Source organism: Peribacillus alkalitolerans, assembly GCF_010882125.1.
Lineage (GTDB): Bacteria > Bacillota > Bacilli > Bacillales > DSM-1321 > Bacillus_BN > Bacillus_BN alkalitolerans.
This window is the reverse complement of record NZ_JAAGVZ010000001.1, coordinates 1-230,686: the sequence shown is the minus strand read 5'-3', so window position 1 is coordinate 230,686 and position 230,686 is coordinate 1. Positions and strand designations below refer to the sequence as shown.

Annotated in this window: 230 protein-coding genes, 1 tRNA gene, 1 other RNA gene, 5 pseudogenes and 3 riboswitches; of the genes and pseudogenes, 169 read left to right on the top strand and 68 right to left on the bottom strand. The window is 38.2% G+C overall.

Annotation, left to right across the window (positions count from 1 at the left end; genetic code table 11):
- The first annotated feature begins 72 nt into the window (after window positions 1-72).
- Window positions 73-225 carry a YpzG family protein gene (locus G3O09_RS01160; RefSeq protein ID WP_163099223.1) on the top strand — a complete coding sequence of 51 codons (153 nt, stop codon included), beginning with the start codon at window positions 73-75 and terminating at the stop codon, window positions 223-225.
- A gap of 172 nt (window positions 226-397) precedes the next feature.
- On the opposite strand, the gene G3O09_RS01155 is transcribed toward G3O09_RS01160, so the two are convergent.
- The 4 genes from G3O09_RS01155 to G3O09_RS01140 all read right to left on the bottom strand — a co-directional run bounded on the left by G3O09_RS01155 (window position 398) and on the right by G3O09_RS01140 (window position 4,576).
- Entirely contained in the window at window positions 398-997 is a 600-nt protein-coding gene (locus tag G3O09_RS01155) for a response regulator transcription factor (RefSeq protein ID WP_163099221.1), read from the bottom strand.
- A complete protein-coding gene (locus tag G3O09_RS01150; protein WP_163099219.1) occupies window positions 994-2,130 on the bottom strand; it encodes a sensor histidine kinase in 1,137 nt (378 codons plus the stop codon). The genes G3O09_RS01155 and G3O09_RS01150 overlap by 4 nt, the downstream gene beginning before the upstream one ends.
- A 176-nt stretch (window positions 2,131-2,306) precedes the next feature.
- A complete protein-coding gene (gene desA / locus G3O09_RS01145; RefSeq protein WP_163099217.1) occupies window positions 2,307-3,338 on the bottom strand; it encodes a Delta(5) desaturase DesA in 1,032 nt (343 codons plus the stop codon).
- Window positions 3,339-3,679: 341 nt separating this feature from the next.
- The gene (locus G3O09_RS01140) at window positions 3,680-4,576 is read right to left on the bottom strand and encodes a DUF899 family protein (protein WP_163099215.1); all 897 of its coding nucleotides are present in this window, start codon (window positions 4,574-4,576) and stop codon (window positions 3,680-3,682) included.
- A gap of 164 nt (window positions 4,577-4,740) precedes the next feature.
- On the opposite strand from G3O09_RS01140, the gene G3O09_RS01135 reads away from it, so the two are divergent.
- The 3 genes from G3O09_RS01135 to G3O09_RS01125 all read left to right on the top strand — a co-directional run bounded on the left by G3O09_RS01135 (window position 4,741) and on the right by G3O09_RS01125 (window position 8,713).
- On the top strand, window positions 4,741-6,462 hold the full coding sequence (locus G3O09_RS01135; RefSeq protein WP_163099213.1) for a methyl-accepting chemotaxis protein: 1,722 nt from the start codon (window positions 4,741-4,743) through the stop codon (window positions 6,460-6,462).
- 444 nt (window positions 6,463-6,906) lie between these two features.
- Window positions 6,907-8,166: a DUF2157 domain-containing protein gene (locus G3O09_RS01130; protein WP_240338309.1), complete on the top strand. Its 1,260-nt coding sequence runs from the start codon at window positions 6,907-6,909 to the stop codon at window positions 8,164-8,166.
- Window positions 8,144-8,713 carry a GDYXXLXY domain-containing protein gene (locus tag G3O09_RS01125; RefSeq protein ID WP_163099209.1) on the top strand — a complete coding sequence of 190 codons (570 nt, stop codon included), beginning with the start codon at window positions 8,144-8,146 and terminating at the stop codon, window positions 8,711-8,713. The genes G3O09_RS01130 and G3O09_RS01125 overlap by 23 nt, the downstream gene beginning before the upstream one ends.
- 65 nt (window positions 8,714-8,778) lie before the next feature.
- On the opposite strand, the gene G3O09_RS01120 is transcribed toward G3O09_RS01125, so the two are convergent.
- A complete protein-coding gene (locus G3O09_RS01120; protein WP_163099207.1) occupies window positions 8,779-10,122 on the bottom strand; it encodes a PepSY-associated TM helix domain-containing protein in 1,344 nt (447 codons plus the stop codon).
- Between the two features lie 212 nt (window positions 10,123-10,334).
- Here G3O09_RS01120 and G3O09_RS01115 point away from each other — a divergent pair, with 212 nt between their 5' ends.
- Window positions 10,335-11,441 (top strand): AI-2E family transporter, encoded by a 1,107-nt coding sequence (locus G3O09_RS01115; RefSeq protein ID WP_163099205.1) that lies wholly within the window; start codon window positions 10,335-10,337, stop codon window positions 11,439-11,441.
- Between the two features lie 156 nt (window positions 11,442-11,597).
- Window positions 11,598-13,046 (top strand): sensor histidine kinase, encoded by a 1,449-nt coding sequence (locus G3O09_RS01110; RefSeq protein WP_163099203.1) that lies wholly within the window; start codon window positions 11,598-11,600, stop codon window positions 13,044-13,046.
- A 91-nt stretch (window positions 13,047-13,137) separates the two neighbouring features.
- On the opposite strand, the gene G3O09_RS01105 is transcribed toward G3O09_RS01110, so the two are convergent.
- Together G3O09_RS01105 and G3O09_RS01100 are read right to left on the bottom strand one after the other, a co-directional pair.
- Window positions 13,138-13,506, bottom strand: coding sequence for a VOC family protein (locus G3O09_RS01105; RefSeq protein WP_163099201.1), 369 nt, complete (start codon window positions 13,504-13,506; stop codon window positions 13,138-13,140).
- Window positions 13,507-13,585: 79 nt separating this feature from the next.
- Entirely contained in the window at window positions 13,586-13,942 is a 357-nt protein-coding gene (locus tag G3O09_RS01100) for a YunG family protein (protein ID WP_163099199.1), read from the bottom strand.
- 140 nt (window positions 13,943-14,082) lie between these two features.
- Here G3O09_RS01100 and G3O09_RS01095 point away from each other — a divergent pair, with 140 nt between their 5' ends.
- From G3O09_RS01095 to G3O09_RS01035, 13 genes and pseudogenes are all read left to right on the top strand, one after another.
- On the top strand, window positions 14,083-15,018 hold the full coding sequence (locus G3O09_RS01095; RefSeq protein WP_163099197.1) for an MBL fold metallo-hydrolase: 936 nt from the start codon (window positions 14,083-14,085) through the stop codon (window positions 15,016-15,018).
- Between the two features lies 1 nt (window position 15,019).
- Window positions 15,020-15,223: an acyltransferase family protein gene (locus tag G3O09_RS22845; protein WP_163099195.1), complete on the top strand. Its 204-nt coding sequence runs from the start codon at window positions 15,020-15,022 to the stop codon at window positions 15,221-15,223.
- Window positions 15,224-15,241: 18 nt separating this feature from the next.
- A pseudogene (locus tag G3O09_RS01085) lies at window positions 15,242-16,165 on the top strand (acyltransferase family protein); the annotation flags it as partial.
- On the top strand, window positions 16,134-16,631 hold the full coding sequence (locus G3O09_RS01080; RefSeq protein ID WP_163099193.1) for a GNAT family N-acetyltransferase: 498 nt from the start codon (window positions 16,134-16,136) through the stop codon (window positions 16,629-16,631). The pseudogene G3O09_RS01085 and the gene G3O09_RS01080, both read left to right, overlap by 32 nt.
- A gap of 281 nt (window positions 16,632-16,912) precedes the next feature.
- On the top strand, window positions 16,913-18,904 hold the full coding sequence (locus tag G3O09_RS01075; protein ID WP_163099191.1) for a methyl-accepting chemotaxis protein: 1,992 nt from the start codon (window positions 16,913-16,915) through the stop codon (window positions 18,902-18,904).
- A 248-nt stretch (window positions 18,905-19,152) separates the two neighbouring features.
- The gene (locus tag G3O09_RS01070) at window positions 19,153-19,506 is read left to right on the top strand and encodes an STAS domain-containing protein (RefSeq protein WP_163099189.1); all 354 of its coding nucleotides are present in this window, start codon (window positions 19,153-19,155) and stop codon (window positions 19,504-19,506) included.
- Between the two features lie 18 nt (window positions 19,507-19,524).
- A complete protein-coding gene (locus tag G3O09_RS01065; protein ID WP_163099187.1) occupies window positions 19,525-19,926 on the top strand; it encodes an anti-sigma regulatory factor in 402 nt (133 codons plus the stop codon).
- A gap of 261 nt (window positions 19,927-20,187) precedes the next feature.
- Window positions 20,188-20,367: a hypothetical protein gene (locus tag G3O09_RS01060; protein ID WP_163099185.1), complete on the top strand. Its 180-nt coding sequence runs from the start codon at window positions 20,188-20,190 to the stop codon at window positions 20,365-20,367.
- A gap of 19 nt (window positions 20,368-20,386) precedes the next feature.
- The gene (locus G3O09_RS01055; RefSeq protein WP_240338290.1) at window positions 20,387-21,340 is read left to right on the top strand and encodes an efflux RND transporter periplasmic adaptor subunit; all 954 of its coding nucleotides are present in this window, start codon (window positions 20,387-20,389) and stop codon (window positions 21,338-21,340) included.
- A gap of 4 nt (window positions 21,341-21,344) precedes the next feature.
- A complete protein-coding gene (locus G3O09_RS01050; RefSeq protein ID WP_163099183.1) occupies window positions 21,345-22,070 on the top strand; it encodes an ABC transporter ATP-binding protein in 726 nt (241 codons plus the stop codon).
- A complete protein-coding gene (locus G3O09_RS01045) occupies window positions 22,033-23,202 on the top strand; it encodes an ABC transporter permease (protein ID WP_163099182.1) in 1,170 nt (389 codons plus the stop codon). The genes G3O09_RS01050 and G3O09_RS01045 overlap by 38 nt, the downstream gene beginning before the upstream one ends.
- 64 nt (window positions 23,203-23,266) lie before the next feature.
- Window positions 23,267-23,947, top strand: a complete 681-nt coding sequence (locus G3O09_RS01040; RefSeq protein WP_163099180.1) for a response regulator transcription factor — start codon at window positions 23,267-23,269, stop codon at window positions 23,945-23,947.
- A complete protein-coding gene (locus G3O09_RS01035; RefSeq protein ID WP_163099178.1) occupies window positions 23,920-25,158 on the top strand; it encodes a sensor histidine kinase in 1,239 nt (412 codons plus the stop codon). Before G3O09_RS01040 ends, G3O09_RS01035 begins: the two co-directional genes overlap by 28 nt.
- Before the next feature lie 84 nt (window positions 25,159-25,242).
- Here the strand turns inward: G3O09_RS01035 and G3O09_RS01030 are convergent, their stop codons facing one another.
- Window positions 25,243-25,494: a hypothetical protein gene (locus G3O09_RS01030; protein WP_163099177.1), complete on the bottom strand. Its 252-nt coding sequence runs from the start codon at window positions 25,492-25,494 to the stop codon at window positions 25,243-25,245.
- 79 nt (window positions 25,495-25,573) lie between these two features.
- Between G3O09_RS01030 and G3O09_RS01025 the strand changes: the two genes are divergently transcribed.
- From G3O09_RS01025 to G3O09_RS00995, 7 genes are all read left to right on the top strand, one after another.
- Window positions 25,574-25,804, top strand: a complete 231-nt coding sequence (locus G3O09_RS01025; RefSeq protein ID WP_163099175.1) for a DUF2198 family protein — start codon at window positions 25,574-25,576, stop codon at window positions 25,802-25,804.
- A 215-nt stretch (window positions 25,805-26,019) separates the two neighbouring features.
- Window positions 26,020-27,999 (top strand): excinuclease ABC subunit UvrB, encoded by a 1,980-nt coding sequence (uvrB, locus tag G3O09_RS01020; RefSeq protein ID WP_163099173.1) that lies wholly within the window; start codon window positions 26,020-26,022, stop codon window positions 27,997-27,999.
- A 7-nt stretch (window positions 28,000-28,006) separates the two neighbouring features.
- Window positions 28,007-30,880 (top strand): excinuclease ABC subunit UvrA, encoded by a 2,874-nt coding sequence (gene uvrA / locus G3O09_RS01015; protein WP_163099171.1) that lies wholly within the window; start codon window positions 28,007-28,009, stop codon window positions 30,878-30,880.
- A 170-nt stretch (window positions 30,881-31,050) separates the two neighbouring features.
- Window positions 31,051-31,344, top strand: coding sequence for an RNA polymerase alpha subunit C-terminal domain-containing protein (locus G3O09_RS01010; protein ID WP_163099169.1), 294 nt, complete (start codon window positions 31,051-31,053; stop codon window positions 31,342-31,344).
- Window positions 31,345-31,884: 540 nt separating this feature from the next.
- Complete coding sequence (locus G3O09_RS01005) at window positions 31,885-32,196, top strand: magnetosome magnetite crystal formation protein family (RefSeq protein ID WP_163099167.1); 312 nt, start codon at window positions 31,885-31,887, stop codon at window positions 32,194-32,196.
- 15 nt (window positions 32,197-32,211) lie between these two features.
- Window positions 32,212-33,318, top strand: coding sequence for a DUF4097 family beta strand repeat-containing protein (locus G3O09_RS01000; protein ID WP_163099165.1), 1,107 nt, complete (start codon window positions 32,212-32,214; stop codon window positions 33,316-33,318).
- A gap of 24 nt (window positions 33,319-33,342) precedes the next feature.
- Window positions 33,343-33,543, top strand: coding sequence for a PspC domain-containing protein (locus G3O09_RS00995; protein WP_163099163.1), 201 nt, complete (start codon window positions 33,343-33,345; stop codon window positions 33,541-33,543).
- Between the two features lie 44 nt (window positions 33,544-33,587).
- Here the strand turns inward: G3O09_RS00995 and G3O09_RS00990 are convergent, their stop codons facing one another.
- The 4 genes from G3O09_RS00990 to nagA all read right to left on the bottom strand — a co-directional run bounded on the left by G3O09_RS00990 (window position 33,588) and on the right by nagA (window position 37,059).
- Window positions 33,588-34,310 carry an N-acetylmuramoyl-L-alanine amidase gene (locus tag G3O09_RS00990; protein WP_163099161.1) on the bottom strand — a complete coding sequence of 241 codons (723 nt, stop codon included), beginning with the start codon at window positions 34,308-34,310 and terminating at the stop codon, window positions 33,588-33,590.
- A 90-nt stretch (window positions 34,311-34,400) separates the two neighbouring features.
- Window positions 34,401-35,126, bottom strand: coding sequence for a GntR family transcriptional regulator (locus tag G3O09_RS00985; protein ID WP_163099159.1), 726 nt, complete (start codon window positions 35,124-35,126; stop codon window positions 34,401-34,403).
- Between the two features lie 17 nt (window positions 35,127-35,143).
- Complete coding sequence (gene nagB / locus G3O09_RS00980) at window positions 35,144-35,875, bottom strand: glucosamine-6-phosphate deaminase (RefSeq protein WP_338048395.1); 732 nt, start codon at window positions 35,873-35,875, stop codon at window positions 35,144-35,146.
- Window positions 35,876-35,892: 17 nt separating this feature from the next.
- On the bottom strand, window positions 35,893-37,059 hold the full coding sequence (gene nagA, locus G3O09_RS00975; RefSeq protein ID WP_163099157.1) for an N-acetylglucosamine-6-phosphate deacetylase: 1,167 nt from the start codon (window positions 37,057-37,059) through the stop codon (window positions 35,893-35,895).
- Between the two features lie 236 nt (window positions 37,060-37,295).
- Here nagA and hprK point away from each other — a divergent pair, with 236 nt between their 5' ends.
- From hprK to G3O09_RS00950, 5 genes are read left to right on the top strand one after another with little or no spacing between them, the layout of a single operon-like run.
- On the top strand, window positions 37,296-38,231 hold the full coding sequence (gene hprK, locus G3O09_RS00970; protein ID WP_163099155.1) for an HPr(Ser) kinase/phosphatase: 936 nt from the start codon (window positions 37,296-37,298) through the stop codon (window positions 38,229-38,231).
- A 26-nt stretch (window positions 38,232-38,257) separates the two neighbouring features.
- Window positions 38,258-39,070 (top strand): prolipoprotein diacylglyceryl transferase, encoded by an 813-nt coding sequence (gene lgt / locus G3O09_RS00965; protein WP_163099153.1) that lies wholly within the window; start codon window positions 38,258-38,260, stop codon window positions 39,068-39,070.
- A gap of 21 nt (window positions 39,071-39,091) precedes the next feature.
- The gene (locus G3O09_RS00960; RefSeq protein ID WP_163099151.1) at window positions 39,092-40,039 is read left to right on the top strand and encodes a nucleoside recognition domain-containing protein; all 948 of its coding nucleotides are present in this window, start codon (window positions 39,092-39,094) and stop codon (window positions 40,037-40,039) included.
- A complete protein-coding gene (gene ppaX / locus G3O09_RS00955; protein WP_163099150.1) occupies window positions 40,029-40,682 on the top strand; it encodes a pyrophosphatase PpaX in 654 nt (217 codons plus the stop codon). Before G3O09_RS00960 ends, ppaX begins: the two co-directional genes overlap by 11 nt.
- A 26-nt stretch (window positions 40,683-40,708) precedes the next feature.
- On the top strand, window positions 40,709-41,266 hold the full coding sequence (locus tag G3O09_RS00950) for an acyltransferase (RefSeq protein WP_163099148.1): 558 nt from the start codon (window positions 40,709-40,711) through the stop codon (window positions 41,264-41,266).
- A gap of 64 nt (window positions 41,267-41,330) precedes the next feature.
- Here G3O09_RS00950 and G3O09_RS00945 read toward each other — a convergent pair whose 3' ends face one another.
- From G3O09_RS00945 to G3O09_RS00935, 3 genes are all read right to left on the bottom strand, one after another.
- Complete coding sequence (locus G3O09_RS00945) at window positions 41,331-41,474, bottom strand: YwzD family small protein (protein ID WP_163099146.1); 144 nt, start codon at window positions 41,472-41,474, stop codon at window positions 41,331-41,333.
- 106 nt (window positions 41,475-41,580) lie between these two features.
- The gene (locus tag G3O09_RS00940) at window positions 41,581-42,195 is read right to left on the bottom strand and encodes a class D sortase (RefSeq protein WP_163099144.1); all 615 of its coding nucleotides are present in this window, start codon (window positions 42,193-42,195) and stop codon (window positions 41,581-41,583) included.
- 2 nt (window positions 42,196-42,197) lie between these two features.
- Window positions 42,198-43,196, bottom strand: a complete 999-nt coding sequence (locus G3O09_RS00935) for a processed acidic surface protein (RefSeq protein WP_163099142.1) — start codon at window positions 43,194-43,196, stop codon at window positions 42,198-42,200.
- 399 nt (window positions 43,197-43,595) lie between these two features.
- Here G3O09_RS00935 and G3O09_RS00930 point away from each other — a divergent pair, with 399 nt between their 5' ends.
- From G3O09_RS00930 to G3O09_RS00860, 15 genes are all read left to right on the top strand, one after another.
- Window positions 43,596-44,777: an ATP phosphoribosyltransferase regulatory subunit gene (locus G3O09_RS00930; protein ID WP_163099140.1), complete on the top strand. Its 1,182-nt coding sequence runs from the start codon at window positions 43,596-43,598 to the stop codon at window positions 44,775-44,777.
- Complete coding sequence (gene hisG, locus G3O09_RS00925) at window positions 44,774-45,403, top strand: ATP phosphoribosyltransferase (RefSeq protein WP_163099138.1); 630 nt, start codon at window positions 44,774-44,776, stop codon at window positions 45,401-45,403. The genes G3O09_RS00930 and hisG overlap by 4 nt, the downstream gene beginning before the upstream one ends.
- Before the next feature lie 13 nt (window positions 45,404-45,416).
- A complete protein-coding gene (gene hisD, locus G3O09_RS00920) occupies window positions 45,417-46,679 on the top strand; it encodes a histidinol dehydrogenase (protein ID WP_163099136.1) in 1,263 nt (420 codons plus the stop codon).
- A 155-nt stretch (window positions 46,680-46,834) separates the two neighbouring features.
- The gene (gene hisB / locus G3O09_RS00915; protein ID WP_163099134.1) at window positions 46,835-47,422 is read left to right on the top strand and encodes an imidazoleglycerol-phosphate dehydratase HisB; all 588 of its coding nucleotides are present in this window, start codon (window positions 46,835-46,837) and stop codon (window positions 47,420-47,422) included.
- Between the two features lie 12 nt (window positions 47,423-47,434).
- Complete coding sequence (gene hisH, locus G3O09_RS00910) at window positions 47,435-48,058, top strand: imidazole glycerol phosphate synthase subunit HisH (protein WP_163099679.1); 624 nt, start codon at window positions 47,435-47,437, stop codon at window positions 48,056-48,058.
- A gap of 124 nt (window positions 48,059-48,182) precedes the next feature.
- Window positions 48,183-48,929 carry a 1-(5-phosphoribosyl)-5-[(5-phosphoribosylamino)methylideneamino]imidazole-4-carboxamide isomerase gene (hisA, locus tag G3O09_RS00905; RefSeq protein WP_163099132.1) on the top strand — a complete coding sequence of 249 codons (747 nt, stop codon included), beginning with the start codon at window positions 48,183-48,185 and terminating at the stop codon, window positions 48,927-48,929.
- Window positions 48,926-49,684: an imidazole glycerol phosphate synthase subunit HisF gene (gene hisF, locus G3O09_RS00900; protein WP_163099130.1), complete on the top strand. Its 759-nt coding sequence runs from the start codon at window positions 48,926-48,928 to the stop codon at window positions 49,682-49,684. Before hisA ends, hisF begins: the two co-directional genes overlap by 4 nt.
- Window positions 49,681-50,307 (top strand): bifunctional phosphoribosyl-AMP cyclohydrolase/phosphoribosyl-ATP diphosphatase HisIE, encoded by a 627-nt coding sequence (gene hisIE, locus G3O09_RS00895; RefSeq protein WP_163099128.1) that lies wholly within the window; start codon window positions 49,681-49,683, stop codon window positions 50,305-50,307. Before hisF ends, hisIE begins: the two co-directional genes overlap by 4 nt.
- Window positions 50,308-50,853: 546 nt before the next feature.
- Entirely contained in the window at window positions 50,854-52,350 is a 1,497-nt protein-coding gene (locus tag G3O09_RS00890; protein WP_163099126.1) for a tetratricopeptide repeat protein, read from the top strand.
- 106 nt (window positions 52,351-52,456) lie between these two features.
- On the top strand, window positions 52,457-53,407 hold the full coding sequence (gene trxB / locus G3O09_RS00885; RefSeq protein WP_163099124.1) for a thioredoxin-disulfide reductase: 951 nt from the start codon (window positions 52,457-52,459) through the stop codon (window positions 53,405-53,407).
- Window positions 53,408-54,129: 722 nt separating this feature from the next.
- On the top strand, window positions 54,130-54,588 hold the full coding sequence (locus G3O09_RS00880; protein WP_163099122.1) for an NUDIX hydrolase: 459 nt from the start codon (window positions 54,130-54,132) through the stop codon (window positions 54,586-54,588).
- Between the two features lie 32 nt (window positions 54,589-54,620).
- The gene (gene rapZ, locus G3O09_RS00875; RefSeq protein WP_163099120.1) at window positions 54,621-55,517 is read left to right on the top strand and encodes an RNase adapter RapZ; all 897 of its coding nucleotides are present in this window, start codon (window positions 54,621-54,623) and stop codon (window positions 55,515-55,517) included.
- Window positions 55,510-56,502, top strand: coding sequence for a gluconeogenesis factor YvcK family protein (locus G3O09_RS00870; protein WP_163099118.1), 993 nt, complete (start codon window positions 55,510-55,512; stop codon window positions 56,500-56,502). Before rapZ ends, G3O09_RS00870 begins: the two co-directional genes overlap by 8 nt.
- Window positions 56,503-56,543: 41 nt before the next feature.
- A complete protein-coding gene (whiA, locus tag G3O09_RS00865; RefSeq protein WP_163099115.1) occupies window positions 56,544-57,491 on the top strand; it encodes a DNA-binding protein WhiA in 948 nt (315 codons plus the stop codon).
- Window positions 57,492-57,549: 58 nt separating this feature from the next.
- Window positions 57,550-57,807 carry an HPr family phosphocarrier protein gene (locus G3O09_RS00860; RefSeq protein WP_163099113.1) on the top strand — a complete coding sequence of 86 codons (258 nt, stop codon included), beginning with the start codon at window positions 57,550-57,552 and terminating at the stop codon, window positions 57,805-57,807.
- Between the two features lie 44 nt (window positions 57,808-57,851).
- On the opposite strand, the gene clpP is transcribed toward G3O09_RS00860, so the two are convergent.
- Window positions 57,852-58,460 carry an ATP-dependent Clp endopeptidase proteolytic subunit ClpP gene (gene clpP / locus G3O09_RS00855; RefSeq protein ID WP_163099111.1) on the bottom strand — a complete coding sequence of 203 codons (609 nt, stop codon included), beginning with the start codon at window positions 58,458-58,460 and terminating at the stop codon, window positions 57,852-57,854.
- A 278-nt stretch (window positions 58,461-58,738) separates the two neighbouring features.
- On the opposite strand from clpP, the gene G3O09_RS00850 reads away from it, so the two are divergent.
- From G3O09_RS00850 to G3O09_RS00760, 19 genes are all read left to right on the top strand, one after another.
- A tRNA-Arg gene (locus G3O09_RS00850) sits at window positions 58,739-58,810 on the top strand.
- 413 nt (window positions 58,811-59,223) lie between these two features.
- Window positions 59,224-60,558, top strand: a complete 1,335-nt coding sequence (gene rpoN / locus G3O09_RS00845; protein WP_163099109.1) for an RNA polymerase factor sigma-54 — start codon at window positions 59,224-59,226, stop codon at window positions 60,556-60,558.
- An 11-nt stretch (window positions 60,559-60,569) separates the two neighbouring features.
- Complete coding sequence (locus tag G3O09_RS00840; protein WP_163099107.1) at window positions 60,570-60,809, top strand: glutaredoxin family protein; 240 nt, start codon at window positions 60,570-60,572, stop codon at window positions 60,807-60,809.
- Between the two features lie 145 nt (window positions 60,810-60,954).
- Entirely contained in the window at window positions 60,955-61,977 is a 1,023-nt protein-coding gene (locus tag G3O09_RS00835) for a sugar-binding transcriptional regulator (RefSeq protein WP_163099105.1), read from the top strand.
- Window positions 61,978-62,041: 64 nt separating this feature from the next.
- A complete protein-coding gene (gap, locus tag G3O09_RS00830; protein ID WP_163099103.1) occupies window positions 62,042-63,049 on the top strand; it encodes a type I glyceraldehyde-3-phosphate dehydrogenase in 1,008 nt (335 codons plus the stop codon).
- Window positions 63,050-63,222: 173 nt separating this feature from the next.
- Window positions 63,223-64,404: a phosphoglycerate kinase gene (locus G3O09_RS00825; RefSeq protein WP_163099101.1), complete on the top strand. Its 1,182-nt coding sequence runs from the start codon at window positions 63,223-63,225 to the stop codon at window positions 64,402-64,404.
- Between the two features lie 73 nt (window positions 64,405-64,477).
- A complete protein-coding gene (gene tpiA / locus G3O09_RS00820) occupies window positions 64,478-65,239 on the top strand; it encodes a triose-phosphate isomerase (RefSeq protein ID WP_163099099.1) in 762 nt (253 codons plus the stop codon).
- Window positions 65,232-66,770, top strand: a complete 1,539-nt coding sequence (gene gpmI / locus G3O09_RS00815; protein WP_163099097.1) for a 2,3-bisphosphoglycerate-independent phosphoglycerate mutase — start codon at window positions 65,232-65,234, stop codon at window positions 66,768-66,770. Before tpiA ends, gpmI begins: the two co-directional genes overlap by 8 nt.
- 26 nt (window positions 66,771-66,796) lie before the next feature.
- Entirely contained in the window at window positions 66,797-68,092 is a 1,296-nt protein-coding gene (eno, locus tag G3O09_RS00810) for a phosphopyruvate hydratase (protein WP_163099095.1), read from the top strand.
- A gap of 398 nt (window positions 68,093-68,490) precedes the next feature.
- Window positions 68,491-69,639, top strand: a complete 1,149-nt coding sequence (locus G3O09_RS00805; protein ID WP_163099093.1) for an exo-beta-N-acetylmuramidase NamZ family protein — start codon at window positions 68,491-68,493, stop codon at window positions 69,637-69,639.
- A gap of 169 nt (window positions 69,640-69,808) precedes the next feature.
- Window positions 69,809-70,666 (top strand): MurR/RpiR family transcriptional regulator, encoded by an 858-nt coding sequence (locus G3O09_RS00800; RefSeq protein ID WP_163099091.1) that lies wholly within the window; start codon window positions 69,809-69,811, stop codon window positions 70,664-70,666.
- 12 nt (window positions 70,667-70,678) lie between these two features.
- Window positions 70,679-71,740: a serine hydrolase domain-containing protein gene (locus G3O09_RS00795; RefSeq protein ID WP_240338289.1), complete on the top strand. Its 1,062-nt coding sequence runs from the start codon at window positions 70,679-70,681 to the stop codon at window positions 71,738-71,740.
- Window positions 71,741-71,828: 88 nt separating this feature from the next.
- Window positions 71,829-73,097 (top strand): ABC transporter substrate-binding protein, encoded by a 1,269-nt coding sequence (locus G3O09_RS00790; protein WP_163099089.1) that lies wholly within the window; start codon window positions 71,829-71,831, stop codon window positions 73,095-73,097.
- 72 nt (window positions 73,098-73,169) lie between these two features.
- The gene (locus tag G3O09_RS00785; RefSeq protein WP_163099087.1) at window positions 73,170-74,147 is read left to right on the top strand and encodes a carbohydrate ABC transporter permease; all 978 of its coding nucleotides are present in this window, start codon (window positions 73,170-73,172) and stop codon (window positions 74,145-74,147) included.
- A 13-nt stretch (window positions 74,148-74,160) separates the two neighbouring features.
- A complete protein-coding gene (locus G3O09_RS00780; RefSeq protein ID WP_163099085.1) occupies window positions 74,161-74,997 on the top strand; it encodes a carbohydrate ABC transporter permease in 837 nt (278 codons plus the stop codon).
- 21 nt (window positions 74,998-75,018) lie between these two features.
- A complete protein-coding gene (murQ, locus tag G3O09_RS00775; protein WP_163099083.1) occupies window positions 75,019-75,918 on the top strand; it encodes an N-acetylmuramic acid 6-phosphate etherase in 900 nt (299 codons plus the stop codon).
- A gap of 300 nt (window positions 75,919-76,218) precedes the next feature.
- A riboswitch (Lysine riboswitch) is annotated at window positions 76,219-76,400 on the top strand.
- A 112-nt stretch (window positions 76,401-76,512) separates the two neighbouring features.
- Entirely contained in the window at window positions 76,513-77,349 is an 837-nt protein-coding gene (locus G3O09_RS00770) for a transporter substrate-binding domain-containing protein (protein WP_163099081.1), read from the top strand.
- 64 nt (window positions 77,350-77,413) lie between these two features.
- Entirely contained in the window at window positions 77,414-78,184 is a 771-nt protein-coding gene (locus tag G3O09_RS00765; RefSeq protein ID WP_163099079.1) for an amino acid ABC transporter permease, read from the top strand.
- A 19-nt stretch (window positions 78,185-78,203) separates the two neighbouring features.
- Window positions 78,204-78,941, top strand: coding sequence for an amino acid ABC transporter ATP-binding protein (locus G3O09_RS00760; protein ID WP_163099077.1), 738 nt, complete (start codon window positions 78,204-78,206; stop codon window positions 78,939-78,941).
- Window positions 78,942-78,968: 27 nt separating this feature from the next.
- Here the strand turns inward: G3O09_RS00760 and G3O09_RS00755 are convergent, their stop codons facing one another.
- Window positions 78,969-79,508 (bottom strand): hypothetical protein, encoded by a 540-nt coding sequence (locus tag G3O09_RS00755; RefSeq protein WP_163099074.1) that lies wholly within the window; start codon window positions 79,506-79,508, stop codon window positions 78,969-78,971.
- Between the two features lie 182 nt (window positions 79,509-79,690).
- Between G3O09_RS00755 and secG the strand changes: the two genes are divergently transcribed.
- From secG to qoxD, 9 genes are all read left to right on the top strand, one after another.
- Window positions 79,691-79,921 carry a preprotein translocase subunit SecG gene (secG, locus tag G3O09_RS00750; RefSeq protein WP_163099073.1) on the top strand — a complete coding sequence of 77 codons (231 nt, stop codon included), beginning with the start codon at window positions 79,691-79,693 and terminating at the stop codon, window positions 79,919-79,921.
- Window positions 79,922-80,470: 549 nt separating this feature from the next.
- Window positions 80,471-81,217 carry an alpha/beta hydrolase gene (locus G3O09_RS00745; RefSeq protein ID WP_163099071.1) on the top strand — a complete coding sequence of 249 codons (747 nt, stop codon included), beginning with the start codon at window positions 80,471-80,473 and terminating at the stop codon, window positions 81,215-81,217.
- 57 nt (window positions 81,218-81,274) lie between these two features.
- A complete protein-coding gene (gene rnr, locus G3O09_RS00740) occupies window positions 81,275-83,671 on the top strand; it encodes a ribonuclease R (RefSeq protein ID WP_420850318.1) in 2,397 nt (798 codons plus the stop codon).
- Between the two features lie 82 nt (window positions 83,672-83,753).
- Window positions 83,754-84,221 (top strand): SsrA-binding protein SmpB, encoded by a 468-nt coding sequence (gene smpB, locus G3O09_RS00735; protein WP_163099067.1) that lies wholly within the window; start codon window positions 83,754-83,756, stop codon window positions 84,219-84,221.
- Window positions 84,222-84,365: 144 nt separating this feature from the next.
- Window positions 84,366-84,727: a transfer-messenger RNA gene (gene ssrA / locus G3O09_RS00730) on the top strand.
- 591 nt (window positions 84,728-85,318) lie between these two features.
- Window positions 85,319-86,251: a cytochrome aa3 quinol oxidase subunit II gene (gene qoxA, locus G3O09_RS00725; RefSeq protein WP_163099065.1), complete on the top strand. Its 933-nt coding sequence runs from the start codon at window positions 85,319-85,321 to the stop codon at window positions 86,249-86,251.
- A 74-nt stretch (window positions 86,252-86,325) separates the two neighbouring features.
- Entirely contained in the window at window positions 86,326-88,269 is a 1,944-nt protein-coding gene (gene qoxB / locus G3O09_RS00720) for a cytochrome aa3 quinol oxidase subunit I (protein ID WP_163099063.1), read from the top strand.
- Window positions 88,270-88,272: 3 nt separating this feature from the next.
- Entirely contained in the window at window positions 88,273-88,869 is a 597-nt protein-coding gene (gene qoxC, locus G3O09_RS00715) for a cytochrome aa3 quinol oxidase subunit III (RefSeq protein ID WP_163099061.1), read from the top strand.
- Window positions 88,870-88,871: 2 nt separating this feature from the next.
- Window positions 88,872-89,153 carry a cytochrome aa3 quinol oxidase subunit IV gene (gene qoxD / locus G3O09_RS00710; protein ID WP_163099059.1) on the top strand — a complete coding sequence of 94 codons (282 nt, stop codon included), beginning with the start codon at window positions 88,872-88,874 and terminating at the stop codon, window positions 89,151-89,153.
- 36 nt (window positions 89,154-89,189) lie between these two features.
- Here the strand turns inward: qoxD and G3O09_RS00705 are convergent, their stop codons facing one another.
- Window positions 89,190-89,417, bottom strand: coding sequence for a hypothetical protein (locus G3O09_RS00705; protein WP_163099057.1), 228 nt, complete (start codon window positions 89,415-89,417; stop codon window positions 89,190-89,192).
- A gap of 442 nt (window positions 89,418-89,859) precedes the next feature.
- Between G3O09_RS00705 and G3O09_RS00700 the strand changes: the two genes are divergently transcribed.
- Both G3O09_RS00700 and G3O09_RS22675 read left to right on the top strand, forming a co-directional pair.
- The gene (locus G3O09_RS00700; protein ID WP_163099055.1) at window positions 89,860-91,116 is read left to right on the top strand and encodes a helix-turn-helix domain-containing protein; all 1,257 of its coding nucleotides are present in this window, start codon (window positions 89,860-89,862) and stop codon (window positions 91,114-91,116) included.
- A gap of 152 nt (window positions 91,117-91,268) precedes the next feature.
- Entirely contained in the window at window positions 91,269-95,387 is a 4,119-nt protein-coding gene (locus tag G3O09_RS22675; protein ID WP_163099053.1) for a S8 family serine peptidase, read from the top strand.
- A gap of 229 nt (window positions 95,388-95,616) precedes the next feature.
- On the opposite strand, the gene G3O09_RS00690 is transcribed toward G3O09_RS22675, so the two are convergent.
- The 3 genes from G3O09_RS00690 to G3O09_RS00680 all read right to left on the bottom strand — a co-directional run bounded on the left by G3O09_RS00690 (window position 95,617) and on the right by G3O09_RS00680 (window position 99,343).
- Window positions 95,617-96,888, bottom strand: coding sequence for a cation:dicarboxylate symporter family transporter (locus G3O09_RS00690; RefSeq protein WP_163099051.1), 1,272 nt, complete (start codon window positions 96,886-96,888; stop codon window positions 95,617-95,619).
- Window positions 96,889-97,181: 293 nt separating this feature from the next.
- Window positions 97,182-98,063, bottom strand: a complete 882-nt coding sequence (locus tag G3O09_RS00685; protein WP_163099676.1) for a response regulator — start codon at window positions 98,061-98,063, stop codon at window positions 97,182-97,184.
- Between the two features lie 2 nt (window positions 98,064-98,065).
- Window positions 98,066-99,343, bottom strand: a complete 1,278-nt coding sequence (locus G3O09_RS00680; RefSeq protein WP_163099049.1) for a sensor histidine kinase — start codon at window positions 99,341-99,343, stop codon at window positions 98,066-98,068.
- A 219-nt stretch (window positions 99,344-99,562) separates the two neighbouring features.
- Here G3O09_RS00680 and G3O09_RS00675 point away from each other — a divergent pair, with 219 nt between their 5' ends.
- On the top strand, window positions 99,563-100,954 hold the full coding sequence (locus G3O09_RS00675) for a branched-chain amino acid transporter BcaP (RefSeq protein ID WP_163099047.1): 1,392 nt from the start codon (window positions 99,563-99,565) through the stop codon (window positions 100,952-100,954).
- 532 nt (window positions 100,955-101,486) lie between these two features.
- On the opposite strand, the gene G3O09_RS00670 is transcribed toward G3O09_RS00675, so the two are convergent.
- From G3O09_RS00670 to G3O09_RS00660, 3 genes are all read right to left on the bottom strand, one after another.
- A complete protein-coding gene (locus tag G3O09_RS00670; RefSeq protein WP_163099045.1) occupies window positions 101,487-102,101 on the bottom strand; it encodes a TasA family protein in 615 nt (204 codons plus the stop codon).
- A gap of 87 nt (window positions 102,102-102,188) precedes the next feature.
- Window positions 102,189-102,749 carry a signal peptidase I SipW gene (gene sipW / locus G3O09_RS00665; RefSeq protein ID WP_163099043.1) on the bottom strand — a complete coding sequence of 187 codons (561 nt, stop codon included), beginning with the start codon at window positions 102,747-102,749 and terminating at the stop codon, window positions 102,189-102,191.
- On the bottom strand, window positions 102,712-103,332 hold the full coding sequence (locus tag G3O09_RS00660) for a DUF4047 domain-containing protein (RefSeq protein WP_163099041.1): 621 nt from the start codon (window positions 103,330-103,332) through the stop codon (window positions 102,712-102,714). Before G3O09_RS00660 ends, sipW begins: the two co-directional genes overlap by 38 nt.
- Before the next feature lie 229 nt (window positions 103,333-103,561).
- Here G3O09_RS00660 and G3O09_RS00655 point away from each other — a divergent pair, with 229 nt between their 5' ends.
- The gene (locus G3O09_RS00655; RefSeq protein ID WP_275898284.1) at window positions 103,562-105,298 is read left to right on the top strand and encodes a M4 family metallopeptidase; all 1,737 of its coding nucleotides are present in this window, start codon (window positions 103,562-103,564) and stop codon (window positions 105,296-105,298) included.
- 215 nt (window positions 105,299-105,513) lie between these two features.
- Complete coding sequence (locus tag G3O09_RS00650; protein ID WP_163099039.1) at window positions 105,514-106,773, top strand: helix-turn-helix domain-containing protein; 1,260 nt, start codon at window positions 105,514-105,516, stop codon at window positions 106,771-106,773.
- Between the two features lie 352 nt (window positions 106,774-107,125).
- Here the strand turns inward: G3O09_RS00650 and G3O09_RS00645 are convergent, their stop codons facing one another.
- The gene (locus G3O09_RS00645; RefSeq protein ID WP_163099037.1) at window positions 107,126-107,974 is read right to left on the bottom strand and encodes an alpha/beta hydrolase; all 849 of its coding nucleotides are present in this window, start codon (window positions 107,972-107,974) and stop codon (window positions 107,126-107,128) included.
- A gap of 355 nt (window positions 107,975-108,329) precedes the next feature.
- Between G3O09_RS00645 and G3O09_RS00640 the strand changes: the two genes are divergently transcribed.
- Window positions 108,330-109,277, top strand: a complete 948-nt coding sequence (locus G3O09_RS00640) for an NERD domain-containing protein (RefSeq protein ID WP_163099034.1) — start codon at window positions 108,330-108,332, stop codon at window positions 109,275-109,277.
- A 66-nt stretch (window positions 109,278-109,343) separates the two neighbouring features.
- Here G3O09_RS00640 and G3O09_RS00635 read toward each other — a convergent pair whose 3' ends face one another.
- Window positions 109,344-111,077 (bottom strand): ABC transporter ATP-binding protein, encoded by a 1,734-nt coding sequence (locus G3O09_RS00635; protein ID WP_163099032.1) that lies wholly within the window; start codon window positions 111,075-111,077, stop codon window positions 109,344-109,346.
- A 221-nt stretch (window positions 111,078-111,298) separates the two neighbouring features.
- On the opposite strand from G3O09_RS00635, the pseudogene G3O09_RS00630 reads away from it, so the two are divergent.
- Both G3O09_RS00630 and G3O09_RS00625 read left to right on the top strand, forming a co-directional pair.
- Window positions 111,299-111,610, top strand: a pseudogene (locus G3O09_RS00630) (efflux RND transporter permease subunit); the annotation flags it as partial.
- A 316-nt stretch (window positions 111,611-111,926) separates the two neighbouring features.
- Window positions 111,927-113,174: an MFS transporter gene (locus G3O09_RS00625; protein WP_163099674.1), complete on the top strand. Its 1,248-nt coding sequence runs from the start codon at window positions 111,927-111,929 to the stop codon at window positions 113,172-113,174.
- Between the two features lie 542 nt (window positions 113,175-113,716).
- On the opposite strand, the pseudogene G3O09_RS22840 reads toward G3O09_RS00625, so the two are convergent.
- The 5 genes and pseudogenes from G3O09_RS22840 to G3O09_RS00605 form a co-directional block, all read right to left on the bottom strand.
- Window positions 113,717-114,010: pseudogene (locus tag G3O09_RS22840) on the bottom strand (phosphatase PAP2 family protein); the annotation flags it as partial.
- 21 nt (window positions 114,011-114,031) lie between these two features.
- The gene (locus tag G3O09_RS22835; RefSeq protein WP_338048394.1) at window positions 114,032-114,244 is read right to left on the bottom strand and encodes a phosphatase PAP2 family protein; all 213 of its coding nucleotides are present in this window, start codon (window positions 114,242-114,244) and stop codon (window positions 114,032-114,034) included.
- Window positions 114,245-114,265: 21 nt separating this feature from the next.
- A complete protein-coding gene (locus G3O09_RS00615; protein WP_163099030.1) occupies window positions 114,266-115,057 on the bottom strand; it encodes an alpha/beta fold hydrolase in 792 nt (263 codons plus the stop codon).
- A 141-nt stretch (window positions 115,058-115,198) separates the two neighbouring features.
- The gene (locus G3O09_RS00610; RefSeq protein WP_205439578.1) at window positions 115,199-115,561 is read right to left on the bottom strand and encodes a hypothetical protein; all 363 of its coding nucleotides are present in this window, start codon (window positions 115,559-115,561) and stop codon (window positions 115,199-115,201) included.
- Between the two features lie 153 nt (window positions 115,562-115,714).
- Window positions 115,715-115,951: a hypothetical protein gene (locus tag G3O09_RS00605; protein ID WP_163099028.1), complete on the bottom strand. Its 237-nt coding sequence runs from the start codon at window positions 115,949-115,951 to the stop codon at window positions 115,715-115,717.
- 355 nt (window positions 115,952-116,306) lie between these two features.
- Here G3O09_RS00605 and G3O09_RS00600 point away from each other — a divergent pair, with 355 nt between their 5' ends.
- From G3O09_RS00600 to G3O09_RS00575, 6 genes are all read left to right on the top strand, one after another.
- Window positions 116,307-117,302, top strand: coding sequence for a TAXI family TRAP transporter solute-binding subunit (locus G3O09_RS00600; RefSeq protein WP_163099026.1), 996 nt, complete (start codon window positions 116,307-116,309; stop codon window positions 117,300-117,302).
- Window positions 117,303-117,446: 144 nt separating this feature from the next.
- Window positions 117,447-117,974: a DUF1850 domain-containing protein gene (locus G3O09_RS00595; RefSeq protein WP_163099024.1), complete on the top strand. Its 528-nt coding sequence runs from the start codon at window positions 117,447-117,449 to the stop codon at window positions 117,972-117,974.
- On the top strand, window positions 117,964-119,922 hold the full coding sequence (locus G3O09_RS00590) for a TRAP transporter permease (protein ID WP_163099022.1): 1,959 nt from the start codon (window positions 117,964-117,966) through the stop codon (window positions 119,920-119,922). The genes G3O09_RS00595 and G3O09_RS00590 overlap by 11 nt, the downstream gene beginning before the upstream one ends.
- Before the next feature lie 196 nt (window positions 119,923-120,118).
- Window positions 120,119-120,382 (top strand): hypothetical protein, encoded by a 264-nt coding sequence (locus tag G3O09_RS00585; protein ID WP_163099020.1) that lies wholly within the window; start codon window positions 120,119-120,121, stop codon window positions 120,380-120,382.
- A gap of 156 nt (window positions 120,383-120,538) precedes the next feature.
- Window positions 120,539-120,955, top strand: a complete 417-nt coding sequence (locus G3O09_RS00580; RefSeq protein WP_163099018.1) for an RrF2 family transcriptional regulator — start codon at window positions 120,539-120,541, stop codon at window positions 120,953-120,955.
- A gap of 118 nt (window positions 120,956-121,073) precedes the next feature.
- On the top strand, window positions 121,074-121,784 hold the full coding sequence (locus G3O09_RS00575; RefSeq protein WP_163099016.1) for a nitroreductase family protein: 711 nt from the start codon (window positions 121,074-121,076) through the stop codon (window positions 121,782-121,784).
- Between the two features lie 43 nt (window positions 121,785-121,827).
- Here G3O09_RS00575 and G3O09_RS00570 read toward each other — a convergent pair whose 3' ends face one another.
- On the bottom strand, window positions 121,828-122,370 hold the full coding sequence (locus G3O09_RS00570; protein ID WP_163099013.1) for a flavodoxin family protein: 543 nt from the start codon (window positions 122,368-122,370) through the stop codon (window positions 121,828-121,830).
- Window positions 122,371-122,931: 561 nt separating this feature from the next.
- Here G3O09_RS00570 and G3O09_RS00565 point away from each other — a divergent pair.
- From G3O09_RS00565 to gnd, 4 genes are all read left to right on the top strand, one after another.
- Window positions 122,932-123,558, top strand: coding sequence for a TetR/AcrR family transcriptional regulator (locus G3O09_RS00565; protein WP_163099012.1), 627 nt, complete (start codon window positions 122,932-122,934; stop codon window positions 123,556-123,558).
- An 84-nt stretch (window positions 123,559-123,642) separates the two neighbouring features.
- On the top strand, window positions 123,643-123,822 hold the full coding sequence (locus tag G3O09_RS00560; protein WP_163099010.1) for an aspartyl-phosphate phosphatase Spo0E family protein: 180 nt from the start codon (window positions 123,643-123,645) through the stop codon (window positions 123,820-123,822).
- A 237-nt stretch (window positions 123,823-124,059) separates the two neighbouring features.
- A complete protein-coding gene (hxlR, locus tag G3O09_RS00555) occupies window positions 124,060-124,425 on the top strand; it encodes a transcriptional activator HxlR (protein ID WP_163099008.1) in 366 nt (121 codons plus the stop codon).
- Window positions 124,426-124,597: 172 nt separating this feature from the next.
- Window positions 124,598-125,491, top strand: a complete 894-nt coding sequence (gnd, locus tag G3O09_RS00550; protein WP_163099006.1) for a phosphogluconate dehydrogenase (NAD(+)-dependent, decarboxylating) — start codon at window positions 124,598-124,600, stop codon at window positions 125,489-125,491.
- 83 nt (window positions 125,492-125,574) lie between these two features.
- On the opposite strand, the gene G3O09_RS22085 is transcribed toward gnd, so the two are convergent.
- The gene (locus G3O09_RS22085) at window positions 125,575-125,745 is read right to left on the bottom strand and encodes a hypothetical protein (RefSeq protein ID WP_205439577.1); all 171 of its coding nucleotides are present in this window, start codon (window positions 125,743-125,745) and stop codon (window positions 125,575-125,577) included.
- A gap of 358 nt (window positions 125,746-126,103) precedes the next feature.
- Here G3O09_RS22085 and G3O09_RS00545 point away from each other — a divergent pair, with 358 nt between their 5' ends.
- The 6 genes from G3O09_RS00545 (at window position 126,104) to G3O09_RS00520 (ending at window position 131,537) form a co-directional block, all read left to right on the top strand.
- Entirely contained in the window at window positions 126,104-126,988 is an 885-nt protein-coding gene (locus G3O09_RS00545) for a carbon-nitrogen hydrolase family protein (protein WP_163099004.1), read from the top strand.
- Window positions 126,989-127,002: 14 nt separating this feature from the next.
- Window positions 127,003-127,668, top strand: a complete 666-nt coding sequence (locus tag G3O09_RS00540) for a GNAT family N-acetyltransferase (protein ID WP_163099002.1) — start codon at window positions 127,003-127,005, stop codon at window positions 127,666-127,668.
- Window positions 127,669-127,687: 19 nt separating this feature from the next.
- A complete protein-coding gene (locus tag G3O09_RS00535; RefSeq protein ID WP_163099000.1) occupies window positions 127,688-128,359 on the top strand; it encodes a GNAT family N-acetyltransferase in 672 nt (223 codons plus the stop codon).
- A gap of 230 nt (window positions 128,360-128,589) precedes the next feature.
- A complete protein-coding gene (locus tag G3O09_RS00530) occupies window positions 128,590-129,801 on the top strand; it encodes a BtrH N-terminal domain-containing protein (RefSeq protein ID WP_163098999.1) in 1,212 nt (403 codons plus the stop codon).
- 214 nt (window positions 129,802-130,015) lie between these two features.
- Window positions 130,016-130,426, top strand: coding sequence for a DUF1761 domain-containing protein (locus G3O09_RS00525; protein WP_163098997.1), 411 nt, complete (start codon window positions 130,016-130,018; stop codon window positions 130,424-130,426).
- 187 nt (window positions 130,427-130,613) lie between these two features.
- A complete protein-coding gene (locus G3O09_RS00520) occupies window positions 130,614-131,537 on the top strand; it encodes a cation diffusion facilitator family transporter (protein WP_163098995.1) in 924 nt (307 codons plus the stop codon).
- On the opposite strand, the gene G3O09_RS00515 is transcribed toward G3O09_RS00520, so the two are convergent.
- Window positions 131,534-131,857, bottom strand: coding sequence for an ArsR/SmtB family transcription factor (locus tag G3O09_RS00515; protein ID WP_163098993.1), 324 nt, complete (start codon window positions 131,855-131,857; stop codon window positions 131,534-131,536). The two genes, G3O09_RS00520 and G3O09_RS00515, sit on opposite strands and share 4 nt — an antisense overlap.
- A 113-nt stretch (window positions 131,858-131,970) precedes the next feature.
- Window positions 131,971-132,378 (bottom strand): VOC family protein, encoded by a 408-nt coding sequence (locus G3O09_RS00510; protein WP_163098991.1) that lies wholly within the window; start codon window positions 132,376-132,378, stop codon window positions 131,971-131,973.
- 457 nt (window positions 132,379-132,835) lie between these two features.
- Here G3O09_RS00510 and G3O09_RS00505 point away from each other — a divergent pair, with 457 nt between their 5' ends.
- The 3 genes from G3O09_RS00505 to G3O09_RS00495 all read left to right on the top strand — a co-directional run bounded on the left by G3O09_RS00505 (window position 132,836) and on the right by G3O09_RS00495 (window position 136,263).
- Entirely contained in the window at window positions 132,836-133,807 is a 972-nt protein-coding gene (locus G3O09_RS00505) for a nuclease-related domain-containing protein (protein ID WP_163098989.1), read from the top strand.
- A 163-nt stretch (window positions 133,808-133,970) separates the two neighbouring features.
- On the top strand, window positions 133,971-135,596 hold the full coding sequence (locus tag G3O09_RS00500; RefSeq protein ID WP_163098988.1) for a PQQ-binding-like beta-propeller repeat protein: 1,626 nt from the start codon (window positions 133,971-133,973) through the stop codon (window positions 135,594-135,596).
- Window positions 135,597-135,642: 46 nt separating this feature from the next.
- Complete coding sequence (locus G3O09_RS00495; protein WP_163098986.1) at window positions 135,643-136,263, top strand: NUDIX hydrolase; 621 nt, start codon at window positions 135,643-135,645, stop codon at window positions 136,261-136,263.
- A 171-nt stretch (window positions 136,264-136,434) separates the two neighbouring features.
- On the opposite strand, the gene G3O09_RS00490 is transcribed toward G3O09_RS00495, so the two are convergent.
- Window positions 136,435-137,391, bottom strand: coding sequence for a bile acid:sodium symporter family protein (locus G3O09_RS00490; RefSeq protein ID WP_163098984.1), 957 nt, complete (start codon window positions 137,389-137,391; stop codon window positions 136,435-136,437).
- A gap of 106 nt (window positions 137,392-137,497) precedes the next feature.
- Between G3O09_RS00490 and G3O09_RS00485 the strand changes: the two genes are divergently transcribed.
- The gene (locus tag G3O09_RS00485; RefSeq protein ID WP_163098982.1) at window positions 137,498-137,875 is read left to right on the top strand and encodes a hypothetical protein; all 378 of its coding nucleotides are present in this window, start codon (window positions 137,498-137,500) and stop codon (window positions 137,873-137,875) included.
- 41 nt (window positions 137,876-137,916) lie between these two features.
- Here G3O09_RS00485 and G3O09_RS00480 read toward each other — a convergent pair whose 3' ends face one another.
- Complete coding sequence (locus G3O09_RS00480; protein WP_163098797.1) at window positions 137,917-138,132, bottom strand: hypothetical protein; 216 nt, start codon at window positions 138,130-138,132, stop codon at window positions 137,917-137,919.
- A 142-nt stretch (window positions 138,133-138,274) separates the two neighbouring features.
- On the opposite strand from G3O09_RS00480, the gene G3O09_RS00475 reads away from it, so the two are divergent.
- Window positions 138,275-138,595: a YciI family protein gene (locus G3O09_RS00475; protein ID WP_163098980.1), complete on the top strand. Its 321-nt coding sequence runs from the start codon at window positions 138,275-138,277 to the stop codon at window positions 138,593-138,595.
- Between the two features lie 3 nt (window positions 138,596-138,598).
- On the opposite strand, the gene G3O09_RS00470 is transcribed toward G3O09_RS00475, so the two are convergent.
- On the bottom strand, window positions 138,599-139,084 hold the full coding sequence (locus G3O09_RS00470) for a DinB family protein (RefSeq protein WP_163098978.1): 486 nt from the start codon (window positions 139,082-139,084) through the stop codon (window positions 138,599-138,601).
- 262 nt (window positions 139,085-139,346) lie between these two features.
- Between G3O09_RS00470 and G3O09_RS00465 the strand changes: the two genes are divergently transcribed.
- From G3O09_RS00465 to yhfH, 3 genes are all read left to right on the top strand, one after another.
- Window positions 139,347-139,493, top strand: a complete 147-nt coding sequence (locus G3O09_RS00465; RefSeq protein WP_163098976.1) for a YycC family protein — start codon at window positions 139,347-139,349, stop codon at window positions 139,491-139,493.
- Between the two features lie 117 nt (window positions 139,494-139,610).
- A complete protein-coding gene (locus tag G3O09_RS00460) occupies window positions 139,611-140,951 on the top strand; it encodes a DEAD/DEAH box helicase (protein ID WP_240338288.1) in 1,341 nt (446 codons plus the stop codon).
- Between the two features lie 224 nt (window positions 140,952-141,175).
- Window positions 141,176-141,307 (top strand): protein YhfH, encoded by a 132-nt coding sequence (gene yhfH / locus G3O09_RS00455; RefSeq protein WP_108670614.1) that lies wholly within the window; start codon window positions 141,176-141,178, stop codon window positions 141,305-141,307.
- 58 nt (window positions 141,308-141,365) lie between these two features.
- Here yhfH and G3O09_RS00450 read toward each other — a convergent pair whose 3' ends face one another.
- Window positions 141,366-141,554, bottom strand: a complete 189-nt coding sequence (locus G3O09_RS00450) for a hypothetical protein (protein WP_163098974.1) — start codon at window positions 141,552-141,554, stop codon at window positions 141,366-141,368.
- 300 nt (window positions 141,555-141,854) lie between these two features.
- Here G3O09_RS00450 and G3O09_RS00445 point away from each other — a divergent pair, with 300 nt between their 5' ends.
- The 4 genes from G3O09_RS00445 to G3O09_RS00430 all read left to right on the top strand — a co-directional run bounded on the left by G3O09_RS00445 (window position 141,855) and on the right by G3O09_RS00430 (window position 147,324).
- The gene (locus G3O09_RS00445; protein WP_163098972.1) at window positions 141,855-142,733 is read left to right on the top strand and encodes an NAD-dependent epimerase/dehydratase family protein; all 879 of its coding nucleotides are present in this window, start codon (window positions 141,855-141,857) and stop codon (window positions 142,731-142,733) included.
- A gap of 316 nt (window positions 142,734-143,049) precedes the next feature.
- Window positions 143,050-144,549 (top strand): N-acetylmuramoyl-L-alanine amidase family protein, encoded by a 1,500-nt coding sequence (locus G3O09_RS00440; RefSeq protein WP_163098970.1) that lies wholly within the window; start codon window positions 143,050-143,052, stop codon window positions 144,547-144,549.
- 414 nt (window positions 144,550-144,963) lie between these two features.
- Complete coding sequence (locus tag G3O09_RS00435) at window positions 144,964-146,130, top strand: FtsW/RodA/SpoVE family cell cycle protein (RefSeq protein ID WP_163098968.1); 1,167 nt, start codon at window positions 144,964-144,966, stop codon at window positions 146,128-146,130.
- Window positions 146,131-146,337: 207 nt separating this feature from the next.
- Window positions 146,338-147,324 (top strand): Gfo/Idh/MocA family protein, encoded by a 987-nt coding sequence (locus tag G3O09_RS00430; protein ID WP_163098966.1) that lies wholly within the window; start codon window positions 146,338-146,340, stop codon window positions 147,322-147,324.
- A gap of 71 nt (window positions 147,325-147,395) precedes the next feature.
- Here the strand turns inward: G3O09_RS00430 and G3O09_RS00425 are convergent, their stop codons facing one another.
- Window positions 147,396-148,394 carry an ABC transporter substrate-binding protein gene (locus G3O09_RS00425; RefSeq protein WP_163098964.1) on the bottom strand — a complete coding sequence of 333 codons (999 nt, stop codon included), beginning with the start codon at window positions 148,392-148,394 and terminating at the stop codon, window positions 147,396-147,398.
- A 199-nt stretch (window positions 148,395-148,593) separates the two neighbouring features.
- Between G3O09_RS00425 and G3O09_RS00420 the strand changes: the two genes are divergently transcribed.
- From G3O09_RS00420 to G3O09_RS00400, 5 genes are read left to right on the top strand one after another with little or no spacing between them, the layout of a single operon-like run.
- Entirely contained in the window at window positions 148,594-149,598 is a 1,005-nt protein-coding gene (locus tag G3O09_RS00420) for a FecCD family ABC transporter permease (RefSeq protein WP_163098962.1), read from the top strand.
- Complete coding sequence (locus G3O09_RS00415; RefSeq protein ID WP_163098960.1) at window positions 149,595-150,653, top strand: FecCD family ABC transporter permease; 1,059 nt, start codon at window positions 149,595-149,597, stop codon at window positions 150,651-150,653. The genes G3O09_RS00420 and G3O09_RS00415 overlap by 4 nt, the downstream gene beginning before the upstream one ends.
- 20 nt (window positions 150,654-150,673) lie before the next feature.
- Window positions 150,674-151,492, top strand: a complete 819-nt coding sequence (locus G3O09_RS00410; protein ID WP_163098958.1) for an ABC transporter ATP-binding protein — start codon at window positions 150,674-150,676, stop codon at window positions 151,490-151,492.
- The gene (locus G3O09_RS00405; protein ID WP_163098957.1) at window positions 151,489-152,259 is read left to right on the top strand and encodes an IucA/IucC family C-terminal-domain containing protein; all 771 of its coding nucleotides are present in this window, start codon (window positions 151,489-151,491) and stop codon (window positions 152,257-152,259) included. Before G3O09_RS00410 ends, G3O09_RS00405 begins: the two co-directional genes overlap by 4 nt.
- A gap of 11 nt (window positions 152,260-152,270) precedes the next feature.
- The gene (locus tag G3O09_RS00400; protein WP_163098955.1) at window positions 152,271-152,519 is read left to right on the top strand and encodes a DUF2573 family protein; all 249 of its coding nucleotides are present in this window, start codon (window positions 152,271-152,273) and stop codon (window positions 152,517-152,519) included.
- A gap of 320 nt (window positions 152,520-152,839) precedes the next feature.
- Here G3O09_RS00400 and G3O09_RS22670 read toward each other — a convergent pair whose 3' ends face one another.
- Window positions 152,840-152,962, bottom strand: a complete 123-nt coding sequence (locus G3O09_RS22670) for a hypothetical protein (protein WP_275898292.1) — start codon at window positions 152,960-152,962, stop codon at window positions 152,840-152,842.
- Between the two features lie 561 nt (window positions 152,963-153,523).
- Between G3O09_RS22670 and G3O09_RS00395 the strand changes: the two genes are divergently transcribed.
- Window positions 153,524-154,441 carry a proline dehydrogenase family protein gene (locus tag G3O09_RS00395; RefSeq protein WP_163098953.1) on the top strand — a complete coding sequence of 306 codons (918 nt, stop codon included), beginning with the start codon at window positions 153,524-153,526 and terminating at the stop codon, window positions 154,439-154,441.
- Window positions 154,442-154,796: 355 nt separating this feature from the next.
- On the opposite strand, the gene G3O09_RS00390 is transcribed toward G3O09_RS00395, so the two are convergent.
- Window positions 154,797-154,928 (bottom strand): YuzL family protein, encoded by a 132-nt coding sequence (locus G3O09_RS00390; protein ID WP_163098951.1) that lies wholly within the window; start codon window positions 154,926-154,928, stop codon window positions 154,797-154,799.
- Window positions 154,929-155,128: 200 nt separating this feature from the next.
- Here G3O09_RS00390 and G3O09_RS00385 point away from each other — a divergent pair, with 200 nt between their 5' ends.
- From G3O09_RS00385 to G3O09_RS22255, 14 genes and pseudogenes are all read left to right on the top strand, one after another.
- Window positions 155,129-157,513, top strand: a complete 2,385-nt coding sequence (locus G3O09_RS00385; RefSeq protein WP_163098949.1) for a 3-hydroxyacyl-CoA dehydrogenase/enoyl-CoA hydratase family protein — start codon at window positions 155,129-155,131, stop codon at window positions 157,511-157,513.
- A 106-nt stretch (window positions 157,514-157,619) separates the two neighbouring features.
- A complete protein-coding gene (locus G3O09_RS00380; RefSeq protein WP_163098946.1) occupies window positions 157,620-158,798 on the top strand; it encodes an acetyl-CoA C-acetyltransferase in 1,179 nt (392 codons plus the stop codon).
- 61 nt (window positions 158,799-158,859) lie between these two features.
- Window positions 158,860-160,644, top strand: a complete 1,785-nt coding sequence (locus G3O09_RS00375; protein ID WP_163098945.1) for an acyl-CoA dehydrogenase family protein — start codon at window positions 158,860-158,862, stop codon at window positions 160,642-160,644.
- Between the two features lie 192 nt (window positions 160,645-160,836).
- On the top strand, window positions 160,837-161,196 hold the full coding sequence (locus G3O09_RS00370) for an arsenate reductase family protein (RefSeq protein WP_163098943.1): 360 nt from the start codon (window positions 160,837-160,839) through the stop codon (window positions 161,194-161,196).
- 227 nt (window positions 161,197-161,423) lie between these two features.
- A complete protein-coding gene (gene gcvH / locus G3O09_RS00365; protein ID WP_163098941.1) occupies window positions 161,424-161,807 on the top strand; it encodes a glycine cleavage system protein GcvH in 384 nt (127 codons plus the stop codon).
- Window positions 161,808-162,305: 498 nt separating this feature from the next.
- Window positions 162,306-162,662 (top strand): toprim domain-containing protein, encoded by a 357-nt coding sequence (locus tag G3O09_RS00360; RefSeq protein ID WP_163098939.1) that lies wholly within the window; start codon window positions 162,306-162,308, stop codon window positions 162,660-162,662.
- A gap of 12 nt (window positions 162,663-162,674) precedes the next feature.
- Entirely contained in the window at window positions 162,675-162,983 is a 309-nt protein-coding gene (locus tag G3O09_RS00355) for a thioredoxin family protein (RefSeq protein ID WP_163098937.1), read from the top strand.
- A gap of 435 nt (window positions 162,984-163,418) precedes the next feature.
- Window positions 163,419-164,672 (top strand): MFS transporter, encoded by a 1,254-nt coding sequence (locus tag G3O09_RS00350; RefSeq protein WP_163098935.1) that lies wholly within the window; start codon window positions 163,419-163,421, stop codon window positions 164,670-164,672.
- Window positions 164,673-164,861: 189 nt separating this feature from the next.
- Entirely contained in the window at window positions 164,862-165,197 is a 336-nt protein-coding gene (locus G3O09_RS00345) for a hypothetical protein (protein ID WP_163098933.1), read from the top strand.
- Window positions 165,198-165,304: 107 nt separating this feature from the next.
- A riboswitch (SAM riboswitch) is annotated at window positions 165,305-165,408 on the top strand.
- 131 nt (window positions 165,409-165,539) lie between these two features.
- Window positions 165,540-166,850 carry an O-acetylhomoserine aminocarboxypropyltransferase/cysteine synthase family protein gene (locus tag G3O09_RS00340; protein WP_163098927.1) on the top strand — a complete coding sequence of 437 codons (1,311 nt, stop codon included), beginning with the start codon at window positions 165,540-165,542 and terminating at the stop codon, window positions 166,848-166,850.
- 114 nt (window positions 166,851-166,964) lie between these two features.
- Window positions 166,965-167,082, top strand: a riboswitch (SAM riboswitch).
- A 144-nt stretch (window positions 167,083-167,226) separates the two neighbouring features.
- A complete protein-coding gene (locus G3O09_RS00335) occupies window positions 167,227-168,261 on the top strand; it encodes a methionine ABC transporter ATP-binding protein (protein ID WP_163098925.1) in 1,035 nt (344 codons plus the stop codon).
- Window positions 168,254-168,922 (top strand): methionine ABC transporter permease, encoded by a 669-nt coding sequence (locus G3O09_RS00330; RefSeq protein ID WP_163098923.1) that lies wholly within the window; start codon window positions 168,254-168,256, stop codon window positions 168,920-168,922. Before G3O09_RS00335 ends, G3O09_RS00330 begins: the two co-directional genes overlap by 8 nt.
- 36 nt (window positions 168,923-168,958) lie before the next feature.
- A complete protein-coding gene (locus tag G3O09_RS00325; RefSeq protein WP_163098921.1) occupies window positions 168,959-169,798 on the top strand; it encodes a MetQ/NlpA family ABC transporter substrate-binding protein in 840 nt (279 codons plus the stop codon).
- Window positions 169,799-169,887: 89 nt separating this feature from the next.
- Window positions 169,888-170,054, top strand: a pseudogene (locus G3O09_RS22255) (carboxymuconolactone decarboxylase family protein); the annotation flags it as partial.
- Between the two features lie 37 nt (window positions 170,055-170,091).
- On the opposite strand, the gene G3O09_RS00320 reads toward G3O09_RS22255, so the two are convergent.
- Window positions 170,092-171,954, bottom strand: coding sequence for a beta/alpha barrel domain-containing protein (locus G3O09_RS00320; protein WP_163098920.1), 1,863 nt, complete (start codon window positions 171,952-171,954; stop codon window positions 170,092-170,094).
- A gap of 191 nt (window positions 171,955-172,145) precedes the next feature.
- Here G3O09_RS00320 and G3O09_RS23040 point away from each other — a divergent pair, with 191 nt between their 5' ends.
- The 13 genes from G3O09_RS23040 (at window position 172,146) to yunB (ending at window position 184,515) form a co-directional block, all read left to right on the top strand.
- A complete protein-coding gene (locus tag G3O09_RS23040) occupies window positions 172,146-172,298 on the top strand; it encodes a YuzK family famiily protein (RefSeq protein ID WP_476742321.1) in 153 nt (50 codons plus the stop codon).
- A 646-nt stretch (window positions 172,299-172,944) separates the two neighbouring features.
- Window positions 172,945-173,730: a Fe-S cluster assembly ATPase SufC gene (sufC, locus tag G3O09_RS00315; RefSeq protein WP_163098918.1), complete on the top strand. Its 786-nt coding sequence runs from the start codon at window positions 172,945-172,947 to the stop codon at window positions 173,728-173,730.
- A gap of 17 nt (window positions 173,731-173,747) precedes the next feature.
- The gene (gene sufD, locus G3O09_RS00310; protein WP_163098916.1) at window positions 173,748-175,058 is read left to right on the top strand and encodes a Fe-S cluster assembly protein SufD; all 1,311 of its coding nucleotides are present in this window, start codon (window positions 173,748-173,750) and stop codon (window positions 175,056-175,058) included.
- Window positions 175,058-176,287, top strand: coding sequence for a cysteine desulfurase (locus tag G3O09_RS00305; protein WP_163098914.1), 1,230 nt, complete (start codon window positions 175,058-175,060; stop codon window positions 176,285-176,287). Before sufD ends, G3O09_RS00305 begins: the two co-directional genes overlap by 1 nt.
- Entirely contained in the window at window positions 176,277-176,708 is a 432-nt protein-coding gene (sufU, locus tag G3O09_RS00300; RefSeq protein WP_163098912.1) for a Fe-S cluster assembly sulfur transfer protein SufU, read from the top strand. The genes G3O09_RS00305 and sufU overlap by 11 nt, the downstream gene beginning before the upstream one ends.
- Before the next feature lie 78 nt (window positions 176,709-176,786).
- Window positions 176,787-178,184 (top strand): Fe-S cluster assembly protein SufB, encoded by a 1,398-nt coding sequence (gene sufB, locus G3O09_RS00295; protein WP_163098911.1) that lies wholly within the window; start codon window positions 176,787-176,789, stop codon window positions 178,182-178,184.
- Window positions 178,185-178,314: 130 nt separating this feature from the next.
- The gene (pgaC, locus tag G3O09_RS00290) at window positions 178,315-179,550 is read left to right on the top strand and encodes a poly-beta-1,6-N-acetyl-D-glucosamine synthase (protein ID WP_240338287.1); all 1,236 of its coding nucleotides are present in this window, start codon (window positions 178,315-178,317) and stop codon (window positions 179,548-179,550) included.
- A gap of 23 nt (window positions 179,551-179,573) precedes the next feature.
- Entirely contained in the window at window positions 179,574-179,954 is a 381-nt protein-coding gene (gene pgaD, locus G3O09_RS22915; RefSeq protein ID WP_420850305.1) for a poly-beta-1,6-N-acetyl-D-glucosamine biosynthesis protein PgaD, read from the top strand.
- A gap of 266 nt (window positions 179,955-180,220) precedes the next feature.
- Complete coding sequence (locus tag G3O09_RS00280) at window positions 180,221-181,069, top strand: DUF72 domain-containing protein (RefSeq protein WP_163098905.1); 849 nt, start codon at window positions 180,221-180,223, stop codon at window positions 181,067-181,069.
- Between the two features lie 34 nt (window positions 181,070-181,103).
- Complete coding sequence (locus G3O09_RS00275) at window positions 181,104-181,931, top strand: sulfite exporter TauE/SafE family protein (protein WP_163098903.1); 828 nt, start codon at window positions 181,104-181,106, stop codon at window positions 181,929-181,931.
- Between the two features lie 83 nt (window positions 181,932-182,014).
- Window positions 182,015-182,314 carry a YunC family protein gene (locus G3O09_RS00270; RefSeq protein WP_163098901.1) on the top strand — a complete coding sequence of 100 codons (300 nt, stop codon included), beginning with the start codon at window positions 182,015-182,017 and terminating at the stop codon, window positions 182,312-182,314.
- A 247-nt stretch (window positions 182,315-182,561) separates the two neighbouring features.
- Window positions 182,562-183,668, top strand: coding sequence for an HD-GYP domain-containing protein (locus G3O09_RS00265; protein WP_163098899.1), 1,107 nt, complete (start codon window positions 182,562-182,564; stop codon window positions 183,666-183,668).
- Between the two features lie 70 nt (window positions 183,669-183,738).
- Window positions 183,739-184,515: a sporulation protein YunB gene (gene yunB, locus G3O09_RS00260; RefSeq protein WP_163098897.1), complete on the top strand. Its 777-nt coding sequence runs from the start codon at window positions 183,739-183,741 to the stop codon at window positions 184,513-184,515.
- Window positions 184,516-184,962: 447 nt separating this feature from the next.
- Here yunB and G3O09_RS00255 read toward each other — a convergent pair whose 3' ends face one another.
- The gene (locus tag G3O09_RS00255) at window positions 184,963-185,907 is read right to left on the bottom strand and encodes a M23 family metallopeptidase (RefSeq protein ID WP_240338306.1); all 945 of its coding nucleotides are present in this window, start codon (window positions 185,905-185,907) and stop codon (window positions 184,963-184,965) included.
- Window positions 185,908-186,409: 502 nt separating this feature from the next.
- On the opposite strand from G3O09_RS00255, the gene lipA reads away from it, so the two are divergent.
- Window positions 186,410-187,324, top strand: coding sequence for a lipoyl synthase (gene lipA, locus G3O09_RS00250; RefSeq protein ID WP_163098895.1), 915 nt, complete (start codon window positions 186,410-186,412; stop codon window positions 187,322-187,324).
- A gap of 66 nt (window positions 187,325-187,390) precedes the next feature.
- Here lipA and G3O09_RS00245 read toward each other — a convergent pair whose 3' ends face one another.
- Together G3O09_RS00245 and G3O09_RS00240 are read right to left on the bottom strand one after the other, a co-directional pair.
- Entirely contained in the window at window positions 187,391-188,134 is a 744-nt protein-coding gene (locus G3O09_RS00245; protein WP_163098893.1) for a sulfite exporter TauE/SafE family protein, read from the bottom strand.
- 219 nt (window positions 188,135-188,353) lie between these two features.
- Window positions 188,354-188,980 carry a YhcN/YlaJ family sporulation lipoprotein gene (locus G3O09_RS00240; protein ID WP_163098892.1) on the bottom strand — a complete coding sequence of 209 codons (627 nt, stop codon included), beginning with the start codon at window positions 188,978-188,980 and terminating at the stop codon, window positions 188,354-188,356.
- A gap of 115 nt (window positions 188,981-189,095) precedes the next feature.
- Here G3O09_RS00240 and G3O09_RS00235 point away from each other — a divergent pair, with 115 nt between their 5' ends.
- Window positions 189,096-189,371 (top strand): YutD family protein, encoded by a 276-nt coding sequence (locus G3O09_RS00235; RefSeq protein ID WP_163098890.1) that lies wholly within the window; start codon window positions 189,096-189,098, stop codon window positions 189,369-189,371.
- A 273-nt stretch (window positions 189,372-189,644) separates the two neighbouring features.
- Here G3O09_RS00235 and G3O09_RS00230 read toward each other — a convergent pair whose 3' ends face one another.
- Both G3O09_RS00230 and G3O09_RS00225 read right to left on the bottom strand, forming a co-directional pair.
- Entirely contained in the window at window positions 189,645-189,926 is a 282-nt protein-coding gene (locus G3O09_RS00230) for a cytosolic protein (protein ID WP_163098888.1), read from the bottom strand.
- Between the two features lie 65 nt (window positions 189,927-189,991).
- Complete coding sequence (locus G3O09_RS00225; RefSeq protein ID WP_163098886.1) at window positions 189,992-190,258, bottom strand: DUF3055 domain-containing protein; 267 nt, start codon at window positions 190,256-190,258, stop codon at window positions 189,992-189,994.
- 232 nt (window positions 190,259-190,490) lie between these two features.
- Between G3O09_RS00225 and G3O09_RS00220 the strand changes: the two genes are divergently transcribed.
- The 3 genes from G3O09_RS00220 to G3O09_RS00210 all read left to right on the top strand — a co-directional run bounded on the left by G3O09_RS00220 (window position 190,491) and on the right by G3O09_RS00210 (window position 193,376).
- Window positions 190,491-191,798, top strand: coding sequence for an EAL domain-containing protein (locus G3O09_RS00220; protein WP_163098884.1), 1,308 nt, complete (start codon window positions 190,491-190,493; stop codon window positions 191,796-191,798).
- 21 nt (window positions 191,799-191,819) lie between these two features.
- Window positions 191,820-192,260, top strand: a complete 441-nt coding sequence (locus tag G3O09_RS00215) for a DUF86 domain-containing protein (protein ID WP_163098882.1) — start codon at window positions 191,820-191,822, stop codon at window positions 192,258-192,260.
- 351 nt (window positions 192,261-192,611) lie between these two features.
- Window positions 192,612-193,376 carry a TIGR01457 family HAD-type hydrolase gene (locus G3O09_RS00210; RefSeq protein ID WP_163098881.1) on the top strand — a complete coding sequence of 255 codons (765 nt, stop codon included), beginning with the start codon at window positions 192,612-192,614 and terminating at the stop codon, window positions 193,374-193,376.
- A gap of 129 nt (window positions 193,377-193,505) precedes the next feature.
- Here G3O09_RS00210 and G3O09_RS00205 read toward each other — a convergent pair whose 3' ends face one another.
- Entirely contained in the window at window positions 193,506-194,003 is a 498-nt protein-coding gene (locus G3O09_RS00205; RefSeq protein ID WP_163098879.1) for a phosphatidylglycerophosphatase A family protein, read from the bottom strand.
- A 213-nt stretch (window positions 194,004-194,216) separates the two neighbouring features.
- Between G3O09_RS00205 and yutH the strand changes: the two genes are divergently transcribed.
- From yutH to thrB, 5 genes are all read left to right on the top strand, one after another.
- On the top strand, window positions 194,217-195,218 hold the full coding sequence (gene yutH / locus G3O09_RS00200) for a spore coat putative kinase YutH (RefSeq protein ID WP_163098877.1): 1,002 nt from the start codon (window positions 194,217-194,219) through the stop codon (window positions 195,216-195,218).
- An 89-nt stretch (window positions 195,219-195,307) separates the two neighbouring features.
- On the top strand, window positions 195,308-196,279 hold the full coding sequence (locus tag G3O09_RS00195; protein WP_163098875.1) for a 2-hydroxyacid dehydrogenase: 972 nt from the start codon (window positions 195,308-195,310) through the stop codon (window positions 196,277-196,279).
- 309 nt (window positions 196,280-196,588) lie between these two features.
- A complete protein-coding gene (locus G3O09_RS00190; protein WP_163098873.1) occupies window positions 196,589-197,887 on the top strand; it encodes a homoserine dehydrogenase in 1,299 nt (432 codons plus the stop codon).
- The gene (gene thrC, locus G3O09_RS00185; RefSeq protein ID WP_163098871.1) at window positions 197,884-198,945 is read left to right on the top strand and encodes a threonine synthase; all 1,062 of its coding nucleotides are present in this window, start codon (window positions 197,884-197,886) and stop codon (window positions 198,943-198,945) included. The genes G3O09_RS00190 and thrC overlap by 4 nt, the downstream gene beginning before the upstream one ends.
- Window positions 198,942-199,862, top strand: coding sequence for a homoserine kinase (thrB, locus tag G3O09_RS00180; RefSeq protein ID WP_163098869.1), 921 nt, complete (start codon window positions 198,942-198,944; stop codon window positions 199,860-199,862). Before thrC ends, thrB begins: the two co-directional genes overlap by 4 nt.
- A gap of 48 nt (window positions 199,863-199,910) precedes the next feature.
- Here thrB and G3O09_RS00175 read toward each other — a convergent pair whose 3' ends face one another.
- Window positions 199,911-200,147: a NifU family protein gene (locus tag G3O09_RS00175; protein ID WP_163098867.1), complete on the bottom strand. Its 237-nt coding sequence runs from the start codon at window positions 200,145-200,147 to the stop codon at window positions 199,911-199,913.
- 131 nt (window positions 200,148-200,278) lie between these two features.
- On the opposite strand from G3O09_RS00175, the gene G3O09_RS00170 reads away from it, so the two are divergent.
- A complete protein-coding gene (locus tag G3O09_RS00170) occupies window positions 200,279-200,602 on the top strand; it encodes a YuzD family protein (protein ID WP_163098865.1) in 324 nt (107 codons plus the stop codon).
- Between the two features lie 640 nt (window positions 200,603-201,242).
- On the opposite strand, the gene G3O09_RS00165 is transcribed toward G3O09_RS00170, so the two are convergent.
- Entirely contained in the window at window positions 201,243-202,310 is a 1,068-nt protein-coding gene (locus G3O09_RS00165) for an NAD(P)/FAD-dependent oxidoreductase (protein ID WP_163098863.1), read from the bottom strand.
- Window positions 202,311-202,662: 352 nt separating this feature from the next.
- Here G3O09_RS00165 and G3O09_RS00160 point away from each other — a divergent pair, with 352 nt between their 5' ends.
- A complete protein-coding gene (locus G3O09_RS00160) occupies window positions 202,663-202,899 on the top strand; it encodes a YuzB family protein (RefSeq protein WP_205439584.1) in 237 nt (78 codons plus the stop codon).
- Window positions 202,900-202,950: 51 nt separating this feature from the next.
- Here G3O09_RS00160 and G3O09_RS00155 read toward each other — a convergent pair whose 3' ends face one another.
- On the bottom strand, window positions 202,951-203,643 hold the full coding sequence (locus G3O09_RS00155; RefSeq protein ID WP_163098859.1) for a DUF2225 domain-containing protein: 693 nt from the start codon (window positions 203,641-203,643) through the stop codon (window positions 202,951-202,953).
- 209 nt (window positions 203,644-203,852) lie between these two features.
- Here G3O09_RS00155 and G3O09_RS00150 point away from each other — a divergent pair, with 209 nt between their 5' ends.
- A complete protein-coding gene (locus G3O09_RS00150) occupies window positions 203,853-204,215 on the top strand; it encodes a HesB/IscA family protein (protein ID WP_163098857.1) in 363 nt (120 codons plus the stop codon).
- 164 nt (window positions 204,216-204,379) lie between these two features.
- On the opposite strand, the gene G3O09_RS00145 is transcribed toward G3O09_RS00150, so the two are convergent.
- Window positions 204,380-205,375, bottom strand: coding sequence for an NAD(P)/FAD-dependent oxidoreductase (locus G3O09_RS00145; protein ID WP_163098855.1), 996 nt, complete (start codon window positions 205,373-205,375; stop codon window positions 204,380-204,382).
- Window positions 205,376-205,824: 449 nt separating this feature from the next.
- Between G3O09_RS00145 and G3O09_RS00140 the strand changes: the two genes are divergently transcribed.
- From G3O09_RS00140 to G3O09_RS00120, 5 genes and pseudogenes are all read left to right on the top strand, one after another.
- On the top strand, window positions 205,825-207,045 hold the full coding sequence (locus tag G3O09_RS00140) for an NAD(P)/FAD-dependent oxidoreductase (RefSeq protein WP_163098853.1): 1,221 nt from the start codon (window positions 205,825-205,827) through the stop codon (window positions 207,043-207,045).
- A gap of 131 nt (window positions 207,046-207,176) precedes the next feature.
- Window positions 207,177-207,522, top strand: a pseudogene (locus tag G3O09_RS00135) (NUDIX domain-containing protein); the annotation flags it as partial.
- Window positions 207,523-207,810: 288 nt separating this feature from the next.
- On the top strand, window positions 207,811-207,939 hold the full coding sequence (locus G3O09_RS00130; RefSeq protein WP_163098849.1) for a YuiA family protein: 129 nt from the start codon (window positions 207,811-207,813) through the stop codon (window positions 207,937-207,939).
- 200 nt (window positions 207,940-208,139) lie between these two features.
- Window positions 208,140-208,463, top strand: a complete 324-nt coding sequence (locus G3O09_RS00125) for a YuiB family protein (RefSeq protein WP_163098847.1) — start codon at window positions 208,140-208,142, stop codon at window positions 208,461-208,463.
- 176 nt (window positions 208,464-208,639) lie between these two features.
- A complete protein-coding gene (locus tag G3O09_RS00120; protein WP_163098845.1) occupies window positions 208,640-209,335 on the top strand; it encodes a 3D domain-containing protein in 696 nt (231 codons plus the stop codon).
- A 64-nt stretch (window positions 209,336-209,399) separates the two neighbouring features.
- Here G3O09_RS00120 and G3O09_RS00115 read toward each other — a convergent pair whose 3' ends face one another.
- Entirely contained in the window at window positions 209,400-210,188 is a 789-nt protein-coding gene (locus G3O09_RS00115; protein ID WP_163098844.1) for a cobalamin-binding protein, read from the bottom strand.
- A 12-nt stretch (window positions 210,189-210,200) separates the two neighbouring features.
- The gene (locus tag G3O09_RS00110) at window positions 210,201-210,683 is read right to left on the bottom strand and encodes a divergent PAP2 family protein (RefSeq protein WP_163098842.1); all 483 of its coding nucleotides are present in this window, start codon (window positions 210,681-210,683) and stop codon (window positions 210,201-210,203) included.
- A gap of 235 nt (window positions 210,684-210,918) precedes the next feature.
- Here G3O09_RS00110 and G3O09_RS00105 point away from each other — a divergent pair, with 235 nt between their 5' ends.
- From G3O09_RS00105 to G3O09_RS00095, 3 genes are all read left to right on the top strand, one after another.
- A complete protein-coding gene (locus G3O09_RS00105) occupies window positions 210,919-212,415 on the top strand; it encodes a leucyl aminopeptidase (RefSeq protein WP_163098840.1) in 1,497 nt (498 codons plus the stop codon).
- Window positions 212,416-213,020: 605 nt separating this feature from the next.
- Entirely contained in the window at window positions 213,021-213,632 is a 612-nt protein-coding gene (locus tag G3O09_RS00100; protein WP_163098838.1) for a DedA family protein, read from the top strand.
- 16 nt (window positions 213,633-213,648) lie between these two features.
- Complete coding sequence (locus G3O09_RS00095; RefSeq protein ID WP_163098836.1) at window positions 213,649-214,035, top strand: hotdog fold thioesterase; 387 nt, start codon at window positions 213,649-213,651, stop codon at window positions 214,033-214,035.
- A gap of 362 nt (window positions 214,036-214,397) precedes the next feature.
- Here G3O09_RS00095 and mnhG read toward each other — a convergent pair whose 3' ends face one another.
- From mnhG to G3O09_RS00060, 7 genes are read right to left on the bottom strand one after another with little or no spacing between them, the layout of a single operon-like run.
- The gene (mnhG, locus tag G3O09_RS00090; protein ID WP_163098835.1) at window positions 214,398-214,760 is read right to left on the bottom strand and encodes a monovalent cation/H(+) antiporter subunit G; all 363 of its coding nucleotides are present in this window, start codon (window positions 214,758-214,760) and stop codon (window positions 214,398-214,400) included.
- Window positions 214,744-215,028 carry a Na(+)/H(+) antiporter subunit F1 gene (locus tag G3O09_RS00085; RefSeq protein ID WP_163098833.1) on the bottom strand — a complete coding sequence of 95 codons (285 nt, stop codon included), beginning with the start codon at window positions 215,026-215,028 and terminating at the stop codon, window positions 214,744-214,746. Before G3O09_RS00085 ends, mnhG begins: the two co-directional genes overlap by 17 nt.
- Entirely contained in the window at window positions 215,028-215,504 is a 477-nt protein-coding gene (locus tag G3O09_RS00080; protein WP_163098831.1) for a Na+/H+ antiporter subunit E, read from the bottom strand. The genes G3O09_RS00085 and G3O09_RS00080 overlap by 1 nt, the downstream gene beginning before the upstream one ends.
- Before the next feature lie 5 nt (window positions 215,505-215,509).
- Window positions 215,510-216,988: a Na+/H+ antiporter subunit D gene (locus G3O09_RS00075; protein ID WP_163098829.1), complete on the bottom strand. Its 1,479-nt coding sequence runs from the start codon at window positions 216,986-216,988 to the stop codon at window positions 215,510-215,512.
- Window positions 216,981-217,322 (bottom strand): Na(+)/H(+) antiporter subunit C, encoded by a 342-nt coding sequence (locus G3O09_RS00070; protein ID WP_163098827.1) that lies wholly within the window; start codon window positions 217,320-217,322, stop codon window positions 216,981-216,983. Before G3O09_RS00070 ends, G3O09_RS00075 begins: the two co-directional genes overlap by 8 nt.
- Window positions 217,322-217,747: a Na(+)/H(+) antiporter subunit B gene (locus tag G3O09_RS00065; RefSeq protein WP_163098825.1), complete on the bottom strand. Its 426-nt coding sequence runs from the start codon at window positions 217,745-217,747 to the stop codon at window positions 217,322-217,324. The genes G3O09_RS00070 and G3O09_RS00065 overlap by 1 nt, the downstream gene beginning before the upstream one ends.
- Window positions 217,744-220,146, bottom strand: a complete 2,403-nt coding sequence (locus G3O09_RS00060) for a Na+/H+ antiporter subunit A (protein WP_163098824.1) — start codon at window positions 220,144-220,146, stop codon at window positions 217,744-217,746. The genes G3O09_RS00065 and G3O09_RS00060 overlap by 4 nt, the downstream gene beginning before the upstream one ends.
- Before the next feature lie 330 nt (window positions 220,147-220,476).
- Between G3O09_RS00060 and G3O09_RS00055 the strand changes: the two genes are divergently transcribed.
- Complete coding sequence (locus G3O09_RS00055) at window positions 220,477-220,734, top strand: hypothetical protein (protein WP_163098822.1); 258 nt, start codon at window positions 220,477-220,479, stop codon at window positions 220,732-220,734.
- Window positions 220,735-220,783: 49 nt separating this feature from the next.
- Here G3O09_RS00055 and G3O09_RS00050 read toward each other — a convergent pair whose 3' ends face one another.
- The 4 genes from G3O09_RS00050 to G3O09_RS00035 are packed head-to-tail and all read right to left on the bottom strand — an operon-like array spanning window position 220,784 to window position 224,684.
- Entirely contained in the window at window positions 220,784-221,374 is a 591-nt protein-coding gene (locus tag G3O09_RS00050; protein WP_163098820.1) for a hypothetical protein, read from the bottom strand.
- A 10-nt stretch (window positions 221,375-221,384) separates the two neighbouring features.
- Window positions 221,385-222,506 (bottom strand): LolA family protein, encoded by a 1,122-nt coding sequence (locus G3O09_RS00045; protein ID WP_163098818.1) that lies wholly within the window; start codon window positions 222,504-222,506, stop codon window positions 221,385-221,387.
- Between the two features lies 1 nt (window position 222,507).
- Window positions 222,508-223,980 carry a sensor histidine kinase gene (locus G3O09_RS00040; protein WP_163098816.1) on the bottom strand — a complete coding sequence of 491 codons (1,473 nt, stop codon included), beginning with the start codon at window positions 223,978-223,980 and terminating at the stop codon, window positions 222,508-222,510.
- Entirely contained in the window at window positions 223,977-224,684 is a 708-nt protein-coding gene (locus G3O09_RS00035; RefSeq protein ID WP_163098814.1) for a response regulator transcription factor, read from the bottom strand. Before G3O09_RS00035 ends, G3O09_RS00040 begins: the two co-directional genes overlap by 4 nt.
- Before the next feature lie 210 nt (window positions 224,685-224,894).
- Between G3O09_RS00035 and G3O09_RS00030 the strand changes: the two genes are divergently transcribed.
- Window positions 224,895-225,452, top strand: a complete 558-nt coding sequence (locus tag G3O09_RS00030; protein WP_163098812.1) for a DUF5366 family protein — start codon at window positions 224,895-224,897, stop codon at window positions 225,450-225,452.
- Between the two features lie 14 nt (window positions 225,453-225,466).
- Window positions 225,467-225,910, top strand: a complete 444-nt coding sequence (locus G3O09_RS00025) for a GNAT family N-acetyltransferase (protein ID WP_163098810.1) — start codon at window positions 225,467-225,469, stop codon at window positions 225,908-225,910.
- A 44-nt stretch (window positions 225,911-225,954) separates the two neighbouring features.
- Here G3O09_RS00025 and G3O09_RS00020 read toward each other — a convergent pair whose 3' ends face one another.
- Window positions 225,955-227,808, bottom strand: a complete 1,854-nt coding sequence (locus tag G3O09_RS00020; RefSeq protein ID WP_163098809.1) for a transglycosylase domain-containing protein — start codon at window positions 227,806-227,808, stop codon at window positions 225,955-225,957.
- Window positions 227,809-228,054: 246 nt separating this feature from the next.
- On the opposite strand from G3O09_RS00020, the gene kapD reads away from it, so the two are divergent.
- Entirely contained in the window at window positions 228,055-228,678 is a 624-nt protein-coding gene (gene kapD / locus G3O09_RS00015; protein ID WP_163098807.1) for a 3'-5' exonuclease KapD, read from the top strand.
- A 47-nt stretch (window positions 228,679-228,725) separates the two neighbouring features.
- On the opposite strand, the gene kapB is transcribed toward kapD, so the two are convergent.
- Window positions 228,726-229,112: a kinase-associated lipoprotein KapB gene (gene kapB, locus G3O09_RS00010; RefSeq protein WP_163098805.1), complete on the bottom strand. Its 387-nt coding sequence runs from the start codon at window positions 229,110-229,112 to the stop codon at window positions 228,726-228,728.
- Between the two features lie 145 nt (window positions 229,113-229,257).
- Between kapB and G3O09_RS00005 the strand changes: the two genes are divergently transcribed.
- Window positions 229,258-229,998: a peptidylprolyl isomerase gene (locus tag G3O09_RS00005; protein ID WP_163098803.1), complete on the top strand. Its 741-nt coding sequence runs from the start codon at window positions 229,258-229,260 to the stop codon at window positions 229,996-229,998.
- The last annotated feature ends 688 nt before the right edge of the window (window positions 229,999-230,686 follow it).

Here is a 230,686-nt window from a genome sequence, read left to right as displayed (position 1 = left end):
TACTTATAATGATATTCTTTGGGGATATCAAGTTCCCAGCTTATCCAATACAATCTATGAGGTGACACGAATATGAGCTATAAAGATCATTTAGATCCACATTCTCAACGGTTTCACCATAATTGGACAAGACCTAAGCGTTCAAAATCTCAAGTAAATGGGCATACTGAAATGTCGATAAAAAACATTATACTCAAGAGTAATGCAAAGGCTCACAGATGGTAAAGGATATCTGAGAAACAAGAAAGAAGACGCTTTTTGGGCGTCTTCTTTTCTAAATGGTAATATCCAATATTGGTTCGGTAATAAATGACCTCAATTCGGTAATATCCCAGTCACGTTCGGTAATAAGTACCCGACGTTCGGTAATATCCCAAAATTCAGCAACCAATTAATTCTATTTAAACCAACCTTTTTCCTTAATCCTGGTGATTGCTTCAATCCGGTTGCCAACTTCAAGTTTATCTAAAATCGTGGAGATATAATTTCGGACCGTTCCGGTTTTTATACTGAGCTCGTCTGCAATTTCTTTTGTGTTTTTTCCATCCGCTACGAGAACTAGCACTTCTTTTTCACGTTCTGTGAGAGGATTTTCTTCCGCATACACATCGTCGACTAATTCTGGGGCATAGATTCGTTTACCAGCCATGACGCTTCGAATGGAGCTGGCTAATTCTTCGCTTGGGCTATCCTTTAATAAATAAGCATTTACACCCGCTTTTAGTGCTCGTTGGAAGTAACCAGAGCGGGCAAAGGTAGTTAAGATGATGACTTTGCATCCTAACCCTTGGATTTCTTCCGCAGCATCAAGACCAGTCTTGATTGGCATTTCTATATCCATGATACAAATATCTGGCTTTAAGCGATGGACAAGAGAGACGGCTTCTTCACCGTTGCCTGCCTTTCCAACCACTTCCATGTCATCTTCCAAACTGAGTAGTGAACCTAGTGCGCCCAACAACATACGTTGGTCTTCAGCTATGACAATTCGAATCATACAAGCTCCTCCCGTTCCATCTGTTTAACGACATTTGGTACACTTATTATTAAAGTAACCCCGTCCTGACAAACTATTTCCAGTGATCCGTTGACGAATTCAAGCCTTTCTCTCATTCCAAGCAAACCGTTCCCTCTGCAAAAATCTGCTTCTTTAACATTGTCGGAACCGTTATCTTGAACGGTCACAACCGTTTCATTTATGGACTGTTCAATTTGAATTTCGCATGTAGATGCTCCACTGTGTTTGACGACATTGGTAACAGCTTCCTTCAAACACATGCTCAATATATTCTCTGTGAGGATAGGAACGTTATTTAATGAAATTTGCTCTGGACCGATATACTTGATTTGTGCAGCTTTCAAGATTTGTCTGACTAAGACAAGTTCCTCCTTCAAAGTAATGCCCCGCATTTGAGATACCATTTTCCTCACTTCATTCAAAGCAGTTCTAGCCGTTTGTTGTACGTCTTTCAGTTCAAACCGGGCTTGATCAGGATCTTTTTGTATCAGTTTACTAGCCAAATCACTTTTTAAACCGATCAGTGATAGCTTTTGACCGAGTGTGTCATGAAGATCACGGGCAATTCTTTGACGTTCCTCTAGCTTTACTAATTCAGAAATTCGTTTGTTGGCATCCTCCAGCTTTTCTTCCAGCTGCCCCATTTCATTTCGATTACGGATGTTGAAGGGGAGGAGGATGACGCTTATACAAATGATGATGATAAATGGTAATTGTTTTAGAAAAACTTCTTGGTTCAACACGATGGTAAAGTTAATCGCCACGGTTGTGCTGATTAGATGAACGATGTATAAGATAAGAAAAGCAATACGGTCTTTTATATTTCCTATGAGGTAGGCTATAAAGAAAGCGAAGTACACGTAGCTGAAAAAGCTCGTCATCGTAAAGGAGATGCTTATCAAGATACAGGTCCATATATAAACGGACCACCTTTTAGAGATAAAGGCAAATCGATAGGTAATAAAAAATAGAATGGTAAGTAAGCTACCGATGATGATTTCTTTAGGTGAAGACGATTGAAACAAAAAATAAAACGGCAAGATGCTTAAAACTGCCCATATATAAGGGGAGATGCCAGTGTTCTTTTTGAAGAGAATAAGCCTTTTAAACATAATGGAGACCTCTTTTTGTCTTTCACGAGAAAGTTATTAATTGGTAAAAAGGAGGAGTAGGAGTTTGACTACGCCTCTATCTTTGCATGAAGGCCCGCCAATAGGCGAGCCTTCTAATGTTTGTAAGGTTATCTTATCATAAAGAAACACTTGGATTCTTGTCAGAACATTTTAAGTTAAACGGATGATTTAGGTGAACTGAATTGGTCTTTATTTTGGAAAGCTTTTAGTTCCTTAAACCCAATAAACTTCTTCCCTTGTTCATCCCACAGATGCATCTTTAAAGATTGTAAGCTAGTTGATATCGTAAGCGTTTGAGCGTGCTGTAATGGTTCGCTATTATTATGAACTTCTTCCAGCTTATAATTTGGGACTCTTGGACTTAAATGATGGACATGGTGAAAACCTATGTTTCCTGTCATCCATTGAAGGATTTTTGGAAGCTTGTAGTAGGAGCTTCCTTCTACGGCAGCTCTCACGTACTCCCATTCATCATCGTGTTCAAAATACGTGTCTTCAAATTGATGTTGAACATAAAACAACCAGATTCCTGCAATTCCAGAAATTAAAAAGATTGGACCTTGTACTAAAAGGAATGCTTCCCAACCAACTGCCCAACACATCAAACCAATTAAAGCAACGATAGAAACGTTAGTGATATATGTGTTAATGCGCTCTTTACGTCTAGCGCCTTTTCGATTGAATCTATTTAGGATTAAGAAAATGTAAATCGGACCTAAAACGAACATGACAAACGGATTACGATACAAACGATAAGCAAATTTTGTCATAGTAGAAGCTTCCATATATTCATCTATAGTCATAATCCAGATATCGCCAGTTCCGCGTTTATCTAAATTACTGCTAGTGGCATGGTGGACAGAATGGCTGTGTGCCCATTGATCATAAGGGAACACAGTCAATACTCCAGTGATTGTTCCAACAATTTTATTCGCACGGCGGCTTTTAAAGAAAGAGTGGTGGCAACAGTCATGGAAAATGATGAAAATTCTAGTGAGTAGCCCAGCATTGATTACTGCCAAAGCAATTGTTAACCAATAAGAAATGGAAAGACTTTTATACGCAAGGAACCAAATAAGTAGAAATGGTCCAATCGTATTGACGATTTGCCAAATGCTGCTCTTGATTTCCGGTTTTTCATATGGTGCTGTGAGTTTGCGCAGGTTTTTTGTATCCTGATTAGTCATATTTTAGTTTTCCCTTCCTCATACTTCATAGTTTATTACCTCCTATTATAAGTAAGTGAAAAGAAGCGTGGTAGTCATACGTGTCATGTCCAAACCATGATAAATGTCATATATGGGATAGATAGTGTAACTGGATTAGAATTGGCCCTTGATTATTTTGGCATTTAAGGGAAGTTTTATAACGGAAATTTATAATTAGTTTTAGTTCTTCTAGTCTTATGACCTGGTGAAAAGTTAATCAAACGTTTGATTAACTTTTGATGAAAGAGGCTATACACAAGGGTTTTAAAGGATTCTTATCACAAAAAAACAGCCGGTTTTCCGACTGTTTAATAAAAGATTTATTTACTTTCAAACAAATGAAACTTCATGCCGAATGGATCTGCTATCATGACACTTTTATCTGAATATACCTTTGTAATGGTACATCCATTTTCTAATAGTAGGGTCTTAGCCGAATCAATATGAGTAACTGAAAACTCGAAGTGAGTGTTGTTATCAGAACTTTTTTCTAGGTAGAAGTTGGTGCCACTCATTGAAAACTTTGTTTCGTTTTCAAAGGATTGTTCAAGCTTAAAGCCTAATATATCTCGATAAAAAGGGATTGCCTTTTCATATTCCCTCACACCGATTGCGATATTGTTGGTGATTTGAAACGGAGATCGATCATGAATCTTTCTTTTCACTTCTACATTTTCACTCGTTGAAGGTAGTAAATCGAACAAATGCCACGTGACACAATAATCATCACCAGGTCCAAATGGTGCTTGGGCATGAAGGGTGATGTGTCCATCTTCATCTTTATGAAAAGTAGAGACACCAGGATAGTATTGCTTTCCTTTTTGAAAGCCCATGTCAGTAGTAAATGTACTGTCTTTTACTGAAATCATGGGAAACTTCCATTGACGTTCGGCTGCCAAATCTCCTTGAACATCTGGTGTATCTGGGGAAGCTAATACAAAGCTAGCTTGATCGATTAAATGATGATATACCCCATTGAATCCGTCCGTCCACATTGTGCAGTAGGAACAACCTTTCCCCATATTATGAATGATGATTAATTGATCTTTTTCTCCAAATAAATCGTGTAAGGTAACTTGTTGATTAGAGGATGTAACAAATTCATAGTTTTGGATGGGTCTTTTTTGTTTAGAAGATCTAAGTTTGGCAAGTTGCTTCTTTTTGTCAAGTATTTCATGTTCGAGCTCTTCAATTTGAGTTAAAAGGGTGTTTTTCATCAGCTTTCCAACTCCTCAAAATAAAATCGTTACACCCTAGAATTCAGTAAAAGAATTAACAATCCTTTCCTTTTTTGACTATTCTCTAAAATAAAAATAGTTTATGATGTAAAAGTGACTATTTTACTAGAATAATGCATTTATTTTGAAGAAGAGGTAGAAATATGAAGAAAAGCATTAAGTTAAAAATGTTATTGGTTTTTTCTGCTCTTATTTTACTATCAGGACTTTTGATCAGTTTCCTTGCTTATCAGTCATCTGCTCAATTAGTAGTAGAATCGGTTAGCAATCAAGCCGAACAAATCGCAAAACAAGCTGTAAAGAAAATTGATGTCGAAAAGTATAAGGAAATAACGCCTCAGTCAGGTGAGAATGAATATTACCATGAGCTTCGCCAGCAATTGAATGAAATTAGAGAAACAAATGGACTATTGTATTTATATACGATGCAAAGAACTAAAACGGATCAAGGTTACGACTATCAATATATAGTAGATGGAATGCCGAAAGATTCCGAGGATGCTTCTAAGCTTGGTGAAAAAGAAAAAATGGATGAGTTTCCAATATTGAAGGAAACCTTTGAAACAGGTAAAGCTGCCATAGGAGAATTAAGCTATGATGAGCAGTACGGGGCGGTAGTTTCTGCATATATCCCTATCAAATCCAAGAGCGGAGAAGCGTTAGGAGTGGTAGGGGCAGATTTTGATGCTACTAAAATCTATGAAACCATGCAAAAGAGCAAGCTCAAAATGATTATAGTTACTGCGATAATTTTATTGATTAGTATCCTAACCATCGTTGGTTTCACACGATACATAGTGAACCCTCTGCAAATTCTGACGAAACAGGTTGAATTGGTTGGTAGAGGGGATTTGTCCACTTCTTTTGAAAGCAAACGGACGGATGAAATCGGAAAATTATCCCTTGCTTTTAATGGAATGGTCACTGATTTAAAACAGGTCATCCAGGGAATTAATCATAATACGATGGAGGTCCAAATCACCACTGCGGAATTGTTGGCCCAGGCAATTGAAACAAAAGCAGCAAGCCATCAAATAGCGGCGACTATGGAACAGATGGCAATTGGCTCAACCACTCAATTTAGAAGTTTAGAGGAAAGTGTTTGTGTCATGGAAGGAATGGCTGAAGGGATCAATCACATTGCACAGTCGTCTTCTACTGTATCGGAGTTTTCTACAAGGACACTACAGGAAGCAGAACAAGGAAACGAGAAGTTAGAAAAGGTCATTGAACAAATGAAGACCATCAGTGAATCCGTCAATCAGTCTTCTTCTTTCATTAAAGTTCTAGAAACCCATTCAAATGAAATTGCCACGATTATTAATATCATTCGTGAAATTTCAGCACAAACAAATTTACTTGCCTTAAATGCGGCCATTGAAGCGGCAAGGGCGGGGGAGCATGGAAAAGGCTTTGCAGTGGTAGCGGATGAGGTTCGAAAACTAGCAGAGCAGTCCGAACGATCAACTGAAAGCATTCAACATCTTATTGAAAAAATCCATGATGATACAAGTGTTACGGTAAAATCGATGGATACAGTAACAAGAGATGTTGAAAAGGGTATTTCTTTTGTAGAAGAAACAGGGGAGGCTTTCCATACCATCTTGGATGCCATTCAAGGCGTTGTTCATCAAATGCAAGAAGTAACGGCTACATCTGAAGAAATGTCGGCTTCTACTGAAGAGATAACAGCATCTTCACTTGAGACAGCTAATATTGCAGAGAAAGCGGTAACTAGCACGAACGAGACGGTTGAAGTCACGAAAGAACAGGATCACCTCGTATCGGATATGTCTGATTCGATTGAAAAATTGTCACGTATGGCGAACGAGTTAAAAGAATTAACAAATAAGTTTACGCTTTAAAATGTAGGCTCTGTTAAAGCTTATTGTTGATTTATCCACTATGTTGATTGGAGTGGAAGGCGCTCGACTCCTGCGGGAGCAGCGGGACAGGTGAGACCCCACAGGTGCAGAGCGCCGAGGAGGCTCACCGCCCGCCCCGCGGAAAGCGAGTGCCTGGAACGGAAATCAACATCTACGTTTAACAGAGCCAAAATGAAAAAGGAGCAAGGACCGAAAAGGGCTTGCTCCTTTTTCGATAATTACTTTTTATGACATTATTCAGGCATGGATTGAAATAAAGGACAATAAAGTATGGAAAGCGGATGTGATGCTGTATATGCTTAAATTGGATGTTTTTGTATAATTTAACATATACAGAAACAAAGTTTGTATTTAGAATAGTTCTGTTGTATTAGGTGTATTGTAGGGATTTTATAAACAAAGAGGGTGTTCAATTTGAAGCGAGTGGTAACGCGATCAGCCTACGAGTTCCTTAAACGAGAATTCAATGATTTAGAAAGTGCAGGTCATTTAGATAAAGGCCAATCAGACAGATTGATTGATTTGTATGAAGCACCAAAAGAAGTCCCTACTAAACAAAGTCTGAACTCCATACAAATCCTATTCTTGATAGGTGGCATTTTGATTGGGTTAGGCATTTTAAGCTTTGTGGCGAGTAATTGGTCAGAGTTAACGAAAATGACTAAGTTTATCATCCTTTTAGGTACTTTGATTACCTTTTATCTTGCTGCTAGAAGGTTAGAGACGAAACATCCGGTTTTATCAAAAGCTTTGTATTACGTAGGAGCATTCGCCTACGGTGCGGAAATATTTTATATTGGACAATTATTTCATCTTGGTGGAAACTGGGAAGATGCTTTCTTAATGTGGGGGATAGGTATTTTACCATTAGCTTTTTATTTAGAAGACCAAAAGCTAAAGTTTGTCTCTTTAGCTTTCATCTATATTTATATCCATAATAAATTTATTTGGACAGATGATCTGACTGCATATGTAATGCTAGTTATTTTCCCAATCATGTTCGCATTTGGTCATTTTGTGATGAAAAGGTCATTGCCTTTATTTTGGGTCAATATCTTATCGGTTTATATTTTCATACAAGCACAATTTGCCATTAAACCTATAGAGGTTGAGGGTTTTCCATATGTATTTTTATTACTATTACCCGTACTTTTTTATATTGGGCATAAGTATCTAGATCGATCAAAGCCGTTATTTGTAATCAATCTAATTATGACGCTTCAGTTCTTTGTAATGGCGTTTAACTATTTTAATATAGAGAAATTCCTAATTGTATTATTATTTTATTTTATTATTGGAATGACTTTCGTTTATATTCAACATCAAGACTATAAAGTAGAAATAAAAGCAATTGGGATGGTGCTGCATTTCGTCACTGCTGTTACACTTTCTTTCCCTTATTGGTGGGAGGATGTTTCAGCTGAGAATGCATGGATGCTTTCACTTGGATTCTCCATTTTGTATCTTATCTATGCTCTTAGTTTAGTAAGGCGGGAGAATTTATTCGGGGTAACTATTGTTTGTGTATTCATCTTCCGTTTTTATGTAGATTTATCACTTGCTTTCATGAACAAATCGATTGCTTTTCTTATTGGTGGGATTCTCCTGCTTGCATTAGGATATTGGTTTGAAAAGACTCGTCGGAAGGAGATGACAAAGAATGAAGAAACTATCAAGGAATAAATTCTTTATCTTTGCATTAGCCTTTCCAATCATTTTGTTATTGAGTATGCTGGTCAAGCCGCTTACAGCGACTTATTTAGGGGAATCAATTAAGTTGCAAACCATACCATATGACCCTAGAGATTTGTTTTACGGTGATTATGTAGACTTGAATTTTGAAATAGAAGAAGTACCTTTAGACATCATCTACGAGCCACTTTTAAAGAAATTGGACATTCACGGGGATAGTTCAAAACCCTATCAAGATGTGAAGGTATTCATAGAACTGAAGGAAGACAAAGCTACAGGGATTTTCAAAGCATGGCGGGTTGTAGAAACCAAGCCAAAATCAGGAGTATACATCAAAGGAGTCATGAGCCCTTATGTGGACTGGACTGCTGATAAAGGGTATAAAAAAGTGAACATCAATATCCCTATAGAACGTTATTACCTAGAAGAAAATACAGGTAAACAACTTGAAAAAGAATCAAGTCAGGGTCGTTTAATAGCTACAGTAAAAGTTTATAAGGGATACCCAATTCTACAAAGTGTAGAGGTTAACAAGTAAAGTGGAAAAAGGTGATTAAATTCGTCCTAAAAGACGTTTTAATCACCTTTTTTTGTTCAGTCAACTTAAGCAAACCATTCTCTTAATCTTGGGATTCGCTTTATCAAAACAAAGTCAATGATAAGGACTGCCAGTAAAGATATGCCTACTAAAGGAAGTAAAATTCCGAGTAAAATCGTAATGGCAATTAATGTTTTGGACATTTTAAATTGGTTCGAAAGCGTTGGTGCTCCTAGTTTTCCGGTTGGTCTACGCTTCCACCACATGATGAAACCGCTCCAAACGATCAGGACTAACCCTAAGCAAGTCAACAATCCAAGAAATTGATTGAAAGGACCAAAATAACGTCCTTCATGTAGGGCGATTCCAACCTCAATTACTTTTGCCATCCAGCCATAATCATCAAAGCGAAGGTCAGCTAATACTTTTCCGCTGTATTGATCGATGTGTAGAGTAGCTTGGTCTTTTGGAAAAGTAGGGAAGACGGATACTGTATAAACACCTGTCTCATCTCCAGGTAGATAAATATTATAGCCAGGATGGACATTCCGCTTTTCTGCTATCTCTACAACACTATTTAGGAAAATACCATTTGTTCCATTTATGTTGGATTTAGGCAGTGGCATATTTTCGGCAGCCCACGGCACGGTTCCAACAGATTTAGTAGGGACATAGGACTCGGGTACTTCATCCCAAAGTGCATTCGGATACCCTGATTGTGTAGATGTTGCCACTTGGTTAATTTTATCACCCATGAAGCCTGCCCATGGAAGTCCAGTTAAAATTAGTAGGATGATGAATAAGGACAGCCAAAAACCTAAGAAAACATGTAAATCACGGTAAAAAGTACGTTTTCCTTGCTTTAATCTTATATTAAAGAAGCCATTCCAGTTTTTGTCCCTAGGGAACCAGAGGTAAAGACCTGTGACTAAAAGAATAATAGCCCAGCAGGCTGCCAATTCTACGATTCTATCACCAATAGTGCCTACCATTAGCTCACCATGGAGCTTTTTAACGAACTCCATAAACATGGAATCATCCTTTAAATCCCCCATGATTTTTCCATTATAGGGATTTATGAATATGGTCATGTTTTCACCCTTATGATCAATTCCAACCTCTGTAGAGCGTGTAGGAGAATCAGCAGGACGGACCCGTGTGATAGGAGAATCCGGATACTGTTCTTGTACCTTTATGACTTGTTCGTTAGCTGACAATGGATTTCCTTGCTGCTTCACCTCATATAAATCCTTGTACATTATTTCTTGAATTTGAGGCTTATACAGATAAATGGCACCAGTAACTGCAAGCATAATAAGAATTGGTGCAAAAATCACTCCAGCATAAAAATGCCATCTCCAAATGGCACGGTAAAGATGTTTTTTTGACGATTGATCATTCTCTTTCATAAAACAATCCTCCAACTAGTTAAATAAGTTCAAACATTATAATAATTATCGATTGTGTGAAACGAATGAAGGATCTGTGAAGTAAGTGAGTAGTTAAACAAAAATAATTTCAATAGTAATAAGAAATGAATACAGATACAATAGAACTACTGATTGAACTCGTTATGAAACGAAGCATTTAGGGTAATGAATGTATAGTGAGGTGAGAAGTTATGCCAAATTCAAAGCTTTTTCGTATTGGATATGGGATTATTATCCTATTAGTGATTATTTATCTTTCAACTAAAGTAAATTTTATCTTTAGACCACTTCAGGTATTCTTTACAACTTTATTTTTCCCGTTCCTAATTTCTGGTGTCCTTTATTATTTATTCAGACCTGTTGTCTTTTATCTTCATAAAAGAAAGGTGCCAAAAGTTTTATCTATCCTATTAATTTACTCATTGTTTATTGGGCTTTTAACTCTTGGAGTATTTATGATTGGCCCTGAGCTGCAACAGCAGTTTAATAGCTTGATCAACAATTTCCCTCTATTGACGGAAACATTCAAGGAGAAGGTCATTTCACTGCAACAGAATGAGTGGCTTTCAAGGTTCGAGAAAAATCAGTATGTAACCATCGAGAACATATCCAATTATGTGAGGGATTACTTTAATTCAAATGTAGCGGATTTTGGAAAAAAGATTTCTGGTATTTTGGGAGTCGTTACTAGCATCATTACCATCATCGTAACGGTTCCTTTCATCGTCTTTTATTTATTGAAAGATAGTGAAGGAGCGTCGAATAATGTTTTGAAATACCTTCCATACTTTCAAGCGAAGGAAGCTCGAAAAATATTCAAGGATATGGATAGTGCATTAAGCTCCTATATTCAAGGGCAGGCAGTGGTTTGTTTCTTGGTCGGAGTGATGATGTACATTGGCTACCTAGTCATAGGAATAGAATATTCGCTGATTTTGGCGTTTGTGGCCATGTTTACAAATGTGATTCCATTCATCGGTCCGTTCATTGCGATCGTACCCGCATTAATTATCGGATTTATCGATTCTCCTTTCATGGCACTTAAGGTTATGCTTGTAGCTGTAATTGTCCAACAGATTGATGGCAACATAACTTCTCCGTATATCATGGGGAAGAGATTGGATATCCATCCTTTGACAATTATCCTTATATTGTTGGTGGCAGGAAGCCTAGGTGGTTTACTTGGTATGATTCTTGCGGTACCGTTCTACGCGGTAATGAAGGTAATCATCAGTCATGCTTATAGATTATACAGATTAAATAAAGATCAAAAAGAAGAGATTATTAAGTTAGATTAATATGGAGAAGGAGTAAGAATCGTTTCTTACTCCTTTTCTTTTGCAAAAATACCCTCTGGATTTCAAATGCTGTATATAAAATACGCATTTCAATAGATATATATTAAAATGAGAAGAGAAGCGGTATTATGTTCGAATGGATTATGGAGGAATAGAATGATCGTAGGGTTATTTGTTATCATGATTGGTTTGATACCCATTGTGTTAGCCATAAGTAGTCGTAAAATATTAACGGGATCGGAGCTTTCTTTAAGCTTATTGTTATATATGGTGTGCATCTCAGTATGGCAAGCGGATATTGGAGTATTGTACTTTGGTGAGTTCCTTGAGGAATCAATCATTCTACTATTATTTAAATTGATGCGAAGCGGAACGATATTTGCCATCCCAGTGTTTTTCTATATAGCATTAATCAGTGTACAAAACAGCCCATGGGTGAATGAAGTAAGCTCACCTTTTGCAAAGTATTTGTTAAGAATATTTTCTAAGAAGTCCTTTTACTTTATTGTGATCTGGAGCATTTTTGTTTTCTTATTGATTTGGACACCAATGGGGATTGAAGGAATAATATCTAGAAAAATAGAGACCCTGGGAATTCATTTTTATTTTCCCGAATATGGGCCTTATCATTGGATTTATGCGATACATATGTGTAGTTTTTTAGTTCTCATTTTTTTAATCTTTATGGTTTCTAAGAAAATCCCTAACCCAAACATAAAAGAATTTTTAGGGAAATTCTCATTATTTTCTCTGTTTTTATTTATTACGGGCGTGCTTAATTTTTATCCGAAAACAGGCGCACTCGTCAGTAGTTTAGGTGTGATTTTTTTCTCTATTTCTATCATCATTGCCTTCATACGAATGAATTTGGATATGATGATTCGATACAACCTACTAGTGGAAAGGCAGAAGAAGTTAGATTATGTGGGGAATTTAGCCGGGAGCTTGATTCATGAAGTGTTAAATACAGCCCAAGTGATTAAAGGGTTTAATTCAGTCCTATCCTCTTCACCAACACTTACTGAAGAAGATAGAGAAAAAACAGTCATTATCAGGAAAGCGACCGACCAAATTGAAGAGTTATCCCATAATTATAGGAAATTTATACAATCTTCCAAGATAGACTTCAAAGTAGAGGACCTGAACGAGATTATTCAAGAATCCATTGATTTTTCGAAGGAGTTTTTGAAAGAGAACGATGTAGAAATTATTTTTGATAAAAGATATAGCTCTGTAAAAGCTTTCGTCAACAAAACCTATTTAAAACAAGTATTCATCAACCTTATTAAGAACGGAGCTCAATCTATTCAAAAGCATTCTTCGAAACGAAACATCATGATAGACATGCATATTAACGATGAAGGAATACTAATAGAAATCATTGATACGGGTATTGGTATACCAAAGCTAGAGTGGGAGAGTGTGTTTGATCCCTTTATTTCCAATAAAGAAGGTGGAACGGGGATGGGGCTACCATTTGTGAAAAAAATCATCTTTGAGCATAGAGGTGATGTAACGATAAAGGAAAGCACTTATCAGGGTACTCACTTCTGTATCCAATTCCCTCAATATAAATTTAGTAATATCAACCAAGACTCGAATTAACTGAAAAGAAAACTCTCCCAATGGCTACGAAAAATAACTACAGTGTAAAGAGCATCAATTATATTCGATGCTCTTTTTCTATACAGAAATGTTAATTTTTAATTTCAGTAAACGCCCATAGATGTCCATCTGGATCAGCCAATTCAAATTCAATGTCTCCCCACGGTCTGGTAACTGGTCCAGTAATCTTTTCACCTGGTTGTTGATGGTCAACAGGCTCCAGCCCTTGATCGATGACATGTTGGAACACTTGGGAAACATTATGAACCGCAACGTGTAAATTGGTCAGGCCAGGATTCGAAACGTCGCTAGGATGAAGCATGATTTCAATGCCTCCAAGCTGGAACCAAAACATTCCTTCATAACCTCTTACAAATTCAAAACCTACTTTTTCATACCAATTTTTTGATAGGTTTGTATCCTTACAAAAAAGTACAATGTGATGGATTCCCTGGAACAAAATAAACCCTCCAATTCAGATGTGTCTGGCCCTATCATTTTATCATAGTGTGTCTATATAAATCAGAATAATCTAAAAATTATATTTTCCCTTTTAATTGTTTTACCCTATCCTTTAAGTAATCGTACTGCATTTGATTTGTGTCTGAAAAGGCTTCTATTCTACCTGAAGGGTAGTCCTGATAGTCGATTGCACTAGTGAATTGAGAAGCTGTAAAGTCATAGCGTTTTCCATTGATTTTATTATAATAGTGCCAGCCTTCAGGAGTCTGTGTTTTTAATATTTCTCCGCCTAATAAATCATTAATCACTAATGAAGTTACACCACATTGTCCTTTTGCAGGATTACCCTTTGTCCATTTCGTACTGGAATCGATCGACCAAGCTAGAGATAAGATATTCGTTATTTCGATTATGTTTTGATTAATTAAGTTCATAAAAATATTCCTTTCTATTTAACTCTTTCTATTTAACTCTTTCTATTTAGTATAATTAATTTAAAGGAAAATTTTAACATAGTGCTAATCGTTTAATCTTTATGGTGGCAAAAAAGTTTGGGTTATAGGAGAGATTGTTCATGAAAAGAATTCATTTCGAATCGAAGCACTTTGAATTGTTTGAAGTGAAAAAAGGTGTATATGTAGCATTGGTAACCTCATCTGGTGGTGGATTTGCCAATGCTGGCCTAATTGATTTAGGTGACCAAATAGTTATTTTTGATACCTTTAATACTCCACAGGCAGCAGAAGATTTAAGAAAAGCTGCACAGGGTGTGATTGGTAAACCTATATCTTACGTTGTTAATAGTCACTGGCATGGCGATCATATCCGTGGAAACCAAGTGTTCCATGATTGCTCAATCTTAGCCACTAAAAAGACAAAAGAACTAATGGATGGAATGCATCCAGTTAGATTTCAACAACAAAAAGATAGCATAGAGGATTTGAGAGCGCACATTTCTCAAAAAGAACTTGAGATGGAGAAGGATCAAAATCCGGAAACCAAAGAAAAAATGAGGGACTATGTCTTACAGCTTAAAGAAATCGAACAAACTCTCCCTACTCTAAACTACCAATCTCCAACGCACACATTTGAAAGTTCATATGTAATTGAAGGAACAGAAAAATCCATTGAACTGATTAGTCTTGTTGGCGGGCATACTGCATGTGATATCGTCTTGTACATTCGCCAGGATAAAATCATCTTTACAGGAGACTTATTGACAGTGGAGAATCATCCTTTTCTACGTGATGGAAATCCAAAGAACTGGGTCGCTATCCTTGAAAAGATTCAAGAATTGGATATAGAGTTGGCTATACCTGGTCATGGTTATGTAGGTTCGAAACAAGATATCAATATCCTTCATCAATATTTACTTTCCTTGATGAAAAAGCATGAAGTTGAATCGAATGCTATACCTGACGCGTACTCCAATTGGAAAATGCCAGAACTATATCAATCAAATTTAGAGTTCATTAAGAAGAATAGCTTTGAAAATTCAGTTAGGAAATAACATGAAAAAAAATATGGAATCGAGACTTTATTATTTAGATTGGTTGCGTGTGATTGCAACCTTAGTTGTATTTATTTATCACGTGGTCATGTTTTTTAATCCATTTCCGTGGCATGTGAAAAACGTAGGGTTAGACGAGACATATATGTTTTTATTTACGATGGTCACAAGCTTGTGGATCATGCCGTTATTTTTCTTGATATAGGGAGCAAGTACATATTTTGCCTTACATAGATATTCACCAACTCAACTCGCGAAGGACCGCCTAGTAAGTTTAGGAATTCCGTTATTACTTGGAGTGTTTGTCCTATCTCCACCACAAGTGTATATCGAACGGGTGACTTTAGGACAGTTTACTGGATCATTTTTTCAATTCCTTCCCCATTACTTTGAAGGTCCTTATTTAGATATAGGGGGACCAGGGAATTTTGCATTTGTGGGCCTTCATTTGTGGTATGTGTTTTTCTTGTTGATTTTTACATATCTAACATTACCAATTTTCAAAAGAATGCAAGCAAGAGGAATCGCATCATCTTCTTCATTTTTCGGTTTCGGGATCTTACTATTTATCTCGTATCTATTATTATTTGTTGAAACCGTTGGATTAGGAGGATGGGACCTTCTGTACTATTTGTTTGTGTTCCTTGCTGGCTTCATATTTATTTCGAATCCTTCTTTTATGGGACAAATTAGGTCACTTTTCCCTGTTTTTCTAAGTACGGGATTAGTGATTGCCGGATTATATGGATTCATTTCCTTCAGGGAAGGGCCTTCGTGGTTAGAGTTAAAACCAGTCATTACGGCAGTTCGAATGCTAGGGAGCTGGTTTCTCATTTTTACGTTACTTGGGTTATTTATGATGAAATTCAATGGGAAAACAGCTAAACTTCAATTCGGTTCGAAATATGCGCTACCTTTCTATATTCTTCATCAGCCCATTATTGTAGGGATAGGTTATTTTCTAAGGTCGGTGGAGTTATCTATACCATTGAAGTTTTTGCTATTGATGGTTTCATCCTTCATTTGTATTTCATTACTTCTTTGGAGTATTGAGAAAATAGCCATTCTTCGACTTCCTTTTGGATTTAAATCAAATAAAGAGAAGAGGTTTAATGATGGAAAACATTACGAAACAAAAATCGGTTAATCTTGTAAATTATGAAGTTAAATATAAAGAAGAATTACTATCCTTTGAACTTCCCGATGAACAAGCCAAGTTTACGGGAATGCCTGCAGTTATGCTTCAAGATGATCAACTAAACAAAACGAAGTTTCCTGTAGTCATTGAGTCGGGAGGAGAAGCGGTAGGCTTTTTTATACTAAATATAGGAGAGAGGGTCAATGAGTATAGTGATAATCCTAAAGCATTGTTACTCTCTGCTTTTTCCATCAACGAAAGGCATCAAGGGAAAGGGTATGCAAAACAAGGATTGCTGCAATTAAAGGATTATATTAAGGAGCATTTTCCTAAATGCAACGAGGTAGTCCTTGGCGTTAACCATAAAAACATAGGTGCCCAGCAAGTCTATTTAAAAACAGGGTTCGTAGATAAGGGATACCGGAAAATAGGGAGGTTGGGGGAACAGTTCATCCTTCATTTACAGGTACATTAACCTATAAGTCTCGTAAATATGAAAAAAGGTGCTAATTGTGCGTCTTTTTTTTATTTCAACTATTATTTTAATAAACTAAAATCATGTGAAATACTGCCAAAAAACCATAAAAAAACTACATTGAAATAGTATAGGTTACGGATATCTGCTAATTGTAAAAAATTTCAACTATATAGTTCTATTTACCTTCCGATATTACTACTAAAGTAATATTTTTAATAGGAGGAATTGTTGGAAAATTTTATGCACTCATTATTTATTTAGTAGAAGGGGTCGTCCGTATGAAGAAACGTAAAAAAAAGGTCAAAAGTTTTATGAAAACTACGATTAAGAGAAAGTTGATATTATTATTTTTATTCATTTTACTTATTCCACCAACAATCGTAGGGTATATGTCGTATGACAGTGCTAAAAGAGAGATTCACGATAAAATCCAGCAATCTGCTAAAGAAAACGTGGAAGTATTGGATGAGCTTCTTACCTCACGTATTGAAACGCGCACAAACGATGTAGATTACTTTGCGAAAAGGATGAGTGCTGCATCTTATACACAAGCAAACCGAGCCCGACTAATAAACTTGCTTTCAGAGTATAAAGCACTAAATTCGGAAGTACTGAATGTATACATAGGAACAAAAGATGGCGAAATGATCATCGATCCATCCGTGGAACTTCCAGAAGGTTTCGATCCAAGAGAACGTCCATGGTATAAGCAGGCAGTGGAGAATGATGGTAAAACCATTATTACAGATCCGTATGTGGATGCTTCCACTGGTAACATCGGTATTACTATCGCTAGACTATCTGCTGATAACTCTGGTGTTTTCGGTATTGACCTAGAGTTGGATATGCTTAGTAAACTAGCGAAAAGTATCAAAATAGGAGACAAGGGCTATCCATTTATTTTGAGTGCAACTGGTCAATATTTGATTCACCCAACCGAAAAAGCTGGTGAAGAGGCGAAAGAAAGCTGGAGAAAAACGATTCTTTCTCAAAAAAGCGGGGATATATCCTATCAGCTAAAAGGTGTGGCAAAAGAACTTACTTTTACAACGAATGAGTTGACAGGCTGGAAGATTGCCGGCACGATGAATTCCGAAGAAATATCCGATGCTGTAAAACCAATCATAGTTGTTTCTATCATTACAATTGTAATTTCATTGGCGATTTGTGCAATTATTTCTTATTTAATCATTAGATCAATTATTCGACCATTGAATCAATTGAATGTGGTTACAGAAAGAATTCGCGAAGGTGATTTAACCCAACAATATGAAGGACCAGAGCATGATGAAATTGGAAAACTAGGACAAAGCTTTAATGGTATGGTCATTGCATTGCGTGAACTGATCCAAAATGTTGGAGACAAGTCAAACCAGTTGGCTTCTGCATCCGAACAGTTGATGGCAAGCTCTGATGAAAATAATAGAGCCACTGAGCAAGTAGCGAATTCTATCCAGGAGGTCGCATCATCGACGGATGTTCAAACTACCATGGTAAAAGAAAGTACCGGAGTGGTTCATGAAATGAGCTCTGAAATCCAGCAAATCATGAATAGTTCCATGACTGTTTCATCAACAGCAGGACAAGCAACTGAGGCAGTCCTTCAAGGTGAAGAGGCAATCAACCAATCCATTCAGCAAATGAACAATATCCATTCAAATGTGAATGAGCTAGGAAAGGTCGTTCACAATTTAGGGGAGCGTTCGGCTGAAATTAGCCAAATCGTTGATGTTATTGGAAGCATTGCAGCCCAAACGAACTTGCTTGCATTAAACGCAGCTATCGAAGCGGCTAGAGCAGGAGAGCATGGAAAAGGATTTGCCGTTGTAGCAGGAGAAGTTCGTAAGCTGGCGGAACAAAGCTCCAATTCTACAGAAACGATCCGTCAACTGATTTCTTCGATTCAAGAAGATACACACCAAGCGGTTGAATCTATGGAAAAAGGGTCTGCTGAAGTTCAAAAGGGGATTGAAATCGTTAACTTTGCAGGCAGTTCGTTCAAGGAAATTGGACAATTTGTCAATACTGTCACTTCTCAAATACAAGAAGTATCTTCTTCCATTCAAGTGATGGGTGAGGGCATTGATAAGGTAGTGGAGATTGTTAGGGAAATTGAACACTCTGCACTTCATACAAACGAGCAAAGCCAGGATGTTTCTGCCGCAACTGAAGAGCAATTAGCATCAATGCAAGAAATTGCGGCGTCCTCAGCGGCGTTAGCGGATATGGCTGAAGAGCTGCAAGACTCGATTAAGAAGTTTGTATTATAACAATGAAGCAGTCAGGCTGTGCGGCCTGACTGTTTTTTATTACCAATATATTGATAAATTGAATCCATAAAAGTACATCACCTCTATCGATTTCCAGTGATGAGAAATTGGGTAATTACTAGAAAAATTGAGAGTATCCTAAAAAATTGGTATAATATGATTTATTAATTGATTAAAGAAGTAAAGTTTGAAGAAGAAATTAATGGTGTACGATATATATAAATTATAGGATTGCAGGAGGAAGTTCGTTGGAAATTCCTATTCTTAAGCTTAATAACCTATTGTTAATATCCATTCAAGTAGAACTGGATGATAAGACAGCTCTTGAATTACAGGAAAGCTTGCTGCAAAAAATTCATGAAACCGGTGCAGGTGGAGTAGTTTTAGATCTTACTTCATTAGATATGATTGATTCCTTCATTGCAAAAATTCTAGGTGACCTTGTTTCTATGGCTGAATTGATGGGAGCTAAAGTTGTTATTACTGGAATACAACCGGCTGTTGCCATTACGTTAATTGAACTAGGTATTGATCTAAATGGTGGGCATACTGCAATAGATTTGGAAAAAGGAATCGAAATACTAGAAAAAATCATATCCTAATAGGTGATAAGGAGACCCATGTCAAATCGTGTAGTTGTTAATATAAATAATGAATGGGACATTGTACTCGCCCGTCAAAAGGGTAGAGAAGAAGCTAAACGCTTGAATTTCAGTGTTGTTGACCAAGCGAGAATCACTACAGCAATCTCCGAACTTGCAAGGAATATTTACTTATACGCTTTACCAGGAAAAATCATCATTGAAGAATTAATTGAACATAGCAAACATGGATTGAAAATCCATGCTATCGATGAAGGCCCTGGCATTTCGGATGTGCGTAAAGTATTAGAAGACGGATATTCCACTTCTGGTGGCCTAGGAGCAGGTGTTCCAGGAGCGAAAAGGCTATTTGATGTATTCTCAATCGAATCCAAAGTTGGAGTCGGAACAGAAATCATCGGAATAAAGTGGAAGAAATGATTTCTTAAAAAACTAGATTAATATTTTACCCATGCCATCTTTCGTTTAGGAAGATGGTTTTTTATTTTTGAAGTAAAAATAATCCCAACTTTATCAACTTTAATCCCGACATTTATCGATATTTTCCCAACTTCGACAAATATATTCCCGACTATGACCATCGTATTCCCAACTTGTCGAATTCCTTCAAAATATTATTAAGCCAATTTTAAGAATCGTCCTCCATAATCACCATTACAAACTGAAAGGAGAGAAAAAAATATGGAACAAAAATTATTTAAAACATTCATGGTGGTCCAGTTACTTCTTAATCTAGTCATCCTCGGAGGAATAGGTTATTTAATTACCAAGCAGAATCAACGCCCAACCATGATGGAACGTGGCAATTTTCCTATGATGAACCAAGATGGCAGCTTTACAAATCCAAATGGTAATGAATAAGAAAAGGAGAGTAGTAGATATGAAAAAGTGGATCATAACAGGCATTATTTTAGTTATAACAAGCGCAGGAGCTTTTTTCTTCTTTTCAAACAAGCCACAGGAAATCATGGCTCAATCCCCAACCGCATCAGCGGAGCAAGGAAAGCTGGACGTACAAGTAAGTGGATCTGGAAATGTCGCTTCTGTTCATAATGAAGATTTGTTTGTAGATGAGAACAAAACGATAGATGAAGTGCTGGTAGTGGAAAATCAGGCAATAAAGAAGGGGGACGAGCTTTTCACCTTTACCGATGATAGTGATCCTGTCACGGCACCATTCGCTGGGATAGTCACTTCGATAGCGGTTGAGGAGGATGATAAGGTAGGCGAGGAAAAAGCTTTGGCCCATATTACGAATTACAACATCTTAGAGACTGTCATCTCAGTGGATGAGGTAGATGTCCCGAAGATAAAGGTAGGTCAAACCGTATCGCTTACTGCAAGCGCTTTCCCAGAGGAGAGATTCGCTGGTAAAGTAACTGGAATTGCTAAGGAAGGGACAGTGGAAAATGGCTCATCAACCTTTGATGTCACTATTTCAATTAATGATAGTAAGAGCCTTAAGCCTGGGATGACAACCGAAGCTAGCATCCTTGTAGAAAGCAAGGGAAATGTCATCAAAGTGCCTATTGAAGCTGTCAGAAAACAAGGAGACCAAAAATTCGTCTTAGTTCAAACTGCTGCAGCTACCGAACAGGGACAGGCGACTTGGACAAGGAAGGAAATTAAAACTGGACTTGCTAATGATACATATGTTGAGGTGACTTCTGGTCTTCAGGCTGGTGAACTGGTACAACTCCCTGCCTTAGTTTCTGGTTCTAATAATGGACAGATGAGCACCATGATGATGCCGAACGGAATGGGAGGTTTTGGCGGCGGCCAAGGCTTTGTTGGTCAAAGACAAGGTCAGGGTATGCCAAGTGAAAGGAGATAATGACATGACTTCTGAAATTCTATCACTACAAAATATATCGAGAACGTATTCATTAGCTGGAGAAACGGTAACGGCTTTGGATAATGTGTCACTTACAGTCAATGAAGGGGATTTTATTTCCATCATTGGTCCATCAGGGTCAGGGAAATCAACATTAATGAATATTATTGGCTGTCTAGACCGACCAAGCTCTGGATCCTATTGGCTACAAGGCACTAATGTAGAGACGATGCAAGATTCAGAGTTAGCCACTATTCGTAATGAAAAAATAGGATTCATTTTTCAGAATTTCAACCTATTAAATCGTCTAACTACTCTTGAAAATGTAGAGCTACCCCTTATGTACCGAGGCATGAATTACGGAGCAAGATTGAGCTTGGCCTTGGAGAGTTTGGAAAGGGTAGGACTAGGAAATAGAGCGAACCATTATCCAAACCAACTTTCAGGAGGACAACAGCAACGGGTCGCAATTGCAAGAGCATTATCAGGGAATCCACCGTTATTACTTGCCGATGAGCCCACCGGAGCACTGGATAGTAAAACCAGCAATGATATTATGAATATCTTGCTTGAGTTGAATCAGAAAGGTCATACCATCATTGTGATTACCCATGATATGGATGTGGCAAGAAAAGCTAAGCGGATTGTACAAATACATGATGGCCAAATTTCTGAGAAAGGGGGAGAAATCCATGAAAATCCTTCTTCTGTTGAAGTTGGCATTTCGTAGTATGCAAGGCAATAAGTTAAGGTCCTTTTTAACCATGCTTGGGATCATTATTGGCGTAGCTTCAGTCATTATCTTAATTTCAATAGGACAGGGTTCTGGGCAACAAGTAGAATCACAGATTAATCAGCTCGGAACAAACTTAATCACTTTAAATGTTTTCGATACAGAAAATGGAGGATTAACAGAAGAGGAAGTTATGGAATTCCAAGAAATAGAAGGGGTGGAACAATCATCACCTTCTGTTTCTGGACGAGTTTTTGTAAAGAAGGATAAGACGACAGGTCAAGTGTCTGTTACAGGTACGAATGAGGCTTACAAAGAAATCCGAGACCTAGATATGCAAGAAGGAAGATTCATCACAGACATTGACCTGGAATATAACCAAAAAGTGGCTGTGCTAGGAAGTGAGACAGCAATGACTTACTTTGGGGCATCAAGTCCAGTCGGAGAGAAGATTCAAATTCAGGGTGTTTCTTACAAAGTCATTGGTGTCTTGGCCTCAAAAGGGACCTCACTAGGACAAAGTGGGGATGATGTCATCATCTTACCTCTAGGAACGGCTCAGCGATTAATAGGTAGTGAAGGTGTATCCACTGTCTTACTTCAGGCTAAATCCGAAAATGAAATGGCTGCTGTAAAAATGTTTGCGCAGGTTCTGATGAGCCTTTTATATCCAGGTGAAGATGATAGTTATAGTGTCACTACCCAGCAGGATTTGATGGAAACTGTAGGATCCGTGACAGAAACGATGACTTTGATGCTCGCGGGGATTGCGGGGATTTCCCTTCTAGTCGGAGGGATTGGTATCATGAATATTATGCTTGTATCCGTTTCTGAACGAACAAAAGAAATAGGCATTCGAAAAGCGATTGGTGCGAAACGAATCGATATTTTATGGCAATTTTTAATCGAGGCAGTCTCTTTAAGTGCGTGTGGTGGAGTGTTAGGTGTATTGATTGGAGTAGGAGGCTCAAAGCTTTTATCACTAACTGCTGGCATGACGGTAGAGTATTCCATTCCCGTCATGGCAATGGCTTTCTTATTTTCACTTATAGTGGGAGTGATTTTTGGTGTCATTCCTGCGAATAAAGCATCCAAACTCCACCCGATTCAAGCATTGAGATTTGAGTAAGCACTTGCGCATCATTGAACTGTAAATTTACAATGGTTTTGAAGAGAGTTGAGGAGGAGTTTCTATGAAGATATTAGTTGTGGAAGATAATATAGAATTGCTTCATTCCATCAGGGATATTTTATCGGTTCACTTTACGGTGGACATAGCATCAGATGGAGATGAAGGCCTTTTCCTTGCTCTTCAAAACATTTATGATGCGATTGTGCTGGATGTCATGTTACCAGGGATAAACGGTTTTGAAATCATTCAGCGTATGAGAGCTGAAAAGGTAGGGACGCCTGTATTGTTCCTCACTGCGAAAGATTCCTTAGAAGACCGGGTAAAAGGCCTGGATTTTGGAGCGGATGATTATTTAGTAAAACCCTTCCAAGCTCCTGAATTAGAAGCAAGGCTTCGTGCTATGTTAAGAAGAAGCGGTAGCTTGACGACGAAACAGACACTTTGTTTCGAGGGGATAGAGTTGCACGGAAGGGAAAAAGAAATCACTATAAATGGTGTGAAACTAAAATTAACCTTAAAACAGTATGACTTATTGGAGTTTTTCATACAGAATGTTGGGACAATCTTAACGAAGGAACAAATATACGATCGGATTTGGGGCTTTGACTCCGACACTTCAGTAGCCGTTGTGGAAGTATTCACTCACCATCTCCGTAAAAAGCTGGAGCCTTTCGGATATGATAAATACTTGCAGACAGTGAGGGGAATAGGCTATTGTTTCAAAAAACACGATTCCGTTTGACCATCCTGAATTCAATCATCTTAATATTAATAATCGGAGTCCTATCAACGGTCGTTTATTCCTATTTAAAGGCACTGTTATATTCGGATTTAGACGAAGACCTCAAACGGATGATGGTACGTTTTGAAGAAGTGGCCCAAAGCGGATATATCCCACTGGATCCCGCATTGGGAAAACCGGCATTTGTACGAGATCCCCGAATCACGATGCTGCTTTGGGATGAGAATAACAAAGTCATAGATTGGAACGATAGTAATAGTCTATTTGCCAATAATAGTAATAAGTTTTTGCCGGAGAAAATCGGTAAATTAGAAGAGAAGTCAGCTGAAGGATATTATTTTCGAAGTATAGCGAATACTTTTCAAACACCAATGGGAGAGGTTAAAGTCCAGTTGTTACGGAATGTAAATACTGAACAGGAGCTTCTGGATCGACTCCAATTAATCTTGACCATCGGAACCATCATCGGAGGATTTGTCTCCATTGCGGCAGGTTTTTATTTAGCGGATAAAGCATTTATTCCCATAAAAGAAGCATGGGGCAAGCAACAGCAATTTGTATCGGACGCATCGCATGAATTAAGGACACCCCTTGCAGTCATTCAGTCTAAATCTGAATTATTGTTAAGGGCTCCAGATTCTACAATTGAAGAAAAGGCATCAGAAATATCTGTCATAATAAGGGAATGTAGAAGACTGACAAGATTGGTCAGTAACTTATTGCTGCTTACAAGGTCGGATTCGAATGAAATCCAAATTGAACGAAAAGATTTTTCTTTAACCGAACTTCTCCAAGAAGTTATAGAGAACTATTCGGAGATTGCTTTGTATCAAGGTAAGCAGATGGAGCTGAATACAGAGGAACAGGTGACTGTGACGGGTGACAAAGAAAAAATCCATCAACTAATAGTGATCTTGCTCGATAATGCCATGAAGTTTACTAATGAGGGTGGACGGATTGATGTTCTATGTCGCAATCTTGGGAATTCCGTAGAATTACTTGTAAAGGACAATGGAATTGGAATTGAAAAAGATATATTGCCAAAAATTTTCGATCGCTTTTTCCAAGGGGAACAATCAAGGACAACGTCAGAAGGAGCAGGCTTAGGGCTTTCCATTGCCAAATGGATTATTGACCAGCATCAGGCAAAAATCAATGTGGATAGCGTAGTAGGGAAAGGAACTGCGATAAAAATTATCTTTCCGAAATAATAGGAGACTGACTCTTAAATCTTTTTTTAGGAGCCAGTCTCTATTTATTTTATAGGAAAAACATGATTTGGTAATTTCGATGTACTATTCGGTAATAAATAGGAACAATTTGGTAATAAATAGCCTTAATTCGGTAATATCCGAAGCTCTTTCGGTAATATCTGAAGATTTAGTGTCAACGCCTAAAATCAAATCCCTATCGATTTGCAGAAAGGCTTCATCCTGGGGCTTAATTAGGTTGAAACTGATCACCACATCCGAGTAACCTTCATGGACCGGGAGAAGTTCCGTCAAAGGTTGTAAAACTTCCATATTGGCTATATAGTTAGTAATCATAGACCATGCCTCCAAGTACTGTTCGATATATATATAAGTTTTAATAAACTTCATTTTTCAGCTGGAAGGAGTAACAAACGTGATTCAAATTATTTCTGCACTCATTTTACCTGCCCTGCTTGTCCTTCTATTTACCAGAGTCACATATAACCATTTTGTTGGATTGGCCTTAACTGTTGCTTTAATCGCAGCTTCCGTTTATAAAGGCTATACAAACAGCTGGCACCTAATCATTATCGATGCCTTTTCTCTTACCTTTGGTTTGTGGTTATCCAATCGTTTAGTAAGGAAAACGGTAAAAAGCGCATAAAGAATATGTCAAAACTGGACACCTGATTAAAGGTGTCTTTTTCTTTATTAAGAAGGATTAAAAAATATCGAATGAATGTTCGCTTTTTGTTGGTTTGTTTTATCCTATTTGTGGTAGAATGTAAGTATTGAAAACTAATATTCGTACTGAATTCAGCCTGTCTCAACTATCTGTGTAAAGTAAGTTACATGACTTATTGTTAGGAGGCTTTCTTAGTGAAAGATGTGTTCCAGCTTGTTTCAAAATATTCTCCACAAGGCGATCAGCCAGGAGCGATAAAAAATCTTGTCGAAGGAATCAAGCAAGGTAAGAAACACCAAACTTTGCTGGGTGCGACAGGTACAGGGAAAACATTCACCGTATCAAATGTTATTAAGGAAATTAACAAACCAACCCTTGTCATTGCTCATAACAAGACATTGGCTGGTCAGTTGTATAGCGAGTTCAAGGAGTTCTTTCCAAATAACGCAGTAGAATACTTTGTAAGCTACTACGATTACTTTCAACCTGAAGCCTATGTACCATCAACGGATACATTTATTGAAAAAGATTCTAGTGTAAACGATGAAATAGATAAACTACGACATTCTGCCACATCATCCTTATTTGAACGGAAAGATGTCGTCATCATTGCGAGCGTTTCCTGCATATATGGATTAGGTTCTCCTGAAGAGTATCGGGAAATGGTCGTTTCTCTCCGGACTGGCATGGAGTTGGAACGTAATCAGTTGTTACATAAGCTGGTAGATATCCAATATGAAAGAAATGATATTGACTTTAAACGTGGAACGTTCCGTGTTCGCGGAGACGTAGTGGAAATCTTCCCAGCTTCCCGTGACGAGCATTGTATGAGGGTCGAGTTCTTTGGTGATGAAATCGACCGGATACGGGAAGTGGACGCACTCACTGGGGAGATCATCGGTGAACGAGATCATGTAGCGATTTTCCCTGCATCCCACTTCGTAACCCGTGAAGAAAAGATGAAGGTCGCCATTGGAAACATAGAAAACGAATTGGAAGAGCGTTTAAAAGGTTTACGTGAAAACAATAAGCTTTTAGAAGCACAAAGACTTGAGCAAAGAACACGATATGACCTTGAAATGATGAATGAAATGGGCTTTTGTTCTGGTATTGAAAACTACTCGAGACACTTGACGCTAAGACCTGCTGGCTCCACTCCGTACACATTGATGGATTACTTCCCAGAGGATTTTTTACTCGTTGTTGATGAATCACACGTAACACTTCCGCAAGTTCGAGGAATGTTCAATGGAGACCAAGCAAGAAAGCAGGTTCTGGTTGACCATGGATTCCGTCTTCCTTCAGCGTTGGATAATAGACCTTTACGTTTTGAGGAATTTGAGAGTAAAGTCAGTCAGGCCATTTTCGTTTCTGCTACTCCTGGTCCATACGAACTTGAGCATACACCGGAGATGATTGAGCAAATCATTCGTCCAACCGGCCTTCTAGATCCGACCATCGATGTGCGTCCAATTGAAGGGCAGATAGATGATTTGATCGGTGAAATTCAAGATCGTATCAAGGTAAATGAGCGTGTCTTGGTTACCACGTTGACGAAAAAAATGTCCGAGGATTTAACGGACTATTTGAAGGAAATTGGCATCAAAGTCCAATATTTACACTCCGAAATCAAGACGCTTGAACGGATTGAAATTATCCGTGACCTACGTATGGGCAAATATGACGTCCTAATAGGAATTAACCTATTGAGGGAAGGACTTGATATCCCAGAAGTTTCTTTGGTCACAATCTTAGATGCAGATAAAGAAGGCTTCTTAAGATCTGAACGTTCACTGATCCAAACGATTGGACGCGCTGCCCGTAATGCGAATGGTCATGTCATCATGTATGCTGATAAAATCACCAACTCGATGGAACTAGCAATAGGTGAAACAAAGCGCCGTCGTGCGATCCAGGAAGAATACAATCTAAAGCATGGCATTACCCCACAAACGATTCAAAAGGAAATTCGCGATACCATCAGGGCTACACATGCTGCAGAGGAGAAGGAAGAATATACTCCAACTGCAAAACTGAACAAGATGACGAAGAAAGAAAGAGACAAATTAATCGAACAAATGGAAAAGGAAATGAAGGAAGCGGCCAAGGCGTTGAATTTCGAACGTGCCGCAGAGCTTCGTGACCTTATTTTAGAGTTGAAATCGGAGGGGTGACGAAACAATGGCAATGGATAAGATTATTGTAAAAGGTGCAAGGGTTCATAATTTGAAAAACATTGACGTCACGATTCCGAGAGACAAATTAGTCGTGTTGACTGGATTATCGGGATCTGGGAAGTCCTCCTTGGCCTTTGATACGATTTATGCAGAAGGGCAACGACGATATGTCGAATCGCTATCTGCCTATGCTCGTCAGTTTTTAGGTCAAATGGATAAGCCAGATGTAGATGCAATTGAGGGATTATCGCCTGCCATTTCGATTGACCAAAAAACAACAAGCCGAAATCCACGTTCTACAGTTGGAACAGTGACAGAAATTTATGATTACCTTCGTTTGTTATTTGCTAGAATTGGGAGGCCAACCTGCCCGATTCATAATATCGAGATTTCCTCTCAAACAATTGAGCAAATGGTGGATCGCATTCTAGAATACCCAGAAAGAACCAAGCTGCAAGTATTGGCTCCAGTAGTGTCTGGTCGAAAAGGGACTCATGTCAAAGTTATTGAAGAAATAAAGAAACAAGGCTATGTCCGTGTACGTGTGAACGGAGAAATCCATGACCTTAGTGATGAGCTCGAGCTGGAGAAAAACAAGAAGCATTCGATTGAAGTCATCATCGACCGCATTGTCATAAAAGATGGAATCCAGGCAAGGCTAGCAGATTCACTGGAAAGCGCGCTTAAATTAGGCGATGGCAAAGTGATCATCGATGTCATTGGGGAAGAGGAACTGTTATTCAGTGAACATCACGCCTGCCCATTATGTGGGTTTTCTGTAACAGAATTAGAGCCTAGGATGTTCTCTTTTAACAGCCCGTTTGGAGCGTGTCCTGATTGTGATGGTTTAGGTTCTAAATTAGAGGTCGACAAGGATTTGGTGATCCCGAATCCGGGGCTTTCGTTAGAAAAGGGTGCGATAGCCCCTTGGGAACCGACTAGTTCTCAATACTATCCTCAATTACTGAAATCAGTAGCTAACCATTATGGTGTAGATATGGATATTCCAATAGAAGATTTACCTTCCGCAGAACTGGATAAAATCTTATATGGTTCCAAGGGAGATAAGATTTATTTCCGTTATGAAAATGATTTTGGGCAAATCCGTGAAAATTACATTGAATTTGAAGGTGTCATCGGTAACGTTGAAAGAAGATATAAAGAGACTAGCTCGGACTATATTCGTGAGCAAATGGAGAAGTATATGGCACAGCACCCTTGTCCAGGGTGTAAAGGTTTCCGTCTTAAACAGGAGAGTTTATCCGTACTGATCCAAGGTCTTCATATCGGGAACACAACAGCTTTTTCCATTGAAGAAGCTAACGAATTTTTCCAACACTTGGACCTGACTGAAAAAGAACAGAAAATCGCAAAGTTAATATTGCGTGAAATCCAAGAAAGACTCGGTTTCTTAGCCAATGTAGGGCTCGAGTACTTAACGTTGAGCAGAGCTGCGGGGACGTTATCTGGTGGAGAAGCCCAGCGTATCCGGTTAGCGACCCAGATTGGTTCAAGGCTTACAGGTGTCCTTTATATACTGGATGAGCCATCGATTGGTCTACATCAACGGGATAACGACCGTTTGATAGATACGCTCAAAAACATGAGAGATATCGGTAATACTTTGATTGTTGTTGAGCATGATGAGGATACAATGATCGCTGCAGATTACTTGATCGATGTAGGACCAGGGGCTGGTGTTCATGGAGGGACGATTGTATCTGCAGGTACTCCTGAAGAGGTTATGGAAGATCCTAACTCCCTTACAGGACAATATTTATCAGGTAGGAAATTCATTCCGTTGCCGATTGAGAGAAGAAAACCTGATGGACGCTTCATAGAAATTAAAGGCGCTTCTGAAAATAACCTCAAGAATGCGTCAGTGAAATTCCCCTTAGGAACGTTTATCTCAGTGACGGGTGTTTCTGGGTCCGGTAAAAGTACATTGATCAATGAAATTCTACACAAAGCGTTAGCGCAAAAGCTTCATGGGGCAAAAACAAAGCCAGGGGAGCATAAGGAAATCAAAGGAATTGAACAATTAGACAAGGTCATCGACATTGATCAATCACCAATTGGTCGAACTCCTCGATCAAATCCTGCGACTTACACAGGTGTTTTTGATGATATCCGTGATGTATTCGCTTCTACGAATGAAGCGAAGGTACGAGGATACAAGAAAGGCCGCTTTAGCTTCAATGTGAAAGGTGGACGTTGCGAAGCTTGCCGTGGAGATGGAATTATCAAGATTGAAATGCATTTCCTACCTGATGTGTATGTTCCTTGTGAAGTTTGCCATGGAAAACGTTATAACCGGGAAACGTTGGAAGTGAAATACAAAGGGAAAAACATTTCAGATATCTTAGATATGACAGTAGAAGATGCAGTGGAGTTTTTCGAGAACATTCCTAAGATTCACCGAAAGCTACAGACAATTTTTGATGTGGGTTTAAAATATATCAAGCTAGGCCAACCGGCCACCACCTTATCTGGTGGGGAGGCGCAACGTGTTAAGCTTGCAGCGGAGCTTCACCGTCGTTCCACAGGTCGATCCCTGTATATTCTCGATGAGCCGACGACAGGCTTGCACGTGGATGATATTGCCAGACTATTGATCGTTCTTCAGCGACTTGTGGAAAATGGTGATACTGTTCTTGTCATCGAACACAACCTGGATGTCATCAAAGCGGCCGATTATCTTGTGGATTTAGGACCTGAAGGTGGAGACAAAGGGGGAACCATCCTTGCTACAGGTACACCTGAGGAAATTGTAAAGGTAGAAGCTTCCCATACTGGACGTTACTTAAAGCCAATTTTAGAGCGTGACCGTATCCGCATGGAGAAGTTTATAGAAGAAAAAGAACACGAGCGAGTATAATAACCTTCAAAGACCTGCATTCTAGAGTGAATGTTTCCTTTTTTGTAGAGAAACATAGTAATTCATAAATTAATCAGCAGACCAAATCCATAAGATTTGGTCTTTTCTATATCAATGAATATTTACTTTTAATCTGAAAATTAATTTAAAAGCAAAGGAGAAATTTTAATATGACAACTTCTGAAAAAAAATTAAGAATTTGCAGCAAAGGACACAAATTTTATAAAAGCACTGATTGTCCAACTTGTCCCACTTGTGAACAAGAACGCAAACCCGATAATGGATTTCTGTCACTATTATCGGCCCCTGCAAGACGTGCTTTGGAACACAATGGAATAGCCTCTTTGCAAATACTATCAACATATACTGAAAAAGAAATTTTGCAATTTCACGGTATGGGACCAGCTTCTTTACCTAAACTTAGGTCTGCTTTGATGGAAAATGGATTATCTTTTAAAAATTAATTACAAAATTTCTTATAGATATAGGAATGTATTAATGATGTTATCTGATTAATTTTGCAGGTAAAGGATATTTTAATTAGTGCATCAACATTAAAAACCAACGCTCAGAGCAGAATCCTGAGCGTTGGTTTTTGTAAATGAGGGTATGATCTCAATTGCATAATATAGTTTTATTTAAAATGTTATTTCTGCTCATTCTCGGAACTACTTACTTCTAATGCAGGTCTTTTTCGCTTTTTCATTCGTATATATGTTAAATAGCCTATTACTCTCTAAATAAGCCTGGTGTTACATTGACGTGAATTGCTAATACCCTCCAAGACTCGACATCTACGCTGTTAATCAAACGTTTGATTAATTCTTCCCGGAGTAGTGTATTTCCAAGGAAATATCGTTTTTTCTTTTGAGAATGTTGTCAGAAGCATTTGTCGAAAAAAGAAGTTCCCATTTATCGGCAGTTGACTGATATTATGAAACTTTTATCCTTATGACGCGTAAATATTGTGAGAAACGAAAGAGGGAAAAAGGGGAGTTTAAAGGATGGAAACAAATAAAGTATTAGCTTCATTAAATTATTTCAGTGTGTTTTTTGCACCTTTTTTATTGCCAATAATCGTGTATTTTGTATCGGATGATCACTTCGTAAAAAATCATGCCAAGTCAGCTTTCTTATCGCATATCATCCCGCTTGTATTCATTCCGTTAGCTATCGTTGCGGGATTTGCTGATTTCACTGTAGGTTCTGGTTTTCCTATTTTAATGATGATTTCGTTAGTGCTTTCAGGTCTTGCTTCTTTCATCATTTTCATCTGGAATATCGTTCGTGGTATTAAGATTTTAGCAAACCATTAGAAGGGGTGGAGTCTTATGGTAGAAGTGAAAAAGAAGATATTAGAATTGGTTCAACAAGGAAAGATTTCTACAGAAGAGGCTTTGAAACTATTAGAAGAACTTGATCAGGCAGAAAAGGTGAAAGCCGAAAAGGAAAAAGAGGTAGTGACTAGTCTTTCCACTGTAGTAATCGATGCAGGTGAAAAAACTGAAGAAACTGCACACAAGAAAACACATTCCTTAAAAGAAAAATTATTCGATGCAGTCCATACGGTGTTAGACAAGGTAAAAGAGCTTGATTTAGACTTCAAACTTGGTCAGTCAGTGGAAGTATCCCATATCTTTCAGCATGGGGATGCGAGTTTTGAAGATATCGATATTGATATTGCTAATGGAAAGTTGGAGTTGATTCCATGGGACCAAAGTGATGTCCGGGTAGAATGCCAAGCGAAAGTTTATCGAACGAATGAAGTCAATGAAGCGAGAAAACTTCTTCTAGAAGGAACTACTTTCACTATTGAAAATAATCGTCTTGAATTGAATACCAAACAAAAATGGATGAAATTTGATGCAAAGGTATTCGTGCCTATTCAAGAATATAATAAAGTCCGAATCCGTCTTTTCAATGGTGCCATTTCAGCTGGGAATTTGAAGGTTCAATCCCTAAATGCGAAAACAGCGAATGGGAAAATTCTCATTTCAAATGCAGCTGCTGAATTGGGGGAATTCGAAACAGCAAATGGGAATATCGAATTAAGCTCCGGTTCCTTCAAAAAGCTTGAAGTTGAAACCATCAATGGTGCTATTTCAGCAGAAGGTACTTCCGTTTACGCTGACTTACAAACATTTAATGGGAATATTAAATTGAAGCTTCATAATAAAGCAGCTCAGTCGATAGTAGCGAAGGCCGTTACAGGTAGTGTCGACTTGCTCATTCCAAATGAAGCCGCAGTCGAAGGGGAGTTGAAGTCCAATTTGGGTGGTTTTAACCTGGACCTTTCGGGAATACAAATAGTAGAAGAAAAAAATGAAGTTGCCCAAAAAACATTGAAATTCAAAATGATTGAATCGGCTTTTCATAAGCTTCAAATTGTTGCAGATACGAAGACTGGATCGATTACGGTCAAACGAAATAATGAGTAAAATAGTCTAAGAGAGGTGTTCCATGTGTCAAAGAAACTGACCCGTTCAAAAAATAATCGCAAATTAGCTGGAGTTATTGGAGGACTCTCTGAATATCTTGGTTTGAACAGTACAGTATTGCGTGTCCTATTTGCAGTAGCCCTAATTACTTCGGGAGTATTCCCAATACTGATTCTTTATGGGCTGCTAGTATTTATTTTGCCCAATAGCAGTGAATCATTTTAAACTATCAAGACCACTCTTGCTTGTAGAGTGGTTTTTTATGTAGTCTAACTTTCTTTTACTACTATTGCTTCATAGCCAGCCTTTTTCAGTTGCTCAGCCAATTTGTCAGCAGTATCCTTGTTCTGGAATGCTCCCAATTGGACTTTATATAATGAAGTTGAGGTTTTATTTATAGGTAGGGCTTTTGGTGTTGAAGTAGTAGGTTTAGATTGTTTTTTCTTCAATTTATAATACTGAGCAACGCCCTTTACAATCGCTTCTGCACAGGTCTTTTGATAATAATTACTTCTAAGAAGCTTAATTTCTTCTATATTTGTCATGAATCCACACTCAACTAAAATAGCGGTCATATAAGTTTCACGCAAAACATGAAAGTTGGCTGTTTTAATTCCTCGATTTTCTAATCCAGTGGCTACTATGAGATTTTGATGCACTTTTTGAGCTAATGACATAGCTTCCTTTGGTTGACTAGTGTAAACGAAAGTCTCGATACCTTCAGCCGTACTCCATCCACCACTCCCATAAGCATTTGCATGGATAGAAATAAAAAGATCCGCTTTTATAGAATTTGCTTTATTCGTCCGTGTTTGAAGTGGGACATCATCTTGATCTGAATGAGTAAAGATAACCTCCACGCCTTCGTATTGAGAAAGCAAGTCCCTTCCATAAAGAGCGACTTTTCGATTGAATTCGTATTCCTTCATTCCATCGGGAGAACGTTTCCCTTGCGTTTCGAATCCATGGCCTGCGTCCAGTACAATTTTCATCTATGATCACCTCTATTGGATAGAATCAATATTATTATATGATCAAAAGGTGAAAATGGGGCGGGCCCCCTGGTTAGATAATAATTGATTTCAATACCTGGTTACTTGATGATTGAAACGGTATCGATCTCCTCTATATGCAGTTCGAACATATTCAAAAGGAGTACCGGTTTGTAAGTATGCCGTTCTAATAATCTGTAAAATGGGTGAACCTACTTCAATATTTAGATACTCTGCCAATCGATTATCAGCTAGGATGGCTTCAATATCTTGTTTGGCTTCTTGGATTTGGAGTCCTTTTTGTGTTTGCAAAAATTCATAGAGTGACCCGTATGCATCCTCTTTTTTCATATCTCCAAAGAGATGAGCGGGAAGGTAGGCTGTTTCAAATGCCATGGGAACATCGTCTGCCAGTCTGATTCGTTCAATTTGATATATTTCTTCATTTGTTCCTAATGCCAATTGTGCGGCTAGTTGGGGAGTAGCTGCTTTTTTCTCAAAGTTTATCAAAATGCTATTTGGAGTCATGCCTCGCTTAACCATTTCTTCTGAAAAACTAGTAAGTCCTTGTAGGACCTGTTCAAATTTTTGTTCTTTCACAAATGTTCCTAACCCTTTTTTCTTAAAAAGGATTCCTTCTTGGACTAAGTTGGAAAGTGCTTGGCGAACGGTCATCCTGCTTACTTCAAACTGTTCGGTAAGCTCGCGCTCTGAAGGGATGGCTTCATTAACCTTCCATTTACCCTGCTCGATTTGCTGCTTCATCCATTCCTCTAGCTGGTAATAGATCGGCACAGGAGATTGCTTATTGATCATTGAGATTCATCCTTTCTTCAAACTAAGGAAAGTGCGTCTTTATCAGCAATTAGGGTGACTGAAGGATGGTTCTTTAATGCTGATGCTGGGAAATCAATCGAGACTTCTCCTGTTAGCAATCTTTTAACAGCCTCTGCTTTCGAATCTCCTGAGGCAAGCAAAAGAATTTCCTTGCTATTTAAAATAGTTCCGATTCCCATCGTGATAGCCTGTTTAGGGACCTCGTCTAGAGATTTAAAGAAACGGGCATTGGCTGTCCTTGTACTGTCTGTAAGCTCTACAATATGTGTACGTTCATGGAAGCTTGTGCCTGGTTCATTGAATCCAATATGACCATTATGTCCGATCCCTAAAATCTGTAGGTCAATACCGCCTAATACTTGAATTAGATCCTCATATCTAAAGCCTTCCATTTCCAAGTTTACAGCAGTTCCATCCGGTATATGAGTGTTACTTTCTATAATATTGATGTGGGAAAAAAGCATATTTTTCATGAAAGTGTGATAACTGTTTTTATGGCTTTTAGATATACCGATATATTCGTCTAAATTGACCGTCCTAACATCTGTAAAGGAAAGGTCATTCTTCTTATAGCTTTGGATTAATTGTTTGTATAAACCCACTGGCGTACTCCCCGTTGCCAATCCCAATACTGCTGTTGGATTTTGGTTTATGATTTCAGTAATTTTCTTACAAGCAAGTACGCTTAATTCTTCATAATCATTGGCCTTAATGATCTGTATTGCCATCCCATTCCCTCGCTTCATTAGAGTGGTTGATGATAAACGATTTTCCCTCTGCAAATGGTCATCACTATTTCTAATTGTTCATTTAATACAACCAAGTCAGCATCCTTACCTTGAGCAATGCTTCCTTTTCTATCAAAAATTCCAATTTGCTTTGCAGGGTTGACGGTTGCCAGTTTGATGACGTCTTCTAGTGGAAGGTCAGTAACGGAATGTACCATCCGGATACAATCAATCATACTGACGATGCTTCCAGCTAAAGTACCATCGCCTAATGAGGCTTTATTTTGGTTAACCAGAACGGCTTGCCCACCAAGTTCGTATTGGCCATTTTCTAATCCCTTCGCCCTCATGGAATCTGTGATTAGAACTACACGATCGATTCCCTTGGTTTGTAAGACGAGATTAATTAATTCAGGGCGAAAATGAATCCCGTCGCAAATTAATTCAACAGTAAGCTCATTCCTTAGCAACCCGGCGCCAACTACACCAGGTTCACGATGATGGAGGCCGCTCATGCCATTGAAAAAATGGGTAACGTGGCATGCACCCGCTTCAATTGCTAGAACTACTTCATCATAGGTTGCATCTGAATGGCCCACCGAAACAATAACATCATTTTGTGAAAGCTCCCGAATGATTGGGAGGGCTCCTTCCATTTCAGGTGCAAGAGTTATAAGTTTAATACTATTTCCTGAAGACTCCTGCCATTTCCTGAATAAGGCAAGATCCGCCTTCTTAATATGAGTATCAGGCTGTGCGCCACGTTTGGAAGGGTTGATAAAAGGGCCTTCCAAATGGACCCCAACAATTTCAGCTCCATCGTAAACGGTATTTGAAAATACGTTAATGACTTTCAATGCTTTTTCAATATTTTCTGGGCTTTGTGTCATCGTTGTTGGCAAGAAACTAGTAGTACCTTCACTTGGTAAGAAAGAGCTCATGGCTTTTAGAGAGTTTTCCGAGCTATCCATGGCATCCGCTCCGGCAGCACCGTGTATGTGAATGTCAATAAATCCAGGAACAATTTTTACACCAGCAGGCAAAGAAATTTCTTCAACAGGACTAAAATCTAATTCTTCTTGGGATACAGCCAACAACTTTCCATTTTGCATATATAAAAATCCATTGGATATGACTCCTTGTTCTGTATAGATGTCTGCGTGCTTAAGTACAGAGATGGACATTAGGATTCCTCCTTTTTTTATAGTGTATCAATTTTGTTAGCTAGATGTCTAGACCAGTGATGGGGATGTAAAAAATTTCATGGATTCGTGATGGTAGAAACGATTGATGTCCAAATGTAATTAAAAACTTGGCCATGTTAATGATCACTTTAAAATGGCCAGTAATAGCAGTTTTATTTACTCCTTAAATAATGATACTATTAATGTACTATAGAAGTTTCATAAGGGGGATGAAAATGCCAAAAGTTCAGACTAAGGATTTGATGGAGAAGTTTGACCTGGAGTTAGTCAGTGGTGAAGAGGGAATTAATCGTTCCATTACTACAAGTGATATTAACCGTCCGGGCATTGAAATGGCTGGATTTTTTGAGTATTATCCTGCTGAACGTATTCAATTGATAGGGAAGACCGAGCTGTCCTTCTTCAATACTTTGACCAAAACAGAACAAAGGCACAGGATGGAAATGCTATGTACAGACATCACACCGGGAATCATTGTAACAAGAGGATTTGAAGTCCCAGAAGAGTTAATAGAGTTTTCCGAACGTGAATCAGTACCTGTCCTCCGTTCAAATATGCAAACAACCCGTTTTACAAGCAGGGTGACCAATTATTTAGAGAGTAAGCTTGCCCCAACAACTGCAGTACATGGTGTATTGGTAGATATTTCTGGTGTGGGTGTGCTTATTACCGGTAAGAGTGGCGTTGGTAAAAGTGAAACGGCATTAGAGCTTGTGAAAAGAGGTCATCGTCTTGTCGCTGATGATTGTGTGGAAATTCGTCAAGAAGACCAGGATACACTGATTGGTACCGCTCCTGAACTCATTGAACATCTTCTAGAGATTCGTGGACTTGGTATCATCAATGTGATGACCTTGTTTGGAGCAGGAGCTGTTCGAAGTAATAAACGAATCTCCTTAATTATCAATTTGGAATTATGGGAGAAAAATAAACAATATGACCGTCTTGGCCTTGAGGATGAAACCCAAAGGATCATCGATACGGATATTACAAAGTTGACTGTTCCAGTACGACCAGGTCGAAACTTGGCTGTCATTATCGAAGTGGCATCGATGAACTTCCGATTAAAACGGATGGGCATGAATGCGGCACAGCAATTTTCCAGCAAGCTGTCTGAAGTGATTGAAGAAGGGGATCATGAGGATCTTTAATAAACTAAGAAAGAGGTAAATAGAAGATGGAGAGCGAGATTCGACCATTAAATCCGATTGCACTCGACCTAGGACCATTACAAATTCATTGGTATGGAATCATCATCACAGTTGGGATCGTCTTAGCTTTGATTCTAGCGATGAGGGAATCGGAAAGAAGAGGACTTCAAAAAGAAACTTTTTTAGACCTAATACTTTATGCAGTGCCGATTGCTATTTTATCAGCCCGCATCTATTACGTGATTTTCCAATGGGACTATTATTCTCAAAATCCTGGTGACATCATTAAAATATGGAACGGCGGAATTGCCATACATGGCGCATTAATTGGTTCTGTCATTACAGCAATCGTCTTCGCTAAGAAGAGAAACATTTCTTTCTGGAAGCTTGCGGATATTGCGGCTCCAAGCATTTTATTGGGGCAGGCAATTGGTCGCTGGGGGAATTTCATGAATCAAGAAGCGCACGGAGGAGAAGTAAGCCGTGCATTTTTGGAAAACCTAATGCTTCCTGATTGGATCATCAATCAAATGTATATCGAAGGGGTTTATTATCATCCAACCTTTTTATACGAATCGTTATGGAATTTCGCAGGTGTCATAATCCTGATCTTATTGCGTAGGGTGAATTTACGTAGAGGTGAATTGTTCCTAGGTTACGTTATCTGGTATTCCATCGGACGTTATTTTGTAGAAGGTTTACGAACAGATAGTTTGATGTTGACGGATACGCTGCGAATAGCGCAGGTAATATCTATAGTCCTGATTGTCATTGCAGTAGGATTAATCACAATCAGACGTTTGAAAGGCTATTCTAAAGAGGGATATCTAGAATCCTAGAGGGCAAGGAGAGGAAGCAGAATGAACAAGAGCACATTGAAAAACGGGCTTGCCTCTGGATTGAAGACAACATGGACGTTAGGGAAGATTATCTTTCCCATCACATTTATTGTGACAGTCTTGAAACATACACCTATATTAGATTGGATTGTGACATTCATAGCTCCATTAATGAAGCTGATTGGATTGTCAGGTGAAGCGGCCATTCCGTTAGTAGTGGGCAATTTTCTGAACTTATATGCTGGGATTGGGGCGATCCTATCCCTTGACTTAACGGTAAAGGAAGTTTTTATACTTGCCGTTATGCTTTCGTTTTCTCATAACATACTCGTCGAAACTAGTGTGGCCTTGAAGGTCGGAGTAAAGTTGTGGGTCATTCTGGCTGTCCGTTTGGGATTGGCATTGGTATCCGCCTTTGTGATTAACCTCGTGTGGAATGGCGGCGGAGAGATTGCCCAATATGGTTTTGTAAGTAAGAAAACTGAAGTGGTAGAAGGTATTATCCCTATCATATTAGAGGGTCTTGAAAAAGCATCGTACGGAATTTTACAACTCGCACTAATCGTCATTCCTTTAATGGTCATCATTCAAGTGATTCGAGACTTGAAATGGATGGAGCTATTTTCAAGAAAAATGGCTCCTGTTACGAAGATGCTTGGGATGAAAGAAAATGCGTCCCCTACTCTAGTGACTGGATTGGTAATTGGATTGGCTTATGGAGCAGGAGTCATGATCCAAGCAGTTAAAGAAGACGGAGTCAGTAAAAAGGATGCGACATTGGCATTCATTTTCTTGGTTGCGTGCCATGCTGTTGTGGAGGACACGCTGATTTTCCTACCATTAGGCATCCCTATCCTTCCGTTATTCTTGATCCGTATCATAACCGCCTTTGTTTTAACGATGATCGTTGCCTATGTATGGAATCGAGCAGAATTGGCGAAAAGAGAGGAAATCACCTATGAAGCATAACATCACGACGTTATTATTTGATTTAGACGGAACACTGATCAATACCAATGACTTGATTATCGCTTCCTTTATGGAAACCCTTAATCATTATTATCCTGAAAAATATAAAAAAGAAGATATATTGCCTTTCATTGGTCCACCTCTTCGTGACAGTTTTTATTCTGTCGATCCTGAAAGAATGGAAGAAATGATCCTTCGATATCGAGAACACAATTTGAAAAATCATGATTTATTAGTGACGGAGTTTGAAGGAGTCTATGAAACAGTGGAGGCTCTTCATAAGGCGGGCTTTAAGCTTGCGATTGTTTCTACTAAAATCCATAATACAGTCTTAAGAGGATTGAAGCATTGTAGGCTCGATACATTTTTTGATGTAGTTATAGGACTGGATGATGTAGAAAAAGCAAAGCCAGATCCTGAACCACTTTTTAAGGCTATGAAGCTACTTGGTTCTAATCCAGAAGAAACGATGATGGTTGGTGACAATCATCATGATGTCGTAGCAGGACAAAATGCAGGGACCCTTTCAGTTGGAGTAGCTTGGACAATGAAAGGGCGAGAGTATCTGGAAGAATATAACCCAGACTATATGCTTAATCACATGAGTGACTTGCTAGAAATTTTAAAAGTGGAAGTAAAGTGATTATTGAATAAAGTGCGGTGAATGCATTGAGAAGAACGACTCGATTTCCGGTAGAAGGGGCCAATTCACTTTGGCATGTATACAAGACCGTTCCATTCTGGAAAGTGGTCAAAAATTTCGCTGTTATTCAGCTTGCCCGTTATACGCCGGTATTAGGGATGAAAAATTGGCTGTATCGCACATTTTTGGGAATGAAGGTCGGTGACCAAACCTCGTTCGCCTTAATGGTCATGCTTGACGTGATGTTCCCGGAAAAAATATCAGTGGGTCGTAATACAGTGATTGGTTATAATACGACAATCTTAGCTCACGAATATTTAATAAAGGAATATCGTTTAGGGGAAGTTGAAATCGGAAGTGAAGTCATGATCGGTGCAAATTCCACGATTTTACCCGGTGTGAAAATCGGGGATGGCAGCATTGTTTCTGCAGGAACACTTGTCCATAAAGATGTGCCTGCCGGAGCATTTGTGGGAGGAAATCCGATGAGGATCATTTATTCAGCAGAGCAGTTGAAAGAACGTTGGAAAGACGATCCGATTTATCAATCATCGTTCAAAAAATCGCCGATTGATGAGTCATAAGTAAAAGGTGATACATTCTTAAAGACTGAAAGAAGGGCTTGCCTCGGTATAGAGAGCAAGCCCTTTAATTTGTATCCAATATCGAACTCAAATTTGCTTTCAATGTGGAGATTATTTCATCCAAAGTAATATCGTCCTTTGTAGTAGAAATATCGTAAGTGTTTTTTAGGATTTCAAAAAATTTCTCTTGTTGTTGGTTTGCCGACATTAACTACACCTCATCCTTATTATTTTTAACTACCTCCCTAATTCCCGACAAAACAGAAGTTTAAACATAAAAAAATGGGAAATGGGGTCTGACCCCACTTCCCATTTTATTGTTTTGAGTTAAGCTCAGCGACAAGTACGTAACGCTGAGGAGCACTGCCGATAAAATTAAAAGGATAGCAAGTAGTTACGGTTAAAGTGGCTTTAGGCTTCGGAACAATTACGGTTCGATCATCCTTATCCACAATCCTTACTCGCTTTACTTTATACGTGAAAGTCCCCGCAGAAGTCTTCACCACTAGAGAATCACCTTTTCCTACCTCACCGAGACGTCTGAATACTGTATCGCGATGACCTGATAACACCGAGTTATCAATTTCTCCAGGAAGAACAGATTGGGCGAAGTGCCCAACTCCTTTTTCGAGTTCATCTTCATCTGTTCCGTGATAGATTGGTAGAGATTCGTCTAGCTTAGGGATGTACAGCTCCCCCATCATCTCTCCTATTTGAGGTCTCACTGAATAAAGTGGTTCATCCTTTTTCTTTGAGGTGGTACCCTCAGTTTTATTCTCTACAGTTTCAGTTTCTGCCTTTACATGCTTGTCCCACTGATAAATGCCGTAGCCCATCAATAGCTTATAAGCGCTTGTTGTAGAAAAATAGATTCCACCCACGGCCAAGAGTACTGCACTTAATACGAGGATGAGTCTTTTTTTAGGCATATTTATTTAATTGCCTTTGCTCTACGTACCAATAGTCCTGCAGCTGCCATTAATGCCAAACCGAACATCAATGTAATGCTATAGTTTCCTGCCGTTTCAGGCATTTTAGCACCCTTAACAGTTTTAGCGCTTTTTTGCACCTGGGCAACTTGTGCAGTGACATTTTGGATTTGTTCACCAGTTTCAGTAATGATTTCTGATCCTAGCATATCCGGTGTGAAAAGAGCATCTAACAGAAGATTGCCGTTTGTATCATAGATTTCAACAAATAGGCTTGCTCCATTTGGATCTTGAATCTCCATTAGTGCTGCCATGGAAATAGGCGTCTTTACTCCGTCCTTTTCTAAATAGAATTGGAAGTCTAATTGTAGTAAAGCATTGATTTGATCAAAGATAGACATTAATTCAGCAATCTGATCTGGAGTTAGCTCAGTTGCTGTCTCAAAATCCTCAAGCCCTACCATTTGTTCAGACAAGGCATCCATTTGCTCAAAAATTGTTGGGTCAGCTTCAATTACCTTCCCGATGTGTTCGAATAATCTAGTTAGCTCTTCTTCTGTCATACCCATTTCAGAGAAAATGTCTTCCATGTCAGAAAACATGTCTTCATCAATTTCTCCGAATCCTTGTTCAATCAAGATGAATTCTTCTACGTCAGAAACAAAATGGAAATGATCTTCAATTTTGTCCGATTCTTCGATTTCGCCATACTCGACTAGAAGTGCTCTTAGTTCATCGTATGTCATATCGTAATCAATCAAAAGCGTATTCAAGCTATCCTCAGTCAGTGGCTCTCCAAGGAACTCAATCAATTCTTCTGTAGACTCGAAATCTTCTGTTGAAAGGCCGTAAGCTGCTAAATATTCTTCCAATTCTTCAACAGTCATTGGAATCGATTCAACATACTCTGTAAGTTCAACTTCGTTAACAGCAGCGAATGCTGAGAGATTAAATAAAAATACTAATAATGATGCAATAATAATAGCAAAAGTGCGTTTCAAATACTCTTCCCCCTATATAAAAATTTCAACACACAAAATTGAGTATACGACCGTCTACATCAAAGTGAAATAAAAACTTATTTGGTAAATACAGACAGGGTTATGTCTCCTTCCCTTTAGGGGTATGAAGATACCATCAGAATGATCCTGGAACCATATATGCCGAGCTTTATATATTCAGAATGTAAACGATTGTTTGTTTTTCTTGACGATAAAACAATAGAGGAGTACACTTACTTTAACTTCACTTTGTTACCATATTAGCGAACTAAAGGATTTTGATAATTCATCATTTCATCGGAAATTAATACTGTGATGAGGCTGCTCGGATTAAGTAGAAGATAAACAATCGTCTCATCGGAATTGCTCCCACTGTTTTTGTCATAAAGGAGGGCCAATGTGTCAAAGTTATTTATGTTTGAGAAACCATTAGGAATGAGGGATACACTTCCTCTTGTATATGAAACAAAGCAAACTGTACGTAATCTGATGCAAAAAACAATACAAAATTGGGGATATCAATTTTTAGAAACACCCGCTCTTGAATATTACGAAACGGTGGGGCAGGCTTCAGCCATTCTGGATCAACAGCTATTCAAGCTCTTGGACCAACAAGGTCATACATTGGTTATGCGACCTGATATGACAGCTCCAATCGCTAGGGTTGCTGCTACTAAATTAAGGCAGCAAGCGCCTATTCGACTAGCCTATTTGGCAAATGTGTACCGGGCTCAGCAACGGGAGGGTGGACGTCCAGCGGAATTCGAGCAAATTGGGGTAGAATGCATCGGGTCATCTTCCATCTCAACAGATGCTGAACTAATCGCACTATTAGTGGAATCTCTCAAAAATGCCGGCTTAGAGGAATTCCAGATATCATTAGGTCATATTGGAATTGTCCAAAACGTTTTTATGAAGGTGCTAGGAACAAAAGAGAGAGCCGCTATTTGTCGTAAATTTTTATATGAGAAAAATTATGTGGGCTATCGTGAACATGTGAAATCCCTCCGGCTATCATCCATTGATAAAAGGTACCTTCTTCAATTGTTGGACTTACGTGGAGGTAAAGAGGTCTTAGAAATCGTTTCTGAAATGGTTGAGGAAAATAGGTTGGATAGTAAAGCCCTTCAAGAATTGGTCGATTTATGGCGAGGCTTGATAGATTTCGGAGTAGAACAATATGTCACTTTTGATTTAACGCTAATCAGCCACATGAGCTACTATACAGGAATCCTTTTTGAAGTGTATGCCAACCAAATTGGATTCCCACTCGGAAGTGGTGGTCGATACGATAACTTCTTAGAAAAGTTTGAGTGGAAAACACCAGCAACAGGATTTGCGATCCGGATTGACCGATTAATGGAGGCGTTGGGGGAACCGTCATCCTCTGAATCATTCCATTGCTTGCTTTTCAGTCCAGAGAGAAGGAAGGAAGCGATCGAAAAGGCGAAAAGAATGCGGGGAGAAGGATTGAGGGTTGTCCTTCAAGAAATTGGTGGAATAGAAGATTTGGACTTGTTCGCATCCCATTTTAAAGAAGTGGAATATTTACTCGGCAGTAGAAAGGAGACTGAATCGTGACCTCTTATTTAACTATTGCCATGCCGAAGGGGAGGATTTTTGAAGAAGCCGTCGGAATGTTGAAGACTGCAGGCTTTAATTTACCTCCTGAATTTGATGAATCGAGGAAACTGATTTTAGAGGTTGAAGAAGAAAATCTTCGTTTTATCCTTTCCAAGCCAATGGATGTCACGACCTATGTAGAACAGGGTGTGGCGGATATCGGAATCGCCGGAAAAGATGTGATGCTTGAGGAAGAACGGGATGTGTACGAACTATTGGATTTGAAAATAAGTCATTGCTATTTGGCTGTAGCGGGTTTGCCTAATACGAAGATGAGCGATGTCGCACCAAAAGTCGCGAGCAAATATCCAAATGTGGCATCGACTTACTTCAGAGAACAGGGAGAGCAAGTGGAGATTATTAAATTGAACGGATCCATCGAGCTTGCACCTCTCATAGGATTGGCTGAAAGAATAGTAGACATTGTTTCTTCAGGACGGACTTTAAAAGAAAACGGACTAGTGGAGTATGCAAAAATTGCAGATATTACCTCACGTTTAATTGCTAATCCTGTCAGCTATCGAATAAAGGAAACAAGAATTTCTGAAATCGTGAATCGGCTAACTAGAGTGATTGAAGGGTAGAGGAGGAGCAGGATTGAAAATAGAAAAGTTGACAGAAAACCTTTCCTTAACAAGGACGGTCGATGCTGGTACTGAACAACAGCGAAAAGCGGTTCAAGAGATAATAAGGGAAGTCAAAGAGACAGGAGACAAAGCGCTTCGAATATACACTGAACAATTCGATAAAGTTCAATTGCAGAATTTCCGAGTATCAGAGGAGGAATTTTTTCAAGCTTTTGAAAGGATCGAACAAAAATATGTCTCTATTATCGAAGAGGCTGCTGCTAATATTGCTTCGTTTCACAGCAAACAACGAAGAAATTCCTGGATGTCTACTGATGAAAATGGGAGCGTCCTAGGGCAAAAGATCACTCCATTAGATTCAGTTGGAGTGTATGTGCCAGGGGGAACGGCGGCTTATCCATCTTCGGTCCTGATGAATGTACTCCCTGCGAAAGTGGCTGGCGTGGAACGGATTGTCATGGTTTCTCCTCCAGGGGAGAATGGGGAATTAAGTGATGCGGTACTTATTGCGGCAAAGGTGGCTGGAGTTTCGGAGATTTATAAGGTAGGTGGAGCTCAAGGGGTGGCAGCCTTAGCTTATGGGACCGAGACGATCCAACCTGTAGATAAAATTGTCGGGCCAGGAAATATTTATGTTGCGTTGGCAAAGAGGGAGGTGTTTGGTGACGTTGATATTGATATGATTGCTGGCCCTAGTGAAATTGCAGTATTGGCGGATGAAGCAGCTATCCCTTCTGAAGTAGCAGCTGATCTGTTATCCCAGGCAGAACACGATGCTCTCGCTTGTAGCATCCTTGTGACGGATTCGATGGAACTGGCAGAAGGGGTTTCACAAGAGGTTGAAAGACAGCTCGAAAACTTGCCTCGAAAGAACATAGCGGAGCAATCGATTCGTAATTACGGAAGGATTATCGTCGCTGATTCGATGGTTGAAGCCATTAAGGCGATTAATCAACTTGCACCAGAGCATTTAGAAATCATTACAAAAGACCCTATGTCGCTATTAGGGAAAATCCGGCATGCTGGGGCCATTTTTTTAGGAAGATATAGCTCCGAACCGGTCGGCGATTATTTTGCGGGACCGAATCATGTCCTGCCGACCAATGGGACGGCGAGGTTCTCAAGTCCATTAAACGTGGACGACTTTCAAAAGAAATCGAGCATCATTATGTACAGCGAGGAAGCCTTTAACCAAAATCGAGAAAAAATTGCTGCATTTGCCCGCTTGGAGGGACTAGAAGCCCATGCCAGAGCAATTGAGGCTCGCCCTTAATGATATCTGAGCTTTTCCGTGAAGATTGAAATCAATGTGAATAATGGGTGGGTCTGAATTCTTTCAGAAAGGCAAAATCCTCTGAAAAAAAGAGGATGAGTTAGACAATAAAATTGTGGATGGGGGCCTTACCCCATAACATAGGAGGGGTTTCGATGGAGAGAGTGGCTCGGGTAGAGCGTAGTACGTTTGAGACACAGATCAAGGTGGAGTTGGACATTGACGGTGAAGGTAAGTCCGAGATTCATACAGCAGTTCCTTTTATGTCCCATATGCTGGATTTATTTACGAAGCATGGCCATTTTAATTTAATGGTGGACGCGCAAGGGGATGTTGAGGTCGATGATCACCATACGACAGAGGACATTGGCATTTGCTTAGGGCAGGCAATCTTACAAGCTCTTGGAGATAAAAAAGGGATCAAACGCTACGGTAACTCCTTTGTGCCAATGGATGAAGCGCTCGCTCAAGTGGTGGTGGACTTAAGCAACCGTCCACATTTGGAATTAAGAGCCCAATTTCCGTCACAAAAGGTAGGAACCTTTGATACGGAACTAGTCCATGAATTCCTTTGGAAGCTTGCGTTAGAAGCTCGCATGAACCTGCATGTCATCGTCCACTATGGTCAAAACACGCATCATATCATTGAAGCCATTTTTAAGGCATTAGCAAGGGCGTTGGATGAAGCGACCACAATAGACCCACGGGTAAAAGGCATTCCATCGACTAAAGGGATGCTATAAGGAGTGACAACATTGATTGGGATTGTCGATTACGGCATGGGAAATTTATTTAGTGTTAACAAAGCACTTGAAAGGCTTGGAGTGGATTCATTCATTTCGGATGAACCTGAAAAGTTACTAGAAGCCAGTGCTCTTATTGTCCCTGGAGTTGGCTCTTTTAAAGATGCAATGTTTTTACTGAATGAAAAAAGATTGGATGAAATGATTAAGAAGTTTGCAACCAGTCAAAAGCCCCTATTAGGGATTTGTTTGGGGATGCAGCTTTTATTCGAGGAAAGTGAAGAAAATGGACTTACAACCGGACTTCAGCTTCTTCCAGGGAAAGTGGTACGTTTTTCTGGAAACACATCTGAAGGGATGGCCTATAAAGTTCCTCACATGGGATGGAACAACTTAGTCTTCCATCAAGAATCTCCTTTATTAAAGGGCATGAATGACGATCATGTCTATTTTGTCCATTCGTACTATGCAGCACTACCTGATAAGGACGTGTTAATCGCTAGCGCCGATTATCATGTTCAAGTACCAGCAATCGTAGGGAGAGGGAATGTTTTAGGTATGCAGTTCCATCCTGAAAAAAGTGGAGAAGCCGGCATGCAATTATTGAGAAACTTTTTGCACTTTAAGAAAGTATAAATTTGCAGCAAAGAAGTAAGTCGACGTAGTGTCCAATTTTAGGAATAAAGTATAAGTGCAACTAGGCATACGCCGGCGCTTAGGCTTGGCGATGGCCAAGTTTTCTAACAAATGAGGTGAAAAAATGTCAGGTCCATTTACGATTTATCCAGCCATCGATATGAGGGGAGGGAAATGTGTCCGTCTTATCCAAGGTGACTATAATCAAGAAACGATATACGGAGATTCACCGTTCAGCATGGCAGAAGTGTTTGCTGGCGAAGGGGCAAAATGGATTCACATGGTCGATTTAGATGGAGCAAAAGAAGGTAAACGGATTAATGATTCCTTCGTCTTGGAAGCAGCACAAAAATTGAAAGCCAATATACAAATTGGTGGAGGTATTAGAACGGAGCAAGATATTGTGCACTATCTTGAAAAGGGTGTGGCAAGGGTAATCCTCGGCAGTGTGGCCATTTCTGATCCTGATTTTACGAAAAAAATGTTAAGTAAATATACCACCAAAATAGCGATAGGTTTAGACGCAAAGGATGGAATGGTAGCTACTCACGGATGGCTTCAAACCTCATCTGTATCAGCGATTGAACTTGGAAAGCAACTTGCCGAATATGGAGCAGACACTTTTATTTTCACAGACATTTCCACTGATGGGATGCTTTCAGGGCCGAATGTGGATGCTACTCATCAATTGGCTTTGGCTACAGGAAAAGAAGTCATCGCTTCTGGTGGAATCAGCAGTTTAGAAGACTTACAGTCGCTTCAAAAAAACGGTAATATCGCTGGAGCCATTATCGGTAAAGCTATCTATACAAATCGTTTCACCGTGAGAGAAGCACTGACAACAGTGAGGGATTTCGAGGTGGGAAAATGATAGCGAAACGGATTATTCCTTGTTTAGATGTAAAGGAAGGAAGAGTAGTAAAGGGGATTCAGTTTCTGGGATTACGCGATGCAGGTGACCCAGTTGAACTCGCTTCGTTTTATGACCAAGAAGGAGCGGATGAGTTGGTGTTCCTTGATATCTCGGCTTCTTCAGAAGGAAGAAAAACGATGGTTGAAGTAGTCAAGCAAGTGGCGTCTACACTTGCGATTCCTTTTACAGTTGGTGGAGGCATTAACTCGTTGGATGATATGAAGAAAATCCTCCGCGCTGGCGCTGATAAAGTATCTCTAAATACGGCAGCACTTTTAAATCCAGAGATCATTACAGACGGAGCGAACTATTACGGCTCTCAATGTATTGTAGTGGCGATTGATGCAAAATTTGATCCGGAAATTGGTTCGTGGAGAGTATATACACATGGTGGAAGGAACGCGACCCAATGGGAAGTCATCGCTTGGGCAAAGGAAGCGGTGGCTCGAGGAGCAGGGGAAATCTTGTTGACTAGCATGGATTGTGATGGAGAAAAGTCTGGTTTCGATGTCAGATTGACGAAAGCTGTGAGTGAAGCAGTTTCAGTCCCGGTTATTGCATCAGGTGGAGCAGGTAGTGGACGGGATTTCTTGGATGCTTTCAATGAAGGTTTAGCAGACGCAGCATTGGCAGCTTCGATTTTTCATTACAAAGAAACGAAGGTTGGAGAAGTAAAGAAGTATTTAAAGGAAAACGGGGTGAACGTCCGATGAATATGAAGGAGATTAAATATGATGAAAAAGGTCTTATTCCTGCAATTGTCCAAGATGCCACAACGAAAGAAGTGCTGACCCTCGCTTATATGAATGAAGAGTCCCTCCAGAAATCCATTGAAACTGGAGAGACTTGGTTTTATAGTCGTTCGAGACAAGAGCTTTGGCATAAGGGGGGGACGAGTGGGAACACACAGCAAATTGTGTCAATGGAATTGGATTGTGACAAGGATGCTATTGTAGTTGGCGTTATACCCAATGGTCCAGCATGCCATAATGGAACGGCCAGTTGCTTTACGGAAGCTATTTATACTGGGGATGGAGAGCAAGTAGATGTTACTTTTTTAAATCGTTTGGAACAGTTAATTTCAGAACGTGAAAAAGAGCGGCCAGAAGGTTCTTACACGACATACCTTTTTGAAAAAGGTGTCGATAAGATTTTGAAAAAGGTAGGAGAAGAAGCGGCAGAAGTGATTATCGCTGCCAAAAATCGTGATCAAGAAGAATTAAAATGGGAAACAGCTGATTTGTTTTATCACGTGATGGTGCTGCTTCGCGAACAAGGTTTACCCTTGCAAGAGGTAATGGAAGTGCTTAAAAAAAGACATGATGGAACACAATGAACCAGGACAAATAATGATCCTGGTTCATTTATTTTAGAGGGTATGTTATTCGTTACTTTTAGATGGGATGACCTTATTAAAGGAAAATCCATGATGGGCCATATGTTATTTTCAGGATTTCTCCTAAAAAAGGAATCGGCGTTTACATTTTGAATGAAATGAAGAACTTTTCACTAAATTCATTACTCCAAATTGCATTTTCATCATCATTTTTGTCCTGAATTCTGGATCCAACAGTTATTAAGTTGCTTTTTTAGAAGGGTCCAAACACCTTTTATCGAAACTGGAAAAATATATTCGAACGAAGAAAAATAAAATCGAAACCGCCTAAATACAATCGATAATCCCCAAATATCGATTTTTCGACAAATCCTCCCACACCACAAAAACCCTTAATTAATAAAATGAAAAAGGAATAGATTGAGCATTGCTTCATCCAGACAAGGAACTTTGATATTTCCCATAGTAAGCACAATTTCCCACATATCTTGTTAAACTAAAATATGGTATAATACGAGGGTTAATCAACTTGAACTGGAGGATTACATGGGTAAAGACTCTAATACAAGCCAACAGGCAAAAATCCTATCCTTCCATCCAACGGGAGAATATTATTTTACTAAAGGTTTAAAAGCGTACTATAGACGCGATTTATATAAAGCAAAGAAATACTTGGAGCGAGCGTTAGAGCTTGAACCAATTGAACCAATGATTACATGCCAACTAGCTATCGTGTGTACCGACTTAGGGGAGTATAGCTATTCTAATACACTTTTACAATCCATCATTGAAGACCTAGATCCATATATGACTGAATGTCATTATTTTTTGGCGAACAATTATGCTCATCTGGGAATGTTTAAGGAAGCCTTTAAACATGCGAATGAGTATTTAGATCATGAAGAGGACGGAGAATTCAGTGCTGACGCTGAAGATCTTCTTGATTTAATAACATTCGAAACGGATGAAACCGAAGAAAGCCTGATTGAACAGGATGGATTGATTTTTCAACAAGAAAGAGCAAGAGAGTACTTGGAGGCAGGTAACTTCTTGAAGGCAATCGATGTTTTAAAGGAGACCATAACAGAATATCCGGATTTTTGGTCTGCATACAATAATCTGGCCTTAGCGTATTTTTATCTGGGAGAGCAAGAAAAGGCCTTTAAAACATTAGAGGATGTCTTAGAAAAAAGTCCTGGGAATCTTCATGCTCTATGTAACCTGGTGGTGTTCTATTATTATGAACAGAATGGGGCGAAAGTGGAGGAGTATACGGATATTTTAGAGAAAATCCGTCCTATGCTTTCAGAACAACAATTCAAATTAGGTGCTACATTTGCATTGGTTGGAAAATACGATGCAGCCTATAAATGGTTGAAACAGCTTTATAAAAAAGGGTTTGAGGGTGACGGTACGTTCTATTACTGGCTATCGAGCGCGGCCTATCATTTAGGACACGAGACGACTGCGAAAAAAGCATGGAAGCGAGTCATTGAACTGAATCCAGAAAAAGAAGGCATGGAGCCTTGGGGAGAGCTTAATATAGCAGTCAATGGGTTTGAACATCATGTTCCTTCCATATTAAAAAGGCTTGAAAGTGAATTCCAGGAAGAACGCCTTTTTGCTATATTTCTTTTAAAACATTCCATGCAAAGAGATAAAGTGGTGGACCAATTAACCTTTGGAAAGCACTTTAGCGATTTGGAAAAAGAGTATGCAGCTTTCGTTTTGCAAAAGAAAAAGAAAGAAACTGGTACTCCAATCGATTTTTCAGATCAAACAGCTGAGTTATTATATCGTCATCATAGTCCAGTTGGGTTATTGGAAGCCGGCCTTTATTTAATGTGGTTTTCTGTCTTTGTCGAAGCGATGAAGCACAACATAAAATTAAGCAATCCTGCTGGCTGGGCCGCTGCGATTGAATATGGTTGGCATAGACTCCGTAACGAAAAGAAAAGTCAACGTGAAGTAGCGGAAAAGTACTATATCTCATCTACGACTCTGCAGAAATACATGAAATTAGTAAATTCTCTCCTTCATTGAGCAGATTCTTGGACGAAAAATAGGTTGTTATATAGGATAGTGAGTAGGTAATACTAAAGTCTATATTGGAACAGTGTTTTCGTATTTATTTGAAGGAGTGAATATCATGACTGAAGAACAAATTTATGATGTTGTCATTATTGGTGCTGGTCCTGCTGGTATGACAGCTGCTGTATATACATCCCGTGCTAATTTAACAACACTTATGCTTGAGCGTGGAGTGCCTGGTGGCCAAATGGCTAACACAGAAGAAGTGGAAAATTATCCGGGATTTGACCATATTCTTGGACCAGAGCTTTCAACAAAAATGTTTGACCATGCTAAAAAGTTCGGTGCTGAATATGCATATGGCGATGTGAAAGAAATCATCGATGGTGAAGAATATAAAGTAATCAAAGCTGGATCCAAGGAATACAAGGCTCGTTCCATTATTATTTCTGCGGGAGCTGAGTATAAAAAAATTGGAGTGCCAGGTGAGAAAGAGCTTGGCGGTCGCGGTGTATCTTATTGTGCGGTTTGTGATGGCGCATTCTTTAGAAACAAAGAACTTTTCGTCATCGGTGGAGGAGACTCTGCAGTTGAAGAGGGAGTGTACTTGACTCGTTTTGCATCGAAAGTGACAATTGTTCACCGTCGTGATGAGCTTCGTGCACAAAAAATCCTTCAACAACGCGCTTTCGATAATGAAAAAGTCGATTTCATCTGGAACACAACGCTTAAACAAATCAATGAAAAAGACGGTAAAGTAGGCAGTGTAACACTTGTTTCTACTGAAAATAGAGAAGAACGTGAATTACCTGCTGATGGAGTATTCATTTATATCGGGATGCTTCCATTAACAAAGCCATTTGAATCATTAGGCATCACGAATGAAAATGGCTATATTGTGACTAACGATCAAATGGAAACAAAAGTGGATGGGATTTTCGCAGCTGGTGATATTCGTGAAAAGACTCTTCGCCAAATTGTTACTGCAACTGGTGATGGAAGTATTGCCGCTCAAAATGCACAGCATTATGTGGAAGAGCTAAAAGAGAAGATGAAGGCAAAAGCATAATTAAGTTGTAATAGTAAGTATAACTTTTGGAAGTTAGAGTGGTGTCTAGCTACAGCGTCCAGCGACTAGTGTGCTTCGGCCTCCTCCTTACGATAAGTCAACATCGAATCACTATCGTTCTTCGTGTTTCCTTTATCTCATGCGGAGTCCTCCAGCCCATACGTCGCTAATCGGGACGCTTCCGCTTTTCTGTTTACAAAAAGTAATTCTCTTTTAATTCTGTTGTAACAACCATGCAACAAAAGTAGGGTATTATTGGAATAGAAATTGACCCCCTTTTAAATTTATAAATCCTTTTTTAGCACAGGATCTAATGCCTGTGCTACTTTTTTTGCTCTTTTCGCATAGATAGTTGTAGATTGCCACTTATTTCTCAAGGACTGATGCGAGATGCCCTTAAAGAGAAATGTAAATACATACTCAAGTAATCTTTCCTACCAGTTCAATCACCAAACTAGCAGATTCAACACAGGCTTTAACTATCTGAGTTGATTGTAGCGGAAATCAACGGACTACCTTTATAGTCTAAAGCGGTAAATTGGTAGAGTGGTCCAAAAAATACAAACCTTAGTTCGTTGTGGGAGTTTTTTAAACATAGTATAATGAAATGAATGCGTTTTCCCCTTTAGGGTGTACATAGGGAAGAGGCTTAAACGATAAATCAATGTTATTGATTATAGAACAGCCTGTTTGAAAAAAATGGGCATATAGAGGTGAAATTTGTGCAACGTGTCACGAATTGCGTTCTGATGAAAGATGATGAGGTTTTATTATTGAAAAAGCCTCGCCGTGGTTGGTGGGTAGCCCCAGGTGGAAAGATGGAGCCAGGGGAATCAGTCAAAGATGCTTGCATTCGCGAATTCCGTGAAGAGACGGGCATTTACTTGAAAAATCCAAAGATTAAAGGGATTTTTACCTTTATTATGAAAGATGGAGACCAAGTGCTTTCCGAATGGATGATGTTCACTTTTTTTGCTGATGAGTCGGACGGATTGAACTTGGAGGAGTGCGAAGAAGGGGAGCTTGAGTGGAAGCCTGTCTCCGAAATTAAAAATTTACCAATGGCTGAAGGTGACACTCATATACTAGAATATATGGTTCATGGAAACGGCATAATTTATGGTACGTTTACTTATACAACAGATTTTAACTTACTGTCATATAGATTGGATCCAAATTAACACAATGATATTCAAGATTGGGGGAGTGCGAAGTGAGTACGGGATCAGTTAATGATACGAAATTGGTTATTATCACGGGAATGTCTGGGGCAGGAAAGACTGTGGCGGTACAAAGCTTTGAGGACTTGGGGTATTTCTGCGTAGATAACTTACCACCAACCTTGTTGCCTAAATTCTTAGAGTTAATGAAGGAATCAGGCAATAAAATGAACAAAGTAGCACTGGTAATGGATTTAAGAGGAAGAGAGTTCTTTGATTCATTATTCAAGGCACTGGATGATTTGGCAGAAACATCTTGGATGACTCCACAGATTTTCTTCTTAGATGCGGATGATTCCGCTCTTGTTCGTAGATATAAGGAAACACGCCGTACTCATCCCCTAGCTCCATCAGGTTTGCCGCTTGAAGGTATTCAATTGGAAAGGAAATTACTTGAGGACTTAAAGGGCCGTGCGCAATTAATCTACAATACTGCAAATATGAAGCCTAGGGAACTACGCGAAAAAATTCTTACTGAATTTTCATCCAATAAGCAGCCAGTATTCACAGTCAATGTAGTTTCGTTCGGTTTTAAACATGGTTTGCCGATTGATGCAGACTTAGTTTTTGATGTAAGGTTCTTACCCAATCCACATTATATAGAGCATATGCGACCTAAGACTGGACTTGATGAAGATGTAGCAAAATATGTTCTAAAATGGAATGAAACGAATAAATTTCTCGAAAAGGTTACAGAGCTTTTAAGCTTTATGCTTCCTCATTATAAGCGTGAAGGCAAGGCTCAGCTAGTAATTGCGATTGGATGTACCGGTGGACAACACCGTTCGGTTGCATTGGCGGAATATATTGCGAATCACTTTAGTGGCGACTACGATACGAAGGTGACCCACCGTGATATCGAGAAGAGGAAGGAAGCCCAAAATGGGTAAAAAAATCTCCCTACCCAAGATCGTCATTATAGGCGGTGGTACGGGATTACCTGTCCTATTGCGCGGACTAAAGCTTTTTCCAGTGGATATTACTGCCATTGTAACCGTGGCAGACGATGGAGGAAGCTCTGGTAGACTAAGGAATGAAATGGATATCCCCCCGCCAGGAGATGTTCGGAATGTATTGGCGGCATTGTCAGATGTTGAACCCCTGATTGAGCAAATGTTTCAGCATCGTTTTGCAAAAACAAATGAACTGTCTGGCCACTCATTGGGGAATTTGATTTTAGCAGCCATGACCTCCATTACAGGAGACTTTGTCCATGCCATTCAAGAAATGAGCAAGGTTTTAAATGTTAGAGGGAAGGTTTTACCCGCAGCCAATCAAAGTGTTGTTCTACATGCAGAACTAGAAGATGGTTCATTTATTTCAGGGGAATCGAAAATTCCGTACTCCGGGAAAAAAATAAAGCGGGTATTTTTGACTCCTGATAATATAAAACCATTATCTGAAACCATCAATGCGATTAGGGAAGCTGACTTAATTGTGATCGGACCTGGAAGCTTATATACAAGCATACTCCCAAACCTGCTTGTGCCTGGAGTTGGGGAAGAGGTGTGCAAAGCGAAAGCTAAAAAGGTCTACATTTGTAACATTATGACGCAGGCAGGGGAAACGCTAGATTATTCAGCCAGTGACCATGTCAAGGCAATATATGATCATATGGATTGCTCATTTATGAACACGATTTTGGTCAATAACGAAGATATACCTTCTGATATTCAGCTGCGATACAAAGAAGAATTTGCAAAGCCTGTTCACTTTGACATCGAGCGTTTAAGGGAAATGGGTCTCAATGTTTTACAGGATGAAATCGTTTCCCATGAAGGAACGTACATCCGTCATGATACAAAAAAAGTGGCATCTATATTATATGAACTACTAATCAATGAAACCGAAACGAAAATCTATCGTAAACAATAAGTGTGTATAGCAAGGTTCGTTTTGTGAAGTGAGGTGAGAGTATGTCTTTTGCATCGGAAATGAAAAAAGAATTAACTACGCTAGACATTAAGGATTGTTGTACGAAAGCAGAACTGGCGGCTATGATACGAATGAACGGCTCTCTCTCTTTTTCTAATAGAAAGCTAATCATCGATGTGCAAACAGAAAATGCTGCAATTGCCAGAAGGATTTATACTTTATTAAAGAGGAACTATGAGGTTTCAGTCGAGTTATTAGTACGTAAAAAGATGAAGCTCAAGAAAAACAATATTTATATTGTCCGCTTGGCTGAAAAGGCACAGGAGCTCTTGATGGACCTGAAGATACTGGGTGAAGGATTCACAATCATCCATGATATATCTCAAGAAATCATCCACAAAAAGTGCTGTAAGCGTTCTTATTTACGTGGGGCTTTTCTGGCTGGTGGTTCCATTAATAACCCGGAAACTTCATCTTACCATTTTGAGATTTTCTCCTTATATAAGGAACATAATGATGCACTCTGTGAGTTGATGAATACGTTCGACCTAAAATCAAAGACACTTGAACGGAAGAAAGGGTTTATCACTTATTTAAAAGAGGCAGAAAAAATCGCGGAATTCCTACGGATTGTCGGTGCTCATAATTCTCTTATGCGTTTTGAGGATGTCCGGATAGTACGTGATATGCGGAATTCAGTCAATAGGTTAGTAAACTGTGAAACCGCCAACCTAAACAAAACAATCGGTGCGTCATTACGTCAAGTGGAGAACATCCGCTTTATTGATAAAACCGTAGGGTTAGGCATTTTACCAGATAAATTAAGAGAAATTGCAGAATTACGGGTGCAGTACCAAGATGTGACCTTGAAAGAGCTTGGGGAGATGGTAGCTGGAGGTGCCGTAAGTAAATCGGGCATCAATCATCGACTTAGAAAGATCGATGAAATTGCAGAAAAACTTCGAGCAGGCGAACCAATCAAAGCGTAGATTTAGATAAAAACAACAATTTATGCGAAAGAGTCAAAAAAAAGAGGGGGAAACGAATATGGAACAAAAACAAGTCCAAGTACGTTTGAAAACTGGATTACAAGCTAGGCCAGCTGCTATGTTCGTCCAGGAAGCGAATCGTTTTTCATCCGATGTATTCCTAGAAAAGGACGGCAAAAAGGTCAATGCCAAAAGTATCATGGGCCTTATGAGCCTGGCAGTAAGCAATGGAGCTGTCATTACGTTAAGTGCAGAAGGCAAAGATGAACAAGATGCTGTCGAGGCGTTGTCTACTTTTATAGAGCAAGAGATTTAATATGAAGAAATCCCACCTTATGTGAAGGTGGGATTTCTTATGTATTATTTATTTTCTTTATTATTTTCTAAGGCGTTACGGCTAATGACTTGGTCGATTAATCCGTATTCTAAAGCTTTATCAGCTGTCATGAAGTTGTCGCGTTCTGTGTCACGCTCGATGACTTCAAGTGGTTGGCCAGTGCGTTCTGCCAAGATTTTATTAAGCTTATCACGTAAGAATAGGATACGACGAGCAGCGATTTCGATTTCTGTTGCTTGACCTTGAGCTCCACCAAGTGGTTGGTGGATCATAACTTCACTGTTTGGAAGAGAAAATCGTTTTCCTTTTTCACCAGCTGCTAATAGGAAAGCACCCATTGATGCAGCCATACCGATACAAACCGTAGAAACTTTAGGTTTGATGTATTGCATAGTATCATAAATCGCCATACCTGAAGTGATGCTACCACCAGGGCTGTTAATGTATAAAGTGATATCTTTTTCTGGATTTTCCGCTTCTAAGAATAATAACTGAGCAACAATAGAGTTCGACACGTTATCATCGATAGCACTACCAAGCATGATAATACGGTCTTTTAAAAGACGGGAATAAATGTCATAAGCACGTTCCCCGCGATTTGTTTGTTCAATAACTGTAGGAATCAAGTTCATGCTAATTTCCTCCTTAAGAATAGAGAATAGGTATTTGCATTCCTAGCTTAGGAATAACTTATGTACTTGTAATGATACACCTTTGGTCAATTTAGGTCAAACAAAAGGAACTAGCATTTAAAATTTTCGTTCGACAACTTTTTAAGTATAAAACTTTTAAAATCCTTTAACCATCTTACCCAAGTTGGAAGGATTTAAACCTTAAGAACGTATTGCAATCACAGTCATTCTGAAATATAATTAACACCGGACCAACTGAATAGGTTTGTCTTTTACATGCCCTCGTGGTGCAACGGATAGCACGTAAGATTCCGGTTCTTGAAATGGGGGTTCGATTCCCTCCGAGGGCGTCCTTAGAGCCTTTCGCTTATTGATAAGCGGAAGGTTTTTATTTCACTAAAGAACTTTTTTAGGTTCTTTTATTCTAGCCTGTTGATTGCAGCGAGAGGCACTCGCTTTCCGCAGGCGGTTCGGGAGCCTCCTCGGCGCCTTGCGCCTGTGGGGTCTCCCTTGTCCCGCTTATCCCGCAGGAGTCTCGCGCCTTCCGCTCCTATCAACACAGTGCAAAATCAACAATGAGCTTTCCAAAGCCTATATCTAAATTGGCAGCATAGGAAAAGTGGATGTAGAGGGCCAATTTTTAAGACAATGCAACTATCTTGAATTCTTCTCTCTAAACTCATCCAACCTATAGTTATTTCACTAAACAAAATTCTTCATGATAAAATAGAAAGCGTTTTCAGTATAGGGAGGGGGATGTTTCATGAATTTCAATCAAGGTTTGTTCCAGCAACAATCTTTAAAGCTATCCATGACTCAGGAGCTTTCACAGGCTATTGCCCTCCTCCAATACTCTTCACAGGAGTTAGCTTCTTTTCTTGAGTCTAAATCTCTGGAAAACCCGTTAATCTCGGTTGATAGTAGCTCGAAGCACGACAAAGATTTAGACTTTTCAGCCTCATTTAATAGAAAAAAGAAACCAAGTACCAATCAAGATGCGAAATATTGGATTGAGCAAATCAGTGAAGAACAGCCATCTTTAGATCGTCATCTTCTCTCACAAATACCCCCTTCCTTATCGAAGGAGGACGTGCATATCTTACGTAAGCTCATTCAGCAATTAGACGAAAATGGGTATTTAAGAGTATCTAAACAAGAGTTATCAGATATCATTTCTGTCCCTATAGAATCAATAGAAACAAATCTTAAGGTTTTACAAAGTATGGATCCTGTTGGGGTAGGAGCCTATAATCTCCAAGAATGCTTATTACTCCAGGCAAAAAAGATTCGTTCCTGTAGTGAGCTTGCCATCATCATTTTGGAGCGGCATTTTCTACCGCTTGCTGAAAAGAAGTGGAAAGAGCTAGCGAAGGAACTCGGCATTTCGTTAATAGAAATTCAACAAGTGTTCGATTTTATCCAAACCTTGAATCCTAGACCTTGTTCAGCGTTTTATCACGAAAAGTCATCCTATATTGTGCCGGATGTGGTGGTTGAATGGAAAGACCAGCAGTTTTCCATTTATCATTCTGACTTATCCATCCCATCCTTCTCATTAAATGAAGGCTATTACGCTGAATTGAAAAAGAAACAGGACGCTACCGTCCATCAATTCCTGCAAGAAAAGTGGCAAGAGTATCAGTGGATTGCTAAAGGGATTCAGCAAAGGAAAGAGACCATTCTTCGTGTTGTTACATCCATCTCAGAGAAGCAACCCGAAGCTATGATAAAAGGTCTTTCCTTTTTGAAGCCTATGACCATGAAGGATATCGCCGATCAATTGGAAGTCCACGAATCTACTGTTAGCCGTGCAGTGAAGGAAAAATATATATTGGCTCCGTTCGGAACGGTTGAAATGCGGTCATTTTTCTCAAGTAATTTACAATCAACCGATTTCGAAGATGTATCTGCAGAGCAGGCAAAAAGGGAAATCGAAAATTTAATTAAAAATGAGAATAAGCAAAAACCTTTGTCTGACCAAGATATTGCTGATACATTAAAAACCGAGCATGGAATTGTGCTTTCAAGAAGAACGGTTGCAAAATATCGCGACCAACTGGGAATTCAATCTTCCTCAAAAAGGAAAAGATACGAATAGGATGATGATCAGTGGAAAAGGTCCTTGTTTTATATACGAGAACTCAGTGTCCGTTATGTATAAAAGCAAAAAGCATACTAGAAGGTGTTAAAGAGAAAACAGGCACACCATTTGTGGAAATTGACATATACTCTAATGACGAACTACTTGAGCGATTTGGCTTGATGATTCCAGTGGTGGAATGGAATGGGGAAATCATTCAATATGGTCAAATAGACGCTGATTTAGTTGAGGCATTTGTGAATTTATAAACCTTTTATGCTTTTTCCTTGTAAAAAAAAATTACCCTTGATACAATGTTTATGAAACAAGGGTAATTTTTTTTACTCCTAGTGGGACATAATATGTCTTATAGGGACAAAAAATGTCCAACTGAATTGAAGGAGAAAATAGCCCATGAGATCTTTACTTGAGGTTCAAAAAAAATTATTACCAGATTTACTTTCTGTCATGCAAAAAAGATATGACATCTTGCGCTACATTCGTTTTATGCAACCTGTAGGACGCAGAAGCTTATCGAGTAGTTTGAATTTGACAGAAAGAGTTCTCAGAAGTGAAGTTGAGTTCTTAAAGGTACAAAATTTACTTGAATTTCACACATCTGGCATGAAACTTTCTAATGAGGGAGAAGAAGTGCTGGAAAAATTGGAGAGAGTAATGCGTGAAGTATCGGGTATAGACAATGTGGAGAGGAAATTGGCTCAGCATTTGAATGTGAAAGAAGCCATAATCATCTCTGGTGATTCTGATCAATCTCCATGGGTGAAAAATGAACTCGGTAGAGCGTGTGCGTTAAGAATGAAAGATGAAATTTCAGGGCAAAATATCATCGCTGTTACCGGCGGCTCTACAATGGCTGCTATCGCTGATATGTTAACGCCAAAGCCTGGGACACATGAAATTTTGTTTGTGCCAGCCCGTGGAGGTTTAGGTGAAAACGTTCAAAACCAAGCCAATACCATCGCGGCTAAAATGGCAGAAAAAATGGATGCTCAATATAAACTTTTATACATCCCTGACCAAGTAAGTCATGAAGCCTATCAGTCTTTTATGAATGAACCTTCGATCAAAGAAGTCATGAATTTGATTGAATCTGCTGATATTGTCCTGCACGGAATAGGAGACGCCATCACAATGGCAAATAGACGAAATACTTCCGAAGATACCCTTACCAAATTGGAAGCTGAAAAAGTCGTTGGAGAAGCTTTTGGGTATTATTTTAATGAAAATGGGGATGTAGTACACAGGGTTCAGACGGTAGGGATTCAACTGGATGACTTATTGCAATCCAAACATATTTTTGCGGTTGCGGGAGGAGCGTCCAAAGCAAAGGCGATTCGGTCATACATGAAAAGCGCCCCGGCAAATACGGTCCTCATAACGGATGAGGCAGCGGCTATCGAGATATTAAAGGGATAGTTCCCTTTCATATAGTTCTATACTAAATATATATTTTTTCTTATAAACAAGGAGGAGTTTTAATATGGCAGTAAAAGTTGGTATTAACGGATTTGGACGTATCGGACGTAACGTATTTCGTGCAGCACTAAATAATCCAAACGTGGAGATTGTTGCAATCAATGACTTAACAGATGCTAATATGCTAGCTCATCTTTTACAATATGATACAGTTCATGGTTCATTAAAAGAAAAAGTGAAAGTTGATGGAGAATATCTAGTAGTGGCTGGTCACAAAGTAAAGGTATTGGCTGAACGTGATCCTGCTCAATTAGGTTGGGGAGACCTAGGAGTAGAAGTGGTAGTTGAATCAACAGGACGTTTTACTAAGCGTGAAGATGCTGCCAAACACCTTGAAGCTGGTGCGAAGAAAGTCATCATCTCAGCTCCTGCATCTAATGAAGACATCACAATTGTAATGGGTGTTAACGAAGATAAATACGATGCTGCAAACCACCATGTATTATCGAACGCTTCTTGTACAACAAACTGTTTAGCACCATTTGCAAAAGTATTAAATGATAAGTTCGGAATCAAGCGTGGAATGATGACAACTGTTCACTCGTATACAAACGATCAACAAATTCTTGACCTTCCACATAAAGACTACCGTCGTGCTCGTGCAGCAGCTGAAAACATCATTCCAACTTCAACTGGTGCTGCAAAGGCTGTTGCACTAGTATTGCCTGAATTAAAAGGTAAGTTAAATGGTATGGCTATGCGTGTTCCAACTCCGAACGTATCCGTAGTGGATCTGGTAGCTGAACTTGAGAAAGAAGTGACTGTTGAAGAAGTAAATGCCGCATTCCAAGCAGCTGCTGAAGGAGATCTAAAAGGCATCCTTGAGTTCAATGAGCTACCATTAGTATCTAGCGATTACAATGGAAACACTCATTCATCTTCTATCGACGCTCTTTCAACAATGGTAATGGAAGGAAACATGGTAAAAGTACTTTCTTGGTATGACAACGAAACAGGATATTCTAACCGTGTTGTAGACCTTGTTGACTACATTGCGAAAAAAGGATTTTAATAAATACCCGTTTTCTTTATAATGGAAAAGGGATTAAGGGGAAGGGGCGATTACCCCTTCCTTTTTTGACGGAAATAAGGAAACGCTCTTCATTTAAAATCGTTCCCTTGATACAGTTCCAATCCTTTAATGAAATGTATTGCCCTTTACTAGATTAAGGAGGTCATTAGGAAATGAACAAACAATCAATTAAAGACATCGAGGTTAAAGGAAAACGCGTATTTTGCCGTGTGGATTTTAACGTACCTATGCAAAACGGACAGGTGTCCGATGACACAAGGATCCGTGCTGCTCTGCCAACGATCCAATATCTTGTAGAACAAGGTGCTAAAGTCCTTTTAGCTAGCCATTTAGGACGTCCAAAAGGACAAGTAAATGAGGATATGAGATTGACTGCTGTTGCAGTACGTTTAAGTGAGTTGCTTGGTAAATCTGTCGAGAAAACGGATGAAGCATACGGAGAAGCTGTTGAGGGGAAAATTAATTCCATGCAGGAAGGCGATGTATTATTACTAGAAAATGTTCGTTTCTATCCTGGGGAAGAGAAAAATGACGATGAACTAGCTAAGTCATTTGCTAACTTAGCGGATGTTTTTGTCAATGATGCGTTTGGTGCAGCACACCGTGCACATGCTTCCACAGAAGGAATCGCAAAATATATCCCAGCCGTTTCCGGTTTCTTAATGCAAAAAGAATTGGATGTTTTAGGCAAGGCACTTTCTAATCCAGATCGTCCATTTACTGCTATCATCGGTGGAGCAAAGGTAAAAGATAAGATTGGAGTCATTGAAAACTTGCTTGAAAAAGTGGACCACTTAATCATCGGTGGAGGATTGGCATACACCTTCATTAAAGCGCAGGGGTACGAAATTGGTCGATCGTTGCTAGAAGAAGATAAAATTGAACTGGCAAAAACGTTTATAGAAAAGGCAAAGGAAAAAGGCGTACAATTCCATATGCCAATTGATGCGATAGTAGCAAATGAGTTCTCTCCTGATGCTGAAGCGAGGGTCGTAGATATCGATTCCATTCCTTCTGATTGGCAGGCTCTGGATATCGGTCCAAAAACGGGAGAGCTTTATGCTGATATCATCAAAAATTCTAAGCTAGTAATTTGGAATGGACCTATGGGAGTATTCGAATTCGATAAGTTCGCTGAAGGGACAAAAGCAGTAGCTCAAGCGCTAGCTGATTCTGATGCTTATAGTGTAATTGGCGGTGGCGATTCTGCAGCTGCGGTTGAAAAATTCAATCTTGCAGATAAGATGTCTCACATTTCTACTGGTGGTGGAGCATCACTTGAGTTCATGGAAGGTAAAGCGCTGCCAGGTGTTGTCGCATTAAACGATAAATAAATAGCGGTTGTTTTCTTAGATGGGGTAAGTGCTTGCCTCACGATCAATCTTCATTTCGGAAAGGATGGGAAGCATGCGTAAACCGATCATTGCTGGAAATTGGAAAATGCATAAAACAATAGGTGAAGCAAAAAGCTTTTTGGAAGAGGTAGTCAAGCTAGTTCCTTCTAAAGATAAGATGGAATCTGTCATTTGTGCACCTGCTTTATTTCTTGAACAGTTAGTCCAAGGTTCTCAAAATTCTGACGTTGAAATCGGCGCACAGAACATGCATTTTGAAGAAAGCGGTGCTTTTACTGGGGAAGTGAGTCCTGTAGCATTAGCAGACATCGGAGTGAAATATGTTATTTTAGGGCATTCTGAGCGAAGAGAAATGTTTAATGAAACAGACGAATCAGTCAATAAGAAAGTATTGGCTGCCTTCAAACATGGTTTGACACCAATCGTGTGCTGTGGAGAAACACTGGAGCAGCGTGAAAGTGGAAAGACAAATGACTTAGTTGGAGATCAAATCAAAAAGGCTCTGCAAGGTCTTGATTCTGATCAAGTTAAACAAACGGTCATTGCTTATGAGCCAATTTGGGCGATTGGTACTGGCAAATCTTCTACAGCTGATGACGCCAATGAAGTTTGTGCACATATCCGTTCAGTCGTTGCAGGGCAATTTTCCGAAGATGTAGCGGGTGCAGTCCGTATTCAGTATGGTGGAAGTGTGAAGCCTTCTAACATTAAGGAATATATGGCACAACCTGATATTGACGGTGCATTGGTTGGCGGTGCCAGTCTAGAAGCTTCGTCTTTCTTACAGTTATTGGAGGCAGGGCAGAATGAGTAAAGCACCCATTGCATTAATCATCCTAGACGGTTTCGCATTACGTGGAACTACAGAAGGAAATGCGGTAGCTCAAGCGAAAAAACCTAACTTTGACCGATTATGGAATGAATTTCCCCATGCCACGTTAACGGCTAGTGGAGAAGCGGTAGGCTTACCAGAAGGACAAATGGGCAATTCCGAAGTCGGACATTTGAATATTGGAGCGGGCCGAATCGTTTATCAAAGCCTAACACGCGTAAATAAGGCGATTCGTGAGGGTGAATTTGAAAAAAATGAAACCATTACTTCTGCACTAGACCACGTGAAAAAGAACGGCAAGAATTTGCATATTTTTGGTCTATTATCTAATGGTGGGGTACATAGCCATATCGAACATTTATATGCTTTGTTAAAGCTGGCAGCTGATAACGGAGTGGATAAAGTCTATGTTCACGCCATCTTAGATGGACGTGACGTAGGTCCTCAAACTGCACAAGGATTCATTGAAGAGGCAGAAGCGAAAATGAAAGACCTTGGCGTTGGGAAAATCGCCACAGTATCTGGACGTTACTATAGCATGGACCGTGATCAACGTTGGGAACGTGTTGAAAAATCGTATCGATCTATGGTCTATGGAGAGGGTCCAGTATATTCATCGGCACTTGAATGTGTCGAAGACTCTTACCGACATGGAATTTTTGATGAATTTGTCATTCCATCTGTTATAACAGACGAAGAAGGACAACCGATCTCTACGATTCAAGACGATGATGCTGTTATTTTCTATAATTTTAGACCTGACAGAGCAATCCAAATTTCTAATACTTTTACAAACGAAGATTTCCGTTCTTTTGATCGAGGACCGGAGTATCCTAAAAATTTATTCTTCGTTTGTTTGACTCATTTTTCAGAAACAGTGAAGGGTTTTGTTGCATTCAAGCCGACAAACCTAGATAATACTCTTGGTGAGGTTTTAGCGCAGAATAATAAAACTCAACTAAGAATCGCTGAAACAGAGAAATATCCACACGTTACATTCTTTATGAGTGGAGGTCGTGAGAAGGAATTCCCTGGTGAACAGCGCATACTTATCAATTCACCAAAAGTCGCAACCTATGACCTGAAGCCTGAAATGAGCGCATATGAGGTGACGGATGCACTACTTAATCAGATAGCAGCTGATAAGTTTGATGCGATTATCCTCAACTATGCAAACCCTGATATGGTAGGGCATTCTGGTATGCTTGAACCTACCATTAAAGCGGTTGAAACTGTCGATGAGTGCTTAGGAAAAGTGATTGATGCCATCCTTGCAAAAGGTGGTCAAGCGATCATTACAGCCGATCATGGAAATGCGGATGAGGTTGTTACTTTAGAGGGTACTCCAATGACTGCTCATACGACAAATCCAGTCCCTGTCATTGTGACAAATAAACAGGTGACCTTGCGCCAAGATGGGATTCTAGGTGACCTTGCACCAACTATGCTTGAACTTTTAAAGTTAGATAAACCTGCCGAGATGACAGGGAATTCATTAATTCAAAAAAACTAATATCCATTAAAGGAGAGATTTTTGATATGCCATACATTTCTTACGCTTATGCTCGTGAAATTTTAGATTCTCGTGGAAACCCAACTATTGAAGTAGAAGTAATGACTGAATCAGGTTACTTCGGACGTGCACTAGTTCCTTCTGGTGCTTCGACTGGTGAACACGAAGCGGTAGAACTTCGCGATGGCGACAAATCCCGTTACCTTGGAAAAGGTGTTCAAAAAGCGGTTGATAATGTAAACAATATCATTTCAGAAGCAATCATCGGCATGGATGTTACGGATCAAGTTGGTATCGACCGTACAATGATCGAACTTGATGGCACTGAAAATAAAGGTAAATTAGGAGCGAACGCAATCCTAGGTGTTTCAATGGCAGTAGCACATGCTGCAGCTGATTCTGTTGGTCTTCCTTTATACCGTTACCTAGGTGGATTCAACGCTAAGCAGCTTCCAACTCCAATGATGAACATCATCAATGGTGGTTCTCATGCAGATAATAACGTGGACTTCCAAGAGTTCATGATCTTACCTACAGGAGCTCCATCTTTTAAAGAAGCAATCCGTATGGGTGCTGAAGTATTCCATAGCTTGAAAAAAGTATTAAGCGGAAAAGGCTTAAATACTGCAGTTGGTGACGAAGGTGGTTTCGCTCCAAATCTTGGTTCTAACCGTGAAGCTCTTGAAGTAATCATTGAAGCAATTAAAAACGCTGGTTATGAAGCTGGAAAAGACATCTTCCTTGGTATGGACGTTGCTTCTTCTGAGTTCTATAACAAAGAAACAGGCAAATACGACCTTGCTGGAGAAGGACGCACTGGCTTATCTTCAGAAGATATGGTTAACTTCTACGAAGAGCTTGTTAACGAATTCCCAATCATCTCTATTGAAGATGGTTTAGACGAAAACGACTGGGAAGGCCACAAGTTACTAACTGAGCGTATCGGTAACAAAGTCCAACTTGTTGGTGATGACCTATTCGTTACAAACACTAAAAAGCTAGCTCAAGGTATCGAGCAAGGCGTTGGAAACTCCATTTTAATCAAAGTTAACCAAATCGGTACTTTGACTGAAACATTTGATGCAATCGAAATGGCTAAGCGTGCAGGCTACACTGCAGTTGTTTCCCACCGTTCTGGTGAAACAGAAGACGCTACAATCGCTGACATCGCAGTTGCTACAAATGCTGGTCAAATCAAAACAGGATCGCTTTCCCGTACTGACCGTATCGCGAAATACAACCAATTGCTGCGTATTGAAGACGAGCTTGGTGATTTAGCTGTTTACGATGGGATGAAATCTTTCTATAACTTGAAGAAGTAATTTCTCTTTCTAAACCTGCTCCCTGACGAGGGAGCAGGTTTTTTTCGGTTGAAATAAGAAGTCTTTTAATAGCACGCATTAGAAATAGTATTAGGATCTAAAGGGAAAAAGGTAAATAAATACACTAAAATGTTTCTTGTAAAGTTTGTCATTTTTTAAGAATGATTTCATGGATATTAGAAAAATTTTCAAGCTTATTCTCTTAAAAACCTTTTCTCCAGACAAGTAACCAGTAGAAAACAACACTTTTTTTATAATGGACAAAACGTGGAACAAAATTGTGAAACAATAAAATTCGGGGCGTGACAGGCACCCTCCGATGTCTTGATTAATTATAAACTGAATGTTAAGATAATTCAGATTAAAGAGATGAATCTCAATAAAGGATGTGGAGATGAATGAGACTTGGCTTGGAAAATTTTTTAGATTATCTCATTCAGGAGTACAAAGGTAAACGGATCGGACTTGTGACGAATATGACGGGGGTAAACCATCATTTGGTTCCGTCTATCGATTTGTTTTATCAGCATCCTGATATCAACTTGACTGCCCTATTCGGTCCTGAGCATGGGCTACGAGGGGATGCGAAGGAAGGGGTAAAGGTAGGAAATGATATCGATGTAAAAACCGGTCTTCCAGTCTTTAGCTTATACGGTGAAACTAGGATTCCTTCCAAAGAGATGCTGGATACAATCGATGTGATGTTTATTGATTTACAGGATATTGGTTCCCGGTACTACACCTTTATCTACACGATGGCTAATGTGATGGAAGCGTGCGGCAAGTATGGGAAGGAATTTGTCGTGCTCGATCGACCGAACCCAATCAATGGTATTGATGTGGAAGGGAATTTAGTGGAGGAAGGGTTCACTTCTTTTGTCGGTCAGTATCCAATCCCAAATCGCCATGGATTGACCATAGGAGAATTAGCGATTTTGTTTCAACAAGAGTTTCATATTGCATGTGATTTAAGAGTAATTGAGATGACAGGATGGTCAAGGGAGAAGTATTTTGATGAAACAGATTTGTTTTGGGTTCAGCCTACCCCAAATACGACAACGATGGACATGATGCTACTGTATCCCGGTACCTGCCTTGTGGAAGGCACAACGCTATCTGAAGGAAGAGGAACCACTCGGCCCTTTGAATTTATTGGTGCGCCTTTTATAGATGGATATGAACTAGCCAAAAGGATAAACGAAAAAAATATTTCTTCCATTCTCGCTCGTCCTGTTTCGTTTGTTCCAACCTATCAAAAGCATATCAATGTCCGGTGTGAGGGTGTCCAGCTTCATATTACAGAACGGAGGAAGCTAGATTCCTACAAGACTGGTTTGAAAGTGATTGAAACAATCGCTGAACTCTATCCAAATAATTTTCAATTTCGGGAACCAAATGAAGAAGGCTTAGATTTCTTTCATTTGCTTACAGGAACCGATCGCCTGAAAAATATTATTTTAAATGGGACAGTCGATCAGTATTTAGAAGAATGCAAGGAAACCGCTCTCAAGTTCAGAGAGAAAGTGAAAAACTATCATCTTTACTAGTAAAGTGTTAAATTTTGAGTTATTTGGTACAAAAGTTCGAATTTTTTAAAAATATTTGACACAAAATTTCAGGCTCTCTATGATAAGGATAACCGGTATTATTTTCTAAATTATCAGAAATTATTGAATGCGATTACAATTAATGCTTCCATAAAAGGACTGAATTGATATGATCAATGGCGGGCTCTCCCTTATTAGAGAAACCATTTCAGGTATTAATCCATCAGAGCAAAAAGCGGCAAAATACATTTTGGAAAACCCACAAGAAGTCATTAGGCTTTCGGTACAAGAGCTTGCAAAACGGAGTGATTCAAGTTCATCAGCGATTATTAGACTCTGCAAAAATTTAGGCGTGGATGGCTTTCGTGAATTGAAGCTCCGGATAGCTGGGGATTTGCAGACTGCTGCAAATGGAGGAGAAGAATTTAAAGAGGTTCAACCGAATGATGATATTCCTACGCTTATTGAAACGATTACTAATAATAGCATGTACTCCTTGAAGGAAACCGCAAAAGTATTAGATACCCACAAAATAGAACAGGCTGTGGATGCCTTGTATAAGGCAAATCGCATTGATTTTTATGCTGCGGGGGCATCTTTGCTTGCAGCGCTTGACGGCCTGCATAAATTTATGAGAATAAACAAGCATTGTACGGCGTATATGGATTCCCATATGCAACTAACTTCTTCTGTGACCTTGAGTGAAAGAGATGTTGCCGTAGGAATTTCCTATTCAGGCGAGACGGTTCACGTTATTGAGGCAATCAAAAATGCAAAGAAAAACGGGGCTTTGACAATCGGTATTACAAAATACGGATATAGTCGGCTTGCCAAAGAGGTAGATATCCAACTGGAAACGATATCCTCTGAATCGGATATGCGTAGCGCGGCTACTTCCTCAAGAATTGTACAACTGAATGTCATTGATATTTTATTTATTGGTGCAGCCGGAAAGAATTATGACAGCTCCATTGAGTATTTAAGAAAATCAAGAAATGCCATTCAACAAAGTTACCGGGGGAAATAAGGAGGGGGAAGAGTGGAACTGAAACAGGAACGAGTTAATAGGCTGCAGGATTATATCCAAGGGTGCATTGACACCAAGGAGATGCCCGGTGCAGCATTGGCAATTGTCACAAAAGATAAGCTGCTTTTTCAGAAGGCATTCGGAAATGCACATTCTGAGAAAAAGCTCCCCATAAGTACAGAGACCATCTTTGACTTAGCTTCATTGACTAAGGTATGTGCCACACTACCTGCGATTCTTCATCTAATCGAAACTGGAAGTCTTGATCTAAATGATCGAATTTCCCGTTTTCTACCTTTTTTCGCTCAACATGAGATTACGATCAAGCATTTGTTAACCCATTCTAGTGGGCTACCTGCGTCCCTAAATTTCCATCGAAAAAATTACAGTCTAGAAGAAGCAGTTCATGATATTTCTAATTTGTTTAAGTCATTAGAACCTCAGGAGAAGGTCATCTATAGCGATTTAAATTACATAATATTAGGCTTTCTTGTAGAAAAAATTTCCTCTATGAATCTCTCAGAATATGCACGTAAACATATTTTTGAACCTCTTGAAATGATAGATACCTATTTTAATCCCGCAGCAAAGCTGAAAAAGAGAATCGCAGCAACTGAATACCGCGAGCACCTACAAGACTTCCAATGGGGGTCGGTTCACGATGAAAATGCCACTGCCTTCGGTGGAATTAGTGGACATGCGGGGCTTTTCTCTACATTAGGAGATTTAACGAAATATGCCCAATGTTTATTGAATAAGGGGACCTATAAAGGGAAAGAAATTTTTTCCCCTTTTACATTAGAAGCCTCCTTCAGGAATTATACGGAGAATCTCGGAATCTATCGCGGATTGGGCTGGCAGCTGGTCGATAATGATTTATCTCCTGTTGGGCATATTTTTCCTCAGGATAGTATTGGCCATACAGGATTTACAGGTACATCCTTTTGGTTCAATTCAAGGCTTGGTTTTGCTGTCATTCTTCTCACTAATAGAGTCCACTATGGGCGTGAAACAGATATCATTCGTTTTCGGAAAATCGTGCATTCCTTAATTACAATGGCACTGGAAGTGTAAGTGAAAGTTTTTTTGACTTGAAAGGGGTGATGGATTTAGGGGAGGTTATTGAAATCTAATAATGGATTAATAACAAGGGGGAATGGTGATGAAAAAATGGTTGGCACTGATTCTTGTTGCGTTGATGATCATTGGATCTTTAGCGGGATGCTCTAGCAAGTCGTCAGCGGATAAAAAAGATGGAAAGACCGTAACGGTATGGAGCTGGCGCAGCCAAGATAAAGAGATTTGGGAAAAAGTACAAAAAGCTCTTAATGAAGCGGGAAAAGATATCACGATCAAATTCCGTGGCGTCACACCTACCCAGTATGACGCAACACTTCAAACGGCTATGAATGGCGGAAAAGGACCGGATATCTTAACCCTACGGGCCGGCGCTGGTATCACCAAGTATTCGGATGCTAAACAAATCGTAGCCTTGGATGAGATTGCCGGCTTAAAAGATTTCTCTGAAGGTATCGTATCACAAGTAAATTCGGATGGAAAAACTTTTGCAGTACCATTCGCCGTGCAAACTTCTCAATTCTTCTATAATAAAGATATTTTTACGAAATATAACCTTTCTGAGCCAAAGACTTGGGATGAGTTAATCAAAACAATGGAAACGTTAAAATCCAATGGTGTTACTCCAATGGCCGTTTCCGGTCGTGAAGGCTGGGCGCTGAACCTAATTGCTGACTCTGTAGGGGCAACATCGTTAGGGGATGATTGGGTAAAAGGATTAATAGAAGGTAAAAACAAATTTAGTGATCCGCAATTTGTCGATGTTTTAACCCGTATCAATGACTTGAAAAAATATTTCCAAGATGGATATTCAGCATCAAGCTATCAGGATATGCAAACCTTGTTCACGCAAGAGCAAGCTGCAATCATTTTGGATGGTATCTGGTCCGTTGGAACATATAAGGAACAAAACCCTAATATGAAAATTGGAAGCTTCATGGCACCATCCGTAAATGCTGGAGAGGAATCTCATATTTATGCGTTTGTTGATGGAGGATATGGTTTGAATGCAAAAGCCAATAACAAAGACTTAGCCTTGGAAGTACTTTCGTATACAGCAACGAAGGATTATGGACAGCTTTACACGGATACATTCGGAGAAATCTCCGCCTATCCTGGAGTTAAGGCAGCAAATGCTTCTGAGTCGTTGACACAAGCAATGGATCGTTTTGAAAACAATTCGATCAATCAGCTTTTCCGTATCCGTTCACCATTTGATTATGGAGATCCTGCTGTCGGAACACTTCTTTCAGCAGGTATGCAATCCATGTTTGCAGGAAAGCAAACACCTCAGCAATTGGCAGATCAGGTTCAAAAGGATCTATCTAAGTGGTATAAACCATTCAAAAAATAACAATGAAAACGAGGCTGGCCCTACCTGGGTCAACCTCGTATTTTTAATCGGACAATGGAAGGAGGAAACGGAGTGTCAAATCCAATCGAACTGCAGGCGAAGCAGGTACCTATAGAGACTGTAAAAAAGCCAGGTCTTGGTTTAAGGATTAAAAAATATTCTTTTTTATTAATGCTATTACCAGCTCTCGTTTTATATGGACTCTTTATTTTGTACCCATTTCTCAGCAGTATCATTATGAGTTTCTTTGAGTGGAGCGGAATTGGTCCGATGGATCAATGGGTTGGTTTCGGTAATTATGTTAAATGGCTTACCGAAGAACCCTTTTCCACAATGTTTTATCGTGCTCTAGGACATAATGCCATAGTGTTTGTCATTAATATCATTTTCAGTATTTTCTTTGGGATGTTTATTTCTTACTTGCTTTCTCAAAAAATTAAAGGCGCTGGAATATATAAAACTCTATTTTTCATGCCGCACACTTTTTCTTTGGCAGTTGTAGCCTTTTTATGGGGATTAATGCTGAACCCGCAATGGGGAGTAATTAATCGGTTATTGAAAACAATCGGCCTTGACCAATTAGCACTTCCGTGGCTTGGCGACGAGCACACTGCACTGCCAGTCATCATTTTAATCGGGTTATGGCATAGCTTAGGCTTCCCGATACTTGTATTTTTAGCTGCGATGATAAGTATTCCAAAGTCTTTGATTGAAGCAGCAGTTGTGGATGGAGCCTCTTCTTTTAAAATTTTTACAAAAATTGTTTTTCCTCTCTTGCTCCCACCAATGCTTACTATAGCTGTTTTAACCTTCATCGGCAGCTTTGGAACATTTGAGCTAATATTCTTGCTAGAAGGCTCTGAGGCAGGTCCGTTTTATTCCACGGACGTTTTAGGGACGTTATTTTATAGGACAGCATTCGGGGGAATGGGAAGTACGGCTACCGGAATGGGATTAGGTGCTTCCTTGGCTACGATGATGTTCATCATTGTTATTCCTATATCATTAATTGCCGTTTATCTTCAGAAAAAATTCGACGTGAAGTATTAGGGGTGTAGACTATATGAATATTTTATCGAGGAAAATCAAATTTAATTGGATTATCGTCCACCTATTTCTCATTGCATATTCCTTGACGGTTGTATATCCGGCAATTCTCGTTATCTTTAACTCTTTCAAAACAACACAGGAGATTTTTTCTGCGCCATATGGATTGCCTAAATCCTTTTCCTTCGTCAATTATATTAACGCCTGGAATGAAGCAAATTTCGGTGTTTATTTTAAAAACAGCGTATTTGTTACGTTAGTATCTGTTTTTCTCGTTTTGTTACTAGCCTCTCTTGCGGCATATGTACTTGCACGTTTCAAATTTAAGGGGAGCTTCGTAATTTATTTCATCTTTCTGCTAGGGTTAATGCTCCCAATCCGTTTGGCTATCATCCCCTTGTATATATTGGTTCGTGATTTAGGATTGCTAGATACCTATACAGGGTTAATTCTCGTTTATGTAGCCAGTGGACTATCCTTTTCTATCTTTATTCTATATACCTTCTTCAAAAGCATTCCGGAAGAAATGGTGGAGGCGGCTAAAATAGAAGGGGCTAATTCATTTCAAATCTACTATAAAATTATGCTGCCATTGGTACGTCCGGCGCTGTCGACAGTGGCCATCTTTAACTTTATGTCCTTCTGGAATGATTTCTTCTTTCCGTATATCTTGATTAAAGAAGAGAGTTTATACACTGTTCCAGTAGGGATTACGAGTTTTTTTGGGGAATATACAACGGATTGGAGTCTTTTGTTTGCTGGATTAGCACTATCTATTATTCCAGTCGTCATTGTATTCTTTGTGATGTCTAAACAGTTCATTGAAGGACTGACAGCTGGGGCTATTAAATAATAGGTCTGGAGGGTGTATATTATGGAACTAATTGAACATCTAGCAACTGAAAGAAGAAACAGGGAAACCAAATATATTGATCGACAATCTATAGAAGAGATTCTTTATTCCATTAATAAGCATGATGAAATGGTGGCAACAAAGGTAAAAGAAGAAATTCCATCGATTTCGAAAGCGGTGGATGTGATAGTTGAAAGTTTCAAAAAAGGCGGAAGGTTATTCTATGTAGGTGCTGGTACGAGTGGTCGACTAGGGATTCTTGATGCAGCGGAATGTCCACCGACGTACGGTACAAATTCAGAACTTATACAGGGGTTAATTGCAGGTGGCTATACTGCTATTTTGAAAGCAGTAGAAGGTGCCGAGGATGATGAGGAATTGGGCAGAGAAGATTTGAAGCAAAAACAGGTTGGTTCAACCGATACCGTAATCGGAATTGCCGCGAGTGGTCGTACACCCTATGTAATTGGGGCACTTAAGGAAGCGCGCGAAAGAGGGGCTAAAACGGTTGCTTTTTCCTGTAACAAATTAGCATTAATGAACCAATATGCTGATATACACATTGGCGTGGAAGTAGGACCAGAGGTCATAATGGGTTCGACTAGGATGAAAGCAGGGACTGCACAAAAGCTTGTACTAAATATGCTGACTACAGCCTCCATGATTAAATTGGGCAAGGTGTATGAAAATCTTATGGTGGATGTCCAGCCTACAAATCTTAAACTGATTCACCGTGCAAAACGAATAATTTCCTTGGCTACCAACTGTAATCGTGAAGAAGCAGAAGATCTTTTTGTTCGTTCAGGAGGGCATTTAAAAGCAGCCATAGTTATGCACAAATTTGGATGTGACAAAACAACTGCAGAGCAAAAATTAAACGCTGTAAATGGATTTTTATTTGAAGCAATAAGAAGAGATTAGGGCGATTCTCTTGAAATAACCAATCCCAATACGAAGAACGGATCCAAATTTATTTTGGATTCTTTTTTTGTACTTTTAGAAAGTATAAATTGGCAGCAAAGAAGTAAGTCGGCGTCGTGGTCAATTTTAGGAATAAAGTATAAGTGCAACTATGCAATCGCCAGCGCTTAGGCTTGGCGCTAGCCAAGTTTTCTAATGAATTTAGATATTTTAATATAATAAAAACTATTATACTAGGTTGACATAATTAATAGGTTGTTGTAGCCTATTAAATATAACTTAATATGACCTCACTTTTATCAGTGAGGTAGAGGCGCGATATTTAACAGTCTTTAGTGGAGTTCGAGAAGCTATGATGCTAGAGAGAAGGAAATGTCGCCGAAGTTAGTAATATTCTCAGTATTACTTGCTGGGTCTGTAGTTAAGAACTGCAGGACTGTCTCAATAAACATCCCGGTTTATTGAGTTGAGCTATCTCATTTTGGGAAAAGAAGAGGACTTTAGGGCAACTACGTACACTACGACCTGAGTTTATCTCAGGTCGTTTTTTTTATTTCATTTTATGTAATTATTTAATAAAAGGAGAGTACTAATATGAGAAAACAATTTTCTTTCATTATGGTTTTAATCATTTCAGCTATGATTCTATTAGCTGGATGTGGAAAAAGTAGCGACTCCGGCTCAGGATCAACAGAAGGTGATACATTTAAGGTAGGTCTTGAAGCGGGTTATGCCCCATTTAACTGGACTCAAAATGATGATTCCAATGGCGGTGTGAAAATCGAAGGCAGTTCGGAATATGCTGGCGGTTATGACATAGAAGTAGCAAAAAAAATCGCAGATGGATTAGGAAAGAAATTAGTCATTGTTAAAACAGAATGGGATGGTCTTGTACCGGCATTGACTTCAGGGAAAATCGATGCGATCATCGCAGGGATGTCCCCTACTGCAGAACGAAAAGAAACGATAGACTTCTCGGACAACTATTACAAATCAAACCTTGTTATGGTTGTGAAAAAAGGTGGAAAATATGAAGGTGCAACTTCCATCCAAGATTTCAAGGGAGCAAAAGTTACAGCACAATTGAATACCTTCCACTATACAGTGATTGATCAAATTGAAGGCGTAAAGAAAGCTACTGCTATGGACAACTTCCCAGCAATGCGAGTTGCGCTTGAATCAGGAATGATAGATGGGTATGTTTCAGAGCGGCCTGAAGCAGTAAGTGCTTCAGCAGCCAATGAAAATTACGCAATGGTTGAATTTACAGATGGATTCCAAACATCTGAAGATGATACAGCTATTGCTGTTGGCCTTAAAAAAGACAGTGAGTTAACAGACACAATCAATGAAATTCTAAAAGGGATTTCAGAAGAAGATCGTACTAGCATCATGGATGAGGCAATTAAAAACCAACCTGCAGCAGAATAAAAATCATGTGAGACCGGCTGTAGCAACTTACAGTCGGTCTTATTATTAAAGGAGGAGAAAGAGGATGAGCTTCGAGTGGGTAGTGAAAATTATTTCAGAGAATTGGCCTATGTTCCTTCGAGGAGCAGGTTTAACACTTCTTATAGCACTTATAGGTACCCTCATTGGGGCAATTATTGGTTTATTGGCAGGGGTAATTCGAACGATTCCAGAACCTGAAAGAGGTCCCAAAAAAGTAGTTCTTAAAGTAATAAACTTCATTCTTTCCATATATATAGAATTTTTCCGTGGAACCCCGATGATTGTACAAGCGATGGTTATTTATTATGGTTCCGCTTTAGCATTCGGTATCGATATGAATGTTTTGTTTGCCGCAATCCTTGTAGTTTCGATCAATACAGGAGCTTATATGGCGGAAATTGTTCGTGGTGGCATTGAATCGATTGACAAAGGACAGTTTGAAGCTGCCCATGCGATTGGCATGACCCATTTTCAAACGATGTTTACTGTCGTTTTACCACAAGTCATTCGCAATATCTTACCTGCAACGGGCAATCAGTTTGTTATTAACATCAAAGATACTTCAGTTCTAAATGTTATTTCAGTAACAGAATTATATTTCCTGACAAAGTCAGTTGCAGGAAACAATTTCAGATATTTTGAATCATTTTTTGTCGCCTGTATGATTTATTTCGTCATGACCTTTATGGTGACAAGAATTCTACGTTATTTCGAACGAAAATTAGACGGTCCTGATAACTTTACAGTGATTGGAAATCAAGAACAGCAATACACGACGGTTCATACAACAAACCTTAAGAGTGAACACCAATAAGGGAGAAGGAGGAGATCACGTGGAAAAAGTCATAGATATTCAACATTTGAGCAAATCCTTTGGAACAAATGAAGTGCTAAAAGACATTGATTTTTCAGTGGAAAAAGGAGAAGTAGTAAGCATTATCGGTTCTTCTGGATCTGGTAAGTCGACTCTTTTACGTTGTATTAACCTGCTGGAAAAACCATCAGGCGGCCAAATCATCTATAAAGGTGAAAATATCTTAGATGACAAACATGATATTCCCACATACCGTAGAAAGTTAGGAATGGTATTCCAACAATTTAATCTGTTCAATAATCACAATGTATTAAACAATTGTGTGGTAGGACAAGTGAAGGTCTTGAAACGCACAAAGGATGAAGCTGAAAAGGTAGCTATGAAATACTTGAAGACTGTTGGTATGGACAAATATATAAACGCAAAACCAAAGCAATTATCAGGTGGCCAAAAACAACGTGTGGCAATCGCCAGGGCACTATCCATGGAACCGGATGTGATGTTATTTGATGAACCAACATCTGCCCTTGATCCAGAAATGGTTGGTGAGGTCCTGAAAGTAATGAAGGAGCTTGCAGAATCAGGTTTAACGATGATGATTGTAACCCATGAAATGGAATTTGCAAAAGAAGTATCGGACCGAGTGGTATTTATGGACAAAGGGGTTATCGCTGAGGAAGGTAGTCCTGAGCAAATTTTTAACCATCCGACTCAAGAGCGAACTAAGGAATTCTTAAAACGAACCCTAAAGGCCTAAAAGTGAGGGATTTCCCTCACCTTTTTCTTACCTATTTCGATATTCACGAATCATTTCAAGCTGGAATTTTTCAAGGAAGACGCCAATCAGCATGCTCATAATCAAAAATGGATAGTATCGATGTATAGCAAGAAACAGTGAATTATAGCTCCAGAATGAATCGATAAAGCTGCCTATCTGTAAGCTGGAAATAAAGATTAAGATATGCGTCGTAAGCCAAACAATCGATAGGGTAGTTGTCCCAAATCTACTTAAAGCCGCAATGGCTGCAATAATGGCTGTAAATAAAGCCAAGGTTGTAATATTAGAAGGAAGCCATATACTAGAGCGACTAGTTTCTTCTGTCGTTTTTAAAAATAGATTACCCAGAAATAAGATACTGCTTAAATAGGAAAAGAATATAACCGATCTTTGAGGACGATATTTAGACAGGAATAGCAAAAGGCTTGAAATAACCAATAGAATTCCTTCAAGTATGTTCATATCTACGAAAATAAGAGCTATAGCCCCTAAAACGGCTAGTATGATATTCAATCCATCTATTTGTCGGATGATATTCATGAACATAAATGATTTCACTCCTTTTCCAACTTTTTCAATATTATACCCTATTCTCTTGAAGGAAGTCCTTCTGTAGCAAAAGAAACTATTAATAACGTAATAAGCGCGAAGGAAAACAAGCATTGTGGAATAATGGATATTATGGTACATTTAAAATAATTGCTTACAGGATCAGGAGGTGGAACTGCATGCATACATTTTTAGTAGTTCTTCTTGTATTAGTTAGTATCGGACTTATCGTTTGTGTATTGCTTCAATCTGGTAAAAGTGCTGGATTATCTGGCGCGATCTCAGGTGGCGCTGAACAGCTATTTGGGAAACAAAAAGCTCGTGGCATCGATTTAGTTCTACACAGAATCACCATTGTTCTGTCTGTATTATTCTTTGTATTAACAATCGCTGTTGCGTTCTTCGCATAATAGCTTATCAGTAAAGCATAAAACCCGGCTAAATGCCGGGTTTTTATATTACATAGTAAAAATTTTTTGAACTTAGAGCAGTGTCTAGTACGACGTTTAGGACGTACTATTGCCGACAATGCCACAGGACTTGGCGGTTCTTAGCTGACGTTCTCTATTTCCGGGGCGCTTCCGCTTTTCTGATTGTCTAGCTGCAGGTGCTATCGGCGACGCACAGGATGTGCTAGTGCCGACGTCGCCACAGGACGTGGCGATTTTAGTCGGCCTCGAGGTCATAAGCCAATCCGTCCGGAAGGTGCAAACCAACCTTCCAGCCGGCTTGTCTTATGCTTGACTTCCACAGGATGTGGTGATGTCAGCGTTCGCCACAGGACGTGGCGGTTCTTTAGCTGACGTTCCTTCATTAAAGCGCCTTCCGCTTTTCTGTTAATCAAACGTTTGATTAACTTTTATAAAGGCCTCAAATTTCACATTCTGAAAGAAAATGGGTCATAATAATACTATACAATCTCAACTAGAAGGACCAGATTTAAAGGAGTAGAAGAAGATATGAAAATCAAAATGCCACAACCATTCACTTTCGAGGGTGGGAAAAGAGCAGTATTGTTGTTACATGGATTTACAGGGAATTCTGCTGATGTTAGGATGCTGGGGCGGTTTTTAGAATCAAAGGGGTATACATGTCACGCTCCTCAGTATAAAGGCCATGGTGTCCCACCAGAAGAACTCGTACATTCGGGACCAAACAATTGGTGGAAGGACGTCATGATGGCGTACGACTTTTTGAAAAGCAAAGGGCATAAAGAAATTGCGGTAGCAGGACTTTCACTTGGCGGCGTATTTTCATTGAAATTAGGTTACACTGTACCTATAAAGGGTATCGTACCAATGTGTGCGCCTATGTATATTAAAAGTGAAGAAGTGATGTACGAAGGAGTATTGGAGTACGCAAGAGAATATAAAAGAAGAGAGGGCAAATCTCCAGAACAAGTAGAACAGGAGATGGAGCAATTCTCTAAAACACCAATGAATACTTTAAAGGCACTTCAAGAACTCATTGCCGATGTCAGGAACCATGTTGATGAGATCTATGCCCCGACATTTGTCGTACAGGCAAGACATGACGCTATGATCAATACGGATAGCGCAAACATCATTTACAATGAAGTTCAATCAGATTTGAAGGAAATAAAATGGTTCGAAGAATCAGGTCACGTCATCACACTCGATAAAGAGCGTGAACAATTGCATGAAGACGTTTATCAATTCTTAGAAAAGTTGGACTGGGAGGAATAATTCATTCCTGCCCTTAGCATATATCCTCTAGAGGAGGGATTTTATTTGGATGAAAATATGAAACTCCATATGGATAGGCTTCTTGAATATATGAAAAAAGAAGCTTACAAACCTATGTCAGTACAAGAGCTAGAAGAGGCATTGCACATCGAAGATTCTGCTGACTTTAAAGACTTTGTGAAGGCACTTGTGAAAATGGAAGAAAAGGGACTTGTCATTCGAACAAGAAGCAATCGCTACGGTCTTCCAGAAAAGTTAAATTTAATTAGAGGAAAATTGTCTGCCCATGCAAAGGGGTTTGCTTTTGTGTTATCGGAAGAACCAGGAATGGATGATATTTTCATTCCACCTGGAGATATGAAGAATGCGATGCATGGTGATATTGTTCTTGTTCGTGTTTCTTCGGAAAGCTCAGGCTCAAGACGTGAGGGAACCATTGAAAAAATTATTGAGCGCGGACTGACTGAACTAGTGGGAACTTATGTTGAAAGTAAGAATTTCGGCTTTGTCGTCCCGGATGATAAAAAGGTCGTAAATGATATTTTTATTCCTAAAGCTGCCTCCATGGGTGCTGTTGAAGGACATAAGGTTGTAGTAAAACTAACGGCTTATCCGGATGGAAGAGTAAGTGCAGAAGGAGAAGTTGTCCAAATTCTTGGTCATAAGAATGATCCTGGTGTAGACATTCTTTCCGTTATCCACCAGCATGGTTTACCGCTTGAATTTCCTGATGAAGTCATTGAACAAGCGCAGAATGTACCAGATTCCATTAATGAGGATGATATTGGGGACAGACGAGATCTTCGTGACGAAGTAATCGTGACGATTGATGGAGCAGACGCCAAGGACCTTGATGATGCTGTTACGGTGACCAAGCTTGATAACGGTCATTATAAACTAGGCGTACATATAGCAGATGTCACCCATTATGTGAAGGAAGGCTCACCAATCGATCAAGAAGCGTATGAACGCGGCACAAGTGTCTATTTGGTTGACCGAGTCATCCCGATGATTCCCCATCGCTTATCAAATGGAATTTGCTCTTTGAATCCAAAGGTAAATCGTTTTACCCTGTCATGCGATATGGAAATTGATGAAACGGGAACAGTCGTTAAACATGAAATTTTCCAAAGTGTCATTAAAACGACTGAACGAATGACTTATTCAGACGTCAATAAAATATTGGTTGATCAAGATGAAGAACTTCGAAGCAGATATGAGCCACTAGTTCCAATGTTTGAAGAAATGGAGAAGCTCGCAGCAATCCTTCGTTCAAAGAGAATGGAGCGCGGTGCCATCGATTTTGATTTTAAAGAATCGAAGGTTTTAGTAAACGAAGATGGAGAGCCAACGGATGTCGTATTGCGAGAACGTTCCGTAGCAGAGAAATTAATTGAGGAATTCATGCTAGTTGCCAATGAAACGGTTGCAGAGCATTTCCATTGGATGGATGTTCCTTTCATTTATCGTATCCATGAAGACCCAAAGGAAGAAAAACTGCAAAGATTCTTTGAATTCATCACAAACTTTGGCTATGTGGTCAAAGGGAAAGCAAACGATGTCCATCCAAGGGCATTACAGGAAATCGTAGAGGCTGTAGAAGGAAAACCAGAGGAGACGGTCATTTCCACGGTATTGTTACGTTCCATGCAACAAGCTAAATATTATCCAGAAAGCCTAGGGCATTTTGGACTTTCAACTGAGTTTTACACTCATTTCACTTCTCCAATCCGTCGTTATCCTGACTTAATCGTTCATCGATTGATTCGGACTTACTTGATCGAAGGAAAAGTGGATGAACAGACAAGAGCAAAATGGAATGCATTATTGCCTGATATTGCGGATCATACATCCAAAAGAGAAAGACGTGCTGTCGATGCTGAGCGTGAGACGGACGATTTGAAAAAGGCAGAGTATATGCTGGACAAAATTGGTCAAGAGTACGATGGTGTCATTAGCTCTGTTACAAACTTTGGGATGTTCGTCGAATTGGAAAACACGATTGAAGGTTTAATCCATGTAAGTGCCATGAATGATGATTATTATCGATTTGATGAGCGCCATTTGGCAATGATAGGCGAACGGACTGCAAAGGTATTCCGCATTGGTGATGAAATAACGGTCAGAGTCACGAACGTCAATAAAGACGAGCGTGCCATTGATTTTGAAGTAGCTGGGATGAAGAACAATCGCCGACGCGAAACGAATGAAACCCGTGTTTTTAAAACAAGATCGGGTGACAGGCAAGGTCGTGGCGGTCCAAAGAGCAACGATAGAGACGGTAAAGGTCAAGGTCAAGGACAAGGACAAGGACAAGGACGAGGTCAAGGTCAAGGTCGTCGAAAAGAGGACTCTAATGGAGGGAGCTCATCCGATCGTAAACCAAGAAAGAAGAAAAAGTTCTTTGAAAATGCACCAGCCGCTAAACGTAAGAAAAAGCCGAAGAGAAGATAATGTAAAAAAGAGAGCCTGAGTATTACACATTCAGGCTCTCATGCTATCATAGAGAGACAATCAGTTTAGGGGAGTTGGTCATATGCCGAAAGGAGAAGGCAAACAAGTCGCACAAAACAAAAAAGCCTATCATGACTTTTTTATTGAAGAAACATACGAAGCTGGTATCGTTCTGCAAGGTACAGAAATCAAGTCCATAAGAAAAGGAAAAGCTAATTTAAAGGACTCGTATGCTAGAATCCATAATGGAGAATTATATCTTTACAATATGCACGTCAGCCCGTACGAGCAAGGCAATCGCTATAATCATGATCCTCTACGTACAAGGAAGCTATTATTGCATCGCAGGGAAATCAATAAATTGATTGGTGAAACGAAAGAGGAAGGATATACACTTGTTCCTTTAAAGATGTACCTGAAAAATGGATTTGCCAAGGTTTTAATAGGTCTAGGAAAAGGTAAAAAACAATATGACAAACGTGAGGATTTAAAGAAAAAAGAAGCCAAACGTGAAATCGAACGTGCCTTCCGTGATCGTCAGAAAATCTAAGTCATTGCCATTCCTTACATTCACTTACAGGAAGTTACAATTGCATCTTATGTTAGATGTGATATAATGATTCTTGTAGATGACAACTGAATATGCACAGCACTTTGCTTGCTATTCATCATCCTATCGCTCCATTCTTATCATGGGGACGTTACGGATTCGACAGGGATAGTTCGAGCTTAGGTTGCGAGTCGAGGGGATCGGCCTCGTTAAAACGTCAAAGCCTATAACTGGCAAACAAAACAACAACTTCGCTTTCGCTGCTTAATAACAGTTGATTGCGGTTCCTCCCTCCATTGCCCATGTGGTAGGGTAAGGGACTCACTCTAAGTGGGCTACGCCGGATTCCACCGTCTGAGGATGAAGGAAGAGAACAACCAGACTAGCTGCTCCGAAGCCTGTCGATAGGCATAAGAGTTAGCGAAATGCTAATATGTCGACTACACTCGTAGAAGCTTAAGTGGCGATGTTTCTGGACGTGGGTTCGACTCCCACCGTCTCCACCATACATAAATTTGGTGGTAAAATACTTAAATATGACTTAAAACATTAAGATGTCAAAGGTAGATCTTTATTGATCTACCTTTTTTGTCATTTTATCCTCAGCTCATTGAAGATTAAGGTTATATGACTGAAAATGGGAAAAGTCTTTCTTCAAAAGATGATAATAGTACTGATCTTGCTGCCTTAGAAGAGTGGTACGAATGGTTAACTTAAGGAACTTCTTCAAGATATACTAATAGGCAAAAAAGGTCCCCATTATGGGGACCTTTTTATCTTCTTATCGGTGCCCAGCCAACCCAATGACATAAAACCTATTTAAATACTAGAAAGAGATCTTGTTCAGATACGTTATATCTTGCTTATTTATTAGTAAAAATTTCAAAATAATTCCTTCGTGAAATTGTCACACCTCAACTTTTGAACTCATGTTAACATTATGTTTATACTGGAAACTCTTGAGGGTATCTTTATTTTAAATTGTGATTTGGTGCACAAATGTATTAGTTTGTGAAAAAATACACATATATTTTATTTCTTGTATAAATGAGCATGTACTTATATTGAAAAATCAAGTAAAGACAGGGGGAACCTCAATGAAAATGAAATGGGCTTTATTAGTAGTAACTCTTGCAATTTCTGCTGTATTAACAGGTTGTGAACGATTACTTGTCTTAGATCCAAAAGGACCACAAGCAGAAAGACAAGCAAGTGACATCATGTTATCGATTGGAATCATGTCTGTCATTGTTGTTGTTGTTTTTGCTCTTCTAGTGCTCATGTTAGTAAAATATCGTGCTTCAAAACAAAGCCATGATTATGAACCTCCACATATAGAAGGGAATCTTTGGGTAGAAGTCATTTGTGTGGGAATTCCAGTATTAATTGTTGCTTATCTTTCATTTGTATCTGTTCAAAGTAATTATATTGTTGAGGCTAGACCGAAAGGTTACGAGGATAAAGAACCATTAGTTGTATATGCATCATCTTCTAATTGGAAGTGGCACTTTAGTTATCCAGAAGAAAATATTGAAACGGTTAACTACTTGTATATTCCTACTGATCGTGCACTTGAATTTAGACTTTATTCAAAAGGACCAATCACAAGCTTTTGGATTCCGCAGCTCGGAGGACAAAAATACGCAATGAGTGATATGGTTACGACATTACATTTAGCTGCAGATGTTCCAGGCGAATATATGGGACGGAATGCAAATTTTAGCGGTAAAGGGTTCGCAGAAAATACCTTCAATGTTACAGCCATGCCTGATGATGAATTTAATGAGTGGATAAAAGAAGTAAAGGATACTGCAAAGCCGCTTACGAAAAAGAAGTATGAAGAATTATTAGAACCTGGACATCTGGGGCAGATGACTTTTACTAGTACACATTTAGGCTTCTCGCCACCACCTGAAGGTCATGAAAATCATAAGTCATCTGAAAATGATGTCGATTCAGAAGAGAAGAAATCAGATCAAAGTGACAAAGAATCTACCGATGGGAACTCTGACCATAGCCACCATCATTAAGAATTAACTGATAAAGGCTCAAACCATTATATCTGCTTAACAAGGAATAAACTGTTAGAAGGGAGTCAAAAAGTATGGATTTCTTTAATCGATTTGCAATACCTCATCCAAGTGTTGCGATTTATGCATCGATGGTCGCCATAGGTCTTACTGTAATCGCAGTAATTGCAGGGTTAACCTATTTTAAAAAGTGGGGCTACTTATGGCGCGAATGGTTAACAACGGTTGATCACAAACGCATTGGGATTATGTATTTAATATCTTCTTTGCTAATGCTTTTCCGCGGTGGGGTAGATGCCGTTATGATGCGCGCCCAACTTGCTGCTCCAGATAACAAATTACTAGATGCTCAGCATTACAATGAAATATTCACAACGCATGGTGTCGTTATGATTTTATTTATGGCCATGCCATTTATAATGTTCTTTATGAACTTAGTGATTCCATTGCAAATTGGAGCTCGTGATGTCGCATTTCCTAGATTGAATGCATTAAGTTTTTGGTTATTTTTTATGGGTGCGATGTTATTTAATATTTCTTTCGTCATTGGTGGTTCACCAGATGCCGGTTGGACTTCCTATTTCCCGCTTGCCGGTAACGAATTTAGCGAATCGGTAGGAAACAACTATTATATGATTGCCATTCAGATTGCCGGTATTGGGACATTAATGACAGGGATTAACTTTATTACAACCATTCTTAAAATGAGAGCACCTGGTATGACATTAATGAAAATGCCGATGTTCACCTGGTCTTCTTTTATCGCTAATGTGATCATTGTTTTTGCATTTCCTGTTTTAGCGGTATTACTCGCAATGGGAACTTTGGACCGACAATTTGGAACAAACTTCTTTACATTAGATAATGGCGGCATGGATATGCTTTGGGCGAACGTTTTCTGGGTTTGGGGACATCCTGAAGTATATATCTTAATCTTGCCAGCGTTTGGTCTTTATAGTGAGATTATCTCAACCTTTGCCCGTCGTAACCTCTATGGCTATAAATCTATGGTAGGTTCGATGGTCTTAATCTCTTTTCTTTCATTTATAGTTTGGGCCCACCATTTCTTTACAATGGGTCAAGGAGCTCTAACAAATAGCATTTTCTCCATTACAACGATGGCGATTGCTGTACCGACAGGGGTAAAGATTTTTAACTGGTTGCTCACACTTAGAAAAGGGAAAATAGTTTTTACTACACCGATGCTCTATTCAATGCTATTTATACCGCTTTTCACATTAGGTGGGGTAACCGGAGTAATGCTTGCAATGTCAGCTGCTGACTATCAATATCATAATACGATGTTCTTAGTCGCACATTTCCATAATGTTATTATTCCTGGTGTGGTATTTGCGATGCTCGCTGGTCTCACATACTATTGGCCAAAAATGTTTGGTTTTATGTTAAATGAAAGAATTGGAAAATGGACTGCTTGGCTTCTTTCTATTGGATTTATATTGGCATTCATGCCTATGTATATTACGGGTCTGGATGGTCAGGCGCGTCGAATGTATACGTATTCTGAGTCTACTGGATTTGGTCCATTGAATATGGTTTCGTTTATTGGAGCTATGATTATGGCAATCGGATTTGTATTAATTGTGTACAATATCTATTACAGCACACGTTACGCTTCAAGAGATATTGGAAATGATCCTTGGGATGCGAGAACACTAGAATGGGCTACGCATTCACCTGTACCAGAGTATAACTTTGCAATTGTTCCACAAGTTCAGTCAACTGAACCCTTCTGGGACGCAAAGAAAAAAGGTCATGTTTTATTTAAAGGTGAATATGAAAAAATTCACATGCCGAACAATAGTGGTATTCCGTTTATTATGAGTTGTATTTTCTTTGTATGGGGATTTTCATTTATTTTCAGTTTGTGGATTCCTGTAATCCTAACAACGATAGGGATTTTTATATGTATGGCACTTCGTTCATTTGAAAATGATCACGGCCGATATATCTCAGTTGAAGAAATCGAAGAAACTGAAACAAGATTGCGAGGTGCTTAAAAAGTGAAAATAGATCACTCGCTACCACTTGAATATAGTACGGAAGAAAATCGCTTAAAGATTTTAGGGTTCTGGATTTTCCTTGGTGCAGAAATTATGCTATTTGCAACACTTTTTGCTTCTTATTTCACTTTAGCGGATCGTACAGGAAGTGGACCAACTGGAGCGGAGATTTTCCAAATTACTCCGGTGTTAATAGAGACCATCTTGCTATTAACAAGTAGCTTTACAGTGGGGCTTGGAATTCATGCCATGCGAATTGGCAAAGTAAAAGCCATGATAGGCTTCTATACAGTTACACTGCTTCTCGGTTTAGGATTTTTAGGCGTTGAAATTTTTGAATTTGTAACGTATGTTCATGAAGGGGCAGGCATACAAACTAGTGCCTTCACATCCATTTTATTAACAACACTAGGAACACATGGAGCGCACGTTACACTCGGTTTATTTTGGGGATTATTTATCATCCTGCAAGTGAAAAAACGTGGGTTGACTCCTCAAACAACTAATAAAGCATTCATTTTCTCCCTTTACTGGCATTTCTTAGATGTAGTCTGGATCTTCATCTTCAGCTTCATTTATTTGAAAGGAATGATGTAAAAATGAGAGAATTATTCCCTCTTAAACAAGTTATGGGCTTCGTATTTTCATTGATGTTAACCGCAGTAGCACTTGTGGTGTACTTCTTTGACATGTCGTTTTCAACAGGCATGACTATATTGCTGCTAACAGCATTCCTTCAAGCAGGGCTTCAACTAGTTGTGTTTATGCATGCTGGTGAAACAGAGGATAAAGGGGCTATCTATACAAATATTTACTATGGATTAGCTATAGCGCTAGTAACCATTTTCGGTACATTGCTAGCTCTAGTTTGGGATATGTAATCAAAAAAATAAAGGGGTGCCTACAGTGGCGCTCCTTTATTTTTTGATTGGAATACCTTTTTCCGTTTTGTTTAACATTTCTTCAGTAGCTACAAAAAATACGCCTATCAAAAAGATAAAAACAGCACCTACAACGGTTCCGATGCCAATCGGAGCTAAATATTCGTAATCGCTTACCCAAAAACTGAGTGAAAAAATCATCACTCCAATGGAGAGTACCAATAGACCAACAGTTTTCACTGCATTTAATAATTTAGATTCCATATTCACGATCCCTCCTTCTATAAAATATATTATTCAATTTGTTCACATAATTGTCAAAACTTTTTTCACAGAACTGTCAAAACTTTTCGTTGATTTTTTGTGTTTTGTGAAGTTTCCTTAATTGTTGTATTTGAAATAGGGTTAACAGTTTAACTAACGAGATCGAATCCAATGGTAGGAATGTACTACGCTGACTACCGTATCATATGACCATATAGAAAAAGGTCAAAGAGATCTGGCTAACCTATATTACGAACGGAGGCGTTTCTTCATGTAGAAGAAGTGCCCTTTTTGAAGTGTAGATTAGTCAAAAATCGTAATTATTATCAAAGATAATAATGTTAGAAATTAACTGTGAATGTGGGAAAAACCGCTCATGTGTTACAAAATCGAGTTATGGCATATTAAGATAAATGGAGAATATTAGGGCCAGGTGAAAAAAATGAATGCTGCTTTATTTCAAGAAATTCTAAAATATATGGAAATGAAAAAGTGGAATAAGACAGAGGTTTCAAAAAGATCCGGTATTCATATTAGTGAGATTAGTCGCATTCTTAATCATAAGCAACCCCTTTCTTTGCAAAATTTAGATGCGATTACAAATGCTTTCGGGCTATCAGAAGGTACTCTTTATTCATACTATGTGGAAGACTGTTTAATCGAAGGAAAACGAATTGACAAGCGCAGATGTATACAGTTCTTGTATAAGTGTGCAGCTGATGGCCATGAGAATCATTATAGTGACTTAATTAATTTAATGTTGGAAGAAAATTCAAAAACAATTAGAAAGAAAAACTTATCGTATATCTTTTCTGTTGCAGAAGAGCTTTTTCAAGTAGGAAAAGGAGAGCGAGCACTTCCCCTTTATGAAGTGGTTATTGAAAATGAATCAGATCGCTTTTCAGAGGAAGTGGCTATAAGCTATTTCAGGAGATTTTTTATTGTAAGAATGACAGACAAAGGGCAGCATGCGCTTTCTCATGTATTAGATCATTTAGCATACATGCCAATTGAGACTAGGAAAGAAGCATATATGTGGATCATGGCAGATTACTACCGGAGAGAAGAATGGAAGCAAGTGCTGAATTACGCTGAAAAATTGAAACAATTGGCAACAGAAGGGGATTATTATGGACGGGCTTTAATGTATAAGAGTTTTGCTTTGGCAAGATTAGGAGCTTCTCTTGAGGAAGTATTAGATCTAATTGAGCAATACGCACAAGTAAATGAATTTTTTGCAGATATATCTGTTGGAAATCGCTATGTTGCCCTATTGGATTTAGGACAAGTAGAATATGCGGATGAATATCTCTCCTGGCTGGAAAATAGGGACGATATGTATGTTGGGTTGCCGAGAATATTGGAGACATACATTCAATTAAATCGATTAGATGATGTAAATAGATTGATTAAAAGGTTCAAACATGTCATTGAAGATATGGCGAAAAGTAAGGAACCATGGCTAAAAGGAAAAATGTATTTGGATTATTGCTATGCATATGCTTTGTTTCAATGTAAATGCAATCAATTTGAAGAAGGATTGAATGAACTATTAGAAGTGGCGGATTCATCGAATAGAATTGGAAATGTAGCAAGGTTAAAAAAATGTTTATTAGCCTTTTGGAAATATAGATTCCATGCAACGCTTCAACATGAAGTGAAATATACTCAATTATTAAGTACAGGAAACAATCATTAACTATTGATAAAGTGAAGGGTGAGAGCTAAAAAGAGCTCTCATTTTTTTTTTTTTTTTGATTTGATAGAATTTTTCAAAAATAATATTCCGTCAAATCTAAATATAATGAGGGAGCAATAGTGATAAAGAAAAGAAGGGAAGGGAAGAGAAGAATGAATCATAGAATTACAAAAGGTTTAACAACATTAACATTAAGTACAGGGCTTTTATTTAGTTCATTCGCACAAACTCCCATCAATCAGGTTGTTTCTGCAAAAACCATTTCGCAAATTGAGCAAGTCCTGTCAAATTTGACTCCTGAACAGCGACAAGCGTTAAATCAATTGCAAACAAGTGACAGTGGAGGACTTCAATTATCGCCAAATACAAATCTTGAAAGCGAAGAGAGCATTTCTGTCATTGTAGAATTTAAGGACAAGCCTGCAAAAACAGCGGTAGCAGAAGCTGCAGTTAATGGGAAGCAGCTGTTGCTAAACGATGCGAAACAAAAAGCAGATGCAGCGCATGAAACATTCAAATCAGATTTGCAGGAAATATATAAAGAGGATTTAAAGAAGAAAAAAAATATCTATAACGTAAAAAGATTATACAAAAATGCATTTAATGGTGTTGCGATTGAACTACCTGCCAACAAAGTAAAAGCATTGCTTCAATCCAATTCAGTAAAAGCCATATGGAGCAATGAAGAAGTACATGTTGAACCTCCTGTTCAGAAAGGTGCTTCCTCTAACGAGAATAAAGAGACAGGAATGCTGACATATCCTGGAGTAGATAAATTACATGCAGAAGGGCTTACTGGAGAAGGGATAAAGGTAGGGGTAATAGATACTGGCATTGACTATAACCATCCAGATTTAAAGGATGCGTATAAAGGCGGATACGATTTTGTCGATAACGATAATGACCCAATGGAAACAACATATGATGATTGGGAAAAATCGGGATATGCAGAAATCAATCCTTTGACCGGTGCCTATTATTACACTCAACATGGAACTCATGTTGCTGGCATTATTGCGGGCCAAGGTGAAAATAATACGGATTATGCTGTGACGGGAGTAGCGCCGGAAGCGGATATTTATGCGTATCGTGTATTAGGAGAATATGGAACCGGTACAACAGAAGCCATTTTAGCTGCGATCGATAAATCTGTGGAGGATGGGATGGATGTAATCAATCTTTCTTTGGGAAGAGCCTACAATGATCCTCTTTATGTTACAAGCATGGCATTAAATAATGCGGTGCTGGCAGGAGTAACAGCGGTTGTTTCTGCTGGAAACAGCGGTGACAGGTTGTATACACTAGGATCCCCGGGTGCGGCTGCATTAGCGATTACAGTAGGGGCGAGCGATACATCAGAAACAATTGCAACGGCAAAAGGTTCATTAGATGATGTATCCGCAGATTTAAAACTGCTGGCAAAGGGCTTGGAAGATAGAGTAGAAGAGTTAAAGGGCCAGAGTCTTTCAATTGTTTACGTTGGAATAGGGTCTGCTAATAACTATAACAATAAAGATGTTAACGAAAAGGTTGTCTTAGTCGATAGAGGGATTCTCTCATTGGATGCTAAGATCAAAGAAGCGAAAAAACACGGTGCAAAAGCAGTATTGATGATGAATAACATTCCCGGAGAAGGATATATCCCATCGTATTTAGGAGAGGGCTACGGCTTTGTTCCAACATTTTCTCTATCCTATGAACACGGTACTGCATTGAAACAAAAAGTGACAGACAAAGCGACAATATCATTTGATGATATTGGACAAGTGATGACAGAAGGGAACAAGCTTGCTTCCTTTAGTTCACGTGGACCGGCTCGTACGACTTACGATATTAAGCCGGAGGTAACAGCACCGGGAGTATCCGTCTTCTCTACTGTACCTTCGTATATGCACGGGGCAGATCAAATCGGAAACTATCAATATGCATATGAAAGACTATCAGGAACATCTATGGCAAGTCCTAATGTGGCTGGAGTAGCGGCATTATTATTACAATCGAACCCGGATTTTACTCCGGAACAAGTGAAGCAAGTATTGATGAACACCGCAGATCCGTTAAACGGAGAATACAGCGTTTATGAAGTAGGAGCAGGTGTAGTGGATCCGTATGAAGCGGTTCATTCCCAAGCGCGGATTGAAGTTGTAGATGAAACGCAAGGTAAGGTAGATAAAAAAGGTGATTACGTTTCGGTTAAAGATAAAACAGGGGCGATCAGCTTCGGTACATTTGCACCGAATGGAACCAATGTGTCTGATCAACGTTCTCTTATCGTCTATAACAATAGTAAACAAGCAAAAACATTTGACGTGAAAGTCGAGTTTCAAGTGTTGGAAGGACGATTCCAAAACGATTATAGAACTTCAAAAGATGCAGATGCTAACGGTGTTCAAATTTTAACAGATAAGACAGTAAACGTTAGTGGAAATGCGCAAAAGAAAACGGCGGTTTCGATCTCTGTTCCAAAAACAGCAGCGCTAGGAACGTATGAAGGCTATATTACGTATACGAACCAAGCAAATCCGGAAGAAACATACCAAGTGCCTTTTGCTATCCGCACAACTGAAGAGGGAATTGAATCAGTAGATATGGTCAATAAGGCAATTACAACAACTGGTGATTACCGATATACTACGATGGCGGCGGCTTCTGATGCGATCATGAGATTAAAGTCCCATATGCGTACGATTGATGTGTTTCTGATAGATGGAAAAACAAACAAAGAAATCGGATTCGTCGGAACTCTTGATGGAATTCTAATGAATGAAAAGGTAGATCTTTCTTTCAAACAAGTTTTTAAGGGACTGTACTATCCGTTTACAGGAAATTCAGAAAATCCTATCGCTTACAACCAACAACTGGCAAAAGAAGGATCATACAGATTGAAATTTGTAGGCACGAATGATGGAGGAAAAACATTCTCTAAAGAAACGCCTATTTATATTGAAAGCATCGCTCCAAAAATCGATCTGAATCTAAAATCAGATGTGTATGAATATAAGCCGGAAGAAAAAACAGTGAGAGTGACTGGTTCTATATTTGATAAAGAAATTGATGATATGAAAGCGGCAGGATTTAATTTTACCCAAGGAAATAACAAAATGTTTTATCAAGACCAGCTTGGCGGCCGTGAAGTACAAATTCCTGTAAATGAAGATGGCACATTCTCCGTCGATATTCCGATGAATCAAACGAGACCGATGCAGCTTTGGTTTTATGGCACAGATGCTGCGACCAATAAAACATGGAAAGAAAGCAGAATGATCTACTTCATCCGTGAGGGAGAGTTGTATGCCAATATGAAGGCAGAAAAAACAGCGGCAAAAATGGGAGAGACAGCCCAAACTACATTGACCCTAAATAATGTAAACAATGTAAAAGAAGCCGTGTATTCACTCTCATATAATGCTACACTTGCGGAACAACCGATTGTGACGCCACACAGCAGCGTCAGCAAGTCAGTGGATGTGAAAGTAGAGGACGTAGCAGACGGTGGAACTTATAGAAAACTGACGATTACAGCAACAACGAAGGAAGGAGTGCCAGGCTTGTCCGGTGACCTCTCTCTAGTGGATGTAGCATTTAAGATGAAGGACGACAACTATACGATAGCTCCTCTGTTTTATGCTAGATATATGAAAGCTTCTTACACAGATACGAATAATGTAAAGAAGGAAGCGTTAAGTGCAAATCCAATGATCTTTTTGGAACCGACATATTCGTTGGCTCGTGGGGCATATGATGCAGAGGCATTTATGATGCCAGATGGAACACCAAGACCGAATGATTACATGAAGGTGGGTGTCACAGTAAAGGCAACGGGCGTTGACGGAAAGGTGTATAATGGAAGTCCTAGACTTGGTTCGGACATAGGTTATGAAATTCCATTACCGTTAACAGATGAAGAATTCCAATTCGAGCTTAATGTGCCGGGCCACTTTACAGTGCACAATACATTTACGATTGGATTCATTGATGGCGGAAAAGTAACTAACCAAAACAAATATCTGCCGAATAAACCAGCGATAGGCGGAGATGTTAATAAAGATGATGTCATTGATGTAATGGATGCAGTTTACATCCAAGAAACGTGGGGAACAAGTGACCGCGATGGGGATATTAATTATGACGGCACTGTAGATGCACAGGATATGGCATTTGTACAAAGGAACTATTTAATGCAAAATCCGACAGTAGAAAACGCTCCAAAATCGAAAGAGAATTACAAAGGCAAAACATTGGAGAAGATTCTGCAAGAGCTTGGTCTCTAATTAATTTTATAAAATAATCTTTGCTAGATCAGAGTGTTTAAGGGATTCGTTCCCTTAAGCACTCTTTTTTAACTTTAAAAACTTTTATCTCTTCTAGGATAATTATCTTACTTACCTATTATCTCAATTAAGTGAGCAGCCTCTTAATATTAGTTTAGTAGTGCTAGAAAACAAAAGAGAAGGCCTACCACTTTTCGGTAGGCCTTCTCAGTTATTAGATTTTTGTTACTTATGCAGCTTTTTGAATGGAAGTGATGTATTCTTTACCTTTCTTTGTATCGAATCGTCCTTCCCACTTAGACATAACGATTGCCGCCAAAGAATTACCGATTACATTAACAACGGTACGAGCCATATCAAGTAATCTATCAATACCAGCAATAAATGCTAGTCCTTCTAGTGGAATACCTACAGTTCCTAGAGTCGCTAATAGAACGACGAATGAAACTCCCGGAACACCAGCAATACCTTTAGATGTAACCATTAATACTAACATTAAAGAAATTTGTTGAGAAATACTTAAATCGATTCCGTACATTTGAGCAATGAAAATTGCTGCTAATGCTTGATAAAGTGTAGAACCATCTAAGTTAAATGAATAGCCGGTTGGGATAACGAATGAAACCACGTCTTTCGGACATCCGTATTTCTCCATTTTTTGCATTACTTTTGGCAATACACTTTCTGAACTTGCTGTAGAATAAGCAAGGATGATTTCGTCCTTTAAAATCTTAACGATATGAAGTAAGCTGGTTCCGCACATCTTCGCGATCCCACCTAATATCACAACAACAAAGAAGAGCATTGTCGCATAAACGCAAATTACTAATTTTCCAAGTGGAATTAAGGATTCTACACCAAATTTTGAAACCGTAACTCCTATCAAGGCAAAAACACCAAATGGTGCAAATCTCATTACTTGATTGGTCACCCAGAACATGGCATCGGCAGTACCTTGGAAGAATGCTAAAACAGGCTTTCCTTTTTCACCGATTGCAGCAATTCCTAATCCGAACATGACGGAAAAGAAGATGATTGCAAGCATGTCCCCATTCATTAAAGATTCGAAGATATTTTTCGGAATAATATTGACAAAAGTATCGGCAAAACTATGACTTGTTGCTTGTTCGGATGTGTCAACATAGCTTTGAATATCGCCTTTAGCCAGCTTTGACATATCCACTCCAACGCCTGGTTTAAACAAGTTGGCAGCAAATAAACCTACAATAATCGCAATCGTTGTAACAATTTCAAAGTAAAGAATCGTTTTACCGCCGAGTTTACCCAGCTTTTTCATATCCCCAGTACCAGCAACCCCAAGGATTAACGTTGAAACAACAATTGGAATGACAATCATTTTAATCAATCGAATAAAGATGTCTCCGATTGGCTGTAAATATGTTGCTACAGCAGGATTTCCATAAAAAATGGCTCCGACTATTATCCCTAAAACCAATCCGACAATAATTTGGTAAGCTAAGCTAAACTTAAGTTTTTTCATCGAATTTCCTCCCCATTTTTCTTAATGTAAACGCTTACTAATTTTTGAAAATTGTAAAAGTAAAATGTAAAATTTATTATATGGGGAGACTACTGAATCCTACATAATCCGACATGAAGTGAATTAGAATCCGTCTTATTGCTTATTAGCAAATAAAGAAATCTTTGTTAATACTGGCAATGTGCCTAGTTGCGCTTATTATAGCTTCGTCTTCGCGAATGTCACTTGAAGTTAATCCAAAGCTGTCACAAAAAAAAACCCCTTCACTCTCAAAAGATCTGGGGAAGTTAGTGCTATGAAGTTGAAGTGTATTTTTCTAATGAATCAAAATACAAGACTTGGAGAAATTTTTTTATATTTATTTTTACTTTCGTGGTTTCATTGCTTTCCTGATCCAATTCTTTCATGCGTACCCTTATTTCTTGAAAATCGAAATAACGAGGTGCATAGTATTCGAATTTTGGATTTGTATAATCAATAGTTCCTAGTGAAGCTAAGTTGTTCATTGCTGCCATAATTGCCCGACGGATGCGCTGCTCAATTGATTTAATTTCCTTTTTTATATCTTTATCTGAATCAGAAATAACCTCATATAATTCCTTAAGAGGGGGCAATAGTGATGAGGAATCTTGGCGATTTATTAGAAACTCCATCATCAATACCATATCTCCACTTCCTGGTTCTCCGATAATTCCCATATCATTTAATATAGAATAGACGATTTCTTTCACGCTTTTTTGTTTTGGCGTTAACTTGGTTTGTTCCACGGACGCCAAAGATTCTCGAATCGTCATTAAAGATTGTCTCAGACGGAATTGTTCTGCCGTCTTTTTTAAAATACTTTGTACTTCTAACCTATTGATAGGTTTATGAATAAAAAATTCAATACCTTTTTCATAGGCTTCACCTACCATATCTTTATTTACCACTTGAGAAATCATGATGAACTGTCCTTCAAATCCTTTTATCCTCAATTGTTCGATAGTTTCAATTCCGTCCAGTTTAGGCATGAAAAAGTCGATTAGAACAACATCTGGACGTAAAGAAAGGATGAGAGGAAGTGAATCGACTCCAGATTCTGCTTCACCGATAACCGTTCCAAGATTTCCATCTGATATGATTTTCTCTAGCATTCTTCTGCTAGCTGAATCGTCGTCAACAATAAAATATCTCAGCTTCATCCACCTCTTTTTCTTATGGTATCAGTAGGGATTTTAAGACGAAATGTAGTACCTTCTGTTTGAGATTCTACTTCAATTTGGCCATGAAGTGTATGAACGATTTCATGAACATGTGATAAACCTATCCCTGTTGCAGCAACCCCATGATCATTGTATTTTGTTGTATAGCCAGGTTCAAAGATGATTGATATATCCTCTTCGGGAATCCCAATCCCCGTATCATTGATAATAAATATAATAAACTCTAATTCCTCGAAGATTTCGATATCGATGTTTCCTTTTTCAGAAATGGCTTCCACAGCATTAGCGGTCAGATTATTTAATAATGCAAGTAATTGGATATGTTGGTGCGTATAAAAATCTATCGACATGTTCAGATTAAATGAGATTTTTTTCTTTAACATTTCACTATACTTTTTATTAGCGGTAACCACAAATCCTAACACATCAGAGAGAAAAAGATCCTCATTACTTTTTTGTATCGTGATTTTCGACAGACCTGAAAGAATCCGCTGTGAATCTTTTTTCACTTCGTGTATTTCTTGAGCAATGAGTAATGCTTGCATGCCTAATTCGTCAAGGTTGCTCTTTTTTAATTTTCGATATAAATCATGGCTTGATGCCGTGATTTGTTCTATATGATTCATGGATTTTTGAAGGTAAAGGGATTCTGAATATAATTCCGATCCAACCTCGAGCATTTCTTGCATCCGTTTCTTTTGTTCCGAAACAGTAATTGTACTATATAGTCCAACAACAAAATAACTACGGAATATGGCTACCACACTTAACAAAGCCCATTCTCGAGGTCCTAAGTTCTCATGAATTAAAAACCAGTAGCGCATCAGATGCTCTATGCCGTTCACTAAAAACTCTATCCCTGCAGCCAATAAACCAAGTAGAAGCGGAAAAGTCTTGTATTTCTCTATATTAATAAAGCCAAGCCCTATACCATACAGGAAGTAAAATAGAAAGGCGGGTAAATGATTCTTTATGCTATCCAAGATAGGGATGGGATCAAATATCATATCTCCCAGAATACGAAAGCAAAAGACTAGCATACCGGTGAAGAATCCTGTTTTTGCGAATGAAGCAGGAGGCTGGATAAGAACAATTAGAAAAAAAATAACACTCCCTAAACCAAACCGGAAATACTCGCCGTTGAATGGAATTACTTTGATTTCACTTGCAAGCTCAGTTAATAGAGCAGTAAAAATTAAAGTAATCCATTTAGATTTATGAATTAATTTGAAAAATGAATTGGAAGAAAGCATTTTTTCTCCTTTGGATATTAGAAGAATTTTTTAATACAGATAAGGAATCCTATTAGAAGCAGAATTGGAATAATAATGTCATCATATCAATAATTTGGCTTTGGGAAAAATTATCATTCATAAATTACCTTTACAAATAAATAGTATATGTTTAGAATAAATCTATTATTTCGACAAAACAAGACATTATTCGACAAACGAGAGATTCTGGAGGTTTAAATGGATTTACTACGGAAGAAACAAGTAGGGAATGAATTATCTAATAATTCACTCAAAAGAGTTTTGGGAGCAGTTGATTTAACCATGTTAGGTGTAGGTGCGATTATTGGAACTGGTGTTTTTGTTCTGACTGGAGTAGCAGCAGCCAAGTACGCTGGACCAGCACTAATCCTATCATTCATTATTGCAGGTTTAGCATGTGTATTCGCTGCACTTTGTTATTCTGAATTTGCTTCCATGATTCCTCAATCAGGGAGTGCATATACTTATAGCTACGTTGCCTTTGGAGAATTATTTGCTTGGATTCTCGGATGGGACTTAGTTCTAGAGTATGGACTAGCTTCTTCTGCAGTAGCGAGTGGTTGGTCAGGATATTTTCAAAGTTTATTATCAGGATTTGGTTTGCATTTGCCAACTGCATTAACTAGTGCATTTAATCCAGATAAGGGAACTTTTATAGATTTACCAGCTGTCATCATTGTACTATTGGTTACTATGCTACTTTCTAGGGGAGTAAAGGAATCAGCAAAGTTTAATACGGTCATGGTTATTATTAAGGTGGCTGTTGTTCTTCTTTTCATTGTTATTGGTGTATGGTATGTTGAGCCAACAAATTGGCAACCGTTTATGCCATTTGGATTCTCGGGGGTAGTAACAGGTGCTGCTGTAGTTGTATTTGCTTATTTTGGTTTTGACGCCGTTTCTACCGCAGCAGAAGAAGTAAAAGATCCTCAGCGGAATCTTCCAATCGGGATCATATCAGCATTGGCTATTTGTACGGTTTTATATATTATCGTATCTTTAATCCTTACAGGGATTGTGCCGTTTGACATGTTAAATGTAAAAGACCCAGTAGCATTTGCGTTACAGTTCATTGGGCAAGATTGGGCAGCAGGATTTATCTCCCTTGGTGCAATTGTTGGGATTACCACTGTTCTTATTGTAATGATGTTTGGACAAACACGCCTATTTTACGCAATAAGCAGGGATGGGCTACTTCCAAAAGCATTGTCTTCTGTTCATCCGAAGACTCAAGTCCCTCTGAAAAGTACTTGGGTAACAGGAATATTAGTTGCCATTTTTGCAGGTTTTGTGCCTCTTGATAGATTAGCTGAGTTAACAAGTATTGGTACACTATTTGCGTTTGCAACTGTTTCACTAGGTGTTGCAGTTCTGCGTAAAACCCACCCAGATTTAAAACGTGGATTTAAAACTCCTTGGGTACCATTAATTCCTATATTAGCAGTTCTATTCTGTGGGTACCTTATGATGCAACTTTCATCCTTTACATGGATGGGATTCCTTGTTTGGTTAACAATTGGTCTAGTCATTTATTTTGCTTATGGATATAAAAACAGCAAATTAAATCTAAGTAAACAAGCGAATAAATAGAGTTTATTCAACCCTGATACGGAATTTCCTTTAAAAGGAGATTCCCTATTAGGGTTATTTTTTGTCCATTCATTATTGAGCTTCAAATTAGGCTTCTATGGATAATACCTCAAAATATTTAATAGATCTCATTAATGGATAAATTTTTTATTAGATTTTGGGTTAGAATTGTTGAAAAATCGATATTTGGGGATTTTCGATTGTATTTTGGCCATTTCGATTGTATTTTTCATGGTTTCGAAGGTATTTTTCCAGTTTCGATAAAAGATATCGAGTCCCTTCTAGATAATATACAGGATATTAGGTTTCAAGGCTGAAAGGAGGATGGAAATGCATAATGGAGTATTAAATGGAGCTTTATTTCACATAAATGCTAGTTTTGATTCCTTTTTTGGGGACTTTGCCTAAAAATTACTTCTATAATAAAGCGTCATGCTCCCCAGTACGAATTTTTTCTAGCCTAAAACTAAAAGAGAAGATGTGTCAGCACTCTTCTGCAAGAGGCAACACATCTTCTTTCTACTATTATATGTTAGTTATTATTTGCATCCAAATCATCATAATACGTTCCAGGTGTTTGCTCTGCGTTAAATGTCCAATCTACACGAAGTTTATCGCCTTGGAATTGGTTTTGATCTTCTTTATTATCGACAAACTCGAATAATACAAACATTTTTTCTTTTTGCCCAGCAGGGATGCCATCAGGTCTTGTTGTGTTGCCTACAAATTCATCAATAGCAGTTAAGTCAGGCTTCTGTTCTTTTAAATCATATAGTGTAGTCTCGACAATAGGGACGGTAGCACTGCTTGTATTATACATAATGGTGACTTTAATATGCTTTGCAAAGTCATCGGTATTATCGCCTTTTCCATCTTCAACCGTGTATTTTGTATCCAGTAATACTTTGTAGATATCCAATGTACCGTTGTTTTCTAAAGTGAATTCACGATAAATTTCATCCCCTGGTTTAAGGTTGTCGATGTTAATTACAGCATTAGGGTTAACCGCCAAATCTAGTGTTCCTGCTGCAAACGTATTGTTCGTTTGTACCGAGTCGCTAAAGTAGGCGAACGTTCCTCCACTCATTAAAGATAATCCTAATGCAGCCGTCATGACACCTTTACTTACCGCCTTTGTAAAACTCATTCCTTCATCCCCCATTCAAAATATGTAAGAAAATATATTAAACTCTTATGTATTCTTTTATACATAGGAGGCTTAACCAAATTTGAATCATGATAATTGAGACTTTTTTGCTTCTAAGTCTTTTGCTGCCCCTATAATTGAGCGCAATGCTGAAAGGAACAATAGTAAACCAGGTATGAATAATAATAGGGCAGAGCCTAATTTAGAATTAGCAATATTCATTGCATACCCTACGTATGGAATCGTAAAGTTAGCATACTTCCCAACGATGTCTTGTGATTGAACCGTCCATAAATCTGGACCATCATTATTATCACCCTTCGTTTTATAGGAAACCTTTTCATTTTCTTTATACACTTCAATGATTCTATGAGTTATTAACTTTTGATCCTTTTGAAAGGTGATGATATCTCCTTTTTGATAAGAAGTAGCTTCTCCACCCAATTTAATAGTAATGATTGAACCTGTTTGGAAAGTGGGTTCCATCGATCCTGATAAAACAGCCTTTATTTGGTGATCTAAGATTGTTGGCTCCCCTCCCGAAATTCTCGAGGCCAAAACTATCATTGCTAATAAACAGACCACAATTAGGAAGGAACCACCTAGCAATCTATAGGTTACCTTCAATATTTTTTTCTTCTTCTTCATGCTTTATCGCTCCCTCAACTAAATCTCCTGATGCTGATTCCTCATCCTGTGTTTTTTGTTTCTCTAGTGCTTTTTCTTCAAGTTCCTTGATTTTGGAACTGATTGTAGAAAGGATGTTGGATAGATGTTGCATATCAATCGTTGCCTGTACTTCCTTCACAAGCCTATCAACGTTTTTATAACCTTCATGCACATAATCATACGCTTGATTTCCAGCGGCTTTCTGAGAGTAGGAATCTAGTTCTAAATGAATGCTTTCTAATTCTTTTAATAGGTGAGACAAATCTTGTTCAATGTGAGTGATTGCAATCTGTTTTTCCTGTAATTCTTGTAGTGAGGCATCTGGTGAAATGGGTGTGATCGATTCATGTTTGTTATGCATCGATATTGAAATAGTCTTTGCTTTATTTTCTAGAAGTTTAATCGTTGAAGGAAAAACAAAAGCAGCTGACATTTCGATGGTTTCTAAGGATGCTTGTCTAGAAAATGAAGCTTCTGTTTCTCCTACTAATTGAACTCCTGTATAAAAAGAAATACAGCATATACAGGGAAGGATGATAGCTTTATGAAATGCAGCCTTCAAAACATTGCCTCCTTTCAAGACCGCTTTATAGCCTTCATTATCTCTGAATAATCGGGAAATTGTTATTGGGTTATTTTTACCCAGAATCCTAGTAGTTTTTTGTCGGATTGCCTCGGAATGGGGGAGAGGGTGTATAAATTGGGCCATTTATTAACCCAATTGACCATATTCGTAAATTTCTTAATAATTCAAATTGTTACAACTCCACATTTTATGAAGAGGTGAGTCTATGAAAAAGAAAAACCAGAAGAAAATGAAGGCGAAAGTAGTCATTCCAACGGTTTTAGCACTATCTGTTGCATTTGGAGGACTAGCATTTCCAACGACCCAGACGAAGGCATCCGAAGCATCAATTCTATTTCAAGCACAGGGATTAAGTAAGGAAGAGGTTGTAAAAGCGTACCTTCAGTCAAAAGTAGCTGATGTAGGATTAAAGATGGCTACAAATATCGGAGATCAATTTAAAGTGGTAAGTGAGCTTCAGGATAGTACAACGAATACATATCATGTACGTACTATCGAGCAGTATATGGGCATTCCGATTTATGGTTCTGGCCAAGCTGTTGCTTTGGATCAAAATAATAATGTTTACGCATCCTTTGGGGCGGTAACACAAAAATTAGCTCGAACCATCATTCCAACGGAAGCATCGATTTCTGAAGAAGATGCTATCGCAACAGCCAAAGATGGGGTTGTATCCCAAATCGGTACAGTTAAGCATTATGATGGTATTGACTCTGAATTGACCATTTACCCTTATGAAGGAAAAAACTACTTAACTTATTTAGTAAAGGTATCCACTTCCGTACCAGCGCCTGGATACTTCCATTACTTTGTAGATGCTACAACAGGAGAAGTAATTGATAGTTTCAATGCTGTTCATGAAGCGGATTTACCTCAAGTCACTCCGATTTCAGGGAGAGGACTCGATGCTTTAGGAAAACTACAAAACTTTATTGCAGTAAAAGATGCTGCATCTGGTACTAACTATTTGCATGGTGCAGCTATTGCAGGAGGTACAACCACAAATCCTAATATAGTACCAGTCCATACTTACGAAGCAAGACGCATGGGAGAAACTGGCTTCATCCTGCTTTCGGGACTTTTAGGTTTCACAGGATTTGAGGTGGAAACTAAAACGAATTTCTTTGCTGACCCTGCTGCTGTATCTGCACATACCAATTCGGTAAAGGTCAACAATTATTATCAAAGCATTCACAAGCGTAACAGCTTAGATGGCACTGGTATGCCATTAATCAGTACGGTTCATATCGGTTCCAAATGGAATAATGCTGCTTGGAATGGAAAGCAAATGCTTTACGGAGATGGGGATGGAGTGACCTTCAGTTCATTAGCTGGAGGCTTGGATGTAGCGGGTCATGAAATGACGCATGGTGTCATTTCAAAAACAGCTAACCTAACGTACCAGGATGAGTCTGGTGCAATCAATGAATCGCTTGCCGATATCTTTGGGGCATTGGCTGAAATGCATGCAAATGGAACTACTAGCCCTTCAGAGTGGGAGATGGGTGAAGATATTTTCACTCCATATAAAGCTGGGGATGGAGGATTACGTTCTCTAAGCGATCCTGGCTCTAAAGCACTTAGTACAGCTTATCTTCCATCAGGTCGATATCCAGATCATTATGATGGTCGCTACTTAGGCACTTTAGATAAAGGTGGCGTTCACATTAACAGTAGTATTAACAATAAAGCAGCCTACCTAATTTCTGAAGGAGGCACACATTACGGAGTGACAGTTACAGGAATTACTCGACAAAAAACTGAAAAAATTTACTATCGAGCACTTACTCTTTACCTAACTCCTTCATCCGGCTTTAAAGAAATGCGTCAGGCTGCAATTCAAGCTGCTAGAGACCTTTATCCGGATAAAAACGGTGCACCATCAAAAGAAACAAAAGCAGTAATGGATGCTTATGATGCAGTAGGTGTTCCTGCACAATAACTTAGGAACAAACCATGAAGGATTCGTCTTTCATGGTTTTTTTATTGTAGTTCCTTGTTTCTTATGGACTATTTGACCATAAAGTTTGTAGGAAGGAAGTTTCGAATTGAGAAAATGTGAAGGAAGTCCTGACAAAAATAAAGAATTAGGACTAACAATATTGCATTCGGATAGTTGATTTAAATTAGATTGTCTTATGTTAAGGAGAGACATACATGTTAGAAGGAGAAATCATAAAATATTACCGTAAAAAAGCAGGTCTATCACAAGAACAATTGGGAAAGGACATATGTACAGCGACCCATGTAAGTAAAATTGAACGAGGTCAGACGAAGTATTCAGCAGAAATTATTACATTGTTTTCTAAGCGTCTTGAAATCGACATCCAGAAAGAAATTGAATCGTTCCAAAATATTGAGCAAAAACTCCATCAATGGCATAACGCAATCATTATGCAAAGAATGAAAGAAATAGAAAAGAAGAAACAGGAGATAGATACCTTCTTCAAAAAGAATTCTTCCAATAACCATGCAGGTCTTTATAAACTACTACTATCCAGATATTATTTATTACATCAGAATTCTGATAAAGCTCTTAAACTGATCAATCAAATTGAAAACCAAAATCTTATTTTGTCTCCATACGATAAAAATCTACATTTGCATGTCTTAGGGTTAGTCTATTTACAAAAATGTAATAACTTCGAATCACAAAATCGTATTAAAGCCATTGAAACACTAAAAAGAGTGAATGACAAAGAATACGGTAATGAAGAGATTTACTATCATTTAGCTATTGGATATCATTGGATTGAATCCACAATAAATGCATATATCAATGCAGAAAAAGCCCTTGAATATTTTAAGAGAACAAATAATTTTTCCAGAGCAATCCAAGCAGAATCCGTTATACTTGTACAAAAAGAAAGCGCGACCGAAGCTGACTTTGAGGAAAAGGTTGAACGATACCTACAATTAATCGATGACAGCCAATCACTTGGTAAAACAGAAATTACAGCCATGCTTATTCATAACTTAGGATTTGCATACTACAAAAGAAAAGACTACTCCAGTGCTCATGATTATTACCGACAGGCTTTAAACATGGCAAATAAACAGTCTTCTATATATCTTAATCGCTTATTTAATTATTTAGATAATTGTATAGAGGGAGAGTTATTTACTCGTAAGAAACTATTGAAGCGGGTTTCTGAAGGTTTTTCAATTGCAAGAGATCTCGATAATCCACTATACAAGCATTTATTTAAACTATTGATCTTACAAGTGGAGGACCAAATAAAACAATACTTTATCTATTTGGAAGACAAAGCCTTTCCATTTTTAAAGGCAAATAACACGATGACATTGATTAATAAGTATGGAAGACAATTGTACAATCATTATGTTAAAACAAAGCAATTCGAAAAGGCTATGAAGATTGGTGATATTTTTGTCAATAAGACTACTCATCAGTAATGTGACTGGAAAGATCGCCGGAGTTAGTTCAGGCGATCTTTTTTAAGGCTCTTTTCGTTTAGATTGTTGTTATTAGACGATATAGTTTGTCCGTTGATTGCAGCGAGAGGCACTTGCTTTCCGCGGGGAGGGTGGGAGCCTCCTCGGCGTTACCACCTGTGGAGTCTCCCACTTCCCTCTTTTTTCCGCAGGACATTGAATAAGCTTCCTCGATTAAACACCGCACAAAGGAAATGCGAATGCATTTTCGAGGAGCGATTGCCCTCCACTACAATCAACTCTGAAAGTTAAAGTTAATTTACATTAAAACCAATATACTTTAAGAAAACAGCCTTTTTTTAAGTAATTCAAATTAATCCCTTCCGGCTTTAATAATAAGGTGTGCTACCTTTTTAGGATTAGACTGTGCTGTTGAAAAGTGGTCACCATGACCTTGGATTAATCGGTAAATTCCTAAGCGACTAGATAAATGGGGGTGCCAGCCAAATTCACCAGGAGGAGTAGCCGTATCCTCCAAGAGATTAATGTAGCTCTTAGGAATCTTAAGCTGAAAAAATTTTTTTAGGTTTAATTTTTCACCGAAAGGCTTTGCTGGTTCAGGGGTAATTTGTTTATAGAGATACTGTGCTAGTGTATGGTCTGCTAAATTAACAAAAATATCTCTGAAAAATGGAAACGGAAGTAGAATAGTATTATCAGAAGACTGGTTAGCTAAACCTAAAAAAAATTGCTGTATTGACGAAGGGAACTGGTCTGCTAGGCTTTCGCCATCATTAATGACAAAGGCATTCCAAAATACTAACCTCCTTATTCGCTCTGGAATTCTTTCAGCTACTTTCTGTATAACTGAACCGCCAAAGCTGTGACCGACAAGAATGATATTCGTTAAATCGTGTACATGAATATAGTCAACAACAGATTTTGTGATGATTGAGTGTGTCACGTTTTTGTTTTTATCTTGACCATGTCCAGGTAAATCTGGAGTGTAGACTATATGCCCTAAATTTCGTAATTCTTCAGAAATCCCTCTCCAAAAGCTTGAGTCTGCCCATGAACCATGGACAAGCACGAAGGTCAAAGGTGGTTGATGCCAATCAAAATCTCTATTAATATACCCTTCCTGTACGAAAATAGCTTCGTACCCATTTCCCCAACTAGAATTGTAATTAGTTTTGTAAGAATCTATAAGAAAATTGTGCATAAATTCACCATCTTTATATTTATTCTAAGGAGTAATCAAATACCAATCTATTCAAATAATAAGAATTTGTGCAAGTATCACAGTTTAACCTCTTAAATACATGCAAGGGGTTTAACGCTAATAATTTAAGGAGGTTTTGTTTAGAATTATTGAAAGTGGATTCTGTTTTAGGAGAGTTCGCTGATAAAATAGGAATAAAGCTAATATCATCATTATTTCGCTATAAAAAAATATAATTAGCTATTATTTCGAATCTTTAGCTATTAAAAATGAAATTCCAATGATAATTAGCATTTAGCAGGAGAATCACACGATGCAGGAGAAATTATTTTTATCTTAAAAGGAGGGATAAAGTTTGATAATTAAAAATCGTAACAAGTCGGATCTATTGCAGAAACTCGAAGCACTATTAAGGAGGCTACCTAATGATCATACTAAAATACCGATAATAAAGAAGGATTATGCCAAAAGCTTAGCGGGCTACAAAGGCGAAAGGTCCATTGACTATCCACTAAGTTTTCTTCCCCAACATAAATACTCCATATTGCATGATCTCCGCTTATTCGACGGCTCCCATTACTTTCAAATTGATACACTGATAGTTTCTTCTTCTTTCGTAACTATCATTGAGGTGAAAAACATTTCAGGAACACTAGTATTTGATCAAACCTTCAATCAGTTAATTCGAATTAATGAAAATAGGGAAGAAGCTTTCCCAAATCCAATTATTCAGGTGAAAAGGCATGTGGAGCAGCTAGAAAAGTGGAGGATTGCATCAAATATCCAGTCATTTCCTATTGAACCGCTTGTGGTCATTGGTAATGAGCGGGCAGTCATAAAAGCTTCAAATAAATCAGTATCTCAAATCGTTCTTCCACAGGGGCTTCTAACTAAAAGAATAATGAAGTTTGAAGAAAAGCATAAGGTTGAAGAAAATTCCTCTTTTAATCAAGCTCTCTTAATTGAAAAGCTACTATGTGACCACATTAAATTATCCCCTGACATTCTACAAAGATATCAAATTCCCATTACAGATCTTCAAAAAGGTGTTCAATGTTCACACTGTTCCATTTATTCTATGAGAAGAATTCATGGGGGATGGGTTTGCGAACATTGTTCTTTTACCTCGAAAAATGCTCACCTACAAGCATTAAAGGATTATTCACTCTTAATAAGTAGTGAGATTACGAATCTACAAGCCCGAGACTTTCTACATATTAATTCTATTCATACAACCAAACGAATATTAAATTCAAAGAAAAGTAAGGGGTATAAGAAAGGGAAATCGTATTTCCTGGATTAGGATTAATCCCATTAAAAAAAGAGTAAGTCCATTTAATAGACTTGCTCTTTTGTATGTTGAATAATTCTATGCCAATTGTTGCTCAGCAAATGTTCGATATAACTCATGGGAATGTATCAACTCATGATGTTTTCCAATTCCGGTTATAGCTCCTTTTTCAATGAAGATGATTTTATCTGCATCAACGATGGTAGATAAACGATGGGCAATGACAAATGTCGTACGGCCTTCCATAAGCCTTGTTAATGCTTGCTGTACTACACCTTCTGATTGGCTGTCGAGGCTTGCTGTGGCTTCATCCATCATGAGTATTTTTGGATCACGTAAGAATGCACGGGCAATAGCGATTCTTTGTCTTTGTCCGCCAGAAAGCTTTACTCCTCTTTCACCAACCTCAGTGTCCAACCCATGGGAGAATGCTTGAATAAATTCATCAGCATATGCCATTTTAGCAACTTGCCAAAGCTGTTCATCTGTTATGTCCTCTACATTCTTCAGGCCATAGCATAGATTTTCGCGTATTGTACCTGCCATCATGGCGCTTTCTTGAGATACGTAGCCAATTTGACTACGCCAGGACTCCATTGATAAGTCTTTTATCGGAGTATTTCCAATCCGAATTTCTCCTGAAGTAGGCTCATAAAACCGTTCAAGCAATCCAAACATGGTGGTTTTTCCACCACCACTCGGACCAGCAAAAGCAATCATTTCTCCTGGGCTTGCTTCAAACGTAATATTTTGAAGTAAAGGTTCTTCCTCACTGTATGCAAATGACACATCTTGCACACGGATAGGTTGGTTTGTAATGTCCAATTCTATCCCCTCTTGTCCTTCTTCCAAATTCATACCTAAAATCTCTATGATGCGTTCTGTTGCTCCTTTAGCTTTTTGAAGCTGTGTAAAGAACATGGCGAACGATGTAATGGGAAAAATGATTTGGAAAAGGTAGAGCAAAAAGGCCACGAGCGACCCCGTCGACATCGTTCCGTTGGCAACACGCATTCCTCCATACCCAATGATCAAAACAATAACAACCATGATGACAAGGTACATGATAGGACCGATGTAAGCAAAAATCCTTGCTTCCTTCAAACCAAAGCCAAGTAGATTTTCAATCCCCTTTAACCCGTTAACTTCCTCATTTTCCTCGGCGGTTGAGGATTTCATAAGGCGAATTTCACTAAGAGTTTGTTGGATATTACCTGTAAAGGAGGCTGTCTCATCCTGTAAGTTACGGGATATTTTCGCCATCTTCCTTCCAAGTGGAACCATAATGGCTAATGTTATGGGAACCGAGGTTAACATCAGAAGTGTCATTTTCCAATCCATGATAAACAAGATGGTAATTGCGCCAATTATTGAAATGATGCCGGTAATGAATTGCGGAAAGTGAGTCGAGATTAGCTCTTTTACTACACTTGTATCGTTTACGAGTCGACTAACCGTTTCCCCACTGGATTGCTTATCAAAATAGTTTACAGGTAAACGGATTAATTTTAGCCACATTCTTTCCCTAAGGCTTGCTACAATCCTTTGACCGACGAGGCTTAATAAATAAATAGATAACCCGCTGATTATCGCTTGGATAATGAAGGCTGCACCAATGCTGAGCATGAGTGGAAGGCTTAATGCTTCAACAGAGAAACCATCCACTAAATTCTTCGTTAAAAAAGGAACAACTAGTCCAGCAAGAGTTGTAAGTAAACTTGCTGATAATCCTATGACTAAAGCGGTTTTTGGAATATTAGTTGACAGAATTAATGAGAAAAATGGTTTTAATCCGCCTTGTGATTCGTTCATATAAATTGGCTCCTATCTAAAATCTAACTTTATTTCTGAATTAATCTAGTTTTTAAAATGTAAGATTACTAAAAAAGATCCCCATACCTAACAATAACACCATGAAAATTAAAAGGAAAATTCTATTAGGTAGACTTATATAGTTATAAGCCCCAAGCCGTATGTAAAGACACTACCGGAGGCCAATCCCTTCAAATAAGTAAAATTATAAAATTAACTTGACGAATGCGATTGTGTTGACAGACCGGATTACGAAAAATCGTGAAGATAGAGGATTAACGATACGGGAATGATTGATTGAAGCGGGTAAAACCCTACGTCTAATATTAATGACTGCATTGGCTACAATTGCTGCCTTGTTGCCGATTGCATTTACAACTTCTTCTGGAACATTCATATCAAAAGGATTGTCCTTGACTGTCATTGGAGGTTTGGCATCCCCGACATTACTAACATTAGTGCTTATCCCTGTATTATATGAATTGTTTTTCTTTAGAAAAAGTAAAAAGGAACGCCTAAATAAGGCTGCATAATGAAATAGAGGAGTAGGAGTATTAGTGGAGTTTACTCCTGCTCCTTTAAAAAGTCTTGATATTTATTCCATAACGGATTAATCTTTAAGTAACCAAAAATGAAAAGGGTGAATTTACCACAATGATCTTCTAATCCTATTTCTCTAGAAAAAATTCGTTATAGTTACGATCTTTTTTCGGATAGGATTAGTCTGTACTTTTTTAAATGTGATCATTGTGTCTCTTCTTTTGGAGATATTTTTGACATTTTTGAATGTATCGTACTACCTCCTGTCCATAATGTAACAGGGGGTTTTTTTGCGGAGAAAAACTATTCATACAAACTGGGGAGGGAAATATTTTGTCTAATAACTTATTTAGTAATCGTGTGTTCCAAGCAATTATCATATCTGGAGTGTTTCTACAAATAGGAATATGGGTTAGGAACTTTGCTGTTTTATTATTTGTAATGGAAAAGACCAATGGGGATGCATTTGCAGTTTCAATGATTTCCGTAGCAGAGTTTGCGCCGATTTTTATTTTTTCCTTTATTGGAGGAACTTTTGCTGATCGTTGGCTTCCGAAAAAGACGATGGTATGGTGTGATATTTTAAGTGCATTATCAGTGTTTGCTGTATTAATAACGCTTTTATTTGGAACGTGGGAAGTGGTATTTTTTGCTACTTTAATTTCTGCGATTCTTTCACAATTCTCCCAGCCTTCTGGAATGAAGTTGTTTAAAATGCATTTAGCTGCAGACCAAGTACAGGCGGGAATGTCTGTTTATCAAACGGTCTTTGCGGTATTCATGGTATTAGGGCCGATTCTTGGAACGTTCGCATACCAATCATTTGGCATTGAAATCTCAATTGCTGTAACAGGTATCGCATTTATCCTTTCTGCAGCTGCACTTGCTTTTCTTCCGAAAGATCGTCAGTTGGAAGAAGCTGCAGGAACAACTCTTCTACAAGAAATGAAGAGTGGGATTAAATACGTGTTAGGAAAGATCGAATTAAAGCTTTTAGGATTTTGTTTTATGGCAGTTGGTCTTGCTATCGGTTTCATACATCCACTTTCCATTTTCCTAGTGACTGAGCAATTGGGATTGCCGAAGGAAAACCTGCAATGGTTGTTTATGGTCAATGGTATTGGAATGATTTTAGGTGGGGCAGTTGCCATGATGTTTGCTAAAAAGGTAGCTCCACAAAGATTGCTAGTTATAGGGATGCTCGTGAATGCCATTGGCATGGCAGTAATGGGATTTTCAACAAATTTATGGATTACTTTAACTGCAGAGTTTTTTAACGGGTTATTCATGCCATGTATCCACATTGGAATCAATACGTTAATATTACAAAAATCAGAAGAGGCCTTCATTGGTCGGGTTAATGGTATTTTAAGTCCTCTTTTCGCAGGATCCATGGTATTAACCATGAGTGTAGCTGGTATATTGAAGGAGCAATTTTCATTGGTTGCAATGTTTGAAGTAGCGGCAATATTATTTTTCATTGGGATGATTTTTATTTTGCCACTATACAATCAAAAGGTACAAACCGACTTAGGTGTTCTGGCTTCTAAAGAATAGTATGAGAGAACAAGGCTCGCTTTTACGGCGAGTCTTTTTTTATTAGCAAGGCTACCCTGAAAATAACTTCACCCATCATGGATAAGCACCAGTCACTTCTAAAAGTACCAATCATTCATAACCTAGCCATTTTGAACATTAAAATTGATCTAACTAATGAGTGAATTTTTGTTAGGCTTTGGGATGGCTTTGTCGAATAATCGATATTTGTGAATTTTCGATTGTATTTTGTCCGTTTCGAATGTATTTTTCATGGTTCGAATGTATTTTTCCAGTTTCGATTTTAATTCTTTCAGTTTCGATAAAAGATTTGTGGTCCCTTCAAAAATGCTATTAAATATCATACAAGATAATGGGTTTCCAGGTAGAAATGAAATTGAAAATGCATACTGGAGTATTGAATGGAGTTAAAAGTTCATTCAAAATGTTAGTTTTGATCCTTTTTTATGGCTTTGCCTAAAAATAATAAGGCACAATCATGGATTTTCAAGCGCATAAGCTTTTGGGGTTTAGAGCTAAAGTAAAAACATGGGATTATCAAATTAAATTGTTTTTTTAATTCCCATGCATTTTCTTTTAAAGTCCAAATAAATATCCGAAACAACGCTTATGGAACTACCTAAAACTGCACTCCAAATAATATCTGCTGGATAATGATGGCCAACCCAGATACGTGACAATCCTGTCAAGCTTGATAATAACCACATGACCATGCCAAGGCCACGTTTGCGTAGAAGAATAGAGGTGGATACAGCAAACGTTAACAAGGTATGTTTACTTGGAAAAGAAGAGTCTTTTTTTGAGGGAATGAGCATGATTGTACGCAGTTTGTTGAATGGACGTGATTTAAAATAAACCTATTTAATCAAAATGTTCACCATCATTGTAAAAAGGAGAGATATTACCGTATTAATAGTAACTTTTTTATAGGATTCATCTCGAAACCACATGAAAATAAGAACAAAAGCATATAAATAACGGATTTTATTGGAAATGAGAATCATGAACATATCTAATATTAATGATCGGCTTGCAAGTCCATTAATTGCTTTGAACATTCTATAATCCATCTGTTACTTTTCCCTCCTTGGTCAGCAGTTCGAACTCAATTTGCTTTGGGTAGTGACAAAATTTTTAATAAGTGCATTTACTCTTTTAGATGCTTTTGTTGGAAGTTGGTGCTTTGTCCCTTCAATTAAGACCAATTCATTACTCGGCAAATTTTCATGTAACAGTTTAGCATAAGGGTGAAATGGTTTATCTTTACTGCCAAACAGCAGTAACACGGGGAGTTTTATATCTTGAAGTCGAGATGTACAGTCATAAAACAAACTATAAAGGTAATACTCCTCGATATTTTTGGCATCACCTTTTTTGGCTTCTGAAAACAATTTTAGAAATAAATCTTTTGTATCAGAATTGGTCCAAGCTATAGAAGCTGCCAATAAAGGGACTGCTCCTTTTTCCGCGATATTTATTCCATTAGAAATTTTCTTTTCTATGTAGTGATCCCTTACACATGGCATACCGCTTATTACAATTCCTCCAAAAGCTCTGCTAGAATAATTGAGTAAAAATTCCAGTACGATGGACCCTCCTGTTGAATATCCACATATGAAGGCTTTTTCTATTCCCAAGTGATCCATTATTGTGATTATATCGTCAACTATTAGCGGATAAGATATTGGTTTTGATGAATGATTGCTTCTTCCGTGACCGCGAATATCAAAGGTAATTACCTGGAACTCCCGGGATAAATCCTTTACTTGATACTTGAAATTCATACTGCTCAAAACTGGAGGGTGTATTAAAACTAGGGGTACTCCTTGTCCCGTAACAGTAAAATATAGGTGGACTCCATCCTCGACTGCTATCATAGGCATATATTAATCACCTCAGGAAATTACTCTAAACATTAACATGTATTTGACATGGATATCTTCTTCAAATAAAAGGTGAAATATTCATGGTTCCACTCTTTAAAGAAGAAATGCCCACTAAAGTAGTGGGCATTTCTAACTTCTCTATTGCTTCGAATTCGGGTTGGAATTTGAATTAATATTTGGATTTTTATTCAAATTAGTCGAAGGATTATTGGAATTATTTTTCATAGTATTAGGAGTTAATTCCTCGGCAAATTCCGCTAATGCAGCCATTTTCGGCATCTTGCCAAGATTAGGCAACTTAAAATCAGTCATTAAGCTTTGTGCAGAATCGGCTATATTGTTTTGTCGATTTCTTCCTATGCCAAATGCTGCAGCACTAACACCAAGACCGATCAACGTTGCCCATAACATCCCTCTGTTGTTTCTTTTTCTGCCAAACATTCTTAATATGTTCTGTCTTTTAGCCATACCAAAAAGGACAGGTAACCAGTTATTCATCATCAAACACTTCCTCGATCATAAATTTGGAACGGAATAAATTTAACCATCCATAATTTATTATTTTCACTGAAGCGTTTGATAATGCTGGGAATGTTTTGGTATCTGAATACGTCTAGTTTGTTAGGTTAGATGTAGATTAAATGGATAAAATAATTAAAACTGCTCATTTACTTCCCATGATTCTACTGTTTTGTATGCCGTTTGTGGATCATATCCTTTTCCAAGCAAATAGGCCATAGCAGCCACTTCTGTTAGTGCATGAATGTGAGAAGTATACATAGATTCTTTTATACCATGTTCCACAAAGGGCATAATGGCATTCAATGTTTCGCTTTTTAAATCTCTATAGGGAACGTAATACGGATTATAATATGGATTATTAAAGTACATTACCTCGCTTCATCCTTCCTCATACATACTTTAAATCATGATGTATCTTATGAATCAGCATGAATTTGGACTATGTCCCAATGAAAATTCCGCTTATATCACAAATTACTGTAAGGGTATTCTGAATAAGCTAATAATTTGACCTCCAAATGTGGGGTCTTTTTTCATTAAAAATGAACTAACGTAATAGTGAAAGAAACAAAAATGGGAAATTTTATTTAGAAAAGTGTCAATTTTCGATATCAAATGTAGGTATTGTATCTCAATTGAATGCGAATATTGGGAATTATATGACAATATTTCGTGTTGTTATGGTAAAATATGTTTGTTCAAAAAAACTTCAAGGGGGAATTTTATGAAACACAAAGGAATATTATTGACTGCCTCTTTGCTTCTAGTGCTATCAATGTTTTTGGCAGCTTGCAGTTCTGACAAAAAGGTAAGTGGCACGGATGAAAAGGATGGAAAAGAAGAAAAGCCTAAGTTCATCAGTATTCTCACTGGAGGAACAGGTGGTACATATTTTCCGCTTGGAGGCTCATTCGCGACAATCATCTCCGATGAAACGGGAATCGAGACTAATGCAGAGACAACGGGAGCATCTGCTGAGAACATGCAGACTTTAAAAGATGGCGATGCTGAAATTGCATTTTCACAAACTGATATCGCTTCCTATGCTAGTGAAGGGAAACTTATGTTTGAAGGAAATGTCGTGGATAATGTAAAAGCAATTGGGACTCTATACCCTGAAACGATCCAAATCGTTACAACAAAAGGGTCAGGGATTAAATCTGTAAATGATTTAAAAGGGAAAAAAGTATCCGTGGGGGCTCCTGGTTCTGGAACGAATGCCAATGCCCAACAAATACTTGAAGTTCACGGAATGTCATTTGACGATATCAAAAAACAGGACTTATCTTTTGATGAGTCTGTTGCTGGGATTCAAGACGGCACAATCGATGCTGCTTTCGTAACGGCAGGAACACCTACAGGAGCTGTTGAAGGTTTAGCTGCAACGGAAGATGTGGTCATTGTCCCTGTGGAAAAAGATAAAGCAGAAGAGTTAATTAAGAAATATCCATATTACACAATGGACGAAGTACCTTCAGGGGTTTATAAGCTTCAAGCAGCAGTACCTACTGTAGCTGTTCAGGCAATGTTAGTCGTTAGAGAAGACCTATCTGAACAGGTTGTTTATGATATAACAAAAGCCCTTTTTGAGAATCTGGATAAAGTTACCCACGCCAAAGGAAAGCTGATTAAACCAGAAAAAGCTTTAAACGGCGTAGGGATTGAGGTCCATCCGGGCGCACAAAAATACTACGATGAAAAAAATATTAAAGCTGAATAGTAATCTTGAAAACTATACATCTATTAAAATGATGTAAATAACCATTTGACCGGCCACACAACAACCTAACTGAAGGTTCTGTGGTCGGTCAAATTGGCTTTATTCGGTTATTTTATAAACAGCAAGAGAAACGGCGGGGGATTGATGAAACATTATTTGAACAAAAAGCATATAAGTTTATTTATATCCCTCATCTTACTAATATTATTAGTTTTCTTTACCCCATATAAAAAAGCACTAGTATTCGAGTTTCAAAACACTAGACGAGTATTGGCGTACATTCCATTAAAGGGAGAACAAAAATTTCAAATTAAATATACTCATTCCATCCATTTGACGGATGTTGTTGAAAGTTACCGGATCAACCCCAATCAACAAATCCAACAATATGAATTGATGTATGAAGATTTTGCGATTGGCATGCCTTCTGACGCAGGGAAAGGTGAAGTGTTTGAAATAAGAGAAGGTAAATACTTCATAAAAAATATGAAGAGAATCTTCCCTTTTTTTGATTTACGGATTGGAAAGGTTAGGGCCAATCATACAGTTATATATAAGGGAGAACAGTATCCTTTATCATCCTATATTCAACCAGGGACTAGGGTACGTGTGAAAGAAAAAACGTTAAATATTGTCCAGCAATTGAGAGGAGTGAATATCCTTGAGCGTTAATGAAGGTGTATTAACAGAAGAACAGCAACAAGAATTATTAGAGAAATACGATCCTGAAGCAGGTACGAGAAAGCTTAGTGGAATAATTGGGTGGATAGTTTTAATTGGATTAGTATCCTTTTCAATATTCCAGTTATATACTTCACTTTTTGGAATATTGACTGCACAATTACAGCGGTCCATTCATCTTGGTTTTGCTTTGGCACTGATATTTCTATTATTTCCAGCTAGACGAAAAAATTTAAAAATAAATAAAGTTGCGTGGTATGATATTTTGCTTGCAGTCATAGCTGTTGCTGTCGGAGCTTATTGGCCTCTCATGATAGATGAGCTTGTAATGAGAGCCGGAAGACTGACCGATCTAGATTTTTATATTGGACTGGCCGCCATCATATTGGTATTGGAAGCTACTAGACGTACGGTAGGTTTGCCGATTATGATCATTGCTGTTTTGTTTATGGGCTATGCCATGTTTGGTCCATACATGCCTGGCTTCCTCGCTCATCGTGGCTTGGAACTGGATCGACTTGTTCAAACCATGTTTTATACAACAGAAGGGATACTCGGTACCCCTCTGGGAGTTTCAGCAACCTTTATCTTTTTATTTTTGTTATTTGGCTCTTTCCTGGTACAAACTGGGGTTGGACAGTACTTTAATGACCTAGCGATATTCATTGCGGGAAAAAGGGTCGGTGGACCAGCCAAAGTAGCGATTTTTTCAAGTGCTTTACAGGGTACAATTAGTGGAAGCTCAGTAGCCAATGTAGTGACATCTGGTGCATTTACAATCCCCATGATGAAAAATCTTGGTTATCGTAAAGAATTTGCTGGAGCAGTAGAGGCATCTGCTTCGACAGGCGGTCAGCTTATGCCTCCAGTAATGGGAGCGGCTGCTTTCTTAATGGTGGAATTTATTGGTGGAGGAATTTCCTATTGGGATATTGCCAAAGCTGCAGCAATTCCAGCAATTCTTTATTTTGCTGGAATTTGGATCATGACCCATTTTGAAGCTAAGCGGGTAGGTTTAAGAGGATTGAGAGATGACGAGATTCCTAGCAGAAAAGAAATTTTTGAGAAGATTTATCTATTAGTACCGATTATAGTGATCTTAATTTTAATGATGAGTGGAATGAGTGTCATGCGTGCGGCCTTGTGGTCCATTCTTATTACCGTCGTTGTTAGTGCATTTAGAAAAGATACAAGAATTGGGTTAAAAGGGATAGTTGCGGCTCTTGCAGATGGTGCACGAACAGCTCTAGGCGTTGCAGCAGCTACAGCAGCTGCAGGCATTATAGTAGGGGTTGTAACAAAAACTGGTCTAGGATTAAAGGTAGCAAATGGAATCCTGGATTTTTCCGGTGGACATTTGATTTTAACATTGTTTTTAACAATGGTAGCTTCATTAATTCTTGGAATGGGCTCGCCTACAACTGCTAACTATGTTATTACCTCGACCATTGCAGCACCTGCAATAATTTTACTAGGGGTTCCTGATCTATCTGCTCACTTATTCGTATTCTATTTTGGAATCATTGCGGATATTACTCCTCCGGTTGCTCTGGCTGCTTTTGCGGCTGCAGCAGTATCAGGTGGTGAGCCACTAAGAACAGGCATTGAATCATCAAAACTGGCTATTGCCGCCTTTATCATTCCGTATATTTTCGTACTCTCACCAGAATTACTTATGATTGATACGACTTGGTACTATCTAATCTGGGTAGTAACTACTGCATTTTGTGGAATGATTTTAATTGGTGCTGGGGTAGTCGGATATTGGCTTCGAGGTTTGTCCTGGTATGAAAGGTTGATTGGAATAGTTGGGGGTATAATGCTCATTTATCCTGAAACAATCACTGACATGATTGGTATTGGGTCGTTTATACTATTACTTGTCCTACAACTTGGCATTAAAAAGGATAAAACTCAGAAACCACAGGTTGCAGGTTAACTTATCATACAGAAATAAAGCATTTCGAATGAAAAATGCTCCCCTTATAGTAGACGTTGAACATTCCTCGTAGGGCTACAGCGACTATAAGGGGTGTTTTTTTTTGAGTTCCTTGATTAGAGCGTTGTTAACTTTTAATGAAAGTCAAAAGTATTTTAGGGAAAACTAACTTGAGTTTAATCTTGGGAGTGAAATTATGAATATACAGGGCCAAATAATATCAGGAGAATTTGATGTGGAGAACAATGAATTTTCCTTACAAAGAGTAAAAAATTTCTTCACGGAATCCACTTTAAAGGAAACTCAGCTTAACAATATTTATGAGTATCTGAAAAAACATGAGCAAGAAAGTGATGGACAAATCATTACTTTATATGATCAAATGCCATTACGACTAACTCAAGTTGAAATTAAACAATTGATAAGGGATTTAGAGCAGGTGCATTTATATTTTAACTAGTTGAATGCTAAATAATTGCAGTTCTATAGAACCAGTTAATGTTGACCGAGATATTTGACTTGAAAAATATCTAAATGGATGTGAAAAAAATAGGAAAGCTATTTTTCATATTGTCATCCTAGTGAAATGGTTTAAACTAGTAGTGAGGTGAAGAGAATGACGGAAAAACCTTCAACTACAAGGTGGTTTGGGTATGCGATACAGGCATTAGTCGTTTTAGCAACATATGAAGGCATTTGCCCAAGTGCGGAAATGGCTGGAAAGCTTGAATCAAGGTCCGCCTTTTTAAGAAAGATTCTTACCTATTTAGTAAAGGGAGAGTTAATCCGAGCAAAAGAAGGGCGTGACGGTGGGTATTCATTAGCAAGACCTGCAGACCAAATAACATTGGCAGATGTGTACAAAGCCATGCAAATCGTCGATCCATTTACGAAAGGCTTAATAGATGTTAATAGTAGCTGCTTGTCTCCATATACCAATGAGGCTTTAGTTGCTTTAACAGATGAGATGGAAGAATGGATTTTGAGCGGATTAGAGCAGAAAACCATAGCAGACATGATTCCGAAAAAATAAAACGATCCCAGTGGTTCGTTTATTTTTTTTGTAACTAACTGTTCTTGACAAAAGAACAGTTTATGGATTAAACTGTACTCAGATAGAGAACAGTTTAAATTAGAAGGGAAGATTAACAATGACTCAAAAGAGAAATAGTAATCAAGAATACTTTGATAAAATAAATCAAGTTAAGTTAGAGGATAATCCGATTGAGATTAGTGATCAAAATTTCTTCACTGTGGCCAAAGAAAGACGTTCGGTCAGACATTATGATCCAAGCTTTAAGATGGAGGATCATGAAATTCGTGAGTTATTGGAAGTGGCGATTCAAGCACCTTCTTCGTCTAATTTGCAACCTTGGAGATTCCTTGTAATCAAAGATCAAGAAAAGAAACAACACCTATTGCCTATCGCGAACAATCAACAGCAAATTGTCGATGCTTCTGTTGTGATTGCAGTCTTAGGAGATACAAAGGCTTATATAAACGCTGATAAGATTTATGGAGAAGTGGTTGAAAAGGGTGCTATGACTCAGGAAGTAAAAGACTTCTATATAAATCAAATTAATCAACATTATGGGAATTTATCAGAGGTAGATGCGGCTCGTGTTGCAATGATAGATGGTGGGCTAGTATCCATGCAACTAATGTTAGCTGCTAAAGCGAAGGGATTAGATTCAGTTCCGATGGGTGGATTCAATGCAGAGAAGTTCGTTGAGGCATTCAAGGTACCTGAAAATTATAAACCAGTCATGCTGATTTCCATTGGGAAGGCAGTTAAAGCAGGTTTTGAAAAAACTCGTCTGCCACTTGAGGATATTACAACTTGGAATACATTTGAAGCTTAATCTAAAAAAATGGCTGTCTCAATCTTGAGTCAGCCATTTTTGATTAAACATTTTTAAATACATTATTCCAATGCTGTGCTTTTTGTAAAGCTAGCTGGTCCTGTGAAACTTCCTCAGGCTTTACCCCACGAGCAATTATGTAATCTTCGAATTTCATGTCTACGAAATCAAATATGTACTGGAATTGTTGGATAAGAGGCAGGGCAGTAATAGGTGCATTAGCTCCACCTGTAACGATGACGTACGCTTTTTTCTTGCTTAATTCTCCTTTTAAGTCAAACCGTTCATCCCGTAAATATTGAGACCAGCGATCGAAGAAGGTTTTCATATGACCAGACATCCCATACCAATACAATGGCGTAGCGAATATGATGATGTCATGTTGTAAAAGTTGAGGGAGAATTTTTTCATAATCGTCGTCAACGAAGGAGAATCCTTCAACTGTATGACGCCTATCAACAATAGGTAAAACATTGAGTTCGGCAAGCTCAATACTGGTATGCTCCACACCCTCCAAGACGCGGTTTACCATATATTCAGTGTTGCCTTTTTTTCTGGAACTTCCGAGCAAGGCTAATATTTTCATCAAATATCACTCCAATTCATCTTTGGCATGAATGATAATAGTATACCATTGAATATTCATAAAAATGAAAAGAAAAGGTTTTTCATTTAGGCTCTTTTCGCATAGATTGTTGTTTTTAAACAATAAAGTTTGTCCGTTGATTGCAGCGAGAGGCACTTGCTTTCCGCGGGGAGGGATGGGAGTCTCCTCGTCGATACCGCCTGTGGGGTCACCACTTCCCTCTTATTCCCGTTGGAATCAAGTGCCCTCCGCTATAATTAACTCAGATCGTTAAAGTTAAATTAACTATAAAAGCAACAAAGTTTACGAAAACAACCTTCATTTAAAACAAGTCTTTCGTATTCATTTAGGGAAAATAAATTCCTTCCTCCTTCTATCCTACACTTTATTAAAGAAATTAAAGTCTATTTAACCTTAAATTTTAAGAGAATATTAGTCTAAATATAGTTCTATTTTCCTGTTATTTCATTATTGGAATTTTTAGAAAAATATTATTGACTTTATGTACCAACGGTTATACTATTAGAGTCAATAATGACTCTTTAAAAAGTAGGTGTGACTTTGGCACCAGTTGTTTCTGAACAACATAGGGAAGAAAGAAAAATGCTGATCCTTGATGCAGCGAGGGAAGTATTTATAAAAAAGGGTTTTAATGCAGTTTCTATGCAAGATATTATAGAGCATTCAGGAGTAAGCAGAGGTGGGGTATATACATACTTTCAAAATACGGAAGATATATTCCTAGAGATCCTGAGAAAAAGGGATATCGAAGAGGTCTGGGGTTTTGATAGTTTGTATCAAGTAGGCCGGACAAGCTGGCAAGTACTTTCACTTATTCTTGACCAAATCATGGATACTATTGAAAATGAAAGAGATCATTTAGTGCCAGTGGTTTATGAATATTACTTCACAGTTGGACGCAAAAGCCAAAAACATATTCCAGATTTAGAGATTCGGGTTGGAAATATATTAAAAAACCTCTCATTTATATTAAATAATGGTGTAGAATCTGGAGAATTTAAAGCTTCAACCTCAGTTAACGCTACAGCAAGATTAATTACAACTTTTTGTGATGGAATCAATGTACACAGGTTTCATCTCGGGCCAGATAAAATCCAATTGAAAAATCAATTTCAATTATTTAAAACCTATTTAAAGGGTTGTTTATTAGAAACAGACTTGGGTTAATAGAAAATTTACTTCTTTGTCTCGATACCTGCAATGATATATTAACCATATTACATTACTATCTTAATTTTGGGTGGGGTCATAATGTGCCAAGTATTAAGTAATCAAATTGAACTTAAAAGACTTGAGATGATTTCAGCAGGTATTAGAAAAGGATTTACAGACACAACAACCGTATTATTAAGTGAAGAACTAGATAAATTGATCAATCAGTTTAACGAGGAAAAACATATTCCTGATTGGACAGCTAATTATCCTAAATGAAAAGAAACGGACTTGCATTTGTTGCAAGTCCGTTTCTTTTAGATAAAATTTCTTCAGCACACTCCATAAATCGATTATTAACCCAAAGCCATTCAGCTATCTTTATAAAAAGATAGATTAAAATGAAATAAAAGAATAAGTTATATGTGAATCAAGTTTTTAGGTGGTTGAAACTTTATTCTTAGATAGTGTTTAACAGTTTACTAATTGTTATAATAAATTTTGGAGGTGGAACGAATGCCACGTTTGCAAGAAAAAATATTTAATTGTGAAAAGGAATTAACTCTTTCAGTCATAGGTGGTAAGTGGAAGATGCTGATTTTGTGGCATCTAGGAAAAGAAGGCACGAAACGATTTGGTGAACTAAAAGCACTTATGCCAGGAATTACACAAAGAATGCTCGTTAACCAATTGCGTGAACTTGAAGATCATCTGATTGTACAACGCAAAGTCTACCCAGTTGTACCTCCGAAAGTAGAATATTCTCTTACAGAGCATGGAGAAAGCTTAATGCCTATTCTTGATTCCATGTACACATGGGGTAAAAATTATATGGAAAATGTTGTTGAAAAACAGGCAGATAAAAATGAATCGATGAAATAACCAATGGCCCCAGTATCTGAAAACTGTGGCTTTTTTTATTAAAGCGTTTTCATTTGTTGCAGTATTAAAGATATTGGGTTATGCAGCACTAAAGTATGGTAATATACCCTTTGGATATAAATATTAATAATGATTAAAGTAATGGAACTAATTGATGGAGGTATTTTAAACAATGAAAGTTGGTTTAATCGGGTTAGGGAAAATGGGATTGAATTTAGGGCAAAACCTAATAGATAATAAGCATGAAGTTGTAGCTTTTGATTTAAATACAGCTGCTGTTGAAGAAATGAAAAATTATGGAGCAGAAGGAGTTTCTAGTTTAAAAGGGATCATTCAATCATTAGAATCACCTAGAATCCTTTGGATTATGGTTCCTCATGCTGTAGTCGATACAGTTCTTGATGAAGTAACACCTCTTTTAAATAAAGCAGATATTGTAATCGAGGCAGGAAACTCTCATTATAAAGAATCTATTCGCCGATATAACCAACTGAAGGAATTTGGCGTCCACTTTATGGATGTTGGAACTTCTGGAGGTATGGAAGGTGCTCGTAACGGAGCTTGTTATATGATTGGTGGAGACGCTGAGGCTTGGGAATTAGTTGAACCGATCTTCCGTGATACTTCTGTAGAAAATGGATACTTGTATGCTGGGAAAGCAGGCAGCGGTCACTTCTTGAAAATGGTCCACAACGGGATTGAATATGGAATGATGGCAGCGATTGGTGAAGGCTTTGAAGTATTAGAGAAAAGTGATTTTGATTATGACTATGAAAAAGTTGCACGCGTATGGAATAATGGGTCAGTCATTCGTTCTTGGTTAATGGATTTAACTGAACGTGCATTTTCTAAAGATGCGAAATTAGATGAAATTAAAGGGATTATGCATTCTTCAGGTGAAGGAAAATGGACAGTTGAAACTGCATTAGATTTACAAGCGGCAACTCCAGTTATTGCGATGTCTTTATTGATGAGATATCGTTCTTTAGATAACGATACATTCACAGGTAAAGTGGTAGCGGCTTTACGCAACGAATTTGGTGGCCATGCAGTAGAAAAGAAGTAACAAGCACCTGATTTTTACAATAGGATGAGATCGACTTTAAGACAAAAAACCCCTGCCAAACTCATGGCAGGGGTTCTCTGTTATTAGTTTCCAGATTCTTCAGTGCTTTCTTCTGTACCTTCTTCAGTTTGATTTTCTTCTGTTTCGGTATCTTCAGTATTAGTGTCTTCGCTGCAACCTGTGGCAATTCCAATTAACATGAAAGCTGCCAACAAAGCTAGTAAACTCTTTTTCATTCTCTTTAATTCTTTCATTTTTATTGCCTCCTTAATAGCTACTGAATTAACTTACAGTCCTATCATACAGCAGTAAAATCACGAGAATGTCCAAAAAACCGATTCTTTACACACATATGTAACAATATTAAACTTCTTAATATGCTTTTTACATAATTTTCAAGGGGTTTACAATTAACTAGTAATCTTACCTATCAATCGGAGTAGCTTTTAGGAGGAAAAGTAACTGCTATCCATAGTATATTTTTCTACACTATGTGACGGAAAAGTGCGTACTTGTTAGGTTGGTATTTTTATTGAATAATAACATTAACGCGTTTTACGAGTTCCTAATTCGCGACTATTTAAGAGTTAATTGGAAATAGGGGGTTATCATATGCAACTAAGGGCCTCAGCGGTTCAATATCTTCTTCATACAATCAGTTCTTTTGACGAATTCGCACGTCAAGTGGAACATTATGTGAAAACGGCTCAGGAATTCGGATCAGATTTTGTTCTCTTCCCTGAATTCTTCACGACTCAGCTAATGTCAATTGGTGATTCAGAAGGAAAACCTTTGACAATCCAAGACCTGCCAGACTTTACAGAGCAATATCGTTCTTTATTTATAAACCTTGCCATCCAAACAGGGATGCACATTATTGGGGGAACCCATATTATTCGAAAAGAAGAGAAGCTATATAATGTGGCTCATCTATTTTATCCAGATGGAAGAGTAGCAGAACAGGCTAAGCTTCACCTTACCCCAACGGAAATCCATGAATGGAATATCACTCCTGGTGAAGGACTAGAAGTATTCGAAACAAGCAAAGGAACGATTTCATTGTTAACTTGTTATGATATCGAATTCCCAGAAATCGTACGGATGGCAAAAGCATTAGGTGCGGACGTAATCTTCTGCCCATCCTGTACAGATGATCGTCACGGCTTCCATCGTGTTCGATACACAGCTCATGCTAGAACTATAGAAAACCAAGTATATGTTGTTGCAACTGCTACTGTTGGATCATTACCGACAGTCGATTTCATGCGCGCTAATTTCGGTCAAGCTGCAATCATTACTCCAAATGATATCCCATTCCCACCAAAAGGAATTTTAGCTGAAGGGGAAATCAACCAGGATATGATTGTAACGGCAGATCTCAATTTAGAGCTTTTGTATAAAGTAAGAGAGAGTGGATCGGTTACAACTTGGCGTGACCGTCGTACAGACCTTTATCCGGATTGGGAAACAAAGGTGGGGGTACTTGAAAAAGTATAAGGGGGGTTTTTAGATTGTATCGGAAAGATTTTTTTGTTTTCGACAAAGACCAACCAATTCCAGCAATGATTCGCAACTATGAAGAAAAGGACTTTCCGGGTTTGATCAAGATTCAGCAGGAAAGCTTCCCACCACCATTTCCATCAGAACTATGGTGGAATGAGGAGCAATTGAAAAACCATGTAACATTATTTCCAGAGGGCGCCTTATGTATTGAGGTAGATGGAGAAATGGCTGGAAGTATGACCGGATTGTTAGTGAAATTTGACCCTTACCATCCAGAGCACTCCTGGGAAGAGATTACAGACAATGGTTATATCCGTAACCATGACCCAAATGGAAACACTTTATACGTCGTTGATATTAGTGTGAGGCCACCCTTTAGGAAACTTGGATTAGGCAAGTGGCTCATGTCCTCTATGTATGATGTGGTCGTACACAATGGATTGGAAAGATTATTAGGCGGGGGAAGAATGCCTGGTTACCATATACACGCTACTGACCTTTCACCCGAACAATATATTGAAGCCGTAGTAAAAGGGGAACTGAAAGATCCAGTCATCACATTCCTGCTACGTTGCGGACGGACACCATTGAAAGTCGTGCCTAATTATTTAGAGGACGAAGAATCCCGTAATTATGGGACGTTAATGGAATGGAAAAATCCATTTAAAAAATAGGAAGAGGAGGTATTTTACTATGGAATACCGCAGAATTACTTCTATCGATGATCCTTTATTCAAACAAATGCATGAATTAATGCAAACTGTTTTCCCACCTGAAGAAGTGTTGGAGTTTTCACTTTGGAAAGAGCCGTTAGAAGATCCAGGAATTCGTGTGTTCGTAGCCGTTCAAGAAGGGGAAGTTGTTGGTGCTACAGAATACCGTTACTATGAAGATTTCAACATAGCCATGACGGACTTTACGATTATCGGAAAAGCAGGCATGGGCATCGGACCATTCCTAGCGAATAAACGTGCAGAGGATTTACATGCTCTCGCTTCAGAGAATGATAAGAAGTTATTTGGGATGTTTGCAGAAATCTATGATCCATATCAAGTAGATCATTATGAGTTCGGTGGAGTTAAACCAATGGACCCCTATGTCCGTCGCGAAGTATTGGCCCACCTTGGCTACAAACGTATTGATTTTACCTATGTTCATCCTTCTTGGAACAATGATGGAGAAGCCGTTACAGGTCTTGACCTGTGCTTCCTGCCAATGGTGGAGGGAACAAATGAGTTACCTACAAGTTTAGTAATAGACTTTTTAAAACGTTATTACTCTGTGCTTCCAAATAAACCAGAATCATGGATTAGTATGGTTGAAGATTTAGAAAAGAAAGAAACGGTTGAATTGAAGGCATTTTAACTAAGTTTGAAGGACTCGCCGAGGGTGGCGGGTCTTTTTTCTGTTTATGGAGTTTGAAGGATTGATATCTTCTTGGAATGAAGATAATGAGTCAAATTTGGCAATAAATGAGAAGGAATGGCTGTTGTTAGGTGGAATATGTTAGGCATGGTAGGTGTTATCTCGGTCCAGAAAGTTTGATAAGGTGTTTTAACAATTAAAGGTTTTCTAATATTAATATGGAGGTTTCTATGAATCTAAAGCCAGGTTTTCATGATGAAACAAACGCTTTAAAGAATTTAATCCATTTCCACACGAAACCTGAGATTTCTAGTTTGTTGTCAGAAGAAATGATTCTTGGTATAGGTGGAGGAATAGGCTATGGTTATTTCACCTTTTATTATGAAAAGGAGGATTTTTCGAGCTTCTTTTTAGGGACACGTGCAAATTGGGAAAGCCATGTTGATTTCGTTACAGATGTTTTGGCTAATTTAGGAGTAAATGTTCAAAGTAAACAAACGAAAAGCAAAAAACTTGCTTTGGATCAATTAGTAGAACATATCGAAAAAGGAAATCCGCCTGTAATAGCGATACATACTGGTGTTTTCGAAGACCACAATATTGTACAGGCAGGCTATCCTGTATATACCATTGTAAACGAAATTGATAAAGTCAAAGGAACCGCAACTGTAGTCCATAGATTTAGTGAACCAGTTCAAGTTCAACTAGAAGATTTAATCGAAGGACGTTATAATTTGGCCACTTCGAAACTCATCAATCAAGCTGTTTTGATAAAGGAGCCAGCGGAGTTTTTAGCCATAGATGAAGAAAGAATTATTTTAGCTGCAAAAAAGGGAATTGAACTGACGATTAAGCATGCCAACAATCCGAGAATGTCCAATTTTGGGATTACGGCTTTAGACAAATGGATTGAAAGGCTAACGATGAAAGGAAAACAAGGATGGATGAAATTGTTTTCCAAGCCACATCAGTTTATAGACGCCTTATATTATTCGTTTAAATATATCGTTTTTAATACGGATGGTTCGGCTTTTCGCAAAGCATACTCTACTTTTTTAAAATTCGTTGGAGAGAAGTTGGAAAATCATCTTTTGTTAGAGGCAAGTGATGCATTTGAAGAATCATCCATTTTATGGGGTAAACTTGCAAATGCTAGTTTGCCAAATGAAGTTGAAGCGTTTGGGAATATAAAAGAATTGTTCTATGATTTGAACAATAAAATCCTTGTTGGAGAAACAAACCACAAATCCTTCATCACTACATTGAGAGAAATTCGAGAAAACAAACGAGAGGCTGCCACTACATTCCATTGGGAAGATGAGATGAAAATGGCCCATCTATCAAACATGAAGGAAATCTTGACTCAAATCCGAGAAAAAGAAGCCTTTGCCCTTCAAAAACTAGAACAAGCTGTGCAATCTGAGAGTTGGGAGAGAGTATAGGGATGAAATATTCTGTATGGATAAATTCACCAAATTAATGGGGAATCTATTCAGTGGTTTTACTAATAAACTAGCGAAGAGCATTTTGGATGGTTTGAAAAAACATTCGGAAAATTCATCATAAAGAACAAATATTCTAGTTTATTTTAAATGGATTAGATTATAATCGTAGATATATGCAAAAAAAATTTATCGTTTTGTGAGGAAGTTTTAAATGAATTTTACTGATGTTAGTTTTTTAGCTATTCTACTTGCGGCCATTTCTAATTCCATTATCGGTGCCCTTTGGTATTCGCCTTTACTTTTTTCGAATATTTGGATGAAGGGAATGGGTAAAAGGAAAGAGGATTTTGATGCAAAAGGAGCAAACGTAGGATATATGCTTACTATGATTGCATCCTTGGTAACCGCATATGCTCTTTCTTTATTTATATTATCATTTGATGATGTAACCATTGGCGGAGGAGCTCTCATTGGTTTTCTAGCAGGGCTTGGCATTGCATCAATGAGAGAATTGGCACCTACCTTTTTTGAAGGACGTAAATTAGTTTTGTATTTTATAAGTGCTGGATACCATATAGTTGCACTTACTATGATGGGAATCATTATTGCTTTATTTGCGTGAAAAATTACAAAAGAAATGATAGTGGGCTTATCCCTTGGATAGGTCCTTTTTATATGCATGGAAAATTCATGTAGCCCTGATATAAAAGTTTTAGTTAACCAATAATAATGCTTGAACTCTTAATCACTATTTTGCATACTATAGTTATATATGTGCATATATTCATATATGAGAAGGAGAGAAGGATATGGGGCACCATCACGGTCACTCACATGGGCATGGTCATTCACATGCGCATACAAGCAACAAAAGGGCTTTACTTTTATCTTTTATCATAATTGCTTCATTCATGATTATAGAAGTGATTGGGGGAATTTGGACAAATAGCCTAGCACTTTTATCAGATGCTGGCCATATGCTTAGTGATGCTGCAGCACTAGGTTTAAGTTTTTTGGCAATTAAGCTAGGGGAGAGAAAGGCTACACTATCCAAAACGTTTGGTTATAAACGATTTGAAATAATAGCTGCAAGTATAAATGGCATAACTCTAATACTAATTTCGTTGTATATTTTCTACGAAGCTTTTCATCGTTTTTTTGATCCTCCTGTAGTTCAAAGTACAGGAATGCTGACCATTTCAATCCTTGGACTATTGGTAAATATTATTGCTGCTTGGATATTAATGAGTGGGGATAAAGAAGAAAATTTAAATGTGAGAAGTGCTTTTCTCCATGTGCTTGGTGATATGTTAGGGTCAGTTGGAGCAATCATAGCTGCGTTATTGATCATGTTTTTTGGATGGGGAATTGCAGATCCTATCGCAAGCGTCATAGTGGCAGTCTTGGTGCTGATCAGCGGTTGGAGGGTGACGAAGGAATCAATCCATGTATTAATGGAAGGTACACCAAGACAGTTAGATTTAGGTAGTATCAAGAAAGCTCTTGTTGAAATCAATGGGGTTGAGGATGTACATGATTTGCATACATGGTCTATCACATCGGAACTAATTATGTTAAGTTGTCATATGACCATTTCTAGTCCAAACGGCCATGATGAAATTCTGCATAAGGCACAGGCCATTCTTCATGATTCTTTTCATATCGAGCATAGTACAATTCAGATAGAGCTTAAAGAAAAAGGCTGTCCAAGCCACCACGGTACTTGTAATTAATGATGATTAGCGTGCTCGATGGTCTGTTTCAAGATATCCATAACATGGTTATCATCACAGGAATAAAAAAGTGTTGTGCCCTCTCGACGGAATTTAACAAGACGGAAGTTTTTCAAAAAACGTAACTGATGTGAAACGGTTGACTGATGTAAAGAAAGCTTTTCTGCAATGTCATTCACTGAATGCTCGCCATTAAAAAGAAGGTGTAGTATTCGTATGCGAGTAGGGTCTGCTAGCGCTTTGAAGGTTTGAGAAACGATAAATAATGTTTCCTCATCAAGTGAATGGGACGGTTCAGGTTGTTGATAATCTTTTTCCAATTGAATACCTCCCTTTATGACCTCATTACTTTCGAGGTCTTTTTTTCATTATATAAGAAATAAAAAATAAAATCCTCTCCTGTTTTGTAGAAATGGGAGAGGATGATACTTGATTATTTTATTGTATAATTTAGGTCCCAGATAAAGCCGAAGCGATCCTGCACTTTTGCAAATTTTGCTCCCCAGAATGTATCTTGGAGCTCCATGATTACTTTAGAACCATTGATTAATCGATTATACACTTGTCGGATTTCTTCTTCACTATCCATTTCAAGTGCGATGGAAACATTGTTTCCAACATTGACAGAACTACCAAGAAATGAATCAGAAACCATGATTAATACATCATCTTTCACAAAACGAGCGTGCATAATACGGTCGTCTGCTTCTGGAGGTGTTGGAAAATCTGCCTCGCCAAAAGTCTGGATGCCTTCAATCTCCCCTCCAAATACTTCCCTATAATACTCCAGTGCTTCTCTTGCATTTCCATCAAAAGCAAAATACGGTACTGCTTGCTTCATTTAAAACACTCCCTCTTAATTTGTTGACCACCAACTAGCCTATCCCCTACCCAAAGGTCATAAACCTTTATGAGAAAATTATAACCCAACCAAAATGCAAAAACAAGAACGTTTGTTCTGTTTTATTTCAGGTAGTATTTAAAGAATAAAAAGTGAATCTAAGGAGTGGTAGAAAGCAAAACGTGGTTTTAAAAAGCGAATCATGGTTCTAAAAATCATAATGGGCCAGTAAAAAGCGCAAATCATTTACAAAAAGCGAAATTCATTAGGAAAAAGCGCAAATCTTTAATAAAAAGCACAAATTCATATCATCGTGCACAAATTAAAACTACCGTGCGAAAATATACATTCATTCAAAAATTTAAGGTTAAATTATTCTAATTAATTAGGTTTTGTAGAAGGAAATGTCTAAGGTTTAAGGAATTATTACATTAGTTTGATATATAGGAGTGATGTAATGATAAAAAAGCAAAGAGGCATACCGATTAAAATCTTAAAGTTGGAAGCACTGTTAAAAAGACTACCAGGATCACATGTAAAACGTCCTCAAATTGAAAGAGATCTGTTAAAGTCAATGGCTGGGTATAAAGGTGAACAATCCATTGATTATTTTCTTGATTTTCTATCAAACAAGTCTTATTTCATCTTACATGACCTTAGATTACCATTCAAAAATCATTTCTTTCAAATTGATACCCTGATCCTTTCGAAGAGTGTTGTCATCATGATAGAAGTGAAAAATATAAGTGGGACACTTTATTTCGATCATACCTTTCAGCAACTCATTCGATCTTATAATGGAAAGGAAGAATCGTTTCCTAGTCCATTTCTTCAAGTCCAGAGACAGAGATTACAACTTCAGCAATGGATAGCAGACAATCAATTCCCTCGAATTCCATTAGAACCTCTTATAGTAATAAGCAATCCTTCCACGATCATAAAAGCTTCAACCTCTAATTCAAATCACCAATTAATCCATATGGGTCAACTTCCGGAAAAAATTTTAAGCATTGAGAAAATATTTCAAAAGGAATTTATATCTGAGAAAGATTTACAAAAATTAATCCGGTTAGTAAAAAGGGAACACAGTCCTTCTACATTCAATGTTCTAGAATACTATCAAATAAATCAATCTGAAATTGTAACAGGTGTCCAGTGTCCATCATGTAGCAAGATTCCCATGTTAAGAAAGACAAAAAAATGGATTTGTCAAACCTGTGAAACCTCATCGAATGATGCTTTTTATTCCTCGATAAGGGATTATGCATTGCTTTTTGGTCACTCTATTACCAATAAACAACTACGTTACTTTCTCAATCTTAATTCTCGGACAGCGGCTTTGAATATATTAAAAAGCATGAATCTAACTTCTACAGGTGAAGGTAAATCTAGAAATTACCATTTATCTTTAGATAAATTATTAAGTTGAAAACCAATGAGCAATCTCTAATATTAAAAAGAAAGGCTTACCAATCGGTAAGCCTATTTTTATACTATCAGAAAATTATTCAACAAAACTAACAAGGAATTTATAGGATTGATAGGGAATATAAATGAAAAAAGATAGAGAAGTTTGGGGTGGGAGTGTGAAGATGAGAAAGAAAAAATGTGCTGCTGCAGTAATGGCTCTTGTTATGCTTACAGGGTGTCAAGAAGCGATACATGTTGGAATGAATCTGGACCAAAAAGATATTCAATTGCAACGCAAAGAAGTTCATACCCTACTAAGCAATAATTCAACCACTCAAGTGCAGGTAAAACCATGGAATCCGATACCTGCTACCCCACTACCTAGCAGTAAAAAAGTCTCCTATTCTTTCAGTAATTCTAATAAAACATTCACAAAACCTTTTCCAGAACACTATCAATCTGTGGAAGGGATTCTTACATTCCGTGGAAATGGAATGCGGGATACCGCTTCTATGGGAAAAACCACAATTAAGCAGAATAAACTTGTAAGGCAGTGGGAGATGAAGACGTCACTTTCTAAGAATTGGGGTGGCGGTGCTGGATGGACAGGACAAGCTAGCGTAATCCAGTGGAATGATAGGGAAAAAAATATTATGAACCTGTTTCCTGCATTTAAGAAAAAAGCAGGATTGAAGGAAATTGTCTATGCATCACTGGATGGAAAGGTGTACTTCTTGGATTCAGATACGGGAAAACAAACAAGAAATCCAATATCCATCAGTAACCCAATCAAAGGTAGTGTGGCATTAGATCCTAGAGGGTATCCTTTGCTGTATGTTGGACAAGGCATCCCTGAGGTTGGGAAAATTGGATATCGTATTTATAGTTTGATAGACGGAAAACTATTGGCATTTATTCCTGGTATCGATTCGTTTGCATTTCGAAAATGGGGAGCTTTTGATAGTGCACCGATCATTAATCGAGACGATGACTCTATGCTATTGGCTGGGGAAAACGGTCTCGTATATTTCATCAAACTCCAAACCAAATATAATCCTGCTGCTAAGAAAATTACGGTTTCCCCAATTATTTCAAAATACAGATACAAACAGCAGAAGAACCAATACCAAGGGATAGAGAATTCAATAGCAGTTTATAAAAATCTCGCATATTTTTCTGATAATAACGGTGGAATCCAAGCACTCGATATCATTTCAAAGAAGCTAGTTTGGGCAAATGACCCTTACGATGATACGGATGCAACGCTTGTGGTGGAATCGGTTCAAGAGTCTCCTTATATTTACACTGGTTCTGAAATTGATAAGCAAGGGACAAAAGGGTCTGCACGTATTCAGAAACTAAATGGATTAAATGGAAAAGTTGTGTGGGAACATAAAATACCTGGATTTTCATTAAAGGGTGAAAAGCCTGTGAATGGAGGAGTTCTAGGTACACCTATTTTAGGAAAAGGACCTCTGGCAGGTCAGGTCATTTTTAACATCTCTCGTTACAAAACTTTTAATGGCGGATTGCTTATAAGTTTTGATACAAAGACAGGAAAAGAAAAGTGGAGGCTTCCTCTCACCAATTATGCTTGGTCATCTACTGTTCCGATTTATACAACGGACAATAAAGCCTATTTAATTCAAGGAGATTCTGTAGGAAATCTATTTCTTATTAATGGGCAAGGGAAAATCGTTTCTAAGATCAATCTTGGAGCCAATATTGAAGCTTCACCAATTGTGGTGAATCAGCAAGTAATTGTAGCGACAAGAGGTGGAAAAATTATTAGTGTAAAGATTCATTGATCTGCATGTAAGCACCATCTATTTTTTATATAAAAGAGGTGAAAGGATGAATATGAAAAAATGGATTGACCGATTATCAGAGCGACAACCAGGAATATTAGGAGGCGATCGATTTTCCAAATATGCTGTCCTATTGCCGCTGTTGGAAAAAGAAGATGGTGTACATGTGCTGTTTGAAATTCGATCGCTTCAACTAAGGAGGCAGCCGGGTGAAATTTGTTTTCCAGGTGGAAGAATTGATGGTACAGATGCAAATCCAAGTGAAACTGCTATCAGGGAAACATCCGAGGAATTGGGTATTTCTCAGGAGACAATCTACTCAGTATATCCGTTAGATTATATGGTATCGCCCTTTGGCACAATTATATATCCGTATGTAGGTATCATCTCAAATCCAGAAGCAATAAAACCCAACCCTGATGAGGTGGGAGAAATATTTACAGTTCCCCTTGATCATTTTAAACACACTAAACCAAATGTGTACAAAATGCATTTTCAAATTAAACCAGAAGAACAGTTTCCTTTCCATCTCATAGCAGGCGGGGAAAATTACAACTGGCAAGCAAGGAATATGGATGAGTATTTTTATCATTATGAAGATAAAGTGATCTGGGGTTTGACTGCGAGGGTTTTGTTTCATTTTCTCGAAGTGATGGAGAAATTGTAACAGCCTATTAGAAGTGGAGATATCGGGAACGGCTGTATTTGTTGACGAATATCTATTAGAATACTAAAAGAAAAAGTGCTCAAGACGTGATTGATTCACTCTTGAGCACTTTTTTTACTGTATCATTGATAACAGATTTTCCAAATGAAACGGTTATCTCTGTTTTAAAGCTTACGAATCGGTGTTTTCCAAATTTGCAAGTTTATATCGTTTGGCCATTGCATTGGATATTAGCGCTCCAAGAGATAAATTGATGATTAGATTAATTGTCGGAGGAATGGCCCCGGCCCCACCAATCATGTCAAAAGCCAAGATGGCTGCTAAAGCAGTATTGCATAGGGAGACCTGGAACATGACAGCCTTCGTGTCCCCATCAGATAAAGTGAAAAACCTGGATAGGTAGTAGGCGATTATCATCGGAATTAAGATTTGCAGGAATGAGACTAATATCATCTTCCCTAATAGTAACCATTCTTCATGGAATTGGTCTTTCCCATCTCCGACAAGTGTATGAATCACTAAAAGAAGGGACAATGATGAACCGCTTCTAATGATGATGGGAGATGTTTCTGTAACCTGTGGAAACATTCTTTGTATAGAAAGCCCAAGGAAAAGGGGCCCAATAACAATGAGAAAGAATGACTGAAGCAAATCCCAGAAGGATATCGCCACTTGGTGTTGGGCTAATCCTAACATGGCTAATGGAGTAATGATTGGGCTGATGGCGACATCAAGCAATGAAGCTGCAATGACCAATGAAGCATTTCCACCTGCCACAAAGGTATAAAGGGTTGCGGCAGTTGCGCTAGGAACGGTGCCTGATAATATTGTTCCTGCGGCTAAATCAGGTTGAGTTGAATAGAACGAATAAGCCAATAAAATTGAAATAAGAACTGTAACAGACCATTTCAATACGGTGACTATTAGTAATTCCTTTTTTTTGTAACGAAGGGATCGTAAAGAGTCAACGTTCATTGTTAAGCCAGTCAAAAAAATGACCATTCCTAAGAATAATCTTGGCACCCATGTGGGTACTTGAAGATAGAAAGGGGAATAGTAGGTTAATATACTGACGATGATGATAAGGAGCCAAAGCTTTGTTGAGAGGATATGTATTAGTAATCTCATAGTAATTCTTACTCCTGTAGTCAATGACATTATCTTTTATTATTCTGAATTACCTTTATATTTACAAGGAATTTGTTTTCAGCGCCAAGACCAAAGGGGAGTATACATGGAACAAAAGTCCGTTCGTGCTAACATCGTATTAGGAGTAAATAAAGGGTATGGTGAAAATAAAGAAAAAAATCCACTATTAAAAGCATCTATTGGATGGCAACGAATTGCTGCTCAAGTGTATGAGGAATCGGGAATATATGTATCAGCAATTGCAAATGAGAGTAAGGCCATCTACCATACTGAATGGGACTGTCCAGTAGGAGGAGAAGATACTGTTACTTTCACCACCAGTGCCAATCGTGAATTTGTAAACAATTTAGAGGCTTGGAAGGACGCGGTGCTTACTGTGACGAAACGATTAAAAGAAGAATTTGAGCAATTCACCGTCACAGTCGAGTTTGAATCTATTACGCTTGTGTATTTAGATTCATAAAAACAGGAGCTGGATAATTAACCAGCTCCTGTTTGATATTATTATTCTTTAGTGGCATCTTCAGAAATTACACGAAGTTCCTGATAAAAAAAATCGTGGTTATGATTATGATCATAATTTTCCTGTTTGTCAGCTGTCTTATTATCATATCGATTAATGATTTCTTTTAGTTCACCTTCGTCACCTTTGGCATTGATAATTTCAAAAATCTCCATTAGTCCATCTGATGATTGATCTTGGTCTTTCGGTTCACTCATGATAATCCCTCCTCAATTAATAGGCTATCTATAGCTTTTCCTAAAAAATCTACATTACCCATTATTTGAGAAGGGTTTTACTATCAAGTTTGGCGAATAAAGTGTATGAAGTTTTAAACAATCGAATAGGAGAAATGTGTAAATGGAAAAACAGCAATATATTTATACTCTGAAATTAATTCCACAATTACTTTTAGAGAGCAATTGGACTGAAAGAGAAAATGGAATACTAGGAGAACACTTCTTAGCGCTAAAAAAACTGTTGGAAGAACACAAATTAATTATGGCAGGTCGGACCATTCAAATGGATGAAAAAACATTTGGAATTGTGGTCCTTGATGTTGAATCTGAAGAAGAGGCAAGACAATATATGGAGAATGACCCAGCAGTTAAAGAAGGAATTATGACTGCTGAGCTGTTTCCATATAAGGTTGCCTTGTTCAATAATAGCTTTGGTGAATAGTCATTAATGAACGCCTTGAGTTGGATCCCAACTGCCTTGTTGTTTACGGATATGAACAATCTGCCCAATGTGATATGCCGTATGGAGCGTTAGATTTGCAAGGACGGAAGCCCATGAAGCGGTTGTTTCCTTGTCGAGTGGGCTTTCCATTTTGTCAATCTCACACTCTTGAAGGACATTTACCCATTCCTGCATAATATCCTCGAGGTTATTTAATGCTTTAGCCCATTCCAGGTGGTTAGGATGAAAGGTAGTATCATTATTCCCTTCCATTTTTTCGATTGGCACTCCTTTGAACCTATTCAAATAACGTTGGTTCCAAAAACTTAGATGGTTGACTATTTCATGAATCGAGTTGGAGGATTCTCCATTTTTCCAAGATGCCTGTTCACTGGAAAGCCCTGATAAAGCATGTTTTAATGAAACAAACCAACCGTTCGTATTATGGCATAATGAAATCTGCTCTAAAAATAGATCTTTGGTATTCATAACGAAGTCATCCTCTCAGAAAAAATAAGTACAAACAAATGTCTGCCATCTAATTATATTTGCCTTCATTTTAAATAATCCTTTTTTTTTAATATTGGCTCTGTTAAACTAGCCTGTTGATTTGCGCTCCAGGCGCTCCAATCAACAATGAGCTTTTACATAGCCATAATATTAATAGAAAGTTTAGATAGAAGTACTCTTTCAATTTGATGTGTATAATAGTAAGTAGAGATGGTTTAACAATAATTAAGGGGGCTCGTACATGAGACCATTACAAATATCTGCAGAAACAGCACAAAAGCTTTCCAAGTCGCTAAATTTACCGATTGAACAGATTATGCATATGCCACAGCATATTTTATTGGCCAAAATGGCTGAACTTCAAAAAAATGAGACTGATAAAAAATAGGTATACTAGAGAAAAGACTTCAAGAAAAGGGTTAGGCTCCGCGCTTTCTGCGATGTCTGATCTTTTTGAGTAGTTATCATACCGATCTATACTCTTTGAACAGAAAGTAGGATTATTTTGAATCCATTTGAACAATTAGGAATTTCAAAAACATGGAGTGACATGTTGATTAAACAAGGTATTAAAGAGCCGACCGATATTCAAAAACGCTCCATACCAGTAGTGTTAGATGGCCAAGATTTGATTGCCCAAGCAAAAACTGGTACGGGTAAGACATTTGCATTTTTACTACCTATAGTAGAAAAGGTTGATCGGGATGCTGAATACATTCAATCCCTCATCATTACTCCCACACGTGAGCTTGCCATACAGGTTACTGAGGAGCTGAATAAGCTTATTCAAAATGTGAACCCAGCAATCCATGCTCTAGCCGTTTATGGTGGACAAGATGTAGAAAGACAGTTAAAAGCTTTAAAGGGTCAAATCCATATTGTAGTGGGTACACCTGGACGTCTGCTGGACCACATCCGTAGAGAAACGATATCGCTTCAAAAAGTAGATTTGCTCGTTCTTGACGAATGCGATCAGATGCTGCACATAGGTTTCTTGGACGAAGTGGAAACCATCATGAGGGAGACACCATTCACTAGGCAAACCGCATTGTTCTCTGCCACTATTTCCAAAGATGTACGTAAGCTTGCAAAAAAGTATTTGAGAAATCCGCAGCATATATCAGTACATGAAAAAGAAATAACAGTGAAGGAAATAAAGCAGTTAATTGTAGAAACTACTGACCGTAGCAAGCAAGGCGCTTTAATAGAAATATTCAATGAAACTCAACCATTCATGGGCATTGTATTTTGTCGGACCATAAGAAGAGTCAGTAAACTGTTTCAGGAGCTACGTGAAAAAGGGTTGAATGTGGATGAATTGCATGGGGATTTGTCTCAGGCAAAAAGAGAAGCTGTCATGAAGAGATTCCGTAATGCTGAAATCCAATTTTTAATTGCGACGGACGTGGCGTCAAGAGGATTAGATATTGAAGGTGTAACCCATATTTATAATTATGACATTCCGGAAGATGTCGAGAGCTATGTCCATCGAATCGGTCGAACGGGGAGAGCCGGAAAAGATGGCATGGCTATAACCTTTGTATCGGGAAAAGACCGACAACAGCTTGAGACGATTGAAGAAAAATTAGGCTTTACTATTGAAAAAAGAGAAATAATTGTTTTACCCACTCAAAATCCAAGCGGTTCAAAAAAAGCAAAACCGATTTCTGCGAAGGAGAAAAGAGAGGAAAACATCGCTAAAAATAAAGGACGGTTTAGATCTGGATCTTCTTCAGGGCCACGAAAAAGTGATGGTGGAGAAAGAAGGGGAAGCCAATCATCCTCATCACAGAGGAATAGATCTGACCAACGAAGCCAATCCTCGTCAAGGCCGAAAGGAAGATAAACATCATTATACGAAACAATTCCATTTTGTGGAATTGTTTTTTTGTCTTCAGAAATTAAATATATTCGCATAGAAGGGTCAAATAAATTTCCCCATCCATGGATGTCGGTAATTTTTTTGAAAATTTTTAAAAAATGGGGTTCACATTTTGTATTTAAGGATATATACTGTATTATAACAGAAAAGAAACAACTAAAACTGTAATATAAAAGGAGGAATTACTAATGAAAAGATCGGTAGAATTTTATCAAAGTATTCCACAAAAGAGCTGCTGTGAGTGCGGGGAAAAAATTTATGAGCAAGCGGAGTCCTACTTAATGGAGTGCGATCGTTGCCTTTCAAAAAGAGAAGAATAAAAAATAAAAGGACCACACCATTCAAAAATTGAATGGTGTGGTCCTTTATACTGTTCTTTTAAACGCCCATACGGCGACGTTGATTATTTGTTTTTTTCGTTTGCTGGCTGGTAAGCTTCTTTGTTTCGGTATTGCCGTTTAAGGAGGCTCCACCGTTATTGGATTGCTTTTTTTGAGCTAGCTTTTGTTTAATGGCATCTTGCAAACTCAACTTTTTTTGGGATTGTGATTCGTTTTGCTCACTCATAGTCATAACGCTCCTTTAATGTTTGTGATACTAGTATAAATGACAAAGAAGGAATTAGAAAGGACTAACCTTAAATGATGATTATACCCTAAAGCCTGGTACGTTAGACTTTATTTTTTTGCTTAGATTACCAATTCAGTAACAAAGAAAAATTCTACTTACCACGACCTCGGTTGAATGCTGTTTGAAGGATTTCTAAAGTAGTATCCTAAGATGATTTAGTTGACTGATAGTAGTATGTATTGGATAATTTTAACTGATTGAATAATTAGAAAAATATAATTATAAAAGGGGGATATTATGAAAACCGCATTGGTTCTGGGTGGTACTCAATTTGTGGGGAAACGATTAGTCGAATTAATGATAAAAGAAGGAATGAAAGTAACTATCGCAACAAGAGGAAATAATGCCGATCCATTTGGTGATCAAGTAGAAAGGATTAAACTAGATCGTGAAAATGGAGATTCTGTATCACAAGCCTTGGTAGGAAAGAAATGGGACTTTGTATTTGACCATAGCTGCTATTCTCCAGTAGAAGCAAAGCAGAGTATTGAAGCGTTGAAAGGGAATATCTCTAAATATGTTTTTATTTCAACCGTTGCAGTCTATGATTTCGGTAATGACTGGGTAGAAGAAAATTATGACCCATATACATATCCAATTGAGTTGAAGGGGCGTAGAGAATATCCAGGGATAGAGGGGTATAAAGAAGCAAAACGAGTGTCCGAAGCAGTGCTATATAAATATAGTGATGTGCCGGTTGCAACGGTCCGTTTCCCATATATAGTTGGAAAAGATGATTATACGAAAAGATTCCAATTCCATGTAGATGCAATACGGGAAGGTAAAGAAGTTGGGGTTTCAAATAAAGAAGCTAAATTTGGATTTATAGATTCAGCTGATGCGGCAAACTTCTTACTTGAACTAGCAAAAAGTGATGTGAGTGGACCAATCAATGCAGGATCAGCGGGAGATATCTCTATGAGTGATTATTTAGATAGGATTAGCAGCATTGTTGGTCTGCCTGTTAAGTATTCATCTGAACATTCCTATAACCGCTCTCCTTATGATTTAGGTCATTCTCTATCCCAGAAGGTAGATTACGCACTTAGTAAAGGATTTCAATTTAAGGATATGAACCATTTAATTGATGAACTAATTCATCATTTTAATAGGTAAATAATGTAAAAACACGCATATACCTGCGTGTTTTTTTGTTATTCTAGTAAAATATTACCTTGTTAAACAGTATATTTTAGCTAAACTTCCGAACGGGGTAATATGACCTACTTTGTAGAAAAAAGCATTATAATTAAAAAGAATATTTCGACTTAATGTAACAAATATCATATTAAATGCTATAATTTACTATAATTCTACAAAACTTTAAGACTTTTTACCCTCAAAAAACTACTATAAAAGAAGTATGATTGAAAAAACAGTCGATTCAAAGATTTTTTCATCAAGAAAATAAATTAAAACGGGGTGAGGCAACATGGGGAAAAAGTCGTATTCGGTATGGATTGCACTCATGATGATATTCACAGTTTTTTTTCAATATCATCCAAGTGCATCATATGCTGCTGTAAGTTCTTCGGCAGTTGTTAAGGCGGATATATTAAATGTCCGATCTTCTCCAAACACTAAAGCATCGATTGTGGCAAAGCTGAAACAAAATGAAAAAGTGGAAGTGGTAGCAAAATCGAGTAGTTGGTCGCAAATCCAGTTTAATAAGAAAAAAGGTTGGGTAGCTACCCAATATCTCAAGGCAAATGAACAAGTAGGATACATAACCGCTACCTCGCTAAATATTAGGAATCAGGCTTCTGAAAAAGGGAAGTTATTAGGTAGTGTAAAAAAGAATGCAAAAGTTACCATTCTTTCTATTAGTGGTACTTGGTATTACATACAGACGGAAAGCAAGATTAAGGGCTGGGTTTCTAATAAATATGTGACTACAACTCCACCTAAGGGTACGAGCACAAAACCACCTGTTACTAAACCTCCAGTAGTCAATATTAAGACCTTATATGTAAAGGCAAGCTCATTGAATGTAAGAAGCGAACCTTCTATGAATGGGGAAATTCTAGGAAAGCTACTTACGAATGATGAGGTTAAGGCTAGTGAAGTAAAAGGAAACTGGACGAAAGTATCCAAAGATAAACTGGTAGGTTGGGTAGCTTCCCAATATTTATCCAGCGAAAAGCTTGGCGGTTCAATTGAGGAACCTAGCCCAGAAACTCCTGTTGAGGAAATGGTTGTTTTAATCGACAACGCCAATATTCGATCAGGCCCAGGTACTCAATATCCACAAGTAATCCTTGGATTAAAAGGAGAAACTTTTAAAACAATCGGCTTTGAAGAAGATTGGTTCAAGATTCTTTTAAAGGATGGAACTGAAGCATGGGTTGCATCATGGTTAATCATGCCAGTTGTTAGTAAGCCAGATTCAGGTGGACTTGAAGGAAAAACAATCGTATTGGACGCTGGTCATGGTGGTAGAGATCCAGGTGCGGTTGGATTATTATATTATGAGAAAAACCTTACCTTAACTACAGTGATGAAAACTGCAGATCTTTTACGCAGTGCTGGTGCGAATGTAGTATTGACCCGCAGTGATGATACATACTTAACTTTGCAGAAAAGAGTGGATGTTAGTCATAAATCAAATACAGATGTATTTGTCAGCTTCCATTATAATGTGGCTACCAAAACTAGTTCTGGAATAATGAGTTTTTATTATACTGCTTCTAAAGAGAAATCGTTGGCAGAAACCATACAAAAAAGCTTAATTGAGCATACTGGAATGAAGGACCAGGGGGTACGTTATGGGAATTTCCATGTTATCCGTGAAAATAAAAAACCAGCGGTCTTATTAGAATTAGGGTTTGTCTCTAATCCTACTGAAGAACAAACGTTAGGGACGGAAGAATATCAGGCAAAGGCCGCTCAAGGTGTTTTTGATGGACTAGTGAAATATTTTAATAGTAAATAATTGAAAGAGGGCAACTTTAGCTACTCATTCTTTAATCACGATTCAATTTAAATTGAATCGTGATTAAAGAATGAATGTACGCTTGAGAATCGCCTTCTTTTTTTCATTTCCTTTCGTAAAGCATATATTGGCAGCATTGATGAAAATCAAGTTACCAAATTTATGAACGATGTATATAAGAGCAACACCTCCCTATCTTCGCCTTGAGGTTCCCCATATGGTGAATTTTCTAAAGAAAGTAAAGTTGTTGGGTTGAAGAAGGTAACCTATTCATTTGATTTTAAAAAGAAAAATTAGCCAAGAAGAGTTTGTCGGTTGTGATTTCACGGCATTGAAGTATAATTATATAGTGAAACTTTAAAAGGACTAGAGAGTAACAAGTTTTATTAATCCTTTTCATAAGGAGAGTTTGTTGTGCAAAACAATCAAAATACAAAAATAGATTTTAGTCTCGCATTTATTATCTTTCTTCTATTTATATGCAGCTGTGTTGCTATCTATAGCGCTCAAACGACGGGGCAGTATGGAGAGAATTTCTTATTAAAACAGCTAGTTTGGTATACAGCTGGTATTGGAATTATCCTGGGCGTCATTACACTAGATTCTGATCAGCTAAAGAAAATTTCATGGTATGCCTACGGATTTGGAGTTGCATTGCTTGCATTCTTAATAGTGGCTCCAGACAGTATCGCTCCATATATAAACGGGGCAAAGAGCTGGTATAAAGTTCCTGGTTTTGGTTCATTACAACCATCAGAATTCATGAAAATTTTCATGATTTTAGCTTTAGCGAATGTGATAACCAACCATAACGCTAATAATAGAATAAAAACGATTCAGTCAGATTTTTGGCTATTCCTTAAGTTAGGGTTAGTCACCTTCCTTCCATTAATATTAGTGATGCAACAGCCGGATTTAGGAACGTCACTTGTTTTAATCGCCATCTTTTTAGGAATGACCTTCATATCAGGTATCACTTGGAAAATTCTCGTTCCATTAGTAGCTTCTGGGGGAGTTTTAGCTTCCACCATTATGTTTTTTGTCATTTGGCATCCGGATATTTTAGAAAAATATCTAGGTGTACAGCAGTATCAATTCGGCCGTATTTATTCTTGGATTGATCCATACAACTATCAAAGTTCCACTGGATTCCATTTAACTCGATCTTTATTGGCTATTGGTTCTGGGCAGACGACAGGAAAAGGCATAGGAAGCAGGGAAGTCTATTTACCGGAGAGTCACTCTGATTTTATCTTTAGTATCATTGGTGAGGAATTTGGGTTTATCGGATCTAGTATTGTCATAAGCCTATTTTTCTTGCTGATCTACCATATTACAAAGATTGGTATGGAAACGAAAAATCCTTTTTATTCTTATATATGTGTCGGAGTAATCAGCATGATCACATTCCATGTATTCCAAAATATTGGGATGACGATAGGTGTCTTACCTATCACTGGTATTCCTCTTCCATTCATTAGTTATGGGGGAAGTTCATTATTGGGTAATATGCTTGGAATGGGTATTATTTTTAGCATACGGTACCATTATAAAAAGTATATGTTTTCAACAGATAATTGAGAGGGGGCTCAAAGGTCGTTTATTAGACCTTTTGAGCGCCCCCTTTTTATACTTTATGCATTTTCTAAGTTGGCATCGTAAAGAGTCAACCTAGTGGCCAATTGTAGTGATTATCAGGCAAATTGGTTCCTTCTATGCCTGGGGTTCACAATCGGAGAGTATTTTAAAATTGACACAGGTAAGTTCTATATAATAGGAGGAATAACAATGGTACGTTTCGGAGTAATAGGCACTAATTGGATAACTGAAAGGCTGCTTGAAGCAGCCATAGAGGTAGAAGGTTTTGAGTTAGCAGCAGTTTATTCTCGAACTAGAGAAAAGGCAGAGGTATTCGCAAATCAATATGGTGTATCGCAAATATATACAAATCTACTAGACATGGCCACTAGTCAGGAAATTGACGCTGTCTATATAGCTACTCCAAATTCGTACCATGCAGAACAAGCTATCCTGTTCTTACAAAACGGAAAACATGTTCTTTGTGAAAAGCCTTTGGCAGCCAATGCGAATGAAGTGAGCAGGATGATTCAGGTAGCGAAAGAAAATGACGTATTATTAATGGAAGCGATGATATCAACATTTCTTCCAAACTTTAAAGTCATTCAAGCCAATATACATAAGCTAGGACCCATTCGTAAATATTTTGCAAGCTACTGTCAGTATTCTTCTCGTTATGATAAGTACAAAGAGGGGATTGTCCTGAATGCTTTTAATCCTGAGTTTGCAAATGGTTCATTAATGGACCTTGGAATTTACTGCCTATATCCCCTGATTGCTCTTTTTGGTGAACCTAGGGATGTAGAAGCAACTAGTGTAATGCTTGAATCAGGTGTGGATGGGGAAGGTAGCGTATTGTTAAAATACGATGATAAAGAAGCCGTTGTCATGTATTCGAAAATAACTAACTCTTATTTACCTAGTGAAATCCAAGGAGAAAAAGGGGTTATGGTGATAGACAAAATCCATAGAGCGGAAAAAGTGGAGATCCGGTACAATGATGGTACTGTTGAGGAATTGACAGTGGATCAACCCCATCCACACATGTATTATGAGATGAAAGAGTTTATTGATTTAATCCATCAAGGAAAATCTGAATCAAAAATTAACTCCTACGAAAACTCTTACTTAACGATGAATGTAATGGATAAAACCCGTAAGAAAATTGGCTTAATCTATCCGAGTGACAAGAAATGAAAAAGTCCCTCGTTGAACCTAAAACAATAGGCTTCAACGAGGGACTTTATTGGATTACTGCTTAATATTAATTATTTAGTGTAAATTTCTTCAAGCTCATCAAGCATTAGGTTTGCTGCGATTACTCCACCTGCAGTATTCCAAATTGCGTCACTAACTTGATGTACATTACCGTTCTTAACTGCAGTCAAGTTCTTCCAAAGTGGATCATTAGTCCATTCTTTTTCAGTTGCTACTGCAGCTGTATCTCCTTCAGGAGCATAAGTGAAAGTGAAGATTTTATCTGCATCCATTTTAGGAATTACTTCTTTTCCTACCTCAACAGCAAGGTTTCCAAGCTTGTTATCTGGAGTGAATAATTCTGCTTGTTGTTCTGCGCGTTTAAGACCTAACTGATCAAATATTACACCTGAGAATGAATCAGTGTAATAAATACGAGTTTTTCCTGCCATGAAACGAACTACTGATACTGATTCGTTAGCTTTATCGCCAATTTTTTCTTTTACATCTGCAACTTTTGCATCGAATTGGCTTAATACTTCATTACCTTTTTCTTCTTGATTTAATGCTTTTGCATATAATTTGTAGTTTTCTTTCCAATCACCGCGAAGAGTTTCGGAAAATACTGTAGGTGCGATACCGCTTAATTGCTCATAGAACGCTTCTTGACGCATCTTGTTACCGATAATCAAATCTGGTTTTAAAGCAGCAATTTGTTCTAAGTTGATTTCACCTTCAACACCAACTACCTCAGCGCCATCCATATCATCTTTAATGTGGTCATACCACGGATTTCCTAACCAAGATTGAACCGCACCAACTGGTTTAACTCCTAGTGACAATACAGCTTCTGTACCTTCGTTTGTCAATACTACAACTTTTTCTGGAGTTTTTGGGATTTCAGTTGATCCCATTGCGTGTTCCACTGTGTAGCTTACTTCTTCTTCTTTTGGTTCTGCTGCTTTTTTAGGCTCTTCTTTTGCTTCTTCTTTTCCGCATGCTGCTAAAATCATAGCAAATGCAAATGTAAGGATAAGCATTAAAAAGCCTTTCTTTTTTGAAAAGTTCATTATGTATTAACCCCCTAATTATAAATGAAATGATAATCATTATCAGTTGTTCCACTAATTGATAATATAATGCAATATTCAAGTTGTCAATAGCTAATTGAAAATGATTTTCATAGTCATTGACTGCAATCTTTTAATCAATTAGACTCATATATATAGGTTTAAAATTGATATTTTTTTGGAAGTAGGGTAGGCATTTATGTTACTGAAAAATATTGTACATAAGTGGATGGGTCTGATCCTCTTTTGTCTTATTTTATTATTTTTGCTTGGAGCGAGCATAGTATATGGATATACAGATACGCCTTGGCGTATGGCCTGGGATTCTTTTTTTCAGTTTAACGGATCTAATGAACATATAGTTTTACAAACAGTCAGGCTCCCAAGGGCCTTAATTGCTGCATCTGTAGGTGCTTGTCTAGCTGTTTCAGGAGTGCTAATGCAAACATTAACGAAAAATCCATTGGCATCACCAGGAGTCTTTGGAATCAATGCAGGTGCAGGTTTCGCAGTAGTAATCGCTGTTTCCATTTTTCACGTAACAAATTTACAGGCATTTGCGTGGATTGCTTTCTTGGGTGCGGCTGTTGCAGCATTTGGTGTTTACGCTATCGGTTCTTTTGGTAGAGATGGCCTCACACCCATGAAGCTAACATTAGCCGGTGCAGCGATGGCAGCTATGTTTTCTTCCCTTACACAAGGATTCTTGGTTATGAATGAGGCTGCACTTGATCAGGTGCTTTTCTGGCTTGCGGGCTCAGTGGAAGGAAGAAAGCTAGATTCTCTAATCCTTGTCTTACCATATATAGTGGTAGGGCTAGTTGTTGCGATGTTTCTATCCAACAAATTAAATCTTCTATCCATGGGAGATGATGTCTCAAGGGGATTGGGTCTTAAGGTAGGTTGGATTAAGTTAATATCAGCGATGTGTGTCATTTTGTTGGCCGGTAGTGCGGTAGCCGTTTCTGGTCCTATTGGTTTCGTAGGGATTGTAATTCCTCACGTCGTAAGAGCAATTGTCGGCATTGATCATAAATGGGTAATCCCATATAGTGCTGTTCTGGGAGGCATCTTGCTACTGATTGCCGATATCTCGGCGAGGTATATTTTAATGCCTGAAGAAGTGCCAGTCGGTGTAATGACAGCAACAATCGGTACTCCTTTCTTTATTTACATTGCAAGAAAGGGGTTTAATGCAAAGTGAGTGGACGTAAGTATAAAAGCCTTAGGGTTGGACAAAATTTATCTCTATTAATTGATAAAAAAGCTTTATTGGTTTTTTGTATTCTATTTCTTATTACAGCAGGGTTTATGATTATTAGTGCTGCTGTCGGTCAATTATATATCGCGCCAATGGATGTTGTTAGAGCTATTGCTGGTACAGGTAATGAAATGCATCAAACGGTTGTTAATACGTTTCGATTGCCTCGAATACTGATTGCTTTACTAGTAGGGATTTCATTGGCTGTTGCTGGGGGCATTTTACAAGGGATCATTAAAAACCCGCTTGCTTCCCCAGATATTATAGGCCTGACTGGTGGAGCATCTGTTGCGGTGGTAGCATTCTTGGCCATGTTCAGCGACAAAAACCATTCTTTGACTGTAAGTATTAGCTGGCTTCCACTGGCTGCTTTTGTTGGAGCTTCAGTTACTACCTTTATTGTATACATGTTGGCATGGAAAAATGGAGTTTCTCCTATAAGACTTGTACTTGTAGGTATTGGAATATCTGCATTAATGCAAGCTGGGACAACCATGATGATGATTATGGGGCCAATATATCAAGCTTCTCAGGCAAATATTTGGATTACTGGTACTGTAAACGGATCAAAGTGGGCAGACGTGCAAATATTGTTGCCACTAGTCATTCTACTTCTTTTACTGGCCTTTATTTTTTCTAGGAATCTGAATGTGCAAGAACTGGGAGAAGAGATTGCCATTAGTGTAGGAAGTAAGGTCCAGACTCAAAGATTGATCTTGATTGCCACAGCCACAGCACTGACAGGTGGAGCTGTCGCATTTGCTGGAGGCATTGGGTTCGTTGGATTAATGGCTCCACATATTGCAAGAAGATTGGTAGGTAGTGCATTTGGTGCTTTACTGCCAGTGTCAGCATTGATAGGCGGTTTACTAGTCATCATAGCTGATTTGATAGGAAGAATGATGTTTGCACCATTAGAAATTCCTGCGGGAGTATTTACCGCGAGCATAGGTGCACCATATTTTATATACTTATTGTACAAGACCCGTAATTCGTAGTGTGAAAGGAACGAATATACATGGATGCTATATCTACAAAAGCGCTTACGCTTTCATATGGAGAGAATCCTATTATAGATGAATTGGACTTGGAGATCCCAAAAGGTGAAATCACTGTTTTTATTGGGAGTAATGGTTGTGGAAAATCAACACTGCTTCGTTCAATCGCACGTTTAATGAAGCCTAAATCCGGTTCAATCCTTCTAGATGGAGAAGCGATTGCAAAGTTGCCGACAAAGGAGATTGCTAAAAAGATGGCAATCTTGCCTCAATCACCAATCGCACCAGAAGGGTTAACGGTGTTACAGCTCGTCAAGCAAGGCCGATATCCATACCAATCATGGTATAAACAATGGTCAGAGGAAGACGAAGAAAAAGTGATGTATGCCTTAAAGGCAACAGGAGTGGAGCATTTAAAAGAACGGCCAGTGGATTCCCTGTCAGGTGGACAACGCCAGCGTGCTTGGATTGCCATGATCCTTGCGCAAGATACAGATACAATTTTACTTGATGAGCCGACCACATATCTCGATATGACACACCAGATTGAAATTTTGGACTTGTTATTTGAATTGAATGAAAAAGAAAAACGTACGATTGTTATGGTATTACATGATTTAAACTTGGCTTGTCGTTATGCACATAATATTGTAGCCATAAAAGATAAGAAAATTTTTGCTCAAGGAAAACCAGAATTTGTAGTCAATTGCTCATTAGTGAAGAATGTTTTCCAAATGGATTGCGAGGTTACAGTTGATCCCCTCTTTGGAACACCTTTATGTATACCACATGGAAAAGGTCGATGTGTACTAAAAGGAGGGAGCCTCAGTCAAGTATGATGCTCTCTGAACAGGAAAAGTCTTTATTAACTAAATTTCGATTATCTACAAATTCAGATTTTAAAAATACAGAATCCTATCTAAATAGTACGTCCCTGATAGAATCACTAGGGGCAAATTTAAATGAAATAAAAGTAAAAATAGGGACAGCCGATGACAAGGTAGCAGCCTCTCTTTTAATCAAAAGATACGCTTTCCTATCGGTCATCGGTTTGGTCATGATGTCTGCGTTTAATAAAAAACTGGATTATTCAGCCGACAATGTTGCTTTAGTGGACCATGTGGATAAAGGGTTATGGTTGCCACAATTTGCTTTTCACTCTATGAAAATGCAGGATATTTCCGAACATCGAGAAGAGTGGAGAAGGATTATTGTACAAGAATTATTTGCTGAACACATCTTCGAACTGATTGATGTTCTTTCAAAAAGCACTAAAATTTCAAAATTAATCCTTTGGGAAAACGTTGCTGTTTACCTTTTTTGGATTTATGAAGTGCTGCAAGATATGTACAAGGAATCACCAATTAAAGAGCGTCTGTCTGAAGATTTCCTATTTATTTTGTCGGAGGATGCGGCTGTTTTATTCGGAAAATACCACTCCAACCCGATTAATAGATATTTTTATAAAAAGACTAATGTGAAATTAGATGAAGAACCAATTAGAGTAAGGATGACTTGCTGTTTGTCCAATAGACTTTCAAATAAGGGTTCATGTAAAACATGTCCGCAAACATGCAAAGAGCTAATTAAAAGTACTCCTATATAGAGGTGACCTAAATGAATGATTCTTTCAAGGAACAGTTTGATGGATTAATTGAGAAGTATTGTGAACTTTTATTAGGAGATCAAAATAAAGAGCTACAACAAAAGGTGGTATATTGGGCACTATACTCCCATATAGCCAAACAAATGCCTGCCCTGGCTAAGCATTGGAATGAGACATGCCCAGAAGCGAAAGGGAAGCTGATGGAGATTATTGCAGAAATTAAACAATTAAATGAAGCCAAAAGACAATCTACAAAATAAACCGTTGAAACGACAACGGCTTCAGATTGTCGACAAAAGGTATCGAGAGTACGCTCTCTCGATACCTTTTGTCATTTTTGATATGTATAGTAGGCGAAAAGGTTGATTTCCGCTCCAGGCACTTGCTTTCCGGGGGGCGTTCGCCGAGCCTCCTCGTCGCTACCGCTCCTGCGGGGTCTCGCCTGTAACGCTCATCCCCCAGGAGTCAAGCGCCTTCCGCTCCAATCAACCAGTGTCCTTGAAAAATCAACTTAAAAACCTGTTCATTAAGCTATATAAATCATCCTCAATTAACTTTCCATGTCCAAGTTGCCTAACGGTTAGATGAAGGTAAAATCAATCGCTGCATCGAGTTTTCGGACTAAGTGGTCTTGAGGAACAAGTTGTTCAATAGCCAGCATTTCTAATTGTTCACGTTCATTGATTTGATTTTTCGTCATCATCGCTTATTACCTCAAAATTATGTACAAACACCGTTGATTGGAGCGGAGAGCGACGACTCCTGCGGGAAAAGCGTGAGACTTGAGACCCCGCACGAGCGTAGCGAAGGAGGAGGCTCAAGCCACGCCCGCGGAAAGCGTTCGCCCGGAGTGGAAATCAACTTCTCTAGTTCTTAGTTGACTTCTTTTTTCTAAAATTGTATAAAATGGCGCTGTGAAGAAATTCGACAAAATGGCCAATTTTTGGTATAAATTTTAAGTGTCACTTGACAATTTATCGATGTTTGTCAAGAATTCTAAAGGTGGATAGTCTGCATTCCTATAAAGATAGTAGTTGAGTTGTTGATGCATATTTATCCTTATAAACCCTTGATAAATAAAGAATTTTCTAATAAAACAAAACACTTGGAATTCAGTAATATGCATATCCAAAATGAAAATTAAATGATAGAATAATTTTGTCGAATTTTTGAATATTATCTTTAGTAATACAAAAAACAACATAGATGAGTAAATGCAATTGAAAACCGTGTATACGTTTTCATTTTATAGGGGGTTAATGATATGGAACAAGCAATGAGAGATTTTTTCCTCTTCTTATCCAAGAACAAAGCGGCAACAAAGATGGCAAAGAAATATGGTCTTCGCTTTGGTGCAAGTCGTTTTGTAGCTGGTGAAACAATTGAGTTAGCAACAGCTGTTATTAAAAATCTAAACAAACAAGGTCTTTGTGTAACGATTGATTACTTAGGCGAGTTTGTGGACAACGTGGCTGAAGCTAACGAAATGGCGGACAATGCCATTATCGCAATTAAGGCTATCGGAAAAGAAAAGTTAGATTCACAACTTTCTTTAAAGATGACTTCTATGGGAATGGATATTTCTGATGAGACAATCATGTCAAACATGAGAAGAATCTTAGATGCTGGGAAAGAAAATAACGTTTTCGTAACAATCGACATGGAAGACTATGCTAGATGCCAAAAAACTTTGGATATCTTTAAAGAACTGAGAAAAGAATATGATAATTTAGGTACAGTTATCCAATCTTACCTATATCGTACAGTAGGAGATATGGAAGATCTTAACCAGTACCATCCAAATCTTCGTCTAGTAAAGGGAGCATACAAAGAATCACCTGAAGTGGCTTTCCCAGACAAAAAAGATGTTGATGATAACTATAAAAAAATCATTAAAATGCATTTATTGAATGGAAACTATACTGCGATTGCCTCTCATGACGATGCTATGATTGAATACACGAAACAATTAGTGAAGGAATACAATATTCCTAATGATCAATTCGAATTCCAAATGCTTTACGGAATCCGTACCGAAAGACAACTTGAGCTAGTAAAAGAAGGCTACAAAATGCGTGTTTACGTACCGTACGGAACTGACTGGTATGGATACTTCATGCGCCGCCTTGCAGAACGTCCTGCAAACGTAGCGTTTGTATTAAAAGGTATGTTAAAGAAATAAGATTTGAGGAAGCTCACAAGGTCCCATATAGACCTTTTGAGCTTTTTTATTTGAAATTTGAAGACAATTCGACAAGTTGGGAATATGAAGGGACAAGTTGGGAATAAAATCACTGAAGTCGGGAAAATTTGGGGCGAAGTAGGGAATATATACATAGGAGTAGGGAATAACTCAAATTTTTTCAAAGTAATAAGTCAAACTGACCAGAAAAACAAATTCCTAGCCAGCTTGACTTAACATTGATTTCCACAGGTGTGGTGACACCTGCGTTGGCCATAGGATGGCGTTTGTTAGCAGACTCTCTATGCTTCCAATGCAAGATTTTTGCGCTTTTTTTTCTTAATCAATCGTTTGATTAACTTTTATATTGGCTATTTTGGCTATTCACTTTACGTTCTCCTCCAACTTGCATTCTCGGACCTGCATTTCCTTTTACACTTGCTGCACTAACTCCAGCTTTGGATGGATTTTTTTTCATTCTTGCCATGCTTTATCACCCCTTTACCTATATCCTTTCTTGTAAAGATGCATATTATGAATGGTAAGAAGTTTTTTCAAATCTTAGATTTTTATTTATTGCGGAATTTTCAAAAATCTTTTATAGTAAGGATATAAGAAAATATTTGAAATTTTTTTGTCATAAAAATGAATGAGTGTTCATTCAAAAGACTGAAGGGGGATATGAAATTGGTTCGACAAATACAAAAAGCAGCAGTCTTAGGATCTGGAGTTATGGGTTCAGGTATTGCAGCGCACCTTGCGAACATTGGAATTCCTACATTGCTTCTTGATATTGCACCTCGGGAATTAACAGAAGCGGAAGCAAGTAAAGGACTTACCCTAGAAGATAAAGTCGTTAAAAATCGTATTAGCCAAAGCAACCTTCAAAAACTTTTGAAACAAAAACCTGCTCCACTTTCAACGAAGAAAAATATTGCATTGATTGAAGCAGGAAATTTTGAAGATGATATGAAGCGCCTTTCCGAAGTGGATTGGATTATAGAGGTTGTTGTAGAAAATCTAGTAGTGAAAAAACAAGTGTTTTCACAAGTGGATCAATATAGAAAGCCTGGAAGTATCGTAAGTTCCAATACATCTGGTATATCTGTAGAAGCAATGGTGGAAGGTCGTTCTGAAGATTTCCGAACTCATTTCCTGGGAACGCATTTCTTTAATCCTCCACGCTATTTAAAACTACTTGAAGTAATTCCTACCAAGAGCACGGATTCAGAAGTTCTTGCTTTCATGAAGCAATTTGGAGAAGACGTGCTTGGAAAGGGAGTAGTAGAAGCAAAGGATACACCGAACTTTATTGCAAACCGTATTGGAACATATGGCTTATTAGTCACTGTTAAGGAAATGACAAAAGGCGGTTACAGTGTTGGTGAAGTTGATTCGGTTACAGGCCCATTAATTGGACGTCCAAAAAGTGCAACATTCAGAACTCTTGATGTGGTTGGCCTTGATACTTTTGCTCACGTTGCGAAAAACGTATACGACCAAGTCGAAGGTGAAGAAAAGGCAGTCTTCGAGGTTCCAACATTCATGAAAAAAATGCTTGAAAATGGGTGGTTAGGTTCTAAGTCAGGTCAAGGCTTCTTCCTGAAAAAGGGCAAGGACATTCTAGAACTAGATCCCGACACTCTAGAATATGTAGAAAGAAAGAAATTAACAACTACTTCTACAGAAATGAGCAAGCAAGAAAAAGGACTTTCTAACAAAATGAAAGCGCTTGTTTATAGCAAAGACCGCGCTGGAGAACTACTATGGAATATCCTTAGCCCGGTTTTACTATACTCCGCGGAGCTGCTAGGAACTATCGCTGATGACATAGTGGCAATCGATCAAGCGATGAAATGGGGCTTCGGATGGGAACTTGGACCTTTTGAAACATGGGATGCGATTGGATTAGAAAAATCTGTTGCAAAGATGAAAGAGGAAGGCAGAAAAGTACCACAGTGGATTGACGAGATGATTGCTAATGGTCAAACAAGCTTCTATGAAGATAAAGAAGACGGTTTGTACTTCTATCATAAAGGTGAGTATCAGTTAGTTGAAGAAAATCCGAAAGTTATCAACATTAAGCGTCTGAAAAAGCAAAAAGGCGTGATTAAGAAAAATTCTGGAGCTAGTTTAATCGATTTGGGGGATGGCATCGCATTGCTTGAGTTCCATTCACCAAATAATGCGATTGGCATGGATATTATCCAAATGATCAATTTTGCAGTGAATGAAGTGGAAAAAAACTTTAAAGGACTTGTAATCGGTAACCAAGGGAAAAACTTCTGTGTAGGTGCCAACTTGGCAATGATTCTAATGGAAGCTCAGGATGACAATATCTTTGAAATCGATATGGTTGTACGTCACTTCCAACAAGCAATGATGAAGATTAAATATAGCTCAAAGCCTGTTGTCGCAGCTCCATTCAGTATGACACTTGGTGGAGGTACAGAGGTTTGCTTACCAACCGCACACATCCAAGCTTCAGCAGAAACATATATGGGATTAGTGGAAGTTGGGGTTGGTCTGATTCCAGGCGGAGGCGGAAATAAAGAGCTTTATATTAAACATCTTGAAAGTATGCCGAATGATGTGGATTTTGACCTTCAAAATGTAGCAAATAAAGTGTTCGAAACCATTGCTACCGCGAAGGTATCAACTTCTGGTGAAGAAGCACGCGATCTTAACTTCTTGAACTTCGTGGATGGAGTAAGTGTGAACGGTGACCATTTGTTATATGACGCTAAGCAAGCTGCTCTTTCTCTATATGAAAAAGGCTATAAGGCTCCTGTTCGCAAAAAGGTTCCGGTTGTTGGAGAAACTGGATATGCTACCTTGCTTCTAGGTGCCCAAAATATGTTGTTATCAGGTTACATTTCTGAGCATGATTTAGCGATTGCTAAAAAGCTTGCATATGTAATCGCAGGTGGAAAAGTACCATTTGGAACAGAAGTGGATGAACAATACTTACTAGACCTTGAAAGAGAAGCATTTTTAAGTCTGCTGGCTCAACCGAAATCTCAAGCGAGAATGCAGCATATGCTCGTAAAAGGTAAACCATTACGTAATTAATTATAAATATAGATTAATAGAATTTTGTGACCCGGTAAAAGCCACTTTTGTTAATACAAAGTTGGGCTGTTAGAAACAGTAAATAAATTTTGCAAGGGGGATCCCCATGAGAGAAGCGGTAATCGTTGCCGGAGCACGTACTCCGGTTGGAAGAGCAAAAAAAGGTACGCTTGCAAATGTACGTCCGGACGATTTAGGAGCACTTGTTGTAAAGGAAACTCTTAAACGAGCAGGGAACTACGAAGGAAATATTGATGATTTAATTATTGGCTGTGCAATGCCAGAAGCAGAGCAAGGTTTAAATATGGCAAGAAATATCGGAGCATTAGCTGGACTTCCAGACACTGTTCCTGCCATTACGGTCAATCGCTACTGCTCAAGCGGACTTCAAACCATCGCTTATGCGGCTGAACGAATCATGCTTGGTCAATCAGATACTGTCATTGCTGGTGGAGCAGAGTCCATGAGTCTTGTACCGATGATGGGCCATGTTGTAAGACCGAACTTAAAGCTAGCCGAAACTGCTCCCCAATATTATATGGGTATGGGCCATACTGCTGAAGAAGTTGCGAAAAAATTTGGTGTTTCTCGAGAAGATCAAGACGCATTCGCAGTTCGAAGCCACCAAAAGGCTTTAAAGGCAATCCAGGAAGGAAAGTTCGTTGACGAGATTGTTCCTGTGGACGTAACTTTCCGCTCAATTGGGAGCGACAACAAGTTAAATGAAAAATCCATTCTATTTACTACAGACGAAGGGGTACGTGCTGAAACTAGTATGGAGGGTTTAGCAAAGTTGAGACCTGCATTTAACGTTATGGGATCAGTTACTGCTGGAAACTCTTCTCAAACAAGTGATGGAGCTGCAGCGGTTATGGTTATGGACCGTGAAAAAGCAGATTCTTTGGGCTTGGCGCCATTGGGTAGATTCCGTTCATTTGCAGTGGCTGGGGTTCCTCCTGAAATTATGGGGATTGGACCAGTAGCAGCAATACCAAAGGCATTGAAGCTTGCTGGTTTAGAGCTTTCCGATATCGGTCTATTCGAGCTTAACGAGGCATTCGCATCTCAATCTATACAAGTTATTCGTGAGTTGGGCATTGATGAAGAGAAAGTCAATGTGAACGGTGGTGCGATCGCCCTTGGACACCCCCTAGGTTGTACAGGAGCAAAGTTGACTTTAACTTTGTTGCATGAAATGAAGCGACGCAACCAACAATTTGGGATCGTTACAATGTGTATCGGTGGCGGTATGGGAGCTGCTGGTGTGTTTGAATTACTAGCTTAATATTATAAATTTCTTGAAATGAAAATAAATACATTGAACCTACATTAAGGAGGCAAAAAAGATGACAAACCAAACTGAAAAGTTAATCAAGGGCGGAAGCTTTTTAATTGATGATGTTACGATTGAGCAGGTTTTCACACCTGAGGAATACACAGATGAGCAAAAAATGATTGCTAAAACGACTGAGGACTATGTGATTAACGAAGTAGTTCCGCAAGTGGAATATTTAGAGCATCACGAATTTGATCGCTCAGTAAAGCTATTGAAAGAAGCTGGTGAGCTTGGTCTTTTAGGTGCTGACGTTCCTGAAGAGTACGGTGGGATAGGTTTAGATAAGATCAGCTCTGCCTTAATTGCAGAAAAGATGTCACGTGCAGGTGGATTCTCCATCACTCATGGTGCACATGTTGGGATTGGTTCCCTTCCAATCGTGTTATTTGGTAATGAAGAGCAAAAGCAAAAATATTTACCTGAACTTGCTACAGGAGAAAAAATCGCAGCATATGCTTTGACTGAGCCAGGTTCTGGGTCTGATGCACTTGGAGCGAGAACAACTGCAAAATTAAATGCGGCTGGCACTCACTACGTATTAAATGGCGAAAAACAATGGATCACTAACGCTGGCTTTGCTGATGTATTCGTAGTTTACGCAAAAATTGATGGAGAACATTTCTCAGCCTTCATCGTAGAACGTGAATACGCGGGTGTATCGACTGGGGCAGAAGAAAAGAAAATGGGTATCAAGAGCTCTTCCACTCGTACTTTGATTTTGGAAGATGCACAAGTGCCAGTTAAAAATCTTCTAGGTGAAGCAGGAAAAGGTCATGTCATTGCATTCAATATCTTAAATATCGGACGTTACAAATTAGGTGTAGGTGCTGTAGGTGCTTCTAAACGTGCCTTTGAAGTAACAGCTCAATACGCTAACCAACGCAAACAATTCAATACACCTATTTCTACTTTTAACTTAACTCGTGAGAAGCTAGCGACTATGGCATCTAAAATTTATGCAGCAGAAAGCTCTGTATACAGAACAGTTGGTCTTTTCGAAGACCGCATGAGCAAGCTATCTGATGAAGAAGTTAAAGATGGCTTAGAGGTTGCGAAGTCGATTGCAGAATACGCGATTGAGTGTTCATTGAACAAAGTATTTGCTACTGAAGTTCTTGATTATGTTGCTGACGAAGGTGTTCAAATCCATGGCGGTTACGGCTTCATGGCTGAATACGAAATCGAAAGAATTTACCGTGATTCACGTATTAACCGTATTTTCGAAGGAACAAACGAAATCAACCGTCTTTTAGTGCCTGGAACTTTCTTACGTAAAGCAATGAAAGGTGAGCTGCCTCTTCTTCAAAAAGCTCAAGCCCTTCAAGAGGAGCTTATGATGCTAATGCCTGAAGAGCCAGGTGACGAGCCATTAGCACAAGAAAAATACCTTGTGAAAAACGCAAAGAAAATCGGATTGTTGGCAGCGGGTCTTGCAGCACAAAAATTCGGCAAGGCGCTTGAGAAGGAACAAGAAATCCTAGTGAATATCGCGGATATCATTTCTAACGCTTATGCTATGGAATCAGCTGTCCTTCGTACTGAAAAAGCTATCAAAAACACTGGTGTTGAAAAGAACCAACAAAAACTTCTCTACACTCAAATCTTCTGTCAAGAAGCATTCAACCAAATTGAACAGCATGCAAAAGAAACTCTACTTGCAACGGAGCAAGGGGATACATTAAGAATGTTGATCTCTGCATTGCGCAAGTTCACTAGACACACACCAATTAACGTGGTAGGTAAGAAACGTGAAGCGGCTGAAAAGCTAGTTGAAGCTGAAAAATTCGTAGTTTAATACTTTAACTAAGAAACCGCCTTTAGGCGGTTTCTTAGATTTTTTTAAAACGCCAATACGATCCACAAATATTTATTTGATAATGAGAGTTGAACAGTGACTAGCAGGATTCGTTTTTCAGATAATATTCGAATAATTTTACTTTGTTTTTTTGTCGAAAAGAGGTTATTCTAAAAGACGGGGTGATAAAATATGTTGAAGTTTTATTGGTATCCAAAGTGCGGTACTTGCCGTAATGCAAAAAAGTGGTTAGACCAACAAGGAATCGCCTATAATGAAATACATATTGTTGAAAATCCACCGTCAAAAGACGAAATAGAAGAATTCTATCGAACTAGTGGCCTCGAGCTGAAAAAATTCTTCAACACGAGTGGCCAAAAATATCGTGAGCTAGGCATTAAAGATAAAATGAAAACGGCTAGTGAATCCGAGTTACTTGATTTACTGGCATCTGATGGCATGTTGATTAAACGTCCTATTGCTACTGACGGAACTAAAGTGACGGTCGGTTTCAAGGAAGAAGAATTTAATGAGATCTGGTCCAAAAAGTAAGTATTATAGTTTGTAGATACCTGATTGTTACGATATCATCGATATTATGAAAACAATTAGTATCAATAGATTGTTTTATACTATCCCAATCATCTTATGACTGCTTAGAAGAAATTCTGTGTTAGTGATATAAGGACGGAGATAGTATAAGCGCAACTAGGCAATCGCCGGCATTATGACTAGGCGTTGTCTAAGTTTTCTAATTACATAACTTGGAGGAGATTGGGATGACAACACCAAAAGAGCTTCGTTATTCTGAAGAACATGAATGGGTAAAAGTAGAAGACGGAAACATGCGTGTCGGTATTACATTTTTCGCTCAATCAGAGCTTGGTGATATCGTTTTCGTTGAGCTTCCAGAAGTAGGCGATGAAGTAACAGCGGACGAGCCGTTCGGTAGTGTTGAGTCAGTTAAGACTGTTTCTGAGCTTTATGCACCAGTTAGTGGTAAAGTAGTGGCAGTAAATGAGGAGCTAAGTGACAATCCTGAATTTGTAAACGAATCTCCTTACGAAAAAGCTTGGATGGTCGTAATTGAACCATCTAATTCCAGCGAATACGAAAATCTTATGACTGCTGAGCAATATGAAGAAATGATTAAAGAAGCTTAATGTTTGAAGGAGGGCCGATGCTCTCCTTTTTGTTTTTTTTAATGGGCATTAGAGAAGGAAATTAACCTAGTGACTATTAGGAAAATAAGAATAATTAGGGCTTTGCCTAACTTCCGAATACTCGCCATCCTGAGAATTGTATAATATTAGGATTATTTGATTTACGTTTAGTGTTTGTGGGGAAAGTATGATTAACTGTAGAAAAATAAAGGAAGAATACACTTTTTTCTAGAATAATGAATAAGATAAAAGAAGATCTAAATTTATTTTACTTTATGTAAGTATAATTTGGCAGCATAGAAGAATGTCGACGTAGTGGCCAATTTTAGGAATTAAGTATGGGTGCAACTACGCCTCTGTCTTCGCCTTAGGGCTCGCCAATCGACGAGTTTTCTAATCAAATACTAATTTTTGCACATATCTTGTCCTTTTACTGAATAATAAACATAATAATACCTTTTTTACATGCTTCTTATTTGCTCGAAATGGGTGATGGCTATGGAAAATCTGCAGTTGGAAAAAGTGATTATCGTGGAAGGGACGTCTGACAAAAGGAAAGTTAAAAGTGTCGTAAACGAACCTGTGGAAATCATTTGCACAAATGGAACAATCTCATTGAGTAAGCTGGATGAGTTAATTGATGAGCTTTTTAATAAAGAAGTGTATATTCTAGTTGATGCTGATGAAGCTGGAGAAAAACTGAGAAAACAGTTCAAAAGGGAGTTTCCAGAGGCATCACATATTTATATAGATCGAGCATATCGTGAAGTAGCCACGGCACCTAAACACCATCTTGCCACCGTCCTATTAAGTGCCAATATAGATGTTAATACTGAATTTTTAAGTAAAGGATGACCTAGTAAAAACATGTCGATTCATTCATACTCCTTGGAACAATTACAACATAATGTAAAAAGTCAGAAACTATTTGGTTTATATATTTACACGCCCATTTGCGGAACATGCCAAGTAGCTTCAAAAATGCTAACAGTGGTTGAGTCAATGCTGCCTGAATTGAAAATAGAACGAATCGATTTAAACTTTCTCCCTGATATAGCGAATCATTATAAAATTGAAAGTGTCCCATGTTTTCTACTTTTTGAAAATGGAACGCTTGTGGAACGTATATATGCCTTTCAGTCGGTACCAGACTTGCTTGCAAAATTAAAAAGATAGAACGAAACATCGTCAAAATATGGCGATGTTTTTTATTCTTTGGCTCTGTTAAACTTGCCTGTTGATTTCCGTTCCAGACGCTTGCTTTCCGGGGGGCGTTCGCCGAGCCTCCTCGTCGCTAGCGCTCCTGCGGGGTCTCGCCTGTAACGCTAATCCCCCAGGAGTCAAGCGTCTTCCACTCCAATCAATAAACTACTTAAAATCAACAATGTACTTTAACACAGTCTATTCTTTTAGAAAGTCTAAATTGGTGCACAAAAAAGTTGATGTTAAGTGTAATTAGGCAATCTCCTCCGCTAATGCTTTGCTCTACTCCAAGGATTCTAATGTACTCTTACAAAATTATATTGTTGTTAATTTCTGAAAATATATTTACTTTCTAACTTGTATACGTATATATTTAGGGAGACGAAATAATCAAAGGGGCGCAACATCATGCTGATGGAGTGGAGACACCAAATTCAATCATACAATCAAAATATTAAGTGGATTTTACTTGGCAATTTTTTTATCCAAATAGGTTTTGGAATATTTATGGTCATTTATAATTTCTATATAAGGACGTTGGGTTTTGAGGATGTGGTTAATGGTAAGGTCGTTTCCATGGCCTCATTGGCAACCGCATTATTACTTGTACCAGCTGGACTTCTTGCAGATAAAAAAGGTCGAAAGAATATACTGATCATCGGGCTTATTTTAACCGGAATCTTTACTATAGGCCGTTCAATTGTCGAAACGGAGTCATCCTTACTGTTATTTGCTTTTTTGGCTGGAGGAACTTCAGCATTCCTACAAGTTTCTATGATCCCAATCCTTTCGGATAACTCGAATCCTTCTCAGCGAATTCATTTATTCAGCATTCATTTTTCATTAATGACACTAGCAAATGTGATTGGTAATGTTTCTGGAGGGTTATTAACTGACCTGTTTTTACAATTCACCTCAAACCTGCACTCAATTAGGACTACATTGTTAATAGGGAGTGCTATATATTTACTAGCGATATGGCCATTAATGAAAATTAAAGAAGCGAAGGAAAAGGAAGTAGGAAATGGTATTGAGGTAATTGGTAAAAAGGAAAAAAAGGCTCCCTTGTATTTCATTTTGCTTTTTGCAGGATCACAATTGATTATTGGAATTGGAGCGGGGTTAGTAATTCCATACTTAAACCTCTATTTCGCTGACCGCTTCCACGCACCTAATTCAATTATTGGGATTATTATTTCCCTGGGCCAAGCAGCAACAGCTATCGCGATGTTTATTGGACCTGCAGTGGTCAAGAGGGTTGGCGAGGTAAAAGCTGTCGTTCTATTACAATTACTATCCCTACCATTTTTACTGCTAACTGCTTATACAGAGCATCTAGTAGTGGCTGCAATAGCATTTCTGTTCCGGCAAGCCCTTATGAATGCGGGAAATCCTATTCAAATGTCACTCATGATGTCACTTGTTCCTGCAAACTCTAAAGGTCTTGCCAGCTCAGCCAATCAAATGGCATTCAATTTAGGATGGGCGTTCATGGGACCTGTCTCAACTTCCATCGTCATGAGCTATGGAGTCTATTGGGGTTATGCTACTGTATTTACCATCACATCCATGATTTATCTTATGGGAACTTGTTATTTTTTCTTTATCTGCAAATCCATGCTTCCGAATAAAAAAGAAAAAGTGGCAATTTCCCAAGTTTAACGTTTTCCTCGACACCACTTGCTATTTCTCGGGAAATGATGTGTCTTTTTTTGTCGGTATAGCTTCAGAGATATGAAGAATTGTCATTAATTGATGGGAAAAAATAGAATTTTTATGATGGAAAATGAAGGGATTTTGAACATTTTAAGAGAACATCTTATTCATGAGCTTTAGAAGGAGAGGGATAGGATGGTTTCAATGATTCAACAATTCTTACAAGAGTGTTCTGAAAGAAAACATATTTCAGTTATGTTGCCAGAAAAAGGACTTCAAGTGGAAATTCAGTCAAACCATTCTTCTATTCAGTTCTTCTTATCAAAAGACAATATATCCTTTAAACCAAATCAAGAGAACTTTACCACCATTAAAATTGAATGCGAACCTGATATACTCGAGGATTGGTTGTTAGGTAAAAAGAGATTCCAAGATTTTATTAATACAAGGGCGATGAAGGTACGAGGTAACTTTAGGGACATTCTCCGTTTAGAAAGCATTGTCCTACTTGCAAAACCCTACAAATGTTAATTTTATAATTTTCTAAAAATTAATTGACTAGCAAAATTCAGTGTGTTATATTTCGTTTTAACGAAGTAATGGAAATAAAATTCAAGTAAATTAATTTAAATAGTTAAATCTTATCCAGAGTGGCGGAGGGACTGACCCGATGAAGCCCGGCAACCGGTATGTATACACGGTGCTAATTTCAGCAGGATGTATTAATCCTGAAAGATGAGAAGAGCGTTTTTAACAGTCTCTTCTATGTGGAAGAGGCTTTTTTCATGCCTCTTCGAAAGCGTCCTTTAATCTTCCCTCGCTTCATGCTGAGTTGGTGGAAATAAATTTTGATTTGATAAGGAGAGAGGCAAAATGGTGGGAAAAAATTATCGATTTGAGACTTTAAGCATTCATGGAGGACTTCAGGAAGATCCTGTGACAGGTGCTCGGTCAGTACCCATTTATCAAAGCAATGCTTACCTGTTTAAAGACACAGACCACGCAGCCAATCTGTTTGGCTTAAAAGAACCGGGTTATATTTATACCCGAATTCATAATCCTACCACAACTGTGTTTGAAGAAAGAGTCGCCTTGCTTGAAGGTGGAATTGGTGCTTTAGCAGTAGCTAGTGGGATGGCCGCAATCACTTTGGCCATTTTAAATATCGCTAATGCAGGGGATGAAGTCGTAGCTGCTTCTGCCCTGTATGGCGGTACCTATAATCTGTTTGCAACTACATTACCGAAGTATGGAATCAGTGTGAAATTTGTTGATCCTGAGCAACCTGAAAACTTCCGACAGGCCATCACTCCAAAGACGAAAGCCATTTTTGCTGAAACCATTGGCAATCCTAGCCTTCATGTCCTTGATATTGAGAAAGTGGCTGAAATCGCGCATGAATCTGGGATTCCACTCATCATTGATAATACCTTTGCTACGCCTTATCTTTGCCGACCGATTGAACATGGTGCGGACATTGTCATTCACTCTGCTACAAAGTGGTTATTAGGAAATGGAACCACTTTAGGGGGAATCATTGTCGATGGTGGGAAATTCGATTGGAATTCTCCAAAATTCCCTGGGTTCACTGAACCAGATCCTAGCTATAATAACCTTGTGTATTCTCAAGCGATTGGGGCAGCTGCCTATATCATTAAGGCTAGAGTACAATTGTTGAGAGACCTTGGGCCAGCAATTAGTCCGTTTAATGCCTTCCAATTTAATTTAGGGTTGGAAACATTACACGTACGGATAAAAGAGCATATCGTAAATACAAAAAAAGTTGTAGAGTACTTAAAAGCCCATCCTGCCGTGAAATGGGTACTGTATCCTGGTGATAATAGCCATCCTGGTAAAGTTTTAGCGGACAAATATTTGCCTAAAGGGGCGGGTGCAGTTTTAGTGTTTGGAATTGAGGGTGGTCGTGAAGCAGGGGCTACATTAATTAACTCAGCAAAACTTTGGTCTCATGTTGCCAATGTGGGTGATGCAAAAAGCTTAATTATCCACCCTGCATCTACTACCCATCAACAATTAAGTGCTGATGAATTAAAGGCTGCAGGAGTGACGGAAGACCTTGTGCGTTTATCTGTTGGAATAGAGAACGTAGAGGATTTGATAGAAGATCTTGAGCAAGCGATTGAGAAGGCCACTGGCGTGTCTTCACAGACAGTTAAAGCTTAAGGGTAAAAAATATTTAAACGATTGTTATTGACACACCAAATTTGACATGATATTATCACTCTCGTAATCTATTTTCGCTTTTGTCATTTAATACGTTAATTGAATATATGTCAACTCTTATCAAGAGAGGTGGAGGGATGTGCCCGATGAAACCCGGCAACCTTCAAAGAACTTAACGGTTCTTAGAAAAGGTGCCAATTCACACAAAGTCATAGACTTTGGGAGATGAGAGAAAGGAATATGAATTATTATGCCTTTCTGCTCATTTGTGCAGAAAGGCTTTTTTTATTCCTAACGTTGATATCTAAAGAGGATGAAGATAAACCTCTCTACGAATACTATGACAGGTGCAAATGAATGATCGAGGTGAGTTGTAATGATAACTTTGTCAAATGTAACAAAGATTTTTAAGTCAGGTTTTGCTTCGCAAGACACAATCAAAGCAGTTGATAATATAAATTTAAACATTCAAAATGGTGAAATATTTGGAATCATTGGATATAGTGGCGCAGGTAAAAGTACGCTGATCAGAATGCTAAATGGTTTGGAAATCCCTTCAGAAGGTTCTGTTATCGTGGCAGAGAAAGAGGTTTCAAAAATAAGAGGTTCACAACTTAGAAAAGCTCGACAAGAAATAGGGATGATTTTTCAGCATTTTAATCTTCTCTGGTCGAGAACAGTTCGTGAAAACATTGCTTTTCCTTTAGAAATTGCAGGAGTACCGAAAGCGAAGCGTTTAAAAAGAGTAGATGAGCTAATCAAATTGGTTGGTTTAGAAGGTAGAGAAAATGCTTACCCATCTCAATTGAGCGGGGGGCAAAAACAACGTGTGGGGATCGCTAGAGCACTGGCAAATGATCCAAAAGTTCTTCTTTGTGACGAAGCCACTTCAGCATTGGACCCGCAAACAACGGACTCAATCCTGGATTTGTTAGTAGATATCAATAAAACACTTGGTCTTACAATTGTCCTCATTACACATGAAATGCATGTTATCCGTAAAATTTGCCATCGAGTGGCTGTAATGGAAACTGGGAAAATCGTTGAATTGGGAGAAGTACTAGATGTGTTTCAGAATCCGGGACAACCGATAACAAAACGCTTTGTCCAACAAGTGACTGAGCCAGAAGAAACGAAGAATACTGTAGACCATCTACTAGAACGTTATCCAGAAGGAAAGCTCTTGCAATTGACGTTTGTTGGAGATGAGGCTGAAGAACCTTTAATTAGTAAACTAATCCGAAATTTCGAATTAGATGTCAATATCGTTCAAGGGAAAATATCGCAAACTCAAAAAGGATCTTATGGAACGTTGTTCATCCATGTTGATGGTCCGAAGCAAGAAGTCGAAAAAGCTTTAGATTTTATTAGAGATCAAAAGGTAAGTGTGGAGGTGATTGACCGTGCTTGAGACATACTTTCCAAATGTTAAATGGGAAAGAATTTATGAGGCTACTATTGAGACCCTCTACATGACTGGATTGTCAGTATTGGCAACCTTCGTATTAGGAATTGCACTTGGTCTGCTACTGTTCCTAACATCAAAAGGGAACATATGGGAAAATAAGTTGATTAATGGTGTTATCAGTGCTTTTGTAAATATTTTCCGGTCTATTCCATTCATTATCCTTATCGTTTTACTTATTCCTTTTACAAAGGTACTGGTCGGTACAATCATTGGTGAGGACGCTGCTTTGCCAGCACTTATCATTGGTGCGGCTCCCTTTTACGCGAGAATGGTGGAAATCGCACTTCGTGAAATTGACAAAGGAGTCATTGAAGCAGCTAAGGCTATGGGTGCAAAAACTAGCACCATCATATGGAAAGTGCTACTTCCTGAGGCTATGCCAGCGTTAATTTCGGGTATCACCGTAACTGCGATTGCTTTGGTAGGATATACAGCGATGGCTGGAGTCATTGGGGCTGGAGGATTAGGAAACCTAGCATATTTAGAAGGCTTCCAACGCAGTCGTGATGATGTTACCTTAGTGGCTACGATCGTAATTTTATTAATCGTATTCATCCTACAATTCATTGGGGATGCATTTACAACAAAATTAGATAAAAGGTAATTTTATATAAATTTATAAATATAAGGGGAGTTAACAATGAAAAAATACACATCATTCCTATTAATTTTGACGCTTTCTCTTTTACTAGCGGCATGCGGAACAAAAAATGAAGAGGGCAAAAATGCTGGCGAAGGTAAAGAAGATACTAAACTAGTTGTTGGGGCATCCAATGTTCCCCATGCAGAGATTCTTGAAGAAGCGGCTCCACTGCTTGAAGAAAAAGGCATTGAACTTGAAATCGTACCTTACCAAGATTACATTATGCCAAACAAAGCTTTAGATGAAGGCGAGCTAGATGCGAACTACTTCCAACACATTCCGTATTTAGAGTCTCAAATTAAAGAAAATGGTTATGACTTTGTAAACGCTGGCGGCATCCATATCGAACCAATCGGAGTTTATTCTAAAAAGTACAAGAGCTTAGAAGATCTTCCAGAAGGCGCAGAAGTTATCATGAGCAGCTCAGTTGCTGACCATGGCCGCATTCTTTCCATGTTAGAAGAAAAAGGATTACTAACACTTAAAGAAGGTATCGATAAAACAGCAGCAACTGTGGATGATATTGTAGATAACAAGAAGAACTTGAAATTCAAAACTGATATTGAAGCGTCTCTTTTAACTCAAGTGTATGAAAATAACGAAGGCGATGCAGTATTAATCAACTCTAACTATGCAATCGATGCTGGATTGAACCCAGTAGAAGATTCTATTTCAATTGAAGATTCTAATTCTCCATATGTAAACGTCATTGCTGTAAATAAAGGTGACGAAAACAAAGATGCGATTAAAGCACTTGTTGAAGTTTTACGCTCTGAAAAGATCCAAAACTTCATTCTAGATCAATATAAAGGTTCAGTAGTACCTGTAACTGAATAAGGTTATAAAGCCCAGGCCAAATGCCTGGGTTTTTTATTACTTGTAAGATGGGTAGAAACAGAAAAAGTTGCTGTTGGGGAAATAAGAGGAACATATTTGCTCAATATGAATATTGCATTATTTATCATGTTAAGGCTGCCTAAAAAATGGAGCATCAGAAAAAGAAATGTTAGAGGCGATTGGAGGAGGGGCTTCTATTAGCCAAGCGGTCACACTAGTCATGCAAACGATTGAAGATTTAGCAATACAAAAATAGAAAATGAATGAGCCGATATGCACTAGGCATAGTCAGCTCATTTTTTAGTATTGGACGAGTTCTTTAAGTAGGGAAATGAAAGGGTCAGGCCAAGAACATAAAGTAAACATGCAAAATAGGCAGGCAATAAATGAATGAAAGACGTATATCCTATGGTGAAATGAATGGAAATCCCGCTTAAAAATGCTGGAATCCCTCCTAATAATAATGCATTCCACACCCATTTTTCTCCCTCCCTGAAACCCCACAAAGATATCATTAATACGAGCAAACCCACACTGATCAATGCACTTCCGAAGCCAGCCCGGTCATGTGCGATAACTGGTATTAAGCGTTCATTGAGTAGGGCAATTTGATCGGCCGGCATACATAGATAGGAAATATCTGTCGGAATAAAAACATAAGTCATTCCTATGATTGTAATCATAATCCCACCAATGGTAAGCGCAAATCCTAAAATGACAAAACATAGCTGCCCATATAAGCTTGCTTTCCAAGAACGAGTATTCTTTTTATTGGTTGAGGAAGGAGAAAATAAAGTAGAAGTAGTTTTTTTTCTTCCTATCCAATAGAAAGGAAACAAAATAAGCCAAAACAAACCGTGAAGCCAATCAAAATATCCAAAGCCAATGAATGCAAGGATGCCGAGAAAACCAGTGATTGCCCCAATATTAATTGCTTTTTTTGCCCAATGTCTGCCTTTCTTAACTCCATATTTAGAAAGAAATACGTACAATATTCCTCCTGAAATCATGGTTCCAGCCAGCGTTATCCTGTCATGAGCCATGAAAAACAGTATCCTCTCATTGAGTAAATATAATTCTTCTTTTTTCATTTGTAAAAAAAGCTCATCATAAGGCAAAATAACGGAAGTACTTCCAAACAGTAAAGCCAGTATGCCTCCAAATAATATTAAAAGCCCGAAAAACAAATAATACTTCCATCCTGTTCCAAAATTATTATCTTCTTTATGAATACTGTATTTAACTGCTTCATTAATTCGTTTTGGAAGTCCAGGACCTGCTTGAACATACTGGGAACTTAAAAACACTAAATCAACGTCTTGTTGTAGTAACATAAGAGCGTCTTTAGGTTCTGTAACTCCCCCTACCGTAATGACAGTCATTTTATATTCCGTAAGCTTTTTAATATTTTTAGAGATTCGACTATATTGTTCAAGATTCGATTGATAGGAGAAATAATCCTTTTCTTGAAATAGTCGTGCCTCTTCAATAATTACTCCATCTAATATTTGTTCATGATAAAGTTCGACAATGCTTTCTATGAAAGCATCAGCTTCTATATAGGGTAGGCATAGAAATAATGGTTTTCCATTGCTTGCTATCTTAATGGAATCAAGAACTACACTATCAAACAATTCCTCAATAACAATAAAGTCACTAGAATGGCTAACTTTTTTTGCAATATCCACAATTTCAGTTTCGTTTCCTACAATCCGAGCAAAAAAAGGAACGGGTTTATGATAAACTGCGTTCATTTTATCGAGAGCGTATTCAACAGACACATTTTCTCGTTGATTGAAATAAAAAATGTCTCTTTTATCTGGAGACCACTTTACGTGCTTATCTATTTTGTTTCCATTTAATGATATGGGCCCAATCTCTATTGCCCCAAAACCTAAGTTACAAAACGCTTGGATACCTTCGAGTCGACTATCAAGCTTACCACTAAGCCCAACCTTCGAATGAATTTTCCAATTATGCAAATCAAACGTATCTTTCTTATCCGGTTTCATATGTCCAAGAAATTCAATCCACTTTCTTCCTATAGAAAAGCCTGCAAGTGAATTCATACTTTTATGAATAAAAGAACGAGATCTTTCCGCATCCAACTTTTTTAAGAATGGAAGAAAAAGCGGATGATAACTCCAGTCGGGCACAGCATTCCCCTCCTTACTAATCTTTATCGTATCATGAACTAATCTTTGAAGGCACTTTGGTAATTGATGGAATAATGATTATTGTATTGGTTGACGGGTAAACAAGTGAGTAAACAGTATGTAAATCAAAAAAATGAAAGGAATGATTTGTTATCAATCCGCATCAATTAAATCTAAATGTAACAAGTGAAATGGAAAAAGCGATGCTTCAATCGCATGGAATTTGCTATAGTGTTTATAATCGTGATCTGGATGTACGCATGCAAATAGAAGATTCACGCCAAAAAGATTACGAAAAAGGACACAGGATCGTCCAAGAGTTGAATAGAAGAGTTCATACTTAATTGATGAGTTTTTGCAGGAAAAGAATTTAATTACGTGAGAAAAGATCAGCTGGAGAGAGCTGGTCTTTTAGTTATGAAAAATGTTGAGGACATATTAATGTTTATTAATAGATAAACGTGAATGATGCCCGATTTCGGGTGAAGAGGAGCTAAAAGGTAATCATAGCTCGTGAATGGTGCCCGTTTTCGGGTGCAGGGTAGCCAAAAGGTAACCATAGCCCGTGAATGATGCCCGTTTTCAGATGAAGAGGAGCTAAAAGGTAATCATAGCCGTTGAATGATGCCTGTTTTCCCCAGCCTAATGTTTAAGCATTTTATATGTAATGGTTGTAGATAATTTGGGAAATAGTATGATAAGCGATAGAATGTTAGGAGAGCATCATTTACACTACACTCATAGTGTTATTACCATTTAATTAGTTGCTATCAGATTTCATTTGTTATAAGATTGTAATGAGAATAAATTGAGAATTACTGTAGTTAATTTGTTTCCTATTAACTTATTTGACACCTGCACTTAATGAGAGCGCAGGTGTCAGTTTTGAAGGAGACAAATGAAATGCAGTGTGACAATAGGGAATAGGCTGGATGAGATTTTCATACAGGTTAAATCCTTTATAATGAATTTAATGTCGGAGGTATTAATATGGCTGGTTCTACTTTAACAATTAAAGATTTACACGTTTCAATCGATGGTAAAGAAATTTTAAAAGGGGTAAACCTAGAGGTTAAAGGTGGAGAAATCCACGCAATCATGGGTCCAAATGGTACTGGTAAATCTACTTTATCATCTGCGATCATGGGTCACCCTAAATATGAAGTAACTAGTGGAAGCATTACTTTAGATGGTAAAGACGTGCTAGAGATGGAAGTGGATGAGCGTGCACAAGCTGGATTGTTCCTTGCTATGCAATATCCAAGTGAAATTAATGGTGTAACAAACGCAGACTTCCTTCGTTCAGCTATCAATAGCCGTCGTGAAGAGGGCGAAGAAATTTCATTAATGAAGTTCATCCGTACAATGGACAAAAAGATGGAACTTCTTGAAATGGATCCGGATATGGCACAGCGTTACCTTAATGAAGGTTTCTCTGGTGGAGAAAAGAAGCGTAATGAAATCCTTCAATTAATGATGCTTGAACCTAAAATCGCAATCCTTGATGAGATTGATTCTGGTCTTGACATCGATGCATTGAAAGTCGTTTCAAAAGGGATCAATGAAATGCGCAGTGAAGATTTCGGCTGCTTAATGATTACCCACTACCAACGTCTATTAAACTACATTACACCTGATTTCGTACACGTTATGATGCAAGGTCGTGTTGTTAAGTCTGGTGGTCCTGAGCTTGCACAACGCTTAGAGGCGGAAGGTTATGATTGGATTAAGCAAGAATTAGGAATCGAAGACGAAACTGTTGGCCAAGAAGCTTAAGCGTTAGGAGGATATCAATGACTACCGAAACTAAATTCCCGATTGATAAAGAGTATTTAAGCTCTTTCTCAAAAGAAAACAATGAACCGGCTTGGTTAGCGGAGCTTAGAATCCAAGCGCTTCAAAGCTTTGGTGAGTTGCCAATGCCAAAGCCTGATAAAACGAAAATCGACAAGTGGAATTTCACTGAGTTCCAAAACCATGTCGTAAAAAGCGAAAAATATGAAAATCTTGAGGAACTTCCAGAGGCAGTGAAATCACTGTTAAATAGTGAGGAAGTAAGTCGTAATTTATATATTCAACGCAATAATACGCCTGCTTATTCTGTTCTATCTGAGGATTTGAAAAACCAAGGTGTAATTTTTACAGATATCTTAAGTGCTACGAAGGAACATTCTGACCTAGTACAAAAATATTTCATGAAAGACGGAATTAAAGTGGACGAACACCGCTTGACGGCTTTACATGCTGCTCTTGTAAACGGTGGAGCGTTCCTATATGTTCCGAAAAACGTAGAAATAAAAGAACCAATCCAATCAGTATTCGTTCATGATCAAGCTGATGCTACATTATTCAATCACGTCCTAATTGTAGCTGATGACAACTCATCAGTAACTTACGTAGAAAACTACATTTCTACCTTAGATGCTGAAAAAGGAATTGTGAACATTGCTACGGAAGTAATTGCTGGCGCGAATGCTAGAGTTGCTTACGGTGCTGTGGATTCCTTATCTTCAGGCATTACGACTTATGTGAATCGTCGTGGAGTAGCTGGCAGGGATGCGAAGATTGAATGGGCTTTAGGGTTAATGAACGATGGAGATACAGTTTCTGAAAACATCACTTATTTAATGGGGGATGGCTCTTTTGGGGATGCGAAGACTGTAGTCGTAGGACGTGGAGAACAAAAGCAGAACTTCACGACTAGCATCATCCATTTCGGTAAAAATTCTGAAGGCTATATCTTAAAGCATGGTGTTATGAAGGATAGTGCTTCGTCCATATTTAACGGAATCGGAAAAATTGAACACGGTGCTTCTAAGTCAAATGCTGAACAAGAATCACGTGTGCTTATGTTAAGTGAAAAGGCTCGTGGAGATGCAAATCCAATCTTATTAATTGATGAAGACGATGTAACTGCAGGTCACGCAGCTTCTGTAGGTCGTGTAGACCCGATTCAAATGTATTATTTAATGAGCCGTGGAATTCCTAAGAAGGAAGCGGAAAGATTGATTATACACGGATTCCTTGCGCCAGTAGTAAATGTATTGCCAATTGAAGGCGTTAAGAAACAGCTGGTTGAGGTTATTGAAAGGAAAGTAAGATAATGAACGCATACGAAATTCGTAAGCACTTTCCGATTCTCGACCAAGAAGTCAACGGAAAACCCCTTGTTTATTTGGATTCGGCTGCTACTTCGCAAAAGCCTATATCCGTTATTGAAACGGTGAACAAGTATTACCGTGAATATAATTCCAATGTCCATCGAGGTGTTCATACTCTAGGAACTAAAGCGACAGATGGATACGAAGGTGCAAGGGAAAAGGTTCGTAAATTTATCAATGCTACCTCAACGGAAGAAATTATTTTCACTAGAGGTACAACAACTGCTTTGAATACTGTTGCAGCGAGTTATGGACGTGCAAATTTGTCTGAGGGCGATGAAATTGTCATTTCCTATATGGAGCATCATAGTAACATCATCCCTTGGCAACAAGTTGCAAAACATACGGGTGCTAAATTGAAATACTTGCCTCTACAGGAGGATGGCTCAATCTCTCTTGAGGCAGCTAGAGAAACAATTACATCCAACACAAAAATTGTTTCGATTATGCATGTATCGAATGTACTTGGTGTCATAAATCCTGTGAAGGACCTTGCTGCAATTGCCCATGAAAACGGGGCTATCATGGTGGTAGATGGTGCACAAGGAGCACCACATATAAAAATTGATGTCCAAGAATTAGATTGTGATTTTTATGCGTTTTCCGGGCATAAGATGTGTGCCCCAACAGGAATTGGCGTATTATATGGTAAGAAGCAGCATCTTGAAAACATGGAGCCGATTGAATTTGGTGGAGAGATGATCGACTTTGTTGATCTTTATGAATCTACTTGGAAAGAGCTACCGTGGAAATTCGAGGGGGGTACCCCAATCATTGCAGGTGCAATAGGTTTAGGGGCAGCTATCGATTTCTTAGAACAAATTGGACTTGAACACATCGAGGCCCATGAACATAAATTGGCAGCTTATGCTTTAGAAAAAATGTCTACTATCGAAGGAATTACCATTTATGGACCGAAAGATGCATCACAGCGTGCAGGTGTTATCACTTTCAACCTTGATGATGTCCACCCACATGATGTAGCAACAGTCCTGGATGCTGATGGCATAGCAGTCCGTGCTGGTCATCATTGTGCACAGCCTTTGATGAGATGGCTGAAGGCCTCAGCTACAGCAAGAGCAAGTTTTTACCTCTATAATACTGAGGAAGATATTGATAAGCTTGTTGAAGGGCTTGTCAAAACAAAGGAGTATTTCAGCAATGTCTTTTAATAACTTGGATGCCCTCTATCGTCAAGTGATTATGGATCATTACAAAAATCCTCGTAATAAAGGGTCTTTAGATGAAGGAAACTTGACTATTGATATGAACAATCCAACCTGTGGTGACCGAATCCGTCTAACTATGAAGGTAGAGGATGGCATAGTGGTCGATGCTAAATTCGATGGGGAAGGATGTTCCATATCTATGTCATCCGCTTCTATGATGACTCAGGCGATAAAAGGCAAAGATATAGAAACAGCTCTTAAAATGTCTTCTATCTTTTCCAACATGATGCAAGGAAAAGAATATGATGACTCAGACCTTGACCTTGGTGATATCGAAGCGTTACAGGGAGTATCTAAATTCCCTGCACGTATCAAATGTGCGACATTAGCATGGAAGGCAATGGAGAAGGGTTTGAACGACTAAAATAAGATAAATGGAAAGAGGGCAGTTCCGATTGTAGGTAAAGCCCTCTGACCGTTTTTGAAACGGAGGAATCGAGCAATGGCGAAAAAAATGCCAGAGATCGGAGATTACAAGTACGGTTTTGCAGATAGAGACGTGTCCATTTTCCGTTCTAAGCGCGGTTTGACTAGAGAAATCGTTGAAGAGATTTCCCGCATGAAAGAAGAGCCTCAATGGATGCTTGATTTCCGCTTGAAATCATTGGAGCTTTTTTACGAAATGCCAATGCCTCAATGGGGTGGAGATCTTGCCAGCTTAAACTTTGATGAAATTACGTATTACGTAAAGCCATCTGAGAAATCAGAACGCTCTTGGGATGAAGTTCCAGAAGAGATTAAACAAACGTTTGATAAACTAGGAATCCCAGAAGCAGAACAAAAATACCTTGCAGGTGTTTCTGCGCAGTATGAATCCGAAGTTGTTTACCACAACATGAAAGAAGAACTTGAAGATCTTGGAATTGTTTTCAAGGATACAGATTCTGCACTTCGTGAAAATGAAGATATTTTCCGAGAGCACTTTGGGAAAGTAATTCCATCTACAGACAACAAATTTGCTGCATTAAACTCGGCTGTTTGGTCTGGTGGTTCATTCATTTATGTACCAAAAGGAATTAAAGTGGATACGCCACTTCAAGCGTACTTCCGTATTAACTCAGAAAACATGGGACAATTCGAGCGTACGTTAATCATTGTTGATGAAGATGCTCATGTTCACTATGTAGAAGGTTGTACAGCACCAGTCTATACAACGAATTCGCTTCATAGTGCAGTTGTTGAAATCATTATCAAGAAAAATGCTTACTGCCGTTACACTACGATTCAAAACTGGGCTAACAATGTATTTAACCTAGTTACGAAGCGCGCAGTGTGTGAAGCGAATGCGACGATGGAATGGATTGATGGTAACATCGGTTCTAAGCTAACAATGAAATACCCAGCTGTCATCCTAAAGGGTGAAGGCGCACGTGGTATGACGTTATCCATCGCAATCGCTGGTAAAGGTCAACATCAGGATGCAGGAGCGAAAATGATTCACCTTGCACCTAATACTTCTTCCACAATTGTATCTAAATCCATCTCTAAACATGGTGGTAAAGTAACATACCGTGGGATTGTACACTTCGGACGTAAAGCAGATGGTGCTCGTGCGAATATCGAATGTGATACGTTGATTATGGATAACCAATCCACTTCCGATACAATCCCATACAATGAAATCCTGAACGACAACATCTCCCTTGAGCATGAAGCGAAGGTTTCCAAGGTTTCTGAAGAGCAATTGTTCTATCTAATGAGCCGTGGTATCTCTGAGCAAGAAGCAACGGAAATGATCGTAATGGGCTTCATCGAGCCATTTACAAAAGAACTTCCAATGGAATATGCTGTAGAAATGAACAGATTAATTAAGTTCGAAATGGAAGGTTCTATCGGTTAATTGTTTAAAACCCGTCTTCATTATGAGGCGGGTTTTTCATATTCCAAAAATAGCAGAATCTACTTGTATTTTTACAAAAGACTCTAATATATGCTTAATAATAGAATATGGAACCAAGGAGGAGAGGCATTTGAAACAAATCTCTCATCTCTTCTTGTTCTATTATCCGCTTGTAATGGGTTTGATTTGGATTACAGGTGGATTACTTTTTTTTATAAGAAGGGAAAAAAAGATAGATATCGACATTCCTGATGATGAATTACCTTTTGTATCCGTTCTAATTCCTGCTCATAACGAGGAATATACCATTGCTGAAACAATCCAGCATTGTTCAACGCTCAATTATCCAGGATATGAAATTATTGTGATTAATGATGGAAGTACAGATCGAACAATTGATATTTTAGAACAGTTACTCAAGCAATATCCAAGCTTAAGGGTAGTACACCTTAATAAAAATAAAGGCAAGGCAAATGCACTTATTCAAGGTGTGTTGGTTTCTAGAGGTGATTATGTTGCAACCATTGATAGTGATGCAATCCTAGATAAAGATGCTCTGCGCTATATGATTTCACATTTCATCATACCGAATAATGGTGAAAGGGTAGGCGCGGTTACTGGGAACCCTAGGACAAGGAATAGAGCTAGCTTATTATCTAAAATTCAATTATTGGAATATACAAGCATCATTGGTTTGATTAAGCGTACGCAAAGGTTATTCGGTAAAGTGATGACCGTTTCTGGAGTATGTGCAGTTTTTAGGAAAAAAGCTTTATTTGATGTAGGTATGTGGGATACCGATCTCATTACTGATGATATTGGTATCACTTGGAAGCTGCAACGAAGATTTTGGGATATCAGATATGAACCTAAGGCCCTTTGCTGGATGTGGGTACCAGATACTTTTAAAGGTATCTGGAAACAAAGGTTGAGGTGGACTCAAGGTGGAATTGAAGTCATGCTTCGACATTCTGATATATTTCTTGATTGGAGACAAAGAAGGCTTTTCCCTGTTTTTATAGAGCAAGTCCTCAGCTTTACATGGGCTCATTTATGGTTCGTTTCATCGATTGTTGCTGTATATAATTTCTTTTTCAAGCAGGGTTTGATTTCTCCAATCTTATTAATCAGTAATTACTTAGCCATAATCAGTGTATTACAATTTACTATTGCAGTACTTATTGAAAGGCAATATGAAAAAGGCTTATTTAAATATCTATTTTGGTCTATATGGTACCCACTTGTTTATTGGCAAATATCTGCATTGTTAGTGGTTGTGGCATTCCCTAAAGCATTGAAAATTTTAAGGAAATCAAACAAGCAATTTGCTACTTGGAAAAGCCCAATTCGAGAAGTGGAGTCATAATTGGTTAAATTCATGTTTGTTGCATGGGGTGTTTTCAATTGGTTATAAAACAAAAAAGAAACCGAAAAAAGTTCATTTTCGAAAGTGTTATTACAAGCTTAGCTTGGATATTTATCGTGTATTTTGTATATTTGTTATTCTCATATGTTGAATTTGATTTTAATGTTAGATTCTATAAATTATCACTCTCCAATATAGATGCAATCATAATTTTTACTTTTTCCTTCGTTATTTTTGCTTTTTTATCTTTCTTTTTTTGGGGCGAATACAATAAAAAGAGATTTGGTAGTCTAAATCGAAGGTCCTTTCCAAAGCCCTTGGAAATAGAAGAAATTGCAGCCTTTTATTCAATCCGTCCTGAAGAGGTTCATACATTACAGGGACAGCGCTATGTTGAGAGATGATTGTGATCAGTTTATTAGTAGGGTAGCTTAATTAAATAAGCTACCCTATTTTCTTTCTTATTAGTTAAAACACCGGAGTAACAGGTATGGATGTCATGGAAGCAGCTTAGCATGAATAATGCCTGTATCGAGGTTGGAAGAGTAAACAATAATACGGTATAGCTGAGCAACAATGATGCCCGCAAGCTAACGTACCGATAATATAAGGGAGAAAGGATATGTCCATAGATATGATACAATTAAACCAATATTAGGAGGGTGGTATTGTGATTTGGATTGGAGTGACTGGATGGGGTGACCATGATACTTTGTATGCTGGAAATGTCCCATCTCGAGATAAATTGAAGGAATATGGGGCACATTTCCCTATTGTCGAAGTAGATGCGGCATTTTATGCGATTCAACCGAAACGTAATGCGGAAAAATGGGTGAAAGACACCCCTGCCTCCTTCCAATTCATCGTTAAAGCTTATCAGGGGATGACGGGCCATCAACGAGGTGAGATTCCTTTTAGTAGTAAGGAAGAGATGTTTTCTGCATTTCTAGATTCATTATCGCCCTACCAAGAGGCAGGAAAACTTGCCATGGCACTTTTTCAGTTTCCACCTTGGTTTGATTGTAAGAAAGAGAACGTGGATTATTTAAGATGGTGTAAGGAGCAAATTCAAGGGATTCCAGCAGCACTTGAGTTTCGGAATCAAACATGGTTTTCACCAGCGTATTATGATAAAACACTTGCATTTATGGATAATGAAGGCTGGATACATAGTATTTGTGATGAACCGCAATCTGGAAGTGGATCAATTCCTTTTGTTCCTTATGTTACTGACCCTGACAAGACCTTAGTTCGTTTCCATGGAAGGAATGCACATGGATGGACGAAACCTTCAAATGGGAAGGACTGGCGAGATGTTCGTTACCTATATAAATATAATGAAAAAGAATTAATAGATTTAAAAGAGAAATTACTTACAATTCAAGGGGAAACGAAACAACTATATGTATTATTTAATAATAATTCTGGTGGAGATGCAGCAGATAACGCAAAAGAAATGATAGAATTGTTTGGTGTTGCTTATGAAGGTCTTGCTCCAAAGCAGCTCGATTTGTTTTAGAAGTACATAATTATTAGACAGAGGTGCATGGAGAGTGGAATGGATTGTTTTACTAATCATCATTGGATTATCCTCAGGAACAATTGGTTCATTAATTGGCTTAGGAGGGGGAATTATCATTGTTCCGGCATTGCTATTCTTTAGCTCAGCATCTGGATTGCTTACACCTTTAACCCCTCAGGTTGCCGTAGGAGTATCAACTGTGGTTATGATTTTCACTGGATTGTCTTCAACTTTAGCGTATATGAAGCATAAAACAGTAGATTATAAGTCCGGTTTCATATTTTTTGCGGGAAGTGCATTAGGAGGCATTTTAGGTGCCCTCATGAACAAACATATGGAACTTGATGATTTTAATCTCTATTTTGGAATTTTTGTTATCTTAATTTCTTTAGTTCTAATGATTAAGGATCGATTAAAGCCAGTCTCATTTAAAGAAACTTTTCAAATTAAGAGGGTTTTCAAAGATCCGGATGGAAAAGAGTTTCATTATGGATATAATGTGTTACCTGCACTCCTGATTTCTATTGCAGTAGGATTTTGTTCAGGGCTATTTGGCATTGGAGGAGGTTCACTGATTGTACCAGCCATGATTTTGCTGTTCTTATTCCCGCCGCATGTTGCAGTAGCTACATCGATGTTTCTCGTATTTCTGTCATCCATGGTCAATTCAGTCACACATATTTCATTAGGAAATGTGAATTGGGCGTACGCAGCAGCTCTAATTCCAGGTGCTTGGTTTGGAGCAAAACTTGGGGCTTACATCAATAAAAAACTCACAAGTAAGTCACTTGTTAACATTTTACGAATTATGCTTCTGATTATAGGTATTCGCCTAATTTATCAAGGTATTATAGGGTAAGGTTTAAAAAAACAGAATAGGTAAACACCCTTTCTTGGCAATTTTCATATGTATGAATGTGAGGAAAGGAGTGTGATGTTTAGATGATGAGCATGACACCGATTGAAATTGGAGGTAGAACGTTTCTAGGGATATCCGTACAAATCCCTAAAACGAATTTGTTGGTAGTGACCTCTGATAAGGGATATATTATGTGTGGCGCTCTAGATATCGGATTATTAAATGCGAAACTTAAGGATCGTAAAATAATTGCGGGTAGAGCAGTCGGTGTAAAGACCCTAGATCAGCTTCTGGAAGCGCCTCTAGAATCAGTTACATTTGAAGCGGAAAGTCTCGGAATTCACGTAGGAATGAAGGGACGGGACGCGTTATTATATATGTAGGCCATTAAGCTACCTAGTTTGGTGGCTTTTTTCTATGTTTTCGTAATAATAAATTGGATATATTCATAAATTATGGAAAAATAATGTAAATTTTATGTCACTATTTTCCTAAAAATGCAGGATTACTTATTTTTATCACATTTCATACTTGATTAAACACATTTTTAATAGATAATAAAGCTATATATTAGTTAAATTTTCTATTAATTATTATTTCAAAAATTGGATTTTTATACAGGAGATTGTGATGAGACTTTTATCTACGTCTAGCCTGAAAGCAGGATACAAGATAGGTAAGTGTATCTATAATGAAAGAGGGCAAATTTTGCTCAATGAAGGTGTTGAGCTTACAGATCGACTGATTGTTAGGTTGCAAGAGTTAGGCATCCCGTATGTATATCTTGCAGATCCCAAGACAGAACGAATTGTCCCAACGACTTCATTAACGGAGCAATTAAGACAACAGGCGATCATCACTATAGAAGAAACCTTTAAAAATATAGAATTTAAAGAAAGTATAACTGGATCTTTTGTTGTTGAGAAAGCTTCAAAACGATTCATGGAATTAATAAGGTCAATCCTTACCGAAATTAAAGGAAACCATGAATTATTGACTCTTCTCACCGATGTTTATACATATGATAATTATATATTTAGCCATTCACTGAATGTTACCTTATATTCTTTGGCAATTGGAATAGAATTAAAGTTAAATCAAAAGCAATTAGAGACTCTTGGATTGGGTGCAATTTTGCATGATGTCGGAAAAATGATGGTACCCTCTGAAATCTTACTTAAGCCTGGAAAGCTCTCAGACAATGAATTTGAAGAAGTAAAAAAACATTCAGAGTATGGTTTTAATTTACTAAGAGGAGTGGGGACACTCCCTCTTCTGGTGGCGCATTGTGCTTATCAACATCATGAAAGGCTTGACGGTTCAGGCTATCCTAGAGGCTTACGCGAACAAGATATTCATTATTTTGGGAAAATCATTGCTGTAGCGGATGTATTTGATGCAGTTACATCTAACCGTGTTTATAGAAGTGCAATGTTACCACATCATGGGTTGGAAATTCTTTATGCTGGATCAGGTACACAGTTTGATACAAGCATTATAGAAGCGTTTAGAAAAGCCGTAGCTATTTACCCAAATGGTGTGGCAGTAGAATTGAACAATGGAAATAAAGGAATAGTTGCTAGACAAAATATCGGGTTAAGTGAAAGACCAGTTCTGTTGATCCTTGAAGAAGATGGGTACGAACTTAAATCACCTTACGAATATGATTTAAAAGATCATCTCGATATAATCATTGTAAACTGCAACACTGAAGTATTTGAAAAACAAACCTGTTGATTATTCTTTAAAAATAGAAGCCTAGATCCCTCTATACAAGCATACATATAGCTTGTAAGGAGGGATTTTTTTGAGCTTCTTTAGACGTAGGGGTCTGCCAAGGTCGAAAGGACCCTTGCCTACACGATATGTTTTCCTTTTAACATTTGTTTTCTTTCTTTTCTCTACGGCAGGAGGGCTCTATGTTATCAATAGAGGGATTGAACCTACTTTAATGAACTATGCAGAAACACAAACGCAAAAAATTGCTTCTCTTGTGATAAATAAAGCTATTAGCCAAAAAATTGCAAATGGGATAGACATGAATGAAATCATAGAGTTTACCTCTACTGATTCAAATAGTGACCTAACTGCCCCTGTTAAGTTTAATACTGAAATGATTAATCGTGTTAACGCCGAAATTGTGAGTACTGTTTTAATGAATCTTAAGTCAGCTGAAAAAGGTCAACTAGCCCTTATTGAGGAAACTGCAGGAGTTGAAATTGAGCAGGATGGTACAGAATCAGAAGGCATTGTCTTCTATGTTCCGTTAGGTCAAGCAACGAATAACGCTTTATTAGGAAACTTAGGACCAAGGATACCAGTCAAATTCAATGCGATAGGTAATGTTCATTCTGATGTGCGAAAAAAAGTCACTCCTTTTGGAATCAATAATGCATATGTAGACATCACGATCCACATAGAAGTGACCGTTCAAATCATCATACCGTTTGCTACCAAAGTGCATACTGTCACACAAGATATACCTGCAGGAATGATCGTCATTCGTGGTCAAGTTCCTGAGTTTTATAATAGTGGGGGTAAGGCGGATCCATCAGTTGGATTACCAAGTTCAAAGAAAAAATAGATGCCAAAGGCTATCAATATTTGTATACAAGAATGGAAGAAAAACTTATTATTAACTGATATACCTTGTGGATCAGGCATTGGATAATTATTTCCGGCTTTCTGAGGACACTTGAGTGAAAAAATCTTAAAGGACTAGTTATCAAATATCAAGTGGCTGCCAATGGCAGCCTCTCAGACTGTAGACAAACTCGAAGATTTTCGAGTTTGTCTACAGTCTTTTTTCTTTTACAATGAAAAAAGAGAGCTAAGAACTAGAAGTTGATTTCCGATCCGGGCGAACGCCCCCCGGAGCAAGCGCCTGGAGCGGAAATCAACCTTTTCCCCTACAATACATATCAAAAATGACAAAAGGTATCGAGAGAGAGTGCTCTCGATACCTTTTGACGGCAATTTGAAAGGATGTCAATGGCAGCCTCTTATGTTTCTTTGCAATATGAGGTTCATTTTATTTTTTCCTCTTTGCACGGGCTTGTCTTTCCCACAGTTTTAAATGTGGATGAGGATCAAAACTCCATTCTAGGAAACCATTGTCTTTATACATGCCATAGTGAAGATGCGGTGGAAACTTTCCTGAAGTCCCAGGTGGTCCGTATCCGGAGCTACCGACACCTCCAATAACCATACCTGGTTCTACGATTTGTCCTATTTGTAAGCCTTTAGCAAATCCGCTAAGGTGGGCAAAGTAGTGATACGTGTTATTAATATCGCGAATGCCGATTCTCCATCCTCCGTATTTATTCCAACCCTTCATTTCAATAATTCCATAGCAAGTTGACCTGACAGGAAGCCCATAATCCGCAAAGATATCGGTTCCTTCATGAGAACGCCTTCCACCCCATCCACGTGCCATACCCCATGTATTCCTATAACTATAGTGACCATAAATTGGGACTGGAAAAGCTTTGTCACTTAAATTGATTCGTCCATAATGTTTGAAGAGTTTAGCATTTCCCATTATAATCCCGACTGCTTTGTCCCTTTTATAGTAGTCCCAAAGAGCAATCCGTATATTTTCTTCATCTGTCCCATATTTAAGTAGATGTTGGGCGAAACTGACTAATAAATCTTCAGGTTCTTGAAGGCTTGCTTTTCCATTGCCATTACCATCAAGTCCGAATCCATCAAAATATTGAATGGAAAGCGGATTTTCATCAGTATTATTGGGGTTTGCTGGTCCTCTCCATTTTTCAGACTCAATATAAAACCCAGCAGGACCTGATGAATCAGGTAAATCCCTTCTTGCATTTCTGACACTATGCTCATATTGGTCGGCGGCTGCAATATAATACCATGGAATTTGCATGGTCTTCTCTATGAAATAATAGAGGTTCATCCTTGTTTTGTGTGTTGTGGCTTCTAAATCTTGCGCTAAACTTTGCTTCGGGATAATGACAAGTGTGAATGCAATAATGATAGGTACAATTATTTGACGCAAGGGGATGCTCCTTTCTAGATAGAAGGTTTTACTTTTTAAATTTAGAGCAGTGTCTAGCTACAGCGCCAAGCGACTAGTGTGTTTCCGCCCCGTCCTTACGATAAGTCAACATCGAATCACTATCGTTCTTCATGTTTCCTTTATCTCATACGGGGGACGTCCAGCCCATACGACTTCCACAGGATGTGGTGATGTCAGCGTTCGCCACAGGACGTGGCGGATTTTAGCTGACGTTCCTTATTAACGGGGCGCTTGCGCTTTTCTTATGTAAATCCAAATCACGGACGTTTGGTTAACAGTATTGTGATACATATATTCTGTGGAATCTGACGTTAATTACTTATATCAATTATTGGAAAAGAAAATGAAAAACTTGTCGAATGTAATTTTTTTATGATAAAGTGACAAAGGAGAAATAGAATTATTCGTTTAAATATAGATGGGAGATGACGGCCTCGTGAGTAAGAAGGAAGAGTACGTTCGTAAACCTGAATGGCTGAAAATTAAGCTCAATACGAATGAGCATTATACTGGCTTGAAAAAAATGATGAGGGAAAAAAATCTACATACTGTATGTGAAGAGGCTAAATGTCCAAACATCCACGAATGTTGGGCAGTAAGACGTACTGCTACCTTCATGATACTCGGAGATACTTGTACGAGAGCTTGTCGTTTTTGTGCCGTTAAAACGGGCTTGCCAACCGAGCTTGATTGGGCAGAACCAGAACGCGTTGCCGATTCAGTCGTATTGATGAACCTCAAGCACGTAGTAGTCACTGCAGTTGCTAGGGATGATCTAAAGGATGGAGGATCTGCTGTATTTGCTGAGACAGTTCGTGCAATCCGTAGAAAGAATCCGTTCACTAGCATTGAAGTATTACCATCTGATATGGGTGGAGTGTATGAAAATTTAAAAGCCTTAATGGATGCGAAGCCAGATATTCTAAATCACAATATTGAAACAGTGCGTAGATTATCTGATCGAGTGCGTGCACGTGCTAAATATGAACGTTCATTAGAATTTTTGCGTCGCGCAAAGGAAATGCAACCTCAAATCCCGACCAAATCTAGCTTAATGATAGGTCTTGGAGAAACAAGAGAAGAAATCATCGAAACAATGGACGATCTTCGAGCAAATAATGTAGACATCATGACAATTGGACAGTATTTGCAACCAAGTAAAAAGCACTTAAAAGTAGAAAAATATTATACACCAGCTGAATTCGCTGAGTTTAAAGAAATAGCTCTTTCCAAAGGCTTCAGTCATTGTGAAGCTGGACCATTGGTTCGTTCATCCTACCATGCAGATGAACAGGTAAATGCAGCTGCGAAGAAAAAGCAATTAGACGGCGAAAAAGCAATGAATGCATAATTGCACACAAAAAGAGGATCATGAAAAGGGATAGTATCCCATTTCATGATCCTCTTTGTATTTCATTTAGACCATTTTAAATACTAGTTGTCCAATCAATAAGAACAAAATAGTTAAAAGTAAGGATTTGGCAACTTTTAGTGGAACATGGGGAAGTGCAGCCATGCCTAATTGTGAACCAATAGCAGATCCTATCGCCATTCCAATCGCGTAATGCCATTCAACAAAACCTGTTTGATAAAAGACGATAAAAGCCCCTACGCAACTTCCAAGAATGACAACTCGAGTAAGTTGAACAGCTTTTACATAGTTGAAATTTCTACCCATGAAGTGAATGATTCCAAATGTAGTTGAGCCAGGTCCAAATCCACCATCATATAACCCAATAAAAAATAAAATGATATTAGACTTAAAAGAAGCAGAGTCCGAAACTCCTTCAACCTGGGAAACCCATTTTTTACTTCTTAGAGTTACAAATAGTGCAAAAGCCAATAAGATCATGGCAATGACATTCATTGTTTTCTCTGAAATGCTAGTGGTGACAAGTGCACCACAAACACCACCAAAAATCCCTAAAAATAAATTTAATAAAATGGTTTTGATTTCTAAAGTTTTACTCTTGAATAAATATGAAACACTAGTCAAAGCTCCAAAAGCGGTGGCAAATTTATTCGTGGCTATCCCCATCTGAATTGGTACGCCAATCAACATCATAGCTGGAAGCGTAATTAATCCCCCTCCACCCGCTAACGTACCAATAAAACCGGATAATGTTCCTAAACAGATTAAAATAAAAAATAAAGCATCCATCTTTTTCCCCGCTTTCAACTGCAAGAGCGAATGTTGTAACTATCTAATTATAAATAGCGATCCCAATCCTATCAATGGTTATATACAAATGTTTTCAACATGGAACTTGAGAACTTAGAAGAATTAATGAGATTAGGAATAGGAAAAAGACAGGCTTTTTTAAAATAACATGAAGATAACAACGAAAAAAAGGGAGCTAGCTGACGGCCCCCTTACATACTATTTGGTCATGTTCATTTTTTCACCTTGCTGAGCACCATTTTCATCTTCGTAATTTCCAACGTCGCGACCTTGCGGTGATTTTTTCATTTCTTTGATCGTTTTATCAATCATGCTTTGAACATTAGGGCTGTCGGTTTCCAAAGTACTATAATTTTCGATATACTGAGATAAAGCAGGGTTATCACTTACGTACACATGGTAGTATCGTGGAACAACCGACATTGCAGTCTTCTTAACCTGATCTGCAGATTCAACTCGGTTATTTGCATGAGTGTCGTAAACAACCAATACTTCTTCATCGGTAACCAAAGTCGAAACATCGTCAATATTTGGAAGCTGTAAACTAAGTCGAGTAATGACATCCGCAAGCTGTTCACGGTCAATTCCTGGAGTCATTGTGTTTGTCATTTTATTATCAACGGATGTCTTTTGAAGACGGATGAAACCGAAATCTTCTTGATCTGTGTTAACTCCGCGATAGTCCTCATCATAAACCTGTGATGGTGAGCTAACTTTTGCTGGAGAAACAGAATTTCTAAAATCTTCTTCAGCCATTCTATTGGAGCAAGCTGTTAAAGCAACAATCGAACTGATTCCAATTACGATAAATGATTTTTTTATCATCAGTAAACACCTCCTACATTAGTAGCATGACCATTAAAGAAGAAAAATCCCTTAGTAATTGATGGGGAATAAGTTATAATTTAAGAAACAAGTTGGAGATATGTGAGGTGAAAGTATGATCACAGTTCAAAACTATACTTATGAAATCATGGAGAATTATCGAGAAGGTTTTAATGAGGAAGCCTTTAAGGCCAGATATAGTGAAATACTGAATAGATATGACTACATCGTGGGTGATTGGGGATACGGACAATTAAGGCTGAGAGGTTTTTTCGACGATCAAAATCAAAAAGCTTCTTTCGATACCAAAATCAGTACTTTATCAGAATACCTTTATGAATACTGTAACTTCGGATGTCCGTATTTTGTGGTTAAAAAAGTAAAGAAGTAATGAAAAGCCGTAATTTGAATTGTAAAACTAAAGTTGCTGGACTTTAATGTCGTACATTAGTTTAAAATGAGTACACCATTTTTTTTCAGTGGTGTACTTTTAAATGCGTTTTTTTGAGATAAAAAGGATAATGATTGTTTGAACCACAAGAGTGGTAAATTGGTCATATATAATATCAAAAAGGATAGCTAAGCAGATTTTATAACTGCTCAGCTATCCTTTTTCTATTTCCCATTATACTGGGTTACATTTTCCACATATGAAAGGTCTGTTTTATTTATTAAAAGGTTCCTGTGAATCCCGATCTGGATCATCATGGGGTGGATGGGCACCTTCCATTTGACGTGGCAAGTCTTCATGGAGTGTTTTGTTCTCAAAGTTAAAGGCACTATGATACCTTTGTCCCTCTTTCCACGGTGTGCTTTTATTTTGCACAGGCACATCCTTTCCACGAGGAGAGCCGTATGGACCCTCAGGCATTGTTTCAGGAAATAAGTAATTTCTTTGGGCTTCTACATTGGTAAAGTCATGATAATTTTCTTTTTCTTCTGTCATAGTAGCCTCCGGAAAATAAATTAGTGGTATGTTCACTAGTATTTCCCGCTATGTCTTCATTATCCTTAGATGATTTCGGATAAAAATGAGATCAATTCATTTGCATCTTCCTCAGACATTCTAAAAGCATATTCAATATATCCTTCTTCCTCCAGGTCATCTGGACCTATGATTGCAAAAACATTGCTTTGTAAATCTAATACAAGCTGTTTACCGTAAAATCGCGAAGAAGAGGTAATGGCTAAATCAAACCGCTTGTTTGTTCCTACAAAGCTTACAAATCGAGTTTTTGTTTGTTCTAAATCATTGTATAAATAAATGCGTTCTTCCATTTGGTGAATTCCTTTCGAATTTGAAGTCCTTTATTTGTATACGTTTATTCTCTTAATTTTAACAGACAGGTGTTTTTTCGTCATGTGCTTAAGACAGAATAGCCGCTATCGTAATATATTCCTAGAGGAATTTCGACAATGTCGAAAAGTCTGCCAATTCTTCCTAGTAATATGATAGAATAGTCATACAAACTGTTTCGGACATATTGGCGACTTGGAAGGAATGAGCATAATGACATCTATAAACCACTTTAAAAGGAATAGTTGGATTAACTGGATGAAAATATTTCTTCCGCAAAAAAAACTTCGATATTATCCACCACAATTTATAATAAGGAATCCTATTGTATCAAGCGTCAAGGATGCTTTTTCTAGTGGGTACGAAGTCGCTGTCATAGTATTTAATATACAAAATCTAAAAGAATTAATAGAAAAGATAGGTAATTCTGGTATTCGTAATTATACATATCATCTTAAAAATGAGTTTCTGCAGGCAATAAAACTTATCATTAATGAGGACGATATCCTAATCCTTCATGACTACCAGAGCGAAGGATTAACATTAATGCTTAAAATAGATCCTCAAAAGCAAAGACTGGATGAAATCGATAGTAAGTCCCAAAAGGTCATTGAAATCTTGGAAGCTTCCATGAAAAGGCCATGCCCACAAGTAACCGCTGTATTTAATACAGGCTATATGTTCATTGAAAAAAGGTACTATAGTATTGAAGAATCGATTAGCATTGCTCATGAACAAGCTGTGGCTATGGCTGAAAAGAAAATTCAAACTCAATTCAATCATATGCTCTACACGATGAGTCAAATTATCAATTCTAAAGATATAAGACTTTTGGCTCAGCCTATTTTTAATGTTGCCACAAGAGAAATAAAGGCATATGAAGTATTAACAAGAGGACCGGCTAATACAGACCTAGAAAATCCATTGCGCCTGTTTGCAGTAGCCAGACAAACAGGGATGCTATATGAGTTGGAACTGATTGTATTAGAGAAGACCTTACAGCAAATTATGTTAAATGGCTCTGAACAGAACGTATTTATCAACTTTACACCTGTCACTGTAGGACATGCCCATTTTGTAAAGGACTTTAAACGAGCTTTAAATCAATATCCAGATGTACATCCTTCCCAAATTGTCATAGAAATTACAGAAAGAGACTCCATTGAGGGAATTCACCTATTAATGGGAAATATTAAGCAGCTTAGAGCAATTGGATTGAGGTTTGCAGTGGATGATACAGGTGCAGGATATGCAAGTCTCCATACAATCAATGAGATAATGCCAGACATCATTAAAATCGACCGTAGTGTAATCAATAATATTGATAATAACTCAGTAAAGGAATCCATGCTTAAAGGATTGCTCCTAATTGCAAAGGAAACAGGATCCCTCGTTGTTGCTGAAGGAATTGAAAGCGAAAAGGAAGCTATGGTATTATCAAAAAATAATGTTGATTTAGCACAAGGTTATTTTTATGCTCGACCAGCCAAAATCGACGAAAAGGTAAAAATATCATCGTAGATATGGAAAGGGTGTAAGGGCATGTATTTTGTCGACCGACAAAAAATTGAAAATACGCTAAAGTTTCTTGAGGCAAAAATCGAAACCTATTTAAGAGGGGAAGATTGGCAATCCCAGTTGGGCACACTTGCATTGGAACGCATTGTACATATGATGATTGATTCAGTTCTTGATGTTGGTAATCTTATGATTGATGGCTTCATTATGAGAGACCCTGGAAGCTATGAGGATATTGTGGATATCCTTTTGGATGAGAAAGTCATTGATTCCGAATTGGCTGCCTCTTTTAAAGCGTTCATTCCTTTACGGAAGAAATTGGTGCAGGATTACACAGAAGTAGATCGTGAAGAGCTTTTACAAGCCGTCCAATCACATGTTAGCTCTTTTCAAAAATACTCTGAAGCAATTCGAACCTATTTGAATAATGAATTGGGACCGGTTTCCGCTTTTAAAGCTGAATGAGTCTCTTGGAAAATCTGCAAGCTAAAAACACTTGCAGATTTTTTTTACTTTAGGCTCAGTTGAACGGGGATGTTAATTTCCGTTTCAGTCACTCGTTTTCCGCGGGACGGGCGGTGAGCCTCTGCGCACTGCGCCTGGGGGGTCTCACCTGTCCCGCTGATTCCGCAGGAGTCGAGCGCCTTCCACTCCAATCAACTATAAGTTTTAACAGAGCTTTCCTTTAAAATGGAATAGCGGAAGAAAGACATCGTTGTACATCGAATGATATTGCTTGTCCTAGGTTTCACCATTAAACATGGCAAGCTTTTTGTGCTAAAGTATTGGTTATGGATTGATAAGGAGAGATTTTTGATGAAACAGTATAAAGGATATTTAATTGATTTAGATGGAACCATGTATAGAGGTACTGAAAAGATTGAAGAAGCAGCTCAGTTTGTTCACGATTTGAGAAAACAAGGACTGCCTTATTTATTCGTGACGAATAATTCCTCTCGAACCCCAGGACAGGTTGCGGAAAAATTATGTTCTTTTGATATCCCGACAGAAGAAAATCAAGTTTTTACAACTAGTCAAGCTACTGCTAATTACATTTATCAGCAAAAGCAAGATGCTACGGTCTATGTTGTAGGTGAGGAAGGAATTATTACAGCCCTTGAAGAAAAGGGATTTACTCTTGTCGATGAAAAGCCGGAGTTTGTCGTGATGGGCATTGACAGAGGAATTAATTATGAGAAGCTTGCAAAAGCATGCTTAGGGGTAAGAAACGGAGCTACGTTTATTTCTACAAACGGTGACATTGCCATTCCTACAGAACGTGGGTTATTACCTGGAAATGGATCATTAACATCCGTCGTAGCTGTTTCTACACAAACCAAGCCTATTTTTATTGGAAAGCCTGAATCAGTCATTATGGAACAGGCATTAAAGGTATTGGGTACAAAAAAAGAAGAAACACTCATGGTTGGGGACAATTATGATACAGATATTTTGGCTGGAATGAATGCGGGAATGGATACTCTTTTAGTACATACTGGCGTGACAACCGTAGAATTGTTGAAGGGATATAAACAACAACCTACTTATGTAGTTCATTCTTTGTCAGATTGGAAGTTTTAAGAGAAACATGAAGGAGGGTGAATGAATGATCACCCTCCATTTTATTAGGTTAAGAAAATCCTTTATAAAGCTAAATCAGTGTCTATCTTGGACGCTAGTCGGATTAGCGAGGCGCTTCCTCTTTTCTTATTACTCCACATTATTGACTCGATGTGCAAGTCTGCTTGATGCTGCAGCTGCAATCGCCCCTACGATGTCATCTAGGAAAGTATGACATTTACCGGTGCTCTTATCATTTAAATCCTTTAAAATACCTGGTTTTTGTTTATCGATATAGCCGTAGTTCGTAAAGCCGATGGAACCATACACGTTTACGATGGAAAAGGCTAAGATTTCATCCACTCCATATAACCCTTCATCGATTTCGACGATGGATTGAAGAGGTTCCTCTAATAGTTTCTTTTCTGCAAGCATATCTAACTGGATTCCCGTTAATATCGCATTTTGAACTTCACGTTTTGATAATACACGTTCAACATTGTGAATACAGTCTTCCATCTTTAATTCCTTATGGTATTTACTTTGTAAATACATCACTAAATCGGCAATATCCTGAATCGTTACACCTCTCTCATGCAACCACTTTCGTGCCGTCTGTTCTGAAAGATTTACTGGTTTATCTGCCATTTACATCACCTTTTAAGTGTATTTTAAGAAACATCTTTCAATAGGAAAAATATAGACCTTTTCTATTGTTTATTAAAATAATCCACGAAACATTCCATGATTTCATTTATGCTAGAAAACGTGCAAATAAAATTAACAAGTACATATATATGAGTTATAGTGTCCTTTTTTAGCAAACCTACACTTTGACTGGAAGGACTAGGGGGGAAGAATATGCTTCAAGAAGCCATTTTTAATCAATATGGAATTGTGCTTGAGAGAAGGGAGTCTTCTGATCGTTATCAAAGCTTTCGCTCAGGTGAAGTCCTTTATACGGTCATTCCATTAAGCACTATCGATGAAGAAGAATTGTCCGAACGTCTTAAATTATCACAGTTTATGCTTAAGCAAGGAGATAGCTACGTTTCTGAGTTTATCCTATCAAACCAAGGGTCCTATATTTCCGCTGAAGGTGAAAATCTATTTCTGCTTCTAGGAAACCGAAGTCTCATAGAATCACGGCCAGTTAAACTTGGAAGGAAGCTTGCGAAGTTCCATCATCGCGGAAGGACTTTTGCTGAACCAATCAAGAAATGCAATCGAATAGGTAACTGGAAGGAAATGTGGGAGAAGAGGCTCGATCAACTTGAAAATGTGTGGAGAGATAAACTTCATTCCCATCCTACCAATGAATTTGAAAAGAACTTCGTGGATTCTTTCCCCTATTATATGTCTTTAGGTGAAAATGCGATTCAATATTTAGTCGACACAGAAATTGATCAAGAAACAACCGGAATGGATGCTGGAACAGTGTGTCATGAAAGGTTTCATAATGAACTTTGGACAGGAAGCTATTGTGTTAAAAATCCATTTGATTGGGTATTCGATCATGGTGCACGTGATATTGCAGAATGGTCCAGGCAGCATTATTTTTCGAACGTACACACGTATCAGCCAGGACTGAACCAATTCAGTACCGATTATCGATCATTAGGAGAACTATCTGCATTTTCATGGAGCCTGACCTATGCAAGACTTCTGTTTCCTGTACACTATTTTGAGGCTGTTGAGGAATATTATTTGAATGTATCTGAAACTAGAAAGAACTCATTAGAGGAACACCTCAATCAAATTCTGGTTCAATCACATTATTATGAAGATTTCTTAAAACGATATTTTGAAATTTCGCAGGTGCCTGTAAATAAATTAAAAATCGCTAAAGTCGATTGGCTTTAGCATAATCTGCAAATGTACGTTTTGACTTTCCGCTATGATATCATGAAAATAGAACTACATTGGTATTTAAGCTGGAAGGAGTCAAACCATTGGAAAACCCATATATTTTTATTACTAGAAAATTATCAGAGCATATCATTAGACCCTTGAGAGAAAAGTTTCAAGTTGAGATGTGGATGGAAGAAGACCAACCCGTGCCAAGGGATATTTTAATGAATGAGGCAAAAAGAGCGGACGCATTGATCACCATGCTTTCCGATAAAATTGATGAAGAACTACTGAATGTATCACAATCTTTAAAGGTTGTGGCTAATTTGGCAGTAGGGTTTGATAATATTGATATAAAGGCAGCTTCTGATAAAGGCATCGTTGTCTGTAACACACCAGATGTATTGACTGATACAACGGCTGATTTAACCTTTGCATTGCTTATGGCGACCGCACGGAGAATCTCTGAAGCAGTGGATCTCGTGAAAAGTGGAGGATGGAAAAGCTGGAGTCCCTTACTAATGGCTGGCCATGATGTACATCACAAAACGATTGGCATTGTGGGAATGGGGTCGATTGGCGAGGCAGTAGCAAAAAGGGCAAAAGGATTTGACATGGAGATTTTATACTATAATCGCAATAGGAAACTTCGTGCAGAAGAACAATTGGGTGCGAAGTACTGTGAATTCCAGGATTTAATTGAAACCTCAGATTTTATTGTATGCTTAACTCCTTTAACGGAAGAAACATTTCACTTGTTTGACCTGAAGGCATTTCAAAGTATGAAAAGAACAGCAATTTTCATCAATGCTGCTAGGGGTCCCGTCGTTAAAGAAGGAGATTTATATGAAGCACTAATTGACAAGGAAATCGCAGCTGCAGGACTAGACGTATTCGAGGTGGAACCTATAGGGGCAGACCATCCTCTCTTATGTATGGACAATGTAGTAGCACTTCCCCATATCGGTAGCTCCAGTACGGAAACTAGGGAGACCATGATGAAACTATGCGCTGAGAATGTTGAGCGTGTATTAACTGGAAAAGAGCCTCGTACAAAAGTGACTTCAAGTTAATCATACGATTAATTGAAAAAGTGAGATTGAAAAGGATGGCAAGATCCTCTTAAAAAGAGGTATCTTGCCATCCTTTTTTGTACGATTTGAATAGATCTTTATAAACCTAGCATAACCCCACACAAATAAAGGGTTTAAATCATCGAATTTTTTGGAAAAAAAAATTTTCCTTTCTCCCCCTAAGAGTAAGCGTTTACATAGGATTGTAAATTTTTTTGACTATTGTAATAATGAGATAACGAGAATATAATGTCTACTATAGAAAAACAAATGTATTTTCAGAACGAACACTTGAGGGGGAAATAAAGGATGGAAGCAATTTCAATCGGTTTATTAGGATTAGGTACAGTCGGATCTGGTGTAGTGAAAATCATTGAGAACCACCAAGATAAACTAATGCACCAAATTGGCTGTCCTGTACATATCAAAAAGGTATTGGTAAAAGATTTAACTAAAGAGAGATTAGCTTTTGTCGAGCCTTCAAAGCTTACGCTTGACCCTAATGAGATTCTCGAAGACTCAGGGATTGATGTCATCATTGAGGTTATGGGGGGAGTTGAACATACGAAGGAGTATTTATTAAAAGCAGTCCGTAATCGCAAGCATGTGGTAACAGCGAATAAGGATTTAATGGCCTTGTATGGTCCTCAATTATTAGCGGAAGCGACTGCCAACGATTGCGACTTATTCTATGAGGCAAGCGTAGCGGGTGGGATTCCGATTTTACGTAGTCTTGTAGATGGACTTGCATCAGATCGAATCACAAAGATGATGGGAATCGTGAATGGGACGACTAACTTTATCCTGACAAAAATGAGCAAATATGGAAGTGCTTATGAAGAGGTATTAAAAGAAGCACAAGAGCTAGGTTATGCAGAGAGTGACCCTTCTGCTGACGTTGAGGGACTTGATGCAGCTAGGAAAATGGCGATTCTAGCTACATTAGGCTTTTCCATGAACATTGATTTGGATGATGTTAAAGTAAAGGGGATTACTGAAATCTCAGAAGAGGATCTGGATTATAGCAAAAAATTAGGCTACACGATGAAGTTAATCGGAATCGCCTCACGTTTAGGTGAAAAAGTGGAAGTGAGCGTTCAGCCCACTTTGTTATCAGAAACTCACCCGCTTGCATCGGTCAACGATGAATACAATGCTGTCTATGTATATGGGGAAGCGGTAGGAGAAACGATGTTTTATGGGCCAGGGGCTGGAAGCCTTCCCACAGCAACAGCGGTTGTCTCAGACTTAGTTGGGGTTATGAAGAATATGAGACTTGGTGTAAATGGCAGAAGTGCGGTGGCGCCTCAATACGAAAAGAATTTAAAATGCCCTTCGGAAATTTATTCAAAGTATTTTGTTAGATTGCATGTGAAAGATGAAATAGGAGTGTTTGCAAACATTACAACCATCTTTTCAGAATATGGTGTCAGTTACGAAAAAATCTTGCAGCTCCCTTTAAAAGAGCAAGGAATGGCAGAACTTGTACTCGTTACACACCTTGCCTCCCAACAGAATTTTGAAGAAATCCTACAAAAGCTTCAAGACTATGAAAAAGTCATAGTAATTAAAAGTACATATCGGGTAGAAGGAGTGGGAGGTTTATGAGTTGGCAAGGCTTAATCCGTGAGTATCGAGATTATTTGCCCGTCACAGAAAAGACACCTTCTCTCTCCTTATTGGAGGGCAATACACCCTTAGTCAAATGCGAGAAGCTGTCTAAGGAGTGGGGAGTAGAGTTATATGTTAAATATGAAGGGGCAGATCCTACAGGGTCCTTCAAAGACCGAGGTATGGTCATGGCTGTTGCTAAGGCAATTGAGGAGGGGAGTGACTCTATCATTTGTGCCTCTACAGGCAATACATCAGCTGCTGCTGCTGCTTATGCTGCGAGGGCTGGCCTACGCTGTGTCATTGTTATTCCTAATGGGAAAGTGGCAATGGGTAAACTTGCTCAAGCTGTTATGTATGGTGCCGAAATTGTATCCATTGACGGGAATTTTGATCAAGCCTTGCAACTTGTAAGAGGTATCAGTGATAAATCCCAGATTTCCTTAGTGAACTCTGTAAACCCTTATCGGATCGAAGGACAAAAAACAGCCGCTTTTGAAATTTGTGATGTATTAGGAAATGCTCCTGACATATTGGCTATTCCTGTCGGGAATGCAGGGAACATTACGGCGTATTGGAAGGGATTCAAGGAATACAATGAAGTGAAGAAAAAGGGTCTCCCTGAAATGAGAGGTTTTGAAGCTGCTGGTTCAGCCGCTATTGTCCATAACAGGGTTTTTGAAAATCCTGAGACGATTGCAACCGCAATCCGGATTGGAAATCCTGCTAGCTGGAGCTTCGCAGTCGATGCTGTCAATGAATCCAATGGAAAAGTGGATGAGGTTTCCGACGAAGAGATATTAGAGGCATATCAACTGTTAGCACGAAAGGAAGGAATCTTTGCAGAACCCGCTTCATGTGCTTCTATAGCTGGTGTTTGGAAGCAATTACAGACTGGGGAAATCTCAAAAGGTAGCAGGATTGTAGCGGTCTTAACAGGGAACGGTTTGAAGGATCCGAATGTGGCTGTTGAATATAGTCATATAAAGCCAACACTTCTCCCAATGGATGAAAAAGTGATTTTCAATCATTTGCAAGGCGTTGCATTACGATGAACGATGGAAAGATGTTTAGTATCCATGTACCAGCAAGCACTGCTAATTTGGGGCCAGGTTTCGATTCCATTGGTCTAGCATTGAACCTATACTTATCAGTTGACGTTTATGAGAGTGAGCATTATCAGGTAATCCCTATGACAGAGGATCTTGAGGAATTTCCACGAGATGATCAGAACTATATTTTTTTAGTCGCAAAAAAAATCTCAAGTAAATTTGGTAAGACACTCCCTGCTTGTACATTGAAAGTATCTAATGAAATCCCATTGACTAGGGGACTAGGGAGTAGTGCCTCTGCCATAGTAGCTGGAGTGGAACTAGCAGATGTTTTATGCGGATTAGGATTAACTAAGGAAGAAAAAGCTCATTTGGCCTCGGACATGGAGGGGCATCCAGACAACGCAGGTGCTTCTGTATTAGGAGGATTGGTAGTTGGTGTTCAACTGAACGAAGAAACCAACCTAATGGCTCTTCCATTAGACGGAGTGGACATTGTTGCTCTTATTCCGAAGTATGAACTATTAACAACCCATTCGAGAGCAGTGCTCCCTTCAGTGTTTTCATATGATGAAGGGGTTAAGGCAAGTGCAATCGCCAATACATTTCTGGCCGCCTTGTTAACGAAGAATTATACTTTGGCAGGGAAGATGATGAGTGAAGACCGTTTTCACCAGCCTTATAGAAGAATGTTAGTACCACATTTGGGAGTGGCAGAAAAAGTGGCTCTAGAAGCTGGGGCTTTTGGAGTTGCACTAAGTGGGGCTGGACCTACTATAGTGGCGTTCTGCGGAATAGGGGAGGCTGATGCGGTATTTCATGCTTTGCAAGCCCAATTTCCTGAAGATCGTGTGATGAAACTCCAAGTTGATCACGATGGTAGTGTAACCATACCAATCGCAAAAATAATAAAAAGCTAAAGCCCGAATGAACGGCTTTAGCCTTTTTATTATATCGTCATTCTTCAATTAGAATACTTGTTCAACTTCAACTACGCCAGGTACTTCTTCAAGAAGAGCGCGCTCAATACCAGCTTTTAAAGTGATTGTAGAGCTCGGACAGCTTCCGCATGCGCCTAGAAGACGAAGCTTAACGATGCCATCTTCCACGTCTACTAATTCACAATCCCCTCCGTCACGAAGCAAGAACGGACGAAGCTTATCAAGTACTTCTTGTACTTGTTCTACCATTGTTTGTTCAGACATTTAAATCGCTCCTTTCCTAATATTATTATAATCACTCCCATCTGAAAAATCCACAAACAAAATTGAGATTCGTTATAGACTTCAGTACAATATAGGGTAGGAGAAACTTAAACCAAGGGGAGCGAAGAGTAATGGTCAATGAACAATTAGAAATCGAAGTCTATGGAACAGAAGTAGTTTGCCCAAGCTGTGTAAACTTACCTTCTTCCATAGAGACATATGAATGGCTCCAAGCTGCATTGTCTAGAAAGTTTCCTGAGCAGCCTTTTTCAATCAGTTACATCGATATACATAAAGAGCAACAACATCCTGGTAAAGCAGAATTCGCAAAGCGGGTCATTGAAGAAGATCTGTTTTATCCAGTAGTGGTCATTAACGGAAAAATAGTGGGGGAAGGAAATCCAAAACTAAAAACCGTCGCTGCGGAAATGGAGAAGTACGGATATAAAGCATAAACATTGAGAGGGATGAACCTATTGAACTTGGGTCATTCCTCTTTTATTTTGGAAACTCATTTTTACTGTCGAAAAGTGGAGGGTGCAGGGAATCCGGGAGTGAGTGAAGGGTAAATGATTAAAGTGAACAATATAATTATCCAGTGCTGGATAATTGGATAAAGAAGTGGATAACGAATACCAAGTGAAGGATATTTTAAGGGTTTTCGTGAAAAGTGAAGGGTATCCAGGAGTAAGTGCACGATATCCAAGGGTAAGTGGTGGATAAAATGTGGGTAACTAGATAGAGGATGTTGCGCGAGCTGCAAACTGAAGGAAAAACCGGGACCTGTAGTGGATAAGTGCCTCAGGAAGTGGATAAAAGACTTTTTCCGTGGATAAAACTCGGATATTAAGAAAATGTGAAGGATAAATTTTCAAAAGTGAAGGGTATCCAGGTGTAAGTGTACGATATCCGAGGTTAAGTGGTGGATAAAATGGGGGTAACTAGATAGAGGATGTTGTGGGAGCTGCAAACTGAAGGAAAAACCGGGACCTGTAGTGGATAAGAGCCTCAGAAAGTGGATAAAAGACTTTTTTCGTGGATAAATCCGCTAGTCCTTAAGATAAAAGGCGAGGGAACAATCCCCCGCCCATTGAATCAACCATTATGATATTTATACATCCAAAGAATACCAGATTTTAGTAAGCGGGCTACGCGTCCAGTAATAGCTCGATCATTAACTAATCCAAATCCTTGTTTTTTCCCTAGTGATCCTAACACACCTTTTAGCTTAATGGCAGGAAAGCTATCTGGAAGTGGTTCTCCAGCCCATTTCTTTAACAAGACAGTGACAATTTGTTCTGCTTGTCCTTCCGCTAATTGTGCACTTGGTGCATGAGGGAGACTTGCGCAATCTCCTACCACGAAAACGTTATCCTTATTAGGTAGGAAATGTTGTGGAGTTAGAACCACGCGGCCTTGTGAATCCTTTTCAACATCCATATCACGTACGATCTTGGACGGTTGAATACCTGCTGTCCATACAATTGCGTCACATGGGACAGGTTCTCCATGGTTATACAGAAGATTTTCCTCGACAGCTGTAATGTTTGAGTGGTTAATGACTTCCACACCGTTTTTATGGAACCATTCTTCAATATAGGAGCTTAATTTTGGAGAGAATGAAGAAAGAATATGCTCTCCTCTATCAAAGATTTTGATTTTTAAGTCAGGTCTGCTTTCACAAAGTTCACTTGCCAATTCGACTCCACTGAGCCCTGCCCCTACTATGGCAACGTTTGCACCCTGGCCTAAATTGTTCAAAGCCTGGTAAGTCCTACGGGATTTATCGATGGTCTGGATACTGTATGTATAAACGTCAGCACCAGGTACATTATGATACTTATCTTCACATCCAAGACCTATAACTAAGTCATCATATTCGACAGGCTCATTGTCTTTTAGATATACTTTATTTTCATTCATCCCAATTGACTCAACTTCGCCGGAAACATACTTTAGTCTAGGGTGTTCAGGGAAAGCTACACGGATGTGATTGTCAGGGATTGTTCCAGCAGCCAATGCATAGTATTCCGTTTTTAAACTGTGATACGGATTTCGATCGATCAATGTGATCGTAACATCTTCAGGTAACTGATTCGGTAGCAGGCGATGAAGAATTCTCATTCCTCCATAACCACCACCTAAAAGCACTAAGTTTTTCATGTGAAAGTCCCCTTTAGTGAAATATATCAAGCTGCTCGCAATTTAAAATATAAAAGTAATGATAAATTCGTAGTTTATAAATAATAAATCGAGACCGAATACAGTAGTAACTTATATCAAAATAAGACATGTTACTTTACAAATTCCCTTAAAAAGTATATCGAACTTGTACCAAAATCACAACACCTTAATGGAAATGTTGGGGTAGGGATATTGCAGAATGGACTATAAAAATATCCCTTTTTGGTACTATTCCCGCTTACTATCTAAATGAACACAAATTTGACGAAAAAAGAGAAAAAAGATAGCATGTTTTATGAGTGAAAGGTAACCAAAGAGGTGAACGATTGTGATTAACCCAATGATTGAATTTTGTATTAGCAATTTAGCCAATGGAGCTCAACGCGCATTTGAAATATTGGAAAGAGATCCAGATTTAGACGTCCTAGAATATGGCTGTTTAGGCTATTGTGGGAAATGTGCAATTGGATTATTTGCAATGGTTAACGGAGAAATTGTGACAGGTGACACTCCTGAGGAATTAGTCGAAAACATTTATGTATTTTTGGATGAAAATCCAATGTTTTAATATAGAAAACGAGGGTGACCCATGACTATGGGTCACCCTTCGTTATAGTTGCTAATTTGCTTTCTTTTGTGATTCTCTAATATCATGCCATCTTTCTCTAGCCATTTCTACAAGTGTTGTTTCAACGGATCGGTTTTGTCTCTCTATTACCATTGAGAAGAATTTTACCGCCTTTTCTATATCCTCAACTCTTCTGGATAATTCTCCTAACAAATATAAAATTCGGACCTCGGATACTTGAGTGCCTTTAAAATCATCTCTCGAATAAGATTCATTATAGTTTGCGATAGCCACTTTTAAAAATCGGCATTCTTGATCTTTATTTTTAAGCAGTCGGTACAACCACGCGATTCTTAAATATAGACCCGCAACCACAATGTACTTTTCTTTTTTCAATCCAGCGCAATATGCGGCAAGTTTATAGGTTTTTATGCTCTCATCTATAGTTCTAATCCCACTAAAGTCTTGTGGTACCCATTGAGTGCAAATTTTTGATGCAATTTCTTCTTTTGTCCCGGGTGGGAAGTATTTTGAAAAATCATCTGAATATGAAAATCCACACTTAGGGCAGACGTAAATATTATATAGGAGCCCATTTATTTCCTCTTCTTTATAACTAGGGCAAAAGTCTGTGTCATAAGAATCCACTTTTACGAATTTTGACCTTATTTTTTTAGAAGTGAATTTATGTCGACACATATGACAATCGAGATTTCGATTAAATAATGGTTCAAGCGTTTCCATTAAGCATCACCCTTTTGATGTGACTAAATTACTAATGTATTGATGGTATAAAGTACCTATGAATTTATTATAGCGTAAATGATATTACTAAAGAACTACTAATTTATATTAGGTTTCCAACATAAAGATGCTGTTAATTTGAGCAATGGAAAAACTATGGTATATACTAATATGAAAAGGAAGATTTTTTGTGAGGGAGGGGTAAAAGGATGAACGAAGTCATTATTTTAAAAGAAGCAGCTGCATTGCAAATTAAAGAAATGATGATTGCTAACGGTGAAGAAGGTTCATATATAAGAGTTGCTATTAAAGGTGGCGGTTGTAGCGGTCTTTCCTATGGGATGGGATTTGACCAAGAACAAGGGGCTGATGACCTTGTATTTGAACAACATGGGGTAAAGATTCTGGTTGAAAAAGAAAACGTAGGAATTTTGAAGGGAACGGTTATTGATTATAAACAATCCATGCTAGGTGGAGGGTTTACGATCGAAAATCCAAACGCCATTGCGACTTGTGGATGTGGATCTTCTTTCAGAACCGCTGCAAATGCAGGAAAGCCCGAAGAGTGTTAAGAATGATAAAAAAGAGCCATTCCATGGGAGAATTTCCTCACCTTGAATTGGCTCTTTTTATAAAGATACGAAAGCATTACTTTTGAAGTTAGAGCAGTGTCTAGCTACGACGCACAGGACGTGGTAGTGCCGACATCGCCACAGGACATGGCGATGTCGCTTTTCTATGAAAACATAGAGGTGCTATGTAATGGCTGTACCTTCGCTTTTGGATCAATGTATGACTTTGCATTATTGACCGCTGTAGGTGCTTCCCCAAAACCACAAGCAATCAGTTTAACTTTTCCTTCATATGTACAGATGTCACCAGCCGCATAGATTCCAGGGACATTGGTTTCCATTTTTGAATTGACGACTATTGAATTTTTTTCAATTTCAAAGCCCCATTCTTTAATCGGGCCTAATGATGATACAAATCCGAAGTTCACGATGACCGAATCAACATCGATCGTTTCTTTATTTTCACCATTTACATCCTCAAGGACGACTTGTGAAATTTTTTCTCCATCACCAATCAATTCAGTTGGGACATATGGTGTTTTAATGATAACTTTAGAATTTTTCAGGTTATCTACACTATGTTCATGTGCTCTGAATTTATCACGGCGGTGAACAATGGTTACTTCTTTTGCAATTGGTTCAAGCATTAGGGCCCAATCCACTGCGGAGTCTCCCCCACCACATACGATTACTTTTTGACCTGCAAATTGATTTAAATCATCAATGAAATAGTGAAGGTTTTTCCCTTCATACTGAGCGGCAGATTCTAGCTCAATTCGGCGAGGTTGGAATGCTCCGTTTCCAGCAGTGATGATAACGGTACGGGAATAGTGAGTAGCTTTATTGGTCGTTAGTTTGAATACCCCATCATCTTGCTTTTCCAACTTTTCAACTGCTTCCTCTAAAGCAACTGTAGGACTGAATTTTGCCATTTGCTCTTTTAAATTATTTACGAGTTCTTGTGCACGTACTTTTGGGAACCCTGCAACATCATAAATATATTTTTCTGGATAAAGGGCAGATAACTGTCCACCAAGTTGTGGTAAGCTTTCAATTATCTTTACAGAAGCTTGCCTCATACCACCATAGAATGCGGTAAATAATCCAGTTGGACCCCCACCGATAATTGTAATGTCATAAATTTTTTGATCTTCTCTCACACCATATCCCCCCAATAAATAAATGGACACTCTAATTAATACTATCATAAAAGAAGTTAGAATTATTCGAAAACGATTCAAAAAATAACTATTGTTGAAAAAAATTGCGGAATTAGACAAATATTATGACCTATTTAATTTTATCTTTCATATAGAATAATGAAGTATTTATTTAGAAGAATGTAAAGACTACATTTATAGGTAGATAGGATTATTTTTGTAATATTCACAATAGTAAAACCTGCTTTTCTTACTTGAAATACAGTAAAAAAGCATATAATATTTATAGAGGATAAATATTTTATGACAATTTTCGAACATTTTTTTGGATTGTTTAGTGAATAATATCACAAATTATTATGTTCCGTTTTGGCATAAGGTTATATGCGGTGAGAATTGGATTTTAGAGCATCGCTAGAAAATTACTTAAAAAGGTGGAAGTGATACACTTGAGAAAGCCGAAAATTGTAATTCTTGGCGCTGGTTATGGCGGCTTATTGACTACTGTACGTTTGCAAAAATCTTTAGGTGTGAGTGAAGCGGATATTGTTCTGGTTAACAAAAACCCTTATCACTACGAAACAACTTGGCTACATGAGGCATCAGCAGGAACAATGCACCATGACCGTGTACGCTATGATATCAAGGACGTTATCGATCGTCATAAGGTTGATTTCATCCAAGATTCTGTTGTTGAAGTAAAAACTGAACAAAAGGTTGTCGTTTTAGAGAATGGCGAAGTATCATATGACTACTTAGTACTTGCCCTAGGCGGAGAACCAGAAACTTTCGGAATCCAAGGCTTAAAGGAATATGCATTCTCTATTACAAACATCAACTCAGCACGCCAAATCCGTGAGCATATCGAATACCAGTTTGCCCAATACGGAACAGATGTAGAGAAAAAAGAAGAGCGTTTAACAATCGTTGTAGGTGGGGCTGGTTTTACCGGTATCGAGTTTCTAGGTGAACTTGGTAACCGTATGCCTGAGCTATGTAAGGATTATGATATTGATTTCCATAAAGTAAAAATCATTTGTGTAGAAGCTGCTCCAATGGTTCTACCTGGATTTGATCCAGAATTAGTAAAATACGCAGTTTCTCACCTAGAGAAAAAAGGTGTTGAATTCCGCATCGGAACAGCTATTAAAGAATGTACTCCGAACGGAATCATCGTGGCTAAAGGCGAGAATGAAGTAGAAGAAATCAAAGCTGGAACGGTAGTTTGGGCAGCTGGTGTAAGAGGTAACTCTGTAATCGAAAAATCAGGCATTGAGGCTATGCGTGGACGCGTTAAAGTTAACCCTGATCTACGTGTACCAGGACATGATGATATGTTCATTATTGGTGATTGCTCTCTTATCATCAATGAAGAGATTAACCGACCATATCCACCAACAGCTCAAATCGCAATGCAACAAGCTGAGTTAACAGCAAAAAACCTTACTGCACTTGTTCGCAACTCTGAAGAAGGACTAGGTACATTCACACCTGACATTAAAGGTACTGTATGTTCCCTAGGTGAAGACGATGCAATTGGAACGGTATTTGGTAAAAAGCTTGTAGGTACTAAAGCTTCCTTCATGAAAAAAATGATTGATAACCGTGCATTATATATGATTGGCGGTCCATCATTAGTAGTGAAAAAAGGTAAATTTAACATTTTATAATACACGGATACCCTGTCCAATTTTGGACAGGGTATTTTTTTCTCATTTCTTTGTCTTTTGTCATAAGGCTCGCCAATCAGCGAGTTTTTCTAATAGAATAAAGAAAAGACCTAATAAGGGAGTAAAATTCGATGAGTGAAAAACGCAAGAACGTTTGGCTGGCTGTGGCAGGACTAGTCATTACAGATGATGGAAAGTGGTTGGTTGTTAAGAAGAAATACAGTGGTCTAAAAGGGATGTGGTCTTTGCCAGCAGGATTCGTAAATGCAAATGAAACGGTAGATGAAGCAGTTAAAAGAGAGGTATTTGAAGAAACAGGTATTGAGGCAGAGAATATTGGGCTGGTAGGTATGAGGAGCGGGGTAATCCGAGGAGAAATCAGTGACAATATGTTAATTTTTCTTATGAAACCATTACATAAAAACATTATGGTTCAAGAAAGGGAGCTTTTTGATGTCGCCTTTCTAACTCCAGAAGAATTGATGAAAAGTGAAAACCATTCCATTATGCTGGATCATTTAATTAACTTTAAATCGGAAAAAGCAATGGAAACATTAGATGGGATCAATCCGGGGAATCACTTTGGATATACGGCATATAAATTATTTTTATAATTTTCAGTAAATTTAAGAAAACAAAAGAAAAAGGAAGAGAAAACAAGTTGTATGCGTTTACATGAGTGGTTTTTCTCCAAAAATGGATGTTTGCAAAGAAGAAAATATCTGATATATTATCAGAAAATTCAATTAAATTCTTTGGAGGGTGATGACCATGACAACAGCAAAACCAACAACGTGTAATTATTGTTCAGGGAAGGGATATTTCCAATTATTATTAGGTGGTTCTGAAACGTGCGCTTACTGTGGAGGTAGTGGAAAAAAAGTAGAAAAGTAGAGTTACAATTAAACTCCTAAATAGGAGTTTTTTTTGTGTTTAATCCTCGCAGGAACAATCTGCCTTTTAGATTGTTCCGAGGGCGCTTGCGCTTTTCTGATTAATTTTGTCGTTTTGGTGTATTATATTGGGTCTTTATTGACGAGCATTGTAACAATCAGTAAACTAGTATTGATGCTTCTAGGGAGGGGCCAAATACAATGCAAATGTCGATACCTATACTTATTATATCTGTAGTATTATTCTTGATTTTATTTTTTGGAATTGGTTTCCTATTGAACATGTTATTTCGTCAATCATGGATCATGGTCATCCTTTATCCTTTAATCGCAATCTATATTGTTAATGACATGAAACTTATTAAGTATTTCAATTCACCAACAGAAGCCTTTACTGGAATTCCAGGTAAAATCGCCTCGTTAGCAGCGGCAGATATCATCATTTTAGTAAGTGGTTTAGTTGGGGCGATCCTTTCTGGTGTTACGATTCGTTTGCTCCGTAAAATGGGTTATAGAATGTTCTAATTCCTTACTTTTTAAAAAAAGCCTTCAACGATGTTGAAGGTTTTTTTGATTGGATTTTTTATCCAATTATTCTATTAGGTAATTTCTTACAATCTCTCTTTTTTTATGCAATTTGAATATTTTCTTATTTTTTGGGAAAGAAATATTCTTGTGAGAGGAGTGAAGAAACAACCTATATGAAAAAAATAAAGATAGGTATTAAAAAGCTCGTGTTTTCTATTTTATTTGTGTTAGCGATTCAGTCCACGTATTTGCAGATTTCAGGTGTGGAAGCAAGGATGATTCCCTTCGATTCCTATTTAAGCTTTAGTGATGAAGGGATACAGTCTCATAGTGGCAGGCAGGTAGCATTAGGTTATAAATATGTAAAACATATATCCGCAATGAAGACGGAGATTTCCTCACAAGAAGTGGTAATAAGACCGAAAACTTTGGAAGATACCATAGATTTCAGCCAATACCCTACAGCGACAGTCACTGCTACTGGGTATACGGCAGGAGTTGAATCTACTGGAAAAAGTCCTAATCATCCATCCTATGGAATTACATACTCTGGAGTAAAGGTGAAAAGAGATTTATATTCCACGATCGCAGCGGATTTACGAATATACCCAATTGGTACCATACTTTTCATTCCAGGATACGGATATGGAGTAGTGGCAGATAAAGGTGGAGCAATTAAAGGAAATGAACTGGACTTATATTTTGAAACTGTCCAGGAGGTATACGCTGAATGGGGAAAGAAGCAACTGGATGTCTATGTCGTACAGATGGGCAGTGGCAGTCTTTCAGAGCAAGAATTGTCTGCACTTAACGAAAATGAAGAATTGCAAGTGTTTAGACAACAGTATTTAGGTAAATCAAAAGAATAGTGCCATAAAAATAGGATGACTCGTGATTGATTTGCTCAATCTAAAAGTCATCCTTTTGTATTACTTATAGTATTGCTTTATATTCTTTGGGGTGGAGAATGCCAGCAAGTTTTTTAAGACCTTCTAACAGTCTGGGAGAAGGCCTACAATATAATGGCTCTTCAAGGACAAAGATATTATCGTCTTTGATGGCCTTCATTTCACTCCAACCTGGACGTTCCTTTACTTTTTTCGGTTGTATCCTTTTTAATGGAACGCCCACCCATGCTAAGCAAATATAATCAGGATTGAGGTTTAAAACATCTTCTGGAGTGGTCTGGACACTTGCTAGTTCAACATCCTCAAAAATATTTCTCCCGCCTGCTAGTTCACTAATCTCCGTAAGCCAATTAACTTTTCCAGGAGTAAAGATTGGGTTTGGCCACCATTCCCAATAAAGGGTAGGTTTATGCTCAATTTGTTTTGATATCTTGGCATACTTTTCAACGGTCTGCAAGTATTCATTTGCCTTCTTTATCGCTAAATCCTCGTCTCCAATCGCTTTTCCAACAGTGAGTATATCGTCTGCGATATCCTGAAGGCTTTGGGGATTTAAGACGAGATGAGGAATACCTCTAGCAACTAATTCTTCCACATTTTTCTCCATACCCGGAACACTGAGAGATGCCAGCACAAGATCTGGTTCCAAAGCTTCTACTTCATCCATCCTAATGGACAGATCAGGGCCCACCTTGGGCAAGTGTTGGATATGGGGGGGATAATCAGAGTAATCATCAATTGCGATGAGTGTATTTTCAATTCCTAAATAAGTACAAATCTCAGTATTGCTAGGGCATAATGAAATGATTTTCATAAAAACTTCCTCCTATACTCCATAGATGAATACATGCAAAAGTAAGGCAATGAAGATTCCTGTTAATCCACCGAAGAACACTTCAATCGGTTTATGTCCAAGCAATTCTTTCAATTTAATTTGTTTTTGCCTTTCCCCATTTTCTTCCCACTTTTTAGCTTCTTTCAAAAAGGTGTTGAAATCACTGACCAATCTGTTCAAGACCACTGCCTGCTCACCAGCCTGCCTTCTTACCCCAGTTGCATCAAACATGGTGATGATGGCGAAAATAGCGGAGACTGCAAATACAGCAGAATCTGCGCCTGTTTCAAGTGCAACTCCAGTTGCAAGTGCAGTAACAGCTGCAGAATGAGAGCTTGGCATTCCACCTGTGCTTGTCAGTAAAGTCCAGTCTAATCTTTTTAAGGCTATGTATTGGATAGGAACTTTAACAAATTGAGCGAAAAAGATGGCAATCAGTGAAGCGATAAAAGGGAAATTTGTTAATAAATCCATTGGATCACCCTCTTCATTTGAATGTAGTATATAACCATTATGTCATAAACTGTGTTATAAAAATCTCTTATTTCTGTAAATTTTCGAGTATAGATTGTATTCTAATATTCGAGATACCATATGTTTAAACAAAATTAGGTCAATTTAAACGTTTCTTTAGGTAGTCGAAATTTATCATCGTCATGAACCCTCTAGTCAGATATAATGAGGTTAGAATTATTTTGGAGGTGCTATTATGTTTTCAGTGAAAAATGAATGGACAGCTCAGGAGCAGCATGAATGTTTACTAATCGGGGTTAAACAGAACGTTTCTCTTGAGAATGGAATCATCTATGAAGTGAATCAAGCTTTACAAGGACAAGTAGCGAATATTTTAAAGGATGGAGACATCTCCACAAAGAAAAAAGCGATTTCTAGCATACATACACTAGGTCAATCAGGAACAAAGCGAGTGGTCTTCGTTGGTCTTGGTAAAGCCAAAGATTTGACGTTTGAAGAATTGAAAGAAGCTTTTGGAAAGGCTTTTTCTTATGCGGACAAGTCAAAGTATCAAACCGTAACTGTTGATTTAGACTCTTTTACGGGTGAACAAGTAGAAGCTGCTGACGCTGCATATGCTTTAAGTGAAGCTTTTGCCTTATCAACTTATAAATTTGATGGGTACAAACAAAAATCGAATGAGCCAGAAAAGAAAGTAGAAGCAATCACGGTCGTTACATCTACCGACATTGATGAAGTCTCTGCCTCATTAACAGTAGGATATGTGTATGGTAAAGGAACAAATTCTGCACGTTCATTAGTCAATATTCCAGGAAATATGCTTACTGCAACTGAAATGGCTAACTACGCAGTCGAACTTGCAGAAAAATATGGTTTTGAAGCTGAAATTCTTGAAAAGGAAGATATGGAGAAACTAGGTATGGGCGCTTTCCTTGCCGTCAACCAAGGATCTGTAGAACCGCCTAAGATGATTGTGTTGAAATACCAAGGTAAAGAAGAATGGAAAGACGTTATTGGATTAGTAGGTAAAGGTATCACTTTTGATACTGGCGGATATTCTATCAAGCCTAAAGATGGAATAGTAGGCATGAAAACTGATATGGGTGGTGCAGCTGCGGTACTGGGTGCGATGGAAATCATTGGTGAATTAAAGCCAGACCAAAACGTTGTAGCTGTCATTCCTTCCACTGATAACATGATTAGTGGAGCTGCATTCAAGCCAGATGATGTCATTACGGCTATGAATGGAAAAACTATTGAAGTCCTAAATACGGATGCAGAAGGCCGACTTGTATTGGCAGATGCTGTCACGTACGCGAAACACCATGGAGCAGATTATTTAGTCGATGTAGCTACTCTTACAGGTGGTGTAATCATTGCGCTAGGAACAGAAATCACAGGTGTATTAACGAATAATGAAAGCTTGTTCGAACAAGTGTTAGAAGCTTCCGTAGAAGCAGGCGAGCCGATGTGGCGACTTCCGCTTACTGAAAAGGATAAACAACGTGTACGTAATAGTAAAATTGCCGACCTAAACAATTCTCCAGGTAGAGAAGGGCATGCTATCATGGGAGGCGCGTTTATCGGAGAGTTTGCTGAAGGCACGCCTTGGGTACATTTAGACATCGCAGGCACTGCAACAACAAATAAAACAAGTGATTTAGGTCCATCGGGAGCAACCGGTGTTATGACAAGGACATTAGCGCTGTTTGTTGAACGTTTCGAAAATTAATTAAATTTAGTTCTCACTTAAAAGGCAAATCTTAAAGTCTATTAGGACTTTTATGGTTTGAGTTGATTGGCACGCTTCTCGCTACAATCAACAGTCTGGTTTAACTAAGCACCCAAAATTAATAAAAGTATTACACCTCATGCTTCTTGCATGGGGTTTTTTGTATATTAAGACTATTGAACCATTACAGTGCCCACGCATTTTTCTAGGTTTATGCATATCCAAATAATGTAAAAAATATAAAAAAATATATAAACAGGAGGATTATGAATGAATAGGCTAATAAGGTCAGCCTTCTGTTTTAAGGATGAGGACATAATTTCATTTAGAAAAATATTACTTTAAGATGATTAAAGGATATTCAATCAAAATGTCTAATACCTATAAAACAAATAGGAAAAACAATTAAGTTTTTAAAATAAGAATTATAGGGTAATAAATACAAAGGTTGCTCATTATAAGATAGCTGACTTTTTATTCACCCCAACCCTTCTGCCTACGTATGATTGAAAGTATAATATAAAAAATCAGGATAGATGATCGTAAAACAAGTGGGTTTTATCAATGTGTATAAGTTGAGGAATTAGAGAAAAGAGGTGTGAACGATGGAAATAGAAAGCTTCATTCGATGGTTAACCGACTTTGGTTATATGGGATTGTTCCTTTATCTTTGGGTAGGTATATTTGCTTTTCCGATTCCGAATGAAATTCTGATCATTTCTATCTCTATTGCTGCCTCGAACGGGATGATGCATCCTATTTGGACCTTTATCACAGCTTACTTTGGAATCGTAGGGGCTTTAACGACTGCGTATTTATTAGGTAGAGTATTTGGTCGTAAAATACTGATGTTTTTAATAAAAAAACCAAAGTTCAAGCGGATGTATCACCGATCTAATCGGCTATTAAAGCGTTATCACGCATTTTCCTTGTCCATTAGCTATTTTATCCCTGGCATTCGATTGCTTTTACCCTTTATTTTTGGATTCAGTAAACTTCCCTTTAAGAAGTTTGCGTTATATGCTTATAGTGGAGCAATGGTATGGCTTTGCACCTATTATATAACTGCTTATTTCATAGGGGATGAAATAAAGGGTCTATTTAAATATGAAAAAGGTGCTACTGCATTTTTTGTGGGAACAATCGTTATATATGTTTCCGTTAAATTGGTGAAATACTGGAGGCTTCCACGTACCGAATTAGGTAAGCAAAAATAAAAAGGGGGAAAATTATATGGATTTAAGGAACACTATGATTAGTGCCTTAGGCATGGAGATTGTTGAGTTATCTGAGGGGAAGGTTATTGCTACGATGCCAGTAGACGAAAGAACTAGGCAGCCCTTTGGATTATTGCATGGAGGTGCTTCTGTTGCGCTTGCAGAAACGGTGGCAAGTATAGGTGCCTATCATCTTGTTGATCAAGAGACCCAAGCGGTAGTAGGCTTAGAGATTAATGCTAATCATATAAAAGGGAAAAGGGATGGAGTGGTAACTGCTATTGGAACAGTTGCCCATAAAGGTAAGTCAACCATGGTTTGGGATATAAGAATCGTAGACGAACAAGATCAACTTATCTGTATATCTCGTTGTACAATGGCAGTTATTCAATTACGAAAATAATTTATTACATAGCCTGTTTTCATAAATTGTTTTGCTAAGCTTATTGAACAGGTTTTTAAGTTGATTATTCAAGGACACTGGTTGATTGGAGCGGAAGGCGCTTGACTCCTGGGGGATTAGCGTTACAGGCGAGACCCCGCAGGAGCGGTAGCGACGAGGAGGCTCGGCGAACGCCCCCCGGAAAGCAAGCGGCTGGAGCGGAAATCAACCTTTTCGCCTACCATCAAAAATGACAAAAGGTATCGAGAGAGCGTACTCTCGATACCTTTTGTCGACAATTTGAGCAGTGCCAAAATTTATTGGCACTGCTTTTTTATTTTTTATTACAGTACTAGAGAAACAAACCCTTTGAGTGGGTCAAATCATTGATGATCTTTGTCATGGAGTCTTTCGCTGTTTTTCAAATCGTCCTGAACAGATTTTTCCCATAGTGGGACTCCTGTATTATAAGCGGCACGGCTAATTAAATGGCCAGCTACAGGAGAGGTGATGAAAATGAATAGAATCCCAAGAAGAACACGAGAATTAAAATGTCCATGTTCGATATAAAAATAGAGGAATGTACCTAATAGGATGGACATAACCCCAAGAGTAGCGCTCTTGGAAGCTGCATGATTCCGTGTATAGACATCTGGTAACCTAATAATCCCAAAAGCAGTAACAAGGCTTAAAAAGGCACCAATCAATAACAAAACGCCTGCAATGATCTTACCGATTTCGATCATGTTCGATAATCTCTCCTTTCTCAAGGAATTTTGAGAAAGCCACCGTGCCAATAAAGGCAAGAATGCCTAATAATAGAATGACTTCTAAGAAGGCACTTGTATTTAATAAGATGGAGACTAGCGCAATAATTGCAATGAGGTTAATTCCTATTGCATCCAGAGCGACTACCCGATCAGGAATAGATGGCCCTTTAATAACGCGATAAATTAAGCCGAGCATCGAGATTGAGATGCAAAATAGAGAAATCATCAATATGGTCTCAAACACTATCGGCTCACCTCCAAGATTGCTTTCTCAAATGATGTTTTGATGGATTGAATAGAATCTTGTACATCTTGAATATCCATTGCATGAATATATAGGATTTTGTTGTCATACGATACATCCACTACTAAAGTTCCCGGAGTCAATGTTATTAAATTTGCAAGAATCGTAATTTCCCAATCCTGGGTTAGCACGGTTGGTAATGCGAAAATACCTGGTTTAATATCGAGTTTCGGTTTTAATATTACTTTCAGGACTGAGAAATTGGATAAAATCAATTCTTTAATGAATATGAGAATAAGGATTATGACTGCCCATACTCTATATAGGTAAAATCTTGATCCAAAAAATCTCCTCATTCCATATATGATAAGCAGTCCTAATAAATATCCTACAATAAAGGTCTTCGTTTCATAGTTCGTTTTTAAAAACATCCATATAAACGCAAGAAAGAAATTCAACAAAATTTGAAATGCCATTCCCACTACTCCTTCAAAACTGCTTCGATATAAATCGCTGGATCAATCAATGTATCGGTTGCTGCAGAAATATAAGGATATAAAAATTCAATCCCTATTCCAAACAACACAGATATAGCGACCAAAATAGCTGATGGAATAAGCATGCTTTTTATGCCGATAGGTGAGCCTTTATATTCTTGCGGCTTTCCCCATACACCATTGATAAATATTTTCATAATGGAGTAAAGGACCAGTAAACTAGACATTAAAATAATTCCAGCTCCCCAATAATCCTTCGCTTCGAAAGCCCCTTGAATAATTAAAAGCTTTCCAACAAAACCACTTAACGGAGGAATTCCCCCAAGACTAAGTGCTGCGATGAAAAAAGCCCACCCGACGTAAGGGTACTTATGAATCAAACCAGAGAATTCCCTTAAATTATAGGTTCCAGCTATCTTTGCCATAATGCCAATCAAAAGGAAAAGTGCAGCTTTAATGATCATGTCATGAATTAAATAAAAAACGGAACCCATAACCGCAGCTTCATTCAAGCATGAAATTCCGTATGCAATGACACCAACTGCGGTGACAATGTTGTAGATTACGATTTTTTTTAAATCCCAGTATGCAACAGCCCCGATGACTCCAATGATGATGGTGACAAGGGATAATACTCCAAGGAATTGGTGGGTGAATTCAGAATCATGATAAAAAATCAACGTGTACGTTCTGAAAATCGAATAAATACCTACTTTAGTAAGCAAGGCACCGAATAGGGCTAATACAGGGGTGGGTGCAGCTGCATAGGAACCTGGTAGCCAATAGAATAAAGGGAATATAGCCCCTTTCAGTCCAAACACTATCAGAAAAAGGATAGCAATTACCGTCAACTGACCAGGTTGTCCAACTTCGGCTACTCTTTTCGAAATATCTGCCATATTTAAAGTCCCTACGATGGAGTACAACATAGCAACTGCTATAACAAAAAGTGCTGACGAAATGACATTGACTAAAATGTACTTCAGAGATTCTCGAAGCTGAACCTTAGTCCCACCTAACACTAATAACACGTAGGAAGACATGAGCATGACTTCAAAGAATACAAATAGGTTAAAAACGTCCCCTGTAAGAAAGGCACCATTCACTCCTACAATTAAGAAATTGAAAAAGGAGTAATAGTAAAATTTCTCGCGTTCGATGCCTATACTTGTGAACGAATAGAGGAGTACGCATAGCGCAATGATATTTGTCGTCAAAACGAGCAATGCTGCAAGCATATCAGCTACTATGGTAATACCGAATGGAGCTTTCCAATTGCTGACGTCCAGAGTCAAAATCCCGTTCGAGTAGACTTGAGAAACTAGATAAACGGAAAGGAATATGCCCAGTAAGAATGAAAGGGCAGACACTGTTCTTTGTAAGGGAATAGATTTCGAGAAGAAGATCAAGATTATCCCTGTCAATAAGGGTAATAAAACGGGCAAAAATACAAGGTTATTCATTAGCTTCCGTACCTCTCAACAAATCCATATTGTCCGTTCCAAGTTCCTGATAGGCTCTGTATGCTAATACCAGGAAAAAGGAGGTTACCCCAAAGCTGATGACAATCGCAGTCAAGATAAGAGCTTGAGGAAGTGGATCAACATAGTTTTTAGCATGTTCCCCTAAAAGTGGGACAGCTCCACGTTTTAAACCACCCATCGTTAAGATAAGTAAGTGGGCTCCGTGACTCAATAAGCCTGTTCCGATTATGATACGTAATATACTTTTTGAAAGCATGAGATATGTTGCACATGTAAATAAAATTCCAACGACAATAGCCATTAATATTTCCATTATTCATCATCCTCCCCAATCGTTTGAATAATGGTCATCGTTACACCAATAACGACAAGGTACACACCTAAATCAAATAAGGCAGCTGTGTGAAGGGATGTTTTCCCTAGAAGAGGCAGTTGGAAATAGTTGAATGCGTGTGTAAGGAATGGGGCGTCAAAAAATAATCCCCCTGTTCCTGTCAGTACAGCTATAAGTAATCCAATTGCTATGACAATTCGATAATTAATGGGCAGAATGTGTGCCACAGTTTTTAAATCGTATGCCAACAATAATAGTACGATAGCAGCCGAAGTCATGAGTCCGCCGATAAAGCCCCCACCAGGGTTATAGTGACCTGCAAAGAAAATCTGTATAGAGAAAAGGATAATAACGAAAAAGGTAATTTTCGTTACAGTTTGCAGAATGATGTCATTAGTCTTCATCCGTTTTCCTTCCCCCTTGTTAGACGTAGTTTGATCATGGCATAGATTCCGATAGCAGCTATGCCCAATACGGTAATCTCGAACATAGTATCCAAGCCACGGAAATCGACAAGGATAACATTGACCATATTTTCTCCGCCTGCTTCCTTGTATGTAACTTTTACATAGTAATTAGAAATTGTTTCAAATAGTTTAGTGCTGTGAGATGAAATGGCAATGAGTGTTACAATAGCCCCTACACCAATAGAAATCATCGCATTATTCAATTTAAAAGTTAGTCTTTCTTCTTTGTTCAACTTCTTTGGAAGATGGTAGAAGCACAATAGGAACAATGCTACTGAGACTGTTTCAACTACTAGCTGGGTTAATGCAAGATCCGGTGCCCTGAATAGAACAAAAAATAGGGAAACGGTATAACCAACAGACCCTAGCAGGATGATAGAGGTCAGACGAGATTTGACGAAAAGGATTGATACGGAAGCAACTGCAATAACTATTGCTAATATAACCTCATAAATTCCTATCGGAGCCGTATTATCAAGGCTTAAGTTGAAACCATCTTTGAAATACAAGGTTGCTGCTAAAGAAAAAATGAAAAACAGGAAAATGTAAACTAAATAATTTCTAATGAACCCTGTCATGAACATCTTGGTCAATTTGATAGAAATTTTCTCCATCCACACAAGCATCGAATCATAGAGATGGTTGAGAGACATTTTTTCTGGAAAAATCTTATAAATGGAACCCCATTTTGAAAGAGTTTTAAACAGGATTATTCCAACAATGATTACCCCGATTGTCATTAGTAGTTCAGGTGTCCAACCGTGCCAGTAAGAAATATGCACATGGTTACCTTGGCCAAAAATGCTTGGGATAATGGCCGAAACGGCAGGCTCAATAATCGTAGGTGCAAGCAAATTAGGAAAGAATCCGAAAATAACGACGAGGGAAGCGAGAATGACAGGAGAAATCAGCATGCCAATCGGTGCTTCATGTGGCTTCTTCTCTAATTTTTCTAATTGTGGTTTACCCATGAAGGTCTTGAAAATAATGACCATACTATAAATAAAGGTGAAGACTGATGCTATCCATGCGATGACAGGGAAGAGAATTCCCCATGTATCTAGATTGAATATATCAAGCTCCAAAACTCTTATCATACCTGTAAAGAACATTTCCTTACTTAAAAATCCATTGAATGGTGGAAGTCCCGCCATAGAAAATGCACCAATAACTGCAAGAGTAAATGTGATAGGCATGAAGTGGATGAGTCCGCCTAATTTACGGATATCCCTCGTGCCTGTTTCATGATCTACGATCCCAACCACCATAAAAAGACTGCCTTTAAATGTCGCGTGATTAATCAAATGGAAAATGGCAGCTACTGTGGCAGCCATGTACAAATTTTCATCTAAATGATCATAATGCAATGCGGCAGCCCCAATCCCTAAAAGGGACATGATTAACCCGAGCTGACTTATAGTCGAATAGGCTAAGATTCCCTTAAGATCGGTTTGTTTTACTGCAGAGAAGGATCCCCAGAACAACGTCACGATTCCAAATCCTGCTACTAGCCACAGCCAAACTCCAGATTCAGCAAAAATTGGACTCATTCGTGCCACTAAATAAATCCCTGCCTTTACCATCGTAGCTGAGTGAAGGTAGGCACTTACAGGAGTTGGGGCTTCCATTGCATCGGGTAACCAGATATGAAATGGAAACTGAGCGGACTTTGTAAACGCCCCAAGTAAGATAAGCAACATCGCTGGAATGAATAAAGAATGGTTAAATATCTCTTCTGATTGGGAGAATAGGTCCCGAATGCTGAATGTATCGCCCATTATGGAGAGAAGGATGAATCCTCCAAGCATGCTCAAACCACCCAAAACTGTAATTAACATCGATTTTTGGGCCCCGTATCTTGATCTTTCTCGGTGAGACCAATATCCAATCAAGAGGAATGAAGAAAAACTTGTGAACTCCCAAAAGGTATACAGTACTATTAGGTTATCTGATAACACTACCCCTAACATGGATCCCATGAACAAAAGCAAATATACATAGAAATGATTTAGCTTTTCTTTATCTTTTGCTAAGTAATAAATCGAATAAAGGACGACAAGTGCGCCAATACCGGTAATTAATAATGCAAACAATAAAGACAGTCCGTCCAAGTAAACATCAAACCCGATGCCTAAGGAAGGAATCCACTCATAGGATTGAAGGATTTGTTTACCATGAATGGTAAAAGGAATCAACCTAGAAAAGAACATAAACAGTAGAACAGGGAGTAATAGTACGAACCACCCAGTATGTATAGAACGAAACTGCTTATATAAAATTGGTATGAAAATAGCCAATAAAAACGGTGATAAGATGGCTAGGTGCATCCAAGACATAGGAACCCCTCCTTTTAGATAAATAGTGATATATTCTCGCTGAAGGACACAGGTTCTATAGGAAAAGTAGCTCCTACACAGAAAAAACTTTATTTTGATTTTATTATGTAAAATGATGCTACTTGCCATTCAGCTTGTATATAGGTGTTTATTGAAAAGTATAACGTAAAATTAATGGGCATGCATTTCGGAAAGCCTAACATTGTAAGCTTTTACTTAAAATAAATAAATAGGAAGAAACACGTATATTAGCCCTCGAAAATAAATTTTTTTCCAATATGAATAGTATATGTCTAATTTTGTCACTCTACCTATTAGGAGGCGAATTGCATGTACAAAAAACAGGCTATCATTTCGCTAAGCATCTTTGCAGGCTTATTCTGGTCGGCTTTTATAATCAATCACTCGCTGGAAAGAAATATTGTTAAAATTCGCTCCGATGTATTGACTACACAGCTTGTTCTTCCACAAGGGAAGGGTACTTTCGGTGCTTTTGATGAAAATATTATTATTGTCAAAACTAGGCACTATATGCATTTCCCACCTAAACAATCGCTGACAGTAAATCCTCGACCAGATGCAAAATAAATAGTGAAAAACCACCGTCCAATGACGGTGGTAATTAGCTAAAGGATGATTATGCTTTAAGGTTTCTTTGAGTTTGCCGTTGATGGATGGAAAAGGCTGATTCTTTATGTGATGCTTCCTTCATTATTAGGATTATTACTGGAATGAATAATGCTAAGAATAAACTGACCATAAACTTCAATAATGAAGGTGTTTGTATCTCCTTCCCCATATCCTCTAAGTATTTATTAAAAAATTCCTTTACCTCTTTATTACCTAAAACGTTACCTGGAAGAAGAAATTCATTCCGATCCTTGTCATAATACAAAAATTCTTTTTTGGTGAAGAAAAAAATGGAATCTCTAACTTGCTCATATTCGACAAAGGCAATGACTAGATTGCTTTTATATTTTTCAATCCTTTCTTCATTCTCTTCTGTACTGGGATCATCCAGTCTTAGGATTTTTGTCACTGTACCGTACACTTCTGTCATTGCAAGGGTTTTCATCGTATCATCATTATAATAATGGACTGTATCTTCAAGGTATTTCTCCATCGTCACAGAATATTTTGTACTTGCAGACCCATTAGGAATAGTTAAAGATCCTAAAGCAAAACAGCCAATAAATATGAAAGAACATAGAATAAAAAACCTTTTCATTTACCTCACCTCATTTTATCGGAATTAAACTGTTTAACAAAGGCTGAATGTTCTCTAGCTCTGAATGGTAAATGGTTAAATTGTAAGTATAATTTTTATAGTACCAAGATAGCGTCACCTGTTTATCAGAACCTAAAATGTATTCAACTGGTGAGCCATGGAATAGATATTTCACTGAATGTTTACTGGCACCAAGAATTGATTTTCCTTTAGATACTGCAAGGTCATAAGTTTTGTGGCCTTCTTTTGTATACACAGCCAAAAATGCATTTTTCACATCATTTAATTGAAGACTGTAAAGTTCTAAATCTTTTTCTATAGGAGGGGTGTAAGCACCGATGAAATTTGGTTGAATTTCGGATACATCTACTGGCATCCCCCAATTTTCCCTTTGGAATTGACCATACATTTCTTGATTTTCATAAAAGGTTGAATCTATTGGTTTCATAATCTTCTTAGGACTTGGTTTAGGTCTGGTAGCTTTTATGGTGTGTAAAAAGAAAGTGTCATTAGAAAAGGTTTGATTTTTTTGGAACTTAGTGACTCTTGTCTCTACTCGCGCATCCCCTGAATGTTTGATTTCCTTGACGATCATCCAAGATTTTTTGTCAATCCAAATCGAGATATAGTCTTTTTTTGCGGATGCTTTTTTGGGAAGTGCATTGATACGATAGGTGTGAAAAGAACTAATTGTATCTTCTTCCACTAAGGTAAGTTCATATGAATCCCTAACGTTTTCTAAATATTGGATGGTTTGTTCTTTTAAGAAAAATGTACTATCTATTTCTTCAGGTGCTGAAATTTCATATTGGACAAGCTGTTTGTTATGTCTCCAGTTAATAGATTGCTTGTCATCTGTAATTAAAATTTCTCGTTCACCACTAGAATGCATGAACTCTTTTCGTTCTTTCCTTTGGATAGAATCTCGCCACCAACGGATGTCTTCTTGACTAATAAGTGATCCGTTTTGATACACAGAAACTTTCTTTTCTAAATAAAATGTTGGATAGGACAAAGATTTTTTCTGATCTATAATAGAAAAAATCATTGATTCATCGGATAGAGCTGAGTTTGTAGAGCAACCAGACATCAAGCAACAAGTCACCACTAGATAAATGATTAAATAGCGCAATTTAATCCACCTCCGTCGCCAGAGGTAAATGACAGATCACAGTCGAACCATAGCCTTCTGTTGATAAAAAAGAAATAGTCCCTCCATGTTTTTCAATAATTGACTTTACGATAGAAAGCCCAAGGCCACTTCCGATGGAGGAACGATTGGTCCTTGAAGGGTCTCTTTGATACAAAGGCTCAAACAGTTTTTCTATATCCTGATGAGGAACAAATTCTCCTTCGTTCTGTACAATCAACAATACTTGCTGCTTCTCTGTAATATTTATTTTGTTTCGATGTGGCCCGAAAATCCATTCTGGGAGTGTGTATTGTGTCGTTAGCCCACCAGCCCATACCTTACCGTTTGGAGCTACATGATTAAATGCATTGGAAATGAGGTTATCAATAACACGAATCAACTGGTTTGGATGTACATAGACATTTCCAGATGCGATTACGGTTGTTGTGAACAGGATGCGATGTTCGATTGCCAGCTCCTCGTAACCTGATAAAAGCATTTCAAAAAATTCCCCAGCGTCGACTTTGATAGTGGGCAATTCATATTCATCACCTTGTAATATCGTATAAATACTTAAATCATCGATAAGGCCATGAATATAATCGGATTTTTCTAAAATAGTTGATCTAAAGCTTACCCATTCTGTTTGCTTATCCAATGTAAGTTGTTCAGCAGAAGCCCTGATTGACGTTAAAGGAGTTTTTATGTCATGGGCAATCGAAGCAGCAATATACTCTTTTTGTTTTTGTTGTTCTAACAATGCGGCTTGTTGGGTGACTATTTCATCCTGCATGGAGCTGAAACCTTGGAATAATTCTCCGATTTCGTCTTTTCTCCCGTGATAGGACCGTTTTTGGACAGAATGGCCTTTGGCGAATTGATCCATATCAAAAAGTAGTTCTCGAATTGGTAATAGCAGCTTCTTTTTAAGAAAAAGATAACTAAGCCCGTATAAGATTAAAAATGAAGTTACGAAGAGCAGGATCGCAACATTTTTCTGGAACTGGACTCCAGAGATCCATTCATCACGAGGGAAGATGACCATATAAAATCCAATTGTTTCATTATCCATAATGACAGGCTTTTTGTATTGAAAGGTTTGGTATCCTGCCTTAAGTTCATATAGATCTTGGAACATCTCTTCGCTGGATAATTGTTTGCCAGGCGAATATGGCGCTGAAAAGAGGGGGGTACCTGACGAATCATACAGCACAAATCTTACACCAGTCTGAGATAAGCCTTCTAATCGTTTTAACTCATTCATTCTCTGTAAATTTGAATCTGGCCATCCATATAAAATTGGATTTTCCAAAACACTTTCATAATAGGTTAGCTTAGATTGAACCGAGAGATAGTCCGAAATGTCTTTTTTTTCATCCCAAGACTGAACCATTATGAGTAACATGAATAAAATCAATAACGGAATCGACATGATGAGTAAATAGGAGGTCATTAGCCACGTCTTCATTTTCATTTCTTGCCTACCCCGATAAACCGATATCCTTGACCCCAGATTGTTTGGATATATATTGGATTTTTTAATGGATCCTTTATTTTGTCTCGCAAGCTCTTAATATGGACGGTCACCGTATTATTTCCGGATACATCTTGTTGCTGCCAGATGTGCTCATAAAGCTCCTTCTTCGTAAAAGCATGTTGCGGATTTTGACATAACAGCATGAGTAATGAAAATTCCTTTGAGGTTAAGAGGATAGAATCTCCATTGAGGAGGATTTCTTTTTTTTCAGGGTATATCGTCAGACCACCTGCATATTCAAGCACATCCTCATGATATATTTCCTCCTGATACCTTCCATATCTCCGAAGCTGTGATTCCACCCTAGCCTCAAGCTCCCTTAAACTAAAAGGCTTTGTCATATAATCATCCGCACCGATTTTCAATCCCCTAACCTTATCATCTTCTTCATGTCGGGCACTCAGAATCAGCAGAGGAATCTGACTAGTCCATCGAATGTTTTGACACATTGTAAAGCCATCCATACCAGGAAGCATTAAATCGATGATTGCCAAATCATATGTTCCACTTTTGAAATCCTCCCATCCCTCAGTGCCAGTTGATGCCCAGGTGACCTGATAGTCTCTTTCTCTTAAAAACTTTAAAATGATCGTGGCAATCTCTTTGTCATCTTCAACTACCAAAATGGATTGTTTTACCATATAAATCCCCTCAAAATCATTGTATGTGTAAAAAAGTACATAAAATGAAACTTAATAATTTCTTTATTTTTTCTTTTTAGTAAAAAAATGTATTTTTTATTGATGGTATTATTGTAAAGGAAGATGGAGGGAGTATAAAATAAATTTGTCCTTTCGCTTAAGGTTTTGCATAATGAAAAGATGAAAATAGTTTGAAAATGGAGATCAGTAATGAAAAATACATATTTGACAGGGTATTTTCCCTTGATATCAATTATTCTTTTCTCGTTATCATTCGCGATTTATGGAGAAATGGAAGCCCTTATCCTGTTGAAAAACATCGGGGTATACGATGGGATGCGAGAGTTTTTTTCAGTGACAGGTATTAAATTATCCTTGCTACTTGCTGCTTTTATTTGCTTCTTTATGATTTTCGCTGCCTTAAAACTCATCTCAGATACAATTCTTGAATTTTCATTATTGTTCTTTTCAAAGGATTCTGAGGGAGATAGCTTGAAGAGTGTCCGTAAAGTATCGGTTATTTACGTTATTGGAGGAGTTTTATCTTTATTGATGGTCAAATCCATTTTATTTATACTAGCTGCCTTTATCATTACAACGGTTGTTGCTTTTGTTTATTTCGTGAATATCATAAGTCCCACATTATCCAATGCAGGTTTAATAGGATTGATTTTCTTTCATACGTTTATATGGTCGATTCTTTTACTGACTGTAGCTTTGTCGCTATTAAAGCTTTATAACAGTATGATTGCTAGTTTGCCAGTTTAGGAGGAGGGTGAGGAATGAAACAGATTCTAGATTTGAATGACAATATGATTTTGGATGAATTATTCCTTATACAACAAGCATCATATATGGTCGAGGCAAACCTGATCAATTTTTATGATATTCCCCCATTAAAGGAATCTAAAGCACAATTGAAAAGATGTAATGAAGCATTTATCGGATGGTTCGTGGAAAATAAATTAGCAGGAGCAGTCTCATATACCAAGGAAGGACACGAGTTAGCGATTTGTCGTCTGATTGTACATCCGGATCATTTTAGAAAGGGAATTGCAAGTAAGTTATTAGAGGAGCTGTTGTCGATGTATCCTTCTCATCGATTTATTGTTTCAACAGGGAAGGATAATACCCCTGCAAAAAGGCTTTATGAAAAGAAGGGTTTTCGTTGGTTGCATGACCTGGAGGCGGCACCAAGGTTTTACTTAAGCTTCTTTGAGCGATAGAACGAAAAAGGAGCGAGATCCAAGCTTGGGTCTCGCTCTTTGCCTTATTGGGTAGTCTGCATAATTTTTTTCCATGCACGTAAATGGGGGGAAGATTTAGAAAATGACTCTATACTAGCAGGGCGGTCCTTGCCCATCCAAACCCCCGTCGTATAAGTGTCATCCATCCCTACGAACCATAGATCCTTCACATCGTTGGTGGTACCAGTTTTTCCGCCAATATAAGAACTCGGATAATAGGCTTTTCGAGCTGTCCCTTCTTTAACTACACTTTGTAGTAGTTGCCTCATTTTTTCTACTGTGGAATCCTTCCAGACTCTAATAGGCTTGTCTTGCCATTGATAAAGAACCTTACCTTGTCGATCGGTTACACTGCGGATCGCTCTTGAAGGAGTATAGTTTCCATCCACGAAAGAGGTATAGGCAGATGTTAATTGAAGGGGGCTCATTCCATAAGTAAATCCCCCGACAGCAGCGGCCAATCCTTGATCCTGGTCAGAAACCTTTGTGAAATGGAATGGCTCTAAATAAGAAAAGCCTTTTCTTATGCCTATTTTGTCCAATAGCCTCACAGCAGGTGTATTGATGGATTTTGCAAATGCCTTTTCCAGAGTAACGCTATCATAAGTTGCCCCATCATAGTTATCGGGACAATAGCCCTTTTCACAAAAATTTCTAGAGTCAATCGTTTCATCCAATGATGCATTAGTCTGATCTATATATGGAGCATAGACCAACAAAGGCTTAATGGCAGATCCAGGCTGTCTAAAACTTTGAAATCCGCGGTGAAAAGAATATTTTTTATAATACTTTCCCCCAGTCAACGAGACAAGCTCGTGCGTATGATGTTGTATAACAACAGCAACCCCTTGTATTCCAGTAGTGGAAAGCTCATTATCAATGGCCCGTTTTGCTTGAAGCTGAAGGTCTTTATCGAGAGCCGTGTTAATGATGATTCCTGATTCTAGCAACTCTTTCACTTTATGAGCAACAAGCTCCTTGTTTTTTGTGCGAAGGACAAAGTCTGATTCTAAAAGGGATAAGCCCTCCTGTTGGGCTACTAATTCGTGTAGCTCTTTCTCCACATATGTAACGTAATCAGGATAAAGGTTAACCCGTTTATCTATCCGTAGTGAGACTTTTTCTTGGATTAGTTCACTATACTGGGAATGTTTGAGTTTACCAGCAGTAAGCATTTGTTCTAGCAATCGCTCTTGCCGTTCCTTAGTCGCTTCAAAGTGTTTAATAGGATTATATAAATTCGGGTTGTTGGGAATTGCAGCAATGAATGCCATTTCTGCTTTGGACAACTTAGAAACCGATTTATTAAAATATTTTTGGGAAGCGGCTTCAATTCCATACGCACCATTTTGGAAATAGATTGCATTCAAATATAACTCTAATATCTCTTCCTTTGAAAGGTTCCATTCCAATTGATAGGAGTAAAGAAGTTCAGATAGCTTACGATTATAAGTTTTTTCATGGTTTAAAAATAGATTTCTTGCAAGCTGCTGTGTGATCGTGCTACCACCTTGTTCGAGCGCCTGATTTTGAGAGTTCACAAGAATGGCTCGAGTAATGGCGAGTGCATCCACACCCTTATGTTCAAAAAAATGCTGATCCTCGGTTGTAATGAACAAATCTTTCATGAAAGTTGGTATCTCATCCAGTTGTAGGTATACCCGGTTCTGTTCATTATAGATTTCAGAAATGGTGCTACCATCTGAAGCAGTCATTACACTGTTGACAGATAAAGAGGCATCCTTGATTGGTATATGTTTATCTAGATACTGTTGTAACGGCTGAAATGAATTCAATTCATTGTATGTCAATATGGTCAATAAGGCGAAAAGAGGGACGAGTAGTAAAATAAGCAAGTATCCGAAGAAGGTACGCATATTGTTGATCTTCCTGACTATTGCAGTTCTTGTAGTTAGACAAGCATTATACGAAAATGAAAAACTGCAACTAAAGTTGTATTCTAGAAAATAGTATAAAGCACAAATCTATTAAAAAGGGGAAACCCTTGAAAAAAATTATTCTAGTTTGACTCTGCCAATCGTTGAATCTGCTATAATTTTTCAATAAGGAAATATTAGTAGATTGAGAGTCATTGAAATATATGAATAAAGGAGGAATGTAAAGTGGAAAATAATCAAAAATATTTATTCATTGATTTCGAATTTACTATGCCAGAGGGAAAACCAAAGCCAGAAGGATTTTTTCCTGAAATTATTGAAGTGGGTGCTTTGCAAGTTCAGGGAGATAAAATAATACATCAATTCTCTACATTCGTTAAACCAAAGAAGTTCCCTATCCTATCAGAACGGTGTAAAAACTTTCTCAAGATCAGTCAAGACCATGTTGATCAAGGCATTCCATTTGAAGAGCTAGCTAATATGCTTATGGACTTAGAAATGGATCAACCGAGTGTCGTTGTTACTTGGGGGAACATGGATATGAAAGTCCTTCGTAACAATTGTCAAAATGCCGGGGTGGAATTTCCGTTCAAAGGTAAGTTTGTCGACCTCTCTATGGAGTATAAAAGATTTTTTGGGGATCAAAATCAGACAGGCCTATGGAAAGCGGTCCAAGAGTACGGTAAAGAGGGAGTAGGTAAACACCATCGTGCATTAGATGATGCAATGACCACTTATAATATTTTTAACCTGGTAGAAAAGGACAAGAAGTATATGGAAAAGCATCAACCAACAACAATTGGAGACCGAATTGACCTGTCAAAGGTATTAAATAAATTTGCATTATAAAAAGCCAAATCCTCTAAAGTGATTTGGCTTTTTATATTTTTTAACCATTACTTAAAGTAATCCCTTTCTAGGTCTTCAAGCATTTCCAAGCTTTTTAGACTCCATGGACTATTTTCTTCACTTAGGTTCATTTTCATTTTATTGACTGCTTCGCGCAAAGATTCCTTATAATCTGGAACTTTTCCTTCAAAAGGCCTTACCATATTTAATGGGACATTTGTCTGTTCCCTGAATGCAAGTGCTCGACGTTGATGGAACATCCCTACCTCTGTTTGTTTAGGATTATGTAGATCTCCTTGCATTGGATGTTTTTCCACTGCCCCTATTTTAACTAAATACGAAGATGGTCTAACAGCTGTGATTTCTCCGATATATTTCCCAGTCTTATAAATGGCAGTGACGTAATCTCCAATCTTAAAACTTCCTTCTGTCATGATGACACCTTCTCATTATTTTTGTATTCATCATACATATGAAACTGAATTAAAAACAAGGATTCTCTCTACTTAATTGAAAATTTATCGACTCTAGTGATTTTTGAGTTGAAATCATGTAAAGTTTTTAGTGGAGGTAGATATAATGAAAAAATCGTTAGTATTACTCTTAATTTCCATCATGCTCGTATTAACGGCATGTGGAACGAGTAAGGATGAAGCAAAGAAGCAAGAAAAACCAACTGTAACGGAAGAAAAAAAGGATGATTCTACTCAAGGTAATGAGGGAGAAACTGCTGGGGATTACCCACAATTTAAAGAAATCAAAGCAGACGAAAAGGTTGTTTTGATGGAAACATCCATGGGAGATATCAAAATCAAGCTTTTCCCTAAAATGGCTCCCAAGGCGGTTGAAAACTTCGTCACACATGCAGAAAAGGGATACTATGATGGTGTTTCCTTCCATCGTGTCATCAAGGATTTCATGGTGCAGGGTGGTGACCCACAAGGAACCGGAATGGGAGGAGAAAGTATTTGGGGAGCTCCATTCGAAGATGAATTCTCCATGCAGCTTTACAATTTCCGTGGCGCGCTTTCCATGGCGAATTCAGGACCTGGGACAAATGGAAGCCAATTCTTCATTGTTCAGGCAAGCAAGGTAGACGAGGGGCTTCAGGATCAAATGCTGAAGGCAGGTTATCCTGAAGAAGTGGTTAAACTATATGCAAAGCATGGTGGAACACCATGGCTTGATCAAAAGCATACAGTATTTGGACAAGTGGTAGAGGGTATGGATGTAGTGGACTCTATGGCTAATGTTGAGACGGCTGAAGCAGACAAGCCTGTGGAAGACATAATCATTAAAAAAATTAACATCATTCAATAATTATTTAGAGGAGGATGACGTCCAATATGGAGTCTTCTCCTTTTTCGTTTCACTTGGGTTAGCTTGAAAAAAACTTCAAACAAATATCATGAGTATACACCAAAATATTGTAGAAGTACTACACATCCATAACCTAGCCTAATGACAATAATTGAGCTAACCAATAAGTGAATTTCCGTGTAAGTTTTAGGTTGAATTTGTCGAATAATCGATATTTGGGGACTTTCGATTATATTTTGGCCATTTCGATTTTATTTTTCCTGGTACCGAGTGTATTTTTCCAGTTTCGATTATAAATCTTTCAGTTTCGATAAAAGATTCGGGGTCCCACTAAAAAGCAATTAATTATCATTCAGGATATTGGGTTTCAAGGCTGAAACGAAGAGTAAAATGTCTAATGAAGTAATGAATGGATTTAAAAGTACATTCAAATGCTAGTTTTGATTCTTATTTAAGTCTAAGCCTAAAAATTATTTCTTAAATAAGGCACCACCATGGATTTCATGTGCCATGGTGAGAATTTTTATTAGCATGGATGACTCTATTATATTTCGTGGTGAGTTTGACTCAAAGAAAAAGACCGAGAAAATGGACTTAACCCCGTCAAGTAGACAGCTCTAAAAAAGACTATGCAGCCATCGTGATTCGATACTCAATCGGAGCACGATGGTTTAGTCGTTTTTGGAAT

Bases quoted from the DNA above. Each gene is read 5' to 3' on its own strand.
- G3O09_RS00020 (WP_163098809.1), bottom strand. From the start codon at position 227,808: ATGCGTACCTTCTTCGGATACTTGCTTATTTTACTACTCGTCCCTCTT.
- sufU (WP_163098912.1), top strand. From the start codon at position 176,277: ATGTCTTTTAATAACTTGGATGCCCTCTATCGTCAAGTGATTATGGAT.
- G3O09_RS00150 (WP_163098857.1), top strand. From the start codon at position 203,853: ATGAACGAAGTCATTATTTTAAAAGAAGCAGCTGCATTGCAAATTAAA.
- G3O09_RS00755 (WP_163099074.1), bottom strand. From the start codon at position 79,508: ATGTTCATGAATATCATCCGACAAATAGATGGATTGAATATCATACTA.
- G3O09_RS00450 (WP_163098974.1), bottom strand. From the start codon at position 141,554: ATGAGTGAGCAAAACGAATCACAATCCCAAAAAAAGTTGAGTTTGCAA.
- G3O09_RS01065 (WP_163099187.1), top strand. From the start codon at position 19,525: ATGTCAAATCGTGTAGTTGTTAATATAAATAATGAATGGGACATTGTA.
- G3O09_RS01110 (WP_163099203.1), top strand. From the start codon at position 11,598: ATGATCGTAGGGTTATTTGTTATCATGATTGGTTTGATACCCATTGTG.
- G3O09_RS00890 (WP_163099126.1), top strand. From the start codon at position 50,854: ATGGGTAAAGACTCTAATACAAGCCAACAGGCAAAAATCCTATCCTTC.
- G3O09_RS00530 (WP_163098999.1), top strand. From the start codon at position 128,590: ATGAATCTAAAGCCAGGTTTTCATGATGAAACAAACGCTTTAAAGAAT.
- G3O09_RS01055 (WP_240338290.1), top strand. From the start codon at position 20,387: ATGAAAAAGTGGATCATAACAGGCATTATTTTAGTTATAACAAGCGCA.
- G3O09_RS00510 (WP_163098991.1), bottom strand. From the start codon at position 132,378: ATGAAGCAAGCAGTACCGTATTTTGCTTTTGATGGAAATGCAAGAGAA.
- G3O09_RS00485 (WP_163098982.1), top strand. From the start codon at position 137,498: ATGGAACAAAAGTCCGTTCGTGCTAACATCGTATTAGGAGTAAATAAA.
- G3O09_RS00340 (WP_163098927.1), top strand. From the start codon at position 165,540: ATGGTGGGAAAAAATTATCGATTTGAGACTTTAAGCATTCATGGAGGA.
- ppaX (WP_163099150.1), top strand. From the start codon at position 40,029: ATGAAGCATAACATCACGACGTTATTATTTGATTTAGACGGAACACTG.
- nagA (WP_163099157.1), bottom strand. From the start codon at position 37,059: ATGTCCATCTCTGTACTTAAGCACGCAGACATCTATACAGAACAAGGA.
- G3O09_RS01135 (WP_163099213.1), top strand. From the start codon at position 4,741: ATGAAGAAAAGCATTAAGTTAAAAATGTTATTGGTTTTTTCTGCTCTT.
- G3O09_RS00670 (WP_163099045.1), bottom strand. From the start codon at position 102,101: ATGAGTTTTACAAAGGCGGTAAGTAAAGGTGTCATGACGGCTGCATTA.
- G3O09_RS00960 (WP_163099151.1), top strand. From the start codon at position 39,092: ATGAACAAGAGCACATTGAAAAACGGGCTTGCCTCTGGATTGAAGACA.
- G3O09_RS00080 (WP_163098831.1), bottom strand. From the start codon at position 215,504: ATGGCATTTCAAATTTTGTTGAATTTCTTTCTTGCGTTTATATGGATG.
- G3O09_RS00215 (WP_163098882.1), top strand. From the start codon at position 191,820: ATGTATTTTGTCGACCGACAAAAAATTGAAAATACGCTAAAGTTTCTT.
- G3O09_RS00860 (WP_163099113.1), top strand. From the start codon at position 57,550: ATGGAACAAAAACAAGTCCAAGTACGTTTGAAAACTGGATTACAAGCT.
- sipW (WP_163099043.1), bottom strand. From the start codon at position 102,749: ATGAAGAAGAAGAAAAAAATATTGAAGGTAACCTATAGATTGCTAGGT.
- G3O09_RS01080 (WP_163099193.1), top strand. From the start codon at position 16,134: ATGGAAAACATTACGAAACAAAAATCGGTTAATCTTGTAAATTATGAA.
- lgt (WP_163099153.1), top strand. From the start codon at position 38,258: ATGGAGAGCGAGATTCGACCATTAAATCCGATTGCACTCGACCTAGGA.
- thrB (WP_163098869.1), top strand. From the start codon at position 198,942: ATGAACGATGGAAAGATGTTTAGTATCCATGTACCAGCAAGCACTGCT.
- G3O09_RS00130 (WP_163098849.1), top strand. From the start codon at position 207,811: ATGACCATGACAACAGCAAAACCAACAACGTGTAATTATTGTTCAGGG.
- G3O09_RS00525 (WP_163098997.1), top strand. From the start codon at position 130,016: ATGAATTTTACTGATGTTAGTTTTTTAGCTATTCTACTTGCGGCCATT.
- tpiA (WP_163099099.1), top strand. From the start codon at position 64,478: ATGCGTAAACCGATCATTGCTGGAAATTGGAAAATGCATAAAACAATA.
- G3O09_RS01120 (WP_163099207.1), bottom strand. From the start codon at position 10,122: ATGAAAGAGAATGATCAATCGTCAAAAAAACATCTTTACCGTGCCATT.
- G3O09_RS00790 (WP_163099089.1), top strand. From the start codon at position 71,829: ATGAAAAAATGGTTGGCACTGATTCTTGTTGCGTTGATGATCATTGGA.
- G3O09_RS01060 (WP_163099185.1), top strand. From the start codon at position 20,188: ATGGAACAAAAATTATTTAAAACATTCATGGTGGTCCAGTTACTTCTT.
- G3O09_RS00005 (WP_163098803.1), top strand. From the start codon at position 229,258: ATGAAAAAATCGTTAGTATTACTCTTAATTTCCATCATGCTCGTATTA.
- G3O09_RS00650 (WP_163099039.1), top strand. From the start codon at position 105,514: ATGTTAGAAGGAGAAATCATAAAATATTACCGTAAAAAAGCAGGTCTA.
- G3O09_RS00585 (WP_163099020.1), top strand. From the start codon at position 120,119: ATGAATATACAGGGCCAAATAATATCAGGAGAATTTGATGTGGAGAAC.
- G3O09_RS00095 (WP_163098836.1), top strand. From the start codon at position 213,649: ATGGATTTAAGGAACACTATGATTAGTGCCTTAGGCATGGAGATTGTT.
- G3O09_RS00335 (WP_163098925.1), top strand. From the start codon at position 167,227: ATGATAACTTTGTCAAATGTAACAAAGATTTTTAAGTCAGGTTTTGCT.
- G3O09_RS00030 (WP_163098812.1), top strand. From the start codon at position 224,895: ATGAAAAATACATATTTGACAGGGTATTTTCCCTTGATATCAATTATT.
- G3O09_RS00355 (WP_163098937.1), top strand. From the start codon at position 162,675: ATGTCGATTCATTCATACTCCTTGGAACAATTACAACATAATGTAAAA.
- G3O09_RS00535 (WP_163099000.1), top strand. From the start codon at position 127,688: ATGGAATACCGCAGAATTACTTCTATCGATGATCCTTTATTCAAACAA.
- G3O09_RS00155 (WP_163098859.1), bottom strand. From the start codon at position 203,643: ATGGAAACGCTTGAACCATTATTTAATCGAAATCTCGATTGTCATATG.
- qoxB (WP_163099063.1), top strand. From the start codon at position 86,326: ATGGATTTCTTTAATCGATTTGCAATACCTCATCCAAGTGTTGCGATT.
- gnd (WP_163099006.1), top strand. From the start codon at position 124,598: ATGAAAGTTGGTTTAATCGGGTTAGGGAAAATGGGATTGAATTTAGGG.
- G3O09_RS00390 (WP_163098951.1), bottom strand. From the start codon at position 154,928: ATGGCAAGAATGAAAAAAAATCCATCCAAAGCTGGAGTTAGTGCAGCA.
- G3O09_RS00350 (WP_163098935.1), top strand. From the start codon at position 163,419: ATGCTGATGGAGTGGAGACACCAAATTCAATCATACAATCAAAATATT.
- G3O09_RS00325 (WP_163098921.1), top strand. From the start codon at position 168,959: ATGAAAAAATACACATCATTCCTATTAATTTTGACGCTTTCTCTTTTA.
- G3O09_RS00615 (WP_163099030.1), bottom strand. From the start codon at position 115,057: ATGCCTATGATAGCAGTCGAGGATGGAGTCCACCTATATTTTACTGTT.
- G3O09_RS00580 (WP_163099018.1), top strand. From the start codon at position 120,539: ATGACGGAAAAACCTTCAACTACAAGGTGGTTTGGGTATGCGATACAG.
- G3O09_RS00245 (WP_163098893.1), bottom strand. From the start codon at position 188,134: ATGGATGCTTTATTTTTTATTTTAATCTGTTTAGGAACATTATCCGGT.
- G3O09_RS00870 (WP_163099118.1), top strand. From the start codon at position 55,510: ATGGGTAAAAAAATCTCCCTACCCAAGATCGTCATTATAGGCGGTGGT.
- G3O09_RS00505 (WP_163098989.1), top strand. From the start codon at position 132,836: ATGATAAAAAAGCAAAGAGGCATACCGATTAAAATCTTAAAGTTGGAA.
- G3O09_RS01050 (WP_163099183.1), top strand. From the start codon at position 21,345: ATGACTTCTGAAATTCTATCACTACAAAATATATCGAGAACGTATTCA.
- G3O09_RS00655 (WP_275898284.1), top strand. From the start codon at position 103,562: ATGAAAAAGAAAAACCAGAAGAAAATGAAGGCGAAAGTAGTCATTCCA.
- murQ (WP_163099083.1), top strand. From the start codon at position 75,019: ATGGAACTAATTGAACATCTAGCAACTGAAAGAAGAAACAGGGAAACC.
- G3O09_RS23040 (WP_476742321.1), top strand. From the start codon at position 172,146: ATGGAAAAAGCGATGCTTCAATCGCATGGAATTTGCTATAGTGTTTAT.
- hxlR (WP_163099008.1), top strand. From the start codon at position 124,060: ATGCCACGTTTGCAAGAAAAAATATTTAATTGTGAAAAGGAATTAACT.
- G3O09_RS01125 (WP_163099209.1), top strand. From the start codon at position 8,144: ATGAAGAAACTATCAAGGAATAAATTCTTTATCTTTGCATTAGCCTTT.
- trxB (WP_163099124.1), top strand. From the start codon at position 52,457: ATGACTGAAGAACAAATTTATGATGTTGTCATTATTGGTGCTGGTCCT.
- G3O09_RS00175 (WP_163098867.1), bottom strand. From the start codon at position 200,147: ATGTCTGAACAAACAATGGTAGAACAAGTACAAGAAGTACTTGATAAG.
- hisB (WP_163099134.1), top strand. From the start codon at position 46,835: ATGGAGAGAGTGGCTCGGGTAGAGCGTAGTACGTTTGAGACACAGATC.
- G3O09_RS00570 (WP_163099013.1), bottom strand. From the start codon at position 122,370: ATGAAAATATTAGCCTTGCTCGGAAGTTCCAGAAAAAAAGGCAACACT.
- G3O09_RS00225 (WP_163098886.1), bottom strand. From the start codon at position 190,258: ATGGAAGAACGCATTTATTTATACAATGATTTAGAACAAACAAAAACT.
- G3O09_RS00410 (WP_163098958.1), top strand. From the start codon at position 150,674: ATGGATGCTATATCTACAAAAGCGCTTACGCTTTCATATGGAGAGAAT.
- eno (WP_163099095.1), top strand. From the start codon at position 66,797: ATGCCATACATTTCTTACGCTTATGCTCGTGAAATTTTAGATTCTCGT.
- hprK (WP_163099155.1), top strand. From the start codon at position 37,296: ATGCCAAAAGTTCAGACTAAGGATTTGATGGAGAAGTTTGACCTGGAG.
- G3O09_RS00770 (WP_163099081.1), top strand. From the start codon at position 76,513: ATGAGAAAACAATTTTCTTTCATTATGGTTTTAATCATTTCAGCTATG.
- G3O09_RS00025 (WP_163098810.1), top strand. From the start codon at position 225,467: ATGAAACAGATTCTAGATTTGAATGACAATATGATTTTGGATGAATTA.
- G3O09_RS00495 (WP_163098986.1), top strand. From the start codon at position 135,643: ATGAATATGAAAAAATGGATTGACCGATTATCAGAGCGACAACCAGGA.
- whiA (WP_163099115.1), top strand. From the start codon at position 56,544: ATGTCTTTTGCATCGGAAATGAAAAAAGAATTAACTACGCTAGACATT.
- G3O09_RS00700 (WP_163099055.1), top strand. From the start codon at position 89,860: ATGAATGCTGCTTTATTTCAAGAAATTCTAAAATATATGGAAATGAAA.
- G3O09_RS00800 (WP_163099091.1), top strand. From the start codon at position 69,809: ATGATCAATGGCGGGCTCTCCCTTATTAGAGAAACCATTTCAGGTATT.
- G3O09_RS01100 (WP_163099199.1), bottom strand. From the start codon at position 13,942: ATGAACTTAATTAATCAAAACATAATCGAAATAACGAATATCTTATCT.
- G3O09_RS00100 (WP_163098838.1), top strand. From the start codon at position 213,021: ATGGAAATAGAAAGCTTCATTCGATGGTTAACCGACTTTGGTTATATG.
- pgaD (WP_420850305.1), top strand. From the start codon at position 179,574: ATGGGGTGTTTTCAATTGGTTATAAAACAAAAAAGAAACCGAAAAAAG.
- secG (WP_163099073.1), top strand. From the start codon at position 79,691: ATGCATACATTTTTAGTAGTTCTTCTTGTATTAGTTAGTATCGGACTT.
- G3O09_RS00520 (WP_163098995.1), top strand. From the start codon at position 130,614: ATGGGGCACCATCACGGTCACTCACATGGGCATGGTCATTCACATGCG.
- hisIE (WP_163099128.1), top strand. From the start codon at position 49,681: ATGAATATGAAGGAGATTAAATATGATGAAAAAGGTCTTATTCCTGCA.
- G3O09_RS01005 (WP_163099167.1), top strand. From the start codon at position 31,885: ATGGAAACAAATAAAGTATTAGCTTCATTAAATTATTTCAGTGTGTTT.
- rpoN (WP_163099109.1), top strand. From the start codon at position 59,224: ATGAATTTCAATCAAGGTTTGTTCCAGCAACAATCTTTAAAGCTATCC.
- G3O09_RS00205 (WP_163098879.1), bottom strand. From the start codon at position 194,003: ATGGCAGATAAACCAGTAAATCTTTCAGAACAGACGGCACGAAAGTGG.
- G3O09_RS00440 (WP_163098970.1), top strand. From the start codon at position 143,050: ATGGGGAAAAAGTCGTATTCGGTATGGATTGCACTCATGATGATATTC.
- thrC (WP_163098871.1), top strand. From the start codon at position 197,884: ATGAGTTGGCAAGGCTTAATCCGTGAGTATCGAGATTATTTGCCCGTC.
- G3O09_RS00125 (WP_163098847.1), top strand. From the start codon at position 208,140: ATGCAAATGTCGATACCTATACTTATTATATCTGTAGTATTATTCTTG.
- G3O09_RS00230 (WP_163098888.1), bottom strand. From the start codon at position 189,926: ATGACAGAAGAAAAAGAAAATTATCATGACTTTACCAATGTAGAAGCC.
- G3O09_RS00075 (WP_163098829.1), bottom strand. From the start codon at position 216,988: ATGAATAACCTTGTATTTTTGCCCGTTTTATTACCCTTATTGACAGGG.
- G3O09_RS00490 (WP_163098984.1), bottom strand. From the start codon at position 137,391: ATGAGATTACTAATACATATCCTCTCAACAAAGCTTTGGCTCCTTATC.
- G3O09_RS00545 (WP_163099004.1), top strand. From the start codon at position 126,104: ATGCAACTAAGGGCCTCAGCGGTTCAATATCTTCTTCATACAATCAGT.
- clpP (WP_163099111.1), bottom strand. From the start codon at position 58,460: ATGAACTTGATTCCTACAGTTATTGAACAAACAAATCGCGGGGAACGT.
- G3O09_RS00375 (WP_163098945.1), top strand. From the start codon at position 158,860: ATGACAAACCAAACTGAAAAGTTAATCAAGGGCGGAAGCTTTTTAATT.
- G3O09_RS00430 (WP_163098966.1), top strand. From the start codon at position 146,338: ATGGTACGTTTCGGAGTAATAGGCACTAATTGGATAACTGAAAGGCTG.
- gpmI (WP_163099097.1), top strand. From the start codon at position 65,232: ATGAGTAAAGCACCCATTGCATTAATCATCCTAGACGGTTTCGCATTA.
- yutH (WP_163098877.1), top strand. From the start codon at position 194,217: ATGCTTCAAGAAGCCATTTTTAATCAATATGGAATTGTGCTTGAGAGA.
- G3O09_RS00115 (WP_163098844.1), bottom strand. From the start codon at position 210,188: ATGAAAATCATTTCATTATGCCCTAGCAATACTGAGATTTGTACTTAT.
- desA (WP_163099217.1), bottom strand. From the start codon at position 3,338: ATGACTAATCAGGATACAAAAAACCTGCGCAAACTCACAGCACCATAT.
- G3O09_RS00405 (WP_163098957.1), top strand. From the start codon at position 151,489: ATGATGCTCTCTGAACAGGAAAAGTCTTTATTAACTAAATTTCGATTA.
- G3O09_RS00560 (WP_163099010.1), top strand. From the start codon at position 123,643: ATGTGCCAAGTATTAAGTAATCAAATTGAACTTAAAAGACTTGAGATG.
- G3O09_RS22670 (WP_275898292.1), bottom strand. From the start codon at position 152,962: ATGATGACGAAAAATCAAATCAATGAACGTGAACAATTAGAAATGCTG.
- G3O09_RS00635 (WP_163099032.1), bottom strand. From the start codon at position 111,077: ATGAACGAATCACAAGGCGGATTAAAACCATTTTTCTCATTAATTCTG.
- G3O09_RS01160 (WP_163099223.1), top strand. From the start codon at position 73: ATGAGCTATAAAGATCATTTAGATCCACATTCTCAACGGTTTCACCAT.
- G3O09_RS01155 (WP_163099221.1), bottom strand. From the start codon at position 997: ATGATTCGAATTGTCATAGCTGAAGACCAACGTATGTTGTTGGGCGCA.
- gap (WP_163099103.1), top strand. From the start codon at position 62,042: ATGGCAGTAAAAGTTGGTATTAACGGATTTGGACGTATCGGACGTAAC.
- G3O09_RS00675 (WP_163099047.1), top strand. From the start codon at position 99,563: ATGGATTTACTACGGAAGAAACAAGTAGGGAATGAATTATCTAATAAT.
- G3O09_RS00190 (WP_163098873.1), top strand. From the start codon at position 196,589: ATGGAAGCAATTTCAATCGGTTTATTAGGATTAGGTACAGTCGGATCT.
- G3O09_RS22675 (WP_163099053.1), top strand. From the start codon at position 91,269: ATGAATCATAGAATTACAAAAGGTTTAACAACATTAACATTAAGTACA.
- G3O09_RS00595 (WP_163099024.1), top strand. From the start codon at position 117,447: ATGAAACATTATTTGAACAAAAAGCATATAAGTTTATTTATATCCCTC.
- smpB (WP_163099067.1), top strand. From the start codon at position 83,754: ATGCCGAAAGGAGAAGGCAAACAAGTCGCACAAAACAAAAAAGCCTAT.
- G3O09_RS00060 (WP_163098824.1), bottom strand. From the start codon at position 220,146: ATGTCTTGGATGCACCTAGCCATCTTATCACCGTTTTTATTGGCTATT.
- qoxD (WP_163099059.1), top strand. From the start codon at position 88,872: ATGAGAGAATTATTCCCTCTTAAACAAGTTATGGGCTTCGTATTTTCA.
- uvrA (WP_163099171.1), top strand. From the start codon at position 28,007: ATGGCAATGGATAAGATTATTGTAAAAGGTGCAAGGGTTCATAATTTG.
- gcvH (WP_163098941.1), top strand. From the start codon at position 161,424: ATGACAACACCAAAAGAGCTTCGTTATTCTGAAGAACATGAATGGGTA.
- G3O09_RS00600 (WP_163099026.1), top strand. From the start codon at position 116,307: ATGAAACACAAAGGAATATTATTGACTGCCTCTTTGCTTCTAGTGCTA.
- G3O09_RS00035 (WP_163098814.1), bottom strand. From the start codon at position 224,684: ATGGTAAAACAATCCATTTTGGTAGTTGAAGATGACAAAGAGATTGCC.
- kapB (WP_163098805.1), bottom strand. From the start codon at position 229,112: ATGACAGAAGGAAGTTTTAAGATTGGAGATTACGTCACTGCCATTTAT.
- G3O09_RS00425 (WP_163098964.1), bottom strand. From the start codon at position 148,394: ATGAACTTTTCAAAAAAGAAAGGCTTTTTAATGCTTATCCTTACATTT.
- G3O09_RS22085 (WP_205439577.1), bottom strand. From the start codon at position 125,745: ATGAAAGAATTAAAGAGAATGAAAAAGAGTTTACTAGCTTTGTTGGCA.
- mnhG (WP_163098835.1), bottom strand. From the start codon at position 214,760: ATGATCGAAATCGGTAAGATCATTGCAGGCGTTTTGTTATTGATTGGT.
- G3O09_RS01095 (WP_163099197.1), top strand. From the start codon at position 14,083: ATGAAAAGAATTCATTTCGAATCGAAGCACTTTGAATTGTTTGAAGTG.
- G3O09_RS00065 (WP_163098825.1), bottom strand. From the start codon at position 217,747: ATGAAGACTAATGACATCATTCTGCAAACTGTAACGAAAATTACCTTT.
- sufC (WP_163098918.1), top strand. From the start codon at position 172,945: ATGGCTGGTTCTACTTTAACAATTAAAGATTTACACGTTTCAATCGAT.
- G3O09_RS00940 (WP_163099144.1), bottom strand. From the start codon at position 42,195: ATGCCTAAAAAAAGACTCATCCTCGTATTAAGTGCAGTACTCTTGGCC.
- G3O09_RS00055 (WP_163098822.1), top strand. From the start codon at position 220,477: ATGTACAAAAAACAGGCTATCATTTCGCTAAGCATCTTTGCAGGCTTA.
- G3O09_RS01010 (WP_163099169.1), top strand. From the start codon at position 31,051: ATGACAACTTCTGAAAAAAAATTAAGAATTTGCAGCAAAGGACACAAA.
- G3O09_RS00070 (WP_163098827.1), bottom strand. From the start codon at position 217,322: ATGGAAATATTAATGGCTATTGTCGTTGGAATTTTATTTACATGTGCA.
- G3O09_RS00945 (WP_163099146.1), bottom strand. From the start codon at position 41,474: ATGTCGGCAAACCAACAACAAGAGAAATTTTTTGAAATCCTAAAAAAC.
- G3O09_RS00050 (WP_163098820.1), bottom strand. From the start codon at position 221,374: ATGAAAAGGTTTTTTATTCTATGTTCTTTCATATTTATTGGCTGTTTT.
- G3O09_RS00480 (WP_163098797.1), bottom strand. From the start codon at position 138,132: ATGAGTGAACCGAAAGACCAAGATCAATCATCAGATGGACTAATGGAG.
- G3O09_RS00040 (WP_163098816.1), bottom strand. From the start codon at position 223,980: ATGAAAATGAAGACGTGGCTAATGACCTCCTATTTACTCATCATGTCG.
- G3O09_RS00465 (WP_163098976.1), top strand. From the start codon at position 139,347: ATGAGACCATTACAAATATCTGCAGAAACAGCACAAAAGCTTTCCAAG.
- G3O09_RS00170 (WP_163098865.1), top strand. From the start codon at position 200,279: ATGGTCAATGAACAATTAGAAATCGAAGTCTATGGAACAGAAGTAGTT.
- qoxA (WP_163099065.1), top strand. From the start codon at position 85,319: ATGAAAATGAAATGGGCTTTATTAGTAGTAACTCTTGCAATTTCTGCT.
- G3O09_RS00360 (WP_163098939.1), top strand. From the start codon at position 162,306: ATGGAAAATCTGCAGTTGGAAAAAGTGATTATCGTGGAAGGGACGTCT.
- G3O09_RS00110 (WP_163098842.1), bottom strand. From the start codon at position 210,683: ATGGATTTATTAACAAATTTCCCTTTTATCGCTTCACTGATTGCCATC.
- hisF (WP_163099130.1), top strand. From the start codon at position 48,926: ATGATAGCGAAACGGATTATTCCTTGTTTAGATGTAAAGGAAGGAAGA.
- rnr (WP_420850318.1), top strand. From the start codon at position 81,275: ATGAAACTCCATATGGATAGGCTTCTTGAATATATGAAAAAAGAAGCT.
- G3O09_RS01000 (WP_163099165.1), top strand. From the start codon at position 32,212: ATGGTAGAAGTGAAAAAGAAGATATTAGAATTGGTTCAACAAGGAAAG.
- G3O09_RS00705 (WP_163099057.1), bottom strand. From the start codon at position 89,417: ATGGAATCTAAATTATTAAATGCAGTGAAAACTGTTGGTCTATTGGTA.
- G3O09_RS00105 (WP_163098840.1), top strand. From the start codon at position 210,919: ATGTTTTCAGTGAAAAATGAATGGACAGCTCAGGAGCAGCATGAATGT.
- G3O09_RS00395 (WP_163098953.1), top strand. From the start codon at position 153,524: ATGGAACAAGCAATGAGAGATTTTTTCCTCTTCTTATCCAAGAACAAA.
- G3O09_RS00475 (WP_163098980.1), top strand. From the start codon at position 138,275: ATGGAAAAACAGCAATATATTTATACTCTGAAATTAATTCCACAATTA.
- nagB (WP_338048395.1), bottom strand. From the start codon at position 35,875: ATGGCAATACAGATCATTAAGGCCAATGATTATGAAGAATTAAGCGTA.
- G3O09_RS00270 (WP_163098901.1), top strand. From the start codon at position 182,015: ATGATGAGCATGACACCGATTGAAATTGGAGGTAGAACGTTTCTAGGG.
- G3O09_RS00445 (WP_163098972.1), top strand. From the start codon at position 141,855: ATGAAAACCGCATTGGTTCTGGGTGGTACTCAATTTGTGGGGAAACGA.
- G3O09_RS00305 (WP_163098914.1), top strand. From the start codon at position 175,058: ATGAACGCATACGAAATTCGTAAGCACTTTCCGATTCTCGACCAAGAA.
- G3O09_RS00165 (WP_163098863.1), bottom strand. From the start codon at position 202,310: ATGAAAAACTTAGTGCTTTTAGGTGGTGGTTATGGAGGAATGAGAATT.
- G3O09_RS00805 (WP_163099093.1), top strand. From the start codon at position 68,491: ATGAGACTTGGCTTGGAAAATTTTTTAGATTATCTCATTCAGGAGTAC.
- G3O09_RS00605 (WP_163099028.1), bottom strand. From the start codon at position 115,951: ATGTACTTTAATAATCCATATTATAATCCGTATTACGTTCCCTATAGA.
- G3O09_RS00220 (WP_163098884.1), top strand. From the start codon at position 190,491: ATGACATCTATAAACCACTTTAAAAGGAATAGTTGGATTAACTGGATG.
- G3O09_RS00345 (WP_163098933.1), top strand. From the start codon at position 164,862: ATGGTTTCAATGATTCAACAATTCTTACAAGAGTGTTCTGAAAGAAAA.
- G3O09_RS01150 (WP_163099219.1), bottom strand. From the start codon at position 2,130: ATGTTTAAAAGGCTTATTCTCTTCAAAAAGAACACTGGCATCTCCCCT.
- G3O09_RS01115 (WP_163099205.1), top strand. From the start codon at position 10,335: ATGCCAAATTCAAAGCTTTTTCGTATTGGATATGGGATTATTATCCTA.
- G3O09_RS00210 (WP_163098881.1), top strand. From the start codon at position 192,612: ATGAAACAGTATAAAGGATATTTAATTGATTTAGATGGAACCATGTAT.
- G3O09_RS00825 (WP_163099101.1), top strand. From the start codon at position 63,223: ATGAACAAACAATCAATTAAAGACATCGAGGTTAAAGGAAAACGCGTA.
- G3O09_RS00990 (WP_163099161.1), bottom strand. From the start codon at position 34,310: ATGAAAATTGTACTGGACGCAGGCCATGGATTCGAAACGCAAGGGAAA.
- G3O09_RS00575 (WP_163099016.1), top strand. From the start codon at position 121,074: ATGACTCAAAAGAGAAATAGTAATCAAGAATACTTTGATAAAATAAAT.
- G3O09_RS00500 (WP_163098988.1), top strand. From the start codon at position 133,971: ATGAGAAAGAAAAAATGTGCTGCTGCAGTAATGGCTCTTGTTATGCTT.
- sufB (WP_163098911.1), top strand. From the start codon at position 176,787: ATGGCGAAAAAAATGCCAGAGATCGGAGATTACAAGTACGGTTTTGCA.
- G3O09_RS00645 (WP_163099037.1), bottom strand. From the start codon at position 107,974: ATGCACAATTTTCTTATAGATTCTTACAAAACTAATTACAATTCTAGT.
- G3O09_RS00240 (WP_163098892.1), bottom strand. From the start codon at position 188,980: ATGATAAAAAAATCATTTATCGTAATTGGAATCAGTTCGATTGTTGCT.
- G3O09_RS00420 (WP_163098962.1), top strand. From the start codon at position 148,594: ATGTTACTGAAAAATATTGTACATAAGTGGATGGGTCTGATCCTCTTT.
- G3O09_RS00235 (WP_163098890.1), top strand. From the start codon at position 189,096: ATGATCACAGTTCAAAACTATACTTATGAAATCATGGAGAATTATCGA.
- G3O09_RS00690 (WP_163099051.1), bottom strand. From the start codon at position 96,888: ATGAAAAAACTTAAGTTTAGCTTAGCTTACCAAATTATTGTCGGATTG.
- G3O09_RS00380 (WP_163098946.1), top strand. From the start codon at position 157,620: ATGAGAGAAGCGGTAATCGTTGCCGGAGCACGTACTCCGGTTGGAAGA.
- yhfH (WP_108670614.1), top strand. From the start codon at position 141,176: ATGAAAAGATCGGTAGAATTTTATCAAAGTATTCCACAAAAGAGCTGC.
- G3O09_RS00610 (WP_205439578.1), bottom strand. From the start codon at position 115,561: ATGATGAATAACTGGTTACCTGTCCTTTTTGGTATGGCTAAAAGACAG.
- G3O09_RS00120 (WP_163098845.1), top strand. From the start codon at position 208,640: ATGAAAAAAATAAAGATAGGTATTAAAAAGCTCGTGTTTTCTATTTTA.
- G3O09_RS00265 (WP_163098899.1), top strand. From the start codon at position 182,562: ATGAGACTTTTATCTACGTCTAGCCTGAAAGCAGGATACAAGATAGGT.
- sufD (WP_163098916.1), top strand. From the start codon at position 173,748: ATGACTACCGAAACTAAATTCCCGATTGATAAAGAGTATTTAAGCTCT.
- G3O09_RS00370 (WP_163098943.1), top strand. From the start codon at position 160,837: ATGTTGAAGTTTTATTGGTATCCAAAGTGCGGTACTTGCCGTAATGCA.
- G3O09_RS00745 (WP_163099071.1), top strand. From the start codon at position 80,471: ATGAAAATCAAAATGCCACAACCATTCACTTTCGAGGGTGGGAAAAGA.
- G3O09_RS22845 (WP_163099195.1), top strand. From the start codon at position 15,020: ATGAAAAAAAATATGGAATCGAGACTTTATTATTTAGATTGGTTGCGT.
- G3O09_RS01040 (WP_163099180.1), top strand. From the start codon at position 23,267: ATGAAGATATTAGTTGTGGAAGATAATATAGAATTGCTTCATTCCATC.
- G3O09_RS00835 (WP_163099105.1), top strand. From the start codon at position 60,955: ATGAGATCTTTACTTGAGGTTCAAAAAAAATTATTACCAGATTTACTT.
- G3O09_RS00780 (WP_163099085.1), top strand. From the start codon at position 74,161: ATGAATATTTTATCGAGGAAAATCAAATTTAATTGGATTATCGTCCAC.
- G3O09_RS00985 (WP_163099159.1), bottom strand. From the start codon at position 35,126: ATGATCAATAAGCAATCTCCTGTGCCGATCTATTACCAGCTAGAGGAA.
- G3O09_RS00765 (WP_163099079.1), top strand. From the start codon at position 77,414: ATGAGCTTCGAGTGGGTAGTGAAAATTATTTCAGAGAATTGGCCTATG.
- hisA (WP_163099132.1), top strand. From the start codon at position 48,183: ATGTCAGGTCCATTTACGATTTATCCAGCCATCGATATGAGGGGAGGG.
- G3O09_RS01140 (WP_163099215.1), bottom strand. From the start codon at position 4,576: ATGAAAAACACCCTTTTAACTCAAATTGAAGAGCTCGAACATGAAATA.
- G3O09_RS01075 (WP_163099191.1), top strand. From the start codon at position 16,913: ATGAAGAAACGTAAAAAAAAGGTCAAAAGTTTTATGAAAACTACGATT.
- G3O09_RS01045 (WP_163099182.1), top strand. From the start codon at position 22,033: ATGAAAATCCTTCTTCTGTTGAAGTTGGCATTTCGTAGTATGCAAGGC.
- G3O09_RS01030 (WP_163099177.1), bottom strand. From the start codon at position 25,494: ATGATTACTAACTATATAGCCAATATGGAAGTTTTACAACCTTTGACG.
- G3O09_RS00470 (WP_163098978.1), bottom strand. From the start codon at position 139,084: ATGAATACCAAAGATCTATTTTTAGAGCAGATTTCATTATGCCATAAT.
- G3O09_RS22835 (WP_338048394.1), bottom strand. From the start codon at position 114,244: ATGGATTATAGAATGTTCAAAGCAATTAATGGACTTGCAAGCCGATCA.
- G3O09_RS00680 (WP_163099049.1), bottom strand. From the start codon at position 99,343: ATGCTTTCTTCCAATTCATTTTTCAAATTAATTCATAAATCTAAATGG.
- G3O09_RS00400 (WP_163098955.1), top strand. From the start codon at position 152,271: ATGAATGATTCTTTCAAGGAACAGTTTGATGGATTAATTGAGAAGTAT.